At 71.9% G+C, this 225,907-nt stretch carries 207 protein-coding genes, 13 pseudogenes and 1 riboswitch (2 of these 221 only partly in view); of the genes and pseudogenes, 66 read left to right on the top strand and 154 right to left on the bottom strand.

Annotated features, from left to right (window positions below):
• A protein-coding gene (locus tag AC4IHM_RS11835; RefSeq protein WP_490870813.1) for a phospho-sugar mutase crosses the window boundary here: on the top strand, positions 1-66 show its 3' end. Its footprint begins 1,593 nt before the window's first position; the window shows 66 of its 1,659 coding nt (coding positions 1,594-1,659); the start codon falls outside the window, past its left edge; its stop codon occupies positions 64-66.
• Between the two features lie 92 nt (positions 67-158).
• Here AC4IHM_RS11835 and AC4IHM_RS11840 read toward each other — a convergent pair whose 3' ends face one another.
• Positions 159-884, bottom strand: coding sequence for a PH domain-containing protein (locus AC4IHM_RS11840; RefSeq protein ID WP_490867031.1), 726 nt, complete (start codon positions 882-884; stop codon positions 159-161).
• A 129-nt stretch (positions 885-1,013) separates the two neighbouring features.
• On the opposite strand from AC4IHM_RS11840, the gene deoC reads away from it, so the two are divergent.
• Genes deoC through AC4IHM_RS11855 form a run of 3 tightly spaced genes read left to right on the top strand, consistent with a single transcriptional unit; the run spans position 1,014 to position 4,348 of the window.
• On the top strand, positions 1,014-1,970 hold the full coding sequence (gene deoC, locus AC4IHM_RS11845; protein WP_490867032.1) for a deoxyribose-phosphate aldolase: 957 nt from the start codon (positions 1,014-1,016) through the stop codon (positions 1,968-1,970).
• An 11-nt stretch (positions 1,971-1,981) separates the two neighbouring features.
• Entirely contained in the window at positions 1,982-3,448 is a 1,467-nt protein-coding gene (locus AC4IHM_RS11850; RefSeq protein ID WP_490867033.1) for an aldehyde dehydrogenase family protein, read from the top strand.
• Positions 3,449-4,348 carry an aldehyde dehydrogenase family protein gene (locus tag AC4IHM_RS11855; protein ID WP_490867034.1) on the top strand — a complete coding sequence of 300 codons (900 nt, stop codon included), beginning with the start codon at positions 3,449-3,451 and terminating at the stop codon, positions 4,346-4,348.
• An 88-nt stretch (positions 4,349-4,436) separates the two neighbouring features.
• On the opposite strand, the gene AC4IHM_RS11860 is transcribed toward AC4IHM_RS11855, so the two are convergent.
• Positions 4,437-4,844 (bottom strand): hypothetical protein, encoded by a 408-nt coding sequence (locus AC4IHM_RS11860; RefSeq protein WP_490867035.1) that lies wholly within the window; start codon positions 4,842-4,844, stop codon positions 4,437-4,439.
• Between the two features lie 180 nt (positions 4,845-5,024).
• Between AC4IHM_RS11860 and AC4IHM_RS11865 the strand changes: the two genes are divergently transcribed.
• Entirely contained in the window at positions 5,025-5,624 is a 600-nt protein-coding gene (locus AC4IHM_RS11865) for a uridine kinase (protein ID WP_490870814.1), read from the top strand.
• A 263-nt stretch (positions 5,625-5,887) separates the two neighbouring features.
• Here AC4IHM_RS11865 and AC4IHM_RS11870 read toward each other — a convergent pair whose 3' ends face one another.
• Positions 5,888-6,658, bottom strand: a complete 771-nt coding sequence (locus AC4IHM_RS11870; RefSeq protein WP_490867036.1) for a SigE family RNA polymerase sigma factor — start codon at positions 6,656-6,658, stop codon at positions 5,888-5,890.
• A 255-nt stretch (positions 6,659-6,913) separates the two neighbouring features.
• Between AC4IHM_RS11870 and afsQ1 the strand changes: the two genes are divergently transcribed.
• From afsQ1 to AC4IHM_RS11895, 5 genes are all read left to right on the top strand, one after another.
• Positions 6,914-7,591 carry a two-component system response regulator AfsQ1 gene (gene afsQ1 / locus AC4IHM_RS11875; RefSeq protein ID WP_150482700.1) on the top strand — a complete coding sequence of 226 codons (678 nt, stop codon included), beginning with the start codon at positions 6,914-6,916 and terminating at the stop codon, positions 7,589-7,591.
• Positions 7,588-9,177 carry an ATP-binding protein gene (locus tag AC4IHM_RS11880; protein ID WP_490867037.1) on the top strand — a complete coding sequence of 530 codons (1,590 nt, stop codon included), beginning with the start codon at positions 7,588-7,590 and terminating at the stop codon, positions 9,175-9,177. The genes afsQ1 and AC4IHM_RS11880 overlap by 4 nt, the downstream gene beginning before the upstream one ends.
• Positions 9,177-9,788, top strand: coding sequence for a hypothetical protein (locus tag AC4IHM_RS11885; RefSeq protein WP_490867038.1), 612 nt, complete (start codon positions 9,177-9,179; stop codon positions 9,786-9,788). The genes AC4IHM_RS11880 and AC4IHM_RS11885 overlap by 1 nt, the downstream gene beginning before the upstream one ends.
• A gap of 115 nt (positions 9,789-9,903) precedes the next feature.
• Positions 9,904-10,455, top strand: a complete 552-nt coding sequence (locus AC4IHM_RS11890; protein ID WP_490867039.1) for a VanZ family protein — start codon at positions 9,904-9,906, stop codon at positions 10,453-10,455.
• Positions 10,456-10,550: 95 nt separating this feature from the next.
• Positions 10,551-10,754, top strand: coding sequence for a PspC domain-containing protein (locus tag AC4IHM_RS11895; RefSeq protein WP_490867040.1), 204 nt, complete (start codon positions 10,551-10,553; stop codon positions 10,752-10,754).
• 100 nt (positions 10,755-10,854) lie between these two features.
• Here the strand turns inward: AC4IHM_RS11895 and AC4IHM_RS11900 are convergent, their stop codons facing one another.
• Together AC4IHM_RS11900 and AC4IHM_RS11905 are read right to left on the bottom strand one after the other, a co-directional pair.
• On the bottom strand, positions 10,855-11,223 hold the full coding sequence (locus AC4IHM_RS11900) for an ATP-binding protein (RefSeq protein ID WP_490867041.1): 369 nt from the start codon (positions 11,221-11,223) through the stop codon (positions 10,855-10,857).
• Between the two features lie 179 nt (positions 11,224-11,402).
• Positions 11,403-12,554, bottom strand: a complete 1,152-nt coding sequence (locus AC4IHM_RS11905) for an adenosine deaminase (protein ID WP_490867042.1) — start codon at positions 12,552-12,554, stop codon at positions 11,403-11,405.
• 146 nt (positions 12,555-12,700) lie between these two features.
• Between AC4IHM_RS11905 and AC4IHM_RS11910 the strand changes: the two genes are divergently transcribed.
• Positions 12,701-13,462 (top strand): alpha/beta hydrolase, encoded by a 762-nt coding sequence (locus AC4IHM_RS11910; protein ID WP_490867043.1) that lies wholly within the window; start codon positions 12,701-12,703, stop codon positions 13,460-13,462.
• A gap of 96 nt (positions 13,463-13,558) precedes the next feature.
• On the opposite strand, the gene AC4IHM_RS11915 is transcribed toward AC4IHM_RS11910, so the two are convergent.
• Positions 13,559-14,512: a LysR family transcriptional regulator gene (locus AC4IHM_RS11915; RefSeq protein WP_490867044.1), complete on the bottom strand. Its 954-nt coding sequence runs from the start codon at positions 14,510-14,512 to the stop codon at positions 13,559-13,561.
• Positions 14,513-14,575: 63 nt separating this feature from the next.
• On the opposite strand from AC4IHM_RS11915, the gene AC4IHM_RS11920 reads away from it, so the two are divergent.
• Entirely contained in the window at positions 14,576-15,877 is a 1,302-nt protein-coding gene (locus AC4IHM_RS11920) for an MFS transporter (protein ID WP_490867045.1), read from the top strand.
• 104 nt (positions 15,878-15,981) lie between these two features.
• Positions 15,982-16,985, top strand: a pseudogene (locus tag AC4IHM_RS11925) (sigma-70 family RNA polymerase sigma factor).
• Here AC4IHM_RS11925 and AC4IHM_RS11930 read toward each other — a convergent pair.
• Positions 16,878-17,264, bottom strand: a complete 387-nt coding sequence (locus tag AC4IHM_RS11930) for an STAS domain-containing protein (RefSeq protein ID WP_490870815.1) — start codon at positions 17,262-17,264, stop codon at positions 16,878-16,880. The pseudogene AC4IHM_RS11925 and the gene AC4IHM_RS11930 overlap by 108 nt on opposite strands.
• A 130-nt stretch (positions 17,265-17,394) precedes the next feature.
• Between AC4IHM_RS11930 and AC4IHM_RS11935 the strand changes: the two genes are divergently transcribed.
• A complete protein-coding gene (locus tag AC4IHM_RS11935) occupies positions 17,395-18,315 on the top strand; it encodes an AEC family transporter (RefSeq protein WP_490867046.1) in 921 nt (306 codons plus the stop codon).
• Position 18,316: 1 nt separating this feature from the next.
• Here AC4IHM_RS11935 and AC4IHM_RS11940 read toward each other — a convergent pair whose 3' ends face one another.
• The 13 genes from AC4IHM_RS11940 to AC4IHM_RS12000 all read right to left on the bottom strand — a co-directional run bounded on the left by AC4IHM_RS11940 (position 18,317) and on the right by AC4IHM_RS12000 (position 33,789).
• A complete protein-coding gene (locus tag AC4IHM_RS11940) occupies positions 18,317-18,901 on the bottom strand; it encodes a Uma2 family endonuclease (RefSeq protein ID WP_490867047.1) in 585 nt (194 codons plus the stop codon).
• A gap of 96 nt (positions 18,902-18,997) precedes the next feature.
• Positions 18,998-20,281: a thymidine phosphorylase gene (locus tag AC4IHM_RS11945; protein WP_490867048.1), complete on the bottom strand. Its 1,284-nt coding sequence runs from the start codon at positions 20,279-20,281 to the stop codon at positions 18,998-19,000.
• A gap of 12 nt (positions 20,282-20,293) precedes the next feature.
• Positions 20,294-20,686 (bottom strand): cytidine deaminase, encoded by a 393-nt coding sequence (locus tag AC4IHM_RS11950; protein WP_490867049.1) that lies wholly within the window; start codon positions 20,684-20,686, stop codon positions 20,294-20,296.
• Positions 20,683-21,957, bottom strand: coding sequence for an ABC transporter permease (locus AC4IHM_RS11955; RefSeq protein WP_490867050.1), 1,275 nt, complete (start codon positions 21,955-21,957; stop codon positions 20,683-20,685). Before AC4IHM_RS11955 ends, AC4IHM_RS11950 begins: the two co-directional genes overlap by 4 nt.
• The gene (locus AC4IHM_RS11960; RefSeq protein WP_490867051.1) at positions 21,954-23,078 is read right to left on the bottom strand and encodes an ABC transporter permease; all 1,125 of its coding nucleotides are present in this window, start codon (positions 23,076-23,078) and stop codon (positions 21,954-21,956) included. The genes AC4IHM_RS11955 and AC4IHM_RS11960 overlap by 4 nt, the downstream gene beginning before the upstream one ends.
• Positions 23,078-24,697 (bottom strand): ABC transporter ATP-binding protein, encoded by a 1,620-nt coding sequence (locus tag AC4IHM_RS11965; RefSeq protein WP_490870816.1) that lies wholly within the window; start codon positions 24,695-24,697, stop codon positions 23,078-23,080. Before AC4IHM_RS11965 ends, AC4IHM_RS11960 begins: the two co-directional genes overlap by 1 nt.
• A 223-nt stretch (positions 24,698-24,920) precedes the next feature.
• Positions 24,921-25,970 carry a BMP family lipoprotein gene (locus AC4IHM_RS11970; protein ID WP_490867052.1) on the bottom strand — a complete coding sequence of 350 codons (1,050 nt, stop codon included), beginning with the start codon at positions 25,968-25,970 and terminating at the stop codon, positions 24,921-24,923.
• Positions 25,971-26,256: 286 nt separating this feature from the next.
• Positions 26,257-27,309, bottom strand: a complete 1,053-nt coding sequence (locus tag AC4IHM_RS11975; RefSeq protein WP_490867053.1) for a BMP family lipoprotein — start codon at positions 27,307-27,309, stop codon at positions 26,257-26,259.
• A gap of 185 nt (positions 27,310-27,494) precedes the next feature.
• Entirely contained in the window at positions 27,495-28,733 is a 1,239-nt protein-coding gene (locus tag AC4IHM_RS11980) for a M20 family metallopeptidase (RefSeq protein ID WP_490867054.1), read from the bottom strand.
• A 260-nt stretch (positions 28,734-28,993) separates the two neighbouring features.
• Entirely contained in the window at positions 28,994-30,097 is a 1,104-nt protein-coding gene (locus AC4IHM_RS11985) for a hypothetical protein (protein ID WP_490867055.1), read from the bottom strand.
• Positions 30,098-30,136: 39 nt separating this feature from the next.
• Positions 30,137-31,075, bottom strand: coding sequence for an N-acetylneuraminate synthase family protein (locus tag AC4IHM_RS11990; protein ID WP_490867056.1), 939 nt, complete (start codon positions 31,073-31,075; stop codon positions 30,137-30,139).
• A gap of 12 nt (positions 31,076-31,087) precedes the next feature.
• The gene (locus AC4IHM_RS11995; RefSeq protein ID WP_490867057.1) at positions 31,088-32,383 is read right to left on the bottom strand and encodes a cytidylyltransferase domain-containing protein; all 1,296 of its coding nucleotides are present in this window, start codon (positions 32,381-32,383) and stop codon (positions 31,088-31,090) included.
• Positions 32,384-32,415: 32 nt separating this feature from the next.
• Positions 32,416-33,789, bottom strand: a complete 1,374-nt coding sequence (locus AC4IHM_RS12000) for a DUF6716 putative glycosyltransferase (RefSeq protein ID WP_490867058.1) — start codon at positions 33,787-33,789, stop codon at positions 32,416-32,418.
• 198 nt (positions 33,790-33,987) lie between these two features.
• Between AC4IHM_RS12000 and AC4IHM_RS12005 the strand changes: the two genes are divergently transcribed.
• From AC4IHM_RS12005 to AC4IHM_RS12015, 3 genes are all read left to right on the top strand, one after another.
• Positions 33,988-34,965 carry a glycosyltransferase family 2 protein gene (locus AC4IHM_RS12005; protein WP_490867059.1) on the top strand — a complete coding sequence of 326 codons (978 nt, stop codon included), beginning with the start codon at positions 33,988-33,990 and terminating at the stop codon, positions 34,963-34,965.
• Positions 34,962-36,299: a polysialyltransferase family glycosyltransferase gene (locus AC4IHM_RS12010; RefSeq protein WP_490867060.1), complete on the top strand. Its 1,338-nt coding sequence runs from the start codon at positions 34,962-34,964 to the stop codon at positions 36,297-36,299. The genes AC4IHM_RS12005 and AC4IHM_RS12010 overlap by 4 nt, the downstream gene beginning before the upstream one ends.
• Positions 36,300-36,481: 182 nt before the next feature.
• A complete protein-coding gene (locus AC4IHM_RS12015) occupies positions 36,482-37,324 on the top strand; it encodes an FkbM family methyltransferase (protein WP_490867061.1) in 843 nt (280 codons plus the stop codon).
• A 55-nt stretch (positions 37,325-37,379) separates the two neighbouring features.
• On the opposite strand, the gene AC4IHM_RS12020 is transcribed toward AC4IHM_RS12015, so the two are convergent.
• Together AC4IHM_RS12020 and AC4IHM_RS12025 are read right to left on the bottom strand one after the other, a co-directional pair.
• Entirely contained in the window at positions 37,380-39,713 is a 2,334-nt protein-coding gene (locus AC4IHM_RS12020) for a glycosyltransferase (RefSeq protein ID WP_490870817.1), read from the bottom strand.
• A 459-nt stretch (positions 39,714-40,172) separates the two neighbouring features.
• Positions 40,173-41,162, bottom strand: a pseudogene (locus AC4IHM_RS12025) (glycosyltransferase family 29 protein); the annotation flags it as partial.
• Between the two features lie 264 nt (positions 41,163-41,426).
• Here AC4IHM_RS12025 and AC4IHM_RS12030 point away from each other — a divergent pair.
• A pseudogene (locus AC4IHM_RS12030) lies at positions 41,427-42,550 on the top strand (acyltransferase family protein).
• Between the two features lie 76 nt (positions 42,551-42,626).
• Complete coding sequence (locus AC4IHM_RS12035) at positions 42,627-43,652, top strand: class I SAM-dependent methyltransferase (protein ID WP_490867062.1); 1,026 nt, start codon at positions 42,627-42,629, stop codon at positions 43,650-43,652.
• Here the strand turns inward: AC4IHM_RS12035 and AC4IHM_RS12040 are convergent.
• On the bottom strand, positions 43,637-44,287 hold the full coding sequence (locus AC4IHM_RS12040; RefSeq protein ID WP_490867063.1) for a TetR/AcrR family transcriptional regulator: 651 nt from the start codon (positions 44,285-44,287) through the stop codon (positions 43,637-43,639). The two genes, AC4IHM_RS12035 and AC4IHM_RS12040, sit on opposite strands and share 16 nt — an antisense overlap.
• Positions 44,288-44,359: 72 nt before the next feature.
• Between AC4IHM_RS12040 and AC4IHM_RS12045 the strand changes: the two genes are divergently transcribed.
• Positions 44,360-45,769: an FAD-dependent oxidoreductase gene (locus tag AC4IHM_RS12045; RefSeq protein ID WP_490867064.1), complete on the top strand. Its 1,410-nt coding sequence runs from the start codon at positions 44,360-44,362 to the stop codon at positions 45,767-45,769.
• Between the two features lie 17 nt (positions 45,770-45,786).
• On the opposite strand, the pseudogene AC4IHM_RS12050 reads toward AC4IHM_RS12045, so the two are convergent.
• A pseudogene (locus AC4IHM_RS12050) lies at positions 45,787-46,017 on the bottom strand (LysE family transporter); the annotation flags it as partial.
• A 36-nt stretch (positions 46,018-46,053) separates the two neighbouring features.
• On the opposite strand from AC4IHM_RS12050, the gene AC4IHM_RS12055 reads away from it, so the two are divergent.
• Positions 46,054-47,631: a recombinase family protein gene (locus tag AC4IHM_RS12055; RefSeq protein WP_490867065.1), complete on the top strand. Its 1,578-nt coding sequence runs from the start codon at positions 46,054-46,056 to the stop codon at positions 47,629-47,631.
• A 461-nt stretch (positions 47,632-48,092) separates the two neighbouring features.
• Here the strand turns inward: AC4IHM_RS12055 and AC4IHM_RS12060 are convergent, their stop codons facing one another.
• From AC4IHM_RS12060 to AC4IHM_RS12085, 6 genes are all read right to left on the bottom strand, one after another.
• Complete coding sequence (locus AC4IHM_RS12060) at positions 48,093-48,527, bottom strand: hypothetical protein (RefSeq protein WP_490867066.1); 435 nt, start codon at positions 48,525-48,527, stop codon at positions 48,093-48,095.
• Complete coding sequence (locus AC4IHM_RS12065) at positions 48,518-48,778, bottom strand: DUF7848 domain-containing protein (protein ID WP_365310705.1); 261 nt, start codon at positions 48,776-48,778, stop codon at positions 48,518-48,520. Before AC4IHM_RS12065 ends, AC4IHM_RS12060 begins: the two co-directional genes overlap by 10 nt.
• Complete coding sequence (locus AC4IHM_RS12070; protein WP_490867067.1) at positions 48,754-48,954, bottom strand: DUF7848 domain-containing protein; 201 nt, start codon at positions 48,952-48,954, stop codon at positions 48,754-48,756. The genes AC4IHM_RS12065 and AC4IHM_RS12070 overlap by 25 nt, the downstream gene beginning before the upstream one ends.
• A gap of 360 nt (positions 48,955-49,314) precedes the next feature.
• A complete protein-coding gene (locus AC4IHM_RS12075; protein WP_490867068.1) occupies positions 49,315-50,529 on the bottom strand; it encodes a helix-turn-helix domain-containing protein in 1,215 nt (404 codons plus the stop codon).
• 320 nt (positions 50,530-50,849) lie between these two features.
• Entirely contained in the window at positions 50,850-51,494 is a 645-nt protein-coding gene (leuE, locus tag AC4IHM_RS12080; protein WP_490867069.1) for a leucine efflux protein LeuE, read from the bottom strand.
• A 78-nt stretch (positions 51,495-51,572) separates the two neighbouring features.
• Entirely contained in the window at positions 51,573-53,153 is a 1,581-nt protein-coding gene (locus AC4IHM_RS12085) for an acyl-CoA mutase large subunit family protein (RefSeq protein WP_490867070.1), read from the bottom strand.
• A 207-nt stretch (positions 53,154-53,360) separates the two neighbouring features.
• On the opposite strand from AC4IHM_RS12085, the gene AC4IHM_RS12090 reads away from it, so the two are divergent.
• Positions 53,361-54,188: a L,D-transpeptidase family protein gene (locus AC4IHM_RS12090; RefSeq protein ID WP_490870818.1), complete on the top strand. Its 828-nt coding sequence runs from the start codon at positions 53,361-53,363 to the stop codon at positions 54,186-54,188.
• 144 nt (positions 54,189-54,332) lie between these two features.
• Here the strand turns inward: AC4IHM_RS12090 and AC4IHM_RS12095 are convergent, their stop codons facing one another.
• From AC4IHM_RS12095 to AC4IHM_RS12120, 6 genes and pseudogenes are all read right to left on the bottom strand, one after another.
• Positions 54,333-55,547 (bottom strand): hypothetical protein, encoded by a 1,215-nt coding sequence (locus AC4IHM_RS12095; RefSeq protein ID WP_490867071.1) that lies wholly within the window; start codon positions 55,545-55,547, stop codon positions 54,333-54,335.
• Positions 55,547-56,210 (bottom strand): annotated as a pseudogene (locus AC4IHM_RS12100) (RNA polymerase sigma factor). The gene AC4IHM_RS12095 and the pseudogene AC4IHM_RS12100 overlap by 1 nt, the downstream one beginning before the upstream one ends.
• 431 nt (positions 56,211-56,641) lie before the next feature.
• Positions 56,642-57,049, bottom strand: coding sequence for a hypothetical protein (locus tag AC4IHM_RS12105; protein WP_490867072.1), 408 nt, complete (start codon positions 57,047-57,049; stop codon positions 56,642-56,644).
• A gap of 58 nt (positions 57,050-57,107) precedes the next feature.
• The gene (locus AC4IHM_RS12110; RefSeq protein ID WP_490867073.1) at positions 57,108-57,677 is read right to left on the bottom strand and encodes a hypothetical protein; all 570 of its coding nucleotides are present in this window, start codon (positions 57,675-57,677) and stop codon (positions 57,108-57,110) included.
• Positions 57,678-57,764: 87 nt separating this feature from the next.
• Positions 57,765-58,442, bottom strand: a complete 678-nt coding sequence (locus AC4IHM_RS12115; RefSeq protein WP_490867074.1) for a hypothetical protein — start codon at positions 58,440-58,442, stop codon at positions 57,765-57,767.
• 101 nt (positions 58,443-58,543) lie between these two features.
• Complete coding sequence (locus AC4IHM_RS12120) at positions 58,544-60,172, bottom strand: beta-N-acetylhexosaminidase (RefSeq protein WP_490867075.1); 1,629 nt, start codon at positions 60,170-60,172, stop codon at positions 58,544-58,546.
• A gap of 185 nt (positions 60,173-60,357) precedes the next feature.
• Here AC4IHM_RS12120 and AC4IHM_RS12125 point away from each other — a divergent pair, with 185 nt between their 5' ends.
• The 5 genes from AC4IHM_RS12125 to AC4IHM_RS12145 all read left to right on the top strand — a co-directional run bounded on the left by AC4IHM_RS12125 (position 60,358) and on the right by AC4IHM_RS12145 (position 64,541).
• Positions 60,358-60,942, top strand: a complete 585-nt coding sequence (locus AC4IHM_RS12125) for a 2-oxo-4-hydroxy-4-carboxy-5-ureidoimidazoline decarboxylase (RefSeq protein WP_490867076.1) — start codon at positions 60,358-60,360, stop codon at positions 60,940-60,942.
• A 183-nt stretch (positions 60,943-61,125) separates the two neighbouring features.
• A complete protein-coding gene (gene sdhC, locus AC4IHM_RS12130) occupies positions 61,126-61,506 on the top strand; it encodes a succinate dehydrogenase, cytochrome b556 subunit (RefSeq protein WP_490867077.1) in 381 nt (126 codons plus the stop codon).
• Between the two features lie 5 nt (positions 61,507-61,511).
• Positions 61,512-61,994: a succinate dehydrogenase hydrophobic membrane anchor subunit gene (locus AC4IHM_RS12135; protein ID WP_490867078.1), complete on the top strand. Its 483-nt coding sequence runs from the start codon at positions 61,512-61,514 to the stop codon at positions 61,992-61,994.
• A gap of 19 nt (positions 61,995-62,013) precedes the next feature.
• Complete coding sequence (gene sdhA / locus AC4IHM_RS12140; protein ID WP_490867079.1) at positions 62,014-63,768, top strand: succinate dehydrogenase flavoprotein subunit; 1,755 nt, start codon at positions 62,014-62,016, stop codon at positions 63,766-63,768.
• A complete protein-coding gene (locus tag AC4IHM_RS12145) occupies positions 63,768-64,541 on the top strand; it encodes a succinate dehydrogenase iron-sulfur subunit (protein ID WP_490867080.1) in 774 nt (257 codons plus the stop codon). The genes sdhA and AC4IHM_RS12145 overlap by 1 nt, the downstream gene beginning before the upstream one ends.
• Positions 64,542-64,628: 87 nt before the next feature.
• On the opposite strand, the gene AC4IHM_RS12150 is transcribed toward AC4IHM_RS12145, so the two are convergent.
• The 3 genes from AC4IHM_RS12150 to AC4IHM_RS12160 form a co-directional block, all read right to left on the bottom strand.
• Positions 64,629-64,895, bottom strand: coding sequence for a TM2 domain-containing protein (locus AC4IHM_RS12150; RefSeq protein ID WP_490867081.1), 267 nt, complete (start codon positions 64,893-64,895; stop codon positions 64,629-64,631).
• A gap of 247 nt (positions 64,896-65,142) precedes the next feature.
• Complete coding sequence (locus AC4IHM_RS12155) at positions 65,143-65,562, bottom strand: DUF2752 domain-containing protein (RefSeq protein ID WP_490867082.1); 420 nt, start codon at positions 65,560-65,562, stop codon at positions 65,143-65,145.
• Positions 65,555-65,992, bottom strand: a complete 438-nt coding sequence (locus AC4IHM_RS12160) for a TM2 domain-containing protein (RefSeq protein WP_490867083.1) — start codon at positions 65,990-65,992, stop codon at positions 65,555-65,557. The genes AC4IHM_RS12155 and AC4IHM_RS12160 overlap by 8 nt, the downstream gene beginning before the upstream one ends.
• 165 nt (positions 65,993-66,157) lie before the next feature.
• On the opposite strand from AC4IHM_RS12160, the gene AC4IHM_RS12165 reads away from it, so the two are divergent.
• Positions 66,158-66,568 (top strand): VOC family protein, encoded by a 411-nt coding sequence (locus AC4IHM_RS12165; protein ID WP_490867084.1) that lies wholly within the window; start codon positions 66,158-66,160, stop codon positions 66,566-66,568.
• Positions 66,569-66,637: 69 nt separating this feature from the next.
• A complete protein-coding gene (locus AC4IHM_RS12170) occupies positions 66,638-67,414 on the top strand; it encodes a TetR/AcrR family transcriptional regulator (protein WP_490867085.1) in 777 nt (258 codons plus the stop codon).
• Here AC4IHM_RS12170 and AC4IHM_RS12175 read toward each other — a convergent pair.
• Positions 67,400-68,725 (bottom strand): metallophosphoesterase, encoded by a 1,326-nt coding sequence (locus tag AC4IHM_RS12175; protein ID WP_490867086.1) that lies wholly within the window; start codon positions 68,723-68,725, stop codon positions 67,400-67,402. The genes AC4IHM_RS12170 and AC4IHM_RS12175 overlap by 15 nt on opposite strands.
• 18 nt (positions 68,726-68,743) lie before the next feature.
• The gene (locus tag AC4IHM_RS12180) at positions 68,744-68,974 is read right to left on the bottom strand and encodes an SCO4848 family membrane protein (protein ID WP_490867087.1); all 231 of its coding nucleotides are present in this window, start codon (positions 68,972-68,974) and stop codon (positions 68,744-68,746) included.
• 79 nt (positions 68,975-69,053) lie between these two features.
• Here AC4IHM_RS12180 and AC4IHM_RS12185 point away from each other — a divergent pair, with 79 nt between their 5' ends.
• Positions 69,054-70,334, top strand: coding sequence for a D-alanyl-D-alanine carboxypeptidase family protein (locus AC4IHM_RS12185; protein WP_490867088.1), 1,281 nt, complete (start codon positions 69,054-69,056; stop codon positions 70,332-70,334).
• Here AC4IHM_RS12185 and AC4IHM_RS12190 read toward each other — a convergent pair.
• The 4 genes from AC4IHM_RS12190 to AC4IHM_RS12205 are packed head-to-tail and all read right to left on the bottom strand — an operon-like array spanning position 70,282 to position 73,118.
• Positions 70,282-71,214 carry a YihY/virulence factor BrkB family protein gene (locus AC4IHM_RS12190; protein ID WP_490867089.1) on the bottom strand — a complete coding sequence of 311 codons (933 nt, stop codon included), beginning with the start codon at positions 71,212-71,214 and terminating at the stop codon, positions 70,282-70,284. The two genes, AC4IHM_RS12185 and AC4IHM_RS12190, sit on opposite strands and share 53 nt — an antisense overlap.
• Entirely contained in the window at positions 71,202-71,672 is a 471-nt protein-coding gene (locus AC4IHM_RS12195; protein WP_490867090.1) for a GtrA family protein, read from the bottom strand. Before AC4IHM_RS12195 ends, AC4IHM_RS12190 begins: the two co-directional genes overlap by 13 nt.
• Positions 71,666-72,616, bottom strand: a complete 951-nt coding sequence (locus tag AC4IHM_RS12200; protein ID WP_490867091.1) for a decaprenyl-phosphate phosphoribosyltransferase — start codon at positions 72,614-72,616, stop codon at positions 71,666-71,668. Before AC4IHM_RS12200 ends, AC4IHM_RS12195 begins: the two co-directional genes overlap by 7 nt.
• On the bottom strand, positions 72,609-73,118 hold the full coding sequence (locus AC4IHM_RS12205) for a phosphatase PAP2 family protein (protein ID WP_490867092.1): 510 nt from the start codon (positions 73,116-73,118) through the stop codon (positions 72,609-72,611). Before AC4IHM_RS12205 ends, AC4IHM_RS12200 begins: the two co-directional genes overlap by 8 nt.
• 133 nt (positions 73,119-73,251) lie before the next feature.
• On the opposite strand from AC4IHM_RS12205, the gene dprE1 reads away from it, so the two are divergent.
• Together dprE1 and dprE2 are read left to right on the top strand one after the other, a co-directional pair.
• A complete protein-coding gene (dprE1, locus tag AC4IHM_RS12210; protein ID WP_490867093.1) occupies positions 73,252-74,643 on the top strand; it encodes a decaprenylphosphoryl-beta-D-ribose oxidase in 1,392 nt (463 codons plus the stop codon).
• A 19-nt stretch (positions 74,644-74,662) separates the two neighbouring features.
• Entirely contained in the window at positions 74,663-75,418 is a 756-nt protein-coding gene (gene dprE2 / locus AC4IHM_RS12215; protein WP_490867094.1) for a decaprenylphospho-beta-D-erythro-pentofuranosid-2-ulose 2-reductase, read from the top strand.
• Between the two features lie 3 nt (positions 75,419-75,421).
• On the opposite strand, the gene AC4IHM_RS12220 is transcribed toward dprE2, so the two are convergent.
• From AC4IHM_RS12220 to pdxR, 4 genes are all read right to left on the bottom strand, one after another.
• Positions 75,422-76,000, bottom strand: a complete 579-nt coding sequence (locus AC4IHM_RS12220) for a 2'-5' RNA ligase family protein (protein ID WP_490867095.1) — start codon at positions 75,998-76,000, stop codon at positions 75,422-75,424.
• Positions 76,001-76,162: 162 nt separating this feature from the next.
• A complete protein-coding gene (trpS, locus tag AC4IHM_RS12225; RefSeq protein WP_490867096.1) occupies positions 76,163-77,176 on the bottom strand; it encodes a tryptophan--tRNA ligase in 1,014 nt (337 codons plus the stop codon).
• Positions 77,177-77,319: 143 nt separating this feature from the next.
• Positions 77,320-78,765 carry a glycine hydroxymethyltransferase gene (locus AC4IHM_RS12230; RefSeq protein WP_490867097.1) on the bottom strand — a complete coding sequence of 482 codons (1,446 nt, stop codon included), beginning with the start codon at positions 78,763-78,765 and terminating at the stop codon, positions 77,320-77,322.
• A gap of 30 nt (positions 78,766-78,795) precedes the next feature.
• Positions 78,796-78,881: riboswitch (ZMP/ZTP riboswitch) on the bottom strand.
• A 231-nt stretch (positions 78,882-79,112) separates the two neighbouring features.
• Positions 79,113-80,510, bottom strand: a complete 1,398-nt coding sequence (pdxR, locus tag AC4IHM_RS12235) for a MocR-like pyridoxine biosynthesis transcription factor PdxR (protein ID WP_490867098.1) — start codon at positions 80,508-80,510, stop codon at positions 79,113-79,115.
• Positions 80,511-80,556: 46 nt separating this feature from the next.
• Between pdxR and AC4IHM_RS12240 the strand changes: the two genes are divergently transcribed.
• Together AC4IHM_RS12240 and AC4IHM_RS12245 are read left to right on the top strand one after the other, a co-directional pair.
• Entirely contained in the window at positions 80,557-81,066 is a 510-nt protein-coding gene (locus tag AC4IHM_RS12240; RefSeq protein ID WP_490867099.1) for a carboxymuconolactone decarboxylase family protein, read from the top strand.
• Positions 81,067-81,106: 40 nt separating this feature from the next.
• Positions 81,107-81,835, top strand: a complete 729-nt coding sequence (locus AC4IHM_RS12245; protein WP_490867100.1) for an isocitrate lyase/PEP mutase family protein — start codon at positions 81,107-81,109, stop codon at positions 81,833-81,835.
• A 3-nt stretch (positions 81,836-81,838) separates the two neighbouring features.
• Here the strand turns inward: AC4IHM_RS12245 and AC4IHM_RS12250 are convergent, their stop codons facing one another.
• From AC4IHM_RS12250 to AC4IHM_RS12305, 12 genes are all read right to left on the bottom strand, one after another.
• On the bottom strand, positions 81,839-82,795 hold the full coding sequence (locus tag AC4IHM_RS12250) for an ABC transporter substrate-binding protein (protein WP_490867101.1): 957 nt from the start codon (positions 82,793-82,795) through the stop codon (positions 81,839-81,841).
• A gap of 1 nt (position 82,796) precedes the next feature.
• Positions 82,797-84,740 carry an ABC transporter permease gene (locus AC4IHM_RS12255; protein WP_490867102.1) on the bottom strand — a complete coding sequence of 648 codons (1,944 nt, stop codon included), beginning with the start codon at positions 84,738-84,740 and terminating at the stop codon, positions 82,797-82,799.
• Complete coding sequence (locus tag AC4IHM_RS12260; RefSeq protein ID WP_490867103.1) at positions 84,740-85,882, bottom strand: quaternary amine ABC transporter ATP-binding protein; 1,143 nt, start codon at positions 85,880-85,882, stop codon at positions 84,740-84,742. Before AC4IHM_RS12260 ends, AC4IHM_RS12255 begins: the two co-directional genes overlap by 1 nt.
• Positions 85,879-87,420 (bottom strand): GMC family oxidoreductase, encoded by a 1,542-nt coding sequence (locus tag AC4IHM_RS12265; RefSeq protein WP_490867104.1) that lies wholly within the window; start codon positions 87,418-87,420, stop codon positions 85,879-85,881. Before AC4IHM_RS12265 ends, AC4IHM_RS12260 begins: the two co-directional genes overlap by 4 nt.
• 47 nt (positions 87,421-87,467) lie before the next feature.
• The gene (locus AC4IHM_RS12270; RefSeq protein ID WP_490867105.1) at positions 87,468-88,988 is read right to left on the bottom strand and encodes an aldehyde dehydrogenase family protein; all 1,521 of its coding nucleotides are present in this window, start codon (positions 88,986-88,988) and stop codon (positions 87,468-87,470) included.
• Positions 88,989-89,166: 178 nt separating this feature from the next.
• A complete protein-coding gene (locus AC4IHM_RS12275; protein ID WP_490867106.1) occupies positions 89,167-90,174 on the bottom strand; it encodes a serine/threonine kinase C-terminal domain-containing protein in 1,008 nt (335 codons plus the stop codon).
• Positions 90,175-90,178: 4 nt separating this feature from the next.
• Positions 90,179-90,532 (bottom strand): hypothetical protein, encoded by a 354-nt coding sequence (locus AC4IHM_RS12280; protein WP_490867107.1) that lies wholly within the window; start codon positions 90,530-90,532, stop codon positions 90,179-90,181.
• A gap of 4 nt (positions 90,533-90,536) precedes the next feature.
• Complete coding sequence (locus tag AC4IHM_RS12285) at positions 90,537-92,279, bottom strand: AbeC-like domain-containing protein (protein WP_490867108.1); 1,743 nt, start codon at positions 92,277-92,279, stop codon at positions 90,537-90,539.
• A gap of 178 nt (positions 92,280-92,457) precedes the next feature.
• The gene (locus AC4IHM_RS12290; protein WP_490867109.1) at positions 92,458-93,447 is read right to left on the bottom strand and encodes a malate dehydrogenase; all 990 of its coding nucleotides are present in this window, start codon (positions 93,445-93,447) and stop codon (positions 92,458-92,460) included.
• A gap of 336 nt (positions 93,448-93,783) precedes the next feature.
• On the bottom strand, positions 93,784-95,037 hold the full coding sequence (locus tag AC4IHM_RS12295) for a helix-turn-helix domain-containing protein (protein WP_490867110.1): 1,254 nt from the start codon (positions 95,035-95,037) through the stop codon (positions 93,784-93,786).
• A 518-nt stretch (positions 95,038-95,555) separates the two neighbouring features.
• Entirely contained in the window at positions 95,556-96,002 is a 447-nt protein-coding gene (locus AC4IHM_RS12300; protein WP_490867111.1) for a DUF3017 domain-containing protein, read from the bottom strand.
• Positions 96,003-96,942: 940 nt separating this feature from the next.
• The gene (locus AC4IHM_RS12305) at positions 96,943-97,797 is read right to left on the bottom strand and encodes a bifunctional methylenetetrahydrofolate dehydrogenase/methenyltetrahydrofolate cyclohydrolase (protein ID WP_490867112.1); all 855 of its coding nucleotides are present in this window, start codon (positions 97,795-97,797) and stop codon (positions 96,943-96,945) included.
• A 298-nt stretch (positions 97,798-98,095) separates the two neighbouring features.
• Here AC4IHM_RS12305 and AC4IHM_RS12310 point away from each other — a divergent pair, with 298 nt between their 5' ends.
• The 3 genes from AC4IHM_RS12310 to AC4IHM_RS12320 all read left to right on the top strand — a co-directional run bounded on the left by AC4IHM_RS12310 (position 98,096) and on the right by AC4IHM_RS12320 (position 101,080).
• Positions 98,096-98,647 carry a hypothetical protein gene (locus AC4IHM_RS12310; protein WP_490867113.1) on the top strand — a complete coding sequence of 184 codons (552 nt, stop codon included), beginning with the start codon at positions 98,096-98,098 and terminating at the stop codon, positions 98,645-98,647.
• 124 nt (positions 98,648-98,771) lie between these two features.
• A complete protein-coding gene (locus AC4IHM_RS12315) occupies positions 98,772-99,518 on the top strand; it encodes an FHA domain-containing protein (RefSeq protein ID WP_490867114.1) in 747 nt (248 codons plus the stop codon).
• On the top strand, positions 99,515-101,080 hold the full coding sequence (locus tag AC4IHM_RS12320; protein ID WP_490867115.1) for a serine/threonine protein kinase: 1,566 nt from the start codon (positions 99,515-99,517) through the stop codon (positions 101,078-101,080). The genes AC4IHM_RS12315 and AC4IHM_RS12320 overlap by 4 nt, the downstream gene beginning before the upstream one ends.
• Positions 101,081-101,494: 414 nt before the next feature.
• Here the strand turns inward: AC4IHM_RS12320 and purH are convergent, their stop codons facing one another.
• Positions 101,495-103,066: a bifunctional phosphoribosylaminoimidazolecarboxamide formyltransferase/IMP cyclohydrolase gene (purH, locus tag AC4IHM_RS12325; protein ID WP_490867116.1), complete on the bottom strand. Its 1,572-nt coding sequence runs from the start codon at positions 103,064-103,066 to the stop codon at positions 101,495-101,497.
• Positions 103,063-103,701: a phosphoribosylglycinamide formyltransferase gene (gene purN, locus AC4IHM_RS12330; protein WP_490867117.1), complete on the bottom strand. Its 639-nt coding sequence runs from the start codon at positions 103,699-103,701 to the stop codon at positions 103,063-103,065. The genes purH and purN overlap by 4 nt, the downstream gene beginning before the upstream one ends.
• A 323-nt stretch (positions 103,702-104,024) precedes the next feature.
• On the opposite strand from purN, the gene AC4IHM_RS12335 reads away from it, so the two are divergent.
• Complete coding sequence (locus AC4IHM_RS12335) at positions 104,025-104,825, top strand: hypothetical protein (protein WP_490867118.1); 801 nt, start codon at positions 104,025-104,027, stop codon at positions 104,823-104,825.
• A 112-nt stretch (positions 104,826-104,937) separates the two neighbouring features.
• On the opposite strand, the gene AC4IHM_RS12340 is transcribed toward AC4IHM_RS12335, so the two are convergent.
• A complete protein-coding gene (locus AC4IHM_RS12340) occupies positions 104,938-106,563 on the bottom strand; it encodes a cell division protein PerM (RefSeq protein WP_490867119.1) in 1,626 nt (541 codons plus the stop codon).
• 96 nt (positions 106,564-106,659) lie between these two features.
• Here AC4IHM_RS12340 and AC4IHM_RS12345 point away from each other — a divergent pair, with 96 nt between their 5' ends.
• On the top strand, positions 106,660-107,865 hold the full coding sequence (locus AC4IHM_RS12345) for a helix-turn-helix domain-containing protein (protein WP_490867120.1): 1,206 nt from the start codon (positions 106,660-106,662) through the stop codon (positions 107,863-107,865).
• Positions 107,866-107,955: 90 nt separating this feature from the next.
• Here AC4IHM_RS12345 and sucD read toward each other — a convergent pair whose 3' ends face one another.
• From sucD to AC4IHM_RS12375, 6 genes are all read right to left on the bottom strand, one after another.
• Entirely contained in the window at positions 107,956-108,840 is an 885-nt protein-coding gene (sucD, locus tag AC4IHM_RS12350; protein WP_490867121.1) for a succinate--CoA ligase subunit alpha, read from the bottom strand.
• A 28-nt stretch (positions 108,841-108,868) separates the two neighbouring features.
• Positions 108,869-110,050: an ADP-forming succinate--CoA ligase subunit beta gene (gene sucC / locus AC4IHM_RS12355; protein ID WP_490867122.1), complete on the bottom strand. Its 1,182-nt coding sequence runs from the start codon at positions 110,048-110,050 to the stop codon at positions 108,869-108,871.
• A gap of 591 nt (positions 110,051-110,641) precedes the next feature.
• Entirely contained in the window at positions 110,642-111,316 is a 675-nt protein-coding gene (locus AC4IHM_RS12360) for a hypothetical protein (protein WP_490867123.1), read from the bottom strand.
• Positions 111,317-112,147: 831 nt separating this feature from the next.
• Positions 112,148-113,338, bottom strand: a complete 1,191-nt coding sequence (locus AC4IHM_RS12365) for a VWA domain-containing protein (RefSeq protein WP_490867124.1) — start codon at positions 113,336-113,338, stop codon at positions 112,148-112,150.
• A complete protein-coding gene (locus AC4IHM_RS12370) occupies positions 113,335-115,863 on the bottom strand; it encodes a DUF5682 family protein (RefSeq protein WP_490867125.1) in 2,529 nt (842 codons plus the stop codon). Before AC4IHM_RS12370 ends, AC4IHM_RS12365 begins: the two co-directional genes overlap by 4 nt.
• Positions 115,864-115,971: 108 nt before the next feature.
• On the bottom strand, positions 115,972-117,138 hold the full coding sequence (locus tag AC4IHM_RS12375; RefSeq protein ID WP_490867126.1) for an ATP-binding protein: 1,167 nt from the start codon (positions 117,136-117,138) through the stop codon (positions 115,972-115,974).
• 131 nt (positions 117,139-117,269) lie between these two features.
• Between AC4IHM_RS12375 and AC4IHM_RS12380 the strand changes: the two genes are divergently transcribed.
• Both AC4IHM_RS12380 and AC4IHM_RS12385 read left to right on the top strand, forming a co-directional pair.
• On the top strand, positions 117,270-118,628 hold the full coding sequence (locus tag AC4IHM_RS12380) for an SWIM zinc finger family protein (protein ID WP_490867127.1): 1,359 nt from the start codon (positions 117,270-117,272) through the stop codon (positions 118,626-118,628).
• Between the two features lie 202 nt (positions 118,629-118,830).
• Complete coding sequence (locus AC4IHM_RS12385; protein WP_490867128.1) at positions 118,831-120,453, top strand: DUF5691 domain-containing protein; 1,623 nt, start codon at positions 118,831-118,833, stop codon at positions 120,451-120,453.
• A 144-nt stretch (positions 120,454-120,597) separates the two neighbouring features.
• Here AC4IHM_RS12385 and icmB read toward each other — a convergent pair whose 3' ends face one another.
• Positions 120,598-121,014 carry a coenzyme B12-dependent isobutyryl CoA mutase small subunit gene (gene icmB, locus AC4IHM_RS12390; RefSeq protein WP_490867129.1) on the bottom strand — a complete coding sequence of 139 codons (417 nt, stop codon included), beginning with the start codon at positions 121,012-121,014 and terminating at the stop codon, positions 120,598-120,600.
• A 457-nt stretch (positions 121,015-121,471) separates the two neighbouring features.
• Between icmB and AC4IHM_RS12395 the strand changes: the two genes are divergently transcribed.
• Both AC4IHM_RS12395 and AC4IHM_RS12400 read left to right on the top strand, forming a co-directional pair.
• Positions 121,472-122,392, top strand: coding sequence for an esterase/lipase family protein (locus AC4IHM_RS12395; RefSeq protein ID WP_490867130.1), 921 nt, complete (start codon positions 121,472-121,474; stop codon positions 122,390-122,392).
• Positions 122,393-122,588: 196 nt separating this feature from the next.
• Entirely contained in the window at positions 122,589-124,268 is a 1,680-nt protein-coding gene (locus AC4IHM_RS12400; RefSeq protein ID WP_490867131.1) for a M23 family metallopeptidase, read from the top strand.
• 42 nt (positions 124,269-124,310) lie between these two features.
• On the opposite strand, the pseudogene pcrA reads toward AC4IHM_RS12400, so the two are convergent.
• Positions 124,311-126,792: pseudogene (gene pcrA / locus AC4IHM_RS12405) on the bottom strand (DNA helicase PcrA).
• Between the two features lie 457 nt (positions 126,793-127,249).
• On the opposite strand from pcrA, the gene AC4IHM_RS12410 reads away from it, so the two are divergent.
• Together AC4IHM_RS12410 and AC4IHM_RS12415 are read left to right on the top strand one after the other, a co-directional pair.
• A complete protein-coding gene (locus tag AC4IHM_RS12410) occupies positions 127,250-128,422 on the top strand; it encodes a C40 family peptidase (RefSeq protein WP_490867132.1) in 1,173 nt (390 codons plus the stop codon).
• Between the two features lie 27 nt (positions 128,423-128,449).
• Positions 128,450-129,463, top strand: coding sequence for a tellurite resistance/C4-dicarboxylate transporter family protein (locus AC4IHM_RS12415; RefSeq protein ID WP_490867133.1), 1,014 nt, complete (start codon positions 128,450-128,452; stop codon positions 129,461-129,463).
• Here the strand turns inward: AC4IHM_RS12415 and AC4IHM_RS12420 are convergent.
• A complete protein-coding gene (locus tag AC4IHM_RS12420; RefSeq protein ID WP_490867134.1) occupies positions 129,441-129,794 on the bottom strand; it encodes a hypothetical protein in 354 nt (117 codons plus the stop codon). The genes AC4IHM_RS12415 and AC4IHM_RS12420 overlap by 23 nt on opposite strands.
• Positions 129,795-130,079: 285 nt before the next feature.
• On the opposite strand from AC4IHM_RS12420, the pseudogene AC4IHM_RS12425 reads away from it, so the two are divergent.
• A pseudogene (locus tag AC4IHM_RS12425) lies at positions 130,080-131,133 on the top strand (C40 family peptidase).
• A gap of 19 nt (positions 131,134-131,152) precedes the next feature.
• Here AC4IHM_RS12425 and AC4IHM_RS12430 read toward each other — a convergent pair.
• Entirely contained in the window at positions 131,153-131,896 is a 744-nt protein-coding gene (locus AC4IHM_RS12430; protein ID WP_490867135.1) for a LuxR C-terminal-related transcriptional regulator, read from the bottom strand.
• A complete protein-coding gene (locus tag AC4IHM_RS12435) occupies positions 131,893-133,182 on the bottom strand; it encodes a PspC domain-containing protein (protein ID WP_490867136.1) in 1,290 nt (429 codons plus the stop codon). Before AC4IHM_RS12435 ends, AC4IHM_RS12430 begins: the two co-directional genes overlap by 4 nt.
• Positions 133,183-133,422: 240 nt before the next feature.
• Here AC4IHM_RS12435 and AC4IHM_RS12440 point away from each other — a divergent pair, with 240 nt between their 5' ends.
• Together AC4IHM_RS12440 and AC4IHM_RS12445 are read left to right on the top strand one after the other, a co-directional pair.
• Positions 133,423-134,829: a PspC domain-containing protein gene (locus tag AC4IHM_RS12440; protein WP_490867137.1), complete on the top strand. Its 1,407-nt coding sequence runs from the start codon at positions 133,423-133,425 to the stop codon at positions 134,827-134,829.
• A 20-nt stretch (positions 134,830-134,849) separates the two neighbouring features.
• A complete protein-coding gene (locus tag AC4IHM_RS12445) occupies positions 134,850-135,014 on the top strand; it encodes a hypothetical protein (protein ID WP_490867138.1) in 165 nt (54 codons plus the stop codon).
• 55 nt (positions 135,015-135,069) lie between these two features.
• On the opposite strand, the gene AC4IHM_RS12450 is transcribed toward AC4IHM_RS12445, so the two are convergent.
• The 3 genes and pseudogenes from AC4IHM_RS12450 to AC4IHM_RS12460 form a co-directional block, all read right to left on the bottom strand.
• Entirely contained in the window at positions 135,070-135,600 is a 531-nt protein-coding gene (locus AC4IHM_RS12450; protein WP_490867139.1) for a DoxX family membrane protein, read from the bottom strand.
• A gap of 153 nt (positions 135,601-135,753) precedes the next feature.
• Positions 135,754-137,050 (bottom strand): annotated as a pseudogene (locus tag AC4IHM_RS12455) (hypothetical protein).
• Between the two features lie 215 nt (positions 137,051-137,265).
• On the bottom strand, positions 137,266-138,069 hold the full coding sequence (locus tag AC4IHM_RS12460; RefSeq protein ID WP_490867140.1) for a class II aldolase/adducin family protein: 804 nt from the start codon (positions 138,067-138,069) through the stop codon (positions 137,266-137,268).
• Between the two features lie 128 nt (positions 138,070-138,197).
• Between AC4IHM_RS12460 and AC4IHM_RS12465 the strand changes: the two genes are divergently transcribed.
• A complete protein-coding gene (locus AC4IHM_RS12465) occupies positions 138,198-138,680 on the top strand; it encodes a pyridoxamine 5'-phosphate oxidase family protein (RefSeq protein ID WP_490867141.1) in 483 nt (160 codons plus the stop codon).
• Between the two features lie 3 nt (positions 138,681-138,683).
• Here the strand turns inward: AC4IHM_RS12465 and guaA are convergent, their stop codons facing one another.
• Positions 138,684-140,264, bottom strand: a complete 1,581-nt coding sequence (gene guaA, locus AC4IHM_RS12470) for a glutamine-hydrolyzing GMP synthase (protein ID WP_490867142.1) — start codon at positions 140,262-140,264, stop codon at positions 138,684-138,686.
• A gap of 344 nt (positions 140,265-140,608) precedes the next feature.
• Between guaA and AC4IHM_RS12475 the strand changes: the two genes are divergently transcribed.
• Positions 140,609-140,896, top strand: coding sequence for a chorismate mutase (locus tag AC4IHM_RS12475; RefSeq protein WP_490867143.1), 288 nt, complete (start codon positions 140,609-140,611; stop codon positions 140,894-140,896).
• Positions 140,897-141,446: 550 nt separating this feature from the next.
• Entirely contained in the window at positions 141,447-142,481 is a 1,035-nt protein-coding gene (locus AC4IHM_RS12480) for an LAETG motif-containing sortase-dependent surface protein (protein ID WP_490867144.1), read from the top strand.
• Between the two features lie 54 nt (positions 142,482-142,535).
• On the opposite strand, the gene AC4IHM_RS12485 is transcribed toward AC4IHM_RS12480, so the two are convergent.
• The 9 genes and pseudogenes from AC4IHM_RS12485 to AC4IHM_RS12525 form a co-directional block, all read right to left on the bottom strand.
• Positions 142,536-144,326, bottom strand: a complete 1,791-nt coding sequence (locus AC4IHM_RS12485; protein ID WP_490867145.1) for a GMC oxidoreductase — start codon at positions 144,324-144,326, stop codon at positions 142,536-142,538.
• Positions 144,327-144,404: 78 nt separating this feature from the next.
• Complete coding sequence (locus AC4IHM_RS12490; RefSeq protein ID WP_490867146.1) at positions 144,405-146,018, bottom strand: succinic semialdehyde dehydrogenase; 1,614 nt, start codon at positions 146,016-146,018, stop codon at positions 144,405-144,407.
• Positions 146,019-146,166: 148 nt separating this feature from the next.
• Positions 146,167-146,922: pseudogene (locus AC4IHM_RS12495) on the bottom strand (serine/threonine-protein kinase); the annotation flags it as partial.
• The gene (locus AC4IHM_RS12500; RefSeq protein ID WP_490867147.1) at positions 146,922-148,646 is read right to left on the bottom strand and encodes a serine/threonine-protein kinase; all 1,725 of its coding nucleotides are present in this window, start codon (positions 148,644-148,646) and stop codon (positions 146,922-146,924) included. The pseudogene AC4IHM_RS12495 and the gene AC4IHM_RS12500, both read right to left, overlap by 1 nt.
• Before the next feature lie 81 nt (positions 148,647-148,727).
• Entirely contained in the window at positions 148,728-149,828 is a 1,101-nt protein-coding gene (locus tag AC4IHM_RS12505; protein WP_490867148.1) for a serine/threonine-protein kinase, read from the bottom strand.
• A gap of 111 nt (positions 149,829-149,939) precedes the next feature.
• Positions 149,940-151,742 (bottom strand): serine/threonine-protein kinase, encoded by a 1,803-nt coding sequence (locus AC4IHM_RS12510; RefSeq protein ID WP_490867149.1) that lies wholly within the window; start codon positions 151,740-151,742, stop codon positions 149,940-149,942.
• A 146-nt stretch (positions 151,743-151,888) separates the two neighbouring features.
• The gene (locus tag AC4IHM_RS12515) at positions 151,889-154,891 is read right to left on the bottom strand and encodes a serine/threonine kinase C-terminal domain-containing protein (protein ID WP_490867150.1); all 3,003 of its coding nucleotides are present in this window, start codon (positions 154,889-154,891) and stop codon (positions 151,889-151,891) included.
• Between the two features lie 153 nt (positions 154,892-155,044).
• Positions 155,045-157,141 carry a serine/threonine-protein kinase gene (locus AC4IHM_RS12520; RefSeq protein ID WP_490867151.1) on the bottom strand — a complete coding sequence of 699 codons (2,097 nt, stop codon included), beginning with the start codon at positions 157,139-157,141 and terminating at the stop codon, positions 155,045-155,047.
• A gap of 136 nt (positions 157,142-157,277) precedes the next feature.
• Positions 157,278-158,984 carry a glycerol-3-phosphate dehydrogenase/oxidase gene (locus AC4IHM_RS12525; RefSeq protein ID WP_490867152.1) on the bottom strand — a complete coding sequence of 569 codons (1,707 nt, stop codon included), beginning with the start codon at positions 158,982-158,984 and terminating at the stop codon, positions 157,278-157,280.
• Between the two features lie 313 nt (positions 158,985-159,297).
• On the opposite strand from AC4IHM_RS12525, the gene AC4IHM_RS12530 reads away from it, so the two are divergent.
• Entirely contained in the window at positions 159,298-160,506 is a 1,209-nt protein-coding gene (locus AC4IHM_RS12530; RefSeq protein WP_490867153.1) for a nucleotide sugar dehydrogenase, read from the top strand.
• A 73-nt stretch (positions 160,507-160,579) separates the two neighbouring features.
• Here the strand turns inward: AC4IHM_RS12530 and AC4IHM_RS12535 are convergent, their stop codons facing one another.
• The 4 genes from AC4IHM_RS12535 to AC4IHM_RS12550 form a co-directional block, all read right to left on the bottom strand.
• Positions 160,580-161,704 (bottom strand): GuaB3 family IMP dehydrogenase-related protein, encoded by a 1,125-nt coding sequence (locus AC4IHM_RS12535; RefSeq protein ID WP_490867154.1) that lies wholly within the window; start codon positions 161,702-161,704, stop codon positions 160,580-160,582.
• 105 nt (positions 161,705-161,809) lie between these two features.
• Entirely contained in the window at positions 161,810-163,315 is a 1,506-nt protein-coding gene (gene guaB, locus AC4IHM_RS12540) for an IMP dehydrogenase (RefSeq protein WP_490867155.1), read from the bottom strand.
• Between the two features lie 140 nt (positions 163,316-163,455).
• Entirely contained in the window at positions 163,456-164,043 is a 588-nt protein-coding gene (locus tag AC4IHM_RS12545) for a sigma-70 family RNA polymerase sigma factor (protein WP_031034860.1), read from the bottom strand.
• Between the two features lie 279 nt (positions 164,044-164,322).
• Complete coding sequence (locus AC4IHM_RS12550; RefSeq protein ID WP_003948568.1) at positions 164,323-164,934, bottom strand: response regulator transcription factor; 612 nt, start codon at positions 164,932-164,934, stop codon at positions 164,323-164,325.
• A 390-nt stretch (positions 164,935-165,324) separates the two neighbouring features.
• Here AC4IHM_RS12550 and AC4IHM_RS12555 point away from each other — a divergent pair, with 390 nt between their 5' ends.
• A complete protein-coding gene (locus tag AC4IHM_RS12555; RefSeq protein ID WP_490867156.1) occupies positions 165,325-165,657 on the top strand; it encodes a WhiB family transcriptional regulator in 333 nt (110 codons plus the stop codon).
• A gap of 65 nt (positions 165,658-165,722) precedes the next feature.
• Here AC4IHM_RS12555 and AC4IHM_RS12560 read toward each other — a convergent pair whose 3' ends face one another.
• Entirely contained in the window at positions 165,723-166,643 is a 921-nt protein-coding gene (locus AC4IHM_RS12560; protein ID WP_490867157.1) for a LysR family transcriptional regulator, read from the bottom strand.
• A gap of 81 nt (positions 166,644-166,724) precedes the next feature.
• On the opposite strand from AC4IHM_RS12560, the gene AC4IHM_RS12565 reads away from it, so the two are divergent.
• A complete protein-coding gene (locus tag AC4IHM_RS12565; protein ID WP_490867158.1) occupies positions 166,725-167,393 on the top strand; it encodes an MOSC domain-containing protein in 669 nt (222 codons plus the stop codon).
• Positions 167,394-167,489: 96 nt separating this feature from the next.
• Positions 167,490-168,263: an SDR family NAD(P)-dependent oxidoreductase gene (locus AC4IHM_RS12570; RefSeq protein ID WP_490867159.1), complete on the top strand. Its 774-nt coding sequence runs from the start codon at positions 167,490-167,492 to the stop codon at positions 168,261-168,263.
• A gap of 168 nt (positions 168,264-168,431) precedes the next feature.
• On the opposite strand, the gene groL is transcribed toward AC4IHM_RS12570, so the two are convergent.
• The 4 genes from groL to AC4IHM_RS12590 form a co-directional block, all read right to left on the bottom strand.
• Entirely contained in the window at positions 168,432-170,054 is a 1,623-nt protein-coding gene (gene groL, locus AC4IHM_RS12575; RefSeq protein ID WP_490867160.1) for a chaperonin GroEL, read from the bottom strand.
• A gap of 118 nt (positions 170,055-170,172) precedes the next feature.
• Complete coding sequence (gene groES, locus AC4IHM_RS12580; protein WP_010986397.1) at positions 170,173-170,481, bottom strand: co-chaperone GroES; 309 nt, start codon at positions 170,479-170,481, stop codon at positions 170,173-170,175.
• A 237-nt stretch (positions 170,482-170,718) separates the two neighbouring features.
• Positions 170,719-171,411, bottom strand: a complete 693-nt coding sequence (locus tag AC4IHM_RS12585; protein WP_490867161.1) for a polysaccharide deacetylase family protein — start codon at positions 171,409-171,411, stop codon at positions 170,719-170,721.
• Positions 171,408-172,349: a polysaccharide deacetylase family protein gene (locus tag AC4IHM_RS12590; RefSeq protein ID WP_490867162.1), complete on the bottom strand. Its 942-nt coding sequence runs from the start codon at positions 172,347-172,349 to the stop codon at positions 171,408-171,410. The genes AC4IHM_RS12585 and AC4IHM_RS12590 overlap by 4 nt, the downstream gene beginning before the upstream one ends.
• A gap of 90 nt (positions 172,350-172,439) precedes the next feature.
• Here AC4IHM_RS12590 and AC4IHM_RS12595 point away from each other — a divergent pair, with 90 nt between their 5' ends.
• Positions 172,440-173,615: a class I SAM-dependent methyltransferase gene (locus AC4IHM_RS12595; protein ID WP_490867163.1), complete on the top strand. Its 1,176-nt coding sequence runs from the start codon at positions 172,440-172,442 to the stop codon at positions 173,613-173,615.
• A gap of 34 nt (positions 173,616-173,649) precedes the next feature.
• Here AC4IHM_RS12595 and AC4IHM_RS12600 read toward each other — a convergent pair whose 3' ends face one another.
• From AC4IHM_RS12600 to tsaB, 6 genes are all read right to left on the bottom strand, one after another.
• Entirely contained in the window at positions 173,650-174,669 is a 1,020-nt protein-coding gene (locus tag AC4IHM_RS12600) for an LCP family protein (RefSeq protein ID WP_490870819.1), read from the bottom strand.
• A gap of 184 nt (positions 174,670-174,853) precedes the next feature.
• Positions 174,854-175,906, bottom strand: a complete 1,053-nt coding sequence (locus tag AC4IHM_RS12605; protein ID WP_490867164.1) for a LacI family DNA-binding transcriptional regulator — start codon at positions 175,904-175,906, stop codon at positions 174,854-174,856.
• A 170-nt stretch (positions 175,907-176,076) separates the two neighbouring features.
• On the bottom strand, positions 176,077-176,331 hold the full coding sequence (locus tag AC4IHM_RS12610) for a hypothetical protein (protein ID WP_490867165.1): 255 nt from the start codon (positions 176,329-176,331) through the stop codon (positions 176,077-176,079).
• Positions 176,328-177,425: a tRNA (adenosine(37)-N6)-threonylcarbamoyltransferase complex transferase subunit TsaD gene (gene tsaD, locus AC4IHM_RS12615; RefSeq protein ID WP_490867166.1), complete on the bottom strand. Its 1,098-nt coding sequence runs from the start codon at positions 177,423-177,425 to the stop codon at positions 176,328-176,330. Before tsaD ends, AC4IHM_RS12610 begins: the two co-directional genes overlap by 4 nt.
• Positions 177,418-177,903 carry a ribosomal protein S18-alanine N-acetyltransferase gene (gene rimI, locus AC4IHM_RS12620; protein WP_490870820.1) on the bottom strand — a complete coding sequence of 162 codons (486 nt, stop codon included), beginning with the start codon at positions 177,901-177,903 and terminating at the stop codon, positions 177,418-177,420. The genes tsaD and rimI overlap by 8 nt, the downstream gene beginning before the upstream one ends.
• A 50-nt stretch (positions 177,904-177,953) precedes the next feature.
• The gene (gene tsaB, locus AC4IHM_RS12625; RefSeq protein WP_490867167.1) at positions 177,954-178,607 is read right to left on the bottom strand and encodes a tRNA (adenosine(37)-N6)-threonylcarbamoyltransferase complex dimerization subunit type 1 TsaB; all 654 of its coding nucleotides are present in this window, start codon (positions 178,605-178,607) and stop codon (positions 177,954-177,956) included.
• A gap of 954 nt (positions 178,608-179,561) precedes the next feature.
• On the opposite strand from tsaB, the gene AC4IHM_RS12630 reads away from it, so the two are divergent.
• Positions 179,562-179,735: a hypothetical protein gene (locus tag AC4IHM_RS12630; protein WP_490867168.1), complete on the top strand. Its 174-nt coding sequence runs from the start codon at positions 179,562-179,564 to the stop codon at positions 179,733-179,735.
• Between the two features lie 24 nt (positions 179,736-179,759).
• Here AC4IHM_RS12630 and AC4IHM_RS12635 read toward each other — a convergent pair whose 3' ends face one another.
• The 4 genes and pseudogenes from AC4IHM_RS12635 to alr form a co-directional block, all read right to left on the bottom strand.
• Positions 179,760-180,314, bottom strand: a complete 555-nt coding sequence (locus AC4IHM_RS12635) for a hypothetical protein (protein ID WP_490867169.1) — start codon at positions 180,312-180,314, stop codon at positions 179,760-179,762.
• A gap of 115 nt (positions 180,315-180,429) precedes the next feature.
• Positions 180,430-180,877, bottom strand: a pseudogene (tsaE, locus tag AC4IHM_RS12640) (tRNA (adenosine(37)-N6)-threonylcarbamoyltransferase complex ATPase subunit type 1 TsaE).
• Positions 180,878-180,920: 43 nt separating this feature from the next.
• Positions 180,921-182,169 (bottom strand): annotated as a pseudogene (locus AC4IHM_RS12645) (alpha/beta fold hydrolase).
• Between the two features lie 110 nt (positions 182,170-182,279).
• The gene (gene alr, locus AC4IHM_RS12650) at positions 182,280-183,446 is read right to left on the bottom strand and encodes an alanine racemase (RefSeq protein WP_490867170.1); all 1,167 of its coding nucleotides are present in this window, start codon (positions 183,444-183,446) and stop codon (positions 182,280-182,282) included.
• Between the two features lie 68 nt (positions 183,447-183,514).
• Between alr and AC4IHM_RS12655 the strand changes: the two genes are divergently transcribed.
• Together AC4IHM_RS12655 and AC4IHM_RS12660 are read left to right on the top strand one after the other, a co-directional pair.
• Positions 183,515-183,886 carry a holo-ACP synthase gene (locus tag AC4IHM_RS12655; protein WP_490867171.1) on the top strand — a complete coding sequence of 124 codons (372 nt, stop codon included), beginning with the start codon at positions 183,515-183,517 and terminating at the stop codon, positions 183,884-183,886.
• 78 nt (positions 183,887-183,964) lie between these two features.
• Entirely contained in the window at positions 183,965-185,443 is a 1,479-nt protein-coding gene (locus AC4IHM_RS12660; protein ID WP_490867172.1) for an NAD(P)H-hydrate dehydratase, read from the top strand.
• Positions 185,444-185,625: 182 nt separating this feature from the next.
• Here the strand turns inward: AC4IHM_RS12660 and AC4IHM_RS12665 are convergent, their stop codons facing one another.
• On the bottom strand, positions 185,626-186,309 hold the full coding sequence (locus AC4IHM_RS12665) for a siderophore-interacting protein (RefSeq protein ID WP_490867173.1): 684 nt from the start codon (positions 186,307-186,309) through the stop codon (positions 185,626-185,628).
• 64 nt (positions 186,310-186,373) lie between these two features.
• On the bottom strand, positions 186,374-186,733 hold the full coding sequence (locus AC4IHM_RS12670) for a darcynin family protein (RefSeq protein WP_490867174.1): 360 nt from the start codon (positions 186,731-186,733) through the stop codon (positions 186,374-186,376).
• Positions 186,734-186,966: 233 nt separating this feature from the next.
• Here AC4IHM_RS12670 and AC4IHM_RS12675 point away from each other — a divergent pair, with 233 nt between their 5' ends.
• Positions 186,967-187,539, top strand: a complete 573-nt coding sequence (locus AC4IHM_RS12675) for a TetR/AcrR family transcriptional regulator (RefSeq protein ID WP_490867175.1) — start codon at positions 186,967-186,969, stop codon at positions 187,537-187,539.
• 93 nt (positions 187,540-187,632) lie between these two features.
• On the opposite strand, the gene AC4IHM_RS12680 is transcribed toward AC4IHM_RS12675, so the two are convergent.
• Positions 187,633-188,196: a hypothetical protein gene (locus AC4IHM_RS12680; protein WP_490867176.1), complete on the bottom strand. Its 564-nt coding sequence runs from the start codon at positions 188,194-188,196 to the stop codon at positions 187,633-187,635.
• On the opposite strand from AC4IHM_RS12680, the pseudogene AC4IHM_RS12685 reads away from it, so the two are divergent.
• Together AC4IHM_RS12685 and AC4IHM_RS12690 are read left to right on the top strand one after the other, a co-directional pair.
• Positions 188,193-188,756: pseudogene (locus tag AC4IHM_RS12685) on the top strand (DUF5753 domain-containing protein); the annotation flags it as partial. The gene AC4IHM_RS12680 and the pseudogene AC4IHM_RS12685 overlap by 4 nt on opposite strands.
• A 7-nt stretch (positions 188,757-188,763) precedes the next feature.
• Entirely contained in the window at positions 188,764-188,985 is a 222-nt protein-coding gene (locus AC4IHM_RS12690) for a DUF397 domain-containing protein (protein WP_490867177.1), read from the top strand.
• On the opposite strand, the gene glmS is transcribed toward AC4IHM_RS12690, so the two are convergent.
• Positions 188,946-190,793: a glutamine--fructose-6-phosphate transaminase (isomerizing) gene (glmS, locus tag AC4IHM_RS12695; protein ID WP_490867178.1), complete on the bottom strand. Its 1,848-nt coding sequence runs from the start codon at positions 190,791-190,793 to the stop codon at positions 188,946-188,948. The two genes, AC4IHM_RS12690 and glmS, sit on opposite strands and share 40 nt — an antisense overlap.
• Positions 190,794-190,951: 158 nt before the next feature.
• Here glmS and coaA point away from each other — a divergent pair, with 158 nt between their 5' ends.
• Positions 190,952-191,920, top strand: a complete 969-nt coding sequence (gene coaA / locus AC4IHM_RS12700; protein WP_490867179.1) for a type I pantothenate kinase — start codon at positions 190,952-190,954, stop codon at positions 191,918-191,920.
• A 34-nt stretch (positions 191,921-191,954) separates the two neighbouring features.
• Here the strand turns inward: coaA and glmM are convergent, their stop codons facing one another.
• The 4 genes from glmM to AC4IHM_RS12720 all read right to left on the bottom strand — a co-directional run bounded on the left by glmM (position 191,955) and on the right by AC4IHM_RS12720 (position 195,950).
• The gene (gene glmM, locus AC4IHM_RS12705; protein WP_490867180.1) at positions 191,955-193,313 is read right to left on the bottom strand and encodes a phosphoglucosamine mutase; all 1,359 of its coding nucleotides are present in this window, start codon (positions 193,311-193,313) and stop codon (positions 191,955-191,957) included.
• Between the two features lie 226 nt (positions 193,314-193,539).
• Positions 193,540-194,052: a 30S ribosomal protein S9 gene (gene rpsI / locus AC4IHM_RS12710; protein ID WP_490867181.1), complete on the bottom strand. Its 513-nt coding sequence runs from the start codon at positions 194,050-194,052 to the stop codon at positions 193,540-193,542.
• 41 nt (positions 194,053-194,093) lie between these two features.
• Positions 194,094-194,537, bottom strand: coding sequence for a 50S ribosomal protein L13 (gene rplM / locus AC4IHM_RS12715; RefSeq protein WP_031041507.1), 444 nt, complete (start codon positions 194,535-194,537; stop codon positions 194,094-194,096).
• A 207-nt stretch (positions 194,538-194,744) separates the two neighbouring features.
• Positions 194,745-195,950, bottom strand: a complete 1,206-nt coding sequence (locus AC4IHM_RS12720) for a glycosyltransferase 87 family protein (RefSeq protein WP_490867182.1) — start codon at positions 195,948-195,950, stop codon at positions 194,745-194,747.
• Positions 195,951-196,024: 74 nt separating this feature from the next.
• On the opposite strand from AC4IHM_RS12720, the gene AC4IHM_RS12725 reads away from it, so the two are divergent.
• Entirely contained in the window at positions 196,025-196,930 is a 906-nt protein-coding gene (locus AC4IHM_RS12725) for a hypothetical protein (RefSeq protein WP_490867183.1), read from the top strand.
• A 28-nt stretch (positions 196,931-196,958) separates the two neighbouring features.
• Here AC4IHM_RS12725 and truA read toward each other — a convergent pair whose 3' ends face one another.
• The 33 genes from truA to AC4IHM_RS12890 form a co-directional block, all read right to left on the bottom strand.
• A complete protein-coding gene (gene truA / locus AC4IHM_RS12730; protein WP_490867184.1) occupies positions 196,959-197,813 on the bottom strand; it encodes a tRNA pseudouridine(38-40) synthase TruA in 855 nt (284 codons plus the stop codon).
• Positions 197,814-197,895: 82 nt separating this feature from the next.
• Entirely contained in the window at positions 197,896-198,414 is a 519-nt protein-coding gene (rplQ, locus tag AC4IHM_RS12735; protein WP_490867185.1) for a 50S ribosomal protein L17, read from the bottom strand.
• 193 nt (positions 198,415-198,607) lie between these two features.
• A complete protein-coding gene (locus tag AC4IHM_RS12740) occupies positions 198,608-199,630 on the bottom strand; it encodes a DNA-directed RNA polymerase subunit alpha (protein WP_490867186.1) in 1,023 nt (340 codons plus the stop codon).
• Positions 199,631-199,753: 123 nt separating this feature from the next.
• Positions 199,754-200,158 carry a 30S ribosomal protein S11 gene (gene rpsK, locus AC4IHM_RS12745; protein ID WP_003948617.1) on the bottom strand — a complete coding sequence of 135 codons (405 nt, stop codon included), beginning with the start codon at positions 200,156-200,158 and terminating at the stop codon, positions 199,754-199,756.
• Positions 200,159-200,224: 66 nt separating this feature from the next.
• The gene (rpsM, locus tag AC4IHM_RS12750; RefSeq protein ID WP_490867187.1) at positions 200,225-200,605 is read right to left on the bottom strand and encodes a 30S ribosomal protein S13; all 381 of its coding nucleotides are present in this window, start codon (positions 200,603-200,605) and stop codon (positions 200,225-200,227) included.
• 189 nt (positions 200,606-200,794) lie between these two features.
• The gene (gene rpmJ, locus AC4IHM_RS12755; protein WP_003974245.1) at positions 200,795-200,908 is read right to left on the bottom strand and encodes a 50S ribosomal protein L36; all 114 of its coding nucleotides are present in this window, start codon (positions 200,906-200,908) and stop codon (positions 200,795-200,797) included.
• 67 nt (positions 200,909-200,975) lie between these two features.
• Complete coding sequence (gene infA / locus AC4IHM_RS12760) at positions 200,976-201,197, bottom strand: translation initiation factor IF-1 (protein ID WP_003948620.1); 222 nt, start codon at positions 201,195-201,197, stop codon at positions 200,976-200,978.
• A gap of 186 nt (positions 201,198-201,383) precedes the next feature.
• Positions 201,384-202,220 carry a type I methionyl aminopeptidase gene (gene map / locus AC4IHM_RS12765; protein ID WP_490867188.1) on the bottom strand — a complete coding sequence of 279 codons (837 nt, stop codon included), beginning with the start codon at positions 202,218-202,220 and terminating at the stop codon, positions 201,384-201,386.
• A 128-nt stretch (positions 202,221-202,348) separates the two neighbouring features.
• The gene (locus AC4IHM_RS12770) at positions 202,349-203,002 is read right to left on the bottom strand and encodes an adenylate kinase (protein ID WP_490867189.1); all 654 of its coding nucleotides are present in this window, start codon (positions 203,000-203,002) and stop codon (positions 202,349-202,351) included.
• Positions 203,002-204,315 (bottom strand): preprotein translocase subunit SecY, encoded by a 1,314-nt coding sequence (secY, locus tag AC4IHM_RS12775; RefSeq protein ID WP_490867190.1) that lies wholly within the window; start codon positions 204,313-204,315, stop codon positions 203,002-203,004. The genes AC4IHM_RS12770 and secY overlap by 1 nt, the downstream gene beginning before the upstream one ends.
• A gap of 241 nt (positions 204,316-204,556) precedes the next feature.
• Positions 204,557-205,012, bottom strand: a complete 456-nt coding sequence (gene rplO, locus AC4IHM_RS12780) for a 50S ribosomal protein L15 (protein ID WP_490867191.1) — start codon at positions 205,010-205,012, stop codon at positions 204,557-204,559.
• Positions 205,013-205,014: 2 nt separating this feature from the next.
• Complete coding sequence (rpmD, locus tag AC4IHM_RS12785) at positions 205,015-205,197, bottom strand: 50S ribosomal protein L30 (protein ID WP_329137026.1); 183 nt, start codon at positions 205,195-205,197, stop codon at positions 205,015-205,017.
• 2 nt (positions 205,198-205,199) lie between these two features.
• Positions 205,200-205,805, bottom strand: coding sequence for a 30S ribosomal protein S5 (gene rpsE / locus AC4IHM_RS12790; protein WP_004927232.1), 606 nt, complete (start codon positions 205,803-205,805; stop codon positions 205,200-205,202).
• A gap of 41 nt (positions 205,806-205,846) precedes the next feature.
• Positions 205,847-206,230, bottom strand: coding sequence for a 50S ribosomal protein L18 (rplR, locus tag AC4IHM_RS12795; RefSeq protein WP_490867192.1), 384 nt, complete (start codon positions 206,228-206,230; stop codon positions 205,847-205,849).
• 3 nt (positions 206,231-206,233) lie between these two features.
• Entirely contained in the window at positions 206,234-206,773 is a 540-nt protein-coding gene (rplF, locus tag AC4IHM_RS12800; RefSeq protein ID WP_490867193.1) for a 50S ribosomal protein L6, read from the bottom strand.
• Positions 206,774-206,797: 24 nt separating this feature from the next.
• Positions 206,798-207,196, bottom strand: coding sequence for a 30S ribosomal protein S8 (gene rpsH / locus AC4IHM_RS12805; RefSeq protein ID WP_453828007.1), 399 nt, complete (start codon positions 207,194-207,196; stop codon positions 206,798-206,800).
• A 235-nt stretch (positions 207,197-207,431) separates the two neighbouring features.
• The gene (locus AC4IHM_RS12810; protein ID WP_003948630.1) at positions 207,432-207,617 is read right to left on the bottom strand and encodes a type Z 30S ribosomal protein S14; all 186 of its coding nucleotides are present in this window, start codon (positions 207,615-207,617) and stop codon (positions 207,432-207,434) included.
• A gap of 5 nt (positions 207,618-207,622) precedes the next feature.
• Positions 207,623-208,180: a 50S ribosomal protein L5 gene (gene rplE, locus AC4IHM_RS12815; RefSeq protein WP_388514355.1), complete on the bottom strand. Its 558-nt coding sequence runs from the start codon at positions 208,178-208,180 to the stop codon at positions 207,623-207,625.
• A complete protein-coding gene (rplX, locus tag AC4IHM_RS12820; RefSeq protein WP_122615761.1) occupies positions 208,180-208,503 on the bottom strand; it encodes a 50S ribosomal protein L24 in 324 nt (107 codons plus the stop codon). The genes rplE and rplX overlap by 1 nt, the downstream gene beginning before the upstream one ends.
• Before the next feature lie 2 nt (positions 208,504-208,505).
• Positions 208,506-208,874, bottom strand: a complete 369-nt coding sequence (gene rplN / locus AC4IHM_RS12825; RefSeq protein WP_030831680.1) for a 50S ribosomal protein L14 — start codon at positions 208,872-208,874, stop codon at positions 208,506-208,508.
• 136 nt (positions 208,875-209,010) lie between these two features.
• Entirely contained in the window at positions 209,011-209,298 is a 288-nt protein-coding gene (rpsQ, locus tag AC4IHM_RS12830; RefSeq protein ID WP_490867194.1) for a 30S ribosomal protein S17, read from the bottom strand.
• On the bottom strand, positions 209,298-209,522 hold the full coding sequence (gene rpmC, locus AC4IHM_RS12835) for a 50S ribosomal protein L29 (RefSeq protein ID WP_003974259.1): 225 nt from the start codon (positions 209,520-209,522) through the stop codon (positions 209,298-209,300). Before rpmC ends, rpsQ begins: the two co-directional genes overlap by 1 nt.
• Positions 209,522-209,941 (bottom strand): 50S ribosomal protein L16, encoded by a 420-nt coding sequence (rplP, locus tag AC4IHM_RS12840; RefSeq protein ID WP_004927269.1) that lies wholly within the window; start codon positions 209,939-209,941, stop codon positions 209,522-209,524. The genes rpmC and rplP overlap by 1 nt, the downstream gene beginning before the upstream one ends.
• A 5-nt stretch (positions 209,942-209,946) precedes the next feature.
• Entirely contained in the window at positions 209,947-210,777 is an 831-nt protein-coding gene (rpsC, locus tag AC4IHM_RS12845) for a 30S ribosomal protein S3 (protein ID WP_490867195.1), read from the bottom strand.
• Positions 210,777-211,124: a 50S ribosomal protein L22 gene (rplV, locus tag AC4IHM_RS12850; protein ID WP_003974262.1), complete on the bottom strand. Its 348-nt coding sequence runs from the start codon at positions 211,122-211,124 to the stop codon at positions 210,777-210,779. Before rplV ends, rpsC begins: the two co-directional genes overlap by 1 nt.
• Before the next feature lie 42 nt (positions 211,125-211,166).
• The gene (gene rpsS, locus AC4IHM_RS12855; RefSeq protein WP_003974263.1) at positions 211,167-211,448 is read right to left on the bottom strand and encodes a 30S ribosomal protein S19; all 282 of its coding nucleotides are present in this window, start codon (positions 211,446-211,448) and stop codon (positions 211,167-211,169) included.
• Positions 211,449-211,460: 12 nt separating this feature from the next.
• Positions 211,461-212,297 (bottom strand): 50S ribosomal protein L2, encoded by an 837-nt coding sequence (gene rplB / locus AC4IHM_RS12860; protein ID WP_490867196.1) that lies wholly within the window; start codon positions 212,295-212,297, stop codon positions 211,461-211,463.
• A 53-nt stretch (positions 212,298-212,350) separates the two neighbouring features.
• A complete protein-coding gene (rplW, locus tag AC4IHM_RS12865; RefSeq protein ID WP_007443985.1) occupies positions 212,351-212,770 on the bottom strand; it encodes a 50S ribosomal protein L23 in 420 nt (139 codons plus the stop codon).
• On the bottom strand, positions 212,770-213,438 hold the full coding sequence (gene rplD, locus AC4IHM_RS12870) for a 50S ribosomal protein L4 (protein WP_490867197.1): 669 nt from the start codon (positions 213,436-213,438) through the stop codon (positions 212,770-212,772). Before rplD ends, rplW begins: the two co-directional genes overlap by 1 nt.
• Before the next feature lie 8 nt (positions 213,439-213,446).
• Positions 213,447-214,091 carry a 50S ribosomal protein L3 gene (gene rplC / locus AC4IHM_RS12875; RefSeq protein WP_210957939.1) on the bottom strand — a complete coding sequence of 215 codons (645 nt, stop codon included), beginning with the start codon at positions 214,089-214,091 and terminating at the stop codon, positions 213,447-213,449.
• 16 nt (positions 214,092-214,107) lie between these two features.
• Complete coding sequence (gene rpsJ, locus AC4IHM_RS12880) at positions 214,108-214,416, bottom strand: 30S ribosomal protein S10 (protein WP_003948644.1); 309 nt, start codon at positions 214,414-214,416, stop codon at positions 214,108-214,110.
• A 420-nt stretch (positions 214,417-214,836) separates the two neighbouring features.
• The gene (locus AC4IHM_RS12885; protein ID WP_490867198.1) at positions 214,837-215,343 is read right to left on the bottom strand and encodes a hypothetical protein; all 507 of its coding nucleotides are present in this window, start codon (positions 215,341-215,343) and stop codon (positions 214,837-214,839) included.
• Positions 215,340-219,992, bottom strand: a complete 4,653-nt coding sequence (locus tag AC4IHM_RS12890) for an RHS repeat-associated core domain-containing protein (protein WP_490867199.1) — start codon at positions 219,990-219,992, stop codon at positions 215,340-215,342. The genes AC4IHM_RS12885 and AC4IHM_RS12890 overlap by 4 nt, the downstream gene beginning before the upstream one ends.
• 162 nt (positions 219,993-220,154) lie before the next feature.
• On the opposite strand from AC4IHM_RS12890, the gene AC4IHM_RS12895 reads away from it, so the two are divergent.
• Complete coding sequence (locus AC4IHM_RS12895; RefSeq protein ID WP_490867200.1) at positions 220,155-220,547, top strand: hypothetical protein; 393 nt, start codon at positions 220,155-220,157, stop codon at positions 220,545-220,547.
• 2 nt (positions 220,548-220,549) lie between these two features.
• Here AC4IHM_RS12895 and AC4IHM_RS12900 read toward each other — a convergent pair whose 3' ends face one another.
• The 4 genes and pseudogenes from AC4IHM_RS12900 to AC4IHM_RS12915 form a co-directional block, all read right to left on the bottom strand.
• On the bottom strand, positions 220,550-221,197 hold the full coding sequence (locus AC4IHM_RS12900; protein ID WP_490867201.1) for a hypothetical protein: 648 nt from the start codon (positions 221,195-221,197) through the stop codon (positions 220,550-220,552).
• Between the two features lie 90 nt (positions 221,198-221,287).
• Positions 221,288-222,646 carry an NADP-specific glutamate dehydrogenase gene (gene gdhA, locus AC4IHM_RS12905; RefSeq protein WP_490867202.1) on the bottom strand — a complete coding sequence of 453 codons (1,359 nt, stop codon included), beginning with the start codon at positions 222,644-222,646 and terminating at the stop codon, positions 221,288-221,290.
• A gap of 210 nt (positions 222,647-222,856) precedes the next feature.
• On the bottom strand, positions 222,857-223,066 hold the full coding sequence (locus AC4IHM_RS12910) for a DUF397 domain-containing protein (RefSeq protein ID WP_490867203.1): 210 nt from the start codon (positions 223,064-223,066) through the stop codon (positions 222,857-222,859).
• Positions 223,063-223,923: pseudogene (locus AC4IHM_RS12915) on the bottom strand (helix-turn-helix domain-containing protein). The gene AC4IHM_RS12910 and the pseudogene AC4IHM_RS12915 overlap by 4 nt, the downstream one beginning before the upstream one ends.
• A 145-nt stretch (positions 223,924-224,068) precedes the next feature.
• Here AC4IHM_RS12915 and AC4IHM_RS12920 point away from each other — a divergent pair.
• Positions 224,069-224,449 carry an ATP-binding protein gene (locus tag AC4IHM_RS12920; protein WP_490867204.1) on the top strand — a complete coding sequence of 127 codons (381 nt, stop codon included), beginning with the start codon at positions 224,069-224,071 and terminating at the stop codon, positions 224,447-224,449.
• A gap of 102 nt (positions 224,450-224,551) precedes the next feature.
• Here AC4IHM_RS12920 and AC4IHM_RS12925 read toward each other — a convergent pair whose 3' ends face one another.
• Together AC4IHM_RS12925 and tuf are read right to left on the bottom strand one after the other, a co-directional pair.
• On the bottom strand, positions 224,552-224,803 hold the full coding sequence (locus tag AC4IHM_RS12925; protein WP_490867205.1) for a hypothetical protein: 252 nt from the start codon (positions 224,801-224,803) through the stop codon (positions 224,552-224,554).
• Between the two features lie 1,098 nt (positions 224,804-225,901).
• A protein-coding gene (gene tuf / locus AC4IHM_RS12930) for an elongation factor Tu (protein ID WP_490867206.1) crosses the window boundary here: on the bottom strand, positions 225,902-225,907 show its final stretch. Its footprint extends 1,188 nt past the window's final position; 6 of the gene's 1,194 nt are visible here — the last part of the coding sequence; the start codon falls outside the window, past its right edge — the gene reads right to left on this strand; the stop codon is at positions 225,902-225,904.

A 225,907-nucleotide genomic window follows, 5' to 3' on the forward strand; every position in this document is an offset into this window, starting at 1 on the left:
CGCGCGAAGGCGAGGGACCTCCTGGCGGCACTCAAGCGGGACCTGTCGACAGCGGCGGGCATCTGACACCACGCACCCGGCCCCCCGAACCCACCACCGTCACTTCACCCCGAACCCAAACCGCCAACCCACCCCCGAAGCGCCCCCGAACCCTCCCGTCACCCCGTCCCCAACAGCACCGCAAGCAGCACCGCCCCCACGACGACCGGCGCGACGACCTCGTAGGCCCAGCGCACCGTCACCTCGCCCTGCGAGGTGTTCGCCTGCTTCCGCGCCTCCAGGATGTCGCGCAGCTCGTCCATGACCTTGTCGGCCTCCGCCCGCACCGGCCCGTCCGCAGCCGCGTCCGAGACCGCGGCACCGCGCACGGCGCCGGCACCGGCACCGGCACGGGCGCCACCACCGCCCCCGCCGAACCCCCCGAGCACGCCCCCACGCCCCCGGCCACCCCCGGAGGTCCGCCGCGCCTCCTGCCGCGCCGCCTTCTTGCGGCCGCGCAGCGAGACGGGGATGGACCACAGCTGGTACTTGTCGCCGGACTCGGAGAACACCTCGTTGGAGTAGCTGGACCGGAACGAGGCGACCTGCCCCCAGGGCAGCTCGACGACGCGGAAGGGATTGCGCACCCGCAGCCGGTCCTCGCCCGCGAAGACGGCGGGCCGCACTGTGTAGGCGGCGATCAGCGGCACGAGGAACAGCAGCGCCGCGAGCGCGGTCCACGGGGTGCGCCCGTCGCCCGCGACCACGGCGTCGATGCCGAGCCAGAGGGCGAGGGCGAGCAGCAGGACTCCGCCGGCGATGCCCGCGGGCGAGCGGTAGATCCGGTCCTTGGACACGGGTACCGGCGGCTGCGGAGAGGGTGACTGGGGCTCCGGGGTCGTCATGATGCCGATTGTGCACGACGCCGCCGACAACGCTCATGGGCGGGGACCGCACGGAACGAGCGGACGGGACCGAACGAGCACGCGGGACTGTACAGCCGCTACGCGCGTAGATATGCTCGCCTGGTGACCATGCCCACCACTGCACCCGCACCCGGACTCGCCGACGTCACCGCGTCCGACAGCACGCTGCGCCGCTTCCTCCACGGGCTGCCCGGCGTCGACACGGTCGGCCTCGAGGCGCGCGCCGCCTCGCTCGGCACCCGTTCCATCAAGACCACCGCGAAGGCGTACGCCCTCGACCTGGCCATCTCGATGGTCGACCTGACGACGCTGGAAGGCGCGGACACCCCGGGCAAGGTCCGGGCGCTCGGCGCGAAGGCGGTCCGTCCCGACCCGACCGACCGCTCGGCCCCCGCCACGGCGGCCGTCTGCGTGTATCCCGACATGGTGCCCGCCGCCAAGGAGGCCGTCGCCGGCTCGGCCGTCAAGGTCGCCTCGGTCGCCACCGCCTTCCCGGCCGGCCGCGCCTCGCTCGCCGTCAAGCTGGCCGACGTGCGCGAGGCCGTGACGGCGGGCGCCGACGAGGTCGACATGGTCATCGACCGCGGGGCGTTCCTCGCGGGGAACTACATGAAGGTGTACGACGAGATCGTCGCCGTACGGGAGGCCTGCGGCACGTCCGCCCGTCTGAAGGTCATCTTCGAGACCGGCGAGCTGTCGACGTACGACAACATCCGCCGCGCGAGCTGGCTCGGCATGCTGGCGGGCGCCGACTTCATCAAGACGTCCACCGGCAAGGTCGCGGTCAACGCGACCCCGGCCAACACCCTTCTGATGCTGGAGGCGGTCCGCGACTTCCGCGCGCAGACCGGCGTCCAGGTCGGTGTGAAGCCGGCCGGCGGCATTCGTACCGCCAAGGACGCGATCAAGTTCCTGGTCCTGGTCAACGAGACGGCGGGCGGGGACTGGCTGGACAACCACTGGTTCCGCTTCGGCGCCTCCTCGCTCCTGAACGACCTGCTGATGCAGCGTCAGAAGCTGGCCACGGGCCGCTACAGCGGCCCCGACTACGTGACGGTGGACTGAGACCCATGACCATGGACAAGCAGACATCCGCGTTCGAGTACGCGCCGGCGCCCGAGTCCCGTGCGGTCGTCGACATCGCCGCGTCCTACGGACTGTTCATCGACGGCGAGTTCGCCGAGGCGGCCGACGGCAAGGTCTTCAAGACGGTCTCCCCGTCCACCGAGGAGGTTCTCTCCGAGGTCGCCGAGGCCGGCGAGGCGGATGTCGACCGCGCCGTGAAGGCGGCCCGCAAGGCCTTCGAGAAGTGGTCGGCGCTGCCCGGAGCGGAGCGGGCGAAGTACCTCTTCCGCATCGCCCGCCTCATCCAGGAACGCAGCCGCGAGCTTGCCGTCCTGGAGACCCTCGACAACGGCAAACCGATCAGGGAGACCCGTGACGCGGATCTCCCCCTGGTCGCCGCACACTTCTTCTACTACGCGGGCTGGGCCGACAAGCTCGGCCACGCCGGCTTCGGCGCGGACCCGCGCCCGCTCGGCGTCGCGGGCCAGGTCATCCCGTGGAACTTCCCGCTCCTGATGCTGGCGTGGAAGATCGCCCCGGCGCTCGCGACCGGCAACACGGTGGTCCTGAAGCCGGCCGAGACGACCCCCCTGTCCGCCCTCTTCTTCGCGGACATCTGCCGGCAGGCGGGCCTGCCGAAGGGCGTCGTCAACATCGTCACCGGCGACGGCCGCGCCGGTGCCGCGCTGATCGCCCACCCCGACGTGAACAAGGTCGCCTTCACCGGCTCCACGGCCGTCGGCAAGGAGATCGCGCGCACGGTCGCGGGCACCCGCAAGAGGCTGACCCTCGAACTCGGCGGCAAGGGCGCGAACATCGTCTTCGACGACGCCCCGATCGACCAGGCCGTGGAGGGCGTCGTCAACGGCATCTTCTTCAACCAGGGCCAGGTCTGCTGCGCGGGCTCCCGCCTCCTCGTCCAGGAGTCCGTCCACGACGAGCTGCTGGACTCCCTCAAGCGCAGGCTCTCGACCCTGCGCCTGGGCGACCCGCTGGACAAGAACACCGACATCGGCGCGATCAACTCCGCCGAGCAACTGGCCCGTATCACCGCCCTCGCGGACCAGGGCGAGGCGGAGGGCGCCGAGCGCTGGTCCCCGGCCTGCGAACTGCCCTCCTCCGGCTACTGGTTCGCCCCGACGCTCTTCACCAACGTCACCCAGGCGCACACCGTGGCCCGCGACGAGATCTTCGGCCCGGTCCTGTCCGTCCTGACCTTCCGCACGCCGGACGAGGCCGTGGCCAAGGCCAACAACACCCCGTACGGCCTGTCGGCAGGCATCTGGTCGGAGAAGGGTTCGCGCATCCTGGCGGTCGCGGGCAGGCTGCGCGCGGGCGTGATCTGGTCCAACACGTTCAACAAGTTCGATCCGACCTCGCCGTTCGGCGGCTACAAGGAGTCGGGCTTCGGCCGCGAGGGCGGCCGCCACGGCCTGGAGGCGTACCTTGCCCCGTCGAGCCCGGAAGGCACGCGATAAATGAGCACAGTTGACCGACTTTCCGTACTGAAGACCTACAAGCTGTACGTCGGCGGGAAGTTCCCGCGTTCCGAGAGCGGCCGGGTGTACGAGGTGACGGACTCGAAGCAGAGGTGGCTGGCGAACGCCCCGCTGTCCTCCCGCAAGGACGCCCGTGACGCGGTGGTCGCGGCGCGCAGGGCGTTCGGCGGCTGGTCCGGCGCGACGGCGTACAACCGCGGCCAGGTCCTCTACCGCGTCGCCGAGATGCTGGAGGGCCGCCGGGACCAGTACGTCGCGGAGGTGGCCGACGCGGAGGGCCTGTCGAAGTCGAAGGCGGCGGCGCAGGTGGACGCCGCGATCGACCGCTGGGTCTGGTACGCGGGCTGGACCGACAAGATCGCCCAGGTGGTCGGCGGCGGCAACCCGGTCGCGGGCCCGTTCTTCAACCTGTCCTCCCCGGAGCCGACGGGTGTCGTCGCCGTCCTCGCCCCGCAGGAGTCGTCCTTCCTGGGCCTGGTCTCGGTCGTCGCCCCGGTGATCGCGACCGGCAACACGGCGGTCGTGGTGGCCTCGGAGAAGCGCCCGCTCCCCGCCCTCTCCCTCGGCGAGGTCCTGGCCACCTCCGACCTCCCCGGCGGCGTGGTCAACATCCTCTCCGGCCGCACGGCGGAGATCGCCGCCCCCCTCGCCTCCCACCAGGACGTCAACGCGATCGACCTGGCGGGCGCCGACGAGGCGCTGGCGAAGGACCTGGAGATCGCGGCGGCGGACAACCTCAAGCGCACCCTTCGTCCACACCCTGTGGACAACACGGACTGGTCCGCGACCCCGGGCATCGACCGCCTGACGGCGTTCCTGGAGACGAAGACGGTCTGGCACCCGACGGGCGCCCTGGGCGCGTCCGGCTCGTCGTACTGAGCCGCCACCGCACCGCGCCCGCCCACGAGCGAGCCGCGCCCTCCCTCCGTCCGGGGAGGGCGCGGCTCTCGGCGTGCGAGCGGGCGCGTCAGCGCAGCAGCTCCGTCACCTCTCCCAGCACGGGAACGCTGCCGAGCGACTGCGCCTGCGCGACCGGGCCCGTCAGGGCTGTCGAGGTGAGCGGCTGGAAGTCGGCGACCTTCGTGCCGACGCCGTTGTCCAGCGGATCGACGCCGGTGCCGGCCAGCGGGTTGGGCTTGAGGTCGGCGATCGGACCGGTGACGTAACCGACCGTGCCGGCCAGGGCCGCCACACCGGCCTGCGGGTCGACGTTGCCCAGCGAGGTGGGGCGGGTGTTCGCCAGGCCGGCGACGGTGTCGCCGGCGTCCGCCGCGGAGGCCGTGGCCGCGCCCGCGCCCAGGGCCACCCCGGCGGTCGCGAGGAGGACCAGGGCGCGCTGGGCGGTCGGGGTGCGGGGGGACGCGTGTCGGGCCATCGGTGAGCCACCTCGTGCTTCGGAGTACTTCGAGAGTACGTCGGAGGGTAATCGGTTCGACGCGAAGCGTAGTTGAGATGTGACGCGGGCTTCAAAGTCGACCCGCGGGGTCTGCGACGGCTGTTCGATGCCTCAGACTGGTGTCCCGTGAGCTTCCATCCGCCCCCACCGACGCGAGTCGTGCTGCTCTGCGGCCCTTCCGGCTCCGGCAAGTCCCTCCTCGCCGCCCGCTGCGGCCTCCCGGTACTGCGCCTCGACGACTTCTACAAGGAGGGCACCGACCCGACGCTGCCGACGGTGCCCCGCAGCGCCGACATCGACTGGGACCACCCCGGGTCGTGGGACGCGGACGCGGCCGTCGCCGCCATCGCGGAGCTGTGCCGTACGGGCCGTACCGACGTGCCCGTCTACGACATCTCGCTCAGCGCCCGCACCGGCGAGGACACGGTCGACATCGGACGGAGCCCGCTGTTCCTCGCGGAGGGCGTCTTCGCCGCCGAACTGGTGGCGCGCTGCCGGGAACTGGGTGTGCTGGCCGACGCGCTGTGTCTGAGCCGGGGCCCGGTGCGGACGTTCCGCCGCCGTTTCCTGCGGGATCTTCGGGAGGGCCGCAAGTCCGTGCCGTTCCTGCTGCGCCGGGGCTGGCGGCTGATGCGGCAGGAGCGTTCGGTCATCGCCCGGCAGACGGCGCTGGGCGCCCACGCCTGCGACCGGGACGAGGCGATGGGCCGCCTGGCCGCCGCGGCGGGCCGGTGCGCGACGACGGGTACGGCCGCGTAGCGCGCCCGCCCGTGCCCGCACGGGTGCCGGCCGGTGCCCCTGTTCGCACACGCGAGAGCGGGACTGGACGGACCCCCCGGCCCTCCAGTCCCGCTCTCTGTTCCCCGTGATCCCCCGTGCTTTCCCCCGTGTTCCCCGTTCCCCCGTGTCCCCCCGTTGTTCCCCCGTGGTGCTTCCCCGTGAGTAAGAGCCCGGTGCCCTCCCCCTGATACACCCCGGCCCCTACTTTTTTCGCGGGCCCCCCGGCCCGCGCCCCCGTACCTTCAGGCGACCAGTTCGCCGAAGGCGTCCTCCCGGTCACGGCCGAAGCTGAGGACCTCGTCCTCGCGCAGCCGGCGCAGCGACCGCCAGATGCTCGACTTCACCGTGCCGACGCTGATGTCGAGGATGTCCGCGATCTCCGGGTCCGTGCGGCCCTCGTAGTAGCGCAGGACCAGCATGGTGCGCTGGAGTTCGGGCAGCCGGGCCAGCGCCTGCCACAGGACCGTGCGCAGCTCGGTGCCGCGCATCGCGTCCATGTCGCCGGGCGTCTCCGGCAGTTCCTCGGTCGGGTACTCGTTGAGCTTGCGGCGCCGCCACGCACTGATGTGCAGGTTGGTCATGGTGCGGCGGAGGTATCCGCCGACCGCCGCCTTGTCACTGATCCGGTCCCACGCCCGGTAGGTCGAGAACAGCGCGCTCTGCAGCAGGTCCTCGGCCTCGAAGCGGTCGCCGGTGAGGTGGTAGGCGGTCGCGTACAGAGAGGCGCGGCGCTCCTGGACGTAGGCGGTGAACTCCACCTCCGACAGGGAACGGCGCTCCCCCCCGACCTCCCCGTACGCGGTTCCCCCGTGCGTCTCCCCCCGGTTCCCCCTGTTCCCCTGGTCCCCCGTGGGCGCGTCGACCACCGTCATGTAGGCGGTGTGCTGACGCCCGGTGCCGCGAGCGCACCCCCGCCCGCTCACGGCACCGGACTTCTCGGAACCCCGGTGTGCGTGCACGTCGTGCAGACGCGTGACCACTGCGCTGGTGCTGGCGCCCTTCAGCGTGTTCATCTCGCGCCCCCCGTCGTGGACTTCCGGTGTTCGGTCTGCCGTGCTGCGACCTGCCGCGTTGCGGCCTGCCGTGTTGCTTGTGACGAAAAGCCTGCCGCGGTGACTTCATGGCCGTGTCCGCCGACTGTCACAGGCCTGTCACAGGGGGTCCGTCACGGCCGCGCCACCGTTCCTTCACAGGGTCCGGCGCCCCGGTCGGAGCGCATCCGGACCCACAGGTCGAACCGCGGGCCCTCCATGGGCCAGAATGAGCCCGTGCCTTCCCTGTTGCTGATCGAGGACGACGACGCCATCCGTACGGCCCTGGAGCTCTCCCTGACCCGCCAGGGCCACCGGGTGGCCACCGCTGCCAGCGGTGAGGACGGTCTGAAGCTGCTGCGCGAGCAGCGGCCCGACCTGATCGTGCTGGACGTGATGCTGCCAGGCATCGACGGATTCGAGGTGTGCCGTCGCATCCGGCGCACCGACCAGCTGCCGATCATCCTGCTGACCGCGCGCAACGACGACATCGACGTGGTCGTCGGTCTCGAGTCGGGCGCCGACGACTATGTGGTCAAACCCGTCCAGGGGCGGGTGCTGGACGCCCGGATCCGGGCCGTGCTGCGGCGCGGGGAGCGGGAGTCCAACGACGCGGCGAGCTTCGGCAGCCTGGTCATCGACCGTTCGGCGATGACCGTGACGAAGAACGGCGAGGACCTCCAGCTCACGCCGACCGAGCTGCGGCTGCTGCTCGAACTGAGCCGGCGGCCGGGGCAGGCGCTGTCCCGGCAGCAATTGCTGCGGCTGGTGTGGGAGCACGACTACCTGGGCGACTCCCGCCTGGTGGACGCCTGCGTGCAGCGGCTGCGCGCCAAGGTCGAGGACGTGCCGTCGTCCCCGACGTTGATCCGTACCGTGCGGGGTGTCGGCTACCGGCTGGATCCGCCTCAGTGACACGGGAACACCAGGGGGGCGCCCGCGGCTGGGCCGCGGCGCGCAAGGGAGTCTGGTCCTGGCTGCGCTTCACCAGCCTGCGCCTTCGGCTGGTCCTCGTCTTCGGCCTGGTCGCGCTCACCGCCGCCGTGTCCGCGTCCGGCATCGCCTACTGGCTGAACCGGGAGGCGGTGCTCACCCGCACCCAGGACGCCGTGCTGCGCGACTTCGAGCAGGAGATGCAGAACCGGGCGGGCGCGCTGCCCGAGCACCCCACGCAGGACGAGTTGCAGCACACCGCGGGGCAGATGGCCAACAGCAGCCAGCGGTTCGGCGTGCTGCTCGTCGCCGTGAACGCCGACGGCAAGACCGTGTACGGCAGTTCGGGCGGCCTGGGCGGCTTCACGCTGTCCGACGTGCCCGAGTCGCTGCGCAGGGCGGTGAACAAGGAGCAGAAGGTCACCTCGGCCAACAAGCACCCGTACCACCTGTACTGGCAGCGCACGACCGACGGCGACACCCCCCGGCTCGTGGCCGGCACGAAGGTGATCGGCGGCGGGCCGACCGGCTACATGCTCAAGTCGCTGGAACCGGAGGCCAAGGACCTCAACTCGCTCGCCTGGTCGCTGGGGATCGCCACCGCGCTCGCCCTGCTCGGCTCCGCGCTGCTCGCGCAGGCCCTGGCGACGACCGTGCTGAAGCCGGTGCACCGGCTCGGGGTCGCGGCGCGGCGGCTGGGCGAGGGGAAGCTGGACACGCGGCTGCGCGTGTCGGGCACCGACGAACTGGCCGATCTGTCCCGGACGTTCAACAGCGCCGCCGAGGCCCTGGAGAAGCGCGTCGCGGACATGGCCGGCCGGGAGCAGGCCTCCCGGCGCTTCGTGGCCGACATGAGCCACGAGCTGCGCACCCCGCTGACGGCGATCACGGCCGTCACGGAGGTACTGGAGGAGGAACTGGAGTTCGAGGGCGGCGGATTCGACCCGATGATCGAGCCCGCCGTACGGCTGGTGGTCAGCGAGACGCGGCGGCTGAACGACCTCGTGGAGAACCTGATGGAGGTCACCCGCTTCGACGCGGGCACCGCCCGGCTGGTCCTGGACGACGTGGACGTCGCCGACCAGATCACCGCCTGCATCGACGCCCGCGCCTGGCTGGACGCCGTCGACCTGGACGCCGAGCGCGGCATCCACGCCCGCCTCGACCCGCGCCGCCTCGATGTCATCCTGGCCAACCTGATCGGCAACGCCCTCAAGCACGGCGGATCGCCGGTGCGGGTGTCGGTGGCGCGGGCGGACGACGAGATCGTCATCCGGGTGCGGGACAACGGGCCCGGCATCCCCGAGGACGTTCTGCCGCACGTCTTCGACCGCTTCTACAAGGCGAGCGCCTCCCGGCCGCGCTCCGAGGGCAGCGGGCTCGGCCTGTCCATCGCCCTGGAGAACGCGCACATCCACGGCGGCGGGATCACCGCGGAGAACTCCCGGCGGGGCGGCGCGGTGTTCACGCTGCGGCTGCCGCAGGACCCGTCCCCGCCGGCGGACGAGGACGCCGAGGACCCGGCGGGGGACGAGGGCACGGGCAAGGACGCGAAGGGACAGGTCTGATGGCCGTACGCCGCCTGCGGGCACTCCCCGGGCTCGTGGTGCTGGCCGCGCTGCTCGCCGGGTGCGGCATCCGCGCCACCGAAGTGCCCACGGACTACGGTCCCGCGCCCTCCCGGGTGCGCTGCTCGCTCGCCGAGCCGGACCTGTCGGCGCGGCCCGCGCCCGGCGTGCCGGCGCAGGTGTTCCTGCTGTGCGGCTCGTCGCTGGTGGCCGTCGACCGCACGGTACGGGTGCCGAACGGCGCGTCGGACTCCGGGCGGCGGGTGCTGGTGGCCCAGGGGTTGCTGGACCAGCTCGCGCAGCCGCCGTCGGCCGCGGAGAAGGAGGCCGGCTACACGACGGACGTGCGGCACGGCTCCCGGGTGAGCGGACCGCGCTCCGGCGATCCGGAGGACACGCTGCGCCTGAGCACCGACCCGGACGACCTGACGTCGTACGCCCTCGCCCAGATCGTGTGCACCTTCTCCGACTCGGCCGCGGCCGAGGGCGACGGCTCCGTGGTCCTGGCCGGACCCACCGACCGGACCGCCCGCCGCTACTCGTGCACGGACGAGGTGCGGACCCGGCCGGGCAGCAACGAACCGCCGGCCCGCGAGGTCACGGGCAGCTGACGGCCGAGGCCCCGCGACCGGGGGCGGGTGGGCCGTGGGGGCCATGTGGCGCAAGCCTCACCCTTGCGTGGGAGCGGCCGGAACCGCGCGCGGCGAAGGCCGCGTCTAGGGGGACGTGCAGCGTCATGGGTTCCTCGGCGGCAGCGCCGCGTTCCAGATCCGTGTGACAGGAAGTGTTCTCCTGGTCGCACATCTCGCGTTCGTCGCCTGGTACACGCTGCGGCCGCTGGACGTTCCCTGGGTGCTGCCCCCCAATCTGCAGCCGTTCGCCGGGATCCGTGCCGACCTGGCGCTGGGCTGGCCGGCCGCGGCCCGGTCGCTCGGCGGGGCGCTCGCCCTGCTGGCGCCGCTGGGCGTGCTGCTGCCGATGGCGGACGGCCGGCTGACCGTCTCGCCGCTCGCCTCCCTGCTGCGCACCGTGGCCGCGGGCGCCCTGCTGTCGCTGGGCATCGAGCTGTTGCAGACCGGCGTGCCCGGTCAGGTCGTCGATGTCGACTCGCTGCTGCTGAACACGGCGGGCGTGGCCCTCGCGCACCTCGCCGTCGTCCCCGCGGGCCGGGCCCGGCTCCGCCGCAGGTTCCGGTCGTGGCACGGGGAGGACGTTCCCCAGGAGGAGCCCGCTCAGGGGCGGACCCCGACGATTCCCAGGGTTGGTATCGCCCCGTAGAGCGATGCTTTGTTCCGTTCGTCTGCGTAGCGTGGAGGGCGGATGAAGGGGAAGCCGAACAGCGACCCCGCCCGGACGCTCACGAAGGAGCCGCCATGTCCAGCCTCGCTCGCCCCACCCACGGCCGCATGATCGGCGGAGTGTGCGCCGCGCTGGCCCGGCGCTTCGGCACCTCCAACACCACGATGCGGGTGATCTTCCTGGTCTCCTGCCTGCTGCCCGGCCCCCAGTTCCTTCTCTACCTCGCCCTGTGGATCCTGCTGCCGTCCGAGGAGAGTGCCCGCCGCACGGCCTGGTGACGGGCCCGTGCGCGGCAGCACCGCGGCCGGTACGCCGACGGGGCGCACCCGGAACCACCGGGTGCGCCCCGTCGGCGCGTTGGAAAAGAAGGGGGGCGGGTCAGCCGCCGAGCGGGAGGCCGTTGACCGGCAGGCCCTGCGTGGGCAGCCCCTGGGCCGGCAGGCCGCCGAGCAGCTTGGCGACCGGCTCGGTCGGGCCCTCGGCGAGCTGCTCCGCGAGCACCTGCTCGACGACCGGCTGTGCGGTGGTCAGACCCGTGCCGGAGACCTTGCGGCCCTGCTCCAGCACGTTGCCCGCGCCGGGTGCCACCTGGGAGACGGTCTCGGCGGGGAGGGTGCGGGCCACGGAGTCCACCGTCTGCGCGGTGTCGGGGAGCGCGGAGGCCGCGGAGGCCGCGCCCGCGCCGGCGGCGGCGAAGGCGGCACCGAGGGCGGCGACACCGAGGGTCTTGGCAGCAGACTGCTTCATGAAAATGCGTCCTCGTAATGGGGTGACGGGGAACTGAGCGGTCCTTGACCGTAAACACCCGGCACCCCCCGCGGCAAACATCGAAATGCGGACGGATTGTGAAAGCCCGCCCCCATTTCCGTATTGCCGCCGACCGCCCCTCAGTCACTCCCTCCGAAATAACCGCTGGTGGAGGCCGTCTACTTGAACAGCCATTCGGATTTCAGCTCCGCGTATCCGGGCTTGATCACGTCATTGATCATGGCCAGTCGTTCATCGAAAGGAATGAACGCTGATTTCATCGCATTGACGGAGAACCACTGCATGTCGTCGAGCGTGTAACCGAACGCCTCGACAAGATGCTCGAATTCCCGGCTCATGCTGGTGTGGGACATCAGCCGGTTGTCCGTGTTGACGGTGGCCCGGAAGTGCAGCCGGCGCAGCAGTCCGATGGGGTGCTCGGCGTAGGAGGCCGCGGCCCCGGTCTGGAGGTTGGAGCTGGGGCACAGCTCCAGGGGGATCCGCTTGTCCCGGACGTAGGAGGCGAGCCGTCCGAGCCGGACCGTGCCGTCCTCGTGGACCTGGATGTCGTCGATGATGCGCACCCCGTGCCCGAGCCGGTCGGCGCCGCACCACTGAAGGGCCTGCCAGATGGACGGCAGTCCGAAGGCCTCGCCGGCGTGGATGGTGAAGTGGTTGTTCTCGCGCTTGAGGTACTCGAAGGCGTCCAGGTGCCGGGTGGGCGGGTAGCCCGCCTCGGCGCCGGCGATGTCGAAGCCGACGACGCCGAGGTCACGGTAGCGGTTGGCGAGTTCGGCGATCTCCAGGGAGCGGGCGGCGTGCCGCATCGCGGTGAGCAGGGCGCCGACGCGGATGCGGTGGCCGTTCTCCCTGGCCCGCCGCTCGCCCTCCCGGAAGCCCTCGTTGACGGCCTCGACGACCTCTTCGAGGGTCAGCCCCGCGTCGAGGTGCTGCTCGGGGGCGTAGCGCACCTCGGCGTAGACGACGCCGTCCTCGGCGAGGTCCTCGGCGCACTCGGCGGCGACCCTGACGAGGGCGTCGCGGGTCTGCATGACACCGACGGTGTGGGAGAAGGTCTCCAGGTACCGCTCCAGCGAACCGGAGTCGGCGGCCCGGCGGAACCAGTCGCCGAGCCGGTCGGCGTCGGTCTCGGGGAGGCCCGGACGGCCGGTCTCCCGGGCGAGTTCGACGACCGTGCCGGGACGCAGCCCGCCGTCGAGGTGGTCGTGCAGCAGGACCTTCGGCGCCCGGCGGATCCGGTCGGGCGTCGGTGTCCTCGCGGCCGTCCCGGTGTTCGCCGCGGCGCTCGTCGCGGTGCTCTGGCTGGTCATTCCGGCACTCTAACTCCTACGCGCGTAGAACCCCAGGTGAACACCCGGGACACGACAGGCACGGCCCCGGTGTACGGATCTGTTGATATGTAACGGTGACTGTGCGGACGGGTGGCGTACACCCGGTCTTCTGAGAATGTTCTGTCATGGCACAGCAAACGACGCCGGTCCGTCGGGCCCGGCTGGGGCGGGCGCTCGGTCCGCAGGGGACGGCGTTGAGCGGGGTGGTGCTGCTGCTCCCCGGGGGCGACGAGGTCTCCGACCGCAGGCCGTCCCCGTTGCTGGCGACCGCGTCCGTACGCGCGTTGGGGCGCCGGCTGGCACGCGCGGGGCGGGACGAGGGGCTGGCCACGCATGTCGTGCACTACCGCTACCGCGGCTGGAACGGCGCCGAGGCCCATCTCGCCCGGGACGCCGACTGGGCCGCCGACGAGGCCGTACGGCGCTACGGCAACGTCCCCGTCTGTCTGGTCGGCATCGGCATGGGCGGGCGCGCGGCGTTGCGGGCTGCGGGGCACGACGCCGTCAACTCGGTGCTGGCGATCGCGCCCTGGCTGCCGGAGGACGACATGGCGGCGCCGCCCGAACCGGTGAAGCAGCTCGCCGGACGGCAGGTGCTGATCGTGCACGGCACGAACGACGAACGCAGCGACCCCGAACTGTCGTTCCGACTGGCCGCGCGGGCGAAGAAGGCGAACCGCGCGGTGTGCCGGTTCGAAGTGCACTCCGACGGCCACGGGTTGCGCCAGTACCGGGAGGAAGTCGCCGCGCTGGCCGAGGACTTCGTGATGGGCGCGCTCTTCGGGCAGTCCTTCTCGCGCCCGGTGGAGGACGCGCTGGCCGCTCCCCCGCCGCTGGGCCTGCGGATGCCGCTGGCGGCGGGCTTCGGGAAGTCGTTACGGCGGTAGGCGGTCCCGGACGGCGTCGGGGGTCGCGATCATCGGCGTCCGCCCGGTCCCGCCTTTCCCTGGTCCCGCCTTTCCCTGGTCCCGCCGGCAGGGCCCTTACGCCGGCAGCAGGCTGCCCCTTCTCGACAGCAGGAACTTCTTGAAGGCCGCCACCGGGGGCGTGTCCGTGCGGCCCGCCAGCCAGGCGACGCCGATCTCGCGGGCCGCGCGCGGGGCCGTGACCGTCAGTTCGACGACGCCGGGGCGGGGGACGGCCGGCGGCGGCAGGAGGGCGACGCCGAGGCCGGCTGCGACCAGGCCGCGGAGCGTCTCCGCCTCCTCCCCCTCGAAGGCGACCCTGGGCCGGAAGCCGGCCTCCTTGCACAGGGCGTCGGTGATGCGGCGCAGTCCGTAGCCGGGCTCCAGGGTGACGAAGGTCTCCTCGGCGGCCTCGGCGAGGCGGATGCGCCTGCGTCCGGCCAGGGCGTGGTCGACCGGCACGACCAGGCGCAGCTTCTGCTCGTCCAGGCGGCGGGCGACCAGGTCGGGGGCGTCGGGGACCGGGGAGGTGAGGCAGAGGTCGAGTTCGCCGGCGCGCAGTCGCTCCAGCATGGCCTCGCCGTAGTTCTGGACGAGGCTGAAGCGGACCCGGGGGTGGTCGGCGCGGAAGGCGTGCAGCAGGCCGGGGACGGTCTCGGCGCCCATGGTGTGCAGAAAGCCGAAGGCGACCTTGCCGGTGGCCGGGTCGGCGTCCGCGCGGACCTCGTCGGCGGCGCGCTCCACCTCGGCGAGGGCGCGTTCGACGGAGCCGAGGAAGGTGCGTCCGGCGACGGTCAGCGCGAGGGTCCGGCCGCGGCGGACGAACAGGTCGACGCCGAGATCCTCTTCGAGGCGGACCAGGGCGCGGGACAGGGTGGACTGGGGGACGTTCATCTCCTGGGCGGCCCGGGTGACGTGCTCGGTGCGGGCGACGCCGGCGAAGTGCGCGAGGCGGGGCGCGAGCAGCGCGACGATGTCTTCCTTGTCACCGGACGGTGACAGGCGGGGCCGTGAGCTTGACTGATGCACCATGGGAACGATTATGACCATTCCATGCATTGGACGGATGAGTGGCGGTCTCCGTACCTTCGCAGCATGACTCCCGCCGATACCGTGGCGTCCACCACCGTGGACGCCGCCTCGTCCGCCGCCGCCCCCGCCCCCGTCGCCGACTCCCGGCTGGCACCGGGCGGCCCCGGTTACCGCCGGATGAGTTTCGCCCTGTTCCTGGCGGGCGTCGCGACCTTCGCGCTCCTCTACTCCACCCAGGCCCTGCTGCCGCTGATCTCGGGCGACCTGGGCGTCACGGCGAGCGACGCGAGCTGGACGGTGGCCGCCGCGACCGGCGGTCTGGCGGTGTTCGTCCTGCCGATGAGCGCGCTGTCGGAGCGCTTCGGACGGCGTACGGTCATGACGGCGTCCCTCGCGGTCGCGGTGACCCTCGGGCTGCTGGTGCCCTTCGCGCCGTCGCTGCCCGCGCTGGTCGCGCTGCGCGCGGTGCAGGGCGCCGCACTCGCCGGGCTGCCGGCCTCGGCAGCGGCGTACCTCGCGGAGGAGGTGCGGCCACGGGCGCTGGTCACCGCGATCGGCCTGTTCGTCGCGGGCAACAGCGTCGGCGGGATGAGCGGCCGGGTCATCACCGGCTGGGTCGCCCAGGAGTGGGGCTGGCGGATCGCCGTCGGCGTGATCGGGGCCGTGGCGGTGGCGTGCGCGGTGGCCTTCCGGCTGCTGCTGCCGGCGCCGAAGCACTTCACGCCGGGCTCGCTGCGCCCGCGGGTCCTGGTCCGCACGGTCCGCGACCACCTCGCCAATCCGCTGCTGCGCCGCCTGTACGCGATCGGCGCGCTGTTCATGACGGTGTTCGGCGGTGTTTACACGGTGATCGGCTACCGGCTGACGGAGGCGCCGTTCTCCCTGCCGCAGGGCCTCATCGGCTCGATCTTCCTGGTCTACCTGGTCGGTACGGTCTCCGCGTCGGCGGCGGGCCGACTGGTGGCCCGCCTCGGCCGCCGCGGTGCGCTGTACCTGGGCGGCGGCACGACGGCGGCGGGGCTGCTGCTGTCCCTCGCCCCGTCCCTGCCGCTGGTCCTGCTGGGTCTGGTGCTGATCACGGCGGGCTTCTTCGCCGGGCACGCGGTGGCCTCGTCGGCGGTCGGCAAGACCGCCCAGCACGGCCGCGCCCAGGCCTCGGCGCTGTACCAGTCCGCCTACTACATCGGATCGAGCGCGGGCAGCACGGTGGGCGCGGTGGCCTTCCACTCCGGCGGCTGGGCCGGGACGGTCGGGGTCGGACTGCTGGCGGTGCTGGGGGTCGTGACGATCACGGTCGCCGGGTCGCTCGCGGCCCGCCGACAGGTCGCCCTCGCTCCGGTCAGGGCCCTGAGCACAAGCCGCTGAACTGGGCCTTTCCTCCCGCACAGGCCATTGTCAGTGCCCTGCGGTAGCTTCCGAAGTGCGAGCGCGACGACGCGCACGACGGGACGGCCAGGGGTGGGTGGACGATGACCAACGGCACCGCGGCGACGGAGCTTGACGCCGCGCTGGAGAAGCACCGAACGGAGCTGACGGGGTACTGCTACCGGATGCTCGGCTCCTCCTTCGAGGCCGAGGACGCCGTCCAGGACACCCTGATCCGTGCCTGGCGCGGCTATGACGGGTTCGAGGGCCGCTCCAGCCTCCGCTCCTGGCTCTACCGGATCGCGACCAACGTCTGCCTGGACATGCTGACCGCGGGCAACAAGCGGGCCCGGCCGATGGACCTGACGGAGGCGACGCCGCTCGCGCGGGCCGCGCTGTCCCCCGCCCGGACCACACCTGGCTGGAGCCGATGCCGGACGGGCGTGTGCTGCCCTCGACCGCCGATCCGGCCGAGGCCGCGGTCGCCAAGGAGTCGGTGCGGCTCGCCTTCATGGCCGCGCTCCAGCAGCTTCCGCCCAAGCAGCGGGCGGTGCTGATCCTGCGCGAGGTGCTGGCGTGGCGGGCGAGCGAGGTCGCGGAGCTGCTCGGCACCTCGGTCGCCTCCGTCAACAGCGCCTTGCAGCGGGCCCGCGCGACCCTCGCCGAGCGGGCGGACCGGGGCGCGGGCGCGGCGGTGTCGGATCCGCTGGACGAGGAGCAGCAAAAGCTCCTGGAGCGCTATGTCGCGGCCTTCGAGGGCTATGACATGACGGCGCTGACGGCGCTGCTGCACGAGGACGCGGTCATGACGATGCCGCCGTTCGACCTGTGGCTGGCCGGTCCGGCGGACATCACCGGGTTCATGTCGACGCTCGGCGCCGCGTGCGCGGGCTCGCGGCTGGTGCCGGTCGAGGCCAACGGGCTGCCGGCCTTCGCGCAGTACAAGCCGGACCCGGAGGCGGGCGGACACGCGCCGTGGGCGGTGCAGGTGCTGGAGATCTCAGAGGGCCGCATCACCGGGTTCCACTGCTTCCTCGACACCAAGCGGTGGTTCCCGCTGTTCGACGTGCCGCTCCGTCTCGAAGCGGAGGCCGAGGAGGGCCAGTAGGGAGTGCAGGGCGGGGTCGGGGTCGCGCAGCCGGATCCGGCCCCCGGCCCGCCGGGCGGTGAGTTCCAGGCGGGACAGCAGGTCGACGGCGGCGAGCCCCGGCGGTCCCAGCCCGCCGGCGTCGCAGACGACCACCCCGGCCCGGGTGGTCTCCAGCAGCGCGCGCACCTCGTCGCAGAGCCGGGGCGTCTCCGCGCGGGAGGCGGGCCCCGGCAGCACGAGTACGGGGGGTGTCACGGCGTCCACGTGCGGTAGACCGGGCGGTCCGGCGGAACTCATCGGCGCCGACCCGTCGAAGATCACGTTGACCCGGGTGCGGCCTGCCACGGAGGGTTGGCCGCATGCCCCGCATACCGTCGCGCGCCCGCCCCTCCGACGCCTTTCGCCTGCTTGCCGGGGAGGCGTCGCCGTGCAGGGGGTGCTGACCGGGTTCGCGGTCATCGCGGTGGTCATCGGTGTCGGCTATGTACTGGGGCTGCGCGGTCATCTGGGGCCCCAGGGGCGCGAGGTGCTGACGAAGCTCGCCTTCCACGTGGCCTCACCGGCCCTGCTGTTCACCACCCTCGCCGAGGCCGACCTGACGGTGGTCTTCTCCGGCCGGCTCCTGGTGACGGCGCTGTCCACGCTCGCGGTGGCCGGGGTCTTCGTCGCGGTGGGTGTCGTACGGCACTGGGGCGTGGGCCGCATCACGATCGGCGCGCTGTGCTCCGGTTACGTCAATTCCGGCAACCTCGGCATCCCCATCGCCGTGTATGTGCTGGGCGACGCCTCCCTGGTGGCGCCGGTGCTGCTGTTCCAGCTGGTGCTGGTGACGCCGGTGGCGCTGACGGTCCTGGATCTGTCGGGCGGGGGTGCGAAGGGGCCGCTGTGGCTGCGGCTGCTGACGCCGCTGCGCAATCCGGTGGCGCTGGGCTCGCTGGGCGGGGTGGCGGTCGCCGCGAGCGGCCTGCGCGTCCCCGCCCCGGTGATGGACCCGCTGACCCTGATCGGCAACATGTCGGTGCCGGCGGTGCTGATGGCCTTCGGCATCGGCCTGTGCGGCTCCACGATGCCGCTGCGGGGCGTGGAACGCCGTCCCGTGCTGCTCGCGGTCTCGCTGAAGGCGGTCGGACAGCCCGCGGTGGCCTGGGTGCTGGCGTCCGGGGTGTTCGGGCTCCGCGGTCCCCAGCTCCTCGACGTGGTGGTGACATCGGCCCTGCCTGCCGCGCAGAACCTGTACACCTACGCGTCGGCCTACGGAGTGGGCGAACGGCTGGCCCGGGACGCGGTCCTGGTGTCGACGGTGGTGTCCGTGCCGGTCCTGGTGGGGGTGGCGGCGGCGCTGGGGTGAGTCAGGTCTCGGGGAACTCGCCGGTGTCGATGACCAGGTCGAAGGGGGCGGGCAGGGTGAGGGAGTCGCCGAACTCGGCGGCGCTCAAGACCCGGTAGACATCACCCTTCGGTTCGCCGTGGAGCGTCGCCGTGGGCCCGCCGGGAGCCCAGCGGTCGACGAGCAGACAGAGCGGGACACCCGCGGTGGCACAGGCGGCGGGCTTGCTGATGCGGTCGTGCCGGGCGTTGGACTTGGAGGTGACCTCGACGACGAGTTCCGCGCGGGCGGCGGGGATGTGGGTGTCGGACTCCGTGTGGTCCGGCAACCGGGTCACCACCACGTCCGGGACGAGCATCCCGAGGCGGGGGGGCACCGAGAGCGCGAGGGTCTGGAAGACCTCCCGGTCCTCGGGGATCGCCGAGTACAAGCGACGGTGAAGGCGTGCGGCGATCACGTTGTGACGCAGTCCCGGAGCAGGTGACACGGTGATGATCCCCTCGATGATCTCCACCTTGCTGCCCTCGGGCCATTCCATCTCCTCCCAGAACCGGACGAGGTCGTCCCAGTTCCGGCCGGGCTCCTGGCTCACGGTGCGTGTGCCCATGGCGGTTCTCCCCTCGGTGCGTCACCGATCCCAGCACGCCGAACGGGACCGGCGCGGATACCCCGGTCCCGTTCACCCGAATGGGGAAAGTGCAGGTCAGGCGATACGTTCCAGCACCACCGGGGGTGCCGTGAAGGCGGTGCCCGCGGGGGCGATGTCGTAGCCGCCCTCCAGTGCCGCGAGGGCGTACGCGAAGCGGTCAGGGGTGTCCGTGTGGAGGGTGAGGAGGGGTTGGCCCTCGGTGACCGTGTCGCCGGGCTTGGCGTGCAGTTCGACGCCCGCGGCGGCCTGCACCGGGTCCTCCTTGCGGGCGCGGCCGGCGCCCAGGCGCCAGGCGGCGACGCCGATGTCGTAGGCGTCGAGGCGGGTCAGGACGCCCGAGGCGGCGGCCTTCACCACGTGCTGCTCCTTCGAGGTGGGCAGGGCCGCGTCCGGGTCGCCGCCCTGGGCCGCGATCATGCGGCGCCACGCGTCCATCGCGGAGCCGTCGGCGAGGGCCTTCGCCGGGTCGGCGTCGCGCAGCCCGGCCGCGTCCAGCATCTCGCGGGCCAGGGCGAGGGTCAGTTCGACCACGTCGGAGGGGCCGCCGCCGGCCAGCACCTCGACGGACTCGCGGACCTCCAGGGCGTTGCCCGCGGTGCGGCCGAGCGGGGTGGCCATGTCGGTGAGCAGCGCGACGGTCCGCACGCCGTGGTCGGTGCCGAGCCCGACCATGGTGGAGGCCAGCTCCCGGGCGTCCTCCAGGGTCTTCATGAAGGCGCCCGAGCCCACCTTGACGTCGAGCACCAGGGAGCCGGTGCCCTCGGCGATCTTCTTCGACATGATCGAGGAGGCAATGAGCGGGATCGCCTCCACCGTGCCGGTGACATCGCGCAGCGCGTACAGCTTCTTGTCCGCCGGGGCCAGGCCGTCGCCCGCCGCGCAGATCACCGCGCCCACGTCGTCCAGGACCTCCAGCATCTCCTCGTTGGACAGCAGCGCCCGCCAGCCGGGGACGGACTCCAGCTTGTCCAGGGTGCCGCCGGTGTGGCCGAGGCCCCGCCCGGAGAGCTGCGGGACGGCCGCGCCGCAGGCCGCGACCAGCGGGGCGAGCGGCAGGGTGATCTTGTCGCCGACACCGCCGGTGGAGTGCTTGTCGGCGGTCGGGCGGGACAGGGACGAGAAGTCCATCCGCTCGCCGGAGGCGATCATCGCGGCCGTCCAGCGGGCGATCTCGCCGCGGTTCATGCCATTGAGCAGGATCGCCATCGCGAGCGACGACATCTGCTCGTCGGCCACCTCGCCGCGCGTGTACGCGTCGACGACCCAGTCGATCTGCTCACCGCTGAGTTCGCCGCGGTCCCGCTTGGTGCGGATGACGGAGATGACGTCCATGGCCATGTCTGGCTTTCCTTACTTCGTGAGGTGGTCGGGACCGAAGGCCTGCGGGAGCATCTCCGACAGGGGCAGGATGCCCGCCGGGGTCTCCAGCAGCAGGTCCGGGCCGCCGAACTCGAACAGCAGTTGACGGCAGCGACCGCACGGCACCAGGACCTCGCCGTGGCCGTCGACGCAGACGAAGTGCGTCAGCCTGCCGCCGCCGGTCAGCCGCAACTGGGAGACGAGCCCGCACTCGGCGCACAGGCCGATGCCGTAGCTGGCGTTCTCCACATTGCAGCCGGTGACGGTGCGGCCGTCGTCGACCAGGGCGGCGGCGCCGACGGCGTACCCGGAGTACGGGGCGTACGCCCGGGACATGGCGTCCCGGGCCGCCGTGCGCAGTGCCGCCCAGTCGGCGCCGGTCACTTGCCCTGCCCCTTGCGGTACGGCAGTCCGTCCGCCTTCGGCATCCGCAGCCGCTGCGCGGACAGCGCGAGGACGACGAGGGTGACGACGTACGGCGTGGCGGAGACGACCTGGTTGGGAACCTCGTTGGTACCGGCGTACCAGGCGAAGACCAGGGCGCCGACGACCAGGGTGATCACGGCGTGGACGTACTTCTTGCGGACCGCGAGCCAGATCGCGCCGACGAGCAGCAGGAGCGCGCCGAGCAGCAGCAGGGCGTGCACGTTGGCGGAGCCGCCGCGCAGGTTGAGGCTGTCGGTGTAGCCGAACAGGCCGGCGCCGATGGCGAGGCCGCCCGGCATCCAGTTGCCGAAGATCATCGCCGCGAGGCCGATGTAGCCGCGGCCGCTGGTCTGGCCCTCCAGGTAGAAGGGGTTGGCCACGATGGACAGGAAGACACCGCCGAGGCCGGCCAGGGCGCCGGAGATGATCACGGCCAGGTACTTGTACTTGTAGACGTTGACGCCGAGGGACTCGGCCGCGATCGGGTTCTCGCCGCAGGAGCGCAGCCGCAGCCCGAACGCGGTGCGCCACAGGATCCACCAGGTGGCGGGGATCAGGGCGACGGCGATCAGGGTGAGCCAGGAGACGTTCGTGACCAGGCCGCCGAGCAGTCCCGCGATGTCCGAGACCAGGAACCAGCCCTTGTGGTTGAGGGTGACCAGACCGTCCGAGAGGCCCGGCACCGTGAAGTGACCCAGGGAGTCCACCGGCGGGGACTGCTTGGCCGAGCCGCCCTGGTGGCCCTCGAAGGCGAGCGGGGCGAGGTAGCGGGTGGCGCCCAGGGCGAGGATGTTGATGGCCACACCGGAGACGATGTGGTTGACGTTGAAGGTGATGGTGACGACGGCGTGCACCAGGCCGCCGAGCGCGCCGCCGACGAGGCCGAACAGGACGCCGGTCCACGGGCCCCACTGGAAGCCGGCCCAGGCACCGAACCAGGTGCCGAGGATCATCATGCCCTCAAGGCCGATGTTGACGACGCCCGCGCGCTCGGCCCACAGGCCGCCGAGACCGGCGAGGCCGATCGGCACGGCGAGCTGGAGCGCGGTGGACATCTGGCTGACGTTGGTGATGCCGTCGGCGCCGGTGATGAGGCGGACGAGGGAGGTCAGGGCCAGGGCACCGGCGATGACCAGCAGCAGGACGGGCAGCGACAGACGGCGGCCGGTCGGCGCCGCGGGTTGCAGCGAGGGCTGGTTGACATCGGTCGCTGAGACGGGGGCGGTCATCGGCCAGCCACCTCCTTGTTGGTGTTGTCGGTGGCGCCGAGGACGTTTCCGGCGGCCAGCTCCGCGCCGACCCGGCGCTGCTGGCGGCGCAGGCCCCACTCGCGGACGGCCTCGTAGGAGACGACGACCGAGAGGACGATCAGGCCCTGCATGATGACCGCGATCTCCTTGTCGTAGCCGTGGAAGTCCAGCTCGGGCGAGGCCTTGTCGAGCCAGGCCCACAGCAGGGCGGCGAAGGCGATGCCGACGGGGCTGTTGCGGCCGAGCAGGGCGATGCCGATGCCGAGGAAGCCGATGCCGGTGGGGAAGTTGAGGCTGTAGGTGTGGGTGCCGCCGAGCAGGATCGGCAGGCCCGCGAGACCGGCGAGGCCGCCGGACAGGAGCATCGCGGTGAGCACCATGCGCTTGGGGTCGACGCCGCTGGCCGCGGCGGCGGACTCGGAGGCGCCCGAGGCGCGCAGGTCGAAGCCGAAGCGGGTGCGGTTGAGGGTGATCCAGTAGCCGATGCCGAGCAGCACGGCGAGGATGACCAGGCCGTAGATCTCGCCGGACTCGCCCATGCCGATGCCGGGGACCCAGCCGGACTCGTGCATCTCGCCGGTGGTGTTGTTGTTGCCGATCTTGACACCGAAGACATTCGGCAGCCACAGATAGCCGATGACGGAGGTGGCGATGGCGTTGAGCATGATCGTCGCGACGACCTCGCTGACGCCCCGGGTGACCTTGAGGACACCGGCGATGCCGGACCAGAAGGCGCCGGTGAGGACGGCGGTCAGCAGGAGGAGCGGGACCTGGAGGAAGGCCGGCAGGCTGGCGTGGGCGCCGACGATCGCGGCCATCATGGCGGCGAGCTGGTACTGGCCGTCGACGCCGATGTTGAACAGGTTCATCCGGAAGCCGATGGCGACCGCGAGGGCCGCGATGTAGTACATCGACGCCTGGTTGATGATCAGGACCTGAATGTCGGAGAAACCGGCCTGTTCGAACATCAGGGCGAACGGTTCGACCGGGTTCTTGCCCGAGGCGATCAGGACGATGGCGCTCAGCACGAAGGCCACGGCGAGCGCGATGACCGGCCCGGCCACCGCGAGGAGCACGCGCTCCTTGTCGAACTTCTTCATCAGCGGGCCTCGTCTTCCGGAGACTCGGGGGACTCGGGAGCCTCGGGGGACTCAGCGGGCTTGGGCACCTCGGCGGACTCGGCCGGGGTCCCGGGGCCGCCGTCCTCCTCGTCCTCAAGGTGTCCGGAGGCGGCACCGGTCATCGCCGAGCCCAGCGCCTCGGGGGTGATGGTGGCCGGGTCGGCGTCGGCGACCAGCTTGCCGTCATAGATCACCCGGAGGGTGTCGGACAGGCCGATCAGCTCGTCCAGGTCGGCGGAGATCAGCAGGACCGCGAGGCCGTCGCGGCGCGCCTCGCGGATGTGGTCCCAGATGGCGGCCTGCGCGCCCACGTCCACGCCGCGGGTGGGGTGGGCGGCGATGAGGAAGCGCGGATTGTGGCTCATCTCGCGGCCGACGATCAGCTTCTGCTGATTGCCGCCGGAGAGCGAGGCGGCGGTGACGTCGATGCCGGGGGTGCGCACGTCGTACGTCTCGACGATGCGGCGGGTGTCCTCCTGGGAGCCCTTCGGGTCCAGCCAGAAGCCCTTGCTGTTGGGCTTCTCGGTGACGTGGCCGAGGATGCGGTTCTCCCAGAGGGGGGCCTCCAGGAGCAGGCCGTGGCGGTGGCGGTCCTCGGGGATGTAGCCGACGCCCTGCTCGCGGCGCTTGCGGGTGGGCAGCGCGGTGATGTCCTGGTCGAGGAAGCGGATGGTGCCGGAGTCGGCCTGCTTGAGGCCGATCAGCGTGTCGACCAGCTCGGTCTGGCCGTTGCCCTCGACACCGGCGATGCCCAGCACCTCACCGGCGTGGATGGTGAAGGACACGTCGTCGAGCAGGGCCTTGCCGCCCGGCGCCACCAGGCGCAGCGTGTCGACGGTGAGCACCGCGCGGTCGGTGACCGTCGACTCCGCCGTCTCCGGCGTGGGCAGTTCGCTGCCGACCATCAGCTCGGCGAGCTGCCGCGGGCTCGTCTCGGCGGGGACGGCGGTGCCGACCGTGGTGCCGCGGCGGATGACGGTGATCTCGTCGGCGACCGAGAGGACCTCGCCCAGCTTGTGGGAGATGAAGATGACGGACAGGCCCTCGGCCTTCAGCTCGCGCAGGTTGTCGAAGAGGGCGTCCACCTCCTGCGGCACCAGGACGGCGGTCGGCTCGTCCAGGATCAGCGTGCGGGCGCCGCGGTAGAGGACCTTGAGGATCTCCACGCGCTGGCGGGCGGCGACGCCCAGCTCCTCGACCAGGAGGTCGGGGCGCACGCCGAGGCCGTACCGCTCGGAGATCTCCTTGATCCTGCGGCGGGCCCTGCCGCCGATGCCGTACAGCTTCTCGCTGCCGAGGACCACGTTCTCCAGGACGGTGAGGTTGTCGGCGAGCATGAAGTGCTGGTGGACCATGCCGATGCCGCGGTCGATGGCGTCGGCGGGCGACGAGAAGGAGACCTTCTCGCCGTCGACCGCGATGGTGCCCTCGTCCGGCTTCTGCATGCCGTAGAGGATCTTCATCAGGGTCGACTTGCCGGCGCCGTTCTCACCGACGAGGGCGTGGACGGTGCCCCTGCGGACCGTGAGGTGGATGTCGTGGTTGGCCACGACTCCGGGGAAACGCTTCGTGATCCCGGCGAGTTCGACGGCGGTCACCGATTCGTTGACCGCCGCTCCGGCCGGAGGGCTGCTGGACGCGTTGATGGCGCACACTCCTGGGGACGGGGGCCTTCTACGCGCGTAGCGCCCCTACGGCATCTAAAGCGGCGGCGGCACATCCGACACGACGGGGTACGGGAAGGAGACCCGCAGGCGCCCTTCCCGTACCCCGCCGAGCGATGCGACCGGCGCGGTTACCCGCTGCTCAAGGTGTTGCTGATCAGCTGCTCTTGACCTTGATCTCGCCGCTGACGATCTTCTCCTTGGCCGTCTTGATGGCTTCCTGGAGTTCGGCGTTGTCCGCGAACTTCGGGTTGGAGTCCGCAAGACCGACCTCGCCGGACTTCAGATCGCCCCGAACGATACCGGTCTCGGGCTTGCCGTCCTCGACGGACTTCGCCAGGTTGTATACGGCCTTGGCGACGTCCTTCGTGGCCGAGGTCAGGATGGAGTCCTTGTACTTCGCGAGGGCTTCCTGCTTGTACTGGTCGGAGTCGACGCCGATCGCCCAGACCTGGTTGGCGGCGGCGGCCTCGATCACACCCTGGCCGGACAGACCGGCCGCCGCGTACACCACGTCGGCCTTCTTCTCGATCTGGCCCTCGGCGGCGGTCTTGCCCTTGTCGGGGCTGGCGAAGCCGCCCTCCTCCGCGGTCTGCGTGAGGTACTGCGAGAGGACCTTGACCTTCGGGTCGGTGTCCGCGACGCCCTGCCGGTAACCGGCCTCGAACTTGTGGATCAGCGGGATGTCCACGCCGCCCACGAAGCCGACGGTCCTGGTCTTGGTGGTCTTGGCGGCGGCGACACCGGCGAGGTAGGAGGCCTCCTCCTCGTTGAAGACCAGGTCCGCGACGTTCTTGGTGTCGATCGTGGCGTCGTCGACGATGCCGAAGCTGGTGTCCGGGTACTTCTCGGCGGCGCCCTTCAGCGCGGCGGCGTACGCGTAGCCGACGCCGATGACCGGGTTGTAGCCCTGCTTGGCCAGCGAGACGAGGCGCTGCTCCTTGTCGGCGTCGGTCTCGCCGTCGGTGGGCTCCACGTCGGCGGTCTCGTAGCCGAACTCCTTCTTCGCCTGCGTCAGGCCCGCGTACGCGGCGTCGTTGAAGGACTGGTCGCCCTTGCCGCCGACGTCGTAGGCGATGGCGAGGCCCTTGTCGCCCTTGGACTCCGAGGAACCGGAGGAGGTCGAGGTGCCGCCGCAGGCGGCGAGCGCGAGGGCCAGGGAGGCGGTCGCTGCGCCTGCGACCGTGATCCGGGAAATCCGGCGCATGTCTGGTGCTCCTGTCGTACGAGCGCCGGGGACGGTACGGCTACGGCGCTGGCTTTGCCGCAGATTAACGCGCGTAGACCTGCCTGAAAACCCCTTCTGTCCACCTTGTTATCCGCCCGTGAGCAAGGTGACGCGGATGGCGGTACGGGGGCTCGCCCGGCGCGAACGCGAGATGGCGGAGGGTGACGTTCCGCCGCCTCGCACACGGCACGCCGAAGCGGGCGGGCACCCGGGGCGCCCGCCCGCCTTGTTCGGTTACGTACCATACGGTGCCGCGGCGGCGGGGCTACTCCGACTTGACCTTGATGGAGCCGTCGATGATGCCCTCCTTGGCCTTGGCCACGGCGTCCGTCGCCCCCGGGACCTCGGCGTACTTCGGGTTGCTGTCGGACAGGCCCACGCCGTCGGACTTGAGGTCGAAGGTCTGGGTGCCGGTCAGCGGCTTGCCGTCCTCCACGGACTTGGCCAGCGCGAAGACCGCGCCGTTGATGTCCTTGAGTGCGGAGGTCAGGATGAAGTCCTTGTAGGCCGCGAGGGCCTCCTGCTCGTACTGGTCGGAGTCGACGCCGATCGCCCAGACCTTGGCCTTCGCGGCGGCCTCGATCACGCCCTGCCCGGACAGGCCGGCCGCCTGGTAGACAACGTCGGCCTTCTTCTCGATCTGGCCCTCGGCGGCGGCCTTGCCCTTGTCGGGGCTGGAGAAGCCGCCCTCCTCCGCGGTCTGCGTGAGGTACTGCGAGAGAACCTTGACCTTCGGGTCGGTGTCCTCGACGCCCTGCCGGTAACCGGCCTCGAACTTGTGGATCAGCGGCACGTCCACGCCGCCCACGAAGCCGACCGTCTTCGTCGTGGTGGCCTTGGCGGCGGCGACACCGGCGAGGTAGGAGGCCTCGTTCTCGGCGAAGACGAGGGACGCCACGTTCTTGCCCTCGACCACGGAGTCGACGATGCCGAAGGTGGTGTCCGGGTACTTGGCGGCGACGGCCTCCATGGCCGGGCCGTAGGCGAAGCCGACGCCGATGACCGGGTTGTAGCCCTGCTTGGCCAGGGAGGTGAGCCGCTGCTCCTTGTCGGCGTCCGTCTCGCCGTCGGTGGGCTCGATGTCGGCGGTCTTGTAGCCGAACTCCTTCTGGGCCCGCTGCAGACCGGCGTACGCGGCGTCGTTGAAGGACTGGTCGCCCTTGCCTCCGATGTCGTAGGCGAGGGCGAGGCCCTTGTCGTCCTTGCTGCTCTCGTCGCCGCTGCCGCTGTCACTGCTGGTGCCGCCGCAGGCCGTGGCGGCGAGTGCGAGCGACGCGACCCCCACCGCGACACGGGTCAGTCTCGATATTCGACGCATCTGAGGTTCCCCATTCTCCAAAGCCCCGCAGCGGGCGCTCGGTTCGGCGCACATTAACGCGCGTAGAAACTCCTGGGAACGGGGTTGCGAAGGGCCGTTATCCATTCGTGCCGATGGCTGGTTACGGCCTTGTGAACCAGCGGAGCGAAGGGGAATCAACGGGACGCCGCGGCCCCGCGGGACCCCTACTGGACGGCGTCGATGAGCGCCGCGGCGGTGAACATCTCCACGCCCACGGTGATGGCGTGCTCGTCCACGTCGAAGTCGCCCTGGTGCAGATCGCGGACCGTGCGCTCGCCGGGCGGGCGGACACCGAGGCGGGCCATGGCGCCGGGCACGTGCTCCAGGTACCAGGAGAAGTCCTCGCCGCCGAGGCTCTGCTCGGTGCTCTCCACCGAGTCCGTGCCGCGCCTGGCGACCATGGCGGCCTGGAGCAGTTCGGTGCTGGTGACCTCGTTGACGACCGGGGGCACCCCGCGGACATAGGTGATCTCGGACTTGGCCCGGTACAGGTTGGCGATCTCGTCGATGGCGCCGACCACCAGGTCGGGTGCCTGCCGCCAGGCGTCGAGGTCGAGGCAGCGCACGGTCCCGGCGAGTTCGGCGTGCTGCGGGATGACGTTGGGGGCGTGGCCGGAATCGATCCGTCCCCAGGTCAGGGCGAGCCCGCTGCGGCTGTCCACGCGCCGGGCGACCAGCGAGGGCACGTCGGTGACCACGCGGGCGGCGGCGGTGACCAGGTCGGTGGTCAGGTGCGGGCGGGCGGTGTGTCCGCCGGGGCCGTTGAGGGCGATCTCCAGCCGGTCGCAGGCGGAGGTGATGGCACCCACCCGCAGTCCGATCCGCCCCGCGTCCACCCGGGGGTCGCAGTGCACGGCCAGGATGCGGCGCACCCCGTCGAGCGCGCCGCCCTCGATCGCGTCGGCGGCGCCGCCGGGCAGCACCTCCTCGGCCGGCTGGAAGACCAGCCGCACGGGCCGGGGCAGCAGCCCCTGCTCGTGCAGCGCGGCGAGGACCAGCCCGGTGCCGAGGACGACGGTGGTGTGCACGTCGTGTCCGCAGGCGTGGGCGCGGTCCGGCACTCGCGAGTGGTACGGGCACTCGCTCTTGGTGTCCGGGATGGGCAGGGCGTCGATGTCGGCCCGCAGGGCGAGCATGCGCGGTCCGCCGGACCACTGCCCGGATTCGGTGCCGGTGCCGATGTCGCAGACGAGCCCGGTCCCGACGGGGAGCACGCGCGGCTTGAGGCCGGCCCGTTCGAGCCGTTCCTTGATCGCGGCGGTGGTGCGGAACTCCTGGTTGCCCAGCTCGGGGTGCATGTGCAGGTCGCGACGGAAGGCCACGAGTTCCGCACGCAGCGCCTCCGGCAGGCTGCCGGGCAGCACGGCCGCACCGGGAGTGTCGGCCTCGGACTCTGAGGACATCAGTTGCTTCACCCTCTGAAGGGTAGGACGCCCGGCCGGTCGTTCGACCACGATCAACAAAATTTCAGCCCGTTAGGGGAAGAAAACTCGACCGCCCTACGCATAGCCATCGACTCACTTGGGTAAACTCGCCCGCTTTCCGACCGAGTCGATCATGAGAGATTCACCGAGGGCGGCCCCTCCGCTCCTTGGCACCCGTCCTTGCGACACAGGTACCACGCGACGCCCACCCCAAGCACCCGCATCATGAGTGACCGGCATCAGGGGTGTCCGGGCGCCTCGCGCACCGGCCCCGGCCACCCGGCGCCCGCCACCGCCGAAAGCCGCTGCGCCCCGCGCGCCGAGCCCGTCACCCCGGAGAGGAACCCCCGTGCCCGCGGCGAGGCGTGCTGGGTGAGCCAGGCGGGGTCGATGTCGCAGACGGCGACGCGGACCTCGGTGCCGACGAGGGCCAGCGGGAGGGTGTGGACGACGGTGGAGGGGAAGCTGAGGACGGTGCGGCCGATCGGGCCCCGGCGGGCTATCAGCTCCAGGGGGAGGTCCGGGCGGACGATCTCCAGGCCCGTCTCGACGGCCAGCCGGTGGAGCTTTTCGACGCTCTCGCGCCGGTGGGCGAAGTAGCGGGCCGCGCCGTGCGTCTTCGCCAGGCCGCGCACGGCGTCCACATAGCGGTCGCCGTCGACGACGCCGGTCTCCACCAGCGAGGTGCCGACCATGTCGGCGCCCTTGGTGACGCGGGGCGGGCCGAAGCGGGAGCGGGTCCAGGCGAACTCGTTCGCCACGACGGCGACGCCGTCCGGGGTGTCCTCGATGGGCATGGCGGAGAAGACCGAGACCCGGCGCCGCCCGGCCGGGGTCAGCCTGCGGCGCGCGGACGCGGAGACCGGGGCGAAGAGCAGGTCGCGGGGGCCCGGACGGCTGCCCTTGCGGTGCCAGCGCACCAGGCGCTCGCCGTGGGCGAGCTGGGTGACGAACTCCATCGTGGCCGTGCCGTCGTCGACGACGACCAGGTCCTGGGCGCGGGTGATGGTCAGGAGCAGTTGCACGTAGCGGGAGAAGGGGTCGCCCATCACGATCCGGTCCGCCCGGCGCAGGGCGGTGGCCAGGCCGCCCACCGTGCGCAAAGGTGCCGAGGCGCCGCCGCGCGCCTCCTCCCAGCGGATCTCGTGGCCCTCCTTGCGGGCCAGTTCCGCCATGCGGCGCAGTTGGCCGCGGGTCATCGGGTCGACGGGCGAGAGGACCACGAGGGTGAGCGCCGCGCCGGGTGCGCACGTGTGCGCCCACTCCAGCACGTTCAGCAGTTGTACCGGGCTCTCGACGAAGGCGAGAGTGCGGGGGCCGGCATTCCCGGCGCGGGGGCTCATCGGTGTACGACCGTCCCGTGGTGAGGGCGTGGTGGGTTGTCAGACCGTGACGGGCTCGCCCGCGGCGGTGGCGATCTCCGCCTCGGCGACGACACCGGTGACGCGGCGCAGCTTCTTCATGGGGCCCAGCTCGGAGTCGTAGACCTTCTTGACGCCGTCGCCGAGGGAGGCCTCGATGGTGCGGATGTCGCGCACCAGGCGGCTCAGGCCCTGCGGCTCCACGGAGGCGGCCTGGTCGGAGCCCCACATGGCGCGGTCGAGGGTGATGTGGCGCTCGACGAAGGTGGCGCCGAGGGCGACGGCGGCCAGCGTGGTCTGCAGGCCGGTCTCGTGGCCGGAGTAGCCGATCGGGACGTTCGGGTACTCCTGCTGGAGGGTGTTGATGACGCGGAGGTTCAGCTCCTCGGCCTGCGCCGGGTAGGTCGAGGTGGCGTGGCACATGAGGATGTTGTCGCTGCCGAGCACCTCGACGGCGTGGCGGATCTGCTTCGGGGTGGACATGCCGGTGGAGAGGATGACCGTGCGGCCGGTCGCGCGCAGGGCGCGCAGCAGTTCGTCGTCCGTCAGCGAAGCGGAGGCCACCTTGTGGGCGGGCACGTCGAACTTCTCCAGGAAGGCGACGGCCTCGGTGTCCCACGGGGAGGCGAACCAGGCGATGTTCCTGCTCCTGCAGTAGTCGTCGATCTGGCGGTACTCGTCCTCGCCGAACTCCACGCGGTGGCGGTAGTCGATGTACGTCATCCGGCCCCAGGGGGTGTCCCGCTCGATGTCCCACTGGTCGCGCGGGGTGCAGATCTCGGGGGTGCGCTTTTGGAACTTGACCGCGTCGCAGCCGGCCTCGGCGGCGGCGTCGATCAGCTTGAAGGCGTTCTCGATGTCGCCGTTGTGGTTGATGCCGATCTCGCCGGTGATGTAGACGGGGCGGCCGGGGCCGGCCTCGCGGGAACCGAAGGAGCGGATGCGGGAGTTGGTGCTCATGACGGGGGTTCCTTACGTGGACTGGTTGATCGGGGGGGATTCGGGGGATTCGAGGGAGCCGGGGGACCCGGACGAGTCGAGCGACGGGCCGAGGATCCAGCTCGCGATCTCCCGGACGGCGCCGGCACCGCCGGGGACGGTGGTGACCGCGCGGGCGGCGCCGCGTACGGCGTCGTGGGCGCCGGCGACCGCCACGGGCCAGCCGACGAGGGCGAAGCACGGGAGGTCGTTGACGTCGTTGCCGACGTAGAGCACGCGCTCGGGCGCGACGCCCTGTTCCTCGCACCACTGCTCAAGGGCGAGGTCCTTGCGGTCGATGCCGTGCAGTACCGGCAGCTTGAGCTTGCGGGCACGGGCGGCGACGACCGGGTTCTGCTCCGTGGACAGGATCAGCATCCGCAGGCCGCTGCGGCGCAGGGCGGCGATGCCGAGTCCGTCGCCGCGGTGCACGGAGACGAACTCCCGTCCCTCGGAGTCGATCAGCACCCGGTCGTCGGTCTGGGTGCCGTCGAAGTCGAGGACGACCGCGTCGATGTCGTCCGCGGTCGGCAGCGCGCCGGGCCGGGCGGCGTCGAAGTGCGGGGCCAGGGCGCGGGCGCGGGCCAGGTCGTGCGGGTCGTCGATCTCCAGGACGCGGGCCGGGTCGGTGCGGACCAGTTCGGTGCGGCCGAAGAAGCGGTGCCGGTGCTTGCGGAAGCCGGGCGCGGCCATGGCGTAGGCGGCGCCGGTCTCCAGCAGGTCCTGGGGGCGGTCCTGGCGGCGGGGGCGGTACGACTTGTCGTGGTTGACGCCGTGGCCGCCGCCCTCCTCGCCGGTGCCACCGGCCCCGTCCGCGCCGTCGCGCCACACGAACCCGTGGAACGGGGCCACGGTCACCGCGGTGTCGGCGCCGTCCTCGGCGACCGCGCCGGCCACCCCGTCGATGTCCTCGCGGACGATGAAGGGGCTGGTGCACTGCACGAGCAGCACCACGTCGACGGCCGCGCCGTGCAGGGCCTCGTGGGCGTCCATCGCGTGCAGTACTGCGGCCTCGGAGGTGGCCGTGTCCCCGGCGATGGCGGCGGGCCGCAGCACCACCTCGGCGCCGGCCTGCCGGGCCGCGGCGGCGATGGCCTGGTCGTCGGTGGAGACCGCGACATCCGTCACCAGCCGGCTCGCCCGGCACTCGCGCACCGCGCGGGCCACCAGCGGGACGCCGCCGACGGGGGCGAGGTTCTTGGCGGGCACTCCCTTGGAGCCGCCGCGCGCGGGTATCACCGCGAGCACCCGGCGCACCGAAGCACCCGGTCCCGCTTGCGGGTTGGACATGGGTTGCCCTCCTTGGGCTGGGGTCGGGGGGTTCACAGCTCCCCCATCCGCCGGATCACCGGGGCCACCCGCTGGACGCCGTGCCGGTAGGCGCCGCGTGCCGCCCGGCGGACCACCTGGCGGACCGGGCCGGGCGCCCTGTCGGCGGCCGGCGCGCCGGGCAGCGGGGTGCCGTCGGGGGCGAGGTGGTGGCGGGCGAGGAGGCCGGGGAGGTAGCCGGGGGCGGTGACGGGTGTGTAGTAGGGGGCGAGCGGGGGCAGGCCGCCGGACCGGCCGAGCAGTCCGGCGATGCGCTCGCGGGCCGTGTCGAAGGCGGTCTCGTACGCGTCCGTCCCCCAGGGGGTGCGGCCGGCCGCGACGCCCTGGCGGGCGACCCACTCGGGGTCGGGCGCCGGGCGGTGGCCCTCGTCGAGCTGGTCCCAGGAGGCGAGGCAGCCGGAGCCCACGAAGTGGTGGTTGCCGAGCGTCTCGCGCACTCCGAGGTCGGTCAGCACGACGGTGGGGATGCGGCGGTGCAGGGACTCCAGGGCCGCCGTGGAGCTGACGGTGACCAGCAGGTCGGTGCGGTCGAGCACCTCGCCCATGTGCCCGTAGACCAGGCGGAAGTTGGGCGGCGGATCGGCCCGCTGCGCGAGCTTCTGGTAGGGCAGTTCCTCGATGTGGGTGGTGTGTTCGCCGGGCCTGGAGCGCAGCTTGAGCAGCACGTCGCGCTCGGGGTGCCGGCGGGCGTGCCTGATCAGCCGTTCGAGGAGGTAGGTACGGTCCCTGCGGCTGTCCGGCACGGAGGGCTGGGCGGCGAAGACGACCGTGTAGGGCCGGTCCCCGCCGTCGGCGCCGTCCGGTTCGCCGGTGTAGGCGGCTCCGCCCAGGAAGGGCAGGGCGACCTCGGTCACCGCGGTGGCGTCCGCGCCGACCCCCTCGTACACGGCCCGGAAGCGGTCCGCGTCCTGGCGGGAGTTGGCGAGGACGAGGTCGGCGCCGTGGCGCAGCAGCAGGCCGTCGGCGAGCTTCTCGTAGACGACGCCGACATAGCCGGTGACGACGACGGGCCGCTCGGCGCGGTCCTGCCAGATCCGGGCCAGCCCGTGCAGCATCGCCTGGACGCCGCCGCCGACCAGGGCGAGGACGAGGACGTCGTAGGGCTTCTCTCCCGTGTCTCCCGGCGTCCCGTCCATGGCGCGCAGGAACTCGACGCCGGTCACCTCGCGGAGCGAGTCCGCGCCGACGCCGACCTCCCGCAGCTGGCGGGGGGTGGGGGTGGCTCGGCCGCGCAGGAGGTAGCCGTCCAGACGGATGTCCGTGTTCTCGGGGGAGATGCGGGCCGCGGTGAGCGCGCCCCATTTCCACCGGGTGTCGGAGTCCGCCAGGACGGCCACTCGCAGGGTCTTCGTCGCACTTGTTGGCACGCCGTAGACGCTAGGAAGACATTTCTAGGAACTGCCCAACCAGAATCCAACAAATGGTGAACAGCACATCGCCGAATGGGGAATCGAGGCGCCGGGCGGCCGAAACAGCGTCCGCTTCACCGCTTCGCCATGTCTCGTTCACCCGGTGGCAAGACGCGGGTAAAGACCGATGCCGGGCCGTCGCCTAACGTCGCTCACGTGCCCAAGCTCTCCGTCATCGTGCCGTTCTACAACGTGCGGCAATACGCACCCGACACCCTGCGAAGTCTGCGCGCGAACGCGCGGGAGGACTTCGAGTTCATTCTCGTCGACGACTGCTCGTCGGACGGAACCGCCGACCTCCTCGCGCGGGCCGAGTCCGAGCTGCCGGGGGCGGTGCTGGTCAGACACGAGCACAACAGCGGCCTGGCCACCGCGCGCAACACCGGCATCGACCGGGCCCGCGGCGAGTACCTGACCTTCCTGGACGGCGACGACTGGCTGGCCCCCGGCCACTACGACCGGCTCGTCGCCTGCATCGAAGGGCTGGGCTGCGACTTCGTACGCACCGACCACGTCCAGTGCACGGCTCGGGCCCGGGTCGTGCACCGGGTGCCGCACGGCCGCCGCAATGTGCCGCTGCGCCCGCGCGACGCGATCCTGCCCGCCCACCGCTCCACCTCCGTCGACTACGCCTACGCGTGGGCGGGCGTCTACCACCGCCGGCTGGTCGAGCGCGGGCTGCTGCACTTCACCGACGGGCTGCGCACGGCCGAGGACCGGCCGTGGATCTGGAAGCTGCACCGGGAGGCGGAGTCGTTCGCGGTGACCGGGCTGCTCGGTGTCTTCTACCGGCGCGGGGTGGCCTCCTCGCTCACCCAGGTCGGCGACGTCCGCCAGCTCGACTTCGTCCGCGCGTTCGACGAGGTGGTCGCGGGGGCGGCCCAGGACGCCGACGCCGCGAGCCTGCTGCCGAAGGCCGTGCGCACCTACTGCGCGATCATTTCCCACCATCTCGGTTCCGTCGAAAGGTTCGAGCCTGCCGTGGCCCGCAGACTGAAGGCGATGAGCGCCGCCGCGCTGCGGCGGATGCCGCAGGACGCGCTCGACGAGGTGCTCGGGTCGATGGACGCCGGGCGGGCCGTGCGGCTGCGCCGGCTGCGCCGCCGTGCTTCGGGCGCGGAGGTGGCCGCGTGACCACGCAGGTCTTCATGGCGTCGACGCTGTACGGCACGGCCACCCTCGCCGCCGCCCTCGACAGCGGCTGCTTCGACGCGGCCGACCGGCGGATCCTGCTGGTCTCCAACAACGCGACGACCCCCGAGACGACGCCGTCGGTGGACGGGATGCCGGGGTTCGAGGCGCTGCGGACGCGGTTCGACGACGTGGTGTCGTGGAACGAGGCCATCTTCCCCTTCCACCCCGGCGGCTGGTCGCCGCGGGAGGAGGACGCGCCCATGTGGGAGCGGTATCTGCGGCTGGCCTGGGGGATCGGCGACGACGACGTGGCGCTGGCCGTGGAGTCGATCCAGGTGCACCCCGCGCTCGGCGTGGCGCAGATCTTCACCGACGCGCCGCTCACCGTCTACGCCGACGGCCTGATGAGCTACGGCCCCACCCGCAACAAGCTCGACCCGCTGGTCGGCACCCGCGTGGAGCGGCTGCTCCACCTGGACCTGGTGCCGGGTCTGAAGCCGCTGCTGCTGACCGAGTTCGGGGTCGCGCCGCAGATCGTGCCGACGCGGGCGTTCACCAAGGTGCTGGCCGAACTGGCGGACACCGGCGCGGGACTGCCGGACATGGAGCGGCCCGCGGTGCTGCTCGGGCAGTACCTGTCGGCGCTGGGCATCCTCTCCGCCGAGGAGGAGGAGGACCTGCATGTGCGGATGCTGACGGGCGCCGCCGGCCTCGGGCACACCCGCGTGGTGTTCAAGCCGCATCCCACGGCCCCGGCCCGCTTCACCAGCACCCTGGAGCGGGAGGCGGACAGGCTCGGCGTCGAACTCGCCGTGGTGGACACCCCGGTCCTCGCCGAGGTGCTGTACCGGCGGACGCGCCCGGCACTGGTCGTCGGCTGCTTCTCCACGGCCCTGATCACCGCCTCCGCGCTGTACGGCCTGCCGGTCGCCCGGGTGGGCACCGAGACGCTGCTGAACCGGCTGACGCCGTACGAGAACAGCAACCGCGTCCCGCTCACCATCGTCGACGCGCTGCTGCCGGAGCCGTCCGAACCGGCCGCCGTCGCCGAACGGGTGCCGGGGCTGGACACCGGGGCCCTCGCCGCGCTGGTGCGGGCCGTCGGATTCGCGATGCAGCCCAAGGTCCTGCCCGAGCTGCGCCCTGCGGCCGAGGAGTATCTGCGGGGCAGCCTGGACGACCGCACCCGGCGCTACTTCAGGAGGCGGCGGCTGGCCTCGCTGGGGCTGCCCGGCGGAGTCCCCGCGCAGGTGGACTTCCTGCCCCGCAGCGCGACGGTACGGCGGGTGGCGCGCACGGCGCGCAGCCTGCGGCGGCGGGTGGGCCGCCGCTGACCCTTCCCGGGCCGCCCGGACTTCCGGGGTCGTGAATACGGAGCGTCGGCAAAGGAAAATCCAGCCGACATTCCGCGAGTTTCCGCTGATTCGATGGTGAGCGGCCTCAATTTCAAGGAAAATCGAGGCCGATTCACTTCCGGACTCCTGACCGCGACACCTTGTCCGCCTACGATCGCGGAATGCGAATAGCCCAGCTCGAAGAAGCCAACGCCCGGATGCTGGCCCACGCACCGAAGGTCCGGCCGGTATCCACGAGCGACATCATCCGCACGCACCGGAAGAAATTCCCCTACCGAGGGCTGGCCGAGATCGACTCCCCGCACTGCCCGCCGTTCGTCGTGCTCTGTGTCAACGACGACGCGGTGGCTCTCGACACCCTGTGGAACGGGGCCTTCGGCTACGAACCCGGCAGCCTGGCCGCCTGGGCGCGGCTGGCCGCCGGGAGCGGGACGATCGCCGATGTCGGCGCGCACGTCGGGTACTTCTCGATGATCGCCGCGCTGGCCAACCCGAGGGCGCGGGTGCACGCGTTCGAGCCGGTGGACGAGGTGCACGCCCGTCTCGCGGTGAACCTCCGCCTGAACAGCGTCCAGAACGTCAAGCGCCACCACGCGGGCGTCTCCGGCGAGCCCGGCTGGGGCGAGATCAGCGTCCGCTTCGCGGGGAACCTGCTCTCGACGGGCTCGTCCCTGGAGCGCGCCGCGGACGACGCCCAGCTGAAGCGCATCCGGCTGCTCACCCTGGACGACATGTTCGCCCACACCAGGCTGGACCTGGTCAAGATCGACGTGGAGGGCCACGAGATGTCGGTCCTGCGCGGCGCCCGGCAGGTGCTGAAGCGCGACCGTCCCACGGTGATGCTGGAGGCCCTGGTGGGCGCGTCGCTGGATCCGCTCCTGGACGAGTTCGCGCCGTTCGGCTACGACTGCCACTGGGTCACCGAAGCCGACGGCACCCTGATCCCGTCCTCCGCACCGCGCCCGCGCGGCACCCGGAACCTGCTGTTCACGCCGCTCGACTAGGCGAGCGCGCGCGGCCCCGGGGTGTGATCCACGGGGGCCGCGCGCCGCGGGCGCCTCAGCGGCCCAGGATCGCCCTGATGTCGGCCGCGTTGGCCTCGGTGACCCGCCACAGTTCCTGTTGGCGGTCGTGCACGTCGGCGACCGTCTTGGCGTGGTTGTCCAGGATGCCGAGGGCCCGCTCGGTGAGGACGGCGCCCAGGTCCTTGTCGTGGACGGAGACACCCCACTCGGGGCGCTCGATGTCGGCCAGGAAGTACGCCATCTTCGGGTGCGAGATCAGGCTGATGATCGGCGTGCCGACCCCGAACGGGATCATTCCGGCGTGGCCGCGCATGCCGATCACCAGGCGGGTCCTGGCGTACAGGTCCCGGATCGCGTCGTTGTCGAAGTCGTACATCGGGATGACCGGCAGCGAGATGCCGTGCTCGCGGCGCAGATCGAAGGCGATCTTCTCGTCGTCGAGCGAGTGCGCCACGCACTTGACCTCGGTGTGCGCGCCGATGCTCCGCACGGCCTGGGCCAGCTGGCCGAGGAAGTGCGCGTAGTCGTGGCCGAAGCGCAGGCCCGCGCGGTCGTAGGCCGCGTTGAGCAGGACGGTGTCCTCGCGGTGGTCCGGGTCGGTCCAGCCGGGGACCAGCTGACGGCTGACCGTGGTGGGGCAGGGCTGGAAGCGGACCTTGCCGTGCAGGTGGTCGGGGAGCATGGCCCGGACCTTCGCGATGGAGCCGTGGTTGCGCAGCCCGAAGAAGGAGGACTTCTCCACCAGCAGGCGCAGGCTCTCCCGGAACCGGCCGGCCCGGTAGGACTGGCCGTCGAACGCGTTGAACCCGACCGCGTACACCATGATCGGCACGTCGACGGCGCGCAGGTGCTCGTCGGGGACGTTCCACTGCCAGGCGCTGTTGCCGTTGGGCATCGTGTCCGGGATGAACAGGCCGCCGCCGCCGATGACCAGGCCGCGCCGGGCGTTGACCTCTTCCAGGGCCGCCTCGTCGAAGTGGCGGTGGGCGTGGACGGAGTGCCAGCGCCGGGCGCCGGTGTCCGCGCCGAAGCCGAGCCGCACGGTCTCCGGCAGCAGCTTGTCGCCGGCGTTGCCCTGCCGGTCCATGTAGAAGGCGACGTGCGCGAGCTGGTCCTGCGGGGCGGCGGGTTCCGGCGCGGGCACCTCGGCCGCGCGCTGCGCCCACAGGCGGCTGGAGCGGTGGGTGATGTCGACGGAGAGTCCGGCCGTGGCGTACTTGAGCGCCTCGGCGTTGTCGCCGTGGACCCAGGCGATCTGGGCGAGCCGCGCGTAGGCGGTGGCGGCGCGGTTGGGCGCGGCGGTGGCCAGCAGGAGCCGGGCCCTGGCCTCGTCGTAGCGGGAGACGCTCATCAGGGCGTGGCCCAGCACCTCGTGCGGCCAGGCCTCGTCGAGCGGGATCCGCACGCCGGAGAGGATGTCGACGGCGTCCTGGTAGTCGCCGGCCGCGATGTGCGCGGCGGCCACCTTGCGGGCGTACTCGACGTTGCCGGTGCGCTTGACGTGCGGGGTGCCGAAGTGCACCAGCAGGTCGTGGTGGAGGCCGCCGGGCGAGTCGAGGTAGGCGGCGTGGAACTCGGCGTCGGACAGGTCGAACTCGCGCCAGCGCTCCTCCGCCTGGGAGTAGCCGGCCTCGCCGCCCTGCCAGGGCTTGTGCCGCCCGGTGAAGTGCAGGATCGCGGTGTCCTCGGGGACCGGCAGATCGCCGGACAGGCGGCGCTTGACGAAGTTGTAGCGGGCGTCGAGGCGGACGAAGTCGCCGTCCAGGACGGCGTTGAGGATGCCCTGGTCGTGCTTGTCCAGCTCGTAGTCGCCGCTGCGGCCGGTCGCGTCGAGCCGGGCGCAGAACTCGTCGGAGAGGTACTCGCGCTGGATGACGAGGAGGCCCGAGTTGAGCTTGTGCTGCCCGTAGAAGAACTGCGGGACCGCCGCCAGGCCCTCGCGCAGCGCGAGCAGTTCGCCGAGGTCGCCGAGGACGACCATGTCGGTGTCGAGGGTGATGACGGTGTCGTACTCGCGGACGCGGAACACGTCGAGGATGAAGTACGCCTTGCGGACCAGGTAGTTGTCCTGGTCGCCCTTCCGGTAGGCGTCGTAGCGCCCGGTGTCGACCCGGCGCAGCACGATGCGCGGGTGCAGGGCGCGGATCTTGGCGATGGAGCCGGGGCGCAGGTCGTCGTGGAGGACGACGAAGTCCTCGCAGACGCCCGGGTTGGACAGGGCGAGGCTGCGCAGCAGGGCGAGGAAGCCGGGGAGGTAGTTCTCGTCGACGTAGGACGCGAAGGCGATGCGGCGCTTGCCGGTGAGGTCGTGGCTCACGGCCGGCGGGGTGCGGACCACGGCGGCCGGTGGCGGGGAGGTCGTCGTCATCTCAGGGATATCCTCATGTCGGTCACGCTCTGGGCCCGCTGCATGACCCATTCCTTCTCGCTGGTGTATTCGTGCACGGACGTGATGGCCAGCTTCATGGCCTCCGGCACGCGGTAGGCGCCGCTCTCGTAGAAGTCGAAGCCGATCAGGTCGAGCTTCGGGCTGACGTCCAGGAAGTCCAGCAGGAAGAGCATGTTGAAGCCGGTGGTCGGGATGCCCGACCAGAACGTCGGTGCCGAGCCTGCCGATGTTGCGGACGGGCCAGCGCAGCGACTCGTCGCCGAGGCAGGTCTGGGCGCCGGGGACGAGGCGGTTGCGCAAGGACCACTTCCAGTCGCCCGAGACCCCGCCGAAGACCAGGCGGGTGGTGACCTTCTGGTCCCAGTTGAAGGCGTGCTTGTGGATGGTGGCGTGGATGTCGGTGCGGCTGCCGGTGTGCTTCGGGTCGATCCGGTACGAGTTGAAGCGCACGACCAGGTCGTAGTCGTCGATCTGGGCGCCCATGGAACTGGTGCCCACCCGACCGGAGTTGGCGATCAGGCAGACGGACTTGCCGGCGACCTGGTTGCGGAACTCGCCGAGGGTGATCCACCGCACGCCGCCGACGGTGGGGTCGGCGACGGGCCCGCGCATCCGGTTGCGGCGCTGTTCGGCGTAGAGCGCGAACACCTCGGTGAGGGCCGGCAGGTCCGTGTCGACGGCGGTGCGCAGTTCCAGGTACTGGCCGAGCAGGTCCTGCCGGTCGGCGACCGGCGCCTCCTGTTCGGCGAGGATCAGGAGCGCTCCCACCAGCCGCGGCTCGGCCGCCGCCCAGTCACCGGCGGCGTGCGCGGCCAGTCCCTCGTCCCATACGTCGGTGGCGCGGCCGCGGGCGTGGTCCCGGGCCCCGGGGCACTGCCGGGCCAGCAGGCCGAGCAGCTCGCGCTCCTTGTCCGCCGCGGCGCGCATGCCGGCGATGTGGGAGCGGACGCCGAAGCCGTCGGCGTCGGTGAGGGAGACGTACTTCTCGTAGGCCTCGACGGCGTCGGCCTCGTCGCCGAGCGCCTCCAGCAGCCGGGCGCGCAGCCGCCAGCCGGCCCGGGAGTTCTTGCGCTGGGCGAGGACGGTGTCGCTGATGACGAGGGCGAGGTTCAACTCGTCGTCGTAGCCGCACTGGAGCGCCTTGTTGGCCACGGCCAGCAGGGCGTCGAGCAGTTCCCCGGAGATGGCGGTGGGGGTGGTCGCGCCCTTCATGGCGCGCTTGAGCAGGGTGGTGGCACCGGAGGGGGCCGCGGCGGGGCCGTCGATGCCGTGCGTCCCCCACGCGACGAGCAGCTTGCGCAGCTCCTCGGCGAGTTCCACGCGGCGCCGGTCGAGGCTGCCCACCACCTTGCCGCTGTGCGCCGCGCAGGCACGCAGACAGGCGTCCAGCTCACCCCCGCGCGCACGTCTGTTCTGGACCCTCGTCATGCCACTCCCGGTCTTCTTCTGCCACAGCGGTTCTCGTCATCCGGGGCCACACGCGCCGCGGATGAGTAGCGGTCGACCGCGAATGGGGGATGTCGGGGGAACTTAGAAAACCAAAACGACGCGGGGGTGAACGGGCCGGGTCCACGGGGCGAATCGTTGCGCCGCCGACCGGTCTCACCTGGGATCGGGCCCGGCGTACTGGTGAACGTGCTCGGGAGTTCACAGCGAACCCACCGCTGTCAGACATCCGGCGAGGAGACCTCCGTGACCAGCGCGACCGTCCGGCCGGTGGCCGGGACCGCCGCCGAGCCGAGGGCCGGCGCGGCGCCGCGCCGGGTGTCCCGGCTGCGGGCCCTGGACGGACTGCGGCTGGTGGCGGCGCTGATGGTGGCGGCGTACCACTACGGCGGACGCGGCGGCTACGTCACCGACGCCTGGGGCAGCTCCGCCAAGGTCCAGTTCCCCACGCGGCACGGCCTGTTCGCGTACGGCTGCCTCGGGGTGCAGATCTTCTTCGTGATCAGCGGGTTCGTGATCTGCATGAGCGGCTGGGGCGGTCCCTCGCGTCGTTCTCCGCCTCCCGGGTCGCCCGGCTGATGCCCGCCCACTGGGTGGCGGTCGCCCTGGTGACCGCGGTGTTCGCGCTGCCGTCGGTCGCCTACGACGCGGTCTCGCCGAGCGACGCCCCGGTCAACCTGACGCTCCTTCAGGAACCGCTGGGCGCCGACCGGGTGCTAAGCGTGTGCTGGACGCTGTGGGTGGAGGTCCGCTTCTACGCGCTGTTCGCGCTGTGCGTGGTCCTGCCCGGCGCGAACCACCGCCGGGTCCTGCTGTTCTGCGCCGGCCGGCTGCTGGCCGCGGCCCTCGCGCAGGCCGCGCGCGAGCCGCTGCTCGACCTGGTGCTGATGCCGCGGTACGCCCCCTTCTTCGTGGGCGGCATCGGCCTGTACCTCGTCCACCGCGACCGGCGGGACGCCCACGGGTGGGCGGTCGCGGCCGTGAGTTTCCTCGTCGGGCAGCACTACGCGGTGGACGAGCTGTGGAACGCCTCCGACCCGGACGCCTTCGCCCACCGCACCACCCTCGGCATCGTCCTCGTCGTCGCCCTGGGCTTCGCGGCGGTGGCGGCGATCGCGCTGGGCTGGACGAGCCGGGCGGACTGGCGCCGGCTGACGGTGGCCGGGGCGCTGACGTACCCCTTCTACCTGGTGCACGAGCATCTGGGCTGGGTGGTGATCCACGTCCTGCACCGTGATCTGCGCCTGCCGTCGGCGGCGACCCTCGTGCCGGCGACGGCCGCGATGCTGCTGCTGGCGTGGCTGCTGCACCGGTTCGTCGAGAGGCCGCTGGCGCCGCGGCTGCGATCGGCGCTCTCCCGGGGCCGCTGAGCGAATCGCCGACGTTCTTGCCGCGGTATCGCGTGTGCCGACCCACTCGCGGGCGCCGAGAAGGCATCCTCCCTTCATGGCCACTGCTCAAGAGACGCACAAGTACCCCAGCGAGCTGAACGACGTACCCGGCTGGTTCTGGCCGCTCGACCAGGTGTTGTTCTCCTGGTTCCTGGAGCGGCAGGAGCGCCTGGACACCCGCGGTGACCTGCTCGAACTGGGCGCCTACATGGGAAAGAGCGCGATCCTGCTGGGACACCGTCTGCAGGACGGCGAGACACTCACGGTCTGTGACCTGTTCGGGGCCGAGCCGCCGGACGCCGCCAACCGGGCGGAGGCCGCGCAGTCGTACTCCTCGCTCACCAGGCAGGCCTTCGAACGCAATTACCTCTCCTTCCACGACTCCCTGCCGGCGATCGTGCAGGCCCCCAGTTCGGCGATCGTCGACGAGGTCGCGCCGGGCAGCTGCCGCTTCGTCCACATCGACGCCTCGCATCTGTACGAGCACGTCCAGGGCGACATCGGCGCGGCCCGGGAGCTGCTGGGGCCGGACGGCGTCGTCGTCCTCGACGACTTCCGCAGCGAGCACACGCCGGGGGTCGCCGTCGCCGCCTGGGAGGCCGTGCTCGACCGGGGGCTGCGTCCCGTCTGCCTGAGCAGCCAGAAGCTCTACGGCACCTGGGGCGACCCGGAGCCGGTGCAGGAGGAGCTGCTGGCCGCGCTGCGCGGGCGCGAGGACTGCGCCGTGACCGTGGAGCGGGCGGCCGGGCACCGGCTGGTCCGGTTCCGCGCCCGGGGCAGGAAGATGAGTCCGCCCTCGCTGCCGTCCTCCCGGCACCCGGCACCCGCGCCGGAGCCCGAGGAGCCCGCGCCGGCGCGGGTGCCGGAGCCCGCGCCCGTGGTCGTGCCCGTGCCGCCGCAGCAACAGCAGCGGGCCGAGCAGACGCGCCCGGCGGAGCGCGCTGCACGGCCGCGGACCCCGCGCGAGCGCGCCCGGCGTCTCGTCCTCGACCTGCTGCCGCCGCTCGTCACCCGCACGGTGCGCCGGCACCGGGCGGCGCGGCGGGAGGAGGCGGCGGAGACGGCTCAGTCGAGGCCGTAGGTCACCGCGACACCCGCGATCACCAGGGCCAGCGCCTCCTCGAAGTGGCGCTCGTAGTCCGTGAAGATCTCCGCGCCCGCCGCGGCCGTCAGGGGATGGTCGGCCAGCAGGCGGGCGCGTTCTTCCACGTCGAATCCCTCCCGGCGCTCGTCGGGCAGGGGTTGGACGCTCTGTTCCTCGATGACGAACCCGAGGGTGAACACATACGCCGTCGTGTTCGCCCGTACCGCCTGGGCGAGGGTGAGCCCCGCCGCGGTGAACAGACGCAGGCTGTCCTCCATCTGCTCGGCGTGCTCGCCTCCGGTGAAGCGTGAGCCGCTGAACACCCTGGCGCCGTCGCGGTAGCCCAGCAGCGAGGCGCGCAGGCCGCGGTTGGTCCTGAGCAGCCGCTCCCGCCAGGTGTCGGCCGGGTCGAGGACGGTCCCGGCGACCATCCGCCGGTACATCTCGGTGGCCATCTCGTCCAGCAGGGCCTGCTTGTCCTTGAAGTGCCAGTACAGAGCGGGCGCCTTGACGTCCAGCTCCTTGGCGATGGCGCGCAGGGTCAGGCCGTCGAGACCGACCTCGTTCAGCAGTTTCAGCGCCGTGTCCGCGACCCGGCGGCGGTCGAGGGGGGCGCGTCGTTCCGTAGCCACGCTTGACAGCTTAACGGCGTTAAGGCCATTCTCGTACCCAGAGAGCACTTAACGGCGTTAAGGGGAGTGCACATGGACACGGACGTCCTGATCGTCGGCGCGGGTCCCACCGGTCTCGCCCTCGGTGTCGACCTGGCCAGGCGCGGGGTGGACGCGCTGGTCGTGGAGCGGGCCGAGGCGCTGTTCCCCGGCTCGCGGGGCAAGGGCATCCAGCCGCGCACGATGGAGGTCTTCGACGACCTCGGCGTGCTCGACGCGATCCGCGCGGCGGGCGGGGACTACCCGGTCGGCATGGTCTGGCAGAACGGCGAACGGGCCGGCGAGCACCGCATGTTCGACCCCGCCGAGGAGAGCGAGGACTCGCCGTACGGCACACCGTGGATGGTGCCCCAGTGGCGTACGCAGGAGATCCTGGCGGCGCGGCTGGCGGAACTGGGCGGCAAGGTCGCCTTCGGCCGCGAGGTGGCCGGTGTCGCGCAGGACGCGGACGGTGTCACCGCGCACCTCTCCTCGGGCGAGGCCGTGCGCGCCCGCCATCTGGTCGCCGCGGACGGCGGCCGGTCGGCGGTGCGCCGCGCGCTGGGCGTCGGCATGGCGGGTGAGACCGTCGACCCGCACCCGACGCTGGTCGCGGACGTGCGGATCGCCGGCCTGGACCGCGACAACTGGCACCTCTTCCCGCCCCGCGACGAGCGCACCGGCTTCCTCTCCGTCTGCCCGCTGGCCGGCACCGAGGACTTCCAGGTGGTCGCGCGGTTCCTGGAGGGCACGGAGGTGGACCTCACCCCGGACGGCATCCGGAAGGTGGTCGCGGACCGCTCGCACCTCGCCGCCGAGGACGTGACCGAGGTGCGCTGGGCCTCCGACTTCCGGCCGCGTGCCGCCCTGGCGGACCGCTTCCGGGTGGGCCGGGTCTTCCTCGCCGGTGACGCGGCGCACGTGCACTCACCGGCGGGCGGTCAAGGTCTGAACACCAGCGTCCAGGACGCCTACAACCTCGGCTGGAAGCTGGGCGCGGTGCTGAGGGACGGCGTCCCGGCCGGGCTCCTGGACAGCTACGAGGAGGAACGGCGCCCGATCGCCGCCCAGATGCTCGACCTGTCGACCGGCGTCCACCGCGGCGAGGTGCGGCGCGGCAGCGCGACCCGGCAACTGGGGCTGGGCTACCGGGACTCGTCCCTGACGACGGAGACCCGCACGGCGGTCCCGGACGGCGCCCTGCGGGCCGGCGACCGCGCGCCCGACGCGACGGTGGACGGCGTACGGCTCTTCGACGCCTTCCGGGGCCCGCACTGGACCCTGCTGGCACTGGGCACCGACGCCCCCGACGGCGTGGGCGAGTCGGTGCGGGTGGTGCACGGGGACGCCCACCGGGCATACGGAACGGGCCTGTTCCTCGTCCGCCCGGACGGCTACATCGGCTGTGCAGCCACTTCCCCGACCGACCTCGCCGGCTACCTCACCCGCTTCGCCCTGACCTGAGAGACGGCGGTGCCGCCCTACGCGCTCGCCAGTGACAGCTTCACCGCGAAGCCCAGGAACAGGGCGCCCGCCGCCGAGGTCGCTCCCGCCGACAGGCGCCTGCGGCGGTGGAAGGCGGCGGCCAGGCGGGTGCCGCCGAAGATCAGTGCGCTGAGGTAGAGGAAGCTGGCCAGTTGGGCGAAGGCGCCGAGGACGACGAAGGACAGGGCGGGGTAGGCGTAGGCCTGGTCGACGAACTGTACGAAGAAAGTGTCAGAGTCCAACTGCCTGTACCCTCTGGCCTCATGACAGCTACTCAGATCGCTCCCGAGTGGACCGCAGAGGAACTGGCAGAGCTGGCCGAGCTTCAGACCAGGAACGAGGCACTACCGGAGGACGCGCCTCGCGGACTCCTGTCGGTGCGCCTGTCGATCCTCACGGAGGACACCACCAGCCCCGCACGGCAGGAACTTGATCTTCGTCGCTACGCCAACCGAGAGGGCATCAGGGTTGTCGGTGTGGCCCGGGATCTCGGCGTGTCCGCAACCAAGAAAGCGCCTTGGGAACGGAAGGAACTCGGCAACTGGCTCAACAATCGCATCCCGGAGTTTGACCTTATTCTGTTCTGGAAGTTGGACCGATTCATCAGGCGCATTTCCGACCTGCATGAAGTCATCAAGTGGTGCGAGAAGTTCGGGAAGAATCTTCTTTCCCTAAATGACACACTGGATTTGTCATCCCCCATGGCTCAGGCAATGGTGACGTTCATTGCAGCAGTAGCGGAGATTGAAGCAGCTAACACCAAGACCCGCGTTTCGTCGCACTGGGAATACACGAAGCAGCAGGATCAATGGCGTATCGGTAAGCCTTCATACGGCTACAAGACTGCCAGGGTGGATGGGAAACTTCGGCTAGTACAGGAATCGGAGCAAGCGCGAGCAGTTCGTTACATGCACCGGGCCGCAATGCGAGGAGTTCCGGCCAATCGAATTGCCAAGGTCCTAGACAGGGCCAAGGTTCCGACTTACAGCAACCGGAAATGGAACAATCAGCAAATTCTCAGAACCCTCAGGAATCCCGCGGTAAAGGGAATTCGTACCGAGGGAGGCATCAAGGCAACAACCTACAAATCCACACCCGTCCTAGACAAGAAAGGCCAGGAAATCAGGGTTACCGATGAACCGATCCTGACTGGCGAAGAATTCGATAAAGTACAAGCAGCGCTTGCCACCCGCGCAAAAAACAAGCGTCACCACGAGAAGAATCGACGCCCTACCAGATTCCTTGGCGTCATGAAGCACCAGTGCGGCAGAAACGTCAACGAAACGAACAACTACAAGACACTTTCTACTGGCGAGGTCAAGGAGTACCGGTATCTGCGGTGCCCGGATTGCCGGAAGCCTGGATTCGTAATACCGGACCCTGAGCATGCGTACTCTGCTCTGACACAGGCCGTATTTGAGGCCCTGGGGGACTTCGAGGTAATCCGTCGCCAGTACGCCCGAGGCGACGAGAATAGGCGCGAACGGACCCGATTGGAAGAGTCCATTGCCTATTACATGTCCGGATTGGAGCCCGGCGGGCGATTCGACAAATCCGGTTTCATCCGAGAAAAGGCGGAGACCGAACTAGACGCCCTAATGAGCGATCTAGGGAAGATTGACCCGGAGTCCACAAAGGACAGGTGGATCTACGAAAGCACCGGCGTAACCTACAGCCAACACTGGAAATCCGGTGGCATAGAAGCCATGGAAAGAGACCTACTCAGCGCCGGAATAACTTTTGAACTCGGCAGGCAAGACGACGGAGAAATACTCGGAAAACTTGTCATTCCACACGACGTAAAAGAACGGCTGATCAGAATGGACAACAACTGGGGCTAGTTGCACGACTCTGCATCTGAGCCTCAGAAACAAGAGTCTCCCCTTCCATCAGGAGGGGGGACTCTTTCATTTCAGCCATTGGAGAGATACACCGCATCAGCGACTACCGTACGGTTTCCGTCAGGGCACGCCTGCGGCGTGCCGCCGCGGCGGCTACCGCACCCCGGCCCGGCATGCGGCCTTCGGCTGGTCCGGTCCGGGGCGCCACCGCCCCGGCACACCACGAGGCGAGCTGGGAGGGCTGAGCCAGAACCAGCACTCTCCGCCCATCCACACCGGCCCCCTGGACTGACGGCCCAGGCACACCGGCGCCAGGACTCCGGACACCGGCCCGGCACCAGGACCCCACTGCCCAGCCCCATCGCTCCGGCCGCCCAGACCGAACCCAACCCTCTTGGGCCGGGGGTCGACGGCGACGTGCCCAAGCGCACCACGAAGGAACTACCCGCAAAACAATCGGATCAGGGATCGGAAGGCTTGTCCTGCCTAAACAGATGCGACAGGCCAAATTCCTCGCACAGCTGATCCGCCATCGCCTGAACAGCCACTACCTGAGGATCGATATACGCCCAGTCGCACCGGCCCGGATGATCCTTGAAAATCGTGCACCCCGACGCCATCGGGTCCGGCTTTCCTAAACAGCAGTCGAGATCTTCGAGCCACTGAACTGACGATGCGTCACACCAGCACAGAAACACATCCGAGTCGGGAAAGACACGGGAACCCGTCCGCAGGAACGCCACATGATGCTCATGAGGCACGTCCTCAAGCTTGCACTGGAACAGATCACCCGCCGCCCACTCGACCGAGGGCCCCGGGGAAGGGATCTTCGCTGCCAGAGCCCGGACCTCGTCACGCAGACCGGCCACCGCCGTGCACCGGTAGGTCACAGCCACACTCCCGGCACGAAGGTGTACGACCGAGTGATGTACTCCTCGAAGTGCAGATGCCCGGGGCTCTCCTTGAGGTGCCCCGCAGCCCACCGCGTCCCCTCCGAGACATCCTCGCTGCCCGTGCTCGCCAGCCCGCATACCTGACACCTCATCAGGTACACGACCGGGGTGTCCGTGTCCGGAGTCAGCGTGTGCTCACGGAACCGGAACCGGCCGCGCATCCGCGCACTCACGCCAGCCGCCGCGTACGCCACGAACGGACGATCACCTCACGGAACGTACGGTGCGACGGAAACTCCAACGCATGCGCCAGCACCCACGCCTCAGGATCAGCAAAATCCTCACTGCACACCGACGTGTGATTGCACACCGCACACTTCATCGCGTGCGTGGTCGGCTCCGCATCCGGCTCACTGTCCGGGATCAGCATCACCTGATCAGACCGGACCACCGCATCCCCGCTCACAGCCCCTGCCCGGCCGCGCATTGGCCAACCGCACACCCGCACTCAACCGCTCAGCAGGGGTCGCCAGACGAACCGCCCCAGGGTCCGCCTCCCACTCACGGCCACCCCCCACCGGCCGCAACATCACGTACAGGCCCGCCACACCCCGATACTCCCCGACCTCAGATAAGGCCGAGTCGTACAACAGTGCGCCGCGTTCCAGCGTTGCCGTGTCTACCTCCGCCGGCCTTGCCATCCTCAGTCCCTCGGGTCGAAGTCTGGAAAGGCAATCGTCACGGATGGTTACAGGGCGCTACAGGGACGCAACGTCCTAGTTTTGCGGCCTTAGTTGGCTGCGACCCCGAGGAACTGCGCCAGCTTCCGGAGGCCCGGCGGGCGGTTCGGCATAGCCCACAGGTCGGTCACTATCGCCACGGCCAGCGTGTGATGCCGCATCCACGCCGGGGCGATCTCATGCAGCCGCGTAAGTGCCTTCACTGCGCCCTCAGCGTTCCCCAAGTCCGTGTGAGCGCGCGCCACGTCGAGGAGCAGCCACGTACGCCACGAGGGCGGAGTATCGGCGCTGAGACGCATCCCCTTTGCCAATCGAATAGCCTCTTCAGGCCGCGCGTGCTGAACTGCGAGACGCACTCGCTCAATACGCACCGACGAGCGGCTGAAGACAGACACCATGCGCCCGTTCGCCGGGGGCGGCAACGTGGCCAATCGGTTCGTAGCCTTCTCTGCCGTCGTCATCATGTCGTTCGCCGTGTCGTAGTCGCCCAGTCGCGCCGCACTCGTCGCCGCCGACATGAGCAGGCCACCCCAGACACGCACCCCTTCAGCCGTATCGATGTGATCACGTTCAACGTGATCAGCCGCATACACGGCGAGGTTCTCCGCATCGTCCAGCCGATTCTGTCGCTGGTAGTTCCATGCAACAGAGTTACTGACCATCGGTGCGAGCAAGGGATCAGAGGATTGCTCGGCAGCGTTCATGGCACGCTCAAGCGCGCTTAGTGCAAGGTCTGTCTTTCCCAGACGGATCGTCAGGTGCCCAGCCAACTGGAGAGCCTTCCCCAACGCTGCCTGTCCGGCGGCTCTCTCGTCGGCATTCCCCACAGCAGCGACGAAGCGCGCGTCGTTAATGACGCCGGGCAGCACTTCCATGAGACGGCCGAACTCCGCACTGTGGTAGAGAGTCCATGCGTCGGCAATCTCCTGCCTGAGAAGCGGCCCAGTCAGCCGCTCAGCCCCGTTCGGCTCGGGAGGCGGAGCGAAGAGCGGCGGCATGATGGCACGGCGCACAGCAACGAGCTGGGGCGGGTCTGCATCCCCCGTGGAGGGGACTCCCGGCGGATCTCCCAGGAGCGATGTCAGCTCGACCCCAAGCCCCTGTGCCAAGGCATGCAGAGTTGGCAGTCTCGCGCTGTGCTTCCGCTTCTGCTCAAGGCGCTTGATCACGTCGGAGGAGACGCCTGATTTCTCGGCCAACCCCTCTTGGGTGAGGTCGGCCAACCGCCGCAGCCGGACCAACCGGTCACCAAGGTGCTCAGCCATACGTCGAGAGTACGGCTACTCCCCAGCGGAACACAGATGATCTTTCGATGACGGGACTTGAACGCCAGCGCAGACAGCGGAAGTCCGGCCGTCCGCGCCGCCCTTCTCCAACACTGAACTAACCGTCACAGTGATCCGCTGCCGCTTCCGCCTGCCGGGTGTGCTCGCAAGGGCAGAGAACGGGGTGACCTTGGGGGGCTCCTGGGGCTCCTTCGGGAGCCTCTTGGGTAGGCCTAGAGCCCCTAGCGCCTCTTGCTGCTCATGGACGCTCATACCGGCGAACAGGGCCGCAGCATCGTCAAGTTGAGACATGTCAGCCCCTACACGCTCGCCAGAGACAGCTTGACGGCGAACCCCAGGAAGAGGACCCCGGCGGCCGAGGTGGCCCCCGCGCTGAGCGCCCTCCGGCGACGGAACGCGGCAGCCAGACGAGCCCCGCCGAAGATGAGCGCGGACAGGTACAACACGCTTGCCAACTGGGCGAGTACGCCCAAGGTCAGGAAGCCCACGACCGGGTTTGATTCCGACACGAACTGTACGAAGAAGGCGACGAAGAACAGGATCGCCTTGGGGTTGAAGAGGCTGACGACCAGGGCGCGGCGAAAGGGCCGCTCCTCCCCGGTGACCGGTTCGGCGGCATCCCGTCCGGCCTGCTCCCGGCGCGTGCGCCACATCCGCCGGGCGGTCCGCAGCATCCCGATCGCGAGCCACGTCAGGTATCCGGCACCGGCGTACTTCACGATGCCGAAGAGCACGTCGTTGGCCTGGAGCAGGGAGGCGACCCCGGCCGCCGACAGCGTCATCAGCACCGCGTCGCCGCACCAGACACCGGCGGCGGCCGTGTACGCGGACCGCACACCGCGACGGGCGGCCACGGAGAGGACGTAGAGGGAGTTGGGGCCGGGGAGCAGGACGATGAGGACGAGGCCCGCCAGATAGGTGGGGAGATCAATGACGCCGAACATGCGGGGAGTGTCGCACGAAGGTACGACACTTCGCCCGGGTATTCCGGCCCTCGGGACGAGGCCCTCCCAAGACGGTGCTCAGAAGGCGTCCGAGGGCACGTACGTCCCCCACACCTCCCGCAGGGCGTCGCACACCTCGCCGACCGTCGCGCGGGCGCGCAGGGCGTCCTTCATCGGGTAGAGGACATTGCCGTCGCCCTCGGCGGCCCTCTTCAGGGCGGCGAGGGCGGTCTCCACCGCCTGCCGGTCGCGCTCGGCGCGCAGCCTGGCCAGGCGTTCGGCCTGCCGGGCCTCGATGGCGGGGTCGACGCGCAGCGGCTCGTAGGGCTCCTCCTCGTCGAGCTGGAAGCGGTTGACGCCGACGACCACGCGTTCGCCGGAGTCGGTCTCCTGGGCGATGCGGTAGGCGGAGCGCTCGATCTCGCCCTTCTGGAAGCCGTGCTCGATGGCGTTGACCGCGCCGCCGAGGTCCTCGACCTTGCGCATCAGTTCCAGCGCCGCCGCCTCGACGTCGTCGGTCATCCTCTCGACCGCGTAGGAGCCCGCGAAGGGGTCGACGGTCGCGGTCACATCCGTCTCGTGGGCGAGGACCTGCTGTGTGCGCAGGGCCAGCCGGGCGGACTTGTCGGTGGGCAGCGCGATGGCCTCGTCGAAGGAGTTGGTGTGCAGGGACTGGGTGCCGCCGAGGACCGCGCCCAGGCCCTGGACCGCGACGCGGACCAGGTTCACCTCGGGCTGCTGGGCGGTCAGCTGCACTCCCGCCGTCTGGGTGTGGAAGCGCAGCATCAGCGACTTGGGGTTCCTCGCGCCGAACTCGTCCCGCATCACCCGCGCCCAGATCCTGCGGGCCGCGCGGAACTTGGCGACCTCCTCCAGGATCGTCGTACGGGCCACGAAGAAGAAGGAGAGCCGGGGCGCGAAGTCGTCGACGTCCATTCCGGCCGCGACCGCCGTGCGCACGTATTCGATGCCGTCCGCCAGCGTGAACGCGATCTCCTGCGCGGGCGACGCCCCCGCCTCCGCCATGTGGTAGCCGGAGATCGAGATGGTGTTCCACTTCGGGATCTCGGCCCGGCAGTACTTGAAGATGTCCGCGGTCAGCCGCAGCGACGGCTTCGGCGGGAAGATGTACGTCCCGCGCGCGATGTACTCCTTCAGCACGTCGTTCTGGATCGTCCCGGTCAGCCGGTCGGCGGCGACGCCCTGCTCCTCGGCGACGAGTTGGTAGAGCAGGAGCAGCAGCGCGGCCGGGGCGTTGATCGTCATCGAGGTCGAGACCCGGTCCAGCGGGATCCCGCCGAACAGCACCCGCATGTCGTCGATCGAGTCGATCGCCACCCCCACCTTGCCGACCTCGCCCGAGGCGATCGGCGCGTCGGAGTCGTGGCCCATCTGGGTGGGCAGGTCGAAGGCGACCGACAGACCCATCGTGCCGTTGGCGATCAACTGCTTGTAGCGGGCGTTGGACTCCGTCGCCGTGCCGAAACCCGCGTACTGGCGCATCGTCCACGGCCGGCCCGTGTACATCGACGGGTACACGCCCCGGGTGAACGGGTACTCCCCCGGCTCCCCCAGCTTCTCCGCCGGGTCCCGGCCCTCCTGGGCGTCGGGTCCGTAGACGGGTTCGATGGGCAGCCCGGACTCGGACTCGCGCGTCATGGTGTCGCCTCCCGCTGAACACATGTTCGAACCACTCGAAGCGGCCGTCGCCCACTCGCCCGTACGGACCGGCTCCTCGCCGGACCGTATCGGCGCGGGTGCGCCCGCTGGTCACCACGATGCCGTGCCGTTCGCGGCGCGTCATCCGCGGGGAACATTCCTGGGGACATCCGTAGGGACCATGAGACGACGAGGGCCGTGACGCGTATGACGGGCATGGGGAAGTTGGGGAGGGTGGCCGCCTTCGCCCTGGGGGCCGTACTGGTGACGGGCTGCACCGTGGAGGGCACGGCCGCCGACGGCAGGGCACGCTCGCCGGTGCACATCGACATCAGCGGCGCGCCGCCGGGGAACTCTCCGGGCGGCGCGGCACCCTCGGGTGCGCCGCCCGCCCGTACCCCGGCCCGGGTGCTGTGGACGCGGGGCGACACCGGCCGGGACGTCCGCGAACTCCAGGCCCGGCTGCGTCAGGTCGAGTGGCTCGTCGACGGCCCGACCGGGACGTACGACGACCTGACCGAGCAGGCGGTGAGCGGCTTCCAGGGCAAGCGCGGGCTGCCGAGGACGGGCCGGACGGACACCGTCACCTGGCAGCGGCTGCTTGGAATGACGCACGAGCCGGGCAAGTGGGAGCTGTATCTGATGGGCGGGCAGCCGGCCGCCGCGCCCGACCCGCGCTGTCTGACCGGCCGGGTGCTGTGCGTCAGCAAGTCGAGCCGGACGCTGCGCTGGATGATCGACGGGCGGACCGTGTCGACGATGTCGGTGCGGTTCGGCTCGCAGTACACGCCGACCCGGGAGGGCGTGTTCCAGGTCTACTGGAAGTCCCGCGAGCACTGGTCGACGCTCTACGACTCGGCCATGCCGTACGCGATGTTCTTCAGCGGCGGCCAGGCCGTGCACTACTCGTACGACTTCGCCGCCCACGGTTACGCGGGAGCCTCGCACGGCTGCGTCAACGTACGGGACGAGGGGGCGATCGCGGATCTGTACGCGCAGGTGAGGAACGGCGACAAGGTCGTCGTGTACCAGTGAGAACGGGGGCGCGGGCGGGGCCGGGGGAACGTGCCCCACCCGCGCCGGGATGCACGAGCCGCAGGTACGGGGGGAACCCCGGCTCGGTGCGAAAGCCGATGACCAGTCGGCTCGTTCATTACTGCGCCACGGCGGCCGAAAATGTCACACCCTCGCCGGGAAATCCGCTTCCACCTGCGTGAACGCGGGTGCGAGGGGTCCGGTGAGGGCGGACGGACCGGGCGCCGACTGCGGTGACTGCGGTGTCTGCACCCGCCGCGGCAGGGGTTCGAAGCGGGCCGACGGGGTGTGCGCGGCGCCGGGGCGTTGCGGGCCGTGGAAGTACCTCACGGGCGGGACTATGTGGCCGTCGTCGTCCTCGCCCTCTTCACCGCCCTCGCCGCCGTCGCCGCCGTCGGTCTTCTTCCCGTCGTCGACCCGGTCGTCGTCCCCGCCCCGGTCGCTCCTGCCGTCCTTGTCCCCCGCGTCGCCCCGGCCGCCGGGGTCCTTGCGCAGGCCGTGCTCCCGGGCCGCGTCCCGCGAGTCGCCGGGCTCCCGGCCGTCCCGGCCGCCGGTGCGGTCCCGGGCCGCGGTGTCGGCCCCGGCGAGGAGGTCCTCGCAGTACTCGCCGATCCGCGACGTGTCCCCGGCCGCCGCCTTCAGCGCGCGCATGCGGGTGCCGTCGGGTTCCTTGCCGCCGCGCACCTTGCGGCAGGCCGCGACGAGAGCGGACCGGCGTTCGCCGGGAGCGCCGGCCGTCCGGTCGTCCGCGTCGTGGTCCCCGGCCGCGCCGCCGTCGCGCGCGGTGCCCCGCTCGGGCGCGCCCGGCGTGGGGCCACCGGGCGCCGAACCGCCCTGCGTGCCGTCCAGCGGCGAGGGCGAGGCGGGCGGGCGGTCGGGGGAGACCGCGGCCGAGACGGTGGCGACGGGTTCCGGTTCGGTGCCGCCGAAGGGCGTCGGCAGCGCTCCGGTTCCGGCCGCCACCGCCACTCCGCCGACCATGCCGACGGCAAGCGCGGCGGCCAGCCCGAGGCGCAGCGGACGGTTCCGGCGGGAGCGGCCGGCACCCTCGCCGCGTGCGCCGATGCGGATCAGCCCGGCGTCGCGGGACGGGGACGCGATGCCGTGTCCGGGGTCGGCTGACGCCCCCGCCGAGTCATCGGCACGCTCGGCGCGCACCTTGCGGAAGGCGGCCAACGCCGAGGCTTCGCCGGGGAGTTCCTCGTCGGACGGCACGGGCGGGGCGGCGAGTACGCGCAGGGCGGCGGCGAGTCGTTCGGCCCGGCCGCGGACTGCGGGTCCGACCGCGTCCAGTAGCTCTCCGCGCAGCAGGCGCTCCGCCGTTTCGCGGTCCAGCCACTTGTCCTGCTCGTCGGCCATCACATGTCTTTCTGCGTCCGCGCCGGTGTATGCGTCACACTCGCGGAACGTCACCGCACGACCGCGCGGTTCCCGCTGCGGCGGCAGGGCGTCGAGCCTCCCTCCGGATTCCGGATCGCCGCCGAGCAGCTCGGCCAGGCGCTTCAGGCCACGGTGCGCGGCCGTGCGGACGGCACCCGGCCGCTTGCCCAGCGTCTCCGCGGCGCTCTTGGCGTCGAGGCCCACCACGACGCGCAGGACGACGGCCTCGGCCTGGTCCTGGGGCAGCCGGGCGATGAGGGAGAAGGTGTCGTCGGTGGCCAGGGCCTCCATGGCCTCGCCCGCGGTGTCGGACTCGGCGGGCCGGCCGGCCAGCTCGGTCTCGTCGCCGCCGATCGCGGGCCGGCGCCCCCGCATGCGGATGTGGTCCAGCGCGCGGTTGCGGGCGATACGCGCGGCCCAGCCGCGGAACCGGTCGGCGTCGCCGTCGAACCGCTCCAGGTCGCGGGCGATCTGCAGCCAGGCCTCGGACGTCACGTCCTCGGCGTCGTGATCGCCGACGAGCGTCCGTACGTAGCCCAGCAGCCGCGGATGCACCGCGCGGTACACAGTCCGGAACGCGGTCTCGTCCCCGTCCTGTGCCGCACGCACCGCGGCGGTCAGCTCCGCGTCGTCCCCCAGCACCGAGCCCCTCTTTGCGCCTAGGCCGGCGCCGCTCTCGCGGACCGGTACTCGCCGTCGTGGTTGCCCCATTGATGGTCGCGGTGCTCCACCGCTCACGTGATGTGGGAGGAAGACCCCCCCCCGCTGGTCGGCGCGAATGGCACGTTACGTCTTGAAACCGCCACTCGTCCATGTCCATCTCGCATTGCTGTACAAGATGCAACTAACCCGTGACGCGGCGGGGTGTGACAGAAAACGCTGTCGCGACGCTGTAGGAGATACGGGCCGCCGCGCGACCCGTGCCACGCGACGGCCGGGGCCTCTCCTGTGGGGGGTGGCGGCCCCGGTCGTTGCCTCGGTTCGTGCGTTTCGGCCCGGAGGCCCGCGGGACTGCTCCCGGGACCCGAGGGCTTTTGGCCGCGGCCCGTTTCCCGCAGGTGTACCGGCGGCCGTCAGCGGCCGGGCGCGGCGTCCCGGCACAGCAGGCGCAGCGATCCGTCTCCGGTGAAGCGGCGGCGGGCCTCGTCGATCGGGTCCCAGAGCCGGCCGTCGGGGGTGCGGACCCAGTGGTCGCCGCCGGTCGCCCACCACTCCCCGCCGGCCTGACGCACGATCACCTCACCGGCGTAGGCGCCCAGTCCGCGCAGCACGGGCTCCACCGCGGCGTACGGCGCTCCCTCGCCCCGGATGCCGTCGATCACGCGGTCGACGCGCCACAGGCTCTGCGCCGAGTAGTCCAGGCGCAGCCGGGCGCCCTCGCGCAGGGTGGCCACCGCGTCCGCCGCCCACCGCACGGGCTTCTCGGCGGCCGACGGCCGGGTTTCCCGCTGGGGCGTCGGTCCGCCGGTCACAGTCGTCACATCCGGTAGAGCGCCGCGGGGCGGAGTTTCGTCACACGTGTCCGTCGGCAGAGCGGGCTCAGCCCCGTCCGCGGGCGCGGCGGGACACCACCGCGCGCAGCACCCGGCGCCCCTCCGTGGAGACCTCCAGGGCCGGGCGCAGTCCGGCCGTTCCGTGCCCGGCGAGCAGGTCGAGTACGGCGGTCTGGCGGCGCAGTTCGGCGGCGACGAGCGGTGGCAGCCCCTCGGTGCCCTCCTCTCCGCGGACATCGGCCTTGGGGGCGGGGTCCGCGGCGGGGTCGAGGAGGCGGTGGATCCTGAGCGAGGCGACGGAACAGGCGTCGGCCCACGCCCGCAGCTCCGGGAGGGAGTACTCGGCCGGCGCGGTGGCCAGCATCCGGCGGGTCAGGAGTACGGCCTCGTCCTCACCGGCGGCGTCCGGGCCGGCCAGCTTGTCGCGCACCTGCGTCAGGGCCTGCGCCCACTCGCGGGCGTCCTCGCCGCCGGTGCGGTCGGCGAGGATCGCCCACAGGGGTCTGAGGATCTCGTCGTCGCCGTCCAGCAGAGGAACGCAGCGATCCAAACAAGCCAGCCCGCTCGCGGCGAGTCCGCGTGTGTCGGCCCGCGCGATCAGTTCCAACAGGCTCATTCGGTGCCTCCCTGTTCCCGCCGCTTCGCCCCGCTCACCACCACGGAGCCCGCACTGACCCTTACTGCGTGCGACGGGCCCGGAGTGTCACAGCGGCACGACGCCCAGCCGGTCGAGAAACCGGAAGAAGAGGTTTTCGGCCACGGTCCCGGAGCCGAGGCCGAAATCGGGCCCGGGGCCGTCACCGGAGCGGAAACCGGAGTCGGGCCCGATTGCGCCGCCGGGCCGCAGGCCGGGGTCGGATTCCGGCCCGGGGACGGGGTCGGAGGCGGCGCCGGGGTCGGAATCCGGCCCCTCCCCGAAACCCGTGCCGGGACCGAAGCCGGGGTCCGTCGACAGGATCTCCGTCAGTTCGGTGGCGTTCGCGGCGTGGCCCGCCTCGACGGCCCAGGCGACGGCGCGTTCGGCGGCGTCGCGGGGTTCCAGGAAGTAGTCCTCAAGGGTGAGCCCCTCCTTCTCCGCGCCGAGGTACCCGGCCATCGCGGACCGCGCCAGGCAGGTCGTCCACGCCCCGCTCTGCGGCGCCGCCGCCTCCACGACCACGCAGTCGCTGTCCATCACGTACCCGAACAGCGCGGGCGCGCCGGTCTGCGCGGCCAGGTCGTTCATGTTCCCCACGTCTCCGTCGCCGCCCGGGAACTCCCACACCTGCCAGCCGCCCGGCGCGGACAGGCGCAGGGTCATGTCCGCGGCCCCCGGCAGCGCGTCCAGTTCCGCGAGCGGCCGTTCGGCGCGGCCCACGACGAAGTACCCCCAGTAGCCCATGTCCCGGCTCCCCCTGGCGTATCGGTTCGGCTCGTTCAGAAGACCACCACAGCCGTACGGGAGTTCGCAGCCGGATCGGACAATCCACGGGGTGCGCCTGGTCAGTCGAGCCGGTCGGCCAGCGCCTTGAAGTCCGTCCAGGACAGTTCGGGCTTGCCCGGGTCCCACAGCTTCTGGACGGTCGCGGCCAGCGGCAGCCGGATGCCGTCGGCGACCTGCGCCTGGGTCTGCGCGTTCGGCAGGTCGCCCCAGACCGCGAGGCTGCCGCCGAGTATCTGGTCGTCGTACTTCGCGTCGACCGCCTGCGTGCCGCGCAGGACGCGCGGGGTCCACTGCTCGTAGATGCGCTCACCGGTGGGATAGACGAAGGTCTGCGGCTCACCGAGCACGTAGTAGAGGAACTCGTCGTTGTAGTTGAGCACCTCGCGGCCCGTGCTCAGATACTCCGCCGGCGGGCGGGCGCCGATCTCCTTGCCGGTCCAGTAGGCGACCTTGATGTCCTTCAGGGGCTCGACGGACGTGCCCTTGAGGAAGCCGTCGTTCCAGGCGCGCGGGGTGCGGTCGTGCGCCTGGACCGTCTCCGCGCGGCCGTTGAGCCAGCCGGTGGTGAGGTCGGCGACGGTGCCGCCGGAGCCGTAGGCCTTGCGGGCGGCGGCGGCCAGCGTCGGATAGGAGGCCTCGGGGTCCGAGACCACGAGTGCCTGGTACTCGTCGGCGCCCAGGTGGAACTGGGAGCCGGGGAAGAGGTCGGCGTACTCGTCCAGCAGGTCGTCGACGATCTCGGCGGCCTCCGGCTTGGAGATGTCGATCGCGCCGCGGGTGGCCGTGCCCTGGGCGTTGCGCAGTTGGAGGTCGGGGTGCGCGGCGATCACGGCGCCGAGGTGGCCGGGCGAGTCGATCTCGGGGACGACGGTGATGTGGTGGGCCTCGGCGAGGTCGACGATCTCCTTGACCTCGGCCTTGGTCAGACGGTCGTCGGAGACGATCTCGGGGTGCGAGTCGGACTCGATGCGGAAGGCCTGGTCGTCGGAGAAGTGCAGGCCCAGTTCGTTGAACTTCAGGTCGCCCAGCTCGCGGACCCGGTCCTTGATCCAGTCGGCGTCGTAGTGCTTGCGGGCGATGTCGAGCATGAGGCCGCGCCGCGGTTTGTCCGGCTCGTCCTTCACGACGCCCTCGGGCGCGGTGCCGCCGTCGTCCACCGCCTGTTTCAGGGTGCGGGTGCCGTAGTAGACGCCCGCCTCGGCCGGCCCGGTGACGGTGACGCGGCCGTCGCGCACGGTCATGGTGTACGACTCGGGGTTCGCGCCCTTGTCGGCCTTGACGTCAAGGAGCAGGTCCCCGGCGCGCTCGTCGTCCTTCTCCCCCGCGTACGTCATCCCCAGCTCGCCCGCTATCAGGCGCCCCTCGTCGGCGAGGCCGGCGTCGGCGACGACCACGCGGTGGCTCTTCTCCGGCTGCCAGCCGGGGCCGCGGGCCGGGGTGTGGTCGCGTACGGCGGGTATGGTGCGCGGCTCCTTCGACAGCGCGTAGGAGCGACTGGGACTGGGCTGCGTGGAGGGTGCGGCCGCTCCCTCGGACGACCGGGCGGCCGAGCCCCCGGGCCCGCCGTCGCCGTCACCGTCGGTGGCCCACAGGCCCACTCCCACGCCGAGCGCGGCGACCGCCGCACCGGCGATCACGGCCCGCTGCCTCACCTTGTGCGCCGGTGTCCGGCGTCCGTGCTGGCTCACAGCGCCAACCTACGACCGTAAGCTCCACCATGCGTCCACCACATGTTCTGAAACTCTCCCGTTCGGGTGAAATTCGGGCACCGATCCGACACGCGACACCATCACTCGATAACGTGACGCCGCGTCTTTCGCACCGTCCCCTGCCGCCGACACACACGTGACGCCCACAAGGACCCACGCCGCCTGTGCACCGTCTTCCTGACTTCCCCGCCCGAGTGGCCCTGCCGGTCCCGGTGCAAACACCCGCCGCACCGGCCACACCCACGCCACTGGAACGCCTCAACACGGCCCACCCGGACGAGGCCGCCCGCACCCTGCGCACCTGCCTGAACAGCCACGGCTGGGCCCACCGCGTCACCTCCCACCGCCCCTACCCGGACCTGCCGGCCCTGTTGGCGGCGGCGGACGAGGCCGCGTACGACCTGACCCCGCGGGAGGTGGCCGAGGCCCTGGCGGCGGAGACCGTGCCCGCCCTGCCCGCGGACGTCTACGCGGCCGCCCACACGGCCCTGAGCGCCGCCGCGGCGGCCTACGAGAGCCGCTTCGGCCACGCGTTCGTCATCTGTGTGGACGGCTTGGGCACGGACGAGGCCCTGAACCACGTACTGGCGGCCATACGGTCGCGGTTGGCCAACGATCCGGACGAGGAACGCCAGGTGGCCGCGGAGGAACTCCGCCGCCTCGCGAGAACGCGGCTGGCCGACGTCCTCTCGGAGGCGCGGCCGACCGCGCGACCGGCCACCCACCACCGGGACCCACCGCCCCGGTAGCCGCCCCACGCGGGCGAACCCACTGCTCTTTTGAGTGCAACTTTGATCACAACGGCAGGCCCCCTGTAAGCACCACGGGTCCACGTCGCTACCATGCTGGGGGCCGGTGGACCGTACCCGGCCGGGCCCGACCGACAAGGAAAGCCGGCGCGGCCCCAATCCCCGCTTCCGGAGGAAATTTCCGTGCCGGCTGGAACGCTGTACCGCGGCCGGGAAGGAATGTGGTCCTGGGTGGCTCATCGAGTCACCGGCGTCCTCATTTTCTTCTTCCTGTTCGTTCACGTGCTGGACACCGCGCTCGTCCGTGTGTCCCCCGAGGCCTACGACAACGTCGTGGCCACCTACAAGTCGCCGATCGTCGCGCTGCTGGAGTACGGCCTCGTCGCCGCCATCCTCTTCCACGCGCTCAACGGTCTGCGCGTCATCGCCGTCGACTTCTGGGTCAAGGGCGCCCGCTATCAGAAGCAGATGCTCTGGACCGTCGTCGCCCTGTGGGTCGTGCTGATGCTCGGGGCGATCTACCCCGTCCTCGGCCACGCCGCTCGTGAACTGTTCGGGAGCTGACGCCCATGTCCACGACTGAATCCCCCGCTTCCGGGATCGGCCCCGTCGAGGGCGCCTCCCTGTACACGGCCGACAACCCGGCGCCGCTCATCGAGGCCCCCCGCCGGCGCACGAAGAAGACCCCGAAGTCCACGCGGGGCAACTTCGAGATGATCGCCTGGCTGTTCATGCGCCTGTCCGGCGTGGTGCTGGTCGTCCTGGTCCTCGGGCACCTGCTCATCCAGCTGGTGCTGGACGGCGGCGTCTCGAAGATCGGCTTCGCCTTCGTGGCCGGCCGCTGGGCCTCGCCGTTCTGGCAGGTCTGGGACCTCCTGATGCTCTGGCTCGCGATGCTGCACGGCGCGAACGGCCTGCGCACCGTCATCAACGACTACGCGGAGCGCCCGAACACGCGCCTGTGGCTCAAGGGGCTGCTCTACACCGCCACGGTGTTCACCATCCTGCTGGGCACGCTGGTGATCTTCACCTTCGACCCGAACATCCGCTAGGCACGGGGCTGCGAAAATCATGAAGGTACACAAGTACGACACCGTCATCGTCGGCGCCGGTGGCGCCGGTATGCGGGCCGCCATCGAGGCGACCAAGCGCAGCCGCACGGCCGTCCTGACGAAGCTCTACCCCACCCGCTCCCACACGGGCGCCGCGCAGGGCGGCATGGCCGCCGCGCTGGCCAACGTGGAGGAGGACAACTGGGAGTGGCACACCTTCGACACGGTCAAGGGCGGTGACTACCTGGTCGACCAGGACGCCGCCGAGATCCTGGCGAAGGAGGCCATCGACTCGGTCCTCGACCTGGAGAAGATGGGCCTGCCGTTCAACCGGACGCCCAACGGGACGATCGACCAGCGCCGGTTCGGCGGTCACTCCCGCAACCACGGCGAGGCCCCGGTCCGCCGCTCCTGCTACGCGGCCGACCGCACCGGCCACATGATCCTGCAGACGCTGTACCAGAACTGCGTCAAGGAGGGCGTGGAGTTCTTCAACGAGTTCTACGTCCTGGACCAGCTGATCACCGAGGTCGACGGCGTCAAGAAGTCGTCGGGCGTGGTGGCGTACGAGCTGGCGACCGGTGAGATCCACGTCTTCCAGGCGAAGTCCGTGATCTACGCCTCCGGCGGCACCGGCAAGTTCTTCAAGGTGACCTCCAACGCGCACACCCTGACCGGTGACGGCCAGGCGGCCGTGTACCGGCGCGGGCTGCCGCTCGAGGACATGGAGTTCTTCCAGTTCCACCCGACCGGCATCTGGCGCATGGGCATCCTGCTGACGGAGGGTGCCCGCGGTGAGGGCGGCATCCTGCGCAACAAGGACGGCGAGCGCTTCATGGAGAAGTACGCGCCGGTCATGAAGGACCTCGCCTCCCGTGACGTCGTCTCGCGCTCCATCTACACGGAGATCCGCGAGGGCCGCGGCTGCGGTCCCGAGGGCGACCACGTCTACCTGGACCTCACCCACCTCCCGCCGGAGCAGCTGGACGCCAAACTGCCGGACATCACGGAGTTCGCGCGCACCTACCTCGGCATCGAGCCCTACACGGACCCGATCCCGATCCAGCCCACCGCCCACTACGCGATGGGCGGCATCCCGACCAACGTCGAGGGCGAGGTCCTGCGGGACAACACCACCGTCGTCCCGGGCCTGTACGCGGCCGGCGAGGTGGCCTGCGTCTCGGTGCACGGCGCCAACCGCCTGGGCACCAACTCGCTGCTGGACATCAACGTCTTCGGCAAGCGGGCCGGCATCGCCGCCGCGGACTACGCGCGCCAGACCGACTTCGTCGACCTGCCGGAGGACCCCGAGTCCCTGGTCGTCGAGCAGATCGAGCGGCTGCGCTCCTCCACCGGCACCGAGCGGGTGGCGACGATCCGCCGCGAGCTGCAGGAGTGCATGGACGCCAACGTCATGGTGTTCCGCACCGAGCAGACGATCAAGACGGCCGTCGAGAAGATCGCCGAGCTGCGCGCCCGCTACAAGAACGTGGCCATCCAGGACAAGGGCCGGCGGTTCAACACCGACCTGCTGGAGGCCGTCGAGCTGGGCAACCTGCTCGACCTGGCCGAGGTGATGGCGGTGTCCGCCCTCGCCCGCAAGGAGTCGCGCGGCGGTCACTACCGCGAGGACTTCCCCAACCGCGACGACGTCAACTTCATGCGCCACACCATGGCGTACCGCGAGGTGGGCGACGACGGCGCCGAGTCCATCCGGCTCGACTACAAGCCGGTCGTCCAGACCCGCTACCAGCCGATGGAGCGTAAGTACTGATGGCTACCCCTGTCCTGGAGAAGAACGACTCGGCCCCCGAGCCCGGCTTCGCCGACTCCCCGTACATCACGGTCACCTTCCGCCTGCGGCGGTTCAACCCGGAGGTCGCGGCCGAGGCCTCCTGGGAGGACTTCCAGCTGGAGATCGACCCGAAGGAACGTGTCCTCGACGCGCTGCACAAGATCAAGTGGGATCTCGACGGCACCCTCACGTTCCGCCGCTCCTGCGCGCACGGCATCTGCGGCTCCGACGCCATGCGGATCAACGGCAAGAACCGGCTGGCCTGCAAGACGCTGATCAAGGACCTCAGCCCCGAGAAGCCGATCACGGTCGAGCCCATAAAGGGCCTGACGGTCCTCAAGGACCTGGTCGTCGACATGGAGCCGTTCTTCCAGGCGTACCGGGACGTGATGCCCTTCCTGATCACGAAGGACACCAACGAGCCCACGCGGGAGCGTCTCCAGTCCGCCGAGGACCGCGAGCGCTTCGACGACACCACGAAGTGCATCCTGTGCGCCGCCTGCACCTCGTCGTGCCCGGTGTTCTGGAACGACGGGCAGTACTTCGGCCCGGCGGCCATCGTCAACGCCCACCGCTTCATCTTCGACTCGCGTGACGAGGCCGGCGAGCAGCGGCTGGAGATCCTCAACGACCGCGACGGCGTCTGGCGCTGCCGCACGACCTTCAACTGCACGGACGCCTGCCCGCGCGGCATCGAGGTCACCAAGGCGATCGCGGAGGTGAAGCGGGCGCTGATCACGCGCCGCTTCTGACCGCACGCCGGTGACACGGCCGAGGGCCCCGACCGGATGCGGTCGGGGCCCTCGGCCGTGCGGACGCGCGGGGCGGCCCGAGCGGTGTCAGCCGCGCAGCACACGGCCTTCCTTGTCGGTGCGGTCGTTGCTGACCAGGAAGATGATGCCGTCGATCAGCGCCCAGAAGCCCAGCCCGCCGCAGGTGAGCAGCTGCGCTATGCCGACGCCCACGGAGCCGACGTAGAAGCGGCCGATGCCCAGGGTGCCCAGGAAGAGCTGGAGGATACCGGCGACGATCTTCGACTTGTCGGAGTACGGGCGGCCCTGCGGGTCGTAGCCGAACGGAGCGGCGTGGCTCGGGGGGACGGTCATGGTGGTGCTCCTGGGGAGAAGAGGGACGGGCCGGGACGAATGGCCCGGCGGCCCAGGAGAGAGCACCGCCGGTCGCACACCGACCGCGCACAGCGGCCCACGTGTGCCGTGGCCGTCCCCCCTGCGCGTAGGGAGCATATGGAGACGAGTGGGACGGGCGGGAGTGGACTCGATCAACTGTGCCCGTACCGTGATCATTTGCGATCAGTGCGGTGACACCAGCTCCCGCGCGCCTGTCCCGCGCGCCTCAGACGAGATTGCGAAGTACCGTCCAGGCCAGTGCGGTCAGCAGGATCGACGCCTGGGCCCACGGGGCGATCCGGGGCCGCCAGGAACGGCCGCGCAGGCCCTCCGCGGTCCAGCGGCCCCACAGCGCGAGCGCGAGGGGCGCGGCGAGCAGCAGGGCGCGGTTGTCCAGCCAGGCCGCGGCGAAGTGACCGTGCATCAGGTCGTAGACCATGCGCGTGCCGCCGCAGGCCGGGCAGAGCAGCCCGGTGACGTACCGCAGCGGGCACTGGGGCAGGAGGTGGCCGCTCTCGTGCGGGTCGGTGAACCACAGGTACCCGGCTCCCGCGGCGCCCGCGACGAGCACCGCGAGGGGTGCCGCCGCGGGATGCCACGGCAGGCGTCGTCCTCCGGGTGGCGCGGGGCGGACCGCGTCAGCCACGCAGGATTCGGCCCTGGGAGTCCGTGCGGTCGTCGCTGACGAGGTAGATGATGCCGTCGATCAGCGCCCAGAAGCCCAGCCCGCCGCAGGTGAACAGCTGGGCCAGCCCGACGCCGACGGAGCCGACGTAGAAGCGGCCGACGCCGAAGCTGCCGAGGAAGAGCTGGAGGATGCCGGCGACGATCTTCGACTTGTCCGAGTACGGGCGCCCGTAGGAGTCGTAGCCGTAGGGCGCGCCGGGGTCGCCGCCGTAGTAGCCGGGCGGCTGCTGATAGCCGGGCTGCTGGTAACCGCCGGGCGGCTGCTGGTAACCGGGCTGCTGGTAGCCGCCCTGCGGGTAGCCGTAGGGACCGGCCTGGCCGGCGCCGGGAGCCTGGTTCGGATAGCCGTAACCGGGCGGCTGGGACGGCTGCTGCGGCTGCTCGCTCACAGTGGTGTCACTCCTGAATGATGCGGGAAACTGCCGGTCATACTGTCTGACTTATTGGACAAAGAGAAGCCCGGACCGGGAGCGCCGTCCGCCCCAACGAGTGACCCCGCCGCCACCCTGCCCTGATTTCGCCCACTTCGTACCGCACACACCTAATCTGACGACATGTCAGCTGATGAGTCGTACGAACTGCTCGGGTTCGACAACGTCCTGCTGCCCGTCGGGGATCTCGGCGAGGCCGTCGGCTTCTACGAGCGGGCCGGCTTCCCGGTCGCCTTCCGGCTCGACGAGGCCGGGATCGCGCTGCTGAAGGCCGGCGGCGAGACGCCGGGGATCCTGCTGCGGGCGGAGGAGGAGTTCGGACGCCGGCCGCCGCCGTGGCCCTCGGCGCGGGTGTGGCTGGAGGTGTCGGACGCCCGGAGCGCGGACCGCGCGCTGCGCGAGGCGGGTGTCGTGCCGCTCGACGAGCCGTTTCCCGTCGCCACCGGCTGGACCGTGGAGTTCGCCGACCCGTGGGGCAACGTCGTCGGGCTCACGGACTACACCAAGCGGCCGGAGCTGGGCCGCCGCACCTGACGGGCCTGCCCGGCCTTCTCCCGAGCACGTCCGGACGAGGGGATCCGCCGTGAGGCTAGGCTCGGTCCCGTGCCCGCGAAGAACGACGGCCCCGACGACGGCGCCCCCCTCAGCAAGTCCGAGCAGACCCGCGCGCTGATCCTGGAGACGGCCATGCGGCTGTTCCAGGAACGCGGTTACGACCGGACGACCATGCGGGCCATCGCCCAGGAGGCCGGGGTCTCCGTCGGCAACGCGTACTACTACTACGCCGGCAAGGAGCACCTGATCCAGGGCTTCTACGACCGGATCGCCGCCGAGCACCAGGAGGCGGTCCGCGAGGTCCTGGCCCGGGAGACCGACCTGGAGGCGCGACTGGCGGGTGTGCTGAAGGTCTGGCTTGACATCGCGACGCCGTACCACGAGTTCGCGGTGCAGTTCTTCAAGAACGCCGCCGACCCGGACAGCCCGCTCAGCCCCTTCTCCCCGGAGTCGGAGCACGCGCGCGTGGAGGCCATCAGCATCCACCGGACGGTGCTGGCCGGCGCGAAGGGCAAGGTGCCCGAGGAACTGCGCGATGTCCTGCCCGAGTTGATGTGGCTCTTCCAGATGGCGCTCGTCCTGTACTGGATCTTCGACCGCACGGAGGGCCGCGAGCGCAGCTACCGCCTCGCCGAACGCGGTTCCCGGCTCATCGCGCGGGGCGTCGCGCTGGCCCGCTTCCGGGTGCTGCGCCCGCTCGTGCAGGAGGTGCACGAACTGTTCACCGACTTCCTGCCCGGGATGACCAGGGCGCTCCCGGACCCGGCCAAGAGGGCGGCGCCCGCCGGGGACGCCGGCCGGAAGCGCCCCTCAGACCTGCGCTGAGGCCAGCTCGATCACCGTCACGTCCGAGGGGGCGCCCACGCGCGTGGGCGGGCCCCAGGCGCCCGCGCCGCGGCTGACGTACAGCTGGGTGTCGCCGTAGCGCTCCAGGCCCGCGACCGTCGGGTTGGCGGCGCGCGCGATGAGGTTGCCGGGCCAGAGCTGGCCGCCGTGGGTGTGGCCGGAGAGCTGGAGGTCGACGCCGTGGTCGACGGCGTCGTGGATCTGCACCGGCTGGTGGGCGAGCAGCACGCACGCGCGTGCCCGGTCCCGGTCGCCGAGGGCCTTGGCGTAGTCCGGGCCCTGTCCCCGGCTCTCGCCCGACACGTCGTTGACGCCGGCCAGGTCGAAGTGGGGCAGCTCGGTGCGGGCGTTCTCCAGCGGGAGCAGGCCGAGCCGCCGCACCTCGGCGACCCACTGCTCGGCGCCGGAGAAGTACTCGTGGTTGCCGGTGACGAAGTACGCGCCGTGCCGTGCCCTGAGCCGGGCCAGCGGGGCCGCCGCCGGGCCGAGGTTCTTCACGCTGCCGTCGACCAGGTCGCCGACGACGGCGATGAGGTCGGGCTGCGTGGAGTTGACCGTGTCGACGACCCGCTGCGCGAAGCCCCGGCCGAGGACCGGGCCGAGGTGGATGTCGCTGACCACGGCGATCCGGAAACCGTGCGCCGCGCGCGGCAGCTTGGCCAGCGGCACGGTGACGCGCTTCACCCGCGGGCCGCTCAGCACGCCGTAGGTGCCGAGGCCGACCGTGCCGACGGCCGCCGCGGCGGCGGTACCGGCGACGACACGGGAGACGAACAGGCGGCGGGAGGGCAGGTCGAGGGGGCCCGGGGGCGCCGGCTCGGGGGTCGCGGCGCCGGGCCCTGGTGTGCCGGGCGGCTCGGGTGTCTCCGGCGGCCTGGACGGCCTGGGCCTCTCGGGCGGCGCCGTTCCGGCCGGTATGCGCTCCGTGTCCGCGGCCGGGGACGCCACCGGCCCCGCCCGCCCGGCCGCACGGCGCTCGACGAACCATCGCAGCAGCGGTCGGACCGCCTCGCCCGCGACCACCGCCAGCAGCAGGTATATCGACAGGGCCAGCCACAGGAAGCCCGGCCAGGCCAGGACGCGCTGGAGCCAGAAGGGGGCGCCCCCGCGCTCGGCGGCCAGGGCGCCGACGGCGAGCACCCAGCCGCCGGCGATCACCGCCGCGCCGACGCGGCGCACCGTGCCGGGCCCCCGGGTCGTGTCGCGGAGCAGGCGCCGCCACACGTACCAGTTCGCCACGACCACCACGCTCACCACGGCCGGCGCGACGAGCGCGAAGACGACCACCATGCCGTCGTATCCCCTCAGTTATGACGTTCGGCGCAGTCCGCGCAACCCGATGCCCCCGATGACCGTCCCCAACAGGAAGGAGACGACGGCGAGCAGCAGGTGCACCCAGAAGTACGCCGTGGGGTCGCCGTCCTCGAAGGCGAGCCCGCTGCCGTCCTTGACCAGATTTTTAACGAAAGTGATCCAGATGACCCAGCTCCACACCCCGAAGACGAGCAGGAACCAGGAGACGGGGCGGCTGAGCTTCATCGCTCCAGTATCGCCGCCCCGTCTCGGGATCCGTGCCCGGGGTGGGAGCGCGGCGCTCGCGGGAGGTACGTTCTCGCTCGTGCCCGCACCCAAGAAGACCGGCAGGCGCTCCCTGCTGGTCGCCTCCGCCGCCCTGACCGCTCTCGCCCTGCTCTCCCCCGCCGCCCTCGCCGCCCCGAGCCCCTCGGCCGGCTCCTCGGCGAGCCCGTCGGCCACTCCCCCGGCGACGATGTCGACCGTGGGCGGTGCGCGGCTCGGACGGCCCGGGACGCAGGTGGATCCGGCGGACGGGGCACCCGTGCTGCCCAAGGACATCACCGCCCGCTCCTGGATCGTGGCGGACGCGGAGTCCGGCGACGTGCTCGCCGCGCACAACGCGCACTGGCGGCTGGCCCCGGCGAGCACCCTGAAGATGCTGTTCGCCGACACGCTCCTGCCGAAGTGGCCGAAGACCACGCGGCACAAGGTGGCGGACTCCGAACTCGCGGACATCGGCGCGGGCTCCAGCCTGGTCGGGATCAAGGAGGAGGAGACCTACACCGTCCACGACCTGTGGCTCGGGGTCTTCCTGCGCTCGGGCAACGACGCGGTGCACGTGCTGTCCGCGATGAACGGCGGTGTCGACGAGACGGTCAAGGACATGAACGAGCAGGCCCAGGAGTTGCGAGCGATCGACACGAACGTGGTCACCCCCGACGGCTACGACGCGCCGCACCAGGTCTCCTCCGCGTACGACCTGACGCTGTTCGCCCGCTCGGGGCTGCAGAAGAAGGACTTCCGCGAGTACGCCTCGACGGTCAGCGCCAAGTTCCCGGGCGAGACGAAGAAGGACAAGAAGGGCAAGACGTCCCGCAAGCCCTTCGAGATCCAGAACACCAACCGGCTGCTGTCCGGCGACGGGGACCTCGATGTCTACCCCGGCATCGCGGGGGTGAAGAACGGCAACACCACCGACGCGGGCGCCACCTTCACGGGCGTCGCCGAGCGCGACGGCAGGGTGCTGCTGGTCACGGTCATGAACCCGGCCAAGAACGAGCACAACGAGGTCTACAAGGAGACCGCCCGCCTCTTCGACTGGGGCTTCGCCGCGGCCGACAAGGTGCGGCCGGTGGGCGAGCTGGTGCGGCCGAGGAGCGCCGAGCAGGAGAGCCCCGCGCCCGAGGCCTCCGGAGAGGCCGGCGGCAAGGGCGTGGCGGGCGCGAAGCCGGTGGCGGGCTCCTCGGCACCGGAGGGCTCCGGCGGGGCCGGGGTCGCGGCCGGCATCACCGCGGGGGCGCTGGTCCTGCTCGCGGGCGGCGCGTTCCTGGTCAACCGGAGGTGGCCGCTGCCGGACCTGGTCCGTCGCCGGACGCGGCCGTGACGCCTCCGGCCTCCTCTGCCCCGGCTTCCTCCGCCCCGCTGCCCGTCGCCGTCCAGGAGGCGCAGAACAGCACCAGTTTCGTGGTGAAGTTGATCCACAGCAGCAGGGCGACGGGGACGCCGAAGGCGCCGTACATGTTCTTCGCGGCGACGCCCTGCATATAGCCGCTGAGCAGCAGCTTCAGCAGTTCGAAGCCGAGCGCGCCGATCAGCGCGGCCACCACCAGGCGGTGGCGCTCGGGCTGGACGCCGGGCAGCAGGGTCAGCACGTACAGGAGCAGCAGGAAGTTGGCGAGGACGGCGGCGGCGAAGGCCACGACGTAGAGCAGGGGCCCGCCGAAGCCGCCCTCGGCGATGCCCAGTTCGCGGATGATCCAGCCGACCAGTGCCGAGGCCACGGTGGAGATGGCGACGGTGACCAGGAGCGCGCCGCCGAGACCGACGAGGACGCCCGCGTCCTTGACCCGGCTCAGGACGGGGTTCTCCTCCTCGTCGGGCAGCTCCCACACGGCGCGCAGGCAGCCGCGGATGGCGTCGACCCAGCCGATGCCGGTGAACAGCAGCAGGGCCGCGGCGATGAGGCCGACGGTGCCGGCGTTGTCGATCAGGCCCTGGATGTTCAGCTGGTCGGAGATGCCGGGCACCTGCTCGGCGATCCGGTCCTGGAGCCGGTCCTGCTGGCCACGGCTGAGCGTGGCCGCGGCGACGGCGGCGGCCAGGCTGAGCAGCGGGAAGAGCGCGAGGAAGCTGGTGAAGGTCATGGCGGCGGCCAGCCGCGTCCACTTCACCCGGTCCAGCCGCTCGTACGAGCGCCACGCGTGCGTGGTCATCAGCCGCGCGATCCACGGTCCCAGTACGGGAAGCTTCTTCAGCCAGTCCATGATCCGACCCTGCCCCCGCTCGTCCCGGTCCATGATCCCGTCGGGCCGCCGGTTTCGTTCCCGGCACGGAAGACCAGTGTCCTTGTGCCCCAGAAGCGCAGAATCGTGCCCAGTGCCATGCCGATGCCCGCGCCGGCGACGGTGTCGGCGCGCTGCGAGGTGAGGCCGAGGCCGTAGTGGCTGACGGCCAGGCACAGCAGTTGCACGGCGGCGCCGGCGACGTTCACCGCGAAGAACACCGCGTAGGGGCGCAGGCCCTGGGGGCGGGTGTGCCGGTAGGTGCCCAGCGCGTTGCCCGCGTACGCCACGCAGCAGCCGGCGACGAAGGACAGCGCCTTGGCGGTGAGCGGGTCGAGCCCGGCCGGGCCGCGCAGACAGGTGAAGAGGCCGAGGTCGACGGCGTAGGCGAGCAGGCCGACGGAGGCGAAGCCCAGCAGTTCGCGCCGGCCGGCTACCAATTGGCCACCGCCAGGCCGTACATCGCCCCCCACACCACGCCGATCAGCGCGAGCGCCCGGTCGCGCAGGATGACGTCCTCGGGTTCACCGGCGATACCGCGGTCGGCGAAGACGGCGTAGCGCAGGACGGCCAGGACGAAGGCGATCATGGACAGCTGGCGCCAGGGCAGCACGCTGGTGTGCGGGACGCCGCCCTCCTCCATGGCCCACAGGCAGTAGCCGAGGACGGCGACGCCGGCCGCGAGCTGCCAGACGAAGCGGAGGTAGCCGGTGGTGTACTCGGTGAGCAGCGCGCGCGTGGCGCCCGCCTTGTCGGCCATCTGGACGGCTTCGGAGTACCGCTTGGCGGCGACCATGAACAGCGCGCCGAAGCCGGTCGTGATGAGGAACCAGCGCGAGAGCGGGATGCCGAGCGCGAGTCCGCCGGCCATCGCCCGCATCAGGAAGCCGGTGGTGACCACGGCGAGGTCGACGACCAGGACGTGCTTGAGGCTGACGCAGTACGCCACCTGCATCGCCAGGTAGGCGGTCAGCAGGGCCGCGACGGAGGGCGGGCACAGCCAGGCCGCGAGCACGGGCGCGAGGACGCCCAGGAGGCCGCCGGCGGCGTACGCGAGCGGCACCGGGACCTGCCCGGCGGCGACCGGGCGGTGCCGCTTGACGGGGTGGGCGCGGTCGGCCTCGGCGTCGCGGGCGTCGTTGACCAGGTAGACGGCGGCGGCGCAGGCGGTGAACAGGGCGAAGACCAGGGCGAGCCGGCCGAGGGCGGCCGGGGAGGACAGCTCACCGGCGGCGGCGGGGGCGGCGAGCACCAGGACGTTCTTGATCCACTGGCGGGGGCGCGCGGTCCTGAGCAGTCCCGCCGGGATGCCCCTGCGGCGCACCGGCGCGGGCTCCTGCTGCTGTTCGGGGGCCTGCTGCCGCAGGACGGCCGTGTCAGTCACGGGTGCCTCCGCGCATCCAGCGGGCGCCGAGCCCGGCCGTGAGCGCGCCCAGGGCCGCGCCCGCCACCACGTCCGAGGGGTAGTGGACGCCGGCGACCAGCCGGGACGCGCACACCGCGGCGGCCAGCGGCCGGACGGCGGGCACCCCGAGCGCGCCGAAGGCGACGGCGGCGGCCGCCGCCGAGGTGGCGTGGGAGCTGGGGAAGGAGTGCCGGCCCGCGGTGCGCACCAGGGGTACGACGTGGGCGGGGCGCGGACGGCGCACGACCCGCTTCACGCCCATGCTGACGAGGTGCGCGCCCGCGGTGAGCGCCGTGCCGCGCAGCCAGGCCGTGCGCCGGGCACGGTCCACGGCGGCTCCGGTGAGGCCCGCCGCGAGCCACAGCGCTCCGTGCTCCCCGGCCCAGGACAGGGCGCGCGCGGCACCGGCCACGCGCGGGTCCGTGGCGCGGGCCCTGAGCACCGTGACGATCCGGTGGTCCATGTCGTCGAGGTCGTCCATGTGGACTCACTGTTCACGCCCACGGCGCCGGAAGTCCGACACGTTGGAGCGACATACCATTAATCACCCGTTTCAGGTATATGCGGAATGTTTTGGAACTAATCATTCACATAGGGGCGATACGGTCACCGGCATGTCTGCCGACACCGCCCCCGAAGCCGACTGGGACCCCGACGCCGACTGGGGCCAGGTCACCGGCTGGGGCCGCACCGCGCCCACCGGGGCCCGTCTGATCCGGCCGCGGACGTACGAGGAGGCCGCCCTCGCCGTCCGGGGGTGCGGGGTCCGCGGTGGCATCGCGAGGGGACTGGGGCGGGCGTACGGGGACGCCGCGCAGAACGCGGGGGGCGCCGTGCTGGACATGACGGCCCTGGACCGGATCCACGCCATCGACGCCGACGGCGGCACCGTGCTCTGCGACGCGGGGGTCTCGCTGCACCGGCTGATGGAGGTCCTGCTGCCGCTCGGCTGGTTCGTGCCGGTGACGCCCGGCACCCGCTATGTGACCGTCGGCGGGGCGATCGGCGCGGACATCCACGGCAAGAACCACCATGTGTCGGGATCCTTCGCACGGCACGTGCTCTCCCTGGAACTGCTCACCGCCGACGGCCGGGTGCGCACCGTGGGTCCGGGCACGCCGCTGTTCGACGCGACCGCCGGCGGCATGGGCCTGACCGGTGTGATCCTCACCGCGACCCTGCGGCTCCAGCCGGTCGGGACGGCGCTGATGTCGGTCGACACCGAACGCGCCGCCGACCTGGACGACCTGATGGCCCGGCTGACGGCCACCGACCACCGCTACCGCTACTCGGTCGCCTGGATCGACCTGCTCGCGCGCGGCGCGGCGACCGGCCGTGCGGTGCTCACCCGCGGCGACCACGCGCCCCTGGACGCGCTGCCCGCCGGCTCACGCGCCCGGCGGGCGCCGCTGGCCTTTCGCACCTCCCGGCTCCCGGCCGCCCCCGACCTCGTCCCGGAGGGCCTGCTGAGCCGGACGGCGGTGGGCCTGTTCAACGAGTTCTGGTACCGCAAGGCCCCCCGCGAGAGCCGCGGCCGGCTCCAGCGGATCCCCGCCTTCTTCCACCCCCTGGACGGCGTCCCGCACTGGAACCGGATCTACGGCCGGGGCGGCTTCGTGCAGTACCAGTTCGTCGTCGGCCACGGCCGGGAGGACACCCTGCGCCGGATCGTGCGGCGCATCTCCGAACGCCGCTGCCCGTCCTTCCTCGCCGTCCTCAAGCGGTTCGGGGACGCCGACCCGGGCTGGCTCTCCTTCCCCGTGCCCGGCTGGACCCTGGCCCTGGACATCCCGGCGGGACTGCCGGGCCTCGGCGCCTTCCTGGACGAACTGGACGAGGAGGTCGCCGGGGCCGGCGGCCGGGTCTACCTCGCCAAGGACTCCCGGCTGCGGCCGGACGTGCTCGCCGCGATGTACCCGCGCCTGGACGACTTCCGCGCGCTGCGCGCGGAGCTGGACCCGCGCGGGGTGTTCGTCTCCGACCTGGCCCGCCGCCTCCACCTCTAGACCATCCCCAGGAGCTGTCGTGAAGGACGCCTTCGGCATCCCCCAGTCCCTTCTCGTCCTCGGCGGTACGTCCGAGATCGCGCTCGCCACCGCGCGCCGTCTGGTCGCCCGCCGCACCCGCACGGTCTGGCTGGCCGGCCGCCCCTCGCCCGCCCTGGAGGAGGCGGCCGGGCAACTGCGCGGCCTCGGCGCCGAGGTGCGCACCGTCGCCTTCGACGCGCTCGATCCCGAGTCGCACGAGGCGGTGCTCGGCAAGGTCTTCGCCGAGGGCGACATCGACCTGGTGCTGCTGGCCTTCGGGATCCTGGGCGACCAGGCGCACGACGAGCGCGAGCCGCTGAACGCCGTGCGGGTCGCGCAGACCAACTACACCGGCGCGGTCTCGGCCGGTCTGGTCGGCGCCCGCGCGCTCCAGGCGCAGGGCCACGGCTCCCTGGTGGTGCTGTCCTCCGTGGCCGGCGAACGGGCCCGGCGCGCCAACTTCATCTACGGTTCGAGCAAGGCCGGCCTGGACGCCTTCGCGCAGGGCCTCGGCGACGCGCTGTACGGCACGGGCGTGCACGTCATGGTCGTACGGCCCGGGTTCGTGCGGTCGCGGATGACCGCCGGGCTGCCGGAGGCACCGCTCGCCACGACGCCCGAGGCGGTGGCCACGGCGATCGAACTGGGGCTGCGGCGGCGCTCGGAGACGGTGTGGGTGCCCGGCGCGCTGCGCGTGGTGATGGCGGCGCTGCGGCACCTGCCGCGGACGGTGTTCCGGCGGCTGCCGGTGTAGCCGCTACCGGGTGGGCAGGGAGCCGCTCTCCACGCGCCCCGCCTGCGGCGGCACCGTGGCGCTGCCGAAGGGGAACTCGCGCAGCTTGCGCCACACACTGTCGGGGCCCTGCTCGTAGAGCGCGAAGCCGGTGCAGGACCACCGGGCCTCGTAGTCGGACAGCTCCTCGAAGGCGCGGTCCATCGCCGCCTCCTCGATGCCGTGCGCCACGGTGACGTGCGGGTGGTACGGGAACTGCAGTTCGCGTGGGACCGGCCCGGAGGCGTCCCGCACCCGCTTCTGCAGCCAGGAGCAGGCCGCGGCGCCCTCGACCACCTGGACGAAGACGACCGGCGACAGCGGGCGGAAGGTCCCGGTGCCGGACAGCCGCATCGGGAAGGGCCGCCCGCGCGCCGCCACCTCCGCGAGGTGCGCCTCGATCGCGGGGAGCGCGGCGCCGTCCACCCCGGTCGGCGGCAGCAGGGTGACGTGCGTGGGGATGCCGTGAGCCGCGGCGTCGCCGAAGCCCGCACGCAGCTGCTGGAGCTTGCTGCCGTGGGGCTCCGGGACCGCGATCGACACACCGATCGTTACGGTCCCCACTTCGTCTCCTGTCGTTCCGTTTTCCGTGTCGGACACCCGGTTGTCGACTGTACGGCCACCACCGTGCCCGGGGCAGGCGCAACCGGAGTGATGTGCAGCGCTACGGCGGCATGCCGGGGCGCACGCAGGGCGCCGGGGCCAGTGCCCAGGCGGCCGCGCGGGTCAGTGCTTGGCGGGCAGAAGGCCCACCATGTCGTACGCCCGAGCGAGGGTCTCGGCGGCGACGGCCCGTGCCTTGTCCGCGCCCTCGGCCAGGATCGCGTCGAGCGTCTCGGGGTCGTCGAGGTACTGCCGGGTGCGTTCCCGGAAGGGGGTGACGAACTCGACCACGACATCGGCGAGGTCCGTCTTCAGCGCGCCGTAGCCCTTGCCCTCGTACTTCTGCTCCAGCTCGGGGATCGCCGTGCCGGTGAGGGTGGAGTAGATCGACAGCAGGTTGCTCACGCCGGGCTTGTGCGCGCGGTCGAAGCGGACCACGGTGTCGGCGTCCGTGACCGCGCTCCTGACCTTCTTCGCGGAGGCCTTCGGCTCGTCGAGCAGGTTGATCAGGCCCTTCGGGGTGGGCGCCGACTTGCTCATCTTGGCGGTCGGGTCCTGAAGGTCGTAGATCTTCGCCGTCTCCTTGAGGATGTGGGCGCTCGGGACGGTGAAGGTGTCGCCGTAGGTCTGGTTGAAGCGCTCGGCGAGGTCGCGGGTCAGCTCAAGGTGCTGGCGCTGGTCCTCGCCCACGGGGACCTGGTCGGACTGGTAGAGCAGGATGTCGGCGACCATCAGCATCGGGTACGTGAACAGGCCGACGGTGGTGCGGTCGCTGCCCTGCTTGGCGGACTTGTCCTTGAACTGGGTCATCCGGGATGCCTCGCCGAAGCCGGTGATGCAGTTCATCAGCCAGGCCAGCTGGGCGTGCTCGGGGACGTGGCTCTGCACGAACAGCGTGCAGCGGGCCGGGTCGAGGCCGGCCGCGAGGAGCTGGGCGGCGGCGACGCGGGTGTTCTCGCGCAGTTCTCTCGGGTCCTGCGGAACGGTGATCGCGTGCAGGTCGACGACCATGTAGAACGCGTCGTGGGTGTTCTGCATGTCGACCCACTGGCGGACGGCGCCGAGGTAGTTGCCGAGGTGGAACGAGCCGGAGGTCGGCTGGATGCCGGAGAGTACGCGGGGACGTTCAGAGGCCATGGACGTCATTCTCTCAGGCCGCGAGGGGCGATCGGGCACTGGCTCCACCGCCTCCGCGAGGTGTGGCGGCCCGGTACCGTGCCGGGCCGCCACAGCGGGCGGTCGCGTGCGGAGCCGACCGGCCCGTAAGGATGTCTCCCGCGTCAGCCGAGGTCGATCTCCGGGTACAGCGGGAAGCCGGTCACCAGGTCGGTCGCGCGCTGCGAGATCTCGTCGGCGATCTTCGCGTCGAGGACGTGGGATGCCTTCGAGGGGGCGCCGGACTTCGTGGTGCCGGCCTCCGTCGCCGTCAGGACGCGGTCGATCAGGCCGGCGACCTCGTCCATCTCCGCCGTGCCGAGGCCGCGCGTGGTCAGCGCCGGGGTGCCGACGCGGATGCCGGAGGTGTACCAGGCGCCGTTCGGGTCGGCCGGGATGGCGTTGCGGTTGGTGACGATGCCGGAGTCGAGGAGGGCGGCCTCGGCCTGCCGGCCGGTGAGGCCGTAGGAGGATGCCACGTCGATCAGGTTGAGGTGGTTGTCCGTGCCGCCGGTGACCAGGGTGGCGCCGCGGCGGACCAGGCCCTCGGCGAGGGCGCGGGCGTTGTCGACGATGCGCCGCGCGTAGTCCTGGAAGCCGGGCTGCCGGGCCTCGGCGAGGGCGACGGCCTTGGCGGCCATGACGTGCGGGAGCGGGCCGCCGAGGACCATCGGGCAGCCGCGGTCCACCTGGTCCTTGAGGGAGTCGTCGCACAGGACCATGCCGCCTCGCGGGCCGCGCAGCGACTTGTGCGTGGTCGTGGTCACGATCTGGGCGTGCGGGACCGGGTCGAAGTCGCCGGTCAGCACCTTGCCCGCGACCAGGCCCGCGAAGTGCGCCATGTCGACCAGGAGGGTCGCGCCGACCTCGTCGGCGATCTCGCGCATGATCCGGAAGTTCACCAGCCGGGGGTACGCGGAGTAGCCCGCGACGATGATCAGCGGCTTGAACTCGCGGGCCGAGGCGCGCAGGGCCTCGTAGTCGATGAGGCCGGTCGCCGGGTCGGTGCCGTAGGAGCGCTGGTCGAACATCTTGCCGGAGATGTTCGGCCGGAAGCCGTGGGTGAGGTGGCCGCCGGCGTCCAGGGACATGCCGAGCATCCGCTGGTTGCCGAAGGCCTGCCGCAGCTCGGCCCAGTCGGCGTCGGTCAGGTCGTTGACCTGGCGGGCGCCGGCCTTCTCCAGGAAGGGCACCTCGACGCGGGCGCCGAGGACGGCCCAGAAGGCGACGAGGTTGGCGTCGATGCCGGAGTGCGGCTGGACGTAGGCGTGGCGGGCGCCGAACAGCTCGCGCGCGTGCTCGGCGGCGAGGGACTCGACGGTGTCGACATTGCGGCAGCCGGCGTAGAAGCGGCGGCCGATGGTGCCCTCGGCGTACTTGTCGCTGAACCAGTTGCCCATCGCGAGGAGGGTGGCCGGGGAGGCGTAGTTCTCCGAGGCGATCAGCTTGAGCATCTCGCGCTGGTCGGCGAGCTCCTGGCCGATGGCGTCGGCGACGCGGGGCTCGACGGTGCGGATGACGTCGAGGGCGGCGCGGTAGGCGGTGGAAGCGGGGGTGGGCTCTGCGGGCATGGTGACCTCCGGACGTTGCGGTCAGCGTTCTCGGTCGGCCCAGGCGCACGGCGCTCGCTTCTTCGGGCCGCTCCCCGATGGTTGTCCATCCCAGCGCGCCAGTTACGGCCCGAGGGCAGCTTACCGGGTGGGGCGGGGGTGCGTTTGCCGGGTTGTTCGCTGTTGCCGGGTGCGGGTGTCTTGTGGCTGGTCGCGCCGTTCCCCGCGCCCCTTCGGGGCGCTTGTCCCTGCGTCTCCTTCACGGCAGGGCCCGGCACAGTGGGGACGCGTTTGCCGGGTTGTTCGCCGTTGCCGGGTGCGGGTGTCTTGTGGCTGGTCGCGCCGTTCCCCGCGCCCCTTCGGGGCGCTCAGCTCCCGGTCTGTGGCAGGGCTCGGCAGAGGGCGTCCAGGGTTGGGGACCAGGCGTGGTCGGGTGGGGTGCCGTAGCCGACTACCAGGGCGTCCTGTGGGGGGTCGGGGGCGGCCGGGTGGCGGAAGAGGGACAGGCCGTGGGCCGCGAGTCCGTGCCAGGCGGCGGCCCGTACGGTCTGCTGCTCGGTGCCGGGCGGGAGTTGGAGTACGGCGTGCAGACCGGCGGCGATGCCGGTGACGCGGACCCGGGGCGCGCGCTCGGCGAGGGCGGCGACCAGGGCGTCGCGGCGGCGCCGGTAGCGCAGCCGGGCGGACCTGACGTGCCGGTCGTAGCCCCCGGAGCCGATGAACTCCGCGAGGGTCAGCTGGTCGAGCACGCCCGGGACACGTCCCGCCATGGCGTCCATGACCTCCCCGGCCAGCGAGGGCGGCAGCACCAGCCAGCCCAGCCGCAGCCCGGGGGCGAGGGACTTGCTTGCGGTGCCCAGATAGACGACGCGGCCGGGGTCCAGCCCCTGGAGGGCGCCGACGGGCTGGCGGTCGTAGCGGAACTCGCCGTCGTAGTCGTCCTCCAGGACCAGGGCGCCGGTGCGCCGCGCCCAGTCCACGACGGCCGCCCTGCGGTCGGGGTGCAGGGGGACGCCCGTCGGGAACTGGTGGGCGGGCGTGAGCAGTACGGCGCCCGCGTCCCCGAGCGCCCCGAAGGCCGCGCCCCGGTCGTCGACGGGCAGCGCGACGGTACGCAGCCCGGCCGCCGTGAGCAGGTCGCGGTGGATGTGGAGACCGTACGACTCGACGGCCACGGTGCGCACGCCGCGCGCCCGCAGCACCGCGGCCAGCAGCCCGAGGCCGTGCGCGACCCCGCCGCAGACCAGCAGGCTCTCCGGGTCGGCGCGCACACCGCGGGCCCGCGCGACGTAGCCGGCCAGCGCGGTGCGCAGCTCGGGCCGGCCGCGGGGATCGCCGTAGCCGAAGGCGTCGTTGGGAGCGGCGGCGAGGGCGCGGCGGGCGGACCTGAGCCACTCGGCGCGCGGGAAGGAGGCGAGGTCGGGGGTGCCGGGGCGCAGGTCGTGGGCGGGGCGGGCGCGCCCCGGCGGGCGCCGGGCCGAGGCGCCGGCCGGCGGGGCGGCGACACGCTCGGCGACGCGGGTGCCCGAGCCCTGGCGCGCGGTGAGCCAGCCCTCGGCCACGAGGTCGGCGTAGGCGTCGGCGACGGTGTTGCGGGCGATGCCGAGGTCGGCGGCGAGGGCGCGGGAGGAGGGCAGCCGGGTGCCGGGGGCGAGGCGGCCGGTGCGGACGGCCTCGCGCAGGGCCGCGGTGAGGCCGCGGCGCAGGCCCGGTCCGGTGGGTTCCAGATGCAGGTCGACGCCCAGAGTGGCCCGTGATTCCGCCATGGAAATGGACCATACTCCTGGGCTGCTTCCTTCCTAGGGTCGAGGCATGACCACACACACCGACGACACGAGGACCACGGGTTGCGCCGCCGAGCTGCCCGTCCGGCTCAACTGGTCCCAGCACGCTCCCGAGGTCTACCAGGCCATGGTCCGGCTCGACATCGCCGCCAGGCGGGGCCTCGACCCGACGCTGTGCGAACTGGTGAAGATCCGCGCCTCGCAGATCAACCGCTGCGCCCTCTGCGTCGACATGCACTCCAAGGACGCGCTCGCCGCCGGGGAGAGCGTGGAGCGGATCATCCAGCTCGCCGCCTGGGAGGAGTCGCGGCACTTCTACACGGAGAGGGAGCTGGCGGCGCTCGCGCTGACCGAGGCGGTCACCGTGCTGACCGACGGCTTCGTGCCGGACGAGGTGTACGAGCACGCCGCCCGGTTCTTCGACGAGCCGGAGCTGGCACAGCTCATCGCCTCGATCACGGTGATCAACGCCTGGAACAGGTTCGGCGTGACCTGCCGGACGACGCCCGGCCACTACACGCCGGGGCAGCACGCGTGACGGCGCGGACGCGGCTCCCCGGCCCGGCGGGTTGCGCACCATGAGCAAGGCCAACGTCTTCCGCGCCCTGCACCACTTCCGGCTGCCCGAAGACCCCCTCGTCCTGCCCGGCCCCTGGGACGCGGCGAGCGCCCGGGTGTTCGAGGAGGCCGGGTTCCCGGCGCTCGCGACGCCCAGTGCGGGGGTGGCGGCCTGCCTCGGGTACGAGGACGGGGCGACCCCGGCCGGCGAGATGTTCGCGGCGGTCGCGAGGATCGCGCGCGCCGTGGACATCCCCGTGTCGGCGGATGTCGAGGGCGGGTACGGGCTGGCGCCGCGGGAGCTGGTGGAACGGCTGCTGGCGGCGGGGGCGGTGGGCTGCAACCTGGAGGACTCCGCCGACGGGGTGCTCAGGGACCCGGCGGAGCACGCCGAGTGGCTGGCCGGGGTGCGGGCCGCGGCCGGGGACCTGCTCTTCGTCAACGCCCGCGTCGACACGTTCGTCCGGGGCGTCGCCGAACCGGAGGCGGCGATCGCACGGGCCGCCGCGTACGTCGCCGCGGGCGCCGACTGCGTCTATCCGATCGGCGCCCCCACCGCCGTACTGCCGCTGCTGCGGGCCGGGATCCAGGGGCCGGTGAACGTGAACGCGCTGCCCGGGGAGGGCCCCGCGTCCGCCGGGCTGAGGCGGCTCGGCGAACTCGGGGCCACCCGGATCACCTTCGGACCGGGTCTCCAGCGGCGCGCGGAGCGGGCGGTGCGGGAGATCGCGGCCCGGCTGGCGCGGTGAGGGTCAGGACAGCCACCGCTTCCAGACGGACTCGTGGCCGTCCGCCCACTTCTTCGCCGCCTCCTCGGGCCGCAACTTCTGCTCGGCGATCATCAGGGAGACCTGGTTCTGGTCCTCGGTGGTCCACTTGAACCGCTTGAGGAACTCCGCCGCCGGGCCGCCGTCCTTCGCGAAACCGGCGTTGAGGTACTTCTGCAGCGGGGTCACCGGGTAGGCGCAGGCGACCTTCGCCGGGTCGGCGTCGCAGCCCTCCTTGTACGCGGGCAGCTTCACCTCGGTCATCGGGACCTTCTCGAAGAGCCACTGGGGGGTGTACCAGTAGGTCAGGAAGGGCTTCTTCTCCTTGGCGAACTGCTGGATCTGGGTGATCTGGGCGGCCTCGGAGCCGGCGAAGACCACCTGGTAGTCCAGGTCGAGGTTCTGCACCAGCGCCTTGTCGTTGGTGACGTAGGACGGGGAGCCGTCCAGCAGCTGGCCCTTGCCGCCGCTCTCCGCGGTGCGCATCTGCCCGGCGTACTTGTCGAGGTTCTTCCAGTCCGTCACGTCCGGGTGCTGCTTGGCGAAGTAGGTCGGGACGAACCAGCCGATGTGCCCGGTGACGCCGAGGTCGCCGCCCGCGGTGATGGTCTCCTTGTCCTCGACGTACCGCTGCTCCTGGTCGGGGTGGCCCCAGTCCTCCAGGATGGCGTCGACCCGGCCCTGGCTGAGCGCGTCCCAGGCGGGCACCTCGTCGACCTGGACGGTGTCGACGCGGTAGCCCAGCTCGTGCTCCAGCAGGTATTGGGCGACGGCCACGTTGGCCTGGGCGCCGACCCAGGACTGCACGGACAGGGTGACGGTCTTGGCGCCCTGGGCGTTCGCGAACGGGGAGGACTGCTTGGTCATGTCGGCGGCGCCGCAGCCGGTCAGCAGGACCAGCGCGGCGGCTCCCGCGAGGGCGGAGATCGTACGCGGTCGCATGTCAGGCTCCCTGCTTCGGACGGCGTTCGGTCGGCTGGGTGACCCGGTCGAGCATCAGGCCGAGGCAGACGATCGCCGCGCCCGCCACCAGGCCGGTCGCCAGGTCGCCCTGGGCCAGGCCGTAGACGACCTGGTAGCCGAGCGCGCCACCGCCGACCAGGCCGCCGATGATGACGACGGCGAGGACCAGGACGACGCCCTGGTTGACGGCGAGCAGCAGGGAACGGCGGGCCAGCGGGAGCTGCACCTGACGCAACTGCTGCCCGCTGGTCGCGCCGAGCGAACGGGCCGACTCCAGGGCGGCCGGGTCGACCTGGCGCAGCCCTTGGGCGGTGATGCGGACGACGGCGGGGAGGGCGTAGACGACCGCGGCGGCGACGGCGGGCGCGCGGCCGACGCCGAAGAGGGCGACGACCGGGATCAGGTACACGAACTGCGGCATCGTCTGGAAAACGTCCAGGACGGGCCGCAGCAGGCGCTCGAAGCGGTCGCTGCGGGCGGCGGCGATGCCCGTCGCGAAGCCGATGACCAGGGTGACGGCGACGGCCGCGAGTACCTGCGAGAGCGTGTCCAGGGACGGGTTCCACACGCCGAGCACACCGATCGCGGCCATCGCGAGCACGGCGGTGAGCGCGGTGGCCCAGGTGCCGAGCAGCCAGGCCAGGGCGGCGACGATCAGCAGTACGGACCACCAGGGCAGCCATTGCAGGCCCTCGCGGAACGGGTTGAGGACCCAGCTGGTGAAGTGGGCGGCCCAGTCCGCGGTGCCGCCGACGACGGGGACGCCGGAGTACAGGTGGGCGGTCATCCAGTCGACGGCCCGGTTGACCGGCTCGGCGATGTTCGCCTCCCACGCGTCGGGCCAGTCGAGGAAGCCGGCGAGTCGTCCGGCGATCGCGACGACCGCGGCGGCGGCCGGCGCGTACAGCCAGGCCACCGACGGCTTCCTGGGCTCGCCGAGCCGCTCCCCGGCCGCGCCGGTCACCCGGTCGAGGACGACGGCGAGCAGCACGATGGGGATGCCGGCCGCGAGGGCCGCGCCCACGTCGACCGAGGCGAGCGCCTGGTAGACGCGGTCGCCGAGGCCGCCGGCGCCGATGACGGAGGCGATGACGGCCATGGAGAGCGCCATCATGATCGTCTGGTTGAGGCCGAGGAGGAGTTCCTTGCGGGCCAGCGGGATGCGGGCGGTCAGCAGCCGTTGGCGTGCGGTGGTGCCGAGGGACTCGACGGCCTCCAGGACCTCCTTGTCGGCGCCGCGCAGACCGAGCGAGGTGAGCCGGGCCATGGGCGGGGCGGCGTAGACGACGGTGGCCAGGACGGCGGCGGGCACGCCGATGCCGAAGACCAGGACGACGGGGAGCAGGTAGGCGAAGGCGGGCAGCACCTGCATGGTGTCGAGCACCGGGCGCAGGACGCGGTCCATCCGGTCGGACAGCCCCGCGGCCAGGCCCAGCAGGGCGCCCACGGCGACCGAGGCGAGGACCGCGACGACCATCAGGGCGAGGGTCTGCATGGTCGGCACCCACATGCCGAGCAGCCCGCACGCGAGGAAGGCCACCGCCGTGCCGAGCGCGAGCCGCACGCCGGCCACCCGCCAGGCGACGAGGGCGCCGATCGCGGTGACCCCGGCCCAGCCGACGGCGAGGAGGGCGAGGTACACGGCGCGTAGGGCGAGGACGACCACATTGCTGACGTGGCCGAAGAAGTAGAGGAACAGCGGGTGGCTGTCACGGTTGTCGATGATCCAGTCGCTGGCCCTGCCGAGCGGTTCGGAGACGTCGACGGTGAGCGCGCTCGGCCAGGTGCCGCCGGACCACTGGGCGACGGCGAGGGGGACGAGGACCGCGGCGGCGACCGCGAGGGTCAGGAGCTTGCGGACGGCCGGGCGGCGCAGGGCGCCGGGGAGCGCGGGCCGGACCGCGGGTGCGGTGACCGAGGCCATCACAGGGCCTCCTCGCGTTGACCCGCCTCCTCGGGCGGCTCGACCCCCTCGGGGCGTCCGGGCGCCGCGCCGTCGGTGCCGGCGACGACGGAGAGGAGGGTGGTCGCGTCGGCCACGCCGAGCAGGCGGCCGCCGTCCATCACCCGGGCCGGGGAGCCGGCGCGGGCGACGGCCTCGATGGCCTGCGACACGGTGGCGTCGGGGCGCAGCGCCGGGCCACTGCCCGCCTCGTCGGCAAAGGCGGCGGGGCGCATGGCCGTACGGACGGTGAGGACCTGCTCGCGCGGGACGTCGCGGACGAAATCGCGGACGTAGTCGTCGGCGGGCGAGCCGACGATCTCCTCCGGGGTGCCGAGCTGGACGACGCGGCCGTCGCGCATGAGGGCGATCCGGTCGCCCAGCTTGAGCGCTTCCTGGAGGTCGTGGGTGATGAAGACCATCGTGCGGCCCTCCTCGCGGTGCAGCCGGACCACCTCCTCCTGCATGTCGCGCCGGATCAGCGGGTCGAGCGCGCTGAACGGCTCGTCGAAGAGCAGGACCTCGGGGTCGACGGCGAGGGCGCGGGCGAGGCCGACGCGCTGGCGCTGGCCGCCGGAGAGCTGTCCCGGCCTGCGGTGCTCCAGGCCTTCGAGGCCGACCTTGGCGACGATGGCGGCGGCGCGCTCGCGGCGTTCGGCGCGGCCCATGCCCTGGACCTCCAGGCCGTAGGCCGCGTTGTCCAGGACGGTGCGGTGCGGGAGCAGGCCGAAGTGCTGGAAGACCATCGCGGCGCGGTGCCGGCGCAGTTCGCGCAGCCGCGGCCGGTCCATGGCGCGGACATCCTCGCCGTCGATGACGATGCTGCCCGCGGTCGGCTCGATCAGCCGGGTCAGACAGCGTACGAGGGTGGACTTGCCGGAGCCGGACAGGCCCATGACGACGAAGACCTCGCCCTTGTGCACGTCGAAGGAGACATCCGCCACGGCGGCGGTGCAGCCGGTGCGCGCGCGCAGCTCGGCCGGGCTCAGGGCGGCGAGTCCCGGGTCGGCGGGGACGCGGTCGGCCTTGGGTCCGAAGACCTTCCACAGGCCGTCCACGCGGAAGACGGGCCCCGCGTTCTCGTCCGTACCCGGCGGCGTACTGGCGCTGGTGGCGGTACTCATCGGGCGTCACCGCCGATCAGCTCGACGGCGCGCTCGCCGACCATGAGGACGCAGATCATCGGGTTCACGGCGGTCATGGTCGGGAAGACGGACGCGTCGGCGACGCGGATGCCCTCCAGGCCGCGGACCCGCAGCTCAGGGTCGACCACGGCCCGTTCGTCGGTGGCGGCGCCCATCCGGCAGGTGCCCGCCGGGTGGTAGACGGTGTGGGCGACCTTGCGGGCGTACTCGCTCAGCTCCTCGTCTGCGGTGATGTCCGGGCCGGGGCAGACCTCGCGCTTGAGCCAGCCGGCCAGCGGTTCGGATCCGGCGATCTCACGGGCGATGCGGATGCCGTCGACGAGGGTGCGGCCGTCGTAGTCGTCCTCGTCGGTGAAGTAGCGGAAGTCCAGCGCGGGCTTCACGGACGGGTCGGCGCTGGTGAGGCAGAGGCGCCCGCGGCTCTTCGGCTTGGGGATGTTCGGGGTCATGGAGACGCCGAACTCGACCGGCTCGTAGCCCAGTCGCTCCGGGTTGTCCGTGAACGGGATCTGGTAGAAGTGGAACATCAGGTCGGGGCCCGCGTGCCCGGGGTCGCGGCGCACGAACAGTCCGGCGTCGGAGTCCATCGCGGAGTTGTCCGGGATGGGACCGTTGGTCTCCCAGACGATCACCGACTCGGGGTGGTCGAGCAGGTTCTCGCCGACGCCGGGCAGGTCGAGCGCCACGGGTATGCCGAGTGCTTCGAGGTCCTGGCGGGGTCCGATGCCGGAGTGCAGCAGCAGGCGCGGCGAGTCGACGGCGCCGGCGCACAGCACGACCTCGTTGCGGGCCCTGACCAGGATCTCCTCGCCGTCCTTGGTGCGGACGCGGACGCCCTCGGCGCGGGTGCCGTCGAGTTCCAGCCGGTACGCCCAGGTCTCCAGCATGAGCGTCAGGTTGGGGCGCTCGTCCATCACCGGGTGCAGGTAGGCCACCGACGCCGACGAGCGCTTGTTGTTCTCGGGGTGGTAGGCGAGGTCGAAGAAGCCGACGCCCTCGGTGAACGGTTTCTTGTTGAAGCCCTCGACCCGGGGGACCTCCAGGGTCTTCTGCGCCGCGTCGACGAAGTCGCGGGCGATGGCGTTCCGGTCCTTCTCGTCGACCGGGACGATGTTGTTCTTGAGCCGCGCGTAGTACGCCTCCATCTGCACCGCGCCCCAGCCCTTGGCGCCGGCGGCCTCCCACTCGTCCCAGTCGGACGGCAGCGGCTTGAAGGCGATGAGGGTGTTGTGGGAGGAGCAGCCGCCGAGCACCCGGGCGCGGCTGTGCCGGATGTGCGAATTGCCGCGTGGCTGTTCGGTGGTGGGGTAGTCGTAGTCCAGCTCACCGCCGAGCAGGCCCATCCAGCGGCGCAGGGTCAGCACGTCGTCGCGGCCGACGTTGCTGGGGCCGCCCTCGATGACGGCGACGGTGACATCGGGGTTCTCGGTGAGCCGGGAGGCGATCACCGAGCCCGCGGTGCCGCCGCCGATGACGACGTAGTCGTATACCCGGGGGTTCGACATGTCAGGGGACATGGGGATACTCCAGAGAGGCGTGAGGACGAGGGGAAGGTGCGAGGAGGTCAGCCGGCGAACCAGCGGACGGGCTTCGGCGCGAGGTTCTGGTAGACGTGCTTGCTCTCGCGGTACTCGGCCAGGCCCGCGGGACCGAGTTCGCGGCCGACGCCGCTCTTGCCGAAGCCGCCCCACTCCGCCTGCGGCAGGTAGGGGTGGAAGTCGTTGATCCACACGGTGCCGTGCCGCAGCCGGCCCGCGACCCGGCGGGCCCGTCCCGCGTCGGCGGTCCAGACGGCACCGGCCAGACCGTACTCGGTGTCGTTGGCGAGGGCTACGGCCTCGTCCTCGGTGCGGAAGGTCTCGACGGTGAGGACCGGCCCGAAGACCTCTTCGCGTACCACCCGCATCCCTCGGTCGCAGTGGTCGAGGACGGTCGGCTCGTAGAAGTAGCCGCTCGCGGGCCGCTGGGGCGAGGGTTCGGGGCGCTTGCCGCCGCAGCGCAGCACCGCGCCCTCGGCGAGCGCGGAGGCGACGTGGTCCTCGGTCCTGGCGCGCTGCTGTTCGGAGACGAGCGGGCCGCACTCGACGCCCTTCTCGGTGCCGCGGCCGAGGCGGATCTTCTCGGCGCGGCGGGCGAGTTCGGCGACGAAGCGTTCGCGGACCGACTCCTCGACGATGAGGCGGCCGCCCGCGGAGCAGACCTGGCCGCTGTGGATGAAGGCGGCGTTGAGGGCCTGGTCGACGGCGGTGTCGAAGCCCTCCTCGGTCTCGCAGGCGTCGGCGAAGACGACGTTGGGGTTCTTGCCGCCGAGTTCGAGGGCGACCTTCTTGACGGTGACGGCGGCGGCCTGGGCGACCTTGGTGCCGCTGATCAGGCCGCCGGTGAAGGAGACCAGGTCGACATCGGGGTGCTCGGCGAGCCGGGCGCCCACCGTGTGGCCGGGGCCGGTGACGATGTTCGCGACGCCGGTGGGCAGGCCGGCCTCGACCAGCAGGTCGATCAGGGCGACGGTGGTGAGCGGGGTGATCTCACTGGGCTTGACCACGAAGGTGTTGCCGGCGGCGAGCGCCGGGGCGATCTTCCAACTGGCCTGGAGCAGCGGGTAGTTCCAGGGCGTGATCATCGCGCAGACGCCGACCGGCTCGGATACGACGACGCTGTGCACGTCGGGCGAGCCCGCGTCGACGACCCGGCCGGCAGCCTCGCTCGCGACCAGGTCCGCGAAGTAGCGGAAGGCGTCGGCGACGCAGTCGATGTCGACCCGCCCCTCCTCGACGGTCTTGCCCGCGTCGCGGCTCTCCAGCAGGCCGAGCTTCTCGCGGTCGCGTACGAGGAGGTCGGCGACGCGGCGCAGCAGGGCGGCGCGTTCGGTGACCGGGGTACGCGGCCAGGCGCCCTCGTCGAAGGCGTGCCGGGCGGCGGCCACGGCGAGGTCGGCATCCTGCTCGTCGCCCTCGGCGACCACGGCGAACGGCAGGGCGTCCGCGGGATCGAGGATCTCGCGCGTGCCCCCCGCGACGGCCGCCCGCCACTCGCCCCCGGCGTGGATGGTGCCGCGCGCCCGGAGTTCTGTACTGTCCGCCATGATCGATGAATGCCTTCCGTTCCTGTTCAGCGCCCGTGAGTCACACCGGTGTCATGCACGGGACCGGGTGCTCCTGCCCTTGCGTCGGGATTGCATGCGGATCCGGGGCCGGAAGTGTGCCGGGTCACTGAGAAAGCGGATGAAACGGTAGGAAACACCCTCGCCGGTGAGTGATCGGCTACAGGCTGTCGCCGGCGGTGTCGCAGGTGGTGTCCGGCGGGCAGAAGTGGGCGAGGGCCGTCCGCAGCAGTTCCCGCTCGTCCTCGCGGCCGTCCGCGTCGGCCCCGTAGGCGGCGATCGCGTACACCTCGCCGTCGGCGGCCACGAAGCGCTCGTCCACGACGTGCCAGGTACCGATGCCGGGTTCGCCGCGCAGGGAGTCGGCGAGGTATTCGAGCCGGGAGCCGGTGAAGCCGCCGTGGTCCACGGTCTCCAGGGCGATCTCGCGGAAGCCGGCGGCCTTGGGCGTGTCGTCGGAGAGGAACAGCTCGAAGGACGCCTCGGGCGAGGCCTCGGCCACCTGGTACACCTGGAGCCGCCGTTCGCCGTCGGGGCTGCGGTAGTTGACCACGTTCATGCCGTATTCCGAGGGCACCTCGTCACGGACCCAGTCCACGGGCCGGGCGATGGTGAAGCCCTCCGGGTCGGCGTGCAGCTCGTGGCCTCGGGGCAGTTCGGCGGCCGTGCCGGCCGGTGACTCCGGCAGGTCGGGGGCTGTCCCGCCCTCCCCGGTCCGCAGCGTCGAGGGTTCGGGGCCCGAAGGGTCCGTGGTGGACGCGTCCGCCGGCGCCACCGCCCGGCCGTCGCGCCCGCCGGTGCCGTCGTCGCCCCGGACCACCAGCGTCAGGACGAGGGCCGCCGCGACCCCGGCCGCGGCGGCTCCGCCCAGCACGGACCACACGAGCCGGCGGCTGGGCCCGCCGGTGCCGGCGGGAGGCGCCGCCGGCGGGCGCCCGGTCCCCGGCCAGGAGCCGGCCCCGAGCGGCTGCGGCGTGGACCAGCCCTCGTGGTCGTACGGCGGCACCGGCGCCGAGGGGCCCGCCGGGTGCCCGGCGCTCTCGTCCTCGGCGACCGGGGGCGCGGACTCCGGGCGGGGCGGTGGCGGCGGGGTGACCGGTGCCGTGCCGCCCGCAGGCTCCTCCCAGCGTTGGGCCGTCTCGTTCCAGTAGGGCTGTCCCCCGCTCATCGGTTCACATCCCCAGCAGCCCGGCCACCGTCCCGAAGGACGCGAACAGCGACAGGACGGCCTGGGTGTCCGCCAGCAGGTCGCGCAGCCGCTGACGGCGCCCCTCGGGCGCGGTGCCGGTACGGGTGATCTCCTCCTCGGTGTCCGCGAGGACCGTGTCGAGCCGGGCGGTCTGCTCGGTCCGCCGGATCCGCGCCAGATCGGCGCGCAGCTCCCCGACGGCTCTCAGCAGTTCCCGGGTCTCCTCGTCCTGCGGCGGCGTGGTGCCGTAGTGGCTCGTGACGTTCGCGTTGTCGCCCACGGCGAAGGTCGCCCCCTGGGCGTTGCCGATGTGGACTTTGGGGTCGTCGTGCGCCATTGCTTCAGGAACCCTCCTGCGGCGCGGGGCCGCCGGTCGTGGACGAGACGTGGGACTTGTCGCCGACGGCGAAGGTCGCCCCTTCGGCGTTGCCGATGTAGGTGCTGCCGTTGCTGAGGTTCACGATCTTCTGCACGAACTCACCGGTCTGGTAACCGGCGTCGGCCAGGGCCAGCCGCACCCCGTGCCCCACCCGGTCCTGGACGCTCCTGAGATAGCGGCTGACGTCCATCTCCTGGAAGGTGGATCCGCTGGGCACCGAGGCCAGCTCCCGCACCGAGAGGGCGGGGCCCGCGGGGAGCGCGCCCGCGTGGCCGCCGGTCAGCAGCCGCCACGCGTACACCAGGCCCCGGCCGAGGGTGAGCAGCGAGCGGCCCGCGGAGCCGGGCACCAGGACGGCCGCCCCGGCCGCCTTGCCCAGCGCGTTGTTGTTGCGGAGCCGGTGGGAGGTGCGGTCGGCGTCCTTGAAGTCCGCGCGCACCGGGGTCAGCACATGCGGGGCGATCTCCAGCATGAGCATGCGGCCCTGGGTGTGCAGGCGCACGAAGACCGTGACGACCAGCTCCTCCTCCCAGCCGCCGACCCGGATCCGCAGGAAGTGCCGCCGCTTCTCGGCGCCCTCCTCGACGGCGCTCGCCCGGTGCCGCTCGAAGATCTCCGGGTTGTACGGGGCCTGTTCACGCTTCAGCAGCCCCTCCACCGGGAGGAACACGCACTCGTCGATCTCCAGGCGGCGCAACCGGTCGCGCACCCCCGCGCCCGCGTACTCGGAGGGCAGGCGCAGCTGTTCGATCAGCGGACGGACGCGCTCCAGGATCGCGCGGTTGCTGAGCGGCTGCTGCTTCTTCTCGTCGTCCGGCCGCAGTTCGACGGCCAGCACCCAGGTGTCGTACGCCGCTCCCGCCCCGCAGAACGGGTGCTTCTCGTTGTACATGATCAGCGGCGAGTGCTGCTCCAGCCGGATGCGCCGCATCAGCCGCTGGAACCGCCCGCCCTCGGCCTGCTCCGCCGGGTCGCCGGCGGCGTCCGGGAAACGTCCCGGGGAGAGTTCGCCCGCGAGCGCGCGGGCGAACTGGTTGCGCTGCGCGGCCACGCACAGTCCGATGAGCACGAGGACGGTGATCCCGAACCAGGCCTGCCACGCATCGACCGAGCCGGCGCCGCTCCCGACGGACGGGGTCGCGACATCGGTGATGTTCTGCCAGCCGAGGCCGTCGGAGCCGTTGACGTCCCTGGACGATCCGAACGAGGAGTCGTCGGCCGAACCGGTGAACGCGACGGCGACGAGGAAGAACAGGCAGAACGCGGCGGACAGGCGCCCCCACCAGCGGGCGAGGAAGGCGGCGAACCGCCGGTACAGGGGCGGGCGCTCGGCGCGGCCCTTGATCCAGGGGGCCAGGGCGAGCACCGCGCTGGGCCACAGGAACAGGGCGGTCAAGCCCCCGCTGAGCGGGATCCCCACCACCCACAGCCCGAGGACGGCCGCGGCCCACAGCAGCTCCTGTCTGCGGGCCCGCAGCGCGTGTGCGAGGACCCGGGCGGCGTCGAAGCCGAGCGAGGGCGCCACGATCCGCTGCTCGTCGAGATACAGCTCGTCGATGACGCGGTCCCGGTAGCCGGGGTCGAGATAGGCGCCCGCGCACAGCAGCCGGGTGGCCTCGCTGGCGTAGGGCGCAGTGGGCGGGGGTTCCGGCGGAGCCCCCGCGTCGGCCTGCGGTGATTGCTGCGGCACGTGGGCAGTGCTCACGCCGATCCCCCGATGTGCGTGAAGTCCGTCGACGACGGACGGCTTGACGGAGCATCAGCATAGGGGCGGGACAGGTCCGGCAGGTCCGGAATGTCAACAAGATGCCAGGTACACCAGAATGGCCCCCGGTTCCGCCGAGGCGGAACCGGGGGCCGGTGGCGTGCTGTGGCGCGGTGCGTCAGATGAGGCCGAGGCCGCTGACCGCCTCGCGCTCCTCCGACAGCTCCTTGACGGAGGCGTCGATGCGGGCGCGGGAGAACTCGTTGATGTCCAGGCCCTGGACGATCTCGTACTTTCCGTCCTTGGCGGTGACCGGGAAGGAGGAGATGACGCCCTCGGGGACGCCGTAGGAGCCGTCCGACGGGATGCCCATGGAGGTCCAGTCGCCCTCGGCGGTGCCGTTCACCCAGGTGTGGATGTGGTCGACGGCGGCGTTGGCGGCGGAGGCGGCCGACGAGGCGCCGCGGGCCTCGATGATGGCGGCGCCGCGCTTGGCGACGGTCGGGATGAACTCCTCGGCCAGCCACTTCTCGTCGTTCACGGTCTCGGCGGCGTTCTTGCCGGCGATCGTGGCGTGGAAGATGTCCGGGTACTGGGTGGCGGAGTGGTTGCCCCAGATGGTCAGGCGCTTGATGTCGGCGACCGTGGAGCCGGTCTTCTTCGCGAGCTGGCTCAGCGCGCGGTTGTGGTCGAGGCGGGTCATCGCGGTGAAGCGCTCGGCCGGTACGTCCGGGGCGGCGGCCTGGGCGATCAGGGCGTTGGTGTTGGCCGGGTTGCCGACGACGAGGACCTTGATGTCGTCCGCGGCGTGGTCGTTGATGGCCCTGCCCTGCGGCTTGAAGATGCCGCCGTTGGCCTCCAGGAGGTCGCCGCGCTCCATGCCCTTGGTGCGCGGGCGGGCGCCGACGAGGAGGGCGACGTTGGCGCCGTCGAAGGCCACGTTCGGGTCGTCGGTGATCTCGATGCCCCGCAGGAGCGGGAACGCGCAGTCGTCCAGCTCCATCGCGGTGCCCTCGGCGGCCTTGAGGGCCGGGGTGATCTCCAGGAGGCGCAGTTTGACCGGCACGTCCGCGCCGAGCAGCTGGCCGGAGGCGATGCGGAAGAGCAGGGCGTAACCGATCTGGCCGGCCGCGCCGGTGACGGTGACGTTCACGGGAGTGCGGGTCATGGCGTTCTCCGTATGACAGCTGGCGGTGGGGCGTCCCAGCCCCGGGCGTTTGATCGATCTCTTGGTATCAAGAGATCGATCCAGCCGTCAGGCTATCGCGCCCGCGGTGTCCGGGGTGTCCGGGTCCGTGTGGCCCGGCCCACAGGAGCGCCGCGCGGTCGCCCGGGGGTGTGGAACGCGGGCAAGCGAAAGGCGGCCGCCTGTCCGGGAGAGGGGGACGAAGGCGACCGCCGTTCGGGGACCGTTGCCGGACTCCCGTGGGGGTACTTTCTCGCGTGCCCATGACACGGCGGGCCATGCCTGCCCCGGGCGAACTTTTCTCGCTCCCCTACTTCGTCACTGTGTGCAACCCTTCTGGCCCGACGCCAGCGTCACGCACGCCTCCGCCTCGGCCGCGGACTTCACCGCCACCATCGGGGTGTACGCGACGGTGTCGCCCGCCTCGGTGACCGCGCCCGTCTGCCGGTTCCTGCCGTCCGCGCTCACCTGGACCTCGTCTCCCTGGGTCGCCTGGGTGACCCGGGCCCACGCGGTGCCGCAGGTCTTGCTGTAGCGGACCTCGACGGCGGCCGTGCCGACGGTGGCGGTCGCGGTGGTGGTCACCAGTTCGCCGCCGCAGCCCATGACCTCCGGGTCCTTGCCGGTGCAGGCGTCGCCGCTGCACTCCACGCCCGGCGGCAACTGGGGATTACTGGTCACGCTGGGTGACGGGGAGGGGTTGGCGCCCTCGTTCTCCTTGTCGCCCCGGTCGTTCAGGAGGTAGAAGGCGCCCGCGATCACGACGAGCACGCCGACGACGCCCGCGGCGAAGGCCGCCATGCGTCTGCCGCCGCTCCTGGGGGACCTGCCGCCCGGTCCTGAGCCGCCCTGCGGGGAGCCGCCGTACGGGCCCGAGGGACCGTGTCCGTTCGGTGCGGCGGGGCCGCCCGGCGGGGCCGAGTGGCCCCCGGGTCCGGCGGCGCCGATCCCGGTCAGGGACCGTGTCGCGTGGTCGCCGGCCGGCGCCGGTCCCCGGTACCCGGCCAGGCCCCACGAGTTGCCGTCGGCCGCCCTGCCCAAGGACGTGCCGCCGCCCGGGGTCGGGCCGAGGGCCGAGTCGGGGCTGTCGGCGGCCGTCGGCTGCGCCGGCACCGACGGCGGCGGCAGCGTGGGCGACACACCGGCCGGCCCGGCGACCCCGGGCGCGGCCGTCGAGCCGCCGCCGTGACGGCCGGTCCGGCTCCCCCTGGCGTTCCTGCCGCCGTTGCCGGACTTGGCCGCGGGCGTGCCCAGATCGCCCAGCGCGGCGCGCGCCTGGGAGATCCGGATGGCCTCCATGGTCATGTCGTGGCGCATCTCCGAGCGGCTCCAGGCGCGCTCGGCCAGCTCCCACATGGTGGTCAGGTGGACGGGGTTGGTCCCCGTCACCTCGGCCAGGGCCACGATGGCGCCCTTCGGCGCCAGCAGCCGGCCGTTCAGATAACGCTCCCAGGATGTCTTGCTGTAGCCCGTGGCGTCGGCCACGGACGCCACGCTCAGCTCGCTGCGGTCCACGAGTCGGCGCAGCTGACTGGTGAACTCCCTGATCTGCGGATCGAGTTCATCCGGCAAGGCCTTCCAACGAGGCACTGCTTCCCCCTCTTACCCCCGGTGACATGCTGATCGTTCCCCCACTGGTCCTCGCGCACGGCGTCCCGCGCGCAGCACCCGTTCTGGCTACCCACAGGGATGCGCCCGATCAGGATGTCAGTTCCCGGGGTGGGGGCGCACAGGTGCACAGAGGCCGCGAGCATGCGCCGTCGCACACTCACCGGCCTGTGGTCCAGTGTCCCACCGGCGCTGCCCCGTACTGAACGGAACCCCTGATACCGGCCCGGTGCCCGCCCGACTTGGCGGTGAATCCGTCAGCTTGCCCCTACATCCGTGCACGGAAGGCATGCGCAACGATCACGACCGGTCACACCCGACACACGCGTCCCGTGGTTCCCGGGCCGCGTAGCGGAGTAGCGGAACGGTCACTTCCGTGCCACAGCGCCCTGACAGGCGTTGAACTGGGTGTTCCGGGTGCAGGAGGGTGGTTGCCGGTGGCGGCCCGTCCTTTCACGGGGGTGAGGACGGGCCGCCGTCGGCTAACTGCTCACCGTGAAGTGCAGCAGGTCCTTCAGGAAGGGGATCCCGAGGAGCGGATTCGGCTGCGCCATCAGGGCCAGGACGACGATCGCGCCGCCCAGTACGCCGTACGTGACGATGTCCGTGAAGCCCGAGCGCACCGCGAGCATGCCGACGTCGGGCAGCAGCCAGCGCAGCACCGCGCCGACCAGCAGCGCGGCCCCGACGAGTACGAGGCCCCACCGGAACACGTCGAGCGCGGTGATCAGCAGGCCGGTTCCGACCAGTGCGACCACGAGGATGATCGGCCACTGCCGGGCGGGCGCCGGGGCATCCCCGGGCGCGGCCCGGCCGCCGCCCTCGGGGCGCGCGGTGTCCCGCGTGAACAACGGAAACCGCCGCGTGGCCCGCCGAGGCCGGCCCTCGGCATCGGGCGCACTGACGGGATCCCGAACAGCGTCCCCCACCGCCTGCGCCGCCGACTGGGTACTCCGGGCCCGCTCCGGGCTCCCAGACCGCTCCGGGCTCCCGGACCGGCCCGGACGCCCGGACTGCCCGGTCCGCTTCGGGCTCCCGGACGGCCCCGGCCGCGCCGACTGCTCGGTGCGCTTCGGCTGGTCCGCCTGACCAGGACTCCCGGTCAACTCGGGGTGACCCGCCTGCTCCGGGCTCCCGGCCCGCTCAGCCGGCTTGGGCTGGTCCGCCTGCCCCGACCGCTCCGGGCTCCCGGACTGGTCCAGACGCCCCGCCCGCTCAGACCGCCCGGTCCGCTCCGGACGCCTCGTCCGCCCGATCCACCCGGTTCGTTTCGGATGATCCGACTGCTCCGGGCGCCCGGACTGCGCGGTCCGCTCCGGATGGTCCCCCTGCCCCGACGACTCCCGGTTCCCGGACTGATCCAGGCTCCCGGTCCGCTCCGGACGCCTCATCCGCCCGAACCGCCCCGTCCGCTCCGGATGATCCGACCGCTCCGGGTTCTCCGACTGCCCAGCCCTATCCGGATGATCCGCCTGCTCCGGGCTCCTGGCCCGCTCAGCCCGCGGCGGCTGAACCGCCTGCCCCGACGACTCCCGGTTCCCGGACTGATCCAGGCTCCCCGTCCGCTCCGGACGATCCGCCTGTTCCGGACTCTCGGTCCGCTCGGCCCGCTGCGGCCGGTCTGCCTGCCCCGACCGCTCCGGGCTTCCGGACTCGCCCAGACGCCCCGTCCGCCCAGACCGCCCGGTCCGGCTGGTCCACTCCGGACGCCTCATCCGCCCGAACCGCCCGGTCCGCTCCGGATGGTCCGCCTGCTCCGGGCGCCCCGTCCGCTCCGGGCTCCCTGACCGCTCGGTCGGCTCAGCTCCCTCAGACCTCTCCGGATGCTCCGGGCTCCCCGCCCGCTCCGGCCGTTCGGCGTTGGTGTTCTCAGCCGGCACTGCGCTCCGCCGCCTCCACCACGTTGACGAGCAGTTGGGCCCGGGTCATGGGGCCGACGCCGCCGGGGTTCGGGGAGATCCAGGCGGCGACCTCGGCCACGCCGGGGTGGACATCGCCCATGATCTTGCCGTCCGCGTTGCGGGAGACGCCCACGTCGAGGACGGCGGCGCCCGGCTTGACGTCCTCGGGGCGCACCAGGTGCGGGGAACCGGCCGCGGCGATGACGATGTCCGCGCGCTTGAGGTGGGCGGCCAGGTCCCGGGTGCCGGTGTGGCACTGGGTCACGGTGGCGTTCTCGCTGCGCCGGGTGAGCAGCAGCGGCATCGGGCGCCCGATGGTGACACCGCGGCCGACGACCACGACCTCCGCGCCCTTGATCTCCACGCCGTAGCGGCGCAGGAGGGTGAGGATGCCGTTGGGGGTGCAGGGCAGCGGCGCCGGCTCGTTCAGCACGAGGCGGCCGAGGTTCATCGGGTGCAGGCCGTCCGCGTCCTTGTCCGGGTCCATCAGTTCCAGGATGCGGTTCTCGTCGATGCCCTTGGGCAGCGGCAACTGGACGATGTAACCGGTGCAGGCCGGGTCCTCGTTCAGCTCCCGGACGACCGCCTCGATCTCCTCCTGCGTGGCCGTGGCCGGCAGTTCGCGCTGGATCGAGGCGATGCCGACCTGGGCGCAGTCGCGGTGCTTGCCCGCGACGTACTTCTGGCTGCCGGGATCGTCGCCGACCAGGACGGTGCCGAGGCCGGGCGTGACACCCCTCTCCTTCAGCGCCGCCACGCGGGCGGCCAGTTCGGACTTGATCGCGGCTGCGGTGGCCTTGCCATCGAGAATCTGGGCGGTCATGCCCCCATCCTCGCGGATGACCGGCCCCCGGTTCCAATCCGGCCGCCATGCGGGCACCGCGCGACCATGGCCGGTACCGGACATCACGGGCGCCTCCCCCCGTATCCCTTCATGATCGACGCGGTTGCACTTGCACAACGCCTTGCGAACGGGCTGGACAAGTAAGAGATCGGTCAAGAACGATTGGGGAGCACAGTGCCGCGGGGCCGTACCGGGGGGACGAACCGCAACGTAGAACCTCCTCCGAGTCGCGCCGCGCGTCGTCCCCGCACTCGACAGCGACGGAGGAAGGCCCGCCATGAGTTTCGGCGACCCGAACAACCCCTACGGTCCGCCCCAGGGCGGCCAGCAGCCGAACTACGGCTACCCGCAGCAGCCCCAGGGCGGGCCCGGTTACGGCTACCCGTCGGCGCCCCCCGTGCAGCAGCCCTACGGCGCTCCCCCCAGCACGATGCCCGGCACCGTCGGCGCCGCTCGCGTCATGCTGTGGGTGATCGTCGGCCTACAGGTCATCGGCACGATCCTGTTCGCCTTCTCGGCCGTGGCCGTCGACCAGGCCAAGGACGACCCGGCGTTCGAGGAACTGGCCGACTACCCGACCGGCGCGCTGTGGGGCTTCGCGGCGCTCGCGCTGGCCTGGGGCGTGTGGGCGACGGTACTGGCCGTGAAGTTCAAGTCCGGCGGCAACGGCCTGCGTATCACCGCGCTGGTCTTCGGCATCCTCACGGCGATCATCGCCGTCTACCCGTTCACCGTGTTCGGCATCATCCACCTGGTGCTCGGCATCCTGATCGCCGTGTTCGTCGGCAATTCCACCGGCGCCGCCTGGTTCCGGCGCCCTCGCTACTGAGGAGCCGCGGACGCTTTCTCGCCAATCACGCCGCAGGGCCGTGTCTCACCCTTACGAGGGGGGCACGGCCCTGGCGCGTCGCCCTAGTCTGGCCTGGGCAGCCGTCGGGCACGGGAGACGCACCTTGTACAGCATCATCGTGGTACCTCCGCCGACCTCGGAGGACGAAAGCGCGGACGCCCGGTTCCGGCTCGCGCCCGGAGAACGGCTCGCCTTCGGGCGGTCGGTGCCCGAGGGCGGCCTGGTGATCGGGCACGACGGGGTGTCCCGCAGAGCCGGTGAGATCACCGCCCACGGCACCTTCTGGGCCCTGAGCAACCTCTCCGCCCACCAGACCTACGTGGTGGAGAACCCGGAGGGCGCGGGCGAGCACATCAAGGTGGCGCCGGGCCGGCTGGAGGCCCCGGTGCCCTTCGAGTTCTCGCGGATCGTGCTGCCCGCGGCGGGCGACCTGCTGCCGGTCGAGGTGTGGGCGCCGCGCCACGACTATCTGCGCGCCGCGGACGGCACCGACGGCGAGCCGACCGCCCCCGCCTTCTGCGTCGACCGCACCAAGCGGTACTTCGCGGTGCTCGCCGCCCTGTGCGAGCCGCGGCTGCGCGGGGTGCCGCACGCGCCGGTGCCGACCATGGACCAGGTCGTGGAGCGGCTGCGCCCGGCCTGGCCGGCCGCCTCCCGTACGTCGGTGCAGTGGAACATCGACTACCTCGCCGTGAAACTGCGGCTGAAGCCGGGCCCGGAGACCGCCGAGCCGGGTCCGCGGCTGAACGGCAAGAAGGAGTCGCTGGTCTCGCTGGCGCTCCGCTTCGACCTGGTCCGCGAGGACGACCTGGCGGTCCTCGCGGCACCGTCCCGACAGCCGCCGCGATGACCGAGCCGTACGCCGTCCCGGTGCCCAGGGGGTACCGGGTGGGCGGCTGGGAGGTGCGCGAGCCGATCGCGAGCGGCGCCTTCGGCAGCGTGTACGCCGCGCGCCGCACGGACCCGGCCGACGGGGACCTGCCGGAGACGGCCGCCCTGAAGTTCCTGCCCACCGGCACCGACACCCCGCGGCAACTCGCCCACCTGCGCGAACTGGTCGAACGCGAGGTCGGGTTGCTGAGCAGGCTGCGCCGACCCCGGCTGATCCGGATGTACGAGACCCTCACCGTCGACGATCCCGCCCACGCCCGGCTCGACGGCGCCACCGTCCTCGTCCTGGAGCGGGCCGAGGGCTCCCTGTCCGCCCTGCTCTCCGCCTCTCCGCGCCCGCCGGCCGGGCCCGTGCTGCTCGCGCAGGTCTGCGCGGGGCTGGTCCAGCTGCACCGGGCCGGCTGGGTGCACGGCGACCTGAAACCGGCCAACGTCCTGCTGATGGCGGACGGTTCGGTGCGGCTCGCCGACTTCAACATGGCCGCGGAGCTGGAAGGCACCCACGCCTACACGCCCGCCTTCTCCACCCCGGACTACACGCCCCCCGAGCTGCTGTGGTCCGAGATCGGCGAACGGGGCCGCCGGATCCGCCCGTCCGCCGACGTGTGGGCCTTCGGCGTCCTGGCCCACCTGGTGCTCACGGGGTCCTTCCCGCTGCCCGGCGGCACCCCGACGGCCCGCCGCGACGCCGCCGTCGCCTACGCCCGCGGCACCCACGAGCTGCGCCTGTCCCCCGAACTGCCGCAGGCCTGGGAGGAGATCGTGCGGGCCTGTCTGACCCGTACGCACGCCGGACGGATCGGCACCGACGCCCTGCTGGAGCGGGTCGAGGCGGTCACGGCGGGCGCGGGCGGCCCGGCGGGATTCTCGCTGCGGCTCCGCGCACGCCCCGGGCGCCGGCTCCTCGCCGCCTCGGCCGCGGGGCTCGTCGCCCTGGCCGCGCTCGGGTACGCCGTCGCCACCTGGACCGGCGGCGACCGGGGGCCCGCCGCGGACCCGCGCCCCGCAGGCACCCCGAGCGTCCCGGCCGCCTCCTACGGCGCGGCCGAACTGCGCACCGACCGGGATGTGCCGCCCGCCTACCGCCTGCTGATCGTCGAGACGGCGCGCGCCTGCGGCCGCGAGGAGGTCGGCCCGCCCCTGATCGCGGCCATGCTGAAGGTGGAGAGCGGCTTCGACCCGGCCCTGTCCGACCCCGCCATGGACGAGTACGGCATCGCCCGCTGGACCCCGGCCGTCCTGCGCTGGTGGATGAACGAGGACGGCACCCCCGGCGAGACCGTCCCCGAGCCCCCGTTCCCGCCCGCCGAGTCCATCCCGGCGATGGGCCGCTACCTGTGCTGGATCACGCCCCGCCTCGACGCCGGACTGCCGGGCGACCGCCGGGTGCTGATCGCCGCGGCGTACCGGACGTTGTATCGGACGGTGAACGACGCGGGCGGGGTTCCCCCGAAGTACCGCGACTACGCCGACCGCGTCGCCCACCACCTCAAGGAGTACACCCCGCGGGGACGCGACTGACCCTGTGAGGTCACAGGTGGACGGCGGCACCGGCAACACCGCGGGGCCGGACCGCGCCCGCCGGGGACCCTGGGACCTTCGAGGTGCCGGCCCCGGCCCGGCGGACTCCAGGGCCATTCCAGGGGCCGCCACCGCGCGGCACCGCTCATCGGGGGAACGCACGACCGCCCCTGCGCCGGGGTCACCGTCCTCGCGGGTCTGGGCCGCGGCGCCGCCACCGGAGCGGCCCAGGCCGCCCCCACCGCCTACAGCGGCGCCGACCACCAGACCCGCAAGGGCTGCACCACCAAGGGCGAGAAGGGCAACCTCGCGGGCACGTACAAGCTGCGCTCGCACCGGTGGGTGTCGAGCTGCTGATCGGGCCGAAGGGCGGGGCGGGCCGTGTCCTCGGTGGCCCGGCCCGCCCGGCCGGCGTCAGTGGAAGAAGTGCCGCGTGCCCGTGAAGTACATCGTCACGCCGGCCTTCTCCGCGGCCTCGACCACCAGCTCGTCGCGGACCGAACCGCCGGGCTGGACCACGGCCTTCACCCCGGCCGCGGTGAGGATCTCCAGACCGTCCGGGAAGGGGAAGAAGGCGTCGGAGGCGGCGTACGCCCCCCGCGCGCGCTCCTCGCCGGCCCGCTCCACCGCGAGCTTCGCGGAGTCGACCCGGTTGACCTGGCCCATGCCGACGCCGACCGAGGCGCCGTCCTTGGCGAGGAGGACCGCGTTGGACTTGACGGCCCGGCAGGCCTTCCAGGCGAAGGCCAGCTCGGCCAGTTCCGGCCCGGACAGGGCCTCGCCGGTGGCCAGCGTCCAGGTGGCCGGGTCGTCGCCCTCGCCCTGGAGGCGGTCGGTGACCTGGAGGAGGGCGCCGCCGTCGACGGGCCTGAGCTCGACCGGGGCGGTGGGTGCCGCGGGGGCGCGCAGCACGCGGAGGTTCTTCTTCTTGGTCAGGGCCTCGACCGCGCCGTCCTCGTAGTCCGGGGCGACGATGACCTCGGTGAAGATCTCGGCGACCTGCTCGGCCAGCTCCTTGCTCACCGGGCGGTTGACCGCGATCACGCCGCCGAACGCGGACAGCGGGTCGCAGGCGTGCGCCTTGCGGTGCGCCTCGGCCACGTCCGCGCCGACCGCGATGCCGCACGGGTTGGCGTGCTTGATGATCGCGACGCAGGGCTCGTCGTGGTCGTAGGCGGCACGGCGGGCGGCGTCCGTGTCCGTGTAGTTGTTGTACGACATCTCCTTGCCGTGCAACTGCTCGGCCCGTGCGAGGCCGGCGCCTCCGGGGGAGGTGTAGAGCGCGGCGGGCTGGTGCGGGTTCTCGCCGTAGCGCAGGGTGTGCGCGCGCTCGTACGTGGCGCCGAGGAAGTCGGGGAAGCCCGACTCGTCGACGGGGGCGTACTCGGAGGCGAACCAGGAGGCCACGGCCACGTCGTAGGCGGCGGTGTGCTGGAAGGCCTCGGCGGCCAGCCGCTTGCGGGCGGAGAGGTCGAAGCCGCCGTCCTTGACCGCGGAGAGCACGTCGCCGTACCGGTCGGGGCTGGTCACGACGGCCACGGACGGGTGGTTCTTGGCGGCGGCACGGACCATCGAGGGGCCGCCGATGTCGATCTGCTCGACGCACTCGTCGGGGGTGGCGCCCGAGGCGACGGTCTCGCGGAACGGGTAGAGGTTGACCACGACCAGGTCGAACGGCTCCACGCCCAGCTCGCCGAGCTGCCGCCGGTGGCTGTCCAGGCGCAGGTCGGCGAGGATGCCGGCGTGCACCTTGGGGTGCAGGGTCTTGACCCGGCCGTCCAGGCACTCGGGGAAGCCGGTCAGCTCCTCGACCCTGGTGACGGGGACACCGGCGGCGGCGATACGGCCGGCCGTGGACCCGGTGGAGACGAGTTCGACGCCGGCCTCGTGGAGCCCGCGGGCGAGGTCTTCGAGCCCGGTCTTGTCGTAGACGCTGACGAGCGCGCGACGGATGGCCCGCTTGTTGCTCTCGGCGGTGGCGGTCACTGGATAACTACCTTTCGTCCCTCAATGCGATAGCCGTTGCGGGCGAGCCGCCCCACGACATCGACGAGCAGCCTTCGCTCGACTTCCTTGATGCGCTCGTGCAGAGCGCTCTCGTCGTCCTCGTCCCGGACCTCCACCACGCCCTGCGCGATGATCGGCCCGGTGTCGACGCCGTCGTCGACGAAGTGGACGGTGCAGCCGGTGACCCTGGCGCCGTACGCGAGCGCGTCCCGCACGCCGTGGGCTCCCGGGAAGCTGGGGAGGAGGGCGGGGTGGGTGTTGACCAACCGCCCGCCGAACCGCGCGAGGAACTCCTTCCCCACGATCTTCATGAACCCGGCCGACACGACGAGGTCCGGTTCGTGGGCGGCGACGGCCTCGGCGAGCGCCGCGTCCCACTCCTCGCGGGTCCCGTAGTCCCCGACCTTACGTACGAAGGTGGCAAGCCCGGCGCGCTCGGCGCGCGCGAGCCCCTCGATGCCGTCGCGGTCCGCGCCTACGGCCACGATCTCGGCTCCATAGGCCTCGACACCGGCGGCGGCGATCCCGTCGAGGAGCGCCTGGAGGTTGGTGCCGGATCCGGAGACCAGCACGACCAGGCGCTTGGCTCGCCGGTCCACGGGCTTGGCGGCCACGGTGGGGGCCTTTCTCGGGGGAGCGGGTCTGTGCGGGTCGGCTTCGTACGGCTGCCGGTTCTGTGCGTACGTCTGTTTGTGCAGTCGTACGAATGCTTCGCGCCCCGGGATACGGGGAAGTCTACGAAGCGGCCGACCGCCGGCAACGATACCGGCACACCGGGCGGCCCCCTCGGGACGGGGGCGTGGCCGGAAGGTAGCGTCTGCGTGGAACCGGACCGGGAACGCGGCCTGCGCGTCACGCGTTCAACAGTCGGGTCGACCAGTTCGCCTGTTCCACCAGTTCGCCCGTTCCTTATCGCCAAGGGGAAGACGCTCACTTGATGCCGGACCGCAGCCTGCGACTGCTCACGCTCCCCCAGCAGTCGGCTCAGCCAGGGGAGCGCAGCACCGTGTTGCTGCGGGAGCGCCCCTCGTCACCGCCCGACAGCCCCTCGGACCGGGGGGACGGCGGCGAGCAGGACGGCGCCACCGACAAGGACAATCCGTTCGCCCCGCCCCCGGAGGGCACCCCGGACAGCCCCTGGCAGCCGCGGCACCCGTCGGGCGACGGCGATTCCCAGGGCGAGGACGGCGGACGTTCCCCGTGGGGGCGCCAGTGGAGCGACCGGCAGCCCGGCCGCTCCTCCGGCGGCTTCGGCGAGCGGCCCGGCGGCTCGGGCTCGGGTTCCGGCCCCGAGGGCTCGGGCGGCGGCGGTACGGGTCCGGGTCCGCGCTGGGACCCGACGGACCCCGCCCAGCGGCGCGCCCGCTACGCCCTGCTGAGCGGCATGTGGGCCCTGTTCTTCGCGCTGTTCACCTGGCCGTACGTGGCACTGCTGCTCGGTGCCCTGTCCCTGTACTGGGGCATCAGCTCGCTGCGCGCCAAGCCCCGTGCCGCCTCCGACCCGGACACCCCGGCCCGGCCCGCCGACCAGACCGGCCGCCCGCAGCGCACCGCCGCGATCAGCGGCCTGGTCACGTCCTCCCTGGCCATCCTCCTGGTCGCCGCGTCCTTCAGCGCCCAGTTGGTCTACAGCGACTACTACACCTGCCGCGACGACGCCCTCACCAACGCGGCGAAGCAGTCCTGCGAGAGCCACCTGCCGGAACAGCTGCGGGATCTGCTGGGCACGGGGGACTGACGCCCCCTCATCTTTTGCGCCGGCTCTCTTTCCCGCCGGGCGGGCGCGTTTCGGCCCGTCCGGCGTTCGAGGGCGAGGCCGTTCGGGCCGGCGGACGGGCGCCGCCCGCCTCTCAGGGTTTCCGGGGCGGGGGCGGCTCCGCCGGCAGGTCGGCCGGCAGGAGATCGTACGGCGCCGCGTCCGTGTCCACCCGTCGATCCCGCGCCTCGTCCCGCTCCCCCCGCCTCCACCAGCGCCCCGCCGTGCGCGGCGACACCCGCCAACGCCCACCGCGGGCCTCCGCTCCCGCGGCCCCCACCACCGCGCGCTCCCGGGCACGGCCTCGGCACCTCCACCCCCGTACCGCCACCGCCACCGGTACGGCCACCGCCCCGATCCACGCCAGCGTCGCGCCCCCGGCCTGCCACCACACCGGCCCGAACCGGGCGAGCGCGGCGTTCCCGAGCGGTCCGCCCGCCAGCGCCGCCAGCAGGGCGACGAGGATCGCGCACAGTCCGGCGGCCACGGCGGCGGCGACAGCGGTCCGCCGCCACGACCACGGCTCGGCGGGTTCGTCACCACCCGGCGCCGGGCCCACGTCCGGACCCGCACCGCCTGTCGCGGTCACCACCCCCGCGCCCAGCACCCCCTCCGTGGCCGCCCGCGCCGTGAACGAGCCCACCGCCACCCCCGCCACCAGCGGCACCGCTCCCGCCGCCCACTGCAACGGCGTACCGGGCCCCGCGTCCGGCACCGCCGCGAGCAGCGGGAACGGCGGCAGCAGCGGGGCGGGAGCGGAGGAGAGGGGGCCGACGACATGCCCGGTGCCGAGCACGAAACCGGGACCGAGGGCGTACACCGCCGCCCACACCGCCGCGTTCGGCACCAGCGCCAGACAGAGCAGCAGCACGGCGAACCGTCCCGACCACCCCTCGGTCAGCATCAGGAAGGCCTCCCGCGCCGCGAACCCGTGCCAGACCAACGACACCGCGAGCAGCAGCGCCCCGCCGCCCACGAGCACCGCCGCACCGGCGCCCGCGGCGCGCGTCGCGGCGCCCAGGCGCGCGTCCGGCTCCACCATCAGCTCCCGCAGCTTCCGGGGCAGCACCCGCAGCGCCCGCCCCACCGGCCCGCCCGGCCGGCCGAACGCGGTCCACACGCCCGCGCCCGCCGCGGCCATGGTGACCAGCGGCAGCCACACCGCCGCCCACCACCAGGAGGGCCGCAGCGCACCGCCCCCCGCGTACAGCACGACGGGCGTGGCGACGGCGAGGTAGCCGAGGACGACTCCCGCCCAGGCGATGCGCGCGGAGACGGGCGGCGGCCCGGCGTCCGGGACGCCCCGCTCCCCCGCCGGGCGGATCCCGGCGCCCACCGCCACGCCCACACCGTCCCCGGCGTCCGTGGCGTCCCGGGCCGCGCGGTGCAGCAGCCACACCGGCAGGAGGAGGAAGAGCAGCGGGGTGACACCCATGGGTGCGGGGGCGCCGGAGAGCGTGTCGGCGCGGACCAGTTCGGCCCCGTGCGCCAGCACCCACAGCGCCGCGGCGACGTGCAGTGCGCCGCCGGACCCGCTGTCGGGGTACGGCGAACTGATCCACAGCAGCATCACGAGCGCGGCGCACGACACCAGCCCCAGTGCCGCCGCGACCGCGCCGCCGAGGAGGCCGCCGGCGAGTCCGGGTGACCGGTCCCGCCACCGGGCGCGCAGCAGGGACAACGGGGCTCGGCGAGCGGTCGTCTGGATCACGCCCGCCATGCTCCCAACGACACACTCTTTCCCGATGCAACAGGCGAAGTTCCGTTGTGTCGCTAAATATATGCTTATGTACTTTTTCGTACGAAGGGGTGCCCTGTGACACGGAGCCCAGCGACCCCGCTCCCACCGCCCGCGACATGCCGACGCCTGCGTGAGACCGCCGCGCTGACGCAGGCTCAGCTCGCGGCGCGAGTGGGGGTCACCCGCGAGACGGTCGACGCGTGGGAGAGCGGCCGCACGATTCCGCGCGGCCGGAAACGGGAGGCGTACGCGAAGCTGCTGAACACCCTGGCCGAGGAGGAGGCGGCGGCGGCGGAGGCGGCGGCACGGCGGACGGAGCCGACGCCGGTGCCCGTCGTGGTGGCCGTCGGCGCCGGACCCGCGCGCTCCGCCGAGGGCGCCGACAGCCTCGTACTCCCCGCGAAACCACTCGCGGAGCGGCAGCCCGGCGGCGAGCCCGAGTCCGCGCCCGAGTCCGGGCCCGAGCCGCTGCCCGATCCGGTCGGGCTGACCCCCGCTCAGGCCTTCGACGCGCTGTACGAGTTCAGCGCCCCCGCCCTCGTGCGGCAGACCTTCGTGCTGACCGGCCGCCGCGAACTGGCGCGCGAGTCGGTGGAGCGGGCCTTCCAGTCCGCCTGGGAACACTGGCCCGAGGTGGCCCGCGACCGCGACCCGGTGGGCTGGGTGCGGGCGACGGCGTACGAGTACGCGCTCTCGCCCTGGCAGCGGTTCCGCCGCCGGCACCGGCAGCCGGAGCCGCCGCCCGCCGATCCCGCCGACCGCGCCCTGCTGAACGCCCTGCTCAGACTCCCGCCACCGCGCCGCCGCACGCTCCTCCTGTACGACGGTGTGGGCCTGGGGCTGCCCGAGACGGCCGCGGAGACGGAGGCGAGCACCCCGGCGGCGGCCAACCGGCTGCTGCGCGCCCGCGAGGCCGTCGCCGACCGGCTGCCCGAGCTGGCCGACCCTCGGGTGTTGCACCGGCGGCTGGCCGAGCTGGCGTCGGCCGAGCGGCTGCGGGCGACCGGGCCGCCGACGGTGCGGGCGGGCAGCGAACGCCGGGCCCGGTTCCGGACCCGGGCCGCCATCGCCTTCACCGTCGCCCTCATCGGGACCACGGCCCTGACCGTGCGCACCGCGCCCACGCACTACGAGCCGCCGGTGGCCCCCGGCGAGACGGTGCGCGGGGTGCCGCCCCGGGCGGCGCAGGGTTCGCTGTCGGAGCAGGAGCTGAAGCTGCGGCAGAAGTTGCGCGACCAGTTGCAGGACGGGCCGGAACGGCTGGCGCCGAGACCCGGGTGACGGCCGTCGGCCCCCGACGCCGAGTGGCCCGCTCTCCGTGACGGAGGGCGGGCCACTCGGCGTGGGCGGGCGCTCGGCCGGCCGGACCGTTCAGCTGCCGAGAATGGCGCGGGCGAGCTTCGCCGTCTCGGTCGGCGTCTTGCCGACCTTGACTCCGGCGGCCTCCAGGGCCTCCTTCTTCGCCTGGGCGGTGCCGGACGAACCGGAGACGATGGCGCCGGCGTGGCCCATGGTCTTGCCCTCGGGCGCGGTGAAGCCCGCGACGTAGCCGACGACCGGCTTGGTCACGTTCTTCGCGATGTACTCCGCGGCACGCTCCTCGGCGTCGCCGCCGATCTCGCCGATCATGACGATCAGGTCGGTGTCGGGGTCGGCCTCGAACGCGGCGAGCGCGTCGATGTGCGTGGTGCCGATGATCGGGTCGCCACCGATGCCGACGGCGGTCGAGAAGCCGATGTCACGCAGCTCGTACATCATCTGGTACGTCAGCGTGCCGGACTTCGAGACCAGGCCGATGCGGCCCGGCTTGGTGATGTCGCCCGGGATGATGCCGACGTTGGACTGGCCCGGGGTGATGATGCCGGGGCAGTTCGGGCCGATGATCCGGGTCTTGTTGCCCTTCTTGCCGGCGTACGACCAGAAGGACGCCGAGTCGTGCACGGCGATGCCCTCGGTGATCACGACGGCCAGCGGGATCTCGGCGTCGATGGCCTCGACGACGGCGTCCTTGGTGAACTTCTCCGGCACGAAGATGACGGAGACGTTGGCGCCGGTCTTCTCGATGGCCTCCTTGACGGTGCCGAAGACCGGTACCTCGTTGCCGTCGAAGTCCACGGACTGACCCGCCTTGCGCGGGTTCACGCCGCCCACGACGCTGGTGCCGTCGCCGAGCATGAGCTTGGTGTGCTTCATGCCCGTGGCGCCGGTCATGCCCTGGACGATGACCTTGCTGTCCTTGTTGAGCCAGATAGCCATGGTGTGTTGGTGTCCTCGTCCTGAGTGCTTACTTGGCGGCGTGGGCCAGCTCGGCGGCCTTGTCGGCCGCGCCGTCCATGGTGTCGACGCGCTGGACCAGCGGGTGGTCGGCGTCGGTGAGGATCTTGCGGCCCAGCTCGGCGTTGTTGCCGTCGAGGCGGACGACGAGCGGCTTCTCGACCTTCTCGCCGCGGTCCTCCAGGAGCTTCAGCGCCTGGACGATGCCGTTGGCGACCTCGTCGCAGGCGGTGATGCCGCCGAAGACGTTGACGAACACGGAGCGGACGTCCGGGTCGCCGAGGATGATCTCCAGGCCGTTCGCCATCACCTGGGCGGAGGCACCGCCACCGATGTCCAGGAAGTTGGCGGGCTTGACGTCGCCGTGCTTCTCACCGGCGTACGCGACGACGTCCAGGGTGCTCATGACGAGACCCGCGCCGTTGCCGATGATGCCGACCTCGCCGTCGAGCTTGACGTAGTTGAGGTTCTTCTCCTTGGCGGCGGCCTCGAGCGGGTTGGCCGCGGCCTTGTCGTGGAGGGCCTCGAAGTCCGGGTGCCGGAACTCGGCGTTGTCGTCCAGCGACACCTTGCCGTCGAGAGCGATGACCTCCCCGGAGACGACCTTGGCCAGCGGGTTGACCTCGACCAGGAGGGCGTCCTCCTTGATGAAGGTGTCCCACAGCTTGACCAGGATGTCGGCGACCTTGTCGGCGACGTCGGCCGGGAACTTCGCGGCCTCGACGATCTCGCGCGCCTTCTCGGGCGTCACGCCGTCGATCGCGTCGATCGGGGTCTTGGCGACTGCCTCGGGACGCGTGGCCGCCACCTCCTCGATCTCCATGCCGCCCTCGACGGAGGCGATGGAGAGGAAGGTGCGGTTGGCGCGGTCGAGGAGGAAGGAGACGTAGTACTCCTCGACGATCTCGGGCGCGGTCTCGGCGATCATCACCTTGTGGACCGTGTGGCCCTTGATGTCCATGCCGAGGATGTCCGTCGCGCGGGCGACGGCCTCGTCCGCGGAGGCGGCCAGCTTCACGCCACCGGCCTTGCCGCGGCCACCGACCTTCACCTGAGCCTTGACGACGGACTTGCCGCCCAGACCCTCGGTGATCGCGCGCGCCGCCTCAGGCGTGTCGATGACTTCACCGGCCAGCACCGGTACATCGTGCTTGGCGAAGAGGTCCCTCGCCTGGTACTCGAACAGGTCCACGCGCTTCCGTCCCTATCAGTGATCTCGCGGTTCGTTGGATGCGTGGGCGTGCCGCGAGGGCAACGTGACGTCCGCCGAGTCACAGGGGGAGCGCACACGGTGACCGAGCGCGCGGCATGTCCGTCTCGCAGGTTATCGCCGGTTGCGGGGGGTCTCTAAATCGTGGGTCACACCTGAGCGGTGATGCCTGTCACACGATGCCGCGCGCACTGGCACGGCGTGCCGGACGGGACGGACGAGGGAGGGGTCCACCGGGCTGGGGTTCGCCCGGTGGGCCCCTCGGTTCTCCGGAGGTGCGCGGGAGTGCGGGCCTCCGGAGAGCGGGCCGGCCGGTTCCCACCCCAATGGGGACCTGCCGGGCCCGTCCGCGGAGTTTCGGCCGGGCGGAGGCCGACGGCTTTCGACCGTCCGGGGCTTCCGCTCCGCGGAGTCTGCGGCCCACCACGACCGGTCCGGCCGGTCCGTGGGGAGGCCGGGGGGCGGGTCGTGGGGTGTGCGGACGCACGGGGGTACGGCATACACGGGGGTACGGGCGTACAGAGGTACGGCGAGCCCGAGTCGGCGTCGGTGTCGTCCGCGGGGGGCGCTGCTCTAGGCGGGAGAGACGGGGATGTCCCGGAACCGGTCCCGGGACTCGGCCGCGTCGTCGTGCGACAGGGCGCCGCGCACGAGGCGGAAGGGGATCCGGTGCTGCGGGGCGACCGCGTGTGCGTCCCCCTGGCGCGACGCTCCCTGGTCGGCACCGGACGCGGAGTCCAGCGAACCGTCGGGACCGCCGGTGGGCGCCCGGCGGTTGGGCGCGTGCCCGGCGGGCGCGGGCGGGGGCCGGCGGGTGTCGACGCGCGCGGCGGAGGACACCTGGTCGGCGACGTGCTCCGGTCCGTGCACGGCGGGTGCGGCACCCTCGGCTCCGCCGGAGGCGCGGGGGTTCGCGGCACCGGACGGGCCGGCGGCGTCGGGGGCGGCCGGCGCGGTGGCCGGCGCCGTGGCCGGGGGCGGTCCGGAACTGGGCGCCGGCCCCATCGGCCCCGACAACCCCGGAAGGTCGGCCAGTCCGGTCAGCCCGGCCAGTCCGGTCAGCCCGAACAGCCCGGACGGCCCCGGAAACACCGACAGCGAGGGCAACGCCGGCAGCAGACGGTAGGAGGGGAACGTCGGCAACGCCGTCCGCGCGACCGACCCGAGCCCGCTGGTCACCGCCCCCACCACGTCACCGGCCGACCGCACGACCCGCTCCTCCACGGGCCGGACAACGCTCTCGGCCATGGGACGAAGCACCGGAAGCGGCACGTCGGAACTGCGAACGACCCGCCCTTCCTGGGCAGCCCCGGACTCCCGGGCAGCCCCGGACTCCCGGACAATCCCGGACACCTCGGCGACCCCGAACCCCTGGACGGGGCGAGAGTCTTGGACAGCTGGGAGGTTTGGGGCAGGCCGAGAATCCTGGGCAGGCCGAAGGCTCCGGGCAGGCCGAGAGTCCTGGACAGCCTGGAGGTTCCGGACAGGTCGAGAGTCCTGGACAGCTCGAAGGCTCCGGACAGGCCGGAGGCTCCGGACAGCCCGGAGGTCCCGCGCGAGCCCCGGATCCTGGGCGCCCCTCGGCTCCTGAGCGGCCCGCGACTTCTGGGCGGCACCAAGGCCGTGGGCGGTCCGAGAGCCGTGGGTGGACCCGGAGCCGTGGGCGGTCCGAGAACCCCGCGTAAGGGTCGCGCCCCGTGCTTCCGGCGGGGTCCTCACCGGGATGTCGACGACCCGGCCGGCCCTGCCCTTCGAGGACGGCGCCCCGTCGGCCGCCTGCGCCCGCTCCCCGCAGAGCACCCCGAGCACGAACAACCCGCCCACCAGCAGCGCCACGTACAGCGCACGCCGCCCGGCCGCCGTGCGCGTCACGCGCGGAGCGGCACCGGGCAGGAGCGCTGACCAGATCAAGGGGAGACGATTCCTCCGTGCTGCGGAACAGGCGCGCGTCGAACATCGCATCGATACGCCGCGCGATCCTCGCACGGGAGTGCGCGGGTCACGCAAGCCCGACCTCGCCGACGGACCGTCATATCCCCTTTACCGGCAGGAATCAGGCCGCCCCGGATCGACAAATCGTCACCCGCCGTCCGGTATCGGCAGGGGCCGCCCCTCGATCGCCGCCGCCATCACCTCCGGGAAGAGGTCGGGCGTACAGGCGAAGGCCGGCGCGTCCAACGCGGCCAGCGCCGCCGCGTGCTCCCTGTCGTACGCGGGTGCTCCCTCGTCGGACAGCGCCAGCAGCGTCACGAACCGCACCCCCGCCGCCTGCAACGCCGCCACCCGCTTGAGCATCCCGTCCCGGATGCCGCCCTCGTACAGGTCGCTGATCAGCACGACCACCGTCTCCGTGGGCCGGGTGATCCGCGACTGGCAGTACGCGAGCGCCCGGTTGATGTCCGTGCCGCCACCGAGCTGCGTGCCGAAGAGCACGTCGACCGGATCGTCCAGCCGTTCGGTGAGGTCGACGACCGCCGTGTCGAAGACGACGAGCCGGGTGTCGATCGACCGCATGGACGCCAGCACCGCCCCGAACACCGACGCGTACACGACGGACGCCGCCATCGACCCCGACTGGTCGACGCAGAGGACGACCTCCTTCTTCACGGACCGGGAGGCCCGCCCATGCCCGACGAGGCGTTCGGGCACGACCGTCCGGTACTCGGGCAGGTAGTGCTTGAGGTTGGCCGCGATCGTGCGGTTCCAGTCGATGTCGTGATGGCGTGGCCGGCTGACGCGGGCGCTGCGGTCCAGGGCGCCGGTGAGGGTGGCCCGGGTCCGGGTGGCGAGCCGCTCCTCCAGTTCCTCGACAACCTTGCGCACGACGGTGCGCGCCGTCTCCCTCGTCGTCTCCGGCATCGCCTTGTTGAGGGAGAGCAGGGTGCCGACGAGGTGCACGTCGGCCTCCACGGCCTCAAGCATCTCCGGCTCCAGCAGGAGCGTTGCAAGGCCGAGCCGGTCGATGGCGTCGCGCTGCATGACCCGCACGACGGAGGAGGGGAAGTAGGTCCGGATGTCTCCCAGCCAGCGGGCCACCGCCGGCGCCGAGGCCCCCAGCCCCGCCGAACGGTCCCGTCCCGCCCCGGGTCTGTCCCCCTTGCCGTGGAGCGCGGTGCTCTTGCCGTAGAGCGAGGTGAGCGCCCCGTCCATCGCGGCGTCCTGTCCGCAGAGGGCGTGGCCGGTGCCGTCGGCGGGGTCGCCGCCGAGCACGAGCCGCCACCGCCGCAGCCGTTCCGTCGCCGCGTCGGCGTTCGCCTGTTCGGTCGTCACGCGTCCGCCCCCACGAGGTCGTTGTCGTCGGTACCCGGCCTTCGGATACCCGTCCTTCGGGCACCCGTGCCGGGCCCGTCCGCCGCGGTGCCCGGGTCCGCCGTGTCCGGGCCCAGCAGCAGCCGGACCACCGGCAGCACGGCGTCCGCGCGTTCCGCGTCGAGGCCGGGCGCGAATCCCGGTATGCCGGAACCGGCCACCGCCCCGCTCCCCCGCCCCTGCGATCCGCGCCGGACCAGCTCGCCCAGGCCACGGCGCACCGCGGGCTCGAAGACCGAGAAGGTGCGCCGCAGCAGCGGCAGTACGTCCGTGAACGCCTGCGCCGCCACACCGGTCAGCCAGTCGTCGACCAGTGCGAGCAGCCGCTCGTCGTGCAGGAGGAGCATGCCGCCGCCCGAGCCGCCTCCGACGAAGCCCTCGATCCAGGCCGCGGCGTCCGGCGGCGGTGTCCCTCTGGAGAGCACCAGGCCCATGAGCCGTGCCGCCTCGTCCGGTGCCAGCCTCCCGTCGTCCAGCAGAAGCCGTACCGCGCGCCCCCGGACGGCGCCGGGCACGGTGTCCCGGCCGGAGAGGGTCCGCAGCACCGCCCGCCAGCGGGACCGCAGGTCGCCGTGGCCCGGCGCGGGGGCGTCGCCGAGCAGGGCCACGGCCGCGTGCACGGCGTCCACGTGCCGGCGCATCTCCTCGGCCGCGTCGGCGTCCAGCGCGGCGCAGGCCGGGGGCAGGCCGACGAAGACGCGTTCGGCGAGAGAGGCGGCGACCTCGGTCAGCGCGCCGGTGTCGGTGCCGCGCACGTCGCCGTAGCGCAGCGAGCGGACCAGGGCGGGCAGGGCCTGTGCCAGGTGGCCCACGTCCGTGTCGAGCGCCGCGCGGTCGGCGAGTGTCCGCATCACCGGGGCGAGCGCGTCCGGCAGTTCGGCCGACAGGCAGCGTTCGACGAGCGCGGTGACCTCGGCGAGGCCCTGCGCGGTGCCGGCGTCCGCCTCCGCCTTGGCGGTCGCTGCGGTGAGCACGGTCGTGCCCCACACCCCGGCCTCGGCGACCCGCACCGACAGCTCCGGCTCCCAGCGCAGCCGCCACGTCTCCCGGAACGTGCCCGTGCTCCCCCGCGAGGCGGCCGGCTCGCCCCAGCCGATGCCGAGCAGCCGCAGCCGGTGCAGCAGCCGGCTGCGCCCCGCGTCGGTCTCCTCGCGCAGGTCGAGTTCCAGCTCCCGCTCCTGTGCCTGCGGCTTGAGCCGCAGCTTCCGCCGGGTCCGGTCCAGGTCCCGCTGCAACGGCACCGCGGGCGCCCCCGCGGGGACCTCCCCCAGCGCGTCCCCCACCACCAGCCGGTCGTGGACCAGCGCCAGCGGGACGTCCGAGCCCTCGCACATCACCGCCCGCACCGCGTCCGTCGTCTCGCTCAGTCCGGGCAACGGGCGCCCCCGCATCACCGCGAGGCTCTCCGCCAGCCGGACCGCCTCGATCACGTGCGCCGAGGAGACGATCCGGTCCTCCTCCCGCAGCAGCCCGGCCACCTTGGTCAGCCACCGCTCGACGGGCCGGTCCGGCGAGTCGAACAGGTGCCCGTACCAGCCGGGCGACTCGATGCCCGCCCCGTATCCACCGGCCCTGGACAGCCTGCGGTGGGTCCAGGGCACCCAGGTCATGTCCACCTTGGTCCTGGGCAGCCCCTTCAGCAACGCCCGGTCGGCGGCCACGGTGACCTTGCGCCGCAGCGCGGGCACGTGCCACGCCCCGCACACCACGGCGACCCCCTGCGCGAACTCCCGCCGTGCCGCCCGCACCTGGAGCCGCATGTACGCCTCCCGCACGAGGTCCCGGTCGGCTCCGCCCTCCTTCTCGTTCTCCCGCAGCGCCGCCATGGCCTCCTCCAGCGCGGTGAACGGAGCGATCGCGTCCCCGGTGCCCGCACCCCGGTGCTCGACCACGTCCTCCCACCAGCGCTCGGGGTCGTCGTGCCCGGCGGCCCCGGCGAGCGCGGCGAGCGGATCGGCCCGGATGCCGGGGACATCGGCAGCGGGCCCGTCCCCGTCCGCGCCGGCCCGCTCCCCCGGATCCGGGGCGGGCTCCCCCTGCCCCGGCCCCGGCTCCTCCCCCGCCTCCGTCCCGGTGCCCTGCGTCGCCCGCCACGCCAGTGTGTGCGTGGCGGGGAGGTCGATGAAGCGGGCCGGGACCCCGTGTCGCAGGGCCCAGCGGAGGGCCACCCACTCCGGGGAGAAGCCGGCCAGCGGCCAGAAGGCCGAGCGGCCGGGCTCGTCCACCGCGTGGGCGAGGAGCGCGACCGGAGGCCGCATGTCCTCGTCGGCGGCCGACGGGATCAGGGCGTCGGCCTCGGGCGGCCCCTCGATCAGCACGACCCCCGGCCGGGCCGCGTCCAGCGCCGCCCGCACGGCCCGAGCCGAGCCCGGCCCGTGGTGGCGCACCCCCAGCAGCAGCGGTCCGCCACCGGTGCCGCGGCCACCCCCCGTCCCGCCGCCCGGCCGGCGGGACGCCCCGCTTCCGGCCTCGTCAACGCCCGTCACACCGTCCCCCTCCGCCCACGGGACCGGGTCGGGTCCCCGTCGTCCCCCGCCTGGCGACCACCGGTGCGCCCACCCCGCGTCGCGCCCGCGGCCCCGTCCGCATGCCGTTCACACGGTCACCTCCCGGCAGGCCCGGTAGAAGTCCTTCCAGCCGTCGCGCTCGCGGACGACCGTCTCCAGGTACTCCTGCCACACGACTCGGTCGGCCGCCTGATCGCGGACGACGGCGGCGAGTACGCCCGCGGCGATGTCGCCGGGCCGCAGCACTCCGTCGCCGAAGTGGGCGGCCAGTGCGAGGCCGCCCGTGACGACGGAGATGGCCTCGGCCGTCGACAGCGTGCCGCTGGGCGACTTCACCTTGGTGCGCCCGTCGCCCGTCAGCCCGTCGCGCAGCTCGCGGAAGACGGTGACGACACGGCGGATCTCGTCGATGCCCTCGGGTGCCTTCGGCAGGTCCAGGGAGCGGCCGATCTGGTCGACGCGGCGCGTGACGATCTCCACCTCGGCCTCGGCGCTCTCCGGCAGCGGCAGCACCACGGTGTTGAAGCGGCGGCGCAGAGCGCTGGAGAGGTCGTTGATCCCGCGGTCCCGGTCGTTGGCGGTGGCGATCAGATTGAAGCCGCGGACCGCCTGCACCTCCTGGCCCAGCTCCGGTATCGGCAGGGTCTTCTCCGACAGGATGGTGATGAGGGTGTCCTGCACGTCGGCCGGGATGCGGGTCAGCTCCTCCACCCGGACGGTCATGCCCTCCGCCATGGCCCGCATGACCGGACTCGGCACGAGGGCCTCGCGACCGGGGCCGTGGGCGAGGAGCCGCGCGTAGTTCCAGCCGTAGCGGATCGCCTCCTCCGGAGTACCGGCCGTGCCCTGCACCAGCAGCGTCGAGTCACCGCTCACGGCGGCGGCGAGGTGCTCGGACACCCAGGTCTTCGCGGTGCCTGGCACGCCGAGCAGGAGCAGGGCGCGGTCGGTGGCGAGCGTGGTGACGGCGACCTCGACGAGGCGGCGCGGGCCCACGTACTTCGGGGTGATCAGCGTGCCGTCGGGCAGGGTGCCGCCGAGCAGGTAGGTGGCGACGGCCCACGGCGACAGCTTCCAGCGGGCCGGGCGCACGCGGTCGTCCTGTGCGGCCAGCGCGGCCAGTTCGGCCGCGAAGGCGTTCTCGGCGTGGGGCCGCAATGCCTCCGGCGGCGGCACCGGCCCGGTCCCGGCGGGATCGGTGGGCGTCGGTTCCACAGAGGTCGGTTCTGAGGTCGGTTCCACGGACACAGGCATGGCTGATTCCCCCTCCAGCTCGGCCGGTTCGATCTGCCCTCCACGGTGCACCACACCACTGACAATCGCTCTGACCTGCAAGAATGCGCTCGCCCGGCCCATTGTCAGTGGGGGGATCTACCTTCGATGGCATGACTCAGCAGGGGGTGCGCAGGACCGCGGACCAGGTGCTGGCACTGGCGCCTGACGCCGCGTCACGCCGGGCGGCCGGCCGGCTCGGTACGGCCGGGCCGTGGTCCGAGGTGGGGAGTTCCGACGAGGGGCTGGTGTGGGGGCTGTGCAAGGGCAGCGGCAGCGAGCCGTATCGGACGGTCGTCGATGTCGGGGACGTGTCCGGGCCCGCGTACCAGTGCGGTTGCCCGAGCCTCAAGTTCCCGTGCAAGCACGCGCTGGGGCTGTTGCTGCTCTGGGCGGACGGAGACGGCGCGGTGCCGGGGGCGGCGGCGCCGGACTGGGTGGAGCGGTGGGCCGCACGGCGGCGCGGGCGGCGTGCGGAGGAGGGGAGGACGCCCGGACCGTCCGGTTCCGCGGCCGGGCCCGGTGATCCGGAGGCGGCGCGGCGCCGGGCGCAGCGGCGGGCCGGGCGGATCACCGCGGGGGCGACGGAGCTGGAGCGGCGGCTGACGGATCTGCTGCGCGGCGGTCTGGCCGGCGCCGAACAGGCGGGATACGGGGTGTGGGAGGAGACGGCGGCCCGCATGGTCGACGCCCAGGCGCCGGGGCTGGCCTCGCGTGTGCGGGAGCTGGGGGCCATACCGTCGTCGGGTCCCGGCTGGCCGGTCCGGCTGCTGGAGGAGTGCGCCCTTCTCCATCTGCTCGACCGGGGCTGGCTGCGCCGCGGGCGGCTGCCGGACCCGCTGGCGGCGACGGTCCGGACCCGCGTCGGCCTGCCGGCGTCCGCGGACGGCCCGCCGGTGCGGGACCACTGGCTGGTCCTCGCCCAGTACGACACGGCGGACGCGCGGCTGACGACCCGTCGCGTCTGGCTGTACGGCGTGCGGACCGACCGCGCGGCGCTGCTCCTCTCCTACGGCGCCGCGGGCCGGGCCCCTGAGCCGGCGCCGCCGGTGGGGCTGGCCCTGGACGCGGAGGTGTCGGCGTATCCGGGCGCCGGTTGGCAGCGGGCCGCCCTGGGGCGGCGGTTCGCCCCGCCCGCGCCCACGGAGATACGCCCGAGGGGGGTGACGACGTCCCGGGCGGCGGCACGTTACGGCGATGCCCTCGGCGACGACCCGTGGCTGGAGTCGGTGCCGGTGACCCTGGAGCGGGTCGTCCCGGTACCGGACGGCGCCTCCTGGCAGTTGGCGGACGCCGACGGGGACACGGCGCTGCCGATCGCCCCGGCGGCCGGGAACCACCCGGGCCTGTGGCGCCTGGTCGCCCTGTCGGGCGGCGCGCCCGTCAGGGTCTTCGGCGAGTGCGGCCACCGGGGCTTCACCCCGCTGACGGCCTGGCCGGCCGGACCGGGCCCGGCGGTGCCACTGTGCTGACCCGCTCCCCGCACACCACGGACCGACGCCGAGGAGAACCGGAGGAGACACGGGGACCGGACCCGGAGGGAACCGGAGACACCCGGCGGAAACGGAAGTCCCCGCACGGGCCGCCATGCCCGGACGGACCGCAAGGACCGGACGGACCAGGCGGACCGCAAGGGCCGCAAGAGAACGCGCGACAGAAGCGGAGAGGAGCCCCATGACCAAGACACCCGTTCCCACGGACGCGCCCGTGTCGGGCGTCTGGGAGGAACTCGTCACCTCGGCGCTGCTCGGCACGGACCGGCGTACTCCCCCGGGATGCGAGCCCGGCGCGGGCGCACCCGCGGCGCTGCTGGACGCGGCGGCCGCGGAGACCGTGCGCCGTCGTGCCGGACTGCGCCCGGACCGCGCGGCCCGCCGCCCGGACCCGGCCCCCGAGGACCCGCGACCGCCGCTGCCGGCCGCCGCCGCCCGCCGGCTCACCCTGCTGCTCGCCGACCGCCCCGGCACGGCGGGCGGCGGCCGCAGAGGCGGTGCGCCCGACCTGACGGAGCTGCTGCCCCAGTGGCTGGCGACGGCGAACGCCCGCGGTTTCGCGGCCCCGCCCGAGGCGCTTCCGGCGCTGCTCGACGCGGCACGGGGGCGTACGGACCTGCGTCCGGCGGCGCTGACGTTCGCCGGGCCCCGCGCCCTGTGGCTGGCCCGGCTGAACCCGGACTGGCGGTTCGCCCTGCGTGCGGCACCGGGCGGAGGGACCCCGCAGCCCGGCCCGGAGGCCACCGAGCGGGTGCACCGGCTCTGGGACGAGGGCCTGTTCGCCGAGCGGGTCGCCCTGCTGGGGTCCCTGCGCGCCCGCGACCCCGCCGGCGCCCGCGAGTTGCTGGCCTCGACCTGGGCGACGGAACGCGCCGAGGACCGGCTGATGTTCCTCGACTCGCTGCGGACGGGCCTCGATCGGGCGGACGAGCCGTTCCTCGAAGAGGCGCTGACCGACCGCAGCCGCAATGTACGGGCGACGGCGGCGGAGCTGCTGGCGGCCCTGCCGGACTCGGCGCTGGCCGCGCGGATGGCGGCACGGGCCGTGACCTGCGTGTCCCTCGACCGCGCCGTGGAGCCGCCGGCGATCACGGTCGAGGCGCCCCACGAGTGCGACGCGGGCATGGAGCGCGACGGCGTCGTGGCCCAGCCGCCCGCCGGGCGGGGGGAACGGTCGTGGTGGTTCGGCCAGTTGGTGGAGGCCGCCCCGCTCGGGACCTGGCCGGCCCGGCTCGGGGGCCGTACCCCCGAGGAGATCGTCGCGCTGCCGGTGTCGGACGACTGGCGGGGCGAGCTGCACGCGGCCTGGTGCCGCGCGGCGGTACGGCAGCGCGACGGCGCGTGGGCGAGGGCGCTGCTGGGAGCGCCCACGGCTCCCGAGGCCGGCGGGCCGGGCGCGGTGTCCCTGGCCGAGCGCGCCAGACTGCTCGGCACGCTGGGCACCGGTGAACGGGCCGGATGGGTGGCCGGGTTCATCGCGACGCACGGTCTGTCCGAGGCGTTCCAACTGCTCGGCATGTGCGGGGTGCCGTGGGCCCCGCCGCTCGGTCGGGCGGTGGTCGACGCGCTCAACATCGCCCGGGACGCCGGGAGCTATCCGTGGAGCTTCAGCGGCGTCATGGGCCTGGCCGAGCGCTGCCTCGACCCGGCGGAGGCGGGCCGCCTCGACGCTCTGCTGGCGATACCGGACGAGCCGGAGGACGCGTCGCCGGGGGCCGGTGGGTACTGGGCGGAGGCGTTCCAGCGGCTCGTCACGACACTGCGGCTGCGCGCGGCGATGGCCGAGGAACTGGGGGTGGGATAGGGGCGCGCGGAGGTGAGGCCGGGGGTGGATCGTGCGCCCGGCGCCCGCAGGCTGCCGTCCGCGCGACTGCCCGGTCACCGCCGGTGCCGTCGGGCGGTGCGCGTACGGCCCGCGCCGGGCGGCCCCCGCCGGGCGGCGCGGGTGCTACGCCCCGGCCGGCTCCCGCACGTTCGTCCGGACCCAGTTCACGATCGACGTCGTGGTCGCGCCGGGTGTGAAGATCTCCGCGACGCCCTTCTCCTTGAGCGGGGCGATGTCCGCCTCGGGGATGATCCCGCCGCCGAAGACGAGGATGTCCGCCGCGTCCCGCTCGCGGAGCAGCTCGATCACGGCGGTGAAGAGCGTGTTGTGCGCGCCGGAGAGGATGGACAGCCCGATCGCGTCGGCGTCCTCCTGGATCGCGGTGTCCACGATCTGCTCGGGTGTCTGGTGGAGGCCGGTGTAGATGACCTCCATACCGGCGTCGCGCAGGGCCCGCGCGATCACCTTGGCGCCGCGATCGTGGCCGTCGAGCCCCGGTTTGGCCACCACCACGCGGATCGGACCGGCTGTCACACCCATCACTGCCTCCATGAAGCGACTACATCCATCCGTACCGACAAGTACCGCACACTTCACCGACGCCGTACACAGGAGCACGACGCCCGTGAGCCGCACATCGCGCACGAGTGCGCACAGTGCGCACTCGCGGCCCGGACGCCCGCACCACGGCGTCCGGGGAAGTGAACGAACGTTATCGCCAGCATCCCGCAACCGGCAGTTTCGTGGTGGATACAGAGGGGGAAATCACACGTGGGACATATTCGCCGCGCACCACTCCACGGCGCGGTGGCAGCACGCGCACGGAGAGCCGCAGCGAGGGCAGAGCAGGAGAGCAACAGCCGGGCTCCGACCCGGCAGGCCCGACACACCCCCACACGGTTGAACCTCGCGAACATCGCCAGTCACTGGTGTCACGGCACTCCCCGAGGGCACACGGAGACAGAGCCGTCCCCGCGTGCCGACAGGAGGTCGGCCCATGAAGGTCACCACGGCAGCACTGCCCCTTCTCCCGCTCTGTCAGCGCCTCCTTCCGGGTCTGCCCGGGATCCCCGGACTGTCGGAGCTGGCGGGCATCCCGGGCCGGCTGACCGGGCTCTCCGTGAACCTCCTGAAGGCCAGCGCCCTGGAGGCCGCGATCCTCGCGGGGCATCTCCTCCTCTACCCCTCGGGGATCATCCAGGAGCGCCGCCCCGCCTCCGGGCTCCCGGCGGGGCGTTCCCGGGACCCGCACCCCTCCCCGCCCCGGCTCCCGGTGCCCGGCAGCCCCCCGGTCGTCCTCATGCACGGCTTCATCGACAATCGCTCGGTCTTCCTGTTCCTGCGCCGCAGCCTGGCCCAGCACGGCAGGCACCAGATCGAGTCGCTGAACTACTCCCCCCTGACCTGCGACATCCGCACCGCGGCCGAGTTGTTCGGCCGGCACGTGGAGGAGATCTGCGAGCGGACGGGCAGTGAGCGGGTCGATGTCGTCGGACACAGCCTCGGCGGGCTGATCGCGCGCTACTACGTGCAGCGCCTGGGCGGCGACCTGCGCGTACGGACCCTCGTGACGCTCGGCACGCCGCACGCCGGCACCCGGGTGATCCCGCTGGCGAACGCGCACCCGATCGTGCGCCAGATGCGCCCCGGCTCGGCGGTGCTGGAGGAGCTGACCCGCCCCGCGCCCGGCTGCCGCACGCAGTTCGTGAGCTTCTGGAGCGACCTGGACCGCGTGATGGACCCGCTGGAGACGGCCTGTCTCGACCACCCCGACCTGACCGTGCAGAACGTGCGGGTGAGCGGGGTCGGCCACCTGGCGCTGCCCGTGCACCCGGCGGTGGCCACCGGGATCCGGCAGGCACTCGACGCATTCGAGGCGGAAGCCGACGAAAGCACCGGCGGTCTGAACATCGCCTGAGCCCGGCACCACCCGTTCGGCGTCGAACTAATTTCGAACACAAAGCCAAACCATCGCCCGCCGTCCCCCAAAACACGGCCGATTGCCCGTTTCCTTCGCACGTGAAACCTGGCGAAGATTGTCGTGCCCGTATACCGCCGGGTACAGTCGCCGCACTGCTCTGGCAGCCCCTGTTGTCGAGGCGAAAGAGAAGTTGGTGAACGACCGTCACCCGTCGGGGACCATGACCTCCCCGGCCCCGGCTTCCGCCGCCGCTCCGGCGCAGTACGCGTCGTACGGCACGGGGGAGCCCCAGTACGGCGATCTCACCACGTACGGCGGCTACGACACCACCGGTTTCCCCACCGGCGCCACCGTCACGTCGACCTTCGACGCGGACCCCCTCTTCGGCAGCCTGCCGGGCCAGGACACCGGCACCTACGCGGCCACGGGCACCTACGACGCCGGCCAGTGGTCCACCGGCGGGCAGCCACCGAACCACGACCCGTACGCGGCCCAGCACCTCGCCGCCCACGACACCCCCGCCCACGACACCGGCGCCTACGGCGCGACGACGTGGGCGGCCGGTTATCAGCAGCCCGCCGCCGCGGCGGCGCAGGCCGCGTGCGCCGAGGCCACCGGGCAGTGGGAGGGCGGCGCCTGGGCCGCGCCGGACCAGTCGGGCGAGGCGGCCGACGGGACCCAGCAGTGGGACTGGGGCACCCAGACCTTCGAGACGGGCACCTTCACGACCGGCGCCTTCGCCACGGGCACCCTGCCCGCGGACGCCTTCGAGACCGGCCCCTTCGAGACCGGCCCCCTCGACACGCACGCGCCCGACCCGCACGCCTTCGCGACGAACACCTTCACGACCGGCACGTTCACCCCCGGCTCGTTCGACAACGGCACCGTCGACACCGGCGCCTACGACGCCACGCAGTGGAATCCGGACGGCACCGCACCGGACACGGCGGAGAGCCCCGTACCGGACGCCGCCCCGGACACCCCGCAGGCCGCCGAAGACGCCGCCCCCCGCGACGACGAGCCGGCCGCCACGGGCGAACTGCCCACCGTGGCCGCCCTCCTGGACGACCAGGAGGAGACCGCGTCGGCAGTCCGGCCGCCGGCCGCCCGCACCGCACCCCGCTCCCGCCGCCGCCAGCCCGCCAAGCGCTCCGCGCTGCTGACCATCGCCGTACCGTCGGCCTGCGTGATGAGCGTCGCGGGCATCGCCGCCGCCTCCGTCGGCGGCCTGACCGGCGACGACGGCGGGGAGACCAGGGCGTCCGCGGCGGAGCCGGGCGACGGCGAACCCACACCGGTGACACCGTCCACCGCCAACAACAAGCTGGACACCCAGCTCACGAGCCTGGCCGCCGGAGCCGACGACTTCGCCGACCGGGCCAGCCGCACGCAGGAGCGCATCGACCTCAAGGCCGAACAGATCGCCGAGAAGAAGCGGGCGGCGGAGGAGGCGGCCCGCAAGGAGCGGCTGCGCCCCAAGTTCGCGCTCCCCGTCGCACAGCACGGCCTGAGCGCGTACTTCGGCCAGGCGGGCGTCAACTGGATGTCCGTGCACACCGGCATCGACTTCCCCGTGTCGTACGGGACATCGGTGATGGCCGCGACCGACGGCACGGTCCGTACGCAGTACAACAGCGCCTACGGGAACATGGCGATCGTGACCGCGATGGACGGCACGGAGACGTGGTACTGCCACCTCTCCAGCTACCAGGTCGCCTCCGGTACGACGGTGAAGGCCGGCGACGCGATCGCGTTCTCCGGCAACTCGGGCAACTCCACCGGCCCGCACCTGCACTTCGAGGTGCGGCCCGCGGGCGGCTCGGCGATCGACCCGCTCTCGTGGCTGCGCAGCCACGGCATCAACCCGTCCTGACGCCCGACCGCCTCACGGACGGGCCCGTCCGCGACGCCCCGCTCAGAGCTTCTCGACCGGCGCGTACCGCAGCAGCAGCCGCTTCGGCTTGGTGTCCCCGAAGTCGATCGTCGCCTCGGCGTTCGACCCCGTGCCCTTGACCGCGACCACCGTCCCGAGGCCGAACTGGTCGTGCGTGACACGGTCCCCGACCGCCAGCGAGACCGCCGGCTGCTCGGCCGACCGGCGCGTGGCGAAACCGGACGCGCCCGACGCCGACGAGCGGGACCGGGACGACGACAGCGAGGCCGCCACCCCCGAGACCGGCGCGGAGGAGGCGGGTCCGTTCGCCCCGGTCCGCTTCCACTCCAGGTGGAGGGCCGGGATCTCCTCCAGGAAACGCGAGGGCGGGTTGTACGAGGGCTGTCCCCAGGCGCTGCGCAGCGTGGAGCGGGTCAGATACAGCCGCTCGCGGGCGCGCGTGATGCCGACGTACGCCAGGCGCCGCTCCTCCTCCAGTTCCTTGGCCTGGCCGAGGGCGCGCATGTGCGGGAAGACGCCGTCCTCCATGCCGGTGAGGAAGACGACCGGGAACTCCAGGCCCTTGGCGGTGTGCAGGGTCATGAGGGTGACGACGCCGTCGCCGTCCTCCTCGTCGGGGATCTGGTCGGAGTCCGCGACGAGCGCGACCTTCTCCAGGAAGTCGGCCAGCGTCCCGCCCTCCTCGCTCTCGGCCTGCTCCTGCTCGAACTCCAGGGCGACGGCCGCGAGTTCCTGGAGGTTCTCGATGCGGGTCTCGTCCTGCGGGTCGGTGGAGGACTGCAACTCGGCGAGGTAGCCGGTGCGTTCGAGGATCGCCTCCAGCACGGTCGCCGGTCCGGCGCCGGACTCGACGACCGTCCGCAGGTCCTCCATGAGTGTGTTGAACCGCTTGACGGCGTTCGCCGAGCGCGCGGCCATGCCGTAGGCCTCGTCGACGCGCTTGAGCGCCTGCGGGAAGCTGATCTTCTCGCGCTGGGCGAGGGCGTCGACCATCGCCTCGGCGCGGTCGCCGATGCCCCGCTTGGGGACGTTGAGGATGCGGCGCAGCGGCACCGAGTCCTCGGGGTTGGCCAGCACCCGCAGGTAGGCCAGGAACGTCCCGGACCTCCTTGCGCTCGTAGAAGCGGACGCCGCCGACGACCTTGTAGGGCAGGCCGGTGCGGATGAAGACCTCTTCGAAGACACGGGACTGGGCGTTGGTGCGGTAGAAGACGGCGACGTCGCCGGCCTTGGCCTCGCCCGCGTCCGTGAGGCGGTCTATCTCGTCGGCGACGAACTGGGCCTCGTCGTGCTCGGTGTCGGCGACGTACCCGGTGATCTGGGAGCCGGCGCCCTGGTTGGTCCACAGGTTCTTGGGGCGGCGGGACTCATTGCGCTCGATGACCGCGTTGGCGGCGCTGAGGATCGTCTGGGTGGAGCGGTAGTTCTGCTCCAGCAGGATCGTCGTCGCGTCCGGGTAATCCTCCTCGAACTGGAGGATGTTGCGGATGGTGGCGCCGCGGAAGGCGTAGATCGACTGGTCGGCGTCGCCCACCACGCACAGCTCGGCGGGCGGCACCTCGGCCTCGGGCGGCACCTCGACGGGGTGCTCGGAGCTGCCGACCAGCTCACGCACGAGGGCGTACTGGGCGTGGTTGGTGTCCTGGTACTCGTCGACCATGACGTGCCGGAAGCGGCGGCGGTAGTGCTCGGCGACGTCCGGGAAGGCGCGGAGCAGATTGACCGTCGTCATGATCAGGTCGTCGAAGTCGAGGGCGTTGGCCTCGCGCAGCCGCGACTGGTACAGGGCGTAGGCCTGGGCGAGGGTCTTCTCGAAGCCGTCGCTCGCCTGGGCGGCGAAGTCCTCCTCGTCGATCAGCTCGTTCTTCAGGTTGCTGATCTTGGCGCTGAAGGACTTGGGCGGGAAGCGCTTGGGGTCCAGGTCCAGGTCGCGGCAGACGAGCGCCATCAGACGCTTGGAGTCGGCGGCGTCGTAGATCGAGAACGACGAGGTGAAGCCGAGCCGCTTCGACTCGCGGCGCAGGATGCGCACGCAGGCGCTGTGGAAGGTCATCACCCACATCGCGCCCGCGCGCGGGCCGACGAGCTGCTCGACGCGCTCCTTCATCTCGCCCGCGGCCTTGTTGGTGAAGGTGATCGCGAGGATCTGGCCCGGGTGCACATGCCGCTCGGCCAGCAGGTAGGCGATGCGGTGGGTGAGTACCCGGGTCTTGCCTGAGCCGGCGCCGGCCACGATGAGCAGCGGGGAGCCGGAGTGGACCACGGCGGCGCGCTGGTTGTCGTTCAGCCCGTCCAGGAGTGCGGCGGCGTCCAGCACGGGGCGCGGGGCGCCGTCGCGGTAGTGGGCGTCCCGCTCCGGCGGCGCGTCGAACTTCCCGCCGAACAGATCGTGCGGCACCGGCTCCGGTGCGTGCTCGTCCTCGGGCGGCGGCGGGGGTTCCTCCTCGTGACCACGGGGGGTCTGGAGGCTCGCCAGGAAGTTGTCGTCAAAGAGGCTGCTCATCGCTCTCCGAGTCTAGGGTGCCCCACCGACAACCGGCCGCCACCCCGGGAAATGAGCGGTCGCCCGGCCGCTGCCACACCCCGCGACCGGCGAGAACACGAAGAGTGACCGACACATGCCCGCATTCGGAAGGTCACGAAAATGTATCGGGCATATCACCCACCAACCTTCACAGCGACCACACGAGTTGGCTACGGTGCGAGCAGGCCGCACGACCCCCACCGGCGAACCCCGCCGGGCCGCGCGGCCTCCGCCGAGTCCGGCGTGCCCAGCGCACGCGGAGCCGGGGACCCAACCGAGACCTTGGGGTGAATCGGCAGGACCGCCCTCGACGAGGGGGTCCGCCGTAGGGCAAACCTTCCGAACCACCGCCCGAACCCTCCCCCGGAGCCTGAACGGCCCGGGGGCACCCCCACCGCTAACCCGGTAGGCGGAGCATTGGAAGGAGTCGCCTCCCTTGGCGTCGCACCGCAAGTCGCGTCCCACCGACGCGCGCGTCGCAGGCATACGGACCCCCGCCCTCGCCACGGCGGCCCTCACCTCCGTGGCCCTGCTGTCCCAGACGGCCAACGCCGCGCCGTCGGACGACGACAGGCCGAGCCTCGAAGAGGTGGAGCAGAAGGTCGACGACCTGTACCGCCAGGCGGGGTCGGCGACCGAGAAGTACAACGCGGCCAAGGAGAAGACCTCCAAGCAGCGCAAGCGGGTCGACACCCTCCTCGACGACGTCGCCAAGCGCACCCAGAAGCTCAACGACGCACGCGACGAGCTGGGCTCCTTCGCCTCCGCCCAGTACCGCACGGGGGCCGCGGTCCCGGAGACCGCCTCCCTCCTGCTCGCGGACTCGCCGCAGGACTACTTCGACCAGAACCACCTGATGGACCGGCTCACCGACCGTCAGAAGGGCGCGGTCGACGACTACGTCACGCAGCAGTCCGAGACGATGGCGAAGCGCCAGGAGGCCACCGAGAGCCTCGAGACGCTCACCGACTCGCAGAACGACCTGAAGACGGCCAAGAAGACCGTTCAGAAGAAGCTCGCCACCGCGCGCGAGCTGCTGTCGAGGCTGACCGCCGAGGAGAAGGCCAGGCTCGCGGCGATCGAGAAGAAGAAGCAGGAGGAGGCCGCCCGCAAGGCCGCGGAGCTGGCGAAGCAGCAGGCCGAGGAGCGCCTGCGGCAGGAGAGCATCACCGCCCCGGGTTCCTCCGGCCCCGCGCAGTCCTCCGGCGGTACCGCTTCGCCGGTGCCCGCCGCGCCGGACACCTCGTCCGGTGCCAAGGCCGCGAAGGCGCTCGCCTTCGCCCGTGCCCAGATCGGCAAGCCGTACGTCTGGGGCGCCACGGGCCCCGGCTCCTACGACTGCTCGGGCCTCACCCAGGCCGCCTGGAAGGCCGCGGGGGTGACGCTGCCGCGCACCACCTACGATCAGGTCGACGCCGGCACGACCGTCCCGCTCTCCCAGGCCCAACCCGGTGACCTGGTCTTCTTCTACGGCGACCTCAGCCACGTCGGCCTGTACATCGGCAACGGCATGATGATCCACGCCCCGAAGCCGGGCGCGTACGTCCGCGAGGAGTCGATCTACTACGACGGCGAGTCGTCGATCCACAGCGTGGTGCGCCCGGCCTGAGCCACGAGGCTCTCTAGCATCGGGCGCATGTCATCGGGCACCTCTCCCCACCCCCTGCGCGCCTGGTGGGCGCGGCGTACGCCGGCGGACGGGGCCGCGGTGATGGCGACCGGCATCCTGTCGGTCGCCCTGCACACGGCGGGCCACGAGGTCCTGTCCCGGATCGCCCTGGTCCTGACCGCCGCCGCGTGGCTGGCGCTGGCGGCGAGCTTCGTCCGTCCGCTGCCGGCCGGGCGCGCGCGGTGGCTGACGCGGGCGGGGACGCCGGGCGCGCTCACCGCCGTCGCCGCGACGGCCGTGCTCGGCACCCGTGTCGCGCTGCTCGACCGGTCGACCGCGGCGACGGCCCTGCTGGCGCTCGCGGCGCTGCTGTGGCCGGCGCTGCTGGTCCCGGTCGTACGGCGCTGGGGGCGCAGGATGCCCGGGGCGGTGTTCCTGGGCTGTGTGGCCACGCAGGGGCTCGCCGTGCTCGGCGCCACGCTGGCCGCGGCGACCTCGACGGCCTGGCTCGCGCACGCGGCCCTGGTGCCGTTCTGGCTGGGGATCGTGCTCTACCTGATCGCGTTGTTCCGCTTCGATCTGCGGCAGGTGGCCCGGGGCGCCGGCGACCACTGGGTGGCGGGTGGCGCGCTCGCCGTCTCGGCCCTGGCCGGCGCCAAGCTGCTCGCGGCGGCCGGGACCGGCATGTACCTGTGGAACGCCGACGACCACGCCGTCCTGCACGACATGACCGTCTTCCTGCTCGCCCTCGGCCTCGCCTGGTACGCGGTCCTCCTCGCCGCCGAGATCGTCTGGCCCCGGCTCCGCTACGACGTACGCCGCTGGTCGACCGTCTTCCCGCTCGGCATGACGGCCGCGGCAACGCTGTCCGTCGCCGCCGCCGTCGACGCCCCGTGGCTGGACGTGCCCGGCCGGGTGCTGCTGTGGATCGCGGTGGCCGGGTGGTCGGCGGTCGCCGCGGGGGCGGTCCTGCGGGCGCGGGCCGGGCTGCGGTCGGCGGCGGCGGACGCGGGGGGTCTCAGGTCCACAGCACCGCGATGAAGATGTTCACCACGGTCAGCAGGCCGACCAGCCCGAACAGCGGCTTGTCCACCTTCTCGTCGTCGCGCTTCACGTAGACCAGGCCGAGGATCACGATCAGGACGGCGAGCTTCACGCCGATCTTGACGTTGTCGACGGAGTAGTCCTGGGCCTGGTTGAGGCCGACCAGGACGGCTCCGGTGACCAGCATCGTCAGCGCGCCGTGCAGCATGGCGGGGGTGAACCGGGCCGCGCCCCGGCCCATCGCCTTCATCTGGGTCAGGAAGCCGCCGAGGAGCGCGGCGATGCCGATGATGTGCAGACCGACGAAGAGGCGGATGAGTACGTCCATGAGGCCGGAGCCTAATGAGCGGCCGGCCGCGCCCCGACACCGGGCAGCCCCGGCGTCCCATAACAGCTCACGCCCCCCACCCGCCTCCCGGTCCGGCATATCGATCATCACCCTGCGTGAAGACGACGGCCGCCATGCGGACGCGCGGTCGCATACGGTCGCCGTCCGATCCGGTATCGCCACTTCCGCGCATCCCGTCACCGAAGCGTTATCGCCACGCCTAGCGTCCTCACGCAGACAGCCGGAGTCCCGGAGTCGAGTCGTACGGAAGGACGTGGATCGCAGGTGGGAACGCACCGCAGGCCGCGACAGCGCGCGACGGGTGTCGGAAGGGCCCGTACGGCGGCCACGCTCACCCTCGCGGGCGCGGCGACCGCGACGGGTCTGGGCGGGACCGGACACGCCGATCCGCAGCCGACGGCGGCGCAGGTCAGGGCCAAGGTGGACAAGCTCTACCAGGAGGCGGAGGTCGCCACCGAGAAGTACAACGGCGCGAAGGAGAGGGCGGACGCCGCCGAACGGCGCCTGGAGAGGCTGCGGGACGAGGCGGCCCGCAAGGAGGACCGGCTGAACTCGGCGCGAGAGGCCCTGGGTTCGGTCGCGGCGGCGCAGTACCGCGGCGGCGGCCTCGACCCGGCCGTGCAGCTCGCGCTCTCCTCCGACCCCGACCGGTATCTCGACGGCGCCGCGTTCATCGAGCGGGCGGGCAGCCGGCAGAGCGCCGCCGTGGGCCGGGTGCGCAAGGAGCTGCGGGACGTTCGAGCAGTTGCGCGGCGCCGCCCGCGTCGAGGTGACCTCGCTGAAGTCGCGCCGGGCCGAACTGAAACGCCACCGCGAGACCGTCACCGGCAAGCTGGACACGGCCCGCCGCCTGCTGTCCCGGCTGAGCGCCGAGGAACGCGCCGACGTGGGCCACGGCACGGGCGAACGCGCCTCCCGCTCGGCGGCGGGCCCCCGCGACGCCCTGCCCGCCACCGCCCAGGCCCCCGACTCCCGCGCCGCGGCGGCCGTCGCCTACGCCCACCAGAAGCTCGGCAGCCCCTATGTCTGGGGCGCGACCGGCCCGAACGCCTTCGACTGCTCGGGCCTGATCCAGGCCGCCTACCGCGCGGCCGGCGTCTCCCTGCCCCGCACGACCTACGCCCAGATCGACGCGGGCCGCCGCGTCTCACGGTCCGAACTGCGCCCCGGGGACCTGGTGTTCTTCTACTCGGGCATCAGCCACGTCGGCATCTACATCGGCAAGGGACGGATGATCCACGCCCCGAACCCGTCGGCGCCGGTCCGGGTGGCCCCCGTCGACGAGATGCCGTTCGCGGGGGCGACGCGGGTGGTGTGAGGCACCCGCGCGCTGCCGGTCACACCAGCCGCCGTGCCGTGGCCCACCGCGTCAGTTCGTGGCGGTTGGACAGCTGGAGCTTGCGGAGCACCGCCGAGACGTGGGACTCGACCGTCTTCACCGAGATGTACAGCTGCTTGGCGATCTCCTTGTACGCGTAGCCCCGGGCGATCAGGCGCAGTACCTCGCGCTCGCGCTGGGTGAGGCGGTCGAGGTCCTCGTCGACCGGCGGGGCGTCGGTGGAGGCGAAGGCGTCCAGGACGAAGCCGGCCAGGCGGGGGGAGAAGACGGCGTCGCCCTCCTGGACGCGGAAGACGGAGTCGACCAGGTCGGTGCCGGTGATGGTCTTGGTCACATAGCCCCGGGCGCCGCCGCGGATCACGCCGATCACGTCCTCCGCCGCGTCCGAGACGGACAGGGCGAGGAAGCGGACGGGCCGCTCGGTGTCGCTCATCATGGGGGCGCAGCGGCGCAGTACTTCGACGCCGCCACCGCCCGGGAGGTGCACGTCGAGCAGCACCACCTCGGGGCGGGTCGCGGTGATGACCGTGACGGCCTGGTCAACGTCGGCGGCCTCGCCGACGACCTCGACCCCGGTCTGCGCGGTCTGGCCGATCTCGGCCTGGACACCGGTGCGGAACATGCGGTGGTCGTCGACGAGCACCACGCGCACGTGCCGCTCCCCCGCGCCGCCGGCCGCCGGCCGCGCGGACTCGGCCGGCTCGCCCGCTCCCGTGGTGTTCGTCTCGGTGGGCTCGCTCATGACGTCTTCTCCGCCCTCTCCATTTCCAGCTCGACCTCCGTGCCGCCGTCCGGCACCGCGCGCAGCCGCGCCGTGCCGCCGTGGCGCTCCATGCGGCCGATGATCGATTCTCTGACGCCCATGCGGTCGGCGGGTATCGAGTCGAGGTCGAAGCCGGGGCCGCGGTCCCGGACGGACACGAAGACCGTCCTGCCCTCGACTTCGGCGTAGACCTGTACGGCGCCGCCCTCGCCACCGTACTTGGCCGCGTTCACCATCGCCTCGCGTCCGGCCTGCATCTGTGCGCCGATTCTCTCGTCGAGCGGGCAGTCGCCGACGACCACGACCTCGATGGGGACGCCGTGCTTGTCCTCGACCTCCGCGGCATTGCGCTTCACGGCCTCGGCGAGGGTGGTGGGCTCGTCGTCCTCGTCCTTTCCGTTGCCCTCCGGCTTGTAGAGCCAGGAACGCAGGTCGCGCTCCTGGGCGCGGGCCAGGCGGCGCACCTCGCCCGCGTTCTCCGCGTTGCGCTGGATCAGGGTCAGGGTGTGCAGCACCGAGTCGTGGACGTGGGCGGCGACCTCGGCGCGTTCCTGCGCGCGGATGCGCATCAGCCGTTCCTCGGAGAGGTCCTGCGTCATGCGCACCAGATAGGGGCCGGCGAGGAGTGTGATGCCGACGAGGACGGCGAGTGCCGCCTGGAGGACGGAGCCGAGGTGGGCGGCGGAGCCCTGGAGGACGAAGATGCCGGTGACCCCGGCCGTCACCAGCAGGACACCGGCCACCGAGCGCAGCAGGGTGACGGTGCGCCGGTGACGTCCCACCTCGGCCCAGCGGGCCCGGCGCGCGTTGTCCGCCTGGCGCCAGACGAGGGCGACGCCGGCGCCGACGAGGACGGTCGGCCAGAGGTAGGCCTTGGCGCCGCCGAGGTCGACGTTGCCCACGAAGACCAGGGCCACGACGACCATGAGGAGCAGGGCGACCAGCTGGCCCTTGTCCGGCTTGCGGGCGACGAGTCTACGGCGGCCGTCGGGCGAGGTCTCGGCGGTGACGAGGGGCGGCGGCTTCTGGGCGTCGACGCCGCCCACGCCCAGCGGTACGAAGAACCAGAAGGCCGCGTACAGCAGCGCGCCCAGGCCGTCGGCCATGAACAGGCCGACGAACGCGAACCGCACCCAGATGACGGGCAGCCCGAGGTGCCCGGCGAGCCCCCGCGCCACCCCGCCGAGCCAGCGTCCGTCGCTGCTGCGGTAGAGCTTGCGCGGCGGCCGCGGTTCGGCGAGTGGGGCGGCTGCGGCTTCCGGCATGACACCGATGGTCACACGATCGCGGGATCCGGGACATCAGGGTCGGTCCCGGAGACTCCCCTGATCCCCGGGAGGGGCCCCGGCCTGATCCCCGGGCACCCCCGGGCACCCCCGGGCACCCCCGGTCCCCGGGCCGGGGAGCCTCGAACGCTTCCCGGGCTTCGAGTCAGGGCCGATATCAGGGTCCGACCAGGGTCGAACCGGCTGCCGTCGCGGCGCCGCGCCCGTCACCATGGACTCATGACAGATCACGAGCACGCCGCGACGGGTCCGGGACCCGGCTCCGGCCCGCGCCCTCCCGGGGGCGCCGGGCCGCGGGATGTGGCGGATGCCGCTGGTGACGCGGGTGCCGCCGACGGGTCCGAGGTCCCCGGGCCGCCGCACATGTTCCGGCGCGACCGCGGGCACCGGACGCTCGCCGGGGTGTGCGCGGGGCTCGGGCGGCAGTGCGACATGGACCCGGTGATCTTCCGGATCACGCTCGCGGTGCTCTCCGCGACGGGCGGCATCGGCCTGATCTTCTACGGCTTCGCCTGGCTCTTCGTCCCCTACGACGACGAGGAGGAGAACGAGGTGCGCAAGCTGCTGACCGGCCGGGTCGACGGCCAGGCGCTGGCGGCCGTGCTCTTCGCCCTGGTCGGCTGCGGGGTCTTCCTGACCATGCTGAACAACGGCGGGGTGCTGACCTTCGCCGTCGTCCTCTCCCTGCTCCTCGCGGGCGCCGGGTACTGGTCCCGGCGGCGCATGACCCCCGCCCCCGATCCGCTGGCCGCGCAGGCCGCCGCGGACGCCCCGCCGGAGGCCCAGGCGCCCCCGATCATGTTCACCTGGCCCTCGTGGTGGCGCGACCCCATAGTCAAGGACGGCACCCATGACGGCGGCACGGGGTATCTGTGGGGCCCGCCGGACTCCGACGACCGTGACATCTCGGCGGCCGTCAACATCGGCCGCGGGGTGCGCAGCCGCGGCCCCGTCCCCCCGGACGACCGCCGCTCCCAGCCCACGCGGGAGCGCGGGCCGCGCGGCATCGGCGGCTGGGTGTTCCTCGCCGCCCTGCTCGCCGGCTTCCTCGGCACCCGGCTGACCTGGGACGACCATCCGCTGGGCACCAGTCTGCAGGCCGGTCTCGCGTGCTCGCTCGCCGTCTTCGGCCTCGGCATCGCGGTGAGCGCCTTCCTGGGGCGCACGGGAGCCGGTTCGATCTTCCTGGCGATCGTGACGGCGGGCCTGCTGGCCGGGGCGTCCGTCGTCCCGGCGGACGTCGGCACCGAATGGAACAAGACCACCTGGAAGCCCGCCGCGGTGACCGACGTACGCGAGCAGTACCACCTCGGGGCGGGCAGCGGCACCCTCGACCTGTCCGGGCTCGACCTGGCGGAGGGGCAGACGGTGACCACCCGGGCCGACGTGGGCATGGGCCGAATACGCGTCGTGGTACCGAGGGACGCGACCGTGCGGCTGAAGGTCGAGGTGGGCGTGGGCGACATCCGGCTGCCCGGCGACAACAAGAAGGACGTGGACGTGGCGCCGGGCAAGCACGAGGAGATCACCCTGCCCCCCACCGTGGACGACAAGGACGGCGGCACGCTCGACCTCGACCTCCAGGTGGGCGTCGGGCAGGTGGAGGTGACCCGTGCTGCGTCATAGGTTCCAGCCCGGACGTTCTGGTGGCCGGTGTCTTCCTCGTCCTGGCAGGCGTCGTCTGCGCCGGTGACGCGGGCGGCCTCTGGGTCACCCCGTGGTTCGTGGTGATCCCGATCGTCCTGGGCGGGCTCTGCCTCGCGGGAGCGGTCGGATTGCTGGCCCGGACCGTGAACCGGCGCCGCGGGTAGCTTCGCGCGGCGGCCGGACGGGGGCCACGGGCGCACCTCCGGCCGACGGCAGGGCCTACCGGTATCCGCCGCCCGACCGCTGCCGGCGCCGGGAGCGCAGGGCGGCGTCCAGTGACAGCAACGGGGCGCCCGCGAGGACGAGGGGGAGCCAGGCCATGAGGTAGGGGAGGTCGTTGCCGTAGTAGTAGGGGTCGGAGGCCCAGCTGACGGTCAGCCACAGGCTGAGCGAGATCAGCGCGCCGCCGAGCGCCGCCAGGCGGGTGAGCAGTCCGAGGAGGGTGCCGATGCCGACGGCGAGTTCCCCGAGGGCGATCGCGTAGCCGAAGCCGGGCGGGTTCTTCAGGGCCAGGTCGACCAGGGCCGGAATGGCCGAGGAGTCGCGGACGGTACGCATCATGTCGCCGACGGAACCGGAGCCCGCGTCCTTCATGAAGGCGCTGTCGGTGAGTTTGTCCAGGCCCGCGTAGATGAAGGTGACGCCCAGAAAGACGCGCAGGGGCAGGAGGGCGTACCGGGCGGCGCTGTCCCGCCGGCCCCCGCCGCCCTCGTGCGATGTGTACGCGTCCGTCCGCATACCGTGAGCCATGACCGCCAGCCGCCTCTCGCCGCGCATGCCTGGACCCCCCGCCAGAGCATACGTACGACGTGTGGACCCGCCTCAACCCCTCTCCGGCCGGTTTCTTCCTGTCGGTTTCGACAGGTTGCCGCCCGGCGGGGACACGGCGAGGGCCGGGGTGTGTCAGTCCGTCACGTCGATCGCGTACCGGTTGGTCTCCACGCCCGCGCCGGTCACCACCTGGACGTCCACCCGGCCCGGTTCGAACGTCCGCCGGGACCGGGACGGTGAGCAGGTCGTCCGTGGGGTTGCTGAAGCCGCCCGGCACCGGGACCAGGGGTACGTGGACATTGACGGCGCCGATGCGGACGACCATCCGGGACAGGCGGTCGGCGCGCTGGGCGCCCGGCGGCACGAATCCGGCGCCGCGGATCTCGATGTCGTCGCCGGTGCGGATCGGCGCGTCCAGGTCACCGGCCTCCCGGGCCCGGACCACGGAGAGGATCACGGGGCGCCCGCCCTCCGCGTACTTCCCCGCCACATAGGTCGCCGCCGACACCAGCACCACCACCGCGAGCCCCCACGGCAGGTCGGGCAGTTGTTCCGGGCGCCGGGCCAGCCGCACCGCCGCGAACACCAGGGCGACGGCGCTGATCACGACGTACTGGATGTCGGCGAAGGTTCCGCGTCCCGCGTCGTCCGTCAGCAGGTCGGCCGCGCGCGGCCGGTCCGCCCGTACCTTCTGCAGCCGCTGCCCCAGCACCCGCAGTCCGACCACCCGGCGCACCAGGACCGCGATCCCGCAGACCACCGCGAGCACGGTGACCGCACCGGCGCCGCGGGCGAGTTCGAGCCCGGAGATCAGCGCGTCCCGCCGGTCGTGCCCGGAGGCCACCGCCAGCTGCCCGGCCAGCACGAGCACCGCGTAGGCGACGAACAGCACCCAGACCGCCGCCACGGCCCTGGACGTGGACAGGCGGTTGTCCTCGCCGATGACCGGGGCCAGCGCCCCGCCCCGCGTCCGGTGGAACCACGACGCCGCCGTCAGCGCGCCCGCCACGACCAGTGCCGCCGCGAGCCCGGCGGTGCGCGCCGCCGTCCAGCCGGCGCCGATCGCGGTCAGCGACTGCCAGAGCAGCAGCAGGACGACCGCCGCCCACACGACGGCCGCGGTGCGCCGGCCCAGGCCCGCGAGCCACGCGTCGCCCTCGGCCCGGCCGCGTTCGGCGACCAGTTCCGCGGACTGGGTCAGCTCCTCCGAGACCCACTGCCGGGACGCGGAGGCCGAGTGGGCCACCGCGGCCGGCAACCCCTGCCCGGCCGCGAACTGCTCCCGCCGCAGCAGGAACGCGGCGACCGCACGGCGATGCCCCTCACGGGCGCCGTGCGGGCAGTCCCCGCAGGTGCAGCCGCCTGCGTGCGCCATCTCGTACGCGCCCTTGTCCGAGCCGCTTCCGCGTCTCGCCTCCTGCACCGCCACCGCCGACGCCGCCTTCCCGAACCCCTAAGTCCCCTGGTACGACAGCGAATTGTGCCGTACGTAACCCTTGCGCGCCCCGGCGCCCCCCGTCCGCTCTGCTCAGCCCGGGTGAGCTGCGGACCGCCGTGTTGACGCGACTGTGAGAAGTCCCGAATGACCGGGATCATCCGCTCCACGGAGACCGCGCCGGATCCCCACGCAGCCCCGCCGCAAGCTCAGTCGAACAGATCGGGCTCGCTGCGGCTGATCTCCCGCCACAACGGCTGGTAGTTGATCCACGCCACCAGGTCGCCGCCGAGCTGCTCCCGGGTCGCCACCGCCTGCCGGTGGTCGATCAGCACCGGCCGGCCCGCCGCCCTCGCCGTCAGCTGCACCTGGCAGGACCGCTCCAGCGAGAGGAACCACCAGGCCGCCGCGTCCACCGAGTCGCCGACCGTCAGCAGCCCGTGGTTGCGCAGGACGAGCGCCTTGCCGGAGCCGAGCACGTCCGCGATGCGCCGCCCCTCCTCCGCGTCGACGGCGACGCCCGAGTAGGAGTCGTACAGCGCGTGGTCCTCGTAGAAGGCGCAGCTCTCCTGGGTGATGGGGTCGAGCAGGTCGCCGAGGGCCGACAGGGCGCGCCCGTGCACCGAGTGGCAGTGGGCGACCGCGACAACGTCGGGGCGGGTGGCGTGCACCTGGGAGTGCACGGTGAAGGCGGCCTGGTTCACGTGGTAGCGGCCCTCGACCACCTGTCCGTCGGAGTTGGCCAGCACGAGGTCGCCCACCGTGATGTGCGCGAACGGCAGCCCGAACGGGTTGACCCAGAAGCAGTCGCTGTACTCGGGATCGCGGGCCGTGATGTGTCCGGAGACCCCGTCCTCGAAGCCGTGCCGTCCGAAGAGGCGCAGCGCGCCCGCGAGCCGTTCCTTGCGGTGCCGGCGTTCGTCCTCGACCGAGTCGTGCATCGGCGGCATCGCGAACCGCAGCCGGTCGGTGGGCAGCGGCGGGGGCGGAGTGGCCCCGGGCGTCCCGTCCATGTGTCCTCATGTCCTCCGGCACTGGATTTGCCTTACGGGCCGGAAGTTACCCTCGGTGAGGCCGGGTACGACAGATTCCGGCCCGATACCCGACAGTGGGTGTCGGGTATCGGCGCCACACTCGCCGTATGACCTCGCGCACCGCCCCGAACTGGGCCGCCTTCGCCGCCGCCGAACCCGCCCTGGCCGCCACCGTCGAGGCGCGCTTCGGCGCGTACACCCACCATGTCCTGGCCACCCTGCGCAGGGACGGCTCGCCCCGCACCACCGGCCTGGAGGTGCGATTCCTGGACGGCGAGCTGTGGTTCGGCATGATGCCGGGCTCGCTGAAGGCGCTCGACCTGCGCCGCGACCCGCGGTTCGCGTTGCAGGCGAACCCGGGGGAGGGCACCGGCATGGGCGGCGGGGACGTGCGGATCGGCGGCCGGGCCGTCGAGGTCGAGGACCCCGGGGCACGGGCCGGGTACGTGCGGGAGGTGAAACCGCCGGAGCCGTTCCACCTCTTCCGTACCGAACTGACCGAGGTGGTACGGACCCACGTCCAGGACGCGTACCTGGTCGTCCGGACCTGGCACCCCGGAGAGGCCGTGCGCACCGTCAGGCGCTCGTAGGAATCACTCCCACTCGATCGTCCCCGGCGGCTTCGAGGTCACGTCGAGGACGACCCGGTTGACGTCCTTGACCTCGTTGGTGATCCGGGTCGAGATCTTGGAGAGCACGTCGTACGGCAGCCGGGACCAGTCGGCCGTCATGGCGTCCTCGGACGAGACGGGCCGCAGCACGATCGGGTGGCCGTAGGTGCGGCCGTCGCCCTGGACGCCGACGGAGCGGACATCCGCGAGCAGCACCACCGGGCACTGCCAGATGTCGCGGTCGAGGCCGGCCGCCGTCAGCTCCTCGCGGGCGATGGCGTCGGCCTCGCGCAGCAGGTCGAGCCGCTCCTCGGTGACCTCGCCGACGATCCGGATGCCGAGCCCGGGGCCCGGGAAGGGCTGGCGCTGGACGATCTCCTCCGGCAGGCCGAGTTCCTGGCCGACCATCCGGACCTCGTCCTTGAACAGCTTGCGCAGCGGCTCGACGAGCTGGAACTCGAGGTCCTCGGGGAGCCCGCCGACATTGTGGTGGGACTTGATGTTCGCCGCGCCGGTGCCGCCGCCGGACTCGACCACGTCCGGGTACAGGGTGCCCTGCACGAGGAACTCGACCGCGGGGCCCTCGTCGGCGATGATCTCGGCCTGGGCCTGCTCGAAGACCCGGATGAACTCGCGGCCGATGATCTTCCGCTTCTCCTCGGGGTCCGAGACCCCGGCGAGCGCCTTCAGGAACCGCTCGCTGGCGTCCACGACCTTGAGCTGTACGCCGGTCGCGGCCACGAAGTCCTTCTCGACCTGCTCGGTCTCGCCCTTGCGCATCAGGCCGTGGTCGACGTAGACGCAGGTGAGCTGGGAGCCGATGGCCTTCTGGACGAGGGCGGCGGCGACGGCGGAGTCCACGCCGCCGGACAGGCCGCAGATGGCGCGCCGGTCGCCGACCTGCTCGCGGATGGCCGCGACCTGCTCCTCGATCACATTGCCGGTGGTCCAGTCGGGGCTCAGGCCCGCGCCCCGGTACAGGAAGTGCTCCAGCACCTGCTGCCCGTGCGTGGAGTGCATGACCTCGGGGTGGTACTGGACGCCGTAGAGCTTCTTCTCGTCGTTCTCGAACGCGGCGACCGGGACAACGTCCGTGGAGCCGGTGACGGTGAAGCCCTCGGGGGCGGCGGAGCAGGCGTCGCCGTGCGACATCCACACGGACTGCTCGGCCGGGGTGCCCTCGAAGAGGGTGGAGGAGGGCCGGGACACCGCCAGCTCGGTGCGGCCGTACTCACGGGCGCCGGAGTTGTCGACGGTGCCGCCGAGGAGCTGCGCCATCAGCTGGAAGCCGTAGCACATGCCGAAGACGGGGACGCCCGCCTCGAACAGGGAGCGGTCGACGGTCGGCGCGCCCGGCTCGTACACCGAGGAGGGGCCGCCGGAGAGGATGATGGCCGCCGGGTTCCTGGCGAGCATCTCCGCGACCGGCATGGAGCTGGGCACGACCTCGCTGTAGACCCGCGCCTCGCGGACACGGCGGGCGATGAGCTGGGCGTACTGCGCGCCGAAGTCGACGACCAGGACGGTGTCGGGGGCGGCGGCAGCGGGAGTCGCTGATGACACGGGGTGCCTTCCGGCGGTGGGGCGGGGGTCTTGTGCGGCCGATTCTACCGAGGCGGGCGGGTGGCACGTCCCGCCGCCGTGGCCCGCCCGCGCCCGCTCCCACGTCTCACCATGCGAACCGGCTTGGACACCGTCGGGACCCCGGGCATACTGAGGCCCATGCTCACGCACCAGACCTTCGTCTTTACCTATGGCAACCGGCCCACCGGCTGCCATGGTCGTGCTGCTTGAGCAACTGACAAGCGACTTCCCAGGCGCCCCGGGCCGACAAGGTCCGGGGCGCCTGGCGTTTGCGGACCCGGCCGGTCCGGGGCACCGCCACTCTTCGGCGAGGAGCCACCGACATGACCGTCACCGCAGCAGACAGGACCGGCGCCCGCACCACCGAGGCCGCCGACGTGATCACCGGCGCCCGGGAGCGCATCGACGCCCTGGACGACCGGATCATCGGGTTGATCCAGGAACGGATGGCCGTCTCCACCGTCGTCCAGGAGGCGCGGATGACCTCGGGCGGCCGACGCGTGAACCTCTCCCGCGAGATGGAGATCCTCGACCGCTACCGGCAGGCGCTGGGCAAGCCGGGCACTGCGCTGGCGATGACGATGCTGGAGCTGTGCCGCGGGCGCATCTGAGCGTCGTATCTGAGTTCGTCCCCTTCTCACCCGTACGGCGCGTGACCGGGACGCGAGCGGCTTCGTTGGTCCCGGTGTCCGTGTCAGCCAGGGGCGGGCCCGAAAGAACCACGCGTGGCTCGCTGGAGCGATGAGGCGTGCGGATCGTGCCGCACGTCGTGGGACCTCGCTCCAGGAAGTGACCGGACGGCAGGGGACAGCAGCCCGGTCACCCATGAGAACGGCCGGCTCCGGGGACGCCCGGAGCCGGCCGACGGACTCCATCGCCTTGCCGTTCACGGCAAGCGGCGCAACCCCCCCGGCGCCGCTCCCCAGGCACCGGCGCTGCCCTGACGCCGGTGCCGGCTGAGAAAGGGCCCCGCGGCTCCAGTCCCGCGGGGCCCTTCGCCATGCCCCACGTGAGGCGGGCCGTACCGGTGACATAAAAGTTCTGTGAGTTCGCGGACAACCCTTCGCAGGCCTCGTTGATCAAACAGGTGTACGGACCAATCCAAGGGCCACCATCCGCGCCCCACACGCGAAGGCCTCCCGACTCACACCCGAGGTCTCCATGAAGCTTCGTCGCGCCCTGGCAGCGGCCGCCGCCACCGCGGTGATCGCCCCGGCGGCACTGCTCGCGGCACCCGCCGCCCACGCGACGGACGGCACGTCGCCGTCCCCGTCCGCCCCGTCCGCCTCCTCCGGCAGCCGGGCGGACGAGCCGGACACCAACCCGGCCACCGGGCAGCCGCCGTCCCCGAGCGAGACGGACGCGGAGACCACGCCCCCCGCGCCGACCGACTCGGCCGGCGCCTCACCGGGCGGGACGGGCGGGGAGGGCACTCCCGCTCCCGGCGGTTCGGAGACGGCCACGACCGCCCCCGCGGACCCGGCGCCGAGCACTTCCGCGCCCAAGCCGTCGCGGACCCCGGACCCCGAGCCGTCCGTGTGCGAGGACAGCAAGGTCAACGTCGACATCACGGGCCTGCCCGGCAGGATCGCGGCGGGCAGCGGCTGGCACAGGTTCTCGCTGACCGTGGTCAACAACTCCGGGTCCACGCTGCAGAACCTCGACTACCTGGCCGGCGCCGCCGCCGACGCCGACGGCGAGGAGCTGTTCGAGAGCGGGAAGGTCGGCCTCCAGGCCTGGAACCCCGAGGACAAGGTCTGGGAGGACCTGAACGAATTCGGCTACGCGGTCGGCTACATCGGATACTCCGACGAACTGGGGCCCGACTACGAGGTCGACATCCCGCTGCGGATCAATGTGAAGGCCGGTGCCCCGGTCGGCGCGGGCTTCACGCTCGGCGCGACGATCTACGGTGACGCGGACGGCGAGTGCACCGGCTTCGGCGATGTCGCCTACAGGTTCCGGATCGTGGCCGCCGGCACGGACACCGGGGGCACCCGGCCGCAGGAGGGCGGCAAGGCTCCCGTCGCCGTCGAGAAGCCGGCCGCCGGCACCCCGGAGGTCACCGGCAGCCTCGCCGAGACCGGCTCAAGCTCCGCGCTGCCGATGATCGGCCTCATCGGCTGGCTCGCCGTCGTCCTCGGTGGCGGCGCGATGTTCATGGTCCGGCGGCGCAGGTCCGGCACGAAGAACTGACGCCGGCCCGAGCCGCGTGGCCGAGGACGGGTCCCTCCCGCCGTCCCGCCGCCGCTACTTCTTCGGCGACACCGTCGGCATGCCCAGGAACGGCAGCCGCAGCGCGCCGAAGGCGTCGGCCGGGACGGCCGGGGACCCGGGCTCGACGGGGGCGAGGCGTTCGTAGGCCGTGCCCTGTGCGGGGCGGGCGTCGGTCTCGCCCTTGTTCGGCCAGTACGCCATCGCCCGCTCGGCCTGCGCCGTGATGGTCAGGGACGGATTGACGCCCAGGTTCGCCGAGACCGCGGCGCCGTCGACGACCGAGATGCCGGGGTGGCCGTAGAGCCGGTGGTAGGGGTCTATGACGCCGGTCTCGCGGGAGGCGCCGATCGGGCAGCCGCCGAGGAAGTGGGCGGTGAGCGGCATGCCCACCAGCTCCCCCGCGTTGGAGCCGGCGAAGCCGTTGATCTCGGCGGCGAGCGCGGAGGCGCCCTCGGTCGCCGCCCTGATCTGCTTGGGGTTGGGCGAGCCGTGACCCTGGCGGGCGGTGAGCAGGCCCCTGCCGACGCCGCCCGGTTTCAGGTGCGTGGTCAGGGAGTTGTCAAGGGACTGCATGACCAGGCCGATGATGGTCCGTTCCGACCAGCGCCGGTTGGAGAGCGAGCGCAGCACCAGCAGGGGGTGCCTGGCCGCGTGGCCCAGGAAGCCCAGGACGCGGGACGCGCCCGAGGCGGACTGCCCGGCGTAGGGCACCTGGAGGATCGAGAGGCCGCCCATCGCGTTGGAGCCCTTGCCGTAGCGGACGGGCTCGATGTGGGTGTCGGCGTCCGGGTGGATGGAGGACGTGATGGCGACGCCGCGGGTGAAGTCGGCGCGCCGCTCGCCGGTGGCCCGGCGGTAGCGGCGGTCCTGGGTCTGGGCGCCGACCAGGGCCTCGGAGTTGGTGCGGGTCAGCTCGCCGAGCCGGTCGGAGATGTGCGGGAGCCGGCCGGTGGCCTTCATGCGGTGCAGCAGCGTCTGGGTGCCGTAGGTGCCGGCCGCGACGACCACCCGGCGGGCGGTGAAGGTGCGGCCCGCGTCCTTCTTCCGGCGGTCGGTGGGCAGTGTCGCGATCGCGAACCCGCCGCGGGAGTCGTCGGTGACCGAGACGACGGTCGTCATCGGGTGGACGACCGCGCCCGCCTTCTCGGCGAGGTACAGGTAGTTCTCGTTGAGGGTGTTCTTCGCGCCGTGCCGGCAGCCGGTCATGCACTCGCCGCACTCGTTGCAGGCCTTGCGGTCGGGGCCCGCGCCGCCGAAGTAGGGGTCGGGCACCCGCTCGCCCGCCCGCGCCCTCGCCGCGCCGTCGGCGTCCTCGCCGTCGCCGAAGAAGACGCCGACCGGTGCCATGTGGAAGGTGTCGCCGCAGCCCATCCGCTCGGCGGCGGCCTTCAGGTGCACGTCGGAGGGGGTCGTCGTCGGGTTCAGCCGGACTCCGAGCATGCGCCGGGCCTGGTCGTAGTACGGGGTCAGCTCCTCGTGCCAGTCGGTGATGTCACGCCACTGGGGGTCGTCGAAGAAGGGCTGCGGCGGCACGTAGAGGGTGTTGGCGTAGTTCAGGGATCCGCCGCCGACCCCGGCGCCCGCCAGGACCATGACATTGCCGAGCAGGTGTATGCGCTGGATGCCGAACATGCCGAGCCTCGGCGCCCAGAGGTAGTTCTTCAGGTCCCAGGAGTTCTTGGGGAGCGACTCCCGGGTGAAGCGGCGGCCGGCCTCCAGGACGCCGACGCGGTAGCCCTTCTCGGTGAGGCGCAGCGCGCAGACCGAGCCGCCGAAGCCGGAACCCACGACGAGGACGTCGTAGTCGTATGCGTCCTGGGGCACGGGTGTCTCCTCTTTGAGTGCGCGTGCGGGTGATCCGTGGCCGGTCGCGGGGCTGCCCGCGCACCGGAGAAGCGCCGGCTACCTGAACCGGAACGCCTTCATCAGCCGGAGGCTGCGGCTCATGAAACGGGCGTACTTCTCGTCGTCCATGCCCAGGGACGGCGCCATCGGCAGCAGCCGCTGGTGGGCGATCGTCTGGGCCTCGGTGTACTTGAGGATGCCCTCGGAGCCGTGCCGGCGGCCGAGTCCCGAGTCCTTCATGCCGCCCATCGGGGACTGGACGCTGCCGTAGGCGGAGGCGTACCCCTCGTTGATGTTGACGGTGCCGGTGCGCAGCCGGGCCGCGAGGTCGCGGGCGCGCCGGGCGTCCTTCGTCCAGACCGAGGAGTTCAGGCCGTACGGCGTGGAGTTGGCGTCCTCGACCGCCTCGTCCTCGGTCGTGAAGCGGTGGACGGAGACGACCGGTCCGAAGGTCTCCTGCGCGCATACGGTCATGGGGGCCGTGACGCCTTCGAGGATCGTCGGCTCGTAGAAGTACGGGCCGATGTCCGGGCGGGCGACTCCGCCGGCGAGGAGCTTCGCGCCCCGCTCGACCGCGTCCGCCACGTGCCGCTGGACGGTCTCCAACTGCCCCTCCCCCGCCAGCGAGCCCATGTCGGCGCCGTAGGCGAGACAGGCCCCGAGCCGCATGGCCCTGGTGCGGGCGACGAAGCGCTCCAGGAAGGCGTCGGCGACCGACTCGTGGACGTAGAGCCGCTCGATGGAGACGCAGAGCTGGCCGGCCGAGGAGAAGCAGGCGCGTACGGCGCCCGCCGCGGCCTTCTCGATGTCGGCGTCGTCGAGGACCAGCATGGCGTTCTTGCCGCCGAGTTCGAGGGAGACGCCGATCAGCCGGGTGGCGGCGCCCCGGGCGACCTCGCGGCCGGTGCGGGTGGAGCCGGTGAAGGAGACGTAGTCGGCGTGCCTGACGACCTCGGGTCCGACGACCGGTCCCGCGCCGAGGACGACCTGGAGGACCTCGGCGGGCAGCCCGGCCTCGACGAGCAGGTCGCGCGCCCACAGGGCGGTCAGGCAGGTCTCCGTGTCGGGCTTCATCACGACCGCGTTGCCCGCGACGAGCGCGGGGAGCGCGTCGCCGACGGACAGCTCCAGCGGGTAGTTCCAGGGGGCGATCTGGCCGACGACACCGCGCGGGTGGCGCAGCTCGGTGACCTTCGTCAGGGCCGGTACGGCGCCGGTGTGCCGCCTGGGCCGCAGGTGGGCGGCGGCGCGGCGGCCGTAGTACCGGGCGGCGACGGCGACGGCCTGGACCTCCTCGTGGGCGTGCAGGCGGGCCTTGCCGGTCTCCAGCTGGACGAGGTCGAGGACCTCGGCCTGGCGTTCCAGGACCAGGTCGTGGAAGCGCAGCAGGACGGCGGCGCGCTGCCGTACCGGGACGCGCGCCCACACGGCCTGGGCGGCGCGGGCCCGCTCGAAGGCGCCGGCCACGTCCTCGGGCGTCGACTCGGGGAGGTCGGCCAGCTTCTCGCCGGTGAACGGGGTGTGGTTCGCGGTGCGGCCGGAGCCGGTCACGCCCTTGGTGAGCTGGGCGACCAGCTCGGGTGTGACCACGTCGGCAGCGGTGCGGGCGCCCTCGGGGGCGGGGGCGAGAGGGTTCGTGCCGGTGTGTTCCGGGGCCTGCGCGTCCGTCATGAGCCGCAGAGTATGACGCCGCGAGGCCTTTGTGTACCCGTCGGTAATAGGGATTCACCGAGTACTCACACACCGCCAGCGATCGCTGGCAGAAAACTCGCTGATCAGGGCGTTACCAGGAAGGGCCGGCTCGCATCGCTTCTTTTCGGTCCGGAGCGGGGCGTGGCTCCCCGGCCACCGCCTCCGGGCGCTCCGTGGCCTCCTCCCGGCGTTCGGCCACCGCCTCCAGGCGCCGCGCGACCTCGGCCGCCTCCGGGCGCCGCCCGGTCTCCCCCGCCCGCAGTCCCTCGATCAGCGGGCCGAGCGGGCCGGCCGGCGCCCGGTCCGCGACGGCCGTGTGCAGCAGCTCGCCCAGGGCCCGCAGGTCGGCCGCGGGTCCGGCGCCCCGGTGGGACTCCTCGCCCGGTACCCGGGCCGTGCCGAGGTCGGTGAGCACGACGCGGCCGTGCGGGCCGAGCAGCACGTTGGCGGGCCCGACCGCGCGGTGCACGATGCCGACGGCGTGCGCGGCCCGCAGGGCACCGAGGACGGCGAGGCCCACGCGGGCGGCCTCGGGCGCCGCCACCGGACCGCGCCGCAGCACCTCGTGCAGGGACTCGCCGGGGATCCACTCCATGACGATCCAGGGCAGTCCGTCGGGCCCGGCCTCCTCCACGACCACGTCGTGGATGCGGACGGCGGCGGGATGGTCGACGCGGGCGGCGGCACGGGCCTCGCGGTAGAGGCGGTGGGCGGCCCGGCGGTACGTCTCGTCCGCCGGGTCGCCGGGCAGCCGCGGCCGTTTGACGGCGACCTCGCGCGCCCCGAGTTCGTCGAAGGCCCGCCACACGGTTCCCGAAGCGCCGCCGCCGACGCGCCGGAGCAGCCGGTAGCGCTCGCCGACCAGCCGGCCCTGGAGTCCCATCAGAGGTCGTCGACCTCCCAGTTGGCGATCACCGTCCGGGCGATCTCGCGTCCCTCGTCGGCGAAGTAGCCCTTGCCGGGGTAGTCGACCGACACCTTGTACATGTCGCCGTTCCGGGCCTTGTAGTAGAGGATGCGGACCTCGCGCTCACGGGGGTTCAGCGTGTCCGTGGTCGTGTAGTCGATGACGTTCTCGGCGGCGTTCCTGCCCTTGTACTCGGCCGCGACCGGCTCGCCCTTGGGAGGGGGCTTGGCGGCGAAATTCCAGGAGTACTCGCCGTCCTTGAGCATGTCCCAGTCCGCCCACGCATTGGCGATGGCGGTGTCCGGGATCTTGCCGTCCTCGTCGTCGGCCTTGATGTCCCGGTCCAGCAGGACGGTGACCGCACCGCTCGGGTCGGCGAAGGTCTCGTTGGTGCCGTCCCAGTCGTCGTCGTGCTTCAGCTTCACGAAGTCGGCCGGCACGCCGACGCTCATGCCGAGCTTGCCGCCGAGTCCCCGCTGCTTCCAGCCCTGCGGCAGCGGGCCCGCGAAGGGGTCCGCGATCACCAGGTACGACGCCACCGCCGCCGCGACCACCGCCGCGCCGAGGGTGATCCACGCGTTGCGGCCCAGCCGGACGCTCCACCGCGACCCGCGCCCGGCGGACCCGCCGGGCCCGTCCGGTCCGGCGAGCCCCGCCACCCGGGTGGGCGACGGCGCGGGCGGGTTCGCGGCGGCGTCCAGCAGGGCGCGCACCCGGGCGGCGTCCGGGCGGCGCGCCGGGTCCTTGTCCAGCAGGCCCGTGATGACCTCGGCCAGCGGGCCCTGCGCGGCGGCGGGCGGCGCCGGCGCGGCGTTGAGCACGGACTGGAGGGTGGCGGGGGTGTTGCTGCGGCGGAACGGCGAGACGCCCTCCGTCGCCGCGTACAGCACCACGCCCAGCGACCACAGGTCGCTCGCCGGGCCGGGACGCTGGCCCAGCACCCGTTCGGGGGCGATGTACTCGGGCGAGCCGACGAAGCCGCCGGTGTCGGTGAGATTGGTCTCGCCCTCGATCTGGGCGATGCCGAAGTCGGTGAGGACGACCCGGTCGTGCCGGCCGAGCAGCACGTTGTCGGGCTTCACGTCCCGGTGCAGGATGCCGGCCGCGTGCGCGGCCTCCAGCGCGCCGAGCACCTCCAGGCCGATCCGGGCGGCCTCGCGCGCGCCCAGTGTGCCCTCCTGCAAGGCGTCGCCCAGCGAGCGGCCCCGCACCAGCTCCATCACGATCCACGGCCGGCCGTCCACGACCGCCACGTCGTGCACGTTGACCACGGCGGGGTGGTCGAGCCGGGCCGCGGCGCGCGCCTCTCGGCGCATCCGCTCGAAAACGTTGTCCCGTTCGCGTTCGGGAAGATGGTCGGGGACGCGGGGCTCCTTGACGGCGACCTCGCGGTCCACGGTCTCGTCCTTGGCCCGCCACACGGTGCCCATGCCGCCGTGGCCGAGCTTGGCCATCAGCCGGTAGCGGCCGGCGATGAGCCGCCCGGCGCCCGGATCCGACGCGGCCGCCGCCGGGGTTCCCGACCGCCCGTCCGCGGACGCGGGACGCGCCTGGGCCGAAGCCGACCGGGGCGGCACGACCTGGGTGGGGGCCGCGTACGGGTTGCCGGGATGCGGCACGGCGCCGGGCCGGTGCGGTGGTTGCAGGTCGAAGCTCGTCGGCTCGTCCGACCCGCTGCGAGGTCCCCCGTTGCTGCTCATGGGTCCATCCATATCGCGCCAGGCCCGTCCGATTCCACCGCCGGTGCCCGGCGGTCACAGACCCGTGACGCGTCTTGCCGCTTATCTCCTGTTTAGGTCCGATGCGGCGGACTCCGGCACGGGTGCGGCCGGAGCCCCGGTGGACACGGGCGGGGACACGGGCCGCGTCGTCGGTGTCACGGGCGCCGAACTCGTCGGCGTACCGCCCCCGTCGTCGCCCCGGTCCGCGAGCAGTGCCGCCGCCGAGATGCCCGCGCCGGCCGCCGCGACGACCAGCAGCACCGCCATGAGCAGGTTCCGCCTCACCCGGCGGGGCGGGCCGGTGCCGGGCGTCGCGGGAGTGCGGCCCGTGCTCAGGAAGGCGCGCAGCATCTCCTGCGCCGACGCCGCGTCCAGCCGCCGTCGCGGGTCGCGCTCCAGCAGGCCCCGTACGACCGGGAGGAGCGGCCCGGCCTGGGCGGGCGGGCGGATCTCGTCGGTGACCACGGCGTGCAGGACCCCGCCCAGCGAGTCGCGGTGGAAGGGGGACACGCCGCTGACGACCGCGCACAGCAGCACGCCCAGGGACCACAGGTCGGACTCCGGTCCGGTCGGGGCGCCGGCCATCCGCTCCGGGGCGGTGTACTCGGGGGAGCCGACGAAGGAGCCGCTCTCGGTGAGGGTGGTGGCGCCCGCGACCTGGGCCACGCCGAAGTCGGTGAGGACGACCCGGCCGTCCTCGCCGATCAGCACGTTGGACGGTTTGACGTCCCGGTGCAGGATGCCGGCCGTGTGCGCGGTGCGCAGGGCGTCGAGCAGGGCGATGGCGATCCTGGCGGCCTCGCCGGCGCCGACCGGGCCGTGGGTGAGGACGCGGTCGGCGAGCGAGCCGCCGACGACCAGTTCCATGACCATGTACGCGCGTTCGTCGTCCTCCACAACGTCGTGCACGACGATGACGTGCGGATGCCTCAGCTGTGCGACCGCGCGTGCCTCGCGCAGGGTGCGTTCACGGCGCCGCCGTGCGTCGGCCGCGGAGAGGGTCTCGTCGAGGGGGAGGGCCTTCACGGCCACTTCGCGGGCGAGCAGTTGGTCGGTGGCCCGCCACACGATGCCCATGCCGCCCCGGCCGAGCCGCTCGTGGAGCCGGTACCGGCCCGCGATGACACGCCCGCCCGCCCCCTCGGTCACCATGCGCCCCATCATGCCCCACCGGACGCGCCGGCTCCGTGCCCTCGTCACACGGGTGGCCGACAACCGGCGGGCGCGCGCCCGCCGTTGCGGCGGCTTCCGGCCACGGCCCGGCACCGGTTCTCAGCCGGTCTTCTCCTGCCAGCTGCGCAGCACCGCGTTGAACTGCTGCCGCGTGGTCGGCCAGTCGTCGGCGGGCCCCGACATGTAGAGGGCGTACTCGACGCCGTCCCGGGACATGTACGTCTCCTCGACGGCGTGCCGCGGGCCGGGGAAGGAGGTGTCCTTCGCGAGCGCGGTCCAGGTGTACTCCCACCGGGCGCTCTCGTGGTCGCGGTAGGTGGTGCGCTCCAGGGTGACGCGCCGGTAGTCGACCAGCCGCTGGAGCTGTGCCTCCAGGTCGAGCTGGTGCGCGTAGGGGTCGTTGTAGTCGGGGTCGGTGTCGACGGATATGCGGACGAAGTGTTCGCCGCCGTCGGGGGTGTAGTCGGTCTGCTGGAGATCGCCGCTGCCGTCGAGCGCCTTCCGCTGCCAGTCCTCGGGCAGGTAGAGGCTGAAACCCAGCGGGTCGTCCCGGCGGACCCAGCCCGCCGGGACGGAGCCACCGGGGCCCTGGCCGGTCGTGGCGGAGGGAGAGGCGGAGGCCGACGGGGACGGCGTGGCGGTGGGGTCCGGGCCGGCCGTCGAGCCGCCGTTGTGGCGCTGCTGGAGGAGCACGGCGGTGCCCGCGCCGATGAGGGCGGCGACGGCGACGACCAGGGCGAGCGTGCGCAGGCGACCGCGGCGGGGGCGCCGGGAGCCGGCGCCCTGCGGCCCGGCCGGCGCCTGCCCCGGGGCGCCGGGGCCCGTCGGCCCATGGCCCGACGGCGGGTGCCCCGATGCCGGGTGGCCCGCCGCGGGGTGGCCCGTCACCGGGTGGCCCACGGCCGTCGGACCGGTGGTCGCACCGGGCGTCGGCGGGTACGGCGTCGCGGTGGTCCCGCCCGCCGGACCCGGTGCCCCCGGTGCTCCGGCTGTCCCCGATGTCCCCGGCATCTCCTGGTGGACCGTGTCGCCCTGCCGCGCCGGGGCCGCGTACCCGGTCGGCGCGTACGCCTGGCCCGCGTCCGGCCGCCGGCCCTCCGCCGCCTGCGCGAGCAGGTGCTCGGCCTCGGTCGCGTCGGGCCGCGTCGCCGGGTCCTTGCGCAGCAGGGCGTCGATGACGGGCGCGAGCGGACCGGCGTACCGGGCCTCGGTGGCCTCCTCCTCGACGACCGCCTGCATGGTGGTGAGCGGCGTGGTGCGGCGGAACGGCGACCTGCCCTCCACCGCCGTGTACAGCGTCGCGCCGAGCGCCCACAGGTCGGAGGCGGGGCCGGGGTCGTGGCCGCGCACGCGCTCGGGAGCGAGGTAGTCGACGGAGCCGACGACCTCTCCGGTACGCGTGATGGTGCTGTCGCCCTCTATCTGCGCGATGCCGAAGTCGGTGAGCAGGACGCGGCCGTCGTCGGCGAGCAGCACGTTGCCCGGCTTGACGTTGCGGTGCAGGACGCCGGCGGTGTGCGCGGCGCGCAGGGCCCGCAGCACCCACAGGCCGATCCGGGCCGCCTCGCGCGGCTCGACCCGCTCCTCGTCCTTGACCGCGTCGGCCAGCGAGCGTCCCTCGACCAGCTCCATCACGATCCAGGGCCGGCCGTCGTGCTCCAGTACGTCGTGCACGGTGACGACGGCCGAGTGGTTGATCCGCGCGGCGGCGCGCGCCTCGCCCCGGGTACGCGCCAGCAGTATGGCCTGATCGCTCTCGGAGACGTAGAGCGCGGCCGTCAACTCCTTGATGGCGACGATCCGGTGCAGCACCTCGTCGTGTGCGCGCCACACCCGGCCCATGCCGCCGCTGCCGATGGCTTCTTCGAGCCGGTAACGGCCCGCGACGAGCCGGCCCTGCATCTGATTCACGTTGCCCCGCAATGGTCTTGTCCAGGGCCAGACTAGGGACCGGCCCCCGTACGGGGAACGGTTGGGGTGGCATGGAAACCGCTCTGTGACGGTTGTCGCTTTCCGTGACGGCAGTCAACCGTCGGGGCGGACCGCGTTCAGCCCGTGTACTGGTAGGTCTTCGACGCCTGCTCGTACAGCCGGCTCACCTCGTCGCGCTCCGCCTCCGGGCCGCGGACCTGGACCACGTGGTAGCGGTCGCCGATCAGGATGGCGACATTGCGCACGTACAGTTCGCCGCCGTTGGTGCCGGTCCAGGTGAACTGCCCCTCCGCCATGGTGCGTCCGCCGACCTCGATGGTCTTCAGACCGCTGGAGGTGGCCCAGCTGGAGGCGCGGTACGGCGCCAGTTCGCGTTCGCTGTCGCGCTGATAGGTCATCGGGTCGGTGCCGAACTCGGAGGTGCGGTCGCGGCCCGGCACGACGACGAGTTCGAAGTCGCCCTTGCCGTAGACGATCTGGCCGCTGCCGTTGGCGGGGGTGCGCTTCCAGCCCTCGGCGACGGCGACCCGGAAGCCCGCGGGGTCCGTGCGCAGGGTGAAACCGTCGGCGACGTTGGACTGCGTCCCGGTGGAGCCGCCCGCCGTCTCCGAGGCCGGGGGGTCGGACTTCGGGGAGGTCTGCTCCGGGCGGGGCTCGCTGCTCACGTCCGCGGAACGTTCGGGGGGCGCCTGGCTCGCCTCGCCCGCGGCGCCCGTCCGGTCGGTGGCACCGGTGCCGCCCGTGTCGTTCCCCGGCATGAAGAACATGGCGTACGCGATCGCCCCGGCCAGCACGAGCAGTATCAGCAGGAGCAGCGTCCGGCCGAGGCTGCGGGGGGAACCGCTCGTCTCCCGCCGGTTGCGCTTGTGCCGTCCCTGGTGCGCGGGCAGCCCGGTACGCCGCCTGCGCACCAGCTCGCCGCGGCGGCGCACGATGGGCAGCCGGCCGGTCTCGGCGGGCGGGACCGCGATGACGTGCAGGCCGGCGTCCGGCTCGGGCGCCGAGCGGACGAGGGAGCGCAGCCAGCCGCGCAGCTCCTCGAAGTCGAGGCGCTCGGTGGGGTCCTGACGCAGCAGCGACTCCACGACCGGCCGCAGCGGCCCGCACTCCTCGGCGAACGCCGGTGGCTCCGCGCACACGATCTGCACCAACTCGGCGGTCGACTCCTCCGGGTAGGGCGCGTGCCCCTGTACGGCGCGGTAGAGCAGCGCGCCCAGCGCCCACAGGTCGGTGGCGGGGCCGATGGGCGCGGCGAGCTGCCAGTTCTCGTGCACGGGCCCGGCCTGTTCCGGCGCCCAGCGCTCGGTCACCGGTCCGACCACGGCCATCCGCGTCTGCCGGGCCCGCTCGGCGGCGAGCGCGGTCGCGGGGCCACGCGGCACGGGGGTGCGGGCGACCAGGTCGTCCCAGCGCCCGGTGGTGGCGGGACCGGCCCCCTCCGGCCGAGACGCGACGGGCAGAGCCCGCCCGTCCACCGGGGCACCGTGCGCGGAAGCGGCCCGGTCCCCCGCCGAATGGGGCGCGGAAGCGGCCCGGTCCCCCGCCTGATGGGGCGGGACAGCGGCCGGATCCCCGGTCCGAGCCGCCCCGGAGGGGCCGGGATCGCCCGCCTGACGGGGCGTGGGGCGGCCCGCGTCCCCGGCCGGCCGCCGGGGCGTGGCACCGTGCCAGGAGGTCGTGCCCACGCCGTAGGGGTCGGCGATCTGGCCGGGCGGGGCGGCGGCCCCGGGCGACGTGCCGTGACCGGCGGCATCCGCGCGCCGGCCGTCGGGCCCCCCGTCGTCGCCGAACCCCGGCGCCCCGCCCGGGAGGTCGGAACCGACCGCGTACGGGGACTGGCCTGGCCCGGACACGTAGGAGGCACGCCCGGTATCCGTACCCGGACCGTCACCGGGCGCGGCACCGTGGGAGGACCCGTGACCGGCGTCGTACGCGGACCCCGGCCCCGCGTCGGGCCCGGCCTCCCGCGAGAACCGACCGGCGTCGCCCGCGTCCGCGGCATGCCCGTTGCCGGACGCGGCTCCGTAGGACGGCCCCCCGTCCCGCGAAGACCGGTCGGCGCCCGCGTCCGTGGGATGTCCGTTGCCGGAAGCCGTGTCGTGGGGTGCCTGGCCGGGTTCACGGGCGGCGGGGAGGGCCGCGCGGCCGTTCTGCGCCTCCTGGACGCGGGCCGCGGCCCTGGCACCGGCGCGGTACGCGGCGATCGCCCCGGCGCGCGCGGCGCGTACGTCCCCGCTGGTGTCGAGCGACGCGGGCGCGAGCCCGGCGGGCACTCCGCCCGGTCCCCGGCCCCCGGGCACCGGCAGCTCGCCGACGCCCCGGGCCTGAATCGCGGCCCGCCGGGCGGCCTCGGGGTCGGCGTCACCCGGACCGAGGATCCCGGCCTGGGCGCCGGGCCCGAGGCCCACCGCTCCGTTTCCGGCACCGGCGCCCCCACCCGGGCCGAAGGTCCCGTTCGGATCGACCGCGCCGCCGGGTTCCTCGTCGGGCGCGGGGACCGGGTCGTACCCGCACAGCGCCTCCTCCGCGGCCCCGACCGCCAGACCGGTCAGCATCACGCGCCCGTCGTCGCAGACGAGCACCGTGCGCGCGGTGATGTTGCGGTGGACCCAGCCGTAGGTGTGCAGCACCCGCAGTGCCAGGAGGATGTCGGAGGCCACCTCGGCCGCCCGGTACGGCGTCAGCGACTGCTCGGCGAGCAGCGCGGCCAGGGGCCTGGCGGCCACCAGTTCGCTGACGATCCACAGCGAGCCGCCCTCGGCGAACACGTCGAAGACCTGGTCCAGGCGCGGGTGGTCGGGGACGGCGGCCGCGGCCTGCGCGGCCTCGACGGCGCGCCGTACCACCGGGTCGGCCGGCCGCCGTGGGCCACCGGCCGCGGCCGACGGCCGCCTGCCGGGGTGCCGGGCGCCGCCGTCGCGGGCCGTGAAGCCGTCGGGCAGACCGTCCGCGTCGAGCACCTCCGCCTCGACGACCTCCGGCAACGGCACCTGCCTGACCAGGACCTCCTGTCCGCTGTACGTGTCGAAGGCCCGGGTCTCGGTGAGTTCGTACTCGTCGGACGGCGGCAGGGGCAGCCGGTAGCGGTCGGCGAGTACCCGTCCCGCATAGTCGTCCACGTCGCCACCCCCGGCAGCCCGTCGGTCAATTCCGTTCGCCCGGCGGCCCGTTCCGGCTGCGTACGGTCCGCGAGCACTCACGATACGTGCCGGAGTCAACCCGCAAAGAGGGGATGCCGGATATCGGTCCGCTCAAACCCTCGCCACGCCCGCTCAGGACTTGGGCTCGAAGGTGTTCGCCAGCGTCTGCCAGGCGTCCCGGCGCAGGTCACCGTCCCAGTCGTCGGCCCTCGCGGTGTACATGAGGGCGTAACCCTGGTGGTCGTTGACGACGAACCCCCGGTCCACGGTGCGGTACTTGGTGCCGCCGTCGCTGTAGGTGAACTCCCAGTCGGCCGCGTTCCAGCCCCGGTAGTCCACCTTCTCTATACGGACCTTCTGGTACTGCGCGCGGACCATGTACCGCTCCTGGCTGTTCCAGTCGGCGACCGGGTCGCCCTTGGGCGTGGAGGTCCAGGCGACCAGCAGCTTCTGCCCGTTCGGGCCGGTGAACCGGTCGCCCGCGGCGCTCGTGGACCCGTACTTCCAGCCCTCGGGCAGGCCGATGCTGTAGCCCTGGCTGCCCTGATGGGTGGTGGCCACGTTCTCGTCGCCGGACTTTCCGGCGTCGGACTTCCCGTCGTCCTCGGACCCGGAGGCGTCGTCCGAACCGGTCCCCTCGTCGCCCGACACGCTCGCGCCGGAGCCCGGAGCACCGGCCGAGGTCCCGTCCTTGGCCGGGTCGGAGGCGGAGCCGTCGGTACCGGTCCCGCCGCCCTCGTCCTGCTTGGTGTCACCGCTCGCGGTGGCGGAGGCGACGGGCTTCGTACCGCCGCCCTCGGCACCGTTCTTGTCGTCGTCGCCGCCGAGGGTGAGGGCCAGCACGGTGCCGAGCACGGCGAGCGCCACGACCACCGCGATGATGATCAGCGTCCGGCGCGGCACCACGTCGGTGAGCGGTGCCCGGGGCGCCGGCCGCGGCGGCAGGTCCGGCGGCGGCACGACGGGCCAGCCGGAACTGCGCACAGCACCGGGGGTGTTCGGCGCACCGGCGCCCGAGCCGCCTCCGGCCCGGGTACCGGGCACGGTACCGGCGCCCGGCCCCCGCGCGGGCGGCGACGCGGCGGCGGCCGTTCCGGCGTCGGACGGCATCCCGGCGGCGCCCGGAGCGGTGGTCGCCCCGGCCGGCCCCGACGCGGGGGCGGCACTGCCCGGCTTGGTCCGCGAGGCGGCGGCGGCACCGGCCGCACCGGCGCCGACGGCGGCCTTGCGCACGGAGCGCAGCGCCCCGCGCAGCCGGTCGCCGGGCTCCTCCGCCCGCTTGCCGCCGCCGGCCGAACCGCCCCGGCGGGTCCGCCGGTCCGGCTGGGCCGGCAGCGGCACCACCTTGGTGACATCGGCCGGCTCGGCGTCGGCCGCGGGGGCGTGGACGACCTTGTCGAGCAGGGCGCGGGCGCCCTCGTCGTCGAGCCGGTGCGCGGGATCCTTGGTGAGCAGCCCGTGGATGACCTCCCGCAGCGGGCCGGCGTTCCTCGGCTCCTCCAGGTTCTCCGTCATCACGGCGGTGAGGGTCGCGATCGCGGAGCCCTTGTCGTAGGGCGGGGTGCCCTCCACGGCCGCGTACAGCAGTCCGCCCAGCGACCAGAGGTCGGCGGCCGGGCCCGGCTTGTGGCCGCGGGCGCGCTCCGGGGAGATGTAGGAGGGGGCGCCGACGAGCATGCCGGTGGAGGTGATGGAGGGGTCGCCCTCGACCTGGGCGATGCCGAAGTCGGTGAGCACGACCCGGCCGTCCTCGGCGATCAGCACGTTCGACGGCTTCACGTCGCGGTGCAGGATGCCCTCGCGGTGCGCGGAGCGCAGCACGTCGAGGACGGCGAGGCCGACCTCCGCCGCGCGTTTCGGCTCCAGCAGCCCGTCCTCACGGATGACCTCGGCGAGCGACTTGCCCTCCACCAGTTCCATCACGATCCACGGCCGGTCGTCCTCCTCGACCACGTCGTAGACCGTGACGGCGCTGTTGTTGCGGATCCGCGCGATCGCCTTGGCCTCGCGCAGCGTGCGCGTGATCAGGCGCCGCTTCTCCTCCTCGTCGATGTTGCCCGGGAACCGCAGCTCCTTGACGGCGACCGTGCGTCCGAGGGTTTCGTCCTCCGCCCGCCACACCGTCCCCATGCCGCCGCGGCCGAGCACGTCTCCCAGCCGGTACCGCCCGGCGAGGAGACGTGCGCTCTTGTCCGTACGGGATGTCCCCGCCCGCTCCGCCTCCGACATGCGTCCCCTCATGCAACCCGCCCTGACAGAGCCTTCATTGTCCCTCACGCGACAAGTGCTCGACGCCCAGGGTGCCACTGGGGACAATGGTGCACCGGGACGGGCCGTCCCGGTGCACCACCCGCCCCGGCGGCCCCTACCGGGACACGATGTCGGGCGCCCCCAGCCGCGCCACGTCGGCGGTCAGGTCGTCGGGCTGACGCTGCGACTCCCGCTCGGCCTCGACCCTCTTCTCGTAGTGCTGGACCTCCCGTTCGACCTGGTCCTTGTCCCAGCCCAGCACCGGTGCCATCAGCTCGGCGGCCTCCCGGGCGCTGCGCGTGCCGCGGTCGAAGGTCTCGATGGAGATGCGGGTGCGCCGGGTCAGTACGTCGTCCAGGTGCCGTGCGCCCTCGTGCGAGGCGGCGTAGACGACCTCGGCCCGCAGATAGTCGTCGGCGGCGTGCAGCGGCTCGCCCAACGAGGCGTCGTCGGCGACGAGTTCCAGCACTTCCTCGGCCAGCGCCCCGTACCGGTTGAGCAGGTGCTCGACGCGCACCACGTGCAGGCCGGTGCGCGCGGCGATCCGCGCCCGCGCGTTCCACAGCGCGTGGTAGCCCTCGGCGCCGAGCAGCGGGGTCTCCTCGCTGACGCTGTCGGCGACCCGCATGTCCAGTCCGTGCACGGCCTCGTCGACGGCGTCCTTGGCCATCACCCGGTACGTCGTGTACTTGCCGCCCGCCACGACGACCAGGCCGGGCACCGGGTGCGCGACGGTGTGCTCGCGCGACAGCTTGCTGGTGGCGTCCGACTCGCCGGCCAGCAGCGGGCGCAGACCGGCGTACACGCCCTCCACGTCGTCGCGGGTGAGCGGCACGGACAGCACCGAGTTGAGGTGTTCCAGCAGGTAGTCGATGTCCGCGCTGGACGCGGCGGGATGGGCCTTGTCCAGGTCCCAGTCGGTGTCCGTGGTGCCGATGATCCAGTGCCGGCCCCAGGGGATGACGAAGAGCACGGACTTCTCGGTGCGCAGGATCAGCCCGGTGCTGGAGTGGATGCGGTCCTTGGGGACGACCAGGTGGATGCCCTTGGAGGCCCGGACGTGGAACTGGCCGCGCTCGCCCACCATCGCCTGGGTGTCGTCGGTCCACACCCCGGTCGCGTTGACGACCTGCTTGGCGCGGATCTCGTACTCCCCGCCCGCCTCGACGTCCCGCACCCGCGCGCCGACCACGCGCTCGCCCTCGCGCAGGAAGGAGACGACCCGCGCGCGGTTGGCGACCTGGGCGCCGTACGCCGCCGCCGTGCGCACCAGGGTGGCCACGAAACGGGCGTCGTCCATCTGTGCGTCGTAGTACTGGAGCGCGCCGACCAGCGCGTCCTTCTTCAGGGCGGGGGCCACGCGCAGGGCGTGACGCCGGCTCAGGTGGCGGTGCACGGGCAGGCCCCGGCCGTGGCCGCGGGCCATCGACATGGCGTCGTAGAGCGCGACGCCCGATCCCGCGTACAGCCGCTCCCAGCCCTTGTGCCGCAGCGGATACAGGAACGGCACCGGCTTCACCAGATGCGGTGCGAGCCGCTCCAGCAGCAGCCCGCGCTCCTTCAGCGCCTCCCGTACGAGGGCGAAGTCGAGCATCTCCAGATAGCGCAGGCCGCCGTGGATCAGCTTGCTGGACCTGCTGGAGGTGCCCGAGGCCCAGTCCCGTGCCTCGACCAGGCCGGTGGACAGGCCGCGGGTCTGGGCGTCGAGCGCGGTGCCCGCACCGACCACACCCGCGCCCACCACCAGGACGTCCAGTTCACGCTCGGCCATGGCCGCGAGCGACTCGGCGCGCTGCGCCGGCCCCAGTGTCCCTGTCCTCACTGCTGCCTCCCGCTGTCGGTCGCGTCGGCCGCACCCGTCGGGCGAGCCCGGTTCCTGCTAACCACCATGCCCAGATTCTGGCCGACCTGCCCGACATCGGTCGTCGCGCGCTCGCGGCCTGTGGACAACCCTTCCCGGGAATCCCGGTGAAACCCCCCGGTACCCCGAGTCCCGTCGACACTCGCCGAAACCAGGCCGATCAATCCCGCAAATCGGTCATATTTACTCCTAGTCTGACGTTGTGCTCGCCCATCCTGTCCACCGGGCTTGCGCACCTGTCCCGCTTCGGCTACTGGGAAGGACGGCCCACGCCATGCCCGCAGATCTCGCCGTCATCGGACTCGGCCCGTACGGCCTGCCGCTGGCCCAGGCAGCCGTCGCCGCAGGCATCCCCACCCTCGGCTACAAGACCGGGCCGGAGCCCGGCCCCCTCTCCCCCGCCGAGCTGCGCCGGATGCTCTCGGGGGGCTTCCGCACCGCGGCGGGCCCGGCCGAGCTGGGCCGGGTGCGCACCGCGGTCATCTGCGCGCCCACCCCGCCGGCCCCGCACGGCGGCCTGGACCTGACCCAGGTGGAGGCCGCGGCCCGCACCCTGGCCGCGCACATGCGCCCGCACACCACGGTGATCCTGGAGTCGCCGGTGCGCCCCGGGACGACGGAGGAGTTCCTGCGCCCGATCCTGGAGCAGGGCTCCGGCCTGCGGGCCGGCCGCGACTTCCACCTCGCCTACTCGCCCAGCCGCGTCGACCCCGGCAACCGCGACTTCACCCCGGCCAACACCCCGAAGGTCATCGGCGGCCTCACCCCCGCCTGCACCGAGTCGGCCGCCGCCTTCTACAGCCGCCTCACCGACAAGGTGGTACGCGCGCGCGGCCCCCGCGAGGCGGAGACGGTCCAGCTCCTGGAGACCAACTTCCGCCACGTCAACATCGCGCTCGTCAACGAGATGGCCGTGCTCTGCGACGACCTGGGCGTCGACCTGTGGGACGTGCTGCGCTGCGCGGAGACCAAGCCCTTCGGCTTCCAGGCGTTCCGCCCCGGCCCCGGCGTCGGCGGCCACTCCGTCCCCCAGGACCTGACCGGCCGGGCCCCCCACAGCCTGCGCATGGTGGAACTGGCCCAGCAGGTCAACTCCCAGATGCCCCGCTACGTCGTCCAGCGCGCCGCCGCCCTCCTCAACGAGCACGGCAAGTCCGCGCGCGGCGCCCGCGTCCTCCTGCTCGGCGTCACCTACAAGGCCGACCTCGCCGACCAGCAGGCGACCCCGGCCGAGGAGATCGCGACCCGTCTGATGGGCCTGGGCGCCGCCGTCAGCTACCACGACCCGCACATCCCGTCCTGGAAGGTCGCGGACCGCCCCGTCCCCCGCGCCGACTCGCTCTACGAGACCGCCGCGGACGCCGACCTCACGATCCTGCTCCAGCAGCACCGCACGTACGACCTCCAGGGCCTCTCGGTGAAGGCCCAGCTCCTGCTGGACACGCGGGGGGCGACGCCCACGGGGGCGGCACACCGGCTCTGAACGCGCGCCCCCCGGCACACGCCGAGGGGCCCGGAGCGCTCGCTCCGGGCCCCTCGGTACGCCGTACGGGTGATTACCGGCGGTGCTGCGAGTCCGCCACCGTCACCTCGACGCGCTGGAACTCCTTCAGCTCGCTGTACCCGGTCGTGGCCATCGCCCGGCGCAGCGCGCCGAAGAAGTTCATCGAGCCGTCCGGGAAGTGGGACGGGCCGGCGAGGATCTCCTCGATGGTGCCGACGGTGCCGAGGTCGACCTTCTGGCCGCGCGGCAGCTCTCCGTTGACGGCCTCCATGCCCCAGTGGTGGCCCCTGCCCGGCGCGTCGGTCGCGCGGGCCAGCGGCGAGCCCATCATCACGGAGTCGGCGCCGCAGGCGATCGCCTTGGGCAGGTCGCCGGACCAGCCGACCCCGCCGTCGGCGATGACGTGCACATACCGGCCGCCGGACTCGTCCATGTAGTCCCGGCGGGCCGCCGCCACGTCCGCGACCGCCGTCGCCATGGGCACCTGGATGCCCAGCACATTGCGCGTGGTGTGCGCGGCGCCGCCGCCGAAGCCGACGAGGACGCCCGCCGCGCCGGTGCGCATCAGGTGCAGGGCGGCGGTGTAGGTGGCGCAGCCGCCGACGATGACCGGGACGTCCAGCTCGTAGATGAACTGCTTGAGGTTGAGGGGCTCGTGCGAGCCGGAGACGTGCTCCGCCGAGACCGTCGTGCCACGGATGACGAAGAGGTCGACGCCCGCGTCGACGACCGCCTTGGAGAACTGGACGGTGCGCTGCGGGGAGAGCGCGGCCGCGGTGACCACGCCCGAGTCGCGCACCTCCTTGATGCGCTGCCCGATCAGCTCCTCCCTGATGGGAGCGGCGTAGATCTCCTGGAGGCGGCGGGTCGCGGTCTGCGCGTCCAGTCCGACGATCTCGTCGAGCAGCGGCTGCGGGTCCTCGTGCCGGGTCCACAGGCCTTCGAGGTTCAGCACGCCGAGGCCGCCCAGCTCGCCGATGCGGATGGCGGTGGCCGGGGAGACGACCGAGTCCATGGGAGCGGCCAGGAACGGCAGCTCGAAACGGTAGGCGTCGATCTGCCAGGCGATCGAGACCTCCTTCGGGTCCCGGGTACGGCGGCTGGGGACGACGGCGATGTCGTCGAAGGCGTACGCCCGGCGGCCGCGCTTGCCGCGCCCGATCTCGATCTCAGTCACGTCTGTGGCCTTTCCCTGATGCGTTGCAGCGCCTTCCAGTATCCCCGACGGGCACGGCGAGGGCGGCCCCGGATGCTCGCGGGGCCGCCCTGGAAGGCCTGCCGGCTACTTGCCGCGGCTGTAGTTCGGTGCCTCGACCGTCATCTGGATGTCGTGCGGGTGGCTCTCCTTGAGACCGGCGGAGGTGATCCGCACGAAGCGGCCCTTCGACTCCATCTCCTCGATGGTGGCGGCCCCCACGTACCCCATGGTCTGGCGCAGGCCGCCGACGAGCTGGTGCAGCACGTTGGCCAGCGGGCCGCGGTAGGGCACCTGGCCCTCGATGCCCTCGGGCACGAGCTTGTCGTCGGAGGAGACCTCGGCCTGGAAGTAGCGGTCCTTGGAGTACGACCTGCCCTGGCCCCGGGACTGCATGGCGCCCAGCGAGCCCATGCCGCGGTAGGACTTGAACTGCTTGCCGTTGATGAACTGCAGCTCGCCCGGCGACTCCTCGCAGCCCGCGAGCAGGCTGCCCAGCATCACCGTGTCGGCGCCGGCGGCCAGGGCCTTGCCGATGTCGCCGGAGTACTGCAGGCCACCGTCGCCGATCAGCGGGACGCCGGCCTGGCGGGCCGCGAGCGACGCCTCGTAGATGGCGGTGACCTGCGGGACGCCGATGCCGGCGACGACGCGGGTCGTACAGATGGAGCCGGGGCCGACCCCGACCTTGATACCGTCGACGCCGGCGTCGATCAGGGCCTGAGCGCCGTCACGGGTGGCGACATTGCCGCCGATCACGTCGAGGCCGACGCTGGACTTGATCTTCGACATCCAGGTCAGGGCGTTGCTGTTGTGGCCGTGCGAGGTGTCGACGACCAGGAAGTCCACGCCCGCCGCGGCCAGGGCCTGGGCACGGTCGAGGGCCTCGGGGCTGGCGCCGACGGCGGCGCCGACCAGCAGCCGGCCCTCGGAGTCCTTGGCGGCGTTGGGGTACTGCTCGGCCTTGACGAAGTCCTTGACCGTGATGAGGCCCTTGAGGATGCCCTCGTCGTCGACCAGCGGAAGCTTCTCGATCTTGTGGCGGCGCAGCAGTCCCATCGCGTCCACACCGGAGATGCCGACCTTGCCGGTGACCAGCGGCATCGGCGTCATGACCTCGCGCACCTCGCGGGTGCGGTCGGTCTCGAAGGCCATGTCGCGGTTGGTGACGATGCCCAGCAGCCGCCCGGCCGGGTCGGTGACCGGGACACCGCTGATGCGGAACTTGGCGCACAGGGCGTCCGCCTCGCCCAGGGTGGCCTCGGGGTGCACGGTGATCGGGTCGGTGACCATGCCGGACTCGGACCTCTTGACGAGGTCGACCTGATTGACCTGGTCCTCGACGGAGAGATTGCGGTGCAGGACGCCGACGCCGCCCTGCCGGGCCATCGCGATCGCCATGCGCGACTCGGTCACCTTGTCCATCGCCGCGGAGAGCAACGGGATGTTGACCCGGACGTTGCGGGAGATCCGGGACGAGGTGTCGACCGCGCCGGGCAGCACCTCTGAGGCGCCCGGCAGCAGCAGCACGTCGTCGTAGGTCAGCCCGAGCGTCGCGAATTTCTCGGGCACTCCGTCGACGTTGGCAGTCATGACACCTTCCCCAAATGGCCTTGATCGGTGCGGATGCCCATGCTAACGGGAACGGAAGGCGTCTCATTCCACGGTCCGGGACCACGGCGGGCTTCGTACTTTCGTACGGGAGCCGGCCGCGGTGCGTTCACCCGGAGGGGCTACTGCTCCGCCAGGGCCCGCAGCCGGCTCAGGGCCCGGTGCTGTGCGACCCGCACGGCCCCGGGTGACATTCCCAACATCTGGCCGGTCTCCTCGGCCGTGAGCCCGACGGCGATGCGCAGCAGGAGCAGCTCGCGCTGGTTCTCGGGCAGGTTGGCCAGCAGCTTCTTGGCCCAGGCGGCGTCGCTGTTGAGCAGCGCGCGCTCCTCGGGGCCCAGTGAGTCGTCCGGCCGCTCGGGCATCTCGTCGGACGGCACGGCCGTCGAGCCGGGGTGCCGCATCGCCGCGCGCTGGAGGTCGGCGACCTTGTGGGCGGCGATGGCGAAGACGAACGCCTCGAAGGGGCGTCCGGTGTCCTTGTAGCGGGGCAGCGCGAGCAGCACGGCGACGCAGACCTCCTGGGCGAGGTCCTCGACGAAGTGCCGTGCGTCGCCGGGCAGCCGGGACAGACGCGTGCGGCAGTAGCGCAGCGCCAAGGGATGGACGTGGGCGAGCAGGTCGTGCGTGGCCTGCTCGTCCCCGTCGACGGCGCGGTGGACGAGCCCACCGACCGTCCCTTGATCAGGGGGCGCCTCGTCGTCACGCATCGGTCCATGGTGCCTTGCGGCCGTCCGATCCGTGGCTCCGCGCCCGTTGTTGTGCACCGAAGCGTTATGAGCAGGTGCGCCGGAACTCATCCCCTGCGCCCTCCCCTCCCGCTCGACCGACTCGTCCCCGAGGAACTCCACACCTCAAGGATGCGGCATCCGCGGCGAAACGAGCAGCGGGCACCCGGCGGGTCGCCTTGTCACCCCCGCTCACCTCGCGGTAAGCGGGGATCGTCGCGTCCCCGACGGGTCCGTTCGGCCTCCACCGCACGGGATGCCCTAGCGGACCAGGCCCCACCGGAAGCCGAGCGCCACCGCGTGCGCCCGGTCCGAGGCGCCGAGCTTCTTGAAGAGCCGCCGGGCGTGCGTCTTGACCGTGTCCTCGGAGAGGAACAGCTCGCGGCCGATCTCCGCGTTGGAGCGGCCGTGGCTCATGCCCTCCAGGACCTGGATCTCACGCGCGGTGAGCGTGGGCGCGGCGCCCATCTCGGCCGAGCGCAGCCGGCGCGGGGCGAGCCGCCAGGTCGGGTCGGCGAGGGCCTGCGTGACGGTGGCGCGCAGTTCGGCGCGCGAGGCGTCCTTGTGCAGATAGCCACGGGCACCGGCGGCGACCGCGAGGGCCACGCCGTCCAGGTCCTCGGCGACGGTGAGCATGATGATGCGCGCGCCGGGGTCGGCGGACAGCAGCCGCCGGACGGTCTCGACGCCGCCCAGGCCGGGCATGCGCACGTCCATCAGAATCAGGTCCGAGCGGTCGGCACCCCAGCGGCGGAGGACTTCCTCGCCGTTGGCCGCCGTCGTCACGCGCTCGACGCCGGGCACGGTCGCGACCGCGCGGCGCAGCGCCTCTCGGGCAAGCGGGGAGTCGTCGCAGACGAGGACGGAAGTCATGGCCGTCCTCCGCAGCTGATGCGCGTCACGTTGAGCCTCCAGGCTGGTACGAAATCGTCACCTGTGCGGTCGACCGTCCCGGACGCCCGCCCGAGCACTTGTTCCTTCAACCGCCTCCGCACTCTCAACGATGGTCACTCGAAAGAGTTACGGGGCTGTGTGTCGTCTTCGGCACTCTACGTGAGGGGCCCGCCACGCAGCAGACATGCGCGTGGGACCCGCGCCGTTTCATCACAACCGGTGCCCCATTTAGCCGCTTTTCTTCCACTTCGCTAGTGTCTGCGGCTAGATTCGCGATGAGTCATATTTTCATCTCCTTAGATCGTAGTTGTACGGTTGTGGACGCCGTACCCGCCGGATCTACCCATATCGGCTACAAGGGGTCACGCAATGGCAGATTTCTCCCGCCTTCCCGGACCGAACGCGGACCTGTGGGACTGGCAGCTCCTGGCCGCGTGCCGCGGGGTGGACAGCTCGCTCTTCTTCCATCCGGAGGGCGAACGCGGTGCGGCGCGAAGTGCTCGCGAGAACTCGGCCAAGGAGGTCTGCATGAGGTGCCCGGTCCGCGCCGAGTGCGCGGCGCACGCGCTCGCGGTGCGTGAGCCGTACGGCGTGTGGGGCGGGCTGACCGAGGACGAGCGCGAGGAGCTGATGGGGCGGGCGCGCAACCGCCTGGTGACCGCGTCGGCACCGGCCGGCGGAGAGTCGGCCGCACATCCCTGAAGGAACGTTTCTCCCGAGCCCTCGAAGAACCCCAACCACCCGGAACGCCCGCGGCTCCCGGGCCCTCAGCGCGTCGCCGACTGGCGCGCGCCCGCTCGGGCCAGCTCGTCCAGCGTCGCCGCCACCGCCGGCACCTGGGCCAGGTCGGGCAGGGTGAGCGCGACGATCTCCCGCCGCACCGCGGGCTCCAGCGTCACCGTGCGCACGCCCCGGGGCCGTACGGACTCGACGGCGAGCCGGGGCAGGACCGCCACGCCCAGACCGGCGCCGACCAGGCCGGCGACCGCCGGGTAGTCGTCGGTCGCGAAGTCGATGCGGGGGGTGAACCCGGCGCCCTCGCAGACCTCCACCAGCTGACCGCGACAGCGCGGACAGCCCGCGATCCACGACTCCCGGGCAAGCTCGCCGATGGCCACCGACCCGGCGCCCTCCGTGCGCGCGAGCCGGTGCCGCTCGGGCACCAGCGCCACCAGGCGGTCGGTCAGCAGCGGCCGTACGACCAGGTCGTCCCACTCCTTCGCACCGGCCGCGCCCTCGTAGCGGAAGGCCAGCGCCACGTCGCAGTCGCCCTCGCGCAGCAGCTCGACGGAGTCCGGCGGCTCGGCCTCCTCCAGGAAGACCCGGGTTCCGGGGTGCGCGGCACGCAGCGCGGCCAGGGCGGTCGGTACCAGGGTGGAGCTGCCGCTGGGGAAGGAGACCAGCCGGACCCGCCCGGCGCGCAGCCCGGCGATGGCGGCGACCTCCTCCTCGGCCGCGGTGAGCCCGGCGAGGATCCCGGCGGCGTGCCGCACCAGCGACTCACCGGCCTGGGTCAGCCGCGTCTCGCGACCGGTGCGCACCAGCAGGGGCGTGCCGACGGAGGCCTCCAGGGCCTTCATCTGCTGACTGACGGCGGGCTGGGTGCAGCCCAGCTCGCGTCCCGCGGCGGAGAAGGAACCGGTCGACGCCACGGCACGCAGCACCCGGAGATGACGAGCCTCGATCACGCACCCGAGCATAAGGGACTCTTTGGCCGGACGCCGAATAATGCGTCGACGCTTTGACGAGGACTGTCCTACCGTTCCGCCATGAAGCTTCTGTCAGTCAATCTGGGCCGCGCGCAGGCCGTGCCGTACACGGACCAGCCCGAGGGCGTCACCGGCATCGACAAGCGTCCGACCGACGAACCCGTGCGGGTGGCGGCGCCCGGGGCGAAGGGCGTCGGGGCGAGCGGACTGGCCGGCGACGCCGTGTGCGACACACGCCATCACGGCGGCGACGACCAGGCGGTGTACGCGATGGCGCGCGAGGACCTGGACGAGTGGGAGCGCGAGCTGGGCCGCCCGGTGGCGAACGGCTCCTTCGGCGAGAATCTCACCACCACGGGCCTGGACCTCACCGGCGCCCTGATCGGCGAGCGCTGGCTGGTCGGAGCGGACCTGGTGCTGGAGGTCACGTCCGGACGCATCCCCTGCCGCACCTTCCAGGGCCATATGGGTGAGCAGCGGTGGATGAAGCGCTTCATGGACAAGGGCGCGCCGGGCGCGTATCTGCGGGTGATCGAGCCCGGTGAGATACGGGTGGGCGACCCGGTGCGGATCCTGCACCGGCCCGCGCACGAGGTGACGGTGGGGCTCCAGTTCCGGGCGGTGACGACCCGGCGGGACCTGCTCCCCCGGCTGCTCGCGGCGGGCGAGGCACTGCACTCGGACACGTTGGCCGCGGCACGCAAGTACGTGGCGGTGTACAGCGCCTGATCCGGCCTCACCAGGAGTTTCCGCACCGGCTCCGCCCGAGCCGCGGTCCAGGTGCGCGAGGCGCTCCCGCGCGGTCCCGACCCATAACCTTGCGCCATGACAACGGCATTGATTACCGGATCGACGGCGGGCATCGGCGCCGCGTTCGCGCGGCGGCTGGCGGCCGACGGACATGACCTGGTCCTGGTGGCCCGCGACACCGGGCGGCTGCGCGAACAGGCGACCGAACTGCACGACCGGCACGGCATCGAGGCGAAGGTGCTGACGGCCGACCTGGCCACGGACACCGGCATCGAGGCGGTGGCCGCCCGGCTGGGCGAGCGCAGGAACCCCGTCGACCTGCTGATCAACAACGCCGGTTTCGGCAACAAGGGCCGTTTCCTCGACGTCCCCATGGCCGACGAGCTGACGATGCTCAAGGTGCACTGCGAGGCGGTGCTGCGGCTGACCTCGGCGGCGGTGGAGCCGATGCGGGAGCGGGGCCGCGGCGGCGTCGTCAACGTGGCCTCGACCGCGGCCTTCGTACCGCGCGGCACCTACGGCGCCTCCAAGGCCTGGGTCGCGCAGTTCACCCAGGGCGTGGCGAAGGACCTGGCCGGCAGCGGTGTGCGCCTGATGGCCCTGTGCCCCGGCTTCGTCCGCACGGAGTTCCACGAGCGGGCCGGCATGGGCACGGACAACATCCCGAACTGGATGTGGCTCGACGCGGACAAGGTCGTCGCGGCAGCCCTCGCCGACCTCGCCCGCGGCAGGTCCCTGTCCATCCCGGACCCCCGCTACAAGACCCTGATGGGCGCGGCGAAGCTGGTACCCAGGGGAATGCTGGGCGGGCTCACATCCCGGACGGGAAGAAAGTACGGCCCGCAGTAAGCGCCGCGCGGGAGAGCGCCCCGCAGGGGCGCGGGGAACTGCGCGAGCACCCCCACGACGCCGCACCCGGCCCGGAACCGAACGGGGCGGGCGAGAAGCCGGAGTCGCCCAAAGAAACGGTGCCCAGCCCCCGCAGGGAACTGGGCACCGTACGGCTCGGCGCAGCGCTCAGTGGGAGTGGCCGTGGCTGTGGCCGGCGGCCGGCTCCTCCTCTTCCTTCTTCTCGACGACCAGGGTCTCGGTCGTCAGGAGGAGGGAGGCGATGGAGGCGGCGTTCTCCAGGGCGGAGCGGGTGACCTTGACCGGGTCGATGACGCCGGCCTTGACCAGGTCGCCGTACTCGCCGGTGGCGGCGTTGAAGCCCTGGCCCTTGTCCAGCTCGGCGACCTTGGAGGTGATGACGTAGCCCTCCAGGCCGGCGTTCTCGGCGATCCAGCGCAGCGGCTCGACGGCGGCGCGGCGGACGACCGCGACACCGGTGGCCTCGTCGCCGGTCTTGCCGAGGTTGCCCTCGAGGACCTTGACGGCGTGGACCAGCGCGGAGCCGCCGCCGGAGACGATGCCCTCCTCGACCGCGGCGCGGGTCGCGGAGATGGCGTCCTCCAGACGGTGCTTGCGCTCCTTCAGCTCCACCTCGGTGGCGGCGCCGACCTTGATCACGCACACGCCGCCGGCCAGCTTCGCGAGGCGCTCCTGGAGCTTCTCGCGGTCCCAGTCGGAGTCCGTGGACTCGATCTCGGCCTTGATCTGGGCGATGCGGCCGTCGACCTCGTCGCGCTTGCCGGCACCGTCGACGATCGTGGTGTCGTCCTTGGTGACGGTGATGCGGCGGGCGGTGCCGAGCACGTCCAGGCCGACCTGGTCGAGCTTGAGGCCGACCTCCTCGGAGATGACGGTGGCGCCGGTGAGGACGGCCATGTCCTGGAGCATCGCCTTGCGGCGGTCGCCGAAGCCCGGGGCCTTCACCGCGACGGCGTTGAAGGTGCCGCGGATCTTGTTCACGACGAGGGTGGAGAGCGCCTCGCCCTCCAGGTCCTCGGCGATGATCAGCAGCGGCTTGGAGGCGTTGGCCTGGATGACCTTCTCCAGCAGCGGCAGCAGGTCCGCGATGGAGGAGATCTTGCCCTGGTTGATCAGGATGTACGGGTCCTCGAGGACGGCCTCCATGCGCTCCTGGTCCGTCACGAAGTACGGCGACAGGTAGCCCTTGTCGAAGGCCATGCCCTCGGTGAAGTCCAGCTCCAGACCGAAGGTGTTGGACTCCTCGACGGTGATGACACCGTCCTTGCCGACCTTGTCCATCGCCTCGGCGATCAGCTCGCCGACCTGCTGGTCCTGGGCGGACAGCGCGGCCACGGCGGCGATGTCGGACTTCTCGTCGATCGGGCGCGCGGTGGCGAGGAGGTCCTCGGACACGGCGGCGACGGCCGCGTCGATGCCCTTCTTCAGCAGCGCCGGGGAGGCGCCGGCCGCGACGTTCCGCAGGCCCTCGCGGACCAGCGCCTGGGCCAGCACGGTGGCGGTGGTGGTGCCGTCGCCCGCGATGTCGTTGGTCTTGGTCGCCACCTCCTTCACCAGCTGGGCACCGAGGTTCTCGTACGGGTCCTCGACCTCGACCTCGCGGGCGATGGTGACGCCGTCGTTGGTGATGGTGGGAGCGCCGAACTTCTTGTCGATGACGACGTTGCGGCCCTTGGGGCCGATCGTCACCTTCACCGTGTCGGCGAGCTTGTTGACGCCGCGCTCGAGGGCGCGACGGGCGTCCTCGTCGAACTTCAGGATCTTCGCCATGGGAGCGTGAGCCCTCTTCCGGAAATCTTGGGGTTATACGGCACTGCGCCCCCGACGCCCGGCTTTTTATGGTCGCGGGAGCCAGGGGCGCAGCTGGAAAGCAGGGTGCTTCGGTGAACTACTTCTCGACGATCGCGAGCACGTCGCGGGCCGAGAGGACGAGGTACTCCTCGCCGTTGTACTTCACTTCGGTGCCGCCGTACTTGCTGTAGAGCACAACGTCGCCGACGGTGACGTCGAGCGGAAGACGGTTGCCGTCCTCGAAGCGGCCCGGACCCACGGCCAGGACGACGCCCTCCTGGGGCTTCTCCTTGGCGGTGTCCGGAATGACCAGGCCCGAAGCCGTGGTCTGCTCGGCGTCGAGCGGCTGGACCACAATGCGGTCCTCGAGCGGCTTGATGGCAACCTTGGAGCTGGCGGTCGTCACGATCCGACCTCCCCCTTCGGAGATCTCACGGGGTTAACTGTCTGAGGTGGCGACCAGGTCGATCCGTCGTCGCGGGTGCCGGACCTGCCCGTCGCGTTGTTGGCACTCTCCGGTGGGGAGTGCCAGACCTGAGACTATGACCGCGATTAGCACTCGGTCAAGCGGAGTGCCAATGCCGACGGCGAGTCGGCGAGGTTTTCCGGTGGACACCGGCCGGCGTCGAGGCCACTCACCGGGTCACAGGTAGTCCTCCAGGCGCCCCACCCGCAGCCCCTGCGCCTCGATCTCCGCCAGCAGACGTTCCGTACCGGCCGGGTCGGCGGCCACGATGTCGCCGGGCCGCAGGCGGTGGTCGCCGCGGGTGTAGGCGAGGGTGCCGTCGGGGCCGAGGGCCGCCCGCCACAGGACGAGGGCCGTGATGCCGCAGTCGGCGGCGGCGCGCAGGGTCGTGGTGTCGTACGTGCCGTGGGGCGGGCGGAAGAGGCGGGGGCTGACGCCGAAGCGGGACTTGAGCTTGGTCTGCTGGCCGCAGACCTCGGCGCGCTGGCCGGCGTAGGGCAGGCCGCGCAGGGAACGGTTCTCGAGGGTGTGGTTCTGCAGGCTCGCGCCGACCGAGCGCAGCCCGGCGAGTCGGCCGTACGCCGGCCCCGCGACGGTGTCGGTGAGGAACAGGGTGACCGGGAGCCGCCGTTCCCGGATCAGGTCGGTGAGGCGGGGGTCGCGCTCGGCGCCGTCGCCGTAGGTGAGGAAGACGACCCGGTCGGCGGTGCGGACGCGGTCCACGACCGGCGGCAGCCCTTGCCCCCGGTCGCCGCCCTGGGCGGGCTCCGGGGCCGCGGGGCGGTCGGCGGGGCCGGTGAGCCGGCCGCAGCCGGCGACCAGGACGACGGCCAGGGCGGCCCCGGCCGTCCGGAACCGCCCCCGCCTCACAGGTAGTCCTCCAGTCTGGCCACCGCGTACCCCTCGGCGGTGACCTTCTCCAGGAAGCGGCGGACCAGGTCGGTCATCGTGCCGTCCCAGTCCGCACGGCCCCGGAAGTGCGTGAGGACGATGTCCCCGGGGTGCAGGGCCCGGTCCCACTCGCGGTACTCCCAGTGGTCGACGTAGACCTCCTCGCTCCAGATCGGCGCGTACGCGATGCCGCAGGACTTGGCGGCGCGCAGGGTGTCGCGGTTGTAGTTGCCGAAGGGCGGGCGGAAGAGGGCGGGGCGCTTGCCGTAGCGCTTCTCCATCACGTCCTGCATGCCGCAGATCTCCCGCTTCTGCTCCTCGTAGGTGAGGCCGGGCAGGTAGGGGTGGCTCAGGGTGTGGTTGTTGAGGGTGACCCCCTGGGCCTGCATCTTCTTGAAGTAGCCGTAGTCGTCCTTGATCTCCTCGTCGGTGAGGAAGGCGGTGTACGGGATCTTCAGCTCGCTCATCATCCGCAGGAACTCGGGGTCCTTCTCGGCCCCGTCGTCGATGGTGAGGAAGACGATCTTCTCCTTGGTGGGGACCGTGGTGAAGACCGGCGGGAGGTTCTCCTGGCCGGCCACCTCGAAGCCCTCGCGCGCCTTGATCCGGGGCTTGTCGGCGGGGGGCGGCGGGGCCGCCAGCGGGACCTTCTTCAGGCTCCAGCGCTTGGCGGCGGCGACCCGGGCGGCCTGGGCCGCGCGCGCCTCGCCCGCGCCGTCGGCCGCGCGGGCCGGTGGCGCCTGTGCGGGCTGCTGGCCGCCGGCGCCCCGCGTCCCGGAGGTCTCCTGCGCACAGCCGGAGGCGAGGGCGGCGACGGCGAGCACCGCGGCGGTGACGCCGCGCCCGCGCAGTCCGGTGGGTGTCGTCCGGAAGGTCCGCGACGACCTGCTTTTGTCATTTTGTACGACTTGTCGCATGGTGCCGGATCCTCGCAGTCCCCGACCACCGGACCCCGCCCGACACCACGCCGGAAGCGCACCGTCCACCGACTGGCCCACAATGAGGCGGTGAACGACCTCCACGCCCTGCGCACCCTGCTCACCCCCGAAGGCCGCGCGCTCCTCGACGAGGTGCGCGACACCGACCCCGCACGGGAGTTGGCCGTCGCCACCCGGCTGCGGCGCACGCATCCCGTCGAGCTGGTGTCGGCGGCGCTCGGGCAGGCGCGGCTGCGGCAGCGGGCGGTGGCGAAGTTCGGCGCCGGGGACGCCGGGCGGATGTTCTTCACCCCCGACGGGGTCGAGCAGTCCACGCGGGCGAGCGTGGCCGCCTACCGGGCGCGGCGGCTGACGGCCCTGGGCGTGACCTCCGTCGCCGACCTGTGCTGCGGGATCGGGGGCGACGCGATCGCGCTGGCCCGCGCGGGCATCCGGGTGCTGGCCGTCGACCGCGACCCGGCGACCGCCGCCGCGGCCCGTGCCAACGCCGGGGCGCTGGGTCTCGAGGACCTGATCGAGGTGCGCGAGGCGGATGTCACGGAGGTGGACACGGGCGGGTACGACGCCGTGTTCGTGGACCCGGCGCGGCGCGGCGGACGGGGGAGGATCTTCGACCCCGAGGCCTACTCGCCGCCGCTGTCCTGGGCCGTGGAGGCGGCCCGTACGGCATCCCGCGCCGCCGCTCTCAAGGTCGCGCCCGGCATCCCGCACGAGGCGGTGCCCGCCGACGCGGAGGCCGAGTGGATCTCGGACGGCGGCGACGTGAAGGAGGCGGTGCTGTGGTTCGGCGGCACGCCCGGTGCGGTGCGGGCCACCCTGCTGCCGGGGCCCCGCACCCTGCTCGGCACCGGCCTGCCCGACCCGGAGGTCCGCACCCCCGGCCGGTATCTGTACGAGCCCGACGGCGCCGTCATCCGCGCCCATCTGGTCGCCGAGGTCGCCGAGCGGGTCGGCGGCGGTCTGCTCGACGCGACCATCGCGTACGTCACCGCGGACGACCTGCGTCCGACGCCGTACGCGACGGCGTACGAGATCACCGACCGGATGCCCTTCAACCTCAAGAAGCTGAAGGCGCTGCTGCGGGAGCGCGAGGTCGGCACGCTGACCGTGAAGAAGCGGGGCTCGGCGGTCGAGCCGGAGGAACTGCGGCGCAGGGTCGGCCCACGGGGTCCGAACGCGGCCACCGTCTTCCTGACCCGCGTCGCGGGGGCCCCGGCGATGCTGATCGGCCGCCCGGTCCGCTAGGGCCTGGGGCGGCGGGAGAGGTCGGAAGAGCCTCTCAGCGCAGCGACTCCCACAGTTCGGTGGCCTCCGGTTCGCGGGCGACCACCCGGTTGGCGTCCCAGGGGGCCGGGTCGACCGGCATCGTCACCGTGCGTACGTCGTCCGCCGACAGGCCGCCCAGGCTGCGGCCGAGGCCCGTCAGCTCGCCCAGCGAGTCCAGGCCGGTGTCGGTGGTCAGGCTGCCGGTGACCGCGTCGGCGACCTGGTACAGCCGGGCGGGGTCGGTGAGCAGGTCGGTGGCGGAGATCTGCTCCAGCAGGGCCTTGACGAGCTTGTGCTGGAGCTCTATCCGGGCGAGGTCGCTGCCGCCCTCCAGTCCGTACCGGGTGCGGGCCAGGCCGAGGGCCTCGGTGCCGTCGAGGTGATGGGTGCCGGCGTCCAGGTGCAGGTGGCTCTTGTCGTCGTCGATGTCCACGTCCGTGGTGACGGTGACCCCGCCGAGCGCGTCGACCAGCTTGGCGAAGCCGGAGAAGTCGATCTCGACGTAGTGGTCCATGCGCACCTCGGTGAGCGCCTCGACGGTCTTGACCGCGCAGACCGGCCCGCCCAGGGCGTAGGCGGTGTTGAACATCGCGCTGCTCGCCTCCCGGGTCGAACCGCCGGACGGCAGCGGGCAGGACGGCCGGGCCACGAGGGTGTCGCGCGGGATGCTGACGACGGTGGCGGCGGTCCGGCCGGCGTCGAGGTGGACGACCATCGCCGTGTCCGAACGGGCGCCCTCGCTGTCACCGCCGCCGAGTTCCCGGTTCTCCGTGCCGCCGCGCGAGTCGGAGCCGAGGACCAGTATGTTCAGGGCGCCGGTGGCCACCGGGGCTCCGGAGGGCGCGGCGGAGGAGCCGGTCCCCGGGCGGTCGTCGCCGAGCGCGCCGTTGATGTCGACGCTCCTGATGTTGCCGTTCAGGTGCCAGTAGGCCCAGCCCGCCGCCGCGATGCCGAGCAGCAGGGTGCCCGCCAGGACCAGGCCGGCCGCCTTCAGCCCCTTGGAGCGCCCGCCCTGCCCGTCCCGCGCCGCCATGCGCCCGCCCCCGCCCGTACCGGTCCCGCTCGCGTCCTCACCCGAATGCCCCATCAGGAGGAACATAAGTCCGAATTTTAGGGAACGGGCACCTGCGGGCCGACATTCTGCGTAAATTCTCAGACTCGGCCGGCGGGCCGGTCCCCGGGCGGGAGCGGCGGACGCAGGCGGCAGGGGGCCGCGGTCACCCTGCCGAGGGCGCCGCCGTACTGCTGCGCACCTCCAGGCTGGTGGCCAGCTCCACCCGGGTCGCCGCGGTGGAGCCGTCGTCGCGGGCGAGGTCCAGGACCAGGCGGGCCGCGGCCTCGGCCATCTCCATGAGCGGCTGCCTGACCGTCGTCAGCGGCGGTCCCACCCAGCGGGCCACCGGCAGGTCGTCGAAGCCGACCACGCTCAGGTCCTGCGGGATGCGCAGCCCCAGTTCGCGGGCGGCCTCGTACAGGCCGAGCGCCTGGAGGTCGTTGCCGGCGAAGACGGCGGTCGGCCGGTCGGGGCGGCGCAGCAGTTCCAGGCCCTGCCGGTAGCCGGCCTCGTGGTGGAAGTCGCCGGTCACGACGAGGTCCGGGTCGACCGGCAGCCCGGCCGTCTCCAGGGCGGCCCGGTAGCCGTCGACCCGGGCCCGGCTGCACAGCATCCGGGTGGGGCCGCTGATCGCGCCGATTCGGGTGTGCCCGAGGTCGACCAGGTGCCGGGTGGCGGCGAGTCCGCCCTGCCAGTTGGTGGCGCCGATGGACGGCACGTCGGCGCCCGGGTCGCCGGCCGGGTCCATCACGACGAACGGGATGGAACGGCTGGTGAGCAGGGCCCGCTGGGGCTCGTCGAGGTCGGACAGCACGAGGATCACACCGTGCGGACGGCGGGCGGCGACCTGGTCGGCCCAGGTGCGGCCGGGCGTGAGGCGGCCCGCGCTCTCGGAGAGCACGACGCTGAGCCCGGTGTCCCGCGCCACGTTCTCCACGCCCCGGATGACTTCCATCGCCCAGGCGCTCTCCAGCTCGTGGAAGACCAGGTCGATCAGCGGAGAACGGGTCGACTCGGCACGCCGGCGCCGGTAGCCGTGGACGCGCAGCAGCTCCTCCACGCGGGCCCGGGTCGCCGGGGCGACATCGGCGCGGCCGTTGAGCACCTTCGAAACAGTCGGCGCCGACACACCGGCCTCACGCGCGATCTCGGCGAGCGTCGCGGTCTGCGCGGACCGCTTCCGCGTCGGGGTTTCAGCGGGCTGCGGGGTTGTCATGGCGGCGATCGTAACCCCGTTGAGCCCCCTGACGAAGACCTCGGCAACCCGCGGACCCCGGAAGATTCGTATACCTGGCCGAAACATTCGCCCCTGGCTCGGGCGCGGGAGGGGCGGCACGGGATGTCACCGGCCGCCCCGGTTGTCCGGTCGACGCGTTGCCCGCCGGATCAGGCACCGAGCGACTCGAACCGCCACCGGTGCACCGCCCGCGTGATCAGTTCCCCGCCGGGCTCCGGGAGTTCGGGGAGGTCCGCGTCGTAGTCGGCGTCCCACCATGTGATGACCAGCACCCGGTCCTGCGGGGCGCGGAGGGTCTCCCGGCGGAGCGGGGTGCGGGCCAGTGGCTGGGCGCGGGCCCAGGACAGCAGGTCATCGCCGCGGCCGGGCAGCGCACGGGCCTCCCACATCAGCGCGACCGTCACGAGTACAGGTTCTCCCTGCCGGCCTCGTGAGCGTGGTCGTGCGGGTGACCGTGGCCGGGCACGTGCGGGTCCGTCACCGGCAGCGACGAGTCGGCGGACAGGTCCCAGTCGGAGGCCGTCCGGTTCCGCGCGACCATCTCGGCGCCGAGGGCGGCCACCATCGCGCCGTTGTCCGTGCACAGCTTCGGCCGCGGCACCCGCAGCCGGATGCCGGCCGCCTCGCAGCGCTCCTGGGCCAGGGCCCGCAGCCGGGTGTTGGCGGCCACGCCGCCGCCGATCATCAGATGGTCCACGCCCTGGTCCTTGCAGGCCCGCACCGCCTTGCGGGTCAGCACGTCCACGACCGCCTCCTGGAAGGAGGCCGCCACGTCCCGCACCGGCACCTCCTCCCCCGCCGCCCGCCTGGCCTCGATCCAGCGGGCCACGGCCGTCTTCAGACCGGAGAAGGAGAAGTCGTACGCCGGGTCGCGCGGCCCGGTGAGCCCGCGCGGGAACGCGATCGCGGCCGGGTCGCCCTCGCGCGCGTACCGGTCGATCACCGGGCCGCCGGGGAAGCCCAGGTTCAGCACCCGGGCGATCTTGTCGAAGGCCTCGCCGGCCGCGTCGTCGATCGTGGCGCCCATCGGGCGGACGTCGGAGGTGATGTCCGAGGACAGCAGCAGGGAGGAGTGGCCGCCGGAGACCAGCAGGGCCATCGTCGGCTCGGGCAGCGGGCCGTGCTCCAGCTGGTCGACGCAGATGTGCGAGGCGAGGTGGTTGACGCCGTACAGGGGCTTGCCGAGGGCGTAGGCGTACGCCTTCGCCGCCGAGACGCCGACCAGCAGGGCGCCGGCGAGGCCGGGACCCGCGGTGACGGCGATGCCGTCGAGGTCGCGGGCGCTCACCCCGGCCTCCTTCAGGGCGCGCTCGATGGTCGGAACCATGGCCTCCAGGTGGGCGCGGCTCGCCACCTCCGGCACGACCCCGCCGAAGCGGGCGTGCTCGTCGACGCTGGACGCGACGGCGTCGGCCAGCAGGGTGGTGCCCCGGACGATTCCGACGCCGGTCTCGTCGCAGGAGGTCTCGATCCCCAGGACCAGAGGTTCGTCAGGCATGGTTGTCGGTTCCTCGCTCGGTTCCCGGTACGGAGGTGGAAGGGTCGGTCAGGCGCATCACCAGGGCGTCCACGTTCCCCGGCTGGTAGTAGCCGCGTCTGAAGCCGATGGGCTCGAAGCCGAAGCGCTCGTACAGGCGCTGGGCGCGCGTGTTGTCCACCCGGCACTCCAGCAGCACCTCGGTGCACTCGAAGGCGGTCGCCGCCCGCAGCAGCTCGGTCAGCAGCCGCGCGCCGAGACCGGTGCCCCAGTGGTCGCGGGCGACGGCTATGGTCTGCACGTCGGCCTGCTCGCCCGCGGTGACCAGGCCCGCGTAGCCCACGACCCGGCCGTCCACCTCGGCGACCAGGTACCGCCGGGTCGCCCCGGGGCCGCGCGCGTGGGCCAGTTCGGACCAGAACATGCCCCGCGACCAGGCGTCCTCCGGGAACAGCTCGCGCTCCATCCGGAGCACGGGGTCGATGTCCCACCAGCGCATCTCGCGCAGTCCGGCGGGCACGGGCGGGGTCGCGGGCTCGGTCGCTTCGGTCACTTGGGGGTGACCACCTTGTAGTTCCTGGGGACCTGGGCGTCGGGCCTGCGCAGGTACAGCGGCCGGGGCGCGGGCAGTTCCTCGCCGGCCGCCAGCCGCTCGGCGGCCAGCCGGGCCAGGGCGGCGGCGGACACGTGCACGGGCTCGTGGGCCCGGGGGAAGGTGTCCGGGTACAGCAGCGCGCCCGCGCCGACGGCGGGCAGGCCCGCCACCCGGTCGGCGATGTCGGCGGGGCGGTCGACGGAGGGGTCGGTGAGGCGGGTGCGGGAGTCGGCGTACCGGGCCCAGTAGACCTCCTTGCGGCGGGCGTCCGTCGCGACCACGAAGGGGCCCTCCAGGTCGGCGGCGTAGGCGAGGCCGTCCAGCGTGCACACGCCGTGCACGGGCACGCCGAGCGCGAGCCCGAAGGTGTCCGCGGTCATCAGGCCGACCCGCAGTCCCGTGTACGGGCCGGGGCCGATGCCGGCGACGATGCCGGTGACGGCGTCCAGCCGGAGGCCGGCCTCGGTGAGCACCCGGTCGACGGCGGGCAGCAGCAGCTCACCGTGCCGGCGGGCGTCCACCTGGCTCGACGAGGCGATGACGTCCGTACCGTCGTGCAGCGCGACGGTCACGGCGGGCGTGGCGGTATCCAGAGCGAGCAAGAGCACACAAACACCCTACGGCGCCGCACGCCCCACACCGGACGCCCGACCAACAAAACGACAACCCCGAACGAAGCCGCCTGCGGCAGCGGGGGCGGGCCTCACGGGGAGCCGTACGGCAGACCACGCGGGACCTTGCGGCCGGCAACCTTCACGGGAGCGACCGGCGGGCTCCCCGGGGGGCGGCCGGCAACCTTGCGGGAGCGGGCGACCGACCATGCGGGGCCGCAGGGGGCCTTGGGGCGGACCTTGTCGCAGCGGCCGACAAACCACGCCAGGCCCGCGACGGGCGGACCTCACGAGAGCAACCGGCAACCCGTGCCCGGACTTGCGGCCAGTGGCCCTCGCGGGAGCGGGCGGCAGACCATGCGGAGGCCATGCGGTGGGCCGCCCGAGGGTCATGCAGTGGACGATCTCACGGCAGCAACCGACAGACCGCGCGAGAGCCGACCGGCAGACCGGCCGGGGGCCATGCGGTGGGCCTCGCAAGAGCAACCGGCAGACCGGCGGGGGCGGCCTCGGCCAGTCGACCTCCCGGCAGCGACCGGCGAGCCCCGGGGGCCGGCGACCTCGCGGAAGCGGGCGGCAGGCCATGCGGAGGCCACGCGGTGGACCTCGCGGCAGCAACCGACCACCGCGCGAGGACCGATCGACGGACCTCGCAAGGGCAACCGGCAGACCGTGCGAAGACCGACCGGCGGAACGCCCGAGAGCAACCGGGGGACCTCGCGGGGGCTTCAGCCGGCGGGCCTCGCGGCGGCGGCCGGCGGGCCCTGGGCGAGGGGCGCCCGGCGGGCCTCGTGGGAGCGGGCCGTGGGCCCGTCGGGGGTTCGTCAGGGGGACGTTCCGACAAGGTGTCGGCAAGATGTTGCGTTTTGGGGGTTGCGCGTGGTCACATGGTAGTCAGTTCGTGGTTAGGCATGCCTAACCACACCCGCCCCCGACCTTCAGGAGGCGTCCATGTCGGAGAACGATGCGCAGAGCCGGCCGAGGCCACAGTCACCCGTGCCCGCCGGGCCGTCCATGCACGAGCTGCTCGCGTCCTGCGCGGCCGCGGCCGTGATCTCGACGCCCCCGCCCGCACCCGGGCCGGAGGCGTGCCGGCCCGTCGGGGAGCACCGCGAGGCCGCCTGAGAGGCCGGGGCACCGGGCACCCGGTCACGGGACCACGACGACCCGCTGTCCGATCGTCGCGAACGCCCACATGGCGTCGCCGTCCGCGCGGGTCTCCCGGATGCCGCCGGTGCGCCCGCCCGGGTCGGGCTTCGCCGTCGAGTCGCCCACCGGCGCGCTGAACCCGATGGCCACGCCCTCCGTGCTCGTGAACCGCACCACGTGCTCGATCAGGACGCCGTCGGTCCCGACGACCCGGTTCGACCGCGACGTGACCGCGTAGACACCCGGCGCCGGGTCGACCGCGCCGGGCGTGACCTCGAAGGTGCGCCGCACCCTGTTGCCCGGGTCGACCAGCCAGACCCGGTCGTCGTCCACCGAGTACACCACCCGTTCGCCCCGCCCGGACCCCGCGGGAAGGGCCTCGGGATGCCGCCGGTCGCGGGGCGCCTTGACGGCGCCGGGAGCGGGCGTACTGCTCGCGTGGGTCCGGCCGAGACCGGACGGGGCGCCGGCCGAGGCCTGGTGGGTGAGGACACCGATCGCCACGAGGGCCGCCGCGGTGAGGCCGGTGACGAATACGGCGCTGCTGCTTGCCACGGGCGACCACCTCGTCGTCGTACACAGGGCATCGGTTTCCCGGCGACGGTAGCAGTACGTGTGCACTCGGTCGCGATGAGCGACACGGGCCGGTCCCGCGAGGGGAACGCCCGGCTCAGCGGGCGAGCGCGCCCAGGTCGGCCGCGGCCCAGCGCTCGCCGATGCCGGTCAGCGTCACGTGCCGCACCTCGTCGGTGGTGTCCCCGACGGCCCGCCGGATCCGCAACCGCAACCGGTCCTCGGTCAGCTCCTCGACCTTGCCCTCGCCCCACTCGACCACGATCACCGAGTCGGACAGCGAGAACGTCCAGATCGAGGTCCTCCATCTCGTCCAGGCCGCCGGACAGCCGGTAGGCGTCGACGTGGACGAGCGGCGGACCGTCGCCCAGCGAGGGGTGCACGCGGGCGATCACGAAGGTCGGTGAGGTGACGGCACCGCGTACGCCGAGTCCCTCGCCCAGTCCCCGGGCCAGGGTCGTCTTGCCCGCGCCCAGCTCCCCGCTGAGCATCACCAGGTCGCCGGCGCGCAGCCGTCCGGCGAGCCTGCGGCCCAGGTCCCGCATCCGCTCCGGGGAGGTGACGGTGATCTCAACGTCGTGAGCGGGCTCAGCCGGGCCCCGCCGTGCTGCTGGTGCTTCCATAACCGGCAACGGTAGTCGCCGCGGGCAGCGCCCCCGCGCGGACGAGCAGGTCGGCGAGCCGGTCGGTGACCAGCTCCGGATGCTCCAGCATCACCAGGTGGCCCGCGTCGGGGACGAGCACCAGCTCGGCGTCCGGCAGCAGGTCGGCGATCTCCTCGCTGTGCTCGCTGGGCGTGACCAGGTCCCGCACCCCGGCCAGCACGAGGACCGGCAGGCCGGCGAAGTGGGCGAGGGCCTCGGTCTTGTCGTGGTCGTTGAAGGCCGGGTAGTACTCGGCGACCACGTCGATCGGCGTCGACTCGATCATCCGCTCGGCGAACCGGGCCACGGCCGGATCGATGTCCCGGGACGCGAACGAGTACCGCTTGATGATCCCGGCGAACAGGTCCGCCGTCGCCCGCCGCCCCTTCTCCACCAGCTCGGCCCGCTGCCCCAGCGCCTTCAGCACGCCCGGCAGCACCCGCCGGACCACATTGACGCCGGCCACCGGCAGTCCGAAGTTGACCTCGCCGAGCCGCCCGGAGGACGTGCCGACCAGGGCGACGCCCACGACCCGCTCGCGGATCAGCTCGGGGAAGGCGTCCGCCAGGGCCATCACGGTCATGCCGCCCATGGAGTGCCCGACCAGCACGATCGGGCCGTCGGGCACGGCCGCGTCGATGACGGCCTTCAGGTCGCGGCCCAGCTCGTCGATGGTGACCGGCAGGCCGTCCCGCACCTGGGACACGCCCCGCCCGGAGCGGCCGTGGCTGCGCTGGTCCCAGTGCACGGTGCGGACGAGGCCTCTGAGGGCCGCCCGCTGGAAGTGCCAGGAGTCCTGGTTGAGGCAGTAGCCGTGGCTGAAGACGACGGTCACCGGGGCGGGCGCCTTGCGGCCGAAGAGCCGCCTGCGGCGCCGGGTGAGCGCGGACTCGGCCTCCGGATCGAACGTCGTCGACCTCGTAGTACAGCTCGGTGCCGTCGTCGGCGTACGCCTTGCCGGGGGTGCCGCGCAGTCCGCCGTACGGGCCCGCCGAGTCGAGGGCGAGGCGGGCCCGCTGGCGCATCCCGCGGCCGACGGTGAGCCGTTCTATCGCCACGCCGGCCGCGGCGCCCGCCGCGACCACGCCTATGGCCACGCCGGCGATGCCGGTCGCCCGGCGCCAGCCGCCGGCCGCCGCTTCCGTGGCGGAGGCGACGGCCGCCGCGACGGACGCCGCGTTGCTCTCGCTCACCTGCACCGCTCCTCTTCGCCGGGCCGCTGTGCGGAACCCGCCTGGTCGCCGATTCACCTGACCGCGCGCCGCGCGCGTCACGCCGTGGACGGACGCGGCACCCGGTCGCGTCACTCGTTCACATGGACGCGCGGAACGCGTGTTCCGATCCGGGTGACGATCTCGTACGCGATGGTGCCCGCCGCCTGTGCCCAGTCCTCGGCGGTGGGCTCACCCCGGTCGCCGGGCCCGAACAGCACCGCCTCGGCGCCCGGTTCCGGACGGTCCCCGCCCAGGTCGACGACGAACTGGTCCATCGCGACGCGCCCCGCGACCGTGCGCCACTTGCCGTCGACGAGGACCGGACCGGTGGAGGAGGCGTGGCGCGGGATGCCGTCGGCGTAGCCGAGCGGGACGAGGCCGAGGGTGGTCTCGCCCGGGGTGGTGTAGTGGTGCCCGTAGCTGACGCCGTGGCCGCCGGGGACCCGCTTGACCAGGGCCAACGAGGCGGCCAGCGTCATCACGGGGCGCAGTCCGAAGTCGGCCGGGGTGCCGATCTCGGGGCTGGGCGAGACGCCGTACATCGCGATGCCGGGCCGTACGAGGTCGAAGTGGCTCTCGGGGAGGGTGAGCGTGGCCGGCGAGTTGGCGATGTGCCGCACCTCGGGGCGCACGCCCGCTCCCTCGGCGTACGCCGTCATCTCCCGGAAGCGGGTGAGCTGGGCGGCGATGGAGGGGTGACCGGGCTCGTCGGCGCAGGCGAAGTGCGACCAGAGTCCGGTGACGCGCAGGAGCCCCGCGTCCTCGGCCCGCAGGGCCGCGCGGACCAGTTCCTCCCAGTCCTCGCCCGGCTGGCAGCCGCCCCGGCCGAGCCCGGTGTCGGCCTTGAGCTGCACGCGCGCGGGAAGCCCCGCCAGTCGTGCCGCCCCGGCGACCTCCTCCAGCGCCCACAGCGCGCCGACGGACACGTCGAGACCGGCCTCGACGGCCTGGCGCCAGGGGCCGCCCGGCGTCCACAGCCAGCACATGATCCGCACGTCGTCCGGCAGCCCGGCCTCCGCGCGCAGCGCTAGGGCCTCCTGCGGCGTGGCGGTGCCCAGCCAGGTCGCGCCCGCCGCGACGGCCGCGCGGGCACACGGGATCATGCCGTGGCCGTAGGCGTCGGCCTTGACGACGGCCATGAGAGCCGCCCCGGGGGCCCGTTCACGCAGCGCGCGTACGTTGGCCCGCAGGGCGGCGAGGTCGATCTCGGCGCGGGCCCGCAGTACCGCGTCCCGCCGAGCAGCTGTCTCACTCATCGTGCCCCAGTCTCTCAGAGCACCCGGCCGGGGCTTTCGCCGCAGCGCCAGTCGTTAAGGTGCCCGGCATGAGCATCATCGGGGTCGGGATCGACGTGGCCGAGGTCGAGCGGTTCGGGGCGTCGCTGGAGCGCACGCCGGCCTTGGCCCGGCGGCTCTTCATGGAGAGCGAGTTGCTGCTGCCGAGCGGTGAGCGCCGGGGCGTCGCCTCGCTCGCCGCCCGCTTCGCCGCGAAGGAGGCGCTGGCCAAGGCGCTGGGCGCACCGGCGGGCCTGCTCTGGACGGACGCCGAGGTGTACGTCGAGGACAGCGGGCGGCCACGGCTGCGGGTGACGGGGACGGTGGCGGCGCGGGCGGCCCGGCTGGGGGTGACCTCGTGGCACGTGTCGCTGAGCCATGACGCGGGGGTGGCGTCGGCCGTGGTGATCGCGGAGGGGTAGGTGCCGGGTGACGGGGCGCCGCACAACCGTCCCCCCCCCACCGTGCGTGTTCGCGGCGCACGGGGAAGACTCGACGGCATGCGGACTGCGTACAGCGTGGAGACGGTCAGGACGGCCGAACGGGAGTTGATGGCACGGCTGCCGGAGGGGGCACTGATGCAACGGGCCGCGGCCGGGCTGGCCGCCGCCTGCGCGGAGGTGCTCGGGCGGGTGGCCGGACGGGTCTACGGCAGCCGGGTGGTGCTGCTGGTCGGAAGCGGGGGCAACGGCGGTGACACCCTGTACGCCGGGGCGCGGCTCGCCCGGCGGGGGGCGGGCGTGACGGCCGTGCTGCTCACGCCGGAGCGCGCGCACGGCGGAGGGCTGGCGGCGCTGCGCCGGGCGGGCGGCCGGATCACGGAGGCCGGCCCCGGCCCCGGCTCCGGCCCCGGCCCCGACGACACAGCCGGGGATCTGATCGCGCGGGCGGACCTGGTCCTCGACGGCATCGTCGGGATCGGCGGCAAGGGCGGGCTGCGCGAGGAGGCGGTGCCGCTCGCCGACGCGGCGGCGCGGTCCCGGGCCGCCGTCGTCGCCGTCGACCTGCCGAGCGGCGTCGACGCGGACACCGGGCAGGTGCGGGGGGCGGCGGTGCGGGCCGACCTGACGGTGACGTTCGGGGCGAACAAGCCGGGGCTGCTGATCGATCCCGCGCGGGAGTACGCCGGTTCGGTGCGGCTGGTGGACATCGGGCTGCCGCTGCCGGCCGACGCGGCCGAGCTGGAGGCGTTGCAGCACGCGGACGTGGCGCGGCTGCTGCCGGTGCCGGATGCCGAGAGCGACAAGTACCGGCGCGGGGTCGTGGGCGTCGCCGCCGGGTCGGCCCGTTATCCGGGGGCGGCCGTGCTCGCCGTCGCCGGGGCGCTGCGGGGCGGTGCCGGGGCGGTGCGGTACGTCGGTCCGGCCTGGGCCGAGGTGATCGCCCGCTTCCCGGAGACGCTCGTGTCCCACGAGGGGCCGAAGCGGGCGGGGCGGGTGCAGGCGTGGGTGGTCGGGCCGGGGGCCGGTGACGACGCCGGGACCGTGGCGGAGGTGCTGGCAGCGCAGGTGCCGGTGCTGCTCGACGCGGACGGGCTGAGACTGGCCGATGTCGGGGCGGTGCGGGCGCGTACGGCGCCGACGCTGATGACGCCGCATGCCGGGGAGGCGGCGGCGCTGCTCGGGGTGGACCGGGAGAAGGTCGAGGGTGCGCGGCTGGCCTCGGCGCGGGAGCTGGCGGGGCGGTACGGGGCGACGGTGCTGTTGAAGGGGGCGACGACGCTGGTCACCGGGGCGGAGGGAAGGCCGGTGCGGGTCAACTCGACGGGGACGCCGTGGCTCGCGACGGCGGGCAGCGGGGACGTGCTCTCCGGCCTCGCGGGGTCACTGCTGGCGGCGGGGCTCTCGGCGCTGGACGCGGGAAGCGTGGGGGCGTATCTGCACGGGCTGGCGGGACGGTTCGCGGCGAAGGGCGCACCGGCGGGAGCGCACGACATCGCCGGTGCGATCCCCCGGGCGTGGCGGGATGTGCGGGACTGAGCGGCGCCGTCGGCCCGCCGAACTCCATGGCGACAAGGGCTGCGACTGTCCCCATCCGCGTCGATGGCTCCGCGAGCGGAACATCGTCCCTCGCATCGCCCCCCGCGGGGTCGAGAACTCACCACGCCTGGGCCCAGTACCCGTGGATCACCGGTGGCGGACCCGGGCGTACGCCCCGGCCGTCAGTCCATGCCCTTCTTGCCCGGCGTCCAGAACGGCTTGGTCAGGACCGCGCGTCGGTCCCACCCCGCTTCCTGGAGCGCTCGCCGCACTGCCTGCACGTCCCGTGCCTCCCCGGCGACATACGCGATCCCGCCGGGTTCGGGGGCGAGACGTCGTACCGCGTCCGGCAGTGACGTCTCGCCCCGGAGTACCCAGTCGAGCCGGTCGCCGCCCGCCAGGGGCAGCCGGTCCGCAGCTGTCGCCGTCTCGACGCACCCGGAGACGACGGCTTCCCCGGGCAGTGCCGCGAGCATCGCACCGAACGCGACCGAGGCCGTCTCGTCGCCGACGAAGAGGTGGCGGGCGGCGTCGGGGCGCAGCGTGAAGGTGCCCTCGGGGCGCCGCAGCCGCACCTGTTCGCCCGGTGCGACGGTGCGGCCCCATCGGGCGCCCGGTCCGCCCGCCGCGTGGTCCAGTACGCACAACTCGACGCCGCCGGACGGGTCGTAGTGCCAGATCGAGTACGTACGGAGGGTGAGTCCGCCGACCAGGACCCGCACCTGCTGGCCTGGCTGGACCTCCAGACCGGCCAGTTGTTCGCCGTCGATGCGCAGCCGACGCATCCGGGCGGTGACCTGCTCGGCCTCGGTGACGGTGCCGCGTACGGTCAGAAGATCGAGGACGGGGTTCAGGACAGCGGGCATGAAGGGCTCCTCAACGGGAGGTATTCAGCGGGAGGTTGAACGCGGGGCGAGCACCGGGCGACGCTCAGGCGTTGTTGGTCGTCAGAATGTCGGGGTCGTAGTGCTTGGCGTACGCGTTCTCGACGCCCACGAGGATTTCGACGATCTCGAAGTAGTGGTCCCAGAACGGCGTCTCGCGCAACGCCTCGACGACCAACTGGAAAGCCTCGTGATCGCGTGCCTCCCAGACCCAGATGTCGGTGACGCGGGCCGTGTAGAACTCGGTGTCGTAGTAGCGCCAACGTACGTCCTCGGCCTTGTCCTTGATGGCGGGCAGAACGTTTTCCTGGAAGGCGGCGACGCGCTCCGGCACGGACATTTCCAACCAGGCGCGATTGGTCTTGAGGAGGACGAACGCCGTTACGGTGGGCTCGAAGTCGGACATGGAGGATCTCCTCGCGGGGTGCCGGACGGTGGTCGCGATGCGGTGCCGTAGGCCCTCGACGAGGCCGGGACGGTCAGATTCCAGCCGGGAGGCCCGCGCGCGACGAAGACGCGCACGGCTTTCCCTGTCCGGTTTCGGTTCACCGTGCTTCGAAACCATAGGGGGTATCGATACACGGTGTCTAGCTATCGTCAGGGCGATAACCAGTCAGGCTGTCTCGCTACCATGACGGGATGATCGAGGTGAAGGGGCGCGGCGGCCGGCCCCGCAGCGAGCAGGCGCGCGAGGCCGTCCTGCACGCTGTCGACGACCTGCTGCTGGAGGTCGGCTACGCGGCCCTGACCATGAAGGGCATCGCCCTGCGCGCGGGCGTCGGGCGGCAGACGGTCTACCGCTGGTGGTCGACGAAGGCGGAGATTCTCTTCGAGGCGTGTGTGGACGACGCCGAGGAGGAACTCGCCGTCGCGCCGTCGCGCACCCCGCTCGCCGAGATCACGTCCTACCTCGACGCGCTGGTGCGCTTCCTCGCCCACTCACCGGCCGGAGCCGGCTACCGCGCCCTGCTCGCCGCCGCGCAGCACGACCCGGCGGTGAAACAGTTGATCGCGACCAAGGACGTTCTCAGCGTCAGCGCGAGTGCCGTCCTGAATCGCATCGACCCGGCCCGGCCGGCCGGTGATCAAGCGATCGGCCGGCTGATCGGACCGGTCTTCTTCTGGATCATGAGCGGCCGCGACCCGGCGCAGCTCGACACGCACGAGCTGGCACGAAGCTTCCTCCAGGGCCTCGGATCTGAGGAATCCTGAAACCCGGACGCGGGGCCCGGCACCGCGCGCCGAGCGGGCGTGCGGTGCCGGGTCGATCTGGCGTGCGCCTCACGACCGCTGACGGCCCGTGACTCACTCCGGTGCGGGCGACTCCCGCGGCTCGTCCGGCATCCCCGCGAACAGCTCCCCCGCCTGCTCGACCGTTCCCGCCCGGTAGAGCCAGTCGTCGAGGAGGTCCAGGTCCGTGCACTCACTGACGCGGGTGCGTACGTCGTCGGAGACGGCGAGCCCACGCCGCTCCAGGACACGCAGGACGCCATGGGCCATGCCCGCAGCCTTGCCCTTGGCCTCTCCGTCGTAGTACGCCTCCTCGAAGACCGTCCCACGGCCCGGGAAGTAAGAAATGACCATCTTCTCCAGCTCCCTCCACGTGTCGCGGGCCGGAGTGTCCTCCAAGCCCACTTCCAGCATTTCCGACCAGTACATGGCCGTGGCTTTGTCGAACGACCGCATTCCGCGGGCCAGCAAATCCAGTATGGCGTTGATTCCCCGGCTCTCGCTGTGCACAATCGCGGAGAACGTCGCCAGCGCCGGCGCCTGTGCCACCAGCGTTTCGTCGGTGATCTCCGGAACACTGTCCGGGCCGAGCACGAAGGGACGGGTGACCGGGGTCGACCAGGGACCGACCTTGCACACCGTTCCTGGACATCACGGAACTGGAGCATCACGCCTCCTTCCGGCGGGACGTGGAGTTCCTGTTCATTCCCGGGCTGCTCCAGACGGCTGACTACGCCCGAGCCGCCTTTTCCTCAAGAATCCCCGAACTCCCCCACGAGGACCTGGAATCGCGCGTCCACCACCGCATGCGGCGCAAGTCGGTTCTGGAGGGGGACGCCCCCACCTCGTACGAAGCAGTCATCCACGAGGCGGCCCTTCGCATCAGGGTCGGCAACCGCGTTGTCGCGCGCGCTCAACTCGCCCGTGTCCTGGAGCTTTCGGAGGCGGGAAACATCTGCGTGCGAGTCATTCCCTTCGACCTGGACGACTTCGGCGCGACCTGGAACACCGTGATGCCGGCGGGTGGGGCGGTACCCGGACTGGACACCGCCGTTCGCGACGCACCGCACGGCTCTGTCTTCGTCGACTCAGAGGCCCAACTCAACGTCTTTCGAACGCTTTTCCGTAGAATGGAGGCTGCGTCACTCGATCCCGAGCGTTCGCGTGACTTCATCCACAAGCTGGCCAAGGAATTGTGAGGCGCCCGTGACCACCCCCGGCAGCTGGCGGAAGTCGTCCTACTCCGGAGGCGGCGACGGCAACAACTGCGTCGAGATGGCGCACGGTCCCGACCACGTCTCCATACGCGATTCCAAGACCCCGGCGGGAGCCACCCTCACCTTCCCGCCCGCCACCTTCGCCACCTTCCTCGACGCCCTGAAGCCCGCTCACTCCACCGTGACCGACTTCGCCAGGTTCCGCGGCTGATCCACCTCGTTGCCCCGGGCCGTCGCCAGCTCGCAGGCGAAGACCTGTAGGGGCACCGTGGCCACGAGGGGCTGGAGGAGGGTCGGGGTGGCCGGGACGCGGACGAGGTGGTCGGCGTACGGGACGACCGCCTCGTCGCCCTCCTCGGCGATGACGATGGTGCGGGCACCCCTGGCCCGGATCTCCTGGATGTTGGACACGATCTTGTCGTGGAGGACCGAGCACCCGCGCGGGGACGGCACGATCACGACGACCGGGAGGTCCTCCTCGATCAGCGCGATCGGCCCGTGCTTCAGCTCGCCCGCGGCGAAGCCCTCGGCGTGCATGTACGCCAGCTCCTTGAGCTTGAGGGCGCCTTCGAGGGCGACCGGATGCCCGACGTGCCGCCCCAGGAACAGCACCGTGTTCTTGTGGGCGAGGGAGCGCGCCAGCTCCCGTACCGGCGTCATGGTCTCCAGGACCCGCTCGACCGCTCCGGAGATCCGGGACAGGTCGCGGACCACGTCGCGGATCTCGTCGCCGTACTTCGTGCCGCGCACCTGCCCCAGGTACAGGGCGACCAGGTAGCAGGCCACCAACTGGGTCAGGAAGGCCTTGGTGGAGGCGACGGCGACCTCGGGCCCCGCGTGCGTGTAGAGCACCGCGTCGGACTCGCGGGGGATGGTGGAGCCGTTGGTGTTGCAGATGGCCAGCACCTTGGCGCCCTGCTCGCGGGCGTGCCGCAGGGCCATGAGCGTGTCCATGGTCTCGCCGGACTGGGAGATCGCGACGACCAGGGTCTGCTGGTCCAGGATCGGGTCCCGGTAGCGGAACTCGCTGGCCAGCTCCACCTCGCAGGGGATCCGCGTCCAGTGCTCGATGGCGTACTTGGCGATCAGCCCGGCGTGGTAGGCGGTGCCGCACGCCACGACGACGACCTTGTCGACCTCCCGCAGCACCCCGGCGGGGATCCGCACCTCGTCCAGGCTGAGCGTGCCGGAGTCGTCGATGCGGCCCAGGAGGGTGTCGGCGACGGCCTTCGGCTGCTCGGCGATCTCCTTGAGCATGAAGTAGTCGTACCCGGCCTTCTCGGCGGCCGAGGCGTCCCAGTCGACGTGGTAGGCGCGGACCTCCGCCGCGGCGCCGTCGAAGCCGGTGACCGTCACACCGTCCCGGCGCAGCTCCACGACCTGGTCCTGGCCCAGCTCGACGGCGTCCCGGGTGTGGGCGATGAAGGCCGCCACGTCCGAGGCGAGGAAGTACTCGCCCTCCCCCACCCCGACCACGAGCGGCGAGTTGCGGCGCGCGCCCACCACCACGTCCGGCGCGTCCGCGTGCACCGCGACCAGCGTGAACGCGCCCTCCAGCCGCCTGCACACCAGCCGCATCGCCTCGGCGAGGTCGGCGCAGGCGGAGAACTCCTCCGCGAGCAGGTGGGCGACGACCTCGGTGTCGGTCTCGGAGGGCAGCTCGTGGCCGCGCTCCGCCAGCTCGGCCCGCAGCGGGGCGAAGTTCTCGATGATGCCGTTGTGGACCACGGCGACCCGGCCCGCGTTGTCGAGGTGGGGGTGGGCGTTGGTGTCGGTCGGGCCGCCGTGCGTGGCCCACCGGGTGTGGCCGATGCCGGTCGGGGCGGCCGGCAGCGGTCGTTCGGACAGCTCCTTGTCCAGGTTGACGAGCTTGCCCGCGCGTTTGGCGGTGGCGAGGCCCCCGTCCGCGAGCACGGCGACGCCCGCCGAGTCGTACCCCCGGTACTCGAGCCGCTTCAGTCCGGCCATCACAACGTCGAGCGCCGGCTGTGACCCTACGTATCCCACGATTCCACACATAATCGGCAGCCTATGATCAGATTCGGCCACGAAGGGGACTTCCGGTGCCCGAAATCGGAAATTCCCACGGGGGTGTGATCGGTTCGGGGTGACACAGCCCACCTGTCGTCCCGTTCAAACTCCGTTAACAATGGACTGTGATCTCTCCGGTCTCCCCGATGCCCCGGAGCGCCCACCGGCAGCGGCCGGAGGCGACTCCCTACCTCGACCTCACCCGCCCCGAGTGGAGTGCGCTGCGCGACAAGACGCCGCTGCCCCTCACCGCCGAGGAGGTCGAGAGGCTGCGCGGCCTCGGCGATGTCATCGACCTCGACGAGGTGCGGGACATCTACCTCCCGCTCTCCCGGCTCCTCAACCTCTACGTCGGCGCCACCGACGGCCTGCGCGGCGCGCTCAACACCTTCCTCGGCGAACAGGGCTCCCAGTCCGGCACCCCCTTCGTCATAGGGGTCGCCGGTTCGGTCGCGGTCGGCAAGTCCACCGTCGCCCGCCTGCTCCAGGCGCTGCTGTCCCGCTGGCCCGAGCACCCGCGCGTGGAGCTGGTCACGACCGACGGCTTCCTGCTGCCGACCAGGGAGCTGGAGGCGCGCGGACTGATGTCGCGGAAAGGTTTCCCCGAGTCGTACGACCGCCGGGCCCTGACCCGGTTCGTCGCCGACATCAAGGCGGGCAAGGCCGAGGTGGGCGCGCCGGTCTACTCCCACCTCATCTACGACATCGTCCCGGACCAGCGGCTCGTCGTCCGCCGCCCCGACATCCTGATCGTCGAGGGCCTCAACGTGCTCCAGCCCGCGCTGCCCGGCAAGGACGGCCGCACCCGGGTCGGACTCGCCGACTACTTCGACTTCAGCGTGTACGTCGACGCCCGCACCGAGGACATCGAGCGCTGGTACCTCAGCCGGTTCCGGAAGCTGCGCGAGACCGCCTTCCAGGACCCGTCCTCGTACTTCCGCAAGTACACCCAGGTCTCGGAGGAGGAGGCCCTCGACTACGCCCGCACCACCTGGCGCACCATCAACAGGCCCAACCTGGTGGAGAACGTGGCCCCCACCCGGGGCCGGGCCACCCTCGTCCTGCGCAAGGGGCCCGACCACAAGGTGCAACGTTTGAGCCTGCGCAAGCTGTGACCGCCGCCGCGGTGGTCGCGGCCGCCGGCGGGGACTACCCCAGCGCGGACTTCACCGCGTCGGCCAGCCGGCCGGCCACGGAGCGGGCCTGCTCGATGTCCGCGGCCTCGACCATCACCCGCACCAGCGGCTCGGTCCCCGAGGGCCGCAGCAGCACCCGCCCGGTGCTGCCCAGCGACCGCTCCGCCTCGGCCACCGCCGTGGCCAGCTCGGCGGAGCTGGTCACCCGGGACTTGTCCACGTCGGGCACATTGATCAGCACCTGCGGCAGCCGCTCCATGACGGAGGCGAGGTCGCGCAGCGTACGGCCGGTCTGCGCGACCCGGGCCGCCAGCATCAGGCCGGTCAGCGTGCCGTCGCCGGTGGTGGCGTGGTCGAGGATGATGACGTGGCCGGACTGCTCGCCGCCCAGGGCGTAGCCCTTGTCCTTCATCTCCTCCAGGACGTACCGGTCGCCGACGCCGGTCTGCACGAACCGGATGCCCTCGCGCTCCATGGCGAGCTTGAAGCCCAGGTTGGCCATGACGGTCGCGACGACGGTGTCCGAACGCAGCGCGTCGCGCTCCCGCATCGCCAGCGCGAGCACGGCGAGGATCTGGTCGCCGTCCACCTCCGCGCCGGTGTGGTCCACGGCGAGGCAGCGGTCGGCGTCGCCGTCGTGGGCGATGCCCAGGTCGGCGCCGTGCTCGACGACGGCGGCCTTGAGCAGGTCGAGGTGGGTGGAGCCGCAGCCGTCGTTGATGTTGAGGCCGTCGGGCACCGCGCCGATGGTGACCAGCTCGGCGCCGGCCCGCGCGAACGCCTCCGGCGAGACCCGGGAGGCGGCGCCGTGCGCCTCGTCCAGGACGATCTTGAGTCCGTCGAGCCGGTTCGGCAGGACCCCGACGAGGTGGGCGACGTACTGGTCGAGCCCCTCGTCGTAGTCCCGCACCCGGCCCACGCCGGCCCCGGTCGGGCGGTCCCAGGGAACGTCGGCGCGGTGTTCGGCATAGACCGACTCGATGCGGTCCTCCAGCTCGTCGGCGAGTTTGTGGCCGCCGCGGGCGAAGAACTTGATGCCGTTGTCGGGCATGGCGTTGTGGCTCGCGGAGAGCATCACGCCGAGGTCCGCGCCGAGCGCGCCGGTGAGGTGCGCCACCGCGGGCGTCGGCAGCACGCCGACCCGCAGCACGTCCACGCCGGCGCTGGCCAGGCCCGCGACCACGGCGGCCTCCAGGAACTCCCCGGAGGCACGCGGGTCCCGTCCGACGACCGCGGTCGCCCGGTGCCCGGCGAAGGTGCCCGCCTCGGCCAGTACGTGCGCCGCGGCGACGGAGAGACCGAGCGCCAGCTCGGCCGTCAGATCCGCGTTGGCGACACCGCGCACGCCGTCCGTGCCGAAGAGTCGTCCCACTTGTCCTCCTTGAGGAAACGTCAGTTCCGGAAGCGGCTGCCGGTGCGGCCCGCACAGTCGGCTCCCGTGGTCCTGAGCCCGCACGGCCCGACCATCCGATCACACAAGCCTCTGGACGTTTGAACGTCTGAACGTCTTGTGTCGTTATACGCCCAACGGCGGGGATAAACGAACGCCCCGGCAGCACAGTGGCGTGCCGCCGGGGCGTTCGGAGTACAGGCAGCGCTTAGCGCTTGCTGTACTGCGGAGCCTTGCGGGCCTTCTTCAGACCGGCCTTCTTGCGCTCGACCGCGCGGTCGTCACGCGTGAGGAAGCCGGCCTTCTTGAGCGCGCCGCGGTTGTTGTCCACGTCGGCCTCGTTCAGGGCGCGGGCGACACCGAGGCGGAGCGCGCCGGCCTGGCCGGAGACGCCGCCGCCGGCGATGCGGGCGATGACGTCGTAACGGCCCTCGAGTTCGAGCACCTTGAAGGGCTCGTTGACTTCCTGCTGGTGCACCTTGTTCGGGAAGTAGTCCTCAAGGGTGCGGCCGTTGATCTTCCACTTGCCGGTGCCCGGGACGATCCGGACACGGGCGATGGCGTTCTTGCGACGGCCCAGGCCGGCGGCCGGCTGGGGCTCGCCGAAGGCGGACGCCACGGACTCCGAGGTGTACTCGCCCTCGACGGGCACCTCGGACTCGGTGGTGTAGCTGTCGATTTCGATCTCTTCGAGCGGCTGCTCGGCAGTGGTCTCGGCCACGATGCTCCTCAGATTCTCTTCAGTCTTGGGGGTGGCCGGACTTACTGCGCGACCTGGGTGATCTCGAACGGCTGCGGCTGCTGCGCGCCGTGCGGGTGCTGGTCACCCTTGTAGACCTTCAGCTTCGAGAGCATCTGACGGCCCAGGGAGTTCTTCGGGAGCATGCCCTTGACGGCCTTCTCGATGGCCTTCTCCGGGTTCTTGTCCAGCAGCTCGTCATAGCGCACGGAGCGCAGACCGCCCGGGTAGCCGGAGTGGCGGTACGCCATCTTCTGGGTCCGCTTGTTGCCGGAGAGGTGCACCTTGTCGGCGTTGATGATGATGACGAAGTCACCGGTGTCGACGTGGGGCGCGTAGATCGGCTTGTGCTTGCCGCGCAGGATGGAGGCCGTAGTGGAGGCCAGCCGGCCCAGGACGACGTCCTGAGCGTCGATGACGTGCCACTGGCGCGTCACATCGCCGGGCTTGGGGCTGTACGTACGCACGGTTCGTAGCCTTCGCTTCTTCAGTGAGTGGTCCTGACATGGTCACCGAAGACGATCACGACAGCCCTGACCGCACCGCGGTGACGCAAACCGCGTGCTGGTCGCTGGTCATCGGTCCCGGTGGACCGGTGTAAGGGCCCCTCACGTGAGAATGAGCAAGCCAATACACATACGACTGTGCAGAATACCCGGGGCCCGGCGGCCGGGTCAAAACGGGGTCGCCGGGGCCCGCGCGGGTTCCGGCACCGGCCCGGCGCGCACCTGACCGTCGGGCGCCGCCGCGCCGGACCGGGACTGCCGGGCGACCGCCGCCGCCAGCACGCACAGCGTGAACGCGTCCTTGAAGGCCCGCCGCCCCTCCGGCTCCAGCCAGGGCCAGGTCAGCCCCGGCACCTGGGGCACCAGGGCGATCCAGAACCACGCCCCGCGGGCCACCGAACCGGCGTACGGCAGCCCGGCGAGCAGCAGCGGCAGGGCGACCAGGAGGTAGTGGTCGTAGGAGGGCCGGGAGACGAGGAACGCCGACAGCATCAGGCCCGTGCCGGTCTCCGCGAGCCGCGCCGGCCCGGGATCGGCGCGGCGCCAGCGCCGGTACGCGCACAGGAACCCGGCGCCGGCCGCCGCCACCGCGAGCCCCTGGGCGAGAGCGCGCGGCACCCCGAGCCGGGGCAGTACGGCCGCCGGGGACGCCTCGTAGAGCCGTACGAAACCGTCGTCGCCGTGCAGCAGGAACGGCAGGGTGCGGGTGAGGAAGCCGGCCGGGTCGGGCATCGCCAGCGCCGCCGCGCCGGAGGCCAGCGCGGGCACCAGGACGGCCGCCGCCAGCGCCCGCCACCGGCCGGCGAACAGGAAGAGCAGGACGACGGGCACGAGCAGCGGCTTGAGCGCCACGGCCGCGCCGACGACCGCGCCCGCCGCCGTCCACCGCCCCCGGCTCGCCAGCAGCAGGGACAGCGGGAGCGCCACCGTCGCCGTCACCGTCCAGTTGCCCAGGCGCACCAGGTGCCCGAACGGCGCGAAGCCCAGCGCGAGCCCGGCCGGGCCGAGGACCGCCAGCCGGCTGCCGAGCGGCACCCGGTGCAGCCGCAGCGCACAGGCCCAGGCCAGCGCCAGCAGGGCGGTCACCGCGAACGGCACCAGCACCCGCAGCACCGCCGGGGGCAGGAGCGCCTGCGGGACGGCGGCCAGGACCGCGCTCGGGAAGTAGAGGAAGTGCGGATCATCGTACGGGGAGCCGCCGGCCAGCCAGGTGCGGGCGGCCCGCACGACGATCGCGTTGTCCATCCCGCCGTCCGAGGTCACGCGTGCCGCGTGCGCCGCGCAGGCCGCCAGCACCGTCACGAGCACCGCCCGCGCGTGCCCGCCCGCCGGTCGCACCAACCACCCGGAGATGTCGTTTTTGCCCGTCCGCATGGACGGAACGCTAGGTGCCGCAAGGCCCCGGGACGCGCACCAGCACGCCTCTCGGCCCGTCTAAGATGCGGCCCATGAGCTTTGGGCAGGGGGGACCTCAGTCGCAGTGGGATCCCTGGACACCGCAATCACAGCAGCCGCAGCCGCAGCCTCAGCCGCAGCCATGGAACAGTGGCAGCGGTGACAGCACCCCGGACTGGGCGGCCCTCGCCGATGCCTCGGAGGCCCGTGCCAGACGGCGCCGGGTGCTGTTCATCGGGGGTGGCGCGCTGGCCACCGTGGTGATAGCCGGCGCCGTCGCCGTGGCGGTGGTCTCGGCGAACGGCTCCGACCAGGCCTCGGGCGGCCCCTCCTCGCAGTTGCCCGCGACGGCCGACATACCCAGCGCGACGGACACGACTCCGTCGTTCGCGCCGACCAGCGCGCCCCCACCGCTCGACCCGAAGGACTTCGTCTCCAGCGCCCAGAAGGACAAGGCCCCGATCAGCCCGGACCTGCTCTTTCCCGGCACCCAGCTGACCATGGGCGAGACGGTCTACAAGAAGGGCCCGACGGCCGACACCCGCACCTGCGGTTCCGCCGCCCAGGGCACCCTGCCCAACGTCCTCGACGCCAACGCCTGCACCCGGCTGGTCCGCGTCACGTACACCAAGGGCGGCACCGCCGTGACGGTCGGCGTGGCCGTCTTCGACACCGAGGCGCAGGCCACCAAGGCCAAGAAGCAGGCCGACAAGAAGAGCATCGTGCGCTCCCTGTCCGGCGGCGGCGTCAAGTCCTTCTGCACCGGCGCCGTCTGCCGCTCCACCACCAACTCCTACGGCCGCTACGCCTACTTCACCGTCGCCGGGTCCACCGACGGCAAGGACGTCACGGAGAAGTCCACGGAGGTGTTCCGGGCCGGCGACGACCTGGCCGAGTTCGCCTTCCGGCAGATCTACCGACGCGGCGAGGCCCAGGCATCGGCGGCGGCGGAGGGCTGATCCCGGCCGCCCGCGCCCCGCTCCGGGGTCAGCAGCAGCCCGTACCCGGCAGTGACCGCTTGTTGCGGGCCTCCCTGCTTCGGGCGGCCAGCAGTTCGTCGGCCGGGTAGCCGACCTCCTCCAGGGTCAGTCCGTGCGGCCGTACGACGTGCACGGCCGAGTCCCGGACGCCCGCGGCGAGCACCCTGGCGGGCCAGTCGGGCGGGCGGTGGCCGTCGCCGACGAACAGCAGGGCGCCGATGAGGGAGCGCACCATGTTGTGGCAGAAGGCGTCGGCCCGGACGGTGGCGGTGACGATCCCGTCGTCGCCGCGGACCAGGCTCAGCTCCTGGAGGGTCCGGATGGTCGTGGCCCCCTCCCGCTTCTTGCAGTAGGCCGCGAAGTCGTGCTCCCCCAGCAGCCCCCGGGCGGCCTCGTTCATGGCGTCCACGTCGAGGGGCCAGTCGTGCCACAGGACGTGCCCGCGCAGCAGCGGGTCGACGCCGCCGGGGTTGTCGGTGACCCGGTAGGCGTAGCGCCGCCAGACGGCGGAGAAACGGGCGTTGAAGCCGGCGGGGGCCTCCGCGAGGGCCCACACCCGTACGTCCCTGGGCAGCCGCCCGGCGAGCCGCTTGAGCAGCTTCGCGTGGTGCTCGGCCCACACCTCGCGCGGCAGATCGACATGGGCGACCTGGCCCCGCGCGTGCACACCGGCGTCGGTCCGCCCCGCCACGGTCAGCTCGTACGTCCGCCCGGACCGCGTGACCGTCCGCAACGCGTCCTCGACCTCGCCCTGCACGGTCCGCCGCCCCCCGGCCTGCTTGGCCCAGCCGGAGAACTCGCTCCCGTCGTACGAGAGATCCAGCCGCACCCGCACGGACCCGGCCTCAACTTCGTCACTCACCCAGAGATCCTCTCAACCGCACGAAAGCGGGCCCGCCCCGAAAGGGACGGACCCGCAACGCCCTGAAGGGGCGAGGGAACGCTTACGCGTCCTTGGGCTCCTCGGCGGGAGCCTCGTCGGCCTTGGTCGTGTCGACCTTGGTCTCGGTGGCTTCCGTCGCCTCGGTGGCCTCGGTGGCGTCGGCGTCCTGGGCGGCACGCTTCGTCGCGGCCTCGGCCTCGCCGGTGGCCTGCTGCGCCACGGTCAGCGCCTCGACCAGCTCGATGACGGCCATGGGCGCGTTGTCGCCACGGCGGTTGCCGATCTTGGTGATCCGGGTGTAGCCACCGGGACGGTTCTCGTAGCGCGGGCCGATCTCGGTGAAGAGCGTGTGGACGATGCTCTTGTCCGTGATCACCTGGAGCACCTGACGGCGGTTGTGAAGGTCGCCCTTCTTCGCCTTGGTGACCAGCCGCTCGGCGTACGGACGCAGCTTGCGCGCCTTGGCCTCGGTGGTGGTGATGCGGCCGTGCTCGAACAGCGACTTCGCGAGGTTCGCGAGGAGCAGCTTCTCGTGCGCGGCGCTGCCGCCCAGACGGGCACCCTTGGTGGGCTTCGGCATGGTGTTTCTCCTCAGTGTCTGCCCCGGCCGTATCAGGTACCGGGGTCAGTATCCGAGCAGGCGGTCGCCTGTCGGAGATCCGGGGCGCCCCTTCGAGCGCCCCGGAGCATCCGCGCCCCCGAGGGGGCGCGGGGAACTGCGCGACCGGCCGCAGCCGACCGGCAGCCGCGGTACGGCCCTCCTCGCGGAGCGCTCAGTACTGCTCGGTCTCCACGAACCCGGCGTCCGCGTCGTCCTCGGCGCCGAACGCGTCCGCGGCGGCGGTCGGGTCGAACCCGGGGGGCGAGTCCTTCAGCGCGAGGCCCATGCCCGCGAGCTTGGCCTTGACCTCGTCGATCGACTTGGCGCCGAAGTTGCGGATGTCGAGCAGGTCCGCCTCGGAGCGGGCGACCAGCTCGCCCACGGAGTGGATGCCCTCGCGCTTGAGGCAGTTGTAGGACCGGACGGTGAGTTCCAGCTCCTCGATCGGCAGCGCCAGATCGGCGGCAAGGGCGGCGTCCGTGGGGGACGGGCCCATGTCGATGCCCTCGGCGTCGATGTTCAGCTCGCGGGCGAGACCGAACAGCTCGACCAGGGTCTTGCCGGCCGACGCCATGGCGTCGCGCGGACGCATCGCCTGCTTCGTCTCGACGTCGACGATCAGCTTGTCGAAGTCGGTCCGCTGCTCGACACGCGTCGCCTCGACCTTGTACGTGACCTTCAGCACGGGGCTGTAGATCGAGTCGACCGGAATCCGCCCGATCTCCTGGCCGAGCTGCTTGTTCTGCACGGCGGAGACATAGCCGCGACCGCGCTCGACGGTCAGCTCCATCTCCAGCTTGCCCTTGCCGTTGAGCGTGGCCAGGACGAGGTCGGGATTGTGCACCTCGACACCGGCCGGAGGCGCGATGTCGGCGGCGGTGACCAGACCCGGACCCTGCTTGCGCAGGTACATCACGACCGGCTCGTCCTGCTCACTGCTGACGACGAGCTGCTTGATGTTGAGGATCAGGTCGGTGACGTCCTCCTTGACGCCCGGCACGGTGGTGAACTCGTGCAGGACACCGTCGATACGGATCGACGTGACCGCCGCACCCGGAATCGAGGACAGAAGCGTACGGCGCAGAGAGTTGCCGAGGGTGTAACCGAAGCCCGGCTCCAGCGGCTCGATGACGAACCGGGAGCGGAACTCGTCGACGACCTCTTCGGTCAACGAGGGACGCTGAGCAATCAGCATGTGGTGATCCTTCAGTCAGGGGCGCCCGCTATTTGACGCCCGACCAGTACTGCAAGGGTACGGGCGATACGACCCCTGAGAGCCGTACCGCCCGGAGAACCCTGGTGAAGCGATGAAGCGAGATCAGACCCGACGACGCTTCGGCGGACGGCAGCCGTTGTGCGGGGTGGGCGTGACGTCCTGGATCGAGCCGACCTCGAGGCCGGTCGCCTGGAGGGAGCGGATGGCGGTCTCGCGACCGGAACCCGGGCCCTTGACGAACACGTCGACCTTGCGCATGCCGTGCTCCTGGGCGCGGCGGGCGGCCGACTCGGCGGCCATCTGCGCGGCGAACGGCGTGGACTTCCGGGAGCCCTTGAAGCCGACGTGGCCGGCGGAGGCCCAGGAGATCACGTTGCCGGTCGGGTCCGTGATGGACACGATCGTGTTGTTGAACGTGCTCTTGATGTGCGCGTGGCCGTGAGCGACGTTCTTCTTTTCCTTGCGGCGCACCTTCTTGGCAGCGCCCTGACGTCCCTTGGGGGGCATGTCGTTCTCCTACGGGAGGTGGTCGGTCCTACAGCGAAGACCGCTGGACGGCGAGTCCGCTGCGGACTACTTCTTGCCCGGCTTCTTCTTGCCGGCGATGGCGCGACGCGGGCCCTTGCGGGTGCGGGCGTTGGTGCTGGTGCGCTGACCGCGGACCGGGAGACCGCGGCGGTGCCGCAGACCCTGGTAGGCGCCGATCTCGACCTTGCGGCGGATGTCGGCCTGGACCTCACGGCGGAGGTCGCCCTCGGTCTTGATGTTGTTGTCGACGTACTCGCGGATCGCGACGAGCTGCTCCTCGGAGAGATCGCGAACACGGGTGTTCGGGTCCACGCCGGTGGCGGCGAGCGTCTGCTGCGAGAGGGTCCGGCCGATGCCGAACACGTAGGTGAGGGCGATCTCCACGCGCTTTTCGCGCGGGATGTCAACACCGGAAACGCGTGCCATTCAATGGCTCCAGTTTGATCTTCGGAGGTCTTCCGCAGAACCGGTCCCCGGCCGCCGTATGAGGTACGGATCGGGTCCCCGGCCTCCGAACCGGGGGTGTCGGACGCCTGGGCGCCCGGGTTCTGCGTATGAACATATTCAGCTCGCGTCGCGCGAAGTCCTGCGAATCGCGGAGGGAACGGTCGTGCGTCAGCCCTGGCGCTGCTTGTGGCGCGGGTTGTCGCAGATGACCATGACCCGGCCGTGACGGCGGATCACCCTGCACTTGTCGCAGATCTTCTTGACGCTCGGCTTGACCTTCATGGGGTGAGGTTCTCCGGGTCAGTTGCCGGCGGCCCCGCGACGAGACGCCGCGGGACGTGGGCAAGATCTACTTGTACCGGTAGACGATCCGGCCACGTGTCAGGTCGTACGGAGACAGCTCCACCACGACCCGGTCGTCAGGGAGGATGCGGATGTAGTGCATGCGCATCTTGCCGCTGATGTGTGCCAGGACCTGGTGGCCGTTCTGGAGCTCGACCTTGAACATGGCGTTCGGAAGAGACTCGACGACAGTGCCCTCGATCTCGATGGCACCTTGCTTCTTGGCCACGCTTCGCCCTTCGAATCGACTACCTTGATCGACTCCTGTGCGTGATACGAACGCATGCAGACATGCGGGTGCACGAGAGCCGACGAGTCAGTCTACGTCAGCACCCCCGGAAAGGCGAAACGAGGTAGCCTGCCCCACCCGCGCGATCGTTATGCGGGAGAAACCGGCCCGACGCGCGCCCAGGCCTCAGCCCAGGGGGTCGGGTGCCGCCGTGATGCCCATCTCCGCGAGCTTCGCGCGGCCCCCGTCCGGGGAGGTCAGGACCAGCGGTCCCTGCTCCGTGAGGGCCACCGAGTGCTCCCAGTGGGAGGACCAGGTGCCGTCCGTCGTGACGACGGTCCAGTCGTCCTCCAGGACGACGGTGCGCGGTGTGCCGAGGGACACCATCGGCTCGATGGCCAGGCAGAAACCGGGGACCAGCTTCGGACCCTTGCCGCGCCGGCGCTCGACGTAGTTGAGGAGGTGCGGGTCCATGTGCATCTCGGTGCCGATGCCGTGGCCGCCGTAGTCCTCGACGATCCCGTACTTGCCGCCGCCGGGCCTCGGCTGGCGGCGGATGTACGTCTCGATGGCCCGGGAGATGTCCACGAGCCGGTTGCCCTGCTTCATGGCCGCGATGCCGGCCCACATCGACTCCTCGGTCACCCGGGACAGCTCCACCAGCTCCGGGGCGTGACCGGAGCCGACGAAGGCCGTGTAGGCGGCGTCGCCGTGCCAGCCGTCGATGATCGCGCCGCAGTCGATGGAGATGATGTCGCCGTCCGCCAGGACCACGTCGTCGGACGGGATCCCGTGCACCACGACCTCGTTCACGGAGGTGCAGATGGTCGCCGGGAAGCCGCCGTAGCCGAGGAAGTTCGGCTTGGCGTCGTGCTCCGCGAGCACCTTGCGGGCGACCTGGTCCAGGTCCTTGGTCGTGGCGCCGGGCACGGCTGCCTCGCGCGTGGCCGCGTGGATGGCGGCGACGACCAGCCCCGCCTCACGCATCTTGGCGATCTGCTCGGGGCTCTTGATCTGCACCATGGGGACTGCGGCCTTTCTGGACCGAAGAGACGACGGACGCTTACCACGATAAGGGGCCGGAGCCCCCCACCCCACAGCTCAGCCGCGGCCCCCGGACGAGGGACCGCGGCTGCCGCCGTGCGGAGAAACTACTTGTCGCGCCGGAGTGCCCCCAGCGCGCGGGCCTCGACCTCGTCCACCGTCCCCGTCGCCGCGATCGTGACGACCAGGCCCTGGGCCTTGTAGTAGTCGATGATCGGCTCGGTCTGCGTGTGGTAGACCTCGAGCCGCTTGCGGACCGTCTCCTCGGAGTCGTCGTCCCGCTGGTACAGCTCGCCGCCGCAGATGTCGCAGACGCCGGCCTTCTTCGGCGGCGTGTACGTCACGTGGAAGACGTGCGCGGAGTTGTTGCGACAGACCCGGCGCCCGGCGATCCGCTTGACGACCTCGTCCTCCGGGGCCTCCAGATCCAGCACCGCGTCGAGCTTCATGTCCTCGGCCTCGAGCAGCTCGTCCAGTGCCTCGGCCTGGGAGACGTTGCGGGGAAAGCCGTCCAGCAGAAAGCCGCCCTCGGCGTCGGGCTGCCCCATGCGGTCCTTCGCCATGGCGATGGTGACCTCGTCCGGTACGAGGTTGCCGGCGTCCATGTAGGACTTCGCGAGCTTGCCCAGTTCGGTCTGCTGGCTGATGTTCGCGCGGAACAGGTCGCCCGTGGAGATGTGCGGAATGTGCAGCGTCTCGGCAAGGCGGGTGGCCTGCGTTCCCTTTCCGGCGCCCGGCGGCCCGACGAGGACGATTCGCATCAGCGGAGGAACCCTTCGTAATTGCGCTGCTGGAGCTGGCTCTCGATCTGCTTCACCGTCTCAAGACCGACACCCACGATGATCAGGATGCTGGTGCCGCCGAACGGGAAGTTCTGGTTTGCCCCGAAACCAGCCAACGCCATTGTCGGGACGAGAGCGATCAGGCCCAAGTACAGCGAACCCGGCCAGGTGATCCGGTTGAGTACGTAGCTCAGATACTCAGCGGTCGGTCGGCCAGCCCGGATGCCCGGGATGAACCCACCATACTTCTTCATGTTGTCCGCGACTTCCTCGGGGTTGAACGAGATGGCCACGTAGAAGAACGCGAAGAAGACGATCAGGAGGAAGTACAGAATGATGTGCGGCGTCGCCGCCGTGTCGGCGAGGTTCTTCGTGACCCAGGTCGCCCAGCCCGCCTGCGAGTTCGAGAACTGGACGATCAGCGCCGGGATGTAGAGCAGCGACGAGGCGAAGATGACGGGGATGACGCCCGCCTGGTTCACCTTGAGCGGGATGTACGTCGACGTACCACCGTAGGAGCGCCGGCCGATCATGCGCTTCGCGTACTGCACCGGGATACGGCGCTGCGCCTGCTCCACGAAGACGACCAGCGCGACCATGACCAGGCCGACCAGGATCACCGTGCCGAACTCGATCCAGCCGTCCGCCAGCTCGCCCTGCTTCTTGATGGCCCACAGGGCGGACGGGAAGGTCGCGGCGATCGAGATGAACATCAGGATCGACATGCCGTTGCCGATGCCGCGGTCGGTGATCAGCTCGCCGAGCCACATGACGATGGCCGTACCGGCGGTCATGGTGACCACCATGACGATGGTGGTGAAGATCGCCTGGTCGGGAACGATCTGCCCCGCCACGGTGCAGCCGGAGAAGAGGGCGCCGCTGCGGGCGGTGGCCACCAGGCCGGTGCCCTGGAGGATGGCGAGCGCGATGGTCAGGTAGCGGGTGTACTGCGTGATCTTGGCCGTACCCGCCTGGCCCTCCTTCTTGAGGGCTTCCAGGCGCGGGATCACCACGGTCAGCAGCTGCAGAATGATGCTCGCCGTGATGTACGGCATGATGCCGAGCGCGAAGACCGTGATCTGCAGCAGGGCGCCACCGCTGAACATGTTGACCAGGCCGAAGAGGCCCTGGTTGCCGGACGCCTGGTCCACGCACTCCTGGACGTTCTTGTAGTCGACGCCTGGGATGGGAATGTGGGTACCGAGCCGGTAGACCACGATGATGCCGAGCGTGAAGAGCAGCTTCTTGCGCAGGTCGGGCGTCTTGAACGCCCGGGCGAACGCGGTGAGCACGGTGCCTCCTGCGACCCCCGCGCTACTGCGTCAAGGGTGACGGTCTTGAGGATTCGACTGACGACTTAGTAAGTAACGGTCAACTGCCGCCCAGGGTGCCCCATGTGACGCACCCGTGAAAGAGGGCAGCGCAGGCCACCTTACCGGCGGGACCACCGCCCTTGGAACGACCAACCGGGGATACCCCTTTTGTGGGGCATCCCCGGTTGGGATCGCTCAAGTCATCGGGACGCCTGAAGGGTCAGACGAGCTCGGTGACGGTACCGCCGGCGGCGGTGATCTTCTCCTTGGCGGGGCCGGAGACGGCGTCGACCGTCACCTGCAGCGCCACGGAGATCTCGCCCTGGCCGAGGACCTTGACGAGGCTGTTCTTGCGAACGGCACCCTTGGCCACCAGACCCTCGACGGTGACCTCGCCACCCTCGGGGTAGAGCGCGGCCAGCTTGTCGAGGTTCACGACCTGGAACTCGGTCTTGAACGGGTTCTTGAAGCCCTTCAGCTTCGGAAGGCGCATGTGGAGGGGCATCTGGCCACCCTCGAAGCGCTCCGGAACCTGGTAACGGGCCTTCGTGCCCTTGGTACCACGACCGGCCGTCTTGCCCTTCGACGCCTCACCACGACCCACACGGGTCTTGGCGGTCTTGGCGCCCGGGGCGGGACGGAGGTTGTGGATCTTGAGCGGGTTGTTCTCCGCCATGATCAGTCGACCTCCTCGACCGACACGAGGTGGCGGACGGTGTGCACCATGCCGCGGAACTCGGGGCGGTCCTCCTTGACGACCTGCGTGTTGATGCCCTTGAGACCAAGGGAACGCAGGGTGTCACGGTGGTTCTGCTTGCTGCCGATGTAGGACTTGACCTGCGTAATCCTGAGCTGCGCCATGATTACGCACCCGCCCCGGCACGTGCGCGGAGAAGAGCCGCGGGGGCGACGTCCTCGAGCGGCAGACCGCGGCGGGCCGCGATCTCCTCGGGACGCTGCAGGCCCTTGAGGGCCTCCACGGTCGCGTGCACGATGTTGATCTGGTTGTCGGAGCCGAGCGACTTCGACAGCACGTCGTGGATGCCGGCGCACTCGAGTACGGCGCGCACCGGACCACCGGCGATAACGCCGGTACCCGGGGACGCGGGCTTGAGCAGCACGACGCCGGCGGCCTTCTCGCCCTGGATGGGGTGCGGGATGGTGCCCTGGATGCGGGGGACCTTGAAGAAGTGCTTCTTGGCCTCCTCAACACCCTTGGCGATGGCGGCCGGCACCTCCTTGGCCTTGCCGTATCCGACACCCACGGTGCCGTCACCGTCGCCCACCACGACCAGCGCGGTGAAGCTGAAGCGACGACCACCCTTCACTACCTTGGCGACACGGTTGATTGCGACGACGCGCTCAACGTAAGCGGTCTTCTCGGCGGCAGCTGCGCCGCCGTCACGGCCCTTCCGGTCCCGCCGCTCGCCGCCACCGGCACCGCCACCGCGGCGCTGGGGTCCAGCCATTGGAATTACCTCTCTCTGTTTCCGCTAGCTACGGAACCGGCTCAGAACTTCAGTCCGGCTTCGCGGGCGGCGTCCGCCAGAGCGGCGATGCGCCCGGCGTACTGGTTGCCGCCGCGGTCGAACACGACGGACTCGACGCCCGCGGCCTTGGCGCGCTCGGCGACCAGGGCGCCGACCTGCTTGGCCTGAGCGGACTTGTCGGCCTCGCCGCCACGGATCGAGGTGTCCAGGGTGGACGCCGACGCAAGGGTGTGGCCCTTGAGGTCGTCGATCACCTGGGCCACGATGTGGCGGTTCGAGCGGGTGACGACCAGACGGGGACGCTCCGCCGTACCGGCGATCCGCTTGCGGATCCGGATGTGACGGCGCTTGATCGCGGCGCGCTTGTAGGCGTCGCCCTTGAGGATCTTCTGTCCGTATGCCATGGCTTACTTACCCGCCTTTCCGACCTTGCGGCGGATGACTTCGCCCTCGTACTTGACGCCCTTGGCCTTGTACGGGTCGGGCTTGCGCAGCTTGCGGATGTTGGCCGCAACCTCGCCGACCTTCTGCTTGTCGATGCCCTCGACCGAGAAACGGGTCGGGGACTCCACCTTGAAGGTGATGCCCTCGGGGGCCTCGACCGTGATCGGGTGGCTGTAGCCGAGGGAGAACTCCAGGTTCGAACCCTTGGCGAGCACGCGGTAACCGACACCGCTGATCTCGAGCTTCTTCACGTAACCCTGGGTCACGCCGGTGATCATGTTCGCCACCAGCGTGCGGGACAGGCCGTGCAGGGCCTTGCTCTGACGCTCGTCGTTGGGGCGGGTGACGCTCAGCACGCCGTCCTCGCCCTTGGCGATGTCGATCGGCGCCACGACGGTGTGAGTCAGCGAGCCCTTCGGGCCCTTGACCGAGACCGTACGGCCGTCGATGGTGACGTCCACGCCGGCGGGAACCGCGATGGGGAGCTTGCCGATGCGCGACATAGCTGTTTCCTCCGTTCCCTTCCGCTACCAGACGTAGGCGAGGACTTCCCCACCCACGCCCTTCTTGCCGGCCTGCTTGTCGGTGAGGAGCCCGTGCGACGTGGAGATGATCGCCACACCGAGGCCGCCCAGCACCTTGGGCAGGTTGGTGGACTTCGCGTACACCCGGAGACCGGGCTTGGAGATCCGCTTGATGCCCGCGATGGAGCGCTCACGGTTCGGGCCGAACTTCAGCTCGAGAACGAGGCTCTTGCCGACCTCGGCGTCCTCGGTCTTCCAGCCCGTGATGAAGCCCTCCTGCTGGAGGATCTCCGCGATGTGAGACTTGATCTTGGACGCCGGCATCGTCACAGAGTCGTGGTACGCCGAGTTCGCGTTCCGCAGACGCGTAAGCATGTCTGCGATCGGATCAGTCATGGTCATGAATTGGCCTTCGGCCTCTCTCGCCGGGGTTTCCTGGTGCGCCATCCCTCTCCCCGATCCGAGACGGGACGGGTGCGGCGCGGTGGACCTACGGCGTAGTAAGCAGTCAGTTGCGGGCTTGGCCCGCAGGCGTACGGGCAGCAGACGCCCAACCCCGCAAGCCTACGGCATGCGGAGCCGGGCCTCTGCCGACCCAGATGCTTACCGAGAGTCTGAATAACCCGGAATTACCGGATTACCAGGAACTCTTGGTCACGCCCGGCAGCTCGCCACGGTGAGCCATCTCACGAAGGCACACGCGGCACAGGCCGAACTTGCGGTAAACGGAGTGCGGGCGGCCACAGCGCTGGCAGCGGGTGTAGCCGCGCACCCCGAACTTGGGCTTGCGGGCAGCCTTAGCGATCAGAGCCTTCTTCGCCATCTCGCTCACGCCTCCTTGAAGGGGAAGCCGAGGTGACGAAGGAGCGCGCGGCCCTCAGCGTCGTTGGTCGCCGTGGTCACCACGGTGATGTCCATACCCCGGGTGCGGTCGATCTTGTCCTGGTCGATCTCGTGGAACATGACCTGCTCCGTGAGACCGAAGGTGTAGTTGCCACGGCCGTCGAACTGCTTGGGGGACAGACCGCGGAAGTCGCGGATGCGCGGCAGCGCGAGCGACAGGGTGCGGTCCAGGAACTCCCACATGCGGTCGCCACGGAGGGTGACGTGGGCACCGATCGGCTGGCCCTCGCGCAGCTTGAACTGCGCGATGGACTTGCGGGCCTTGGTGACGGCCGGCTTCTGACCGGTGATCGTGGTGAGGTCGCGGATGGCGCCCTCGATCAGCTTGGAGTCGCGGGCGGCGTCGCCCACACCCATGTTGACCACGATCTTGACGAGGCCGGGGATCTGCATGACGTTCTCGTACGAGAACTCCTCACGCAGCTTGCCCGCGATCTCCTCGCGGTACTTCGTCTTCAGACGCGGAATGGTGGTGGTAGCCATCAGATGTCCTCACCCGTCCGCTTGGCAACGCGGATCTTGTTGCCCTCGTCGTCGAAGCGGTAACCGACGCGAGTGACAACCTTGTTGCCGTCCTTCTCCACGACCAACTGGACGTTGGAGATGTGGATCGGGGCCTCGGTGGTCACAATGCCGCCGGCCTGCGAACCGCGAGCGGTCGGCCCGGCCTTGGTGTGCTTCTTGACCCGGTTGACACCCTCGACCAGGACCCGGTCCTCACGGGGGAAGGCCGCGATGACCTTGCCCTGCTTGCCCTTGTCCTTACCGGTGATGACCTGGACCAGGTCGCCCTTCTTGATCTTCATGCTCACAGCACCTCCGGCGCGAGGGAGATGATCTTCATGAACTTCTTCTCGCGCAGCTCACGGCCGACCGGGCCGAAGATACGGGTGCCGCGAGGGTCGCCGTCGTTCTTCAGAATGACGGCGGCGTTCTCGTCGAAGCGGATGTACGAGCCGTCCGGACGGCGGCGCTCCTTGACGGTGCGAACGATGACCGCCTTGACGACGTCACCCTTCTTCACGTTGCCACCGGGGATCGCGTCCTTGACGGTGGCGACGATGACGTCACCGATACCCGCGTAGCGGCGGCCGGAGCCACCGAGCACACGGATGCAGAGGACTTCCTTCGCACCCGTGTTGTCGGCGACACGCAGCCGCGACTCCTGCTGGATCACGTCTATCTCCTGTTTGTCTGCCGGTTCCCCGGGGGCCGTTCAACCTCTGGCCGAACGGCTCCCGGAGCCTGGCGGAACTGTCCTGCGAGGAATGCCCCGCAGAAACGTACTTTTGGAATTCCCTTGCGGGGATTACCTACTTGGCCTTCTCGAGGACCTCGACGACGCGCCAGCGCTTCGTCGCGGACAGCGGCCGGGTCTCCATGAGGAGGACGCGGTCGCCGACACCCGCGGCGTTCTGCTCGTCGTGGGCCTTGAGCTTCTCGGTGCGGCGGATGACCTTGCCGTACAGCGCGTGGGTCACCCGGTCCTCGACGGCGACGACGACGGTCTTGTCCATCTTGTCGCTGACGACCAGACCCTGACGGGTCTTGCGGAAGCCCCGGCCGGCCTTCGTCTCTTCAGTCACGTTGCTCTCGCTCATCAGGCGCTCTCCACCGTCTCGATGCCCAGCTCGCGCTCACGCATCAGGGTGTAGATCCGCGCGATGTCCTTGCGGACGGCCTTGAGCCGACCGTGGTTCTCGAGCTGGCCCGTCGCCGCCTGGAAGCGGAGGTTGAACAGCTCTTCCTTGGCCTCGCGGAGCTTCGCGAGAAGCTCCTCGTTGCCCAGCTCGCGCAGCTCGGACGCCTTGGTACCGGCCGACATCACGCTTCACCTGCCTCGCGCTTGACGATCCGGCACTTCATCGGCAGCTTGTGGGCCGCACGCGTCAGCGCCTCACGGGCGATCTTCTCGTTGGGGTAGGACAGCTCGAACATGACCCGGCCCGGGTGCACGTTCGCGATCCACCACTCCGGGGAGCCCTTGCCGGAACCCATGCGGGTCTCGGCGGGCTTCTTCGTGAGCGGGCGGTCCGGGTAGATGTTGATCCAGACCTTGCCGCCACGCTTGATGTGGCGGGTCATCGCGATACGGGCCGCCTCGATCTGGCGGTTGGTCACGTACGCCGGCGTGAGGGCCTGGATGCCGTACTCGCCGAACGCGACGGTCGTACCGCCCTTGGCCTGACCACGGCGCTTCGGGTGGTGCTGCTTGCGGTGCTTGACCCTGCGGGGGATCAGCATGTCGGTCAGGCCTCCGTTCCGGTGCTCTCAGCCGGAGCGGCAGCCGCCGGAGCCTCGGCCTTGGGGGCCTCGGCGGCCGGAGCCGACTGCTGCTGCGGCTTGCGCCCGCGACGCTCGCCACCGCGGCCACCACGGGCCGGGCGGTCGTTGCCACCACGGGCCGGGCGGTTGCCGGCACGGGCGGCGGCGTTCTCGGCGCGGACCTCGGCGATGTTCTTGACGTCGCCCTTGTAGATCCAGACCTTCACGCCGATGCGGCCGAAGGTCGTCTTGGCCTCGAAGAAGCCGTAGTCCACGTTCGCGCGGAGCGTGTGCAGCGGCACCCGGCCCTCGCGGTAGAACTCCGAGCGGGACATCTCGGCGCCGCCGAGGCGGCCACCGCACTGGATCTTGATGCCCTTGGCGCCGGCCTTCATCGTGCCCTGCATGCTCTTGCGCATGGCGCGACGGAAGGAGACGCGGGAGGACAGCTGCTCGGCGACGGCCTGGGCCACCAGCTGAGCGTCCGTCTCCGGGCTCTTGACCTCGAGGATGTTCAGCTGGACCTGCTTGCCGGTCAGCTTCTCCAGGTCACCGCGGATGCGGTCGGCCTCGGCGCCGCGGCGGCCGATGACGATGCCCGGACGAGCGGTGTGGATGTCCACCCGCACGCGGTCCCGGGTGCGCTCGATCTCGACCTTGGAGATGCCGGCGCGCTCCATGCCGGACGTCATCATCCGACGGATGGCAACGTCTTCCTTGACGTAGTCCTTGTACAGCTTGTCGGCGTACCAACGCGACTTGAAGTCGGTCGTGACACCGAGCCGGAACCCGTGCGGGTTTACCTTCTGGCCCATTACCGGGTTCCTTCCTTGCTGCTGACGACCACGGTGATGTGGCTGGTCCGCTTGCGGATCCGGTAGGCGCGGCCCTGGGCACGCGGCCGGAACCGCTTCAGGGTCGGGCCCTCGTCGACGTAGGCCTCGGAAATGAAGAGGCTGTCGGCGTCGGTGTGGTCGTAGTTGTGCGCGGCGTTGGCGATGGCGCTGTCCAGCACCTTGCCGACCGGCACGCTCGCGGCCTGCGGGGCGAAACGCAGGACCGCCTGAGCCTCCGTGGCGTCCATGCCACGGATGAGGTCCACCACGCGGCGGGCCTTCATGGGCGTGACGCGGATGTACCGCGCCTGGGCCCTGGCTTCCATGGTTGTCCCTTCAGTGTCTGTCATTGGTCATTCCACCCCGCGTTAGCGGCGCTTCGACTTCCGGTCGTCCTTGACGTGACCCCGGAAGGTGCGCGTCGGCGAGAACTCGCCGAGCTTGTGGCCGACCATGGACTCGGTGACAAACACCGGGATGTGGGTCTTGCCGTTGTGCACCGCGATCGTGTGGCCGAGCATCGCCGGGACGATCATCGAGCGACGGGACCAGGTCTTGATGACGTTCTTGGTACCGGCTTCGTTCTGCGTGTCCACCTTCTTGATCAGGTGGTCGTCGACGAAGGGTCCCTTCTTCAAGCTACGAGGCATCTCAACCCGTCCTTAGCGCTTCTTGTTCGTCTTGCGGCGGCGGACGATGTACTTGTTCGACGCCTTCTTGGGCGAACGAGTACGGCCTTCCTTCTTGCCCCAGGGGGACACGGGGTGACGACCACCGGAGGTCCGGCCCTCACCACCACCGTGCGGGTGGTCCACCGGGTTCATGACCACACCACGGACGGTCGGGCGAACGCCCAGCCACCGCTTGCGGCCCGCCTTGCCCCAGTTGATGTTGTTCTGCTCGGCGTTGCCGACCTCGCCGACCGTGGCGCGGCAGCGCTGGTCGACCAGGCGGATCTCTCCGGACGGCATGCGCAGGTGGGCCATGGTGCCCTCCTTCGCGAGCAGCTGCACGGAGGCGCCGGCGGAGCGGGCGAACTTGGCACCGCCACCGGGACGGAGTTCGATCGCGTGGATCGTGGTACCGACCGGGATGTTGCGGAGGGCCAGGTTGTTGCCCGGCTTGATGTCGGCCCCGGGACCGTTCTCGACGCGGTCGCCCTGCTGCAGGTTGCGCGGGGCGAGGATGTAGCGCTTCTCGCCGTCGGCGTAGTGCAGCAGCGCGATGCGCGCGGTGCGGTTGGGGTCGTACTCGATGTGCGCGACCTTCGCCGGCACGCCGTCCTTGTCGTGCCGACGGAAGTCGATCACGCGGTAGGCGCGCTTGTGTCCGCCACCCTGGTGGCGAACGGTCACACGACCGGCGTTGTTACGGCCGCCCTTGCTGTGCAGCGGGCGGACCAGCGACTTCTCCGGCGTGGACCGCGTGACCTCGACGAAGTCGGCGACGGAGGAGCCACGGCGGCCCGGCGTCGTCGGCTTGTACTTGCGGATACCCATTGTCTCTCAGTCCTCGGAAATGTTCCGAAATCCGGGACGATCCGGACCTCCCGTCAGGAGGTCGGACCGCCGAAGATGTCGATACGGTCGCCCTCGGCAAGGGTCACGATCGCGCGCTTGCTGTCGGCACGCTTGCCGAAGCCGGTGCGGGTGCGCTTGCGCTTGCCCTGGCGGTTGATCGTGTTGACCCCGGTGACCTTGACCGAGAAGACCGCCTGGACGGCCTCCTTGATCTGGGTCTTGTTGGAGCCCGGCGCGACGATGAACGTGTACTTGTTCTCGTCGAGGAGCGCGTAGCTCTTCTCGGACACGACCGGCTTCAGCAGTACGTCACGGGGGTCCGTGAACGCCTTGCTGGCCGGGGTGACGACGGTGTTCTTGCCCTCGGCCTCGTGGCGGCGCGCCTTGGCGACGCGCGCGGCCTTGGCGGCCTTGGCCGCCTTGGAGGCGATGCTCGGGTGACGCGTAGCCATCAGGCCTCGCTCCCTTCGGTGTCGGCGGCCTTGGCGGGGCCGGACACGAAGGACTCGAAAGCGGCCTGGGTGAAGACCACGTCGTCCGAGACGAGAACGTCGTACGTGTTCAGCTGGCCCGGCTCCAGGATGTGGATCTGGGGCAGGTTGCGGGCGGACAGCCACGCGGCCTCGTCGGCGCGGTCGACGACCAGGAGCAGGTTCTTGCGCTCCGAGATCTTGCCGAACAGCGTCCGGGCGGCCTTCGTGGACGGGTTCTCGCCCTCGATGACGCCGGTGACGACGTGGATGCGGTTGTGGCGGGCCCGGTCGGTGAGGGCGTGGCGCAGGGCCGCGGCCTTCATCTTCTTCGGGGTCCGCTGCGAGTAGTCACGCGGCTGCGGGCCGTGGACGACGCCACCGCCGGCGAACTGCGGCGCACGGGTCGAACCCTGGCGGGCGCGGCCGGTGCCCTTCTGGCGGTACGGCTTCTTGCCGCCACCGCGGACCTCGCCGCGACGCTTGGTCTTGTGCGTGCCCTGGCGGGCGGCGGCGTTCTGCGCGACGACGACCTGGTGGATCAGCGGGATGCTGATCTTCTCCACGCCGAAGATCTCCGCGGGGAGTTCGACGCTTCCGGTCTTCTCGCCGGCAGGCGAAAGAATGTCAATGCTGGTCGAAGTACTCATCGGCTTACTCAGGCCCCCTTGGCCGCAGTGCGGACCAGGACGAGGCCGCCGTTCGGACCGGGAACCGCGCCCTTGATGAGCAGCAGACCCTTCTCCGCGTCAACGGCGTGGACGGTCAGGTTCTGGGTGGTGACCCGCTCGTTGCCCATGCGGCCGGCCATGCGGAGGCCCTTGAACACGCGGCCCGGGGTGGCGCAGCCACCGATGGAACCGGGCGAGCGGTGCTTGCGCTGGGTGCCGTGTCCGGCGCCGAGGCCCTTGAAGTTGTGACGCTTCATGACACCGGCGAAGCCCTTGCCCTTGCTCTTGCCGGTGACGTCGACCTTCACGCCGGACTCGAAGACCTCGGCGGTGACTTCCTGACCGAGCGTGTACTCGGCGGCGTCGGCCGTGCGGATCTCGACGAGGTGGCGGCGAGGGGTGACGTCGGCCTTGGCGAAGTGGCCCTTGAGGGGCTTGTTCACCTTGCGCGGGTCGATCTCGCCGAACGCGATCTGGACGGACTCGTAGCCGTCGGCGTCGTTCGTGCGGACCTGGGTGACGACGTTGGGGCCGGCCTTGACGACGGTGACCGGAACAACGCGGTTGTTCTCGTCCCACACCTGCGTCATGCCGAGCTTCTCGCCCAGGATGCCCTTGATCTGCTTGGTCATCTTCAGATCACCGCCCTCAGAGCTTGATCTCGATGTCGACACCGGCCGGGAGGTCGAGTCGCATCAGAGAGTCAACGGTCTTGGGGGTCGGGTCGAGGATGTCGATCAGGCGCTTGTGCGTGCGCATCTCGAAGTGCTCGCGCGAGTCCTTGTACTTGTGCGGCGACTTGATGACGCAGTACACGTTCTTCTCAGTGGGCAGCGGCACCGGGCCCGCGACCGACGCACCAGTGCGAGTCACCGTCTCGACGATCTTCTTCGCCGAAGAGTCGATGACCTCGTGGTCGTAGGCCTTGAGCCGGATGCGGATCTTCTGTCCCGCCATGGCTACTCAGTAGTCCTGTCTCTCGTAACGCTCTGGACCCGGTGATCCCTTGTCATTCCGCTCCCCCTCCGACCCACGCGGTCGGGCGTGTCGCGCTCCCGCTGACACGGATGTCCCTTTTCGGGACTTCCCTGCGATGGGAGTGCGGGCCCTTCCGGAACCGCGGGCGGGGACGAGAGGCCCACCGGGCGCCTGGCCTGCACCCCGCTGACACTTCCCGGAAGATTCCCGTACGTCCGCCCCTGGGGCGACGAGTACTGTGGGACTCGCTTCCGGTCCCCCCGGCGGGAGGCGCGCAGCATCGGCACTCGACCGAGCAACCCCGCTAGTTTGCCATACGGGGGGTGGGGCTGGCCAATCGGGGCGGAGAGAATACCCCGGGGGTGACGTGGATCAAACCCGGGGCCACTGCCGCCGCCGTTAAAGCCACTCTCCCCCGTCGCCCTCCGCGCCGACCCCGTAAGCGCGCACCAGCACGACCAACTGCACCGGCACGTCCGTGTCGTCGTGCTTGACGCCGGCCAGGACGACCTTGTCCGAGATCCGCCACGCGGTGTGGTCGATGTAGTCCACGCCGTCCGTCAGGTCCTCGTCGACCCTCTCCAGCCCGGCCCCGAGAGGCCCGGACTCCAGCTGGGCGACGACGCCCGGAAGCTCCGCGGCGGCCGCGTCATAGAGGTCGTCGATGTAGGTGTCCGGGTCAGGCTGCTCGTCATCAACGTCTCGGTGCCAGACGGTGAACTCCACCTGCACCGAGGGGCCGTCACCCTGGATCCACGCATGGGCGTCGGCGCGCCGCCAGGTCGTCGCCCACTCCTTCGCCGGATTCCTGCGCTCGCCGGCCCAGCCCGCGGCGTCGAGAACGGCTGCCGCCGCCGGCCCGGTGAGTTCGTCGAGGTCGGACAGCTGACTCAATTCCGCGCTCACGTCAACCATTTACTCATTCCGCTCATACCATTTCCGGGCACATGAAATACCGACAGCGTACCATTTGCCATCGCCTCCGGGAAATGAGTTCCGAGTACTTCACGGAAGTGAGCAGCGCCCGCCTCGTTCGATATCGCGTAGCGCACACCATTCCCGCCCATTTCCTCATTCAATTTCAGCAGCTTGGCGGCCTGATCGGTAATTTTTGTCTCGTTGTAGAAAGAACTCTCGGGATTGTAGGCGGACTTCGCCCACTCGCTCTCCCGTCCGCCGGTGAACTTGGCCTCCATGATCCAGCCGTTGGTGGGGCCGCCGTCCACATGCACCGCCCGACCGTCGGACAGCTTCCATATCTGCTCGTAGTCCGTACCGGACACGACGCGCTGGTACCTGAACGAAGGGCGCTTCAGCATCTTTTCGGTCAGCCAGGCGAGCCCCTTGAACGTGGGGCAGCTCTGAAGCCCCAGAGGGTCGGACCAGACCAGCGGGTTGACCACGTACGCGTAGTGGTCGGGCCCGGCGGCCAGCCCCAGCGGGTCGGGCGAGATGTACCGCGTGGTGTACGGGTCGTAATACCGGAAGTGGTTGTAGTGCAGACCACTCTCGGCGTCGAAATACTGCCCGGGGAAACGAAGTGGGCATTCTTCCTCCGCCGACTGAGGGTCCCGTGGTGCGCCCCAGAGGCTCGACCTGTTCTTCCAGGTCACGTTTCCGTCCGGGGCGAGCAGTTCGGCGGGACTCCCGGCGAGATCGCTCACTATCAGCCGGAATCTCTGGTCGACCTCGTCCTGCGGAGCGTCTCGGAGCCATTCACGCGTGCACTGAGCCACTGCCCGATGGCTGTCGGGCGTGTACTCCCACGTGATGCTGGTACGGGCTCCGGAAGCGCGCTCATGGATCTCCTCCGCGAGCCGGCTGCCGTCCCAGACGAAGAACACCGCCTCCTCGACCTCCCCCGAGGAGCCGAGACGCTCCTTCGCCACCCGGCGTCCGAGGGGGTCGTAGGTGTAGCGCCAGGTCGTTCCGTCCGGCGTGACGAGGCCCGTCAGCCGGTCGTCGGCGTTCCAGGTGTAGGTCCAGCTCCTGCGGAGTCCCGACAGCGTTCGGCAGGTCCGCCGGACCACCCGGCCCTGGGAGTCGTACGCGTAACGGATACGCCCGGCTCGCGTCAGCCGGTTTCCCGCGTAGGCGAATCGCTGCGCGGCTTCCTCACCGGCACCGTCCGCGGTCTCCCGGTGAGAGACGGCGACCACGCGTCCCCCACCGTCGTACGCATAGCTTTCACTCCATCCCTCCGCGCTGACTCCGGTGGGCCGGCCGGCCGCGTCCAGGGCATAGCGCTTCCTGCCGCCCCGGCGTTCGAGTACCTCCACGGGACCGGCGGCACCATGGATGTACTGACGGTCGACGGACGCCGCTTCGGCAGTCCCGTGTCCCGCGCGGACGACCGTCTGGCTGCGCATGCGGTGCAGCGCGTCCCAGGACTGCGCCACCGCCGGTCCGTCGCCCAGCCGGATCTCCGTCTCCCTGCCCGCGGCGTCGTAGTCGAACCGCAGGGCGCCTTCGGAGGCCACCAGCTCGTGCGGCAGGCCGTCCATGGTGTACGACCAGCTGCTCTCGGCTCCCGTCGGAGTGACACGCGTCGTACGACGCCCGGCGATGTCGTAGCGGAAGCTGCTGGTCCGCCCGTTGACGGTCTCCTTTGTCACCCGGCCGTACTCGTCGTGCGCGAGGGTGAGCCGGACGCCGGGCGACAGCGCCTCCGCCAGCCGCCCGGCGTCGTCGTACCGGAACACCGTGGTCGAGTCCCCGGCACGCTTCTCGACCACGTTGCCGATCACGTCACGCAGGTACTCGACGCTCTCACCGGCGCCATTGACCTGCTTGACCAGACGGCCCACCTCGTCTCGCACATAGCTGAGCGAGCGTCCGTCGAAGTCCTGTTCCGCGGCCAGTCGGCCCGCGGCGTCATAGGTGTACCGCCAGGACCGCCCGCGGCTGTCGGTGACCGCGGTGAGCCGAAGCTCGGTGTCGTGCTCGAAGCGGAGCACCGCGCCCGCGGGGTCGGTCCTGCTCACCAACAGGTCGAAGTGCGAGTAGACCGACGTGGTGGTCGCTCCGCCGGGGTCGGTGTGGGCGAGGAGATTCCCCTCCGCGTCCCAGATCCAGTTCTCCACGCTGCCGTCGGCCGCGGTCCTCCGTGTTCTCCTCCCCTCCGGCGTCCACGAGATGCGGGTGACACCGCCGAGCGGGTCGACGACCGAGTCGACGCGGCCGAAGGGGTCACGGCCGTACTCGACGAACGCGCCCGTCGGGTTCGCGACCCTCACCGGCAGACCGGCGGCATTCGTCACGATGGACACCTTCGAACCCAGCGGGTCGGTGATGCCGGTGAGGGCACCGCCTGATCCATAGGTGAAGCTGGTCCTGGCGCCTCCCGGCTCCACCACCGCCGTACGGTTTCCACGGTCGTCGTAGGAATAGGTGCGCACGGCTCCGTCGCCACCCACCGTCACCACGGGAAGGTGCCACTGGTTGTACTCCGCGGTCGCCCGGCGCCCGTCGGGGCCGGCGATGGAAGTGACGTTGCCCGCGTCGTCGTAGGTGTACGTGGTCTCCCGTCCCACGGGGTCGATCTGCTTGAGCAGCCGGCCGTGACGATCCCATTCGAGCGATTCCTGGCGCTCCAGCGGATCGGTCACCCGCACGAGTTGCAGCAACTCGTTGTGCTCGAACCGGGTGACGTGGCCGAGCGAGTTCGTGTACGCGGTGACGCGCGGCGCGGAGTCGTAGTCGATGACGCAGTTCAGGTGGCCGTCGGCGCCCCGGCCCGCGACGCAGCGATCGTCTCCGTCGTACCTGAACCGGTACCAGCTGCCGTTCCGGTCGGTCCAGGAGACAACGCGTGCTCGGTCGTCGTATTCGAGCCGGAAGGGCAGACCGGAGGAATTGACGATCTGCGTGAGGTTGCGGTCGGCCGAATACGCGTAGCGAAGAAGGGTCGTCGTGTCGTCGGTGTGGGCACCGTGACGCAACCGCAGGCTCGTGACCAGGCCGTCCGTCGTCTCGACCTCGACGTGGTAGCCGGCCGAGTGCTGAACCGCGGTCGGAGCACCGTCGGCACTGCGGGTGATGTCGACGCGATTGTCGTTCCGGTCCGTGATCGCGGACAGCGCCAAGGTGTACGGCATGTCCGGCAGCGGCTCGGCAACCACTGAGAAGTGCCGTGTCACACCGAGCGCCGGGTCATGGATGCGCAGGGTGCCACGGTTGGGCCCGTCCCATTCCAACGGCCATCGCGGGCCTTCGAGAGGCAGGGCGGGCGCACCGGGGACGGGCACCGGATACGCGAGGATCATGCCGTCCTCGGCGGCGAACAGCACCCCTTCGGCGTCCAGTTCGACCCGTTCGTCGAGCGTGGACGCCCATGACCTGCCGAACCACCGGCCTTCTCGGTACGTCGAGAGATGTGTGCGCTTCAGCGCCAGCGTCAGAACCCCGGGCAGCTCGACGTCGGTGTCGTACATCAGCATTTCGCCGGTGACCATGTCGATGGGGTCGCCACCGGGGCATCGTCCGGCAAGTGCCTTGCTCCGCTGCACGAGGTTGCCCGCGCCGCCTCTGAGCGACCTGCCCAGTCCTTTGACCCCCTGCGTCATGCCCTTGAGCCCCAGCTTGCCCGCCGCCTTCATCCCCTTGGCGAGCCCCCCGAGGGTGGTGAGGCCCTTCATGCCGGGGATGCAGTCGAGGGCGGCCAGGCCCACGTCCCACAGGGACGCCTGGCCCTTGCTGTATTTGTAGAGCGTGTCCGCCAGTACCACGAGGGCCGCGATCAGGACGATTGCGCCCAGGATCGGGCCGCCGATGATCATCGCGACGATGCCGACGATCGCGACGACCACCTTGCAGACCGCGACGATGTTGTCCCAGTTGTCCGTGAACCAGTCGCCGATGTCCTCCCACCACGACCGGTTCTGGATACCCGCGTCGGACGCCTCGTCGATCTTGTTCTTGGCCTCCCGGGCCGCGTCCTCACGCATCCGGCGCGCGTCCGCCGCCATCTTCTTCGCCGCGTCCAGCGCACTGTGCGCGTCGGCCACCGCCGACTGCGCCTTCGTCCGCGCCGTCCTGGCCTGCTGCGCGTCCCGCGTGGCCGCGCGGACCCTGGCCTCGTCCGGCTCGTCCGCGTCCGACCTGCTGCCCGTCGGATCGTCCTTGTACTTGTCCGCCTCCTTCGACGCCCGCGTCACCCACGAATCCGCCGAGGACAACTTCGACTGCGCCAACGTCAGATCCTCACGGGCCTCCCGCGCCTTCACCAGCGCCTTGTCCGCCAAGGCCTGCGCCCGCTCCAGCTTCGGCCAGAAGTCCGCCAGCGCGTCGCCGCACATCGCGTACGACTTCTCCAGCTTCCTCAAGTTCTTCGGAACACCCGAGAACTCCTCCTTGAAGACCGCGGCCGACTTCCCCGCCCACTCCGCGAGCGTCGACTCCCCCGCCATCCCCTTCACCAGACGCAACGCCTCCGACACGTCGTCGGCGAAGTCGTGCAGCGTCTTCGCGAGCGTCCGCACCCGATGCGGATCACCCGGAGTCGGGTCCTTGTCCAGGTCCAGGACATGCCAGTCACTCGGCCTGTGGCCCGCCATCCCGCAACCCCCGTCAACACACACGCATCAGCGACAACGACCCTACGCACACGTGAACTTACAAGGCACAGCCGTGTGTGGAAAAGGGTGGCACCGACAGCCCCACGTGATCATCACGTTAGGGTCGGGCGACGAGACGCGCTCGAACATCGGGGGGATGACGTGGCGGAGGCCGGTGCAGGCGAGAGTGAGGCGTCGCGGACACTGCGGGCCGCCGGGCGGGTGGACAAGTGGTCGATCGGGTGGATTCTGCTGGCGCTCGCGCTGTGGATCTGCTTCGCGATCCTGATGCTCTCCTCGTACGGCCCCGAGTCCTACGACGGTGATCCCCGCTGCGAGGGCCCGCTGTTGGCCCCGTTCCAGCGGGCCGGCTCCGTCTGTGACAGCGAGCTGCGCCAGTGGCCGGCGCTGCTCGGCATCATGGCCCTCGCCTGCATCGCGACCGTCGTCGCGGCGGCGACCACGGTCTACGCCAGGCTGCTGTCCCGGCTGGCGAAAGTGGCCGGCCCCGAATCGGCCGCGGGGTCGTCCTCAGCCCCTGGACTCAGCCCCTGAACTCAGCTCACGAAGCGGAACGTCGACGTGATCGCGTCGAAGATGTCGAAGAAGGAGTCCGCGAGGTCGAGGACCTGGCTGCTGCCCGCGACCAGGGCGACCTTGCCCTCCTGACCGGGGACCGGGATGAACGTCTGCATGAGGACCGCGCGGACGGTGCGGTTCAGGGCGTCGCCGGGAACGGCGATGTCCTCGATGCCCCGGGTACGGGCCGCCGGGCCCACGCCGGGGATGTCGACGGTCGTCACCTCGCGCCAGGAGTCGCCGGGCTTCCTCGGCTCCTTGACGGCGAGTTGGCCCGCGATGGCGGCCGGGTCGGTGGGCAGCGGGTCGCCGGAGGACGTACGGCCGCCGACCAGCGAGACCGTCACCGAGCCGGTGATCGGGGTGTCGCCGCCGAAGCTCTCCGCCATGCAACCGCAGTACAGCGCGCCGGACTTCCACGCGTCGGACGCGGCCTTCTGCAGGAAGGTGACGAACGCGGCGCGGGACGGCTCCAGTTCGGGGTAGCGGCGGACCCGCTCGTCGACCATGCGCCGGATCGAGTCGTCCCGCGACTCCGGACGTACGTCGAACTCCCACCAGGACTCGGGCACCTTGATCCGGAACCCGCCGCGTTCGACGGTGAGTGCTTCGGTGTAGCGGGCCACGGCTTCTGCGGCCTTCCGTTCGTTCGGGCAGGGGTTCGCTCGGTCAGGGGTTCGTGCGTGCCGTCATCCTCCCACGGCGTCCGGCGACGCTCAGATGACGCCCTGGGCCAGCATCGCGTCCGCCACCCGCTCGAAGCCCGCGATGTTCGCGCCGGTCACGTAGTCGCCGGGGGCGCCGTAGCGCTCGGCGGTCTCGTGGCAGGTGGTGTGGATGTCGTCCATGATGCGGGTCAGCTCCTCCTCGACCCGCGCCGCCGTCCAGGACGTACGGGCGTGGTTCTGCGCCATCTCCAGGGCGCTGACCGCGACGCCGCCCGCGTTGGCCGCCTTGCCGGGCCCGAAGGCGACGCCGGAGCGCTGGAACAGGCGCACGGCCTCGCGCGTCGCCGGCATGTTCGCGCCCTCCGAGACCGCCTTCACGCCGTTGCGGATCAGGGTCGCGGCGTCGTTTTCGTCCAGCTCGTTCTGCGTGGCCGACGGGAGCGCGACGTCGGCCGGAACGTCCCAGACGCTTCCGCCGGGCACGAAGCGGGCCGAGGAGCCCCGGCGCTCGGCGTACGTGCCGACCCGGCCGCGCTCGACCTCCTTGACCCGCCTCAGCAGCTCTACGTCGATGCCCTTCTCGTCGACGACGTAGCCGGAGGAGTCCGAGCAGGTCACGGCGTTCGCACCGAGGGCGGCGAGCTTCTCGACGGTGTGGATCGCGACGTTTCCGGAGCCCGAGACGACCGCCGTCTGCCCCTCCAGGTCCTCACCGCGCTCGCGCAGCATCGCCGCCGCGAAGAGCACGTTGCCGTATCCGGTCGCCTCCGGGCGGACCAGTGAGCCGCCCCAGCCCGCGCCCTTGCCGGTGAGGACACCGGCCTCCCAGCGGTTGGTGATCCGGCGGTACTGGCCGAACAGGTAGCCGATCTCCCGGCCGCCGACGCCGATGTCTCCCGCCGGGACGTCGGTGTGCTCGCCGATGTGCCGGTACAGCTCCGTCATGAACGACTGGCAGAACCGCATGATCTCCGCGTCGCTGCGCCCGCGTGGGTCGAAGTCGCTGCCGCCCTTGCCGCCGCCGATGCCGAGGCCGGTCAGTGCGTTCTTGAATATCTGCTCGAAGCCCAGGAACTTGATGACGCCCAGATTGACGGAGGGGTGGAAGCGCAGGCCGCCCTTGTACGGGCCCAGCGCGCTGTTGAACTCGACCCGGAAGCCGCGGTTGACGCGCACCCGGCCCTGGTCGTCCTGCCACGGCACCCGGAAGACGACCTGCCGCTCCGGCTCGACCAGCCGCTCGACCAGGCCCGGTTCGGCGTACTCGGGCCGGGCCGCCAGCACCGGCGCGAGCGTCTCCAGCACCTCACGGGCGGCCTGGTGGAACTCGGGCTGGGCCGGGTCGCGGTGCTCGATCTCGGCGAGGAGGCGGTCGAGCGTGATCCTGGTCTGGCTTAGCGTCGTCACGGGGGCCCTTTCTGGCACGGCGCTGTCGCCGCGCGTGGGACACTTGGGTGTTACGCGCATGTAAACATCCTGGCCAGCACCCTGAGCAGGGTGTGACCACGATGTGAGACCGAATATTCACACCCTTCGGCCGCGGGAGCCTCCCCGCAAAGCGTGAACACTTTGGGGGAAAGTGTTCACGCTTTGGCGGAGTACCTGCGGGGGGGGGCGTCAGCTCTCAGAGGCGTACGGGACGAAGTCCGCCCAGGCACCGGGGGTGAGCGCCAGCCGGGCACCGTCCGTGATCTTGGAGTCGCGGACGTGGATCACGCCGGGGGCGGTGGCGATTTCGACGCAGGACTCGCCGTTGGTACCGCCGCTGTAGCTGCTCTTGAACCACGCCGGCTCGGAGGCGTCCTCGGCGGAGGCCTTGCGCATCATGTCTCTCCCAGCACTCTCGCGATGGGGGCCAGCGACTCCCTCGGGGGGAGGGCCTGCGCCCGGATGGTGCCATATTGCAGCTCTACGACGCGGAGTTGTTTTGGGTCGGAAACAGGCCGTCGGCTCGCCCCACTGCCGTACCGTCCGGGAACTTCAGCAGCCCGATTCGGCCGTCCAAGCCGGGGTGAGCTTCCGTGTTGGTCGGCATGATCTGAAGCGTGACGCAATTCAATCGCCCCACCTCCAGCAGGTGTTCGAGCTGCCGTTGCCACACCATTGTGCCCCCAACCTGTCGACGCAGCGGCGCCTCTTCCACCACGAAGTGGATGGACGGAGCGGGGTCGCGTTCGAAGACCGACCGCCTGGCCAGCCGAGCGGCCACCATGCGTTGCACGTCGTCCGGTGAGTACGGCGGTTGCGCTGCCCCGATCAAGATCCGCACATGCTCCGGCGTCTGCAACAAGCCCGGGATGATGTTGCACTCATAGACCCCGATCTCAGCCGCCTTGCCCTCCATCTTCCCCAGCTCCCGTACCTTCTTCGGGTACCGGACCTTCTTCACGTCCTCCCAGGTCGCCGCGATGAGCCCACCCGCGTCGAGTACCTCGTCGGCCCTGTCCAGATACTCCTGCCGGGGAATCCGCTTGCCGCCCTCGACCTTGTAGACGACGTCCTCCCCGTACCCGACCGCCAGCCCGAAGTCCGCGGCGCGCATCCCTACGGCCTCCTGACGCGGCTTCAACTGCCGCCCCCACCGTCGTGATGACCGCGATACCCCACTCGTCGTCCGGGTCGACCTCCCAACCCGACTCGTCCGCCCCGCCCTTTAGCCGGCCCGCCTCCGCCTCGACCACCATCCCGCGCCCCTTCGTCGTACTCTCTGCATTGCCCCCGGCGCCCTACCCGCAGGGCCCGTCCTGACAGCCCGGACAGCGCTGGACAACCACCGGACAGTCACCGTACGTACCCGATGAGTCACCTCTCGCTGTACGCAACTTCAGCGTGCCGCTGTCCCCCACGCCGCGCGGTGCCCGCCTTGCCCGCCTGCTCGCGACCGAGCAGTTGCGCTCGTGGGGCCTCCCCCTGGACCCGGCACGCCAACTGGTCGCGGAGCCGGCCTCGAACGCGGCAGATCACGGACGCGTCCCCGGCCGCGATTTCCGCCTCACGCTCTACGTCGTCGGGGACACCCTGCGTATCGAGGTCACCGACACCAGGAGTGAGCGGCTGCCCTGCCCGCAGACACCCGCTCCCGACGCGGAACGCGGCCGTGGCCTGCTGCTCGTCGAAGCGCTGGCGGACCGCTGGGGCGTGATCGAGAGGAGGTTTCCACGCAAGACCGTGTGGGCCAAGCTGGGCTTGGCGGCGCCTGGGACGCGGTGAGCACGTGCCGGACCCCGACCTCGACGGCATCACACACGGCACCCGGGCCGCAGCCCCCCTCGGGTCCGAGGGGGGCTGCGGCCATCCGCGAATGACCGCCTCTCACTCCACGTCGACCACGAACAACTCGTCCGCAGACTTCGCCGTGACCGCCCGCGTGAGCCAGAGCCCCAAGGTGTCCAGATCGCCACACCCCAGAACCCGATTGCGCTCGGCGTCGGACACCACAACACCCCGCCGTTCCAGCAACACGAGAATGCTCTCGACCCAACCAGCGACCCGACCCTCCTCGCGGCCCTCCGCCCGAAGGCTCTGCGCCGTCCGCGACTGGAAGAAGGACAGATCCCGCTCCATACGACTCAGCCTTCGGCTTCGGTCCCGGCATCCACGAACAACTCAGCCGCCGACGCAGCCAGATCGCCCGCTCAAACCAAACACCCAGGATCTCAGAATCCCCACAGCCCAGGATGCGTGCCCGCTCGTCCTCGGACACCTCGATCCCCCGGCTCCTCAGAAGCACCAGGATGTCCTCGGCCCGACCCTCTGCCCTGCCCTCCGCCCGAAGGTTCTGCGCGGTCTGCGACTGGAAGAAGGAGAGATCGGCGGCCATGATCTGCCTCCATAGGTTCGCGGCCGGCGTCTCGCCGAGGCCTTGTTCCGTGAGTTCGATGAAGATGCTTGCAGTGTTCTCGTCTTCGGCCGACAGGCCCTTCAACGCCGTCGCCAGCGCTTTCAGTATGGCATCGGCATCCGGATCCCAGCGGTGCAGAGCCGCGGAGAGGACGGTCAGCGGAATGTCACGCGCCGCCTCGTCGGGACTGTCGATCACCGGCAGGTTGTCCGGCCCGAGGACGAGCGGCCGCACCGTGAGAGAGGGCCACTGCGCGGGCCCGATGTCGACGTGCTGAGCCGCCCAGGCGGCGGTGCGGCGGTCGGCGCAGACGACCAGGAGGACCGGCGGGAGACGGTACTTGGCGTGCAGGTGCGACAAGTAGTACGCCCAACTGGACGGCTTGTCGGAGTCCGGCTTCCCCTGCGACTCCACGGCGAGGAGGAACCTGTCGCCACCCCCCGTGTCCATGCGCAGCAGCGTGTCCACACGCCGCTCCACCGGGCGGTTTTCGGTGAGATCGGTGGGGAAGGGCAGGGCCGAGACGGGCTCGGCGAAGGTGATGCCGAGGCTCTTGACGGCACGTGCGAAGAGGGCCGGATCCTCCTGGAAGATCCTTTGCAGCGCCTCATGGGATGAACTGACCATGCAGGAAAGGTAGGCCGCACGAAGAAGGGACCAAGGGCATATGCCAATGGTTCCTGCGAACGAGTGATGTCCCACCGAAGGCTGTTGACCCGACCCCGGTCCGGCCGTGCGAAAGGGCCCGTACGACCGAAGTCGTACGGGCCCTCTCAGGCATCAGCCCATGTCAGGTCGGCGGACCGACAAGCAAGCGGTGCTTACTT

The sequence above is a fragment of the Streptomyces sp. SL06 genome, assembly GCF_058244745.1.

Excerpts from the sequence above, each read along its gene's own strand:
- AC4IHM_RS11840 (WP_490867031.1), bottom strand. The coding sequence starts at position 884 with ATGACGACCCCGGAGCCCCAGTCACCCTCTCCGCAGCCGCCGGTACCC.
- deoC (WP_490867032.1), top strand. The coding sequence starts at position 1,014 with ATGCCCACCACTGCACCCGCACCCGGACTCGCCGACGTCACCGCGTCC.
- AC4IHM_RS11850 (WP_490867033.1), top strand. The coding sequence starts at position 1,982 with ATGGACAAGCAGACATCCGCGTTCGAGTACGCGCCGGCGCCCGAGTCC.
- AC4IHM_RS11855 (WP_490867034.1), top strand. The coding sequence starts at position 3,449 with ATGAGCACAGTTGACCGACTTTCCGTACTGAAGACCTACAAGCTGTAC.
- AC4IHM_RS11860 (WP_490867035.1), bottom strand. The coding sequence starts at position 4,844 with ATGGCCCGACACGCGTCCCCCCGCACCCCGACCGCCCAGCGCGCCCTG.
- AC4IHM_RS11870 (WP_490867036.1), bottom strand. The coding sequence starts at position 6,658 with ATGAACACGCTGAAGGGCGCCAGCACCAGCGCAGTGGTCACGCGTCTG.
- AC4IHM_RS11885 (WP_490867038.1), top strand. The coding sequence starts at position 9,177 with ATGGCCGTACGCCGCCTGCGGGCACTCCCCGGGCTCGTGGTGCTGGCC.
- AC4IHM_RS11895 (WP_490867040.1), top strand. The coding sequence starts at position 10,551 with ATGTCCAGCCTCGCTCGCCCCACCCACGGCCGCATGATCGGCGGAGTG.
- AC4IHM_RS11900 (WP_490867041.1), bottom strand. The coding sequence starts at position 11,223 with ATGAAGCAGTCTGCTGCCAAGACCCTCGGTGTCGCCGCCCTCGGTGCC.
- AC4IHM_RS11905 (WP_490867042.1), bottom strand. The coding sequence starts at position 12,554 with ATGACCAGCCAGAGCACCGCGACGAGCGCCGCGGCGAACACCGGGACG.
- AC4IHM_RS11910 (WP_490867043.1), top strand. The coding sequence starts at position 12,701 with ATGGCACAGCAAACGACGCCGGTCCGTCGGGCCCGGCTGGGGCGGGCG.
- AC4IHM_RS11915 (WP_490867044.1), bottom strand. The coding sequence starts at position 14,512 with ATGGTGCATCAGTCAAGCTCACGGCCCCGCCTGTCACCGTCCGGTGAC.
- AC4IHM_RS11920 (WP_490867045.1), top strand. The coding sequence starts at position 14,576 with ATGACTCCCGCCGATACCGTGGCGTCCACCACCGTGGACGCCGCCTCG.
- AC4IHM_RS11930 (WP_490870815.1), bottom strand. The coding sequence starts at position 17,264 with ATGAGTTCCGCCGGACCGCCCGGTCTACCGCACGTGGACGCCGTGACA.
- AC4IHM_RS11940 (WP_490867047.1), bottom strand. The coding sequence starts at position 18,901 with ATGGGCACACGCACCGTGAGCCAGGAGCCCGGCCGGAACTGGGACGAC.
- AC4IHM_RS11945 (WP_490867048.1), bottom strand. The coding sequence starts at position 20,281 with ATGGCCATGGACGTCATCTCCGTCATCCGCACCAAGCGGGACCGCGGC.
- AC4IHM_RS11955 (WP_490867050.1), bottom strand. The coding sequence starts at position 21,957 with ATGACCGCCCCCGTCTCAGCGACCGATGTCAACCAGCCCTCGCTGCAA.
- AC4IHM_RS11960 (WP_490867051.1), bottom strand. The coding sequence starts at position 23,078 with ATGAAGAAGTTCGACAAGGAGCGCGTGCTCCTCGCGGTGGCCGGGCCG.
- AC4IHM_RS11970 (WP_490867052.1), bottom strand. The coding sequence starts at position 25,970 with ATGCGCCGGATTTCCCGGATCACGGTCGCAGGCGCAGCGACCGCCTCC.
- AC4IHM_RS11975 (WP_490867053.1), bottom strand. The coding sequence starts at position 27,309 with ATGCGTCGAATATCGAGACTGACCCGTGTCGCGGTGGGGGTCGCGTCG.
- AC4IHM_RS11980 (WP_490867054.1), bottom strand. The coding sequence starts at position 28,733 with ATGTCCTCAGAGTCCGAGGCCGACACTCCCGGTGCGGCCGTGCTGCCC.
- AC4IHM_RS11985 (WP_490867055.1), bottom strand. The coding sequence starts at position 30,097 with ATGAGCCCCCGCGCCGGGAATGCCGGCCCCCGCACTCTCGCCTTCGTC.
- AC4IHM_RS11990 (WP_490867056.1), bottom strand. The coding sequence starts at position 31,075 with ATGAGCACCAACTCCCGCATCCGCTCCTTCGGTTCCCGCGAGGCCGGC.
- AC4IHM_RS11995 (WP_490867057.1), bottom strand. The coding sequence starts at position 32,383 with ATGTCCAACCCGCAAGCGGGACCGGGTGCTTCGGTGCGCCGGGTGCTC.
- AC4IHM_RS12015 (WP_490867061.1), top strand. The coding sequence starts at position 36,482 with ATGCGAATAGCCCAGCTCGAAGAAGCCAACGCCCGGATGCTGGCCCAC.
- AC4IHM_RS12020 (WP_490870817.1), bottom strand. The coding sequence starts at position 39,713 with ATGACGACGACCTCCCCGCCACCGGCCGCCGTGGTCCGCACCCCGCCG.
- AC4IHM_RS12035 (WP_490867062.1), top strand. The coding sequence starts at position 42,627 with ATGGCCACTGCTCAAGAGACGCACAAGTACCCCAGCGAGCTGAACGAC.
- AC4IHM_RS12045 (WP_490867064.1), top strand. The coding sequence starts at position 44,360 with ATGGACACGGACGTCCTGATCGTCGGCGCGGGTCCCACCGGTCTCGCC.
- AC4IHM_RS12055 (WP_490867065.1), top strand. The coding sequence starts at position 46,054 with ATGACAGCTACTCAGATCGCTCCCGAGTGGACCGCAGAGGAACTGGCA.
- AC4IHM_RS12070 (WP_490867067.1), bottom strand. The coding sequence starts at position 48,954 with ATGCTGATCCCGGACAGTGAGCCGGATGCGGAGCCGACCACGCACGCG.
- AC4IHM_RS12075 (WP_490867068.1), bottom strand. The coding sequence starts at position 50,529 with ATGGCTGAGCACCTTGGTGACCGGTTGGTCCGGCTGCGGCGGTTGGCC.
- leuE (WP_490867069.1), bottom strand. The coding sequence starts at position 51,494 with ATGTTCGGCGTCATTGATCTCCCCACCTATCTGGCGGGCCTCGTCCTC.
- AC4IHM_RS12085 (WP_490867070.1), bottom strand. The coding sequence starts at position 53,153 with ATGACGCGCGAGTCCGAGTCCGGGCTGCCCATCGAACCCGTCTACGGA.
- AC4IHM_RS12090 (WP_490870818.1), top strand. The coding sequence starts at position 53,361 with ATGACGGGCATGGGGAAGTTGGGGAGGGTGGCCGCCTTCGCCCTGGGG.
- AC4IHM_RS12095 (WP_490867071.1), bottom strand. The coding sequence starts at position 55,547 with ATGGCCGACGAGCAGGACAAGTGGCTGGACCGCGAAACGGCGGAGCGC.
- AC4IHM_RS12110 (WP_490867073.1), bottom strand. The coding sequence starts at position 57,677 with ATGAGCCTGTTGGAACTGATCGCGCGGGCCGACACACGCGGACTCGCC.
- AC4IHM_RS12115 (WP_490867074.1), bottom strand. The coding sequence starts at position 58,442 with ATGGGCTACTGGGGGTACTTCGTCGTGGGCCGCGCCGAACGGCCGCTC.
- AC4IHM_RS12135 (WP_490867078.1), top strand. The coding sequence starts at position 61,512 with ATGTCCACGACTGAATCCCCCGCTTCCGGGATCGGCCCCGTCGAGGGC.
- sdhA (WP_490867079.1), top strand. The coding sequence starts at position 62,014 with ATGAAGGTACACAAGTACGACACCGTCATCGTCGGCGCCGGTGGCGCC.
- AC4IHM_RS12145 (WP_490867080.1), top strand. The coding sequence starts at position 63,768 with ATGGCTACCCCTGTCCTGGAGAAGAACGACTCGGCCCCCGAGCCCGGC.
- AC4IHM_RS12150 (WP_490867081.1), bottom strand. The coding sequence starts at position 64,895 with ATGACCGTCCCCCCGAGCCACGCCGCTCCGTTCGGCTACGACCCGCAG.
- AC4IHM_RS12165 (WP_490867084.1), top strand. The coding sequence starts at position 66,158 with ATGTCAGCTGATGAGTCGTACGAACTGCTCGGGTTCGACAACGTCCTG.
- AC4IHM_RS12175 (WP_490867086.1), bottom strand. The coding sequence starts at position 68,725 with ATGGTGGTCGTCTTCGCGCTCGTCGCGCCGGCCGTGGTGAGCGTGGTG.
- AC4IHM_RS12180 (WP_490867087.1), bottom strand. The coding sequence starts at position 68,974 with ATGAAGCTCAGCCGCCCCGTCTCCTGGTTCCTGCTCGTCTTCGGGGTG.
- AC4IHM_RS12190 (WP_490867089.1), bottom strand. The coding sequence starts at position 71,214 with ATGGACTGGCTGAAGAAGCTTCCCGTACTGGGACCGTGGATCGCGCGG.
- AC4IHM_RS12205 (WP_490867092.1), bottom strand. The coding sequence starts at position 73,118 with ATGGACGACCTCGACGACATGGACCACCGGATCGTCACGGTGCTCAGG.
- dprE1 (WP_490867093.1), top strand. The coding sequence starts at position 73,252 with ATGTCTGCCGACACCGCCCCCGAAGCCGACTGGGACCCCGACGCCGAC.
- trpS (WP_490867096.1), bottom strand. The coding sequence starts at position 77,176 with ATGGCCTCTGAACGTCCCCGCGTACTCTCCGGCATCCAGCCGACCTCC.
- AC4IHM_RS12230 (WP_490867097.1), bottom strand. The coding sequence starts at position 78,765 with ATGCCCGCAGAGCCCACCCCCGCTTCCACCGCCTACCGCGCCGCCCTC.
- pdxR (WP_490867098.1), bottom strand. The coding sequence starts at position 80,510 with ATGGCGGAATCACGGGCCACTCTGGGCGTCGACCTGCATCTGGAACCC.
- AC4IHM_RS12240 (WP_490867099.1), top strand. The coding sequence starts at position 80,557 with ATGACCACACACACCGACGACACGAGGACCACGGGTTGCGCCGCCGAG.
- AC4IHM_RS12245 (WP_490867100.1), top strand. The coding sequence starts at position 81,107 with ATGAGCAAGGCCAACGTCTTCCGCGCCCTGCACCACTTCCGGCTGCCC.
- AC4IHM_RS12250 (WP_490867101.1), bottom strand. The coding sequence starts at position 82,795 with ATGCGACCGCGTACGATCTCCGCCCTCGCGGGAGCCGCCGCGCTGGTC.
- AC4IHM_RS12255 (WP_490867102.1), bottom strand. The coding sequence starts at position 84,740 with ATGGCCTCGGTCACCGCACCCGCGGTCCGGCCCGCGCTCCCCGGCGCC.
- AC4IHM_RS12260 (WP_490867103.1), bottom strand. The coding sequence starts at position 85,882 with ATGAGTACCGCCACCAGCGCCAGTACGCCGCCGGGTACGGACGAGAAC.
- AC4IHM_RS12265 (WP_490867104.1), bottom strand. The coding sequence starts at position 87,420 with ATGTCCCCTGACATGTCGAACCCCCGGGTATACGACTACGTCGTCATC.
- AC4IHM_RS12270 (WP_490867105.1), bottom strand. The coding sequence starts at position 88,988 with ATGGCGGACAGTACAGAACTCCGGGCGCGCGGCACCATCCACGCCGGG.
- AC4IHM_RS12275 (WP_490867106.1), bottom strand. The coding sequence starts at position 90,174 with ATGAGCGGGGGACAGCCCTACTGGAACGAGACGGCCCAACGCTGGGAG.
- AC4IHM_RS12280 (WP_490867107.1), bottom strand. The coding sequence starts at position 90,532 with ATGGCGCACGACGACCCCAAAGTCCACATCGGCAACGCCCAGGGGGCG.
- AC4IHM_RS12290 (WP_490867109.1), bottom strand. The coding sequence starts at position 93,447 with ATGACCCGCACTCCCGTGAACGTCACCGTCACCGGCGCGGCCGGCCAG.
- AC4IHM_RS12305 (WP_490867112.1), bottom strand. The coding sequence starts at position 97,797 with ATGACCGCCCAGATTCTCGATGGCAAGGCCACCGCAGCCGCGATCAAG.
- AC4IHM_RS12310 (WP_490867113.1), top strand. The coding sequence starts at position 98,096 with ATGAGTTTCGGCGACCCGAACAACCCCTACGGTCCGCCCCAGGGCGGC.
- AC4IHM_RS12320 (WP_490867115.1), top strand. The coding sequence starts at position 99,515 with ATGACCGAGCCGTACGCCGTCCCGGTGCCCAGGGGGTACCGGGTGGGC.
- AC4IHM_RS12335 (WP_490867118.1), top strand. The coding sequence starts at position 104,025 with ATGCCGGACCGCAGCCTGCGACTGCTCACGCTCCCCCAGCAGTCGGCT.
- AC4IHM_RS12340 (WP_490867119.1), bottom strand. The coding sequence starts at position 106,563 with ATGGCGGGCGTGATCCAGACGACCGCTCGCCGAGCCCCGTTGTCCCTG.
- sucD (WP_490867121.1), bottom strand. The coding sequence starts at position 108,840 with ATGGCTATCTGGCTCAACAAGGACAGCAAGGTCATCGTCCAGGGCATG.
- AC4IHM_RS12360 (WP_490867123.1), bottom strand. The coding sequence starts at position 111,316 with ATGGCCGAGAGCGTTGTCCGGCCCGTGGAGGAGCGGGTCGTGCGGTCG.
- AC4IHM_RS12375 (WP_490867126.1), bottom strand. The coding sequence starts at position 117,138 with ATGCCTGTGTCCGTGGAACCGACCTCAGAACCGACCTCTGTGGAACCG.
- AC4IHM_RS12380 (WP_490867127.1), top strand. The coding sequence starts at position 117,270 with ATGACTCAGCAGGGGGTGCGCAGGACCGCGGACCAGGTGCTGGCACTG.
- AC4IHM_RS12385 (WP_490867128.1), top strand. The coding sequence starts at position 118,831 with ATGACCAAGACACCCGTTCCCACGGACGCGCCCGTGTCGGGCGTCTGG.
- icmB (WP_490867129.1), bottom strand. The coding sequence starts at position 121,014 with ATGGGTGTGACAGCCGGTCCGATCCGCGTGGTGGTGGCCAAACCGGGG.
- AC4IHM_RS12395 (WP_490867130.1), top strand. The coding sequence starts at position 121,472 with ATGAAGGTCACCACGGCAGCACTGCCCCTTCTCCCGCTCTGTCAGCGC.
- AC4IHM_RS12415 (WP_490867133.1), top strand. The coding sequence starts at position 128,450 with ATGTCATCGGGCACCTCTCCCCACCCCCTGCGCGCCTGGTGGGCGCGG.
- AC4IHM_RS12420 (WP_490867134.1), bottom strand. The coding sequence starts at position 129,794 with ATGGACGTACTCATCCGCCTCTTCGTCGGTCTGCACATCATCGGCATC.
- AC4IHM_RS12430 (WP_490867135.1), bottom strand. The coding sequence starts at position 131,896 with ATGAGCGAGCCCACCGAGACGAACACCACGGGAGCGGGCGAGCCGGCC.
- AC4IHM_RS12435 (WP_490867136.1), bottom strand. The coding sequence starts at position 133,182 with ATGCCGGAAGCCGCAGCCGCCCCACTCGCCGAACCGCGGCCGCCGCGC.
- AC4IHM_RS12440 (WP_490867137.1), top strand. The coding sequence starts at position 133,423 with ATGACAGATCACGAGCACGCCGCGACGGGTCCGGGACCCGGCTCCGGC.
- AC4IHM_RS12450 (WP_490867139.1), bottom strand. The coding sequence starts at position 135,600 with ATGGCTCACGGTATGCGGACGGACGCGTACACATCGCACGAGGGCGGC.
- AC4IHM_RS12460 (WP_490867140.1), bottom strand. The coding sequence starts at position 138,069 with ATGGACGGGACGCCCGGGGCCACTCCGCCCCCGCCGCTGCCCACCGAC.
- AC4IHM_RS12465 (WP_490867141.1), top strand. The coding sequence starts at position 138,198 with ATGACCTCGCGCACCGCCCCGAACTGGGCCGCCTTCGCCGCCGCCGAA.
- AC4IHM_RS12475 (WP_490867143.1), top strand. The coding sequence starts at position 140,609 with ATGACCGTCACCGCAGCAGACAGGACCGGCGCCCGCACCACCGAGGCC.
- AC4IHM_RS12480 (WP_490867144.1), top strand. The coding sequence starts at position 141,447 with ATGAAGCTTCGTCGCGCCCTGGCAGCGGCCGCCGCCACCGCGGTGATC.
- AC4IHM_RS12490 (WP_490867146.1), bottom strand. The coding sequence starts at position 146,018 with ATGACGGACGCGCAGGCCCCGGAACACACCGGCACGAACCCTCTCGCC.
- AC4IHM_RS12500 (WP_490867147.1), bottom strand. The coding sequence starts at position 148,646 with ATGAGCAGCAACGGGGGACCTCGCAGCGGGTCGGACGAGCCGACGAGC.
- AC4IHM_RS12505 (WP_490867148.1), bottom strand. The coding sequence starts at position 149,828 with ATGGGGCGCATGGTGACCGAGGGGGCGGGCGGGCGTGTCATCGCGGGC.
- AC4IHM_RS12510 (WP_490867149.1), bottom strand. The coding sequence starts at position 151,742 with ATGCAGGGCCGGCTCGTCGCGGGCCGTTACCGGCTCGAAGAAGCCATC.
- AC4IHM_RS12520 (WP_490867151.1), bottom strand. The coding sequence starts at position 157,141 with ATGTCGGAGGCGGAGCGGGCGGGGACATCCCGTACGGACAAGAGCGCA.
- AC4IHM_RS12530 (WP_490867153.1), top strand. The coding sequence starts at position 159,298 with ATGCCCGCAGATCTCGCCGTCATCGGACTCGGCCCGTACGGCCTGCCG.
- guaB (WP_490867155.1), bottom strand. The coding sequence starts at position 163,315 with ATGACTGCCAACGTCGACGGAGTGCCCGAGAAATTCGCGACGCTCGGG.
- AC4IHM_RS12545 (WP_031034860.1), bottom strand. The coding sequence starts at position 164,043 with ATGCGTGACGACGAGGCGCCCCCTGATCAAGGGACGGTCGGTGGGCTC.
- AC4IHM_RS12550 (WP_003948568.1), bottom strand. The coding sequence starts at position 164,934 with ATGACTTCCGTCCTCGTCTGCGACGACTCCCCGCTTGCCCGAGAGGCG.
- AC4IHM_RS12555 (WP_490867156.1), top strand. The coding sequence starts at position 165,325 with ATGGCAGATTTCTCCCGCCTTCCCGGACCGAACGCGGACCTGTGGGAC.
- AC4IHM_RS12565 (WP_490867158.1), top strand. The coding sequence starts at position 166,725 with ATGAAGCTTCTGTCAGTCAATCTGGGCCGCGCGCAGGCCGTGCCGTAC.
- AC4IHM_RS12570 (WP_490867159.1), top strand. The coding sequence starts at position 167,490 with ATGACAACGGCATTGATTACCGGATCGACGGCGGGCATCGGCGCCGCG.
- groL (WP_490867160.1), bottom strand. The coding sequence starts at position 170,054 with ATGGCGAAGATCCTGAAGTTCGACGAGGACGCCCGTCGCGCCCTCGAG.
- AC4IHM_RS12590 (WP_490867162.1), bottom strand. The coding sequence starts at position 172,349 with ATGCGACAAGTCGTACAAAATGACAAAAGCAGGTCGTCGCGGACCTTC.
- AC4IHM_RS12600 (WP_490870819.1), bottom strand. The coding sequence starts at position 174,669 with ATGGCGGCGCGGGACGGGCAGGGCGGGCGCTCCAAGGGGCTGAAGGCG.
- AC4IHM_RS12605 (WP_490867164.1), bottom strand. The coding sequence starts at position 175,906 with ATGACAACCCCGCAGCCCGCTGAAACCCCGACGCGGAAGCGGTCCGCG.
- tsaD (WP_490867166.1), bottom strand. The coding sequence starts at position 177,425 with ATGCCTGACGAACCTCTGGTCCTGGGGATCGAGACCTCCTGCGACGAG.
- rimI (WP_490870820.1), bottom strand. The coding sequence starts at position 177,903 with ATGCGCTGGTGGGACATCGACCCCGTGCTCCGGATGGAGCGCGAGCTG.
- AC4IHM_RS12630 (WP_490867168.1), top strand. The coding sequence starts at position 179,562 with ATGTCGGAGAACGATGCGCAGAGCCGGCCGAGGCCACAGTCACCCGTG.
- alr (WP_490867170.1), bottom strand. The coding sequence starts at position 183,446 with ATGAGTGAGACAGCTGCTCGGCGGGACGCGGTACTGCGGGCCCGCGCC.
- AC4IHM_RS12655 (WP_490867171.1), top strand. The coding sequence starts at position 183,515 with ATGAGCATCATCGGGGTCGGGATCGACGTGGCCGAGGTCGAGCGGTTC.
- AC4IHM_RS12660 (WP_490867172.1), top strand. The coding sequence starts at position 183,965 with ATGCGGACTGCGTACAGCGTGGAGACGGTCAGGACGGCCGAACGGGAG.
- AC4IHM_RS12665 (WP_490867173.1), bottom strand. The coding sequence starts at position 186,309 with ATGCCCGCTGTCCTGAACCCCGTCCTCGATCTTCTGACCGTACGCGGC.
- AC4IHM_RS12670 (WP_490867174.1), bottom strand. The coding sequence starts at position 186,733 with ATGTCCGACTTCGAGCCCACCGTAACGGCGTTCGTCCTCCTCAAGACC.
- AC4IHM_RS12675 (WP_490867175.1), top strand. The coding sequence starts at position 186,967 with ATGATCGAGGTGAAGGGGCGCGGCGGCCGGCCCCGCAGCGAGCAGGCG.
- glmS (WP_490867178.1), bottom strand. The coding sequence starts at position 190,793 with ATGTGTGGAATCGTGGGATACGTAGGGTCACAGCCGGCGCTCGACGTT.
- coaA (WP_490867179.1), top strand. The coding sequence starts at position 190,952 with ATGCCCCGGAGCGCCCACCGGCAGCGGCCGGAGGCGACTCCCTACCTC.
- AC4IHM_RS12720 (WP_490867182.1), bottom strand. The coding sequence starts at position 195,950 with ATGCGGACGGGCAAAAACGACATCTCCGGGTGGTTGGTGCGACCGGCG.
- AC4IHM_RS12725 (WP_490867183.1), top strand. The coding sequence starts at position 196,025 with ATGAGCTTTGGGCAGGGGGGACCTCAGTCGCAGTGGGATCCCTGGACA.
- rplQ (WP_490867185.1), bottom strand. The coding sequence starts at position 198,414 with ATGCCGAAGCCCACCAAGGGTGCCCGTCTGGGCGGCAGCGCCGCGCAC.
- AC4IHM_RS12740 (WP_490867186.1), bottom strand. The coding sequence starts at position 199,630 with ATGCTGATTGCTCAGCGTCCCTCGTTGACCGAAGAGGTCGTCGACGAG.
- rpsK (WP_003948617.1), bottom strand. The coding sequence starts at position 200,158 with ATGCCCCCCAAGGGACGTCAGGGCGCTGCCAAGAAGGTGCGCCGCAAG.
- rpsM (WP_490867187.1), bottom strand. The coding sequence starts at position 200,605 with ATGGCACGCGTTTCCGGTGTTGACATCCCGCGCGAAAAGCGCGTGGAG.
- rpmJ (WP_003974245.1), bottom strand. The coding sequence starts at position 200,908 with ATGAAGGTCAAGCCGAGCGTCAAGAAGATCTGCGACAAGTGCAGGGTG.
- map (WP_490867188.1), bottom strand. The coding sequence starts at position 202,220 with ATGGTGCAGATCAAGAGCCCCGAGCAGATCGCCAAGATGCGTGAGGCG.
- AC4IHM_RS12770 (WP_490867189.1), bottom strand. The coding sequence starts at position 203,002 with ATGCGAATCGTCCTCGTCGGGCCGCCGGGCGCCGGAAAGGGAACGCAG.
- rplO (WP_490867191.1), bottom strand. The coding sequence starts at position 205,012 with ATGGCGGAGAACAACCCGCTCAAGATCCACAACCTCCGTCCCGCCCCG.
- rpmD (WP_329137026.1), bottom strand. The coding sequence starts at position 205,197 with ATGGCGCAGCTCAGGATTACGCAGGTCAAGTCCTACATCGGCAGCAAG.
- rpsE (WP_004927232.1), bottom strand. The coding sequence starts at position 205,805 with ATGGCTGGACCCCAGCGCCGCGGTGGCGGTGCCGGTGGCGGCGAGCGG.
- rplR (WP_490867192.1), bottom strand. The coding sequence starts at position 206,230 with ATGGCATACGGACAGAAGATCCTCAAGGGCGACGCCTACAAGCGCGCC.
- rplF (WP_490867193.1), bottom strand. The coding sequence starts at position 206,773 with ATGTCGCGCATCGGCAAGCTCCCCATCGCGGTTCCCGCCGGCGTGGAC.
- rpsH (WP_453828007.1), bottom strand. The coding sequence starts at position 207,196 with ATGACCATGACTGATCCGATCGCAGACATGCTTACGCGTCTGCGGAAC.
- AC4IHM_RS12810 (WP_003948630.1), bottom strand. The coding sequence starts at position 207,617 with ATGGCGAAGAAGGCTCTGATCGCTAAGGCTGCCCGCAAGCCCAAGTTC.
- rplE (WP_388514355.1), bottom strand. The coding sequence starts at position 208,180 with ATGGCTACCACCACCATTCCGCGTCTGAAGACGAAGTACCGCGAGGAG.
- rplX (WP_122615761.1), bottom strand. The coding sequence starts at position 208,503 with ATGAAGATCAAGAAGGGCGACCTGGTCCAGGTCATCACCGGTAAGGAC.
- rpsQ (WP_490867194.1), bottom strand. The coding sequence starts at position 209,298 with ATGAGCGAGAGCAACGTGACTGAAGAGACGAAGGCCGGCCGGGGCTTC.
- rpmC (WP_003974259.1), bottom strand. The coding sequence starts at position 209,522 with ATGTCGGCCGGTACCAAGGCGTCCGAGCTGCGCGAGCTGGGCAACGAG.
- rplP (WP_004927269.1), bottom strand. The coding sequence starts at position 209,941 with ATGCTGATCCCCCGCAGGGTCAAGCACCGCAAGCAGCACCACCCGAAG.
- rpsC (WP_490867195.1), bottom strand. The coding sequence starts at position 210,777 with ATGGGCCAGAAGGTAAACCCGCACGGGTTCCGGCTCGGTGTCACGACC.
- rplV (WP_003974262.1), bottom strand. The coding sequence starts at position 211,124 with ATGGAAGCCAGGGCCCAGGCGCGGTACATCCGCGTCACGCCCATGAAG.
- rpsS (WP_003974263.1), bottom strand. The coding sequence starts at position 211,448 with ATGCCTCGTAGCTTGAAGAAGGGACCCTTCGTCGACGACCACCTGATC.
- rplB (WP_490867196.1), bottom strand. The coding sequence starts at position 212,297 with ATGGGTATCCGCAAGTACAAGCCGACGACGCCGGGCCGCCGTGGCTCC.
- rplW (WP_007443985.1), bottom strand. The coding sequence starts at position 212,770 with ATGGCTACGCGTCACCCGAGCATCGCCTCCAAGGCGGCCAAGGCCGCC.
- rplD (WP_490867197.1), bottom strand. The coding sequence starts at position 213,438 with ATGAGTACTTCGACCAGCATTGACATTCTTTCGCCTGCCGGCGAGAAG.
- rplC (WP_210957939.1), bottom strand. The coding sequence starts at position 214,091 with ATGACCAAGCAGATCAAGGGCATCCTGGGCGAGAAGCTCGGCATGACG.
- rpsJ (WP_003948644.1), bottom strand. The coding sequence starts at position 214,416 with ATGGCGGGACAGAAGATCCGCATCCGGCTCAAGGCCTACGACCACGAG.
- AC4IHM_RS12890 (WP_490867199.1), bottom strand. The coding sequence starts at position 219,992 with ATGGCGGGCCACAGGCCGAGTGACTGGCATGTCCTGGACCTGGACAAG.
- AC4IHM_RS12910 (WP_490867203.1), bottom strand. The coding sequence starts at position 223,066 with ATGATGCGCAAGGCCTCCGCCGAGGACGCCTCCGAGCCGGCGTGGTTC.
- AC4IHM_RS12925 (WP_490867205.1), bottom strand. The coding sequence starts at position 224,803 with ATGGAGCGGGATCTGTCCTTCTTCCAGTCGCGGACGGCGCAGAGCCTT.